The 230,686-nt window shown below is 37.0% G+C and carries 217 protein-coding genes, 1 tRNA gene and 1 riboswitch (1 of these 219 cut by a window edge); of the genes, 97 read left to right on the top strand and 121 right to left on the bottom strand.

Translation table 11 applies throughout. The features are described 5' to 3' along the window. Positions 1-347 precede the first annotated feature (347 nt). On the bottom strand, positions 348-941 hold the full coding sequence (locus ACMGDK_RS09485) for a Crp/Fnr family transcriptional regulator (RefSeq protein WP_436807720.1): 594 nt from the start codon (positions 939-941) through the stop codon (positions 348-350). A 698-nt stretch (positions 942-1,639) separates the two neighbouring features. Between ACMGDK_RS09485 and ACMGDK_RS09490 the strand changes: the two genes are divergently transcribed. The 3 genes from ACMGDK_RS09490 (at position 1,640) to ACMGDK_RS09500 (ending at position 5,005) form a co-directional block, all read left to right on the top strand. Continuing rightward, entirely contained in the window at positions 1,640-2,656 is a 1,017-nt protein-coding gene (locus ACMGDK_RS09490) for a terpene synthase family protein (RefSeq protein ID WP_436807721.1), read from the top strand. Between the two features lie 143 nt (positions 2,657-2,799). Beyond that, positions 2,800-3,822: a terpene synthase family protein gene (locus ACMGDK_RS09495; protein ID WP_436807722.1), complete on the top strand. Its 1,023-nt coding sequence runs from the start codon at positions 2,800-2,802 to the stop codon at positions 3,820-3,822. Positions 3,823-3,979: 157 nt separating this feature from the next. Then, positions 3,980-5,005 (top strand): terpene synthase family protein, encoded by a 1,026-nt coding sequence (locus tag ACMGDK_RS09500; protein ID WP_436807723.1) that lies wholly within the window; start codon positions 3,980-3,982, stop codon positions 5,003-5,005. A 565-nt stretch (positions 5,006-5,570) separates the two neighbouring features. On the opposite strand, the gene ACMGDK_RS09505 is transcribed toward ACMGDK_RS09500, so the two are convergent. From ACMGDK_RS09505 to ACMGDK_RS09545, 9 genes are all read right to left on the bottom strand, one after another. Then, positions 5,571-6,116, bottom strand: a complete 546-nt coding sequence (locus tag ACMGDK_RS09505) for a YciE/YciF ferroxidase family protein (protein WP_436807724.1) — start codon at positions 6,114-6,116, stop codon at positions 5,571-5,573. 382 nt (positions 6,117-6,498) lie between these two features. Beyond that, the gene (locus ACMGDK_RS09510; protein ID WP_436807725.1) at positions 6,499-6,759 is read right to left on the bottom strand and encodes a SemiSWEET family transporter; all 261 of its coding nucleotides are present in this window, start codon (positions 6,757-6,759) and stop codon (positions 6,499-6,501) included. Positions 6,760-7,141: 382 nt separating this feature from the next. Further along, on the bottom strand, positions 7,142-7,717 hold the full coding sequence (locus tag ACMGDK_RS09515; protein WP_436807726.1) for a hypothetical protein: 576 nt from the start codon (positions 7,715-7,717) through the stop codon (positions 7,142-7,144). 316 nt (positions 7,718-8,033) lie between these two features. Next, positions 8,034-8,705 carry a hypothetical protein gene (locus ACMGDK_RS09520; RefSeq protein ID WP_436807727.1) on the bottom strand — a complete coding sequence of 224 codons (672 nt, stop codon included), beginning with the start codon at positions 8,703-8,705 and terminating at the stop codon, positions 8,034-8,036. Between the two features lie 185 nt (positions 8,706-8,890). After that, positions 8,891-9,529, bottom strand: coding sequence for a hypothetical protein (locus ACMGDK_RS09525; protein WP_436807728.1), 639 nt, complete (start codon positions 9,527-9,529; stop codon positions 8,891-8,893). 216 nt (positions 9,530-9,745) lie between these two features. Next, the gene (locus ACMGDK_RS09530; RefSeq protein WP_436807729.1) at positions 9,746-10,321 is read right to left on the bottom strand and encodes a hypothetical protein; all 576 of its coding nucleotides are present in this window, start codon (positions 10,319-10,321) and stop codon (positions 9,746-9,748) included. 231 nt (positions 10,322-10,552) lie between these two features. Continuing rightward, positions 10,553-11,272 carry a hypothetical protein gene (locus tag ACMGDK_RS09535; protein WP_436807730.1) on the bottom strand — a complete coding sequence of 240 codons (720 nt, stop codon included), beginning with the start codon at positions 11,270-11,272 and terminating at the stop codon, positions 10,553-10,555. Positions 11,273-11,279: 7 nt separating this feature from the next. Next, positions 11,280-18,008 carry an RHS repeat-associated core domain-containing protein gene (locus tag ACMGDK_RS09540; protein ID WP_436807731.1) on the bottom strand — a complete coding sequence of 2,243 codons (6,729 nt, stop codon included), beginning with the start codon at positions 18,006-18,008 and terminating at the stop codon, positions 11,280-11,282. A gap of 5 nt (positions 18,009-18,013) precedes the next feature. After that, positions 18,014-18,484, bottom strand: coding sequence for a T9SS type A sorting domain-containing protein (locus ACMGDK_RS09545; protein ID WP_436807732.1), 471 nt, complete (start codon positions 18,482-18,484; stop codon positions 18,014-18,016). Between the two features lie 627 nt (positions 18,485-19,111). On the opposite strand from ACMGDK_RS09545, the gene ACMGDK_RS09550 reads away from it, so the two are divergent. The 3 genes from ACMGDK_RS09550 to ACMGDK_RS09560 all read left to right on the top strand — a co-directional run bounded on the left by ACMGDK_RS09550 (position 19,112) and on the right by ACMGDK_RS09560 (position 20,556). Continuing rightward, the gene (locus ACMGDK_RS09550; protein WP_436807733.1) at positions 19,112-19,354 is read left to right on the top strand and encodes a hypothetical protein; all 243 of its coding nucleotides are present in this window, start codon (positions 19,112-19,114) and stop codon (positions 19,352-19,354) included. Positions 19,355-19,430: 76 nt separating this feature from the next. Further along, positions 19,431-20,186, top strand: coding sequence for an SOS response-associated peptidase (locus ACMGDK_RS09555; RefSeq protein ID WP_436808259.1), 756 nt, complete (start codon positions 19,431-19,433; stop codon positions 20,184-20,186). A gap of 85 nt (positions 20,187-20,271) precedes the next feature. Continuing rightward, positions 20,272-20,556, top strand: coding sequence for a hypothetical protein (locus ACMGDK_RS09560; protein ID WP_436807734.1), 285 nt, complete (start codon positions 20,272-20,274; stop codon positions 20,554-20,556). Positions 20,557-20,624: 68 nt separating this feature from the next. Here the strand turns inward: ACMGDK_RS09560 and ligD are convergent, their stop codons facing one another. Beyond that, the gene (ligD, locus tag ACMGDK_RS09565) at positions 20,625-23,327 is read right to left on the bottom strand and encodes a DNA ligase D (protein WP_436807735.1); all 2,703 of its coding nucleotides are present in this window, start codon (positions 23,325-23,327) and stop codon (positions 20,625-20,627) included. An 89-nt stretch (positions 23,328-23,416) separates the two neighbouring features. Next, positions 23,417-23,605: a DUF3606 domain-containing protein gene (locus tag ACMGDK_RS09570; protein ID WP_436807736.1), complete on the bottom strand. Its 189-nt coding sequence runs from the start codon at positions 23,603-23,605 to the stop codon at positions 23,417-23,419. 562 nt (positions 23,606-24,167) lie between these two features. On the opposite strand from ACMGDK_RS09570, the gene ACMGDK_RS09575 reads away from it, so the two are divergent. From ACMGDK_RS09575 to ACMGDK_RS09655, 17 genes are all read left to right on the top strand, one after another. Then, positions 24,168-25,130: a hypothetical protein gene (locus ACMGDK_RS09575; RefSeq protein WP_436807737.1), complete on the top strand. Its 963-nt coding sequence runs from the start codon at positions 24,168-24,170 to the stop codon at positions 25,128-25,130. Between the two features lie 678 nt (positions 25,131-25,808). After that, a complete protein-coding gene (locus tag ACMGDK_RS09580) occupies positions 25,809-26,213 on the top strand; it encodes a single-stranded DNA-binding protein (RefSeq protein ID WP_436807738.1) in 405 nt (134 codons plus the stop codon). A gap of 24 nt (positions 26,214-26,237) precedes the next feature. Continuing rightward, positions 26,238-26,510 (top strand): hypothetical protein, encoded by a 273-nt coding sequence (locus ACMGDK_RS09585; protein ID WP_436807739.1) that lies wholly within the window; start codon positions 26,238-26,240, stop codon positions 26,508-26,510. Between the two features lie 26 nt (positions 26,511-26,536). Next, the gene (locus ACMGDK_RS09590) at positions 26,537-27,073 is read left to right on the top strand and encodes an antirestriction protein ArdA (protein WP_436807740.1); all 537 of its coding nucleotides are present in this window, start codon (positions 26,537-26,539) and stop codon (positions 27,071-27,073) included. Between the two features lie 49 nt (positions 27,074-27,122). After that, positions 27,123-27,296 (top strand): hypothetical protein, encoded by a 174-nt coding sequence (locus tag ACMGDK_RS09595; protein WP_436807741.1) that lies wholly within the window; start codon positions 27,123-27,125, stop codon positions 27,294-27,296. Positions 27,297-27,308: 12 nt separating this feature from the next. Next, positions 27,309-27,713 carry a hypothetical protein gene (locus ACMGDK_RS09600; protein WP_436807742.1) on the top strand — a complete coding sequence of 135 codons (405 nt, stop codon included), beginning with the start codon at positions 27,309-27,311 and terminating at the stop codon, positions 27,711-27,713. 27 nt (positions 27,714-27,740) lie between these two features. Further along, on the top strand, positions 27,741-28,160 hold the full coding sequence (locus tag ACMGDK_RS09605) for a hypothetical protein (protein ID WP_436807743.1): 420 nt from the start codon (positions 27,741-27,743) through the stop codon (positions 28,158-28,160). Between the two features lie 48 nt (positions 28,161-28,208). Beyond that, positions 28,209-28,457 (top strand): hypothetical protein, encoded by a 249-nt coding sequence (locus ACMGDK_RS09610; protein ID WP_436807744.1) that lies wholly within the window; start codon positions 28,209-28,211, stop codon positions 28,455-28,457. A 2-nt stretch (positions 28,458-28,459) separates the two neighbouring features. Next, the gene (locus ACMGDK_RS09615) at positions 28,460-28,828 is read left to right on the top strand and encodes a DUF1281 family ferredoxin-like fold protein (protein ID WP_436807745.1); all 369 of its coding nucleotides are present in this window, start codon (positions 28,460-28,462) and stop codon (positions 28,826-28,828) included. A 27-nt stretch (positions 28,829-28,855) separates the two neighbouring features. Continuing rightward, a complete protein-coding gene (locus ACMGDK_RS09620) occupies positions 28,856-29,056 on the top strand; it encodes a 3-isopropylmalate dehydratase (RefSeq protein ID WP_436807746.1) in 201 nt (66 codons plus the stop codon). Further along, positions 29,037-29,288 (top strand): hypothetical protein, encoded by a 252-nt coding sequence (locus tag ACMGDK_RS09625; protein ID WP_436807747.1) that lies wholly within the window; start codon positions 29,037-29,039, stop codon positions 29,286-29,288. The genes ACMGDK_RS09620 and ACMGDK_RS09625 overlap by 20 nt, the downstream gene beginning before the upstream one ends. A 32-nt stretch (positions 29,289-29,320) precedes the next feature. Beyond that, positions 29,321-29,683: a hypothetical protein gene (locus tag ACMGDK_RS09630; RefSeq protein WP_436807748.1), complete on the top strand. Its 363-nt coding sequence runs from the start codon at positions 29,321-29,323 to the stop codon at positions 29,681-29,683. Between the two features lie 25 nt (positions 29,684-29,708). After that, positions 29,709-30,275, top strand: a complete 567-nt coding sequence (locus ACMGDK_RS09635; protein WP_436807749.1) for a PRTRC system protein E — start codon at positions 29,709-29,711, stop codon at positions 30,273-30,275. Positions 30,276-30,287: 12 nt separating this feature from the next. Continuing rightward, a complete protein-coding gene (locus ACMGDK_RS09640) occupies positions 30,288-30,506 on the top strand; it encodes a PRTRC system protein C (RefSeq protein ID WP_436807750.1) in 219 nt (72 codons plus the stop codon). Between the two features lie 19 nt (positions 30,507-30,525). After that, a complete protein-coding gene (locus ACMGDK_RS09645; RefSeq protein WP_436807751.1) occupies positions 30,526-31,725 on the top strand; it encodes a hypothetical protein in 1,200 nt (399 codons plus the stop codon). After that, positions 31,706-32,437, top strand: coding sequence for a PRTRC system protein B (locus ACMGDK_RS09650; protein WP_436807752.1), 732 nt, complete (start codon positions 31,706-31,708; stop codon positions 32,435-32,437). Before ACMGDK_RS09645 ends, ACMGDK_RS09650 begins: the two co-directional genes overlap by 20 nt. Then, on the top strand, positions 32,434-33,243 hold the full coding sequence (locus ACMGDK_RS09655; RefSeq protein WP_436807753.1) for a PRTRC system ThiF family protein: 810 nt from the start codon (positions 32,434-32,436) through the stop codon (positions 33,241-33,243). The genes ACMGDK_RS09650 and ACMGDK_RS09655 overlap by 4 nt, the downstream gene beginning before the upstream one ends. Positions 33,244-33,557: 314 nt before the next feature. Here the strand turns inward: ACMGDK_RS09655 and ACMGDK_RS09660 are convergent, their stop codons facing one another. Both ACMGDK_RS09660 and ACMGDK_RS09665 read right to left on the bottom strand, forming a co-directional pair. After that, on the bottom strand, positions 33,558-34,253 hold the full coding sequence (locus ACMGDK_RS09660; protein WP_436807754.1) for a PoNe immunity protein domain-containing protein: 696 nt from the start codon (positions 34,251-34,253) through the stop codon (positions 33,558-33,560). 113 nt (positions 34,254-34,366) lie between these two features. After that, the gene (locus tag ACMGDK_RS09665; RefSeq protein ID WP_436807755.1) at positions 34,367-35,140 is read right to left on the bottom strand and encodes an XRE family transcriptional regulator; all 774 of its coding nucleotides are present in this window, start codon (positions 35,138-35,140) and stop codon (positions 34,367-34,369) included. Positions 35,141-35,219: 79 nt separating this feature from the next. On the opposite strand from ACMGDK_RS09665, the gene dinB reads away from it, so the two are divergent. Both dinB and ACMGDK_RS09675 read left to right on the top strand, forming a co-directional pair. Continuing rightward, positions 35,220-36,404, top strand: a complete 1,185-nt coding sequence (dinB, locus tag ACMGDK_RS09670) for a DNA polymerase IV (protein WP_436807756.1) — start codon at positions 35,220-35,222, stop codon at positions 36,402-36,404. After that, positions 36,385-39,321, top strand: a complete 2,937-nt coding sequence (locus ACMGDK_RS09675; RefSeq protein WP_436807757.1) for a DNA polymerase III subunit alpha — start codon at positions 36,385-36,387, stop codon at positions 39,319-39,321. Before dinB ends, ACMGDK_RS09675 begins: the two co-directional genes overlap by 20 nt. Positions 39,322-39,675: 354 nt before the next feature. Here ACMGDK_RS09675 and ACMGDK_RS09680 read toward each other — a convergent pair whose 3' ends face one another. The 24 genes from ACMGDK_RS09680 to ACMGDK_RS09795 form a co-directional block, all read right to left on the bottom strand. Continuing rightward, entirely contained in the window at positions 39,676-39,984 is a 309-nt protein-coding gene (locus tag ACMGDK_RS09680; RefSeq protein ID WP_436807758.1) for a hypothetical protein, read from the bottom strand. 81 nt (positions 39,985-40,065) lie between these two features. Next, on the bottom strand, positions 40,066-40,392 hold the full coding sequence (locus tag ACMGDK_RS09685; RefSeq protein WP_436807759.1) for a hypothetical protein: 327 nt from the start codon (positions 40,390-40,392) through the stop codon (positions 40,066-40,068). After that, the gene (locus ACMGDK_RS09690; RefSeq protein ID WP_436807760.1) at positions 40,389-41,078 is read right to left on the bottom strand and encodes a HEAT repeat domain-containing protein; all 690 of its coding nucleotides are present in this window, start codon (positions 41,076-41,078) and stop codon (positions 40,389-40,391) included. Before ACMGDK_RS09690 ends, ACMGDK_RS09685 begins: the two co-directional genes overlap by 4 nt. A gap of 17 nt (positions 41,079-41,095) precedes the next feature. Further along, positions 41,096-42,607: a hypothetical protein gene (locus ACMGDK_RS09695; RefSeq protein WP_436807761.1), complete on the bottom strand. Its 1,512-nt coding sequence runs from the start codon at positions 42,605-42,607 to the stop codon at positions 41,096-41,098. A 270-nt stretch (positions 42,608-42,877) separates the two neighbouring features. After that, positions 42,878-43,783, bottom strand: a complete 906-nt coding sequence (locus ACMGDK_RS09700; protein ID WP_436807762.1) for a hypothetical protein — start codon at positions 43,781-43,783, stop codon at positions 42,878-42,880. An 11-nt stretch (positions 43,784-43,794) separates the two neighbouring features. Then, the gene (locus tag ACMGDK_RS09705; RefSeq protein WP_436807763.1) at positions 43,795-45,873 is read right to left on the bottom strand and encodes a type VI secretion system Vgr family protein; all 2,079 of its coding nucleotides are present in this window, start codon (positions 45,871-45,873) and stop codon (positions 43,795-43,797) included. Between the two features lie 349 nt (positions 45,874-46,222). Then, positions 46,223-46,483, bottom strand: a complete 261-nt coding sequence (locus ACMGDK_RS09710) for a molybdenum ABC transporter permease (RefSeq protein ID WP_436807764.1) — start codon at positions 46,481-46,483, stop codon at positions 46,223-46,225. Positions 46,484-46,747: 264 nt separating this feature from the next. Next, positions 46,748-47,203, bottom strand: coding sequence for a TraQ conjugal transfer family protein (locus tag ACMGDK_RS09715; protein WP_436807765.1), 456 nt, complete (start codon positions 47,201-47,203; stop codon positions 46,748-46,750). Positions 47,204-47,214: 11 nt separating this feature from the next. Then, positions 47,215-47,775: a conjugal transfer protein TraO gene (locus tag ACMGDK_RS09720; protein ID WP_436807766.1), complete on the bottom strand. Its 561-nt coding sequence runs from the start codon at positions 47,773-47,775 to the stop codon at positions 47,215-47,217. A gap of 19 nt (positions 47,776-47,794) precedes the next feature. Continuing rightward, entirely contained in the window at positions 47,795-48,694 is a 900-nt protein-coding gene (gene traN / locus ACMGDK_RS09725) for a conjugative transposon protein TraN (protein ID WP_436807767.1), read from the bottom strand. Between the two features lie 24 nt (positions 48,695-48,718). Continuing rightward, the gene (traM, locus tag ACMGDK_RS09730; protein WP_436807768.1) at positions 48,719-50,047 is read right to left on the bottom strand and encodes a conjugative transposon protein TraM; all 1,329 of its coding nucleotides are present in this window, start codon (positions 50,045-50,047) and stop codon (positions 48,719-48,721) included. After that, complete coding sequence (locus tag ACMGDK_RS09735) at positions 50,037-50,318, bottom strand: nitrogen regulatory IIA protein (RefSeq protein ID WP_436807769.1); 282 nt, start codon at positions 50,316-50,318, stop codon at positions 50,037-50,039. The genes traM and ACMGDK_RS09735 overlap by 11 nt, the downstream gene beginning before the upstream one ends. 10 nt (positions 50,319-50,328) lie before the next feature. Beyond that, complete coding sequence (gene traK, locus ACMGDK_RS09740; protein WP_436807770.1) at positions 50,329-50,952, bottom strand: conjugative transposon protein TraK; 624 nt, start codon at positions 50,950-50,952, stop codon at positions 50,329-50,331. 20 nt (positions 50,953-50,972) lie between these two features. Beyond that, complete coding sequence (gene traJ, locus ACMGDK_RS09745) at positions 50,973-51,956, bottom strand: conjugative transposon protein TraJ (RefSeq protein ID WP_048506327.1); 984 nt, start codon at positions 51,954-51,956, stop codon at positions 50,973-50,975. A 4-nt stretch (positions 51,957-51,960) separates the two neighbouring features. After that, complete coding sequence (locus tag ACMGDK_RS09750) at positions 51,961-52,593, bottom strand: DUF4141 domain-containing protein (RefSeq protein WP_436807771.1); 633 nt, start codon at positions 52,591-52,593, stop codon at positions 51,961-51,963. Positions 52,594-52,614: 21 nt separating this feature from the next. Further along, positions 52,615-55,122: a TraG family conjugative transposon ATPase gene (locus ACMGDK_RS09755; protein ID WP_436807772.1), complete on the bottom strand. Its 2,508-nt coding sequence runs from the start codon at positions 55,120-55,122 to the stop codon at positions 52,615-52,617. Beyond that, positions 55,119-55,457, bottom strand: coding sequence for a DUF4133 domain-containing protein (locus ACMGDK_RS09760; RefSeq protein ID WP_436807773.1), 339 nt, complete (start codon positions 55,455-55,457; stop codon positions 55,119-55,121). Before ACMGDK_RS09760 ends, ACMGDK_RS09755 begins: the two co-directional genes overlap by 4 nt. A gap of 9 nt (positions 55,458-55,466) precedes the next feature. Further along, complete coding sequence (locus tag ACMGDK_RS09765; RefSeq protein WP_436807774.1) at positions 55,467-56,297, bottom strand: DNA adenine methylase; 831 nt, start codon at positions 56,295-56,297, stop codon at positions 55,467-55,469. A 30-nt stretch (positions 56,298-56,327) separates the two neighbouring features. Continuing rightward, a complete protein-coding gene (locus tag ACMGDK_RS09770) occupies positions 56,328-56,633 on the bottom strand; it encodes a DUF4134 domain-containing protein (protein ID WP_436807775.1) in 306 nt (101 codons plus the stop codon). A 213-nt stretch (positions 56,634-56,846) separates the two neighbouring features. After that, positions 56,847-58,388, bottom strand: coding sequence for a hypothetical protein (locus ACMGDK_RS09775; RefSeq protein WP_436807776.1), 1,542 nt, complete (start codon positions 58,386-58,388; stop codon positions 56,847-56,849). Between the two features lie 361 nt (positions 58,389-58,749). Further along, positions 58,750-59,367: a conjugal transfer protein TraD gene (locus tag ACMGDK_RS09780; RefSeq protein WP_436807777.1), complete on the bottom strand. Its 618-nt coding sequence runs from the start codon at positions 59,365-59,367 to the stop codon at positions 58,750-58,752. Further along, positions 59,364-59,636 carry a DUF3408 domain-containing protein gene (locus ACMGDK_RS09785; protein WP_436807778.1) on the bottom strand — a complete coding sequence of 91 codons (273 nt, stop codon included), beginning with the start codon at positions 59,634-59,636 and terminating at the stop codon, positions 59,364-59,366. The genes ACMGDK_RS09780 and ACMGDK_RS09785 overlap by 4 nt, the downstream gene beginning before the upstream one ends. Before the next feature lie 7 nt (positions 59,637-59,643). Continuing rightward, positions 59,644-60,042 carry a DUF3408 domain-containing protein gene (locus ACMGDK_RS09790; RefSeq protein ID WP_436807779.1) on the bottom strand — a complete coding sequence of 133 codons (399 nt, stop codon included), beginning with the start codon at positions 60,040-60,042 and terminating at the stop codon, positions 59,644-59,646. Then, entirely contained in the window at positions 60,035-60,814 is a 780-nt protein-coding gene (locus ACMGDK_RS09795; protein ID WP_436807780.1) for a ParA family protein, read from the bottom strand. The genes ACMGDK_RS09790 and ACMGDK_RS09795 overlap by 8 nt, the downstream gene beginning before the upstream one ends. A gap of 785 nt (positions 60,815-61,599) precedes the next feature. On the opposite strand from ACMGDK_RS09795, the gene mobA reads away from it, so the two are divergent. The 7 genes from mobA (at position 61,600) to ACMGDK_RS09830 (ending at position 72,817) form a co-directional block, all read left to right on the top strand. After that, positions 61,600-62,037: a conjugal transfer protein MobA gene (mobA, locus tag ACMGDK_RS09800; protein WP_436807781.1), complete on the top strand. Its 438-nt coding sequence runs from the start codon at positions 61,600-61,602 to the stop codon at positions 62,035-62,037. Then, positions 62,027-63,295, top strand: a complete 1,269-nt coding sequence (gene mobB / locus ACMGDK_RS09805) for a conjugal transfer protein MobB (protein ID WP_436807782.1) — start codon at positions 62,027-62,029, stop codon at positions 63,293-63,295. The genes mobA and mobB overlap by 11 nt, the downstream gene beginning before the upstream one ends. Before the next feature lie 980 nt (positions 63,296-64,275). Further along, a complete protein-coding gene (locus ACMGDK_RS09810; RefSeq protein ID WP_436807783.1) occupies positions 64,276-64,797 on the top strand; it encodes an RNA polymerase sigma factor in 522 nt (173 codons plus the stop codon). Positions 64,798-64,888: 91 nt separating this feature from the next. Next, positions 64,889-65,695, top strand: a complete 807-nt coding sequence (locus tag ACMGDK_RS09815) for a FecR family protein (RefSeq protein WP_436807784.1) — start codon at positions 64,889-64,891, stop codon at positions 65,693-65,695. Positions 65,696-65,851: 156 nt separating this feature from the next. Further along, entirely contained in the window at positions 65,852-68,935 is a 3,084-nt protein-coding gene (locus ACMGDK_RS09820) for a SusC/RagA family TonB-linked outer membrane protein (protein ID WP_436807785.1), read from the top strand. A 10-nt stretch (positions 68,936-68,945) separates the two neighbouring features. After that, a complete protein-coding gene (locus ACMGDK_RS09825; protein WP_436807786.1) occupies positions 68,946-70,307 on the top strand; it encodes a RagB/SusD family nutrient uptake outer membrane protein in 1,362 nt (453 codons plus the stop codon). Between the two features lie 161 nt (positions 70,308-70,468). Further along, positions 70,469-72,817, top strand: coding sequence for an alpha/beta hydrolase family protein (locus ACMGDK_RS09830; protein ID WP_436807787.1), 2,349 nt, complete (start codon positions 70,469-70,471; stop codon positions 72,815-72,817). Between the two features lie 13 nt (positions 72,818-72,830). Here the strand turns inward: ACMGDK_RS09830 and ACMGDK_RS09835 are convergent, their stop codons facing one another. From ACMGDK_RS09835 to ACMGDK_RS09865, 7 genes are all read right to left on the bottom strand, one after another. Beyond that, the gene (locus ACMGDK_RS09835; protein ID WP_436807788.1) at positions 72,831-73,088 is read right to left on the bottom strand and encodes a DUF6520 family protein; all 258 of its coding nucleotides are present in this window, start codon (positions 73,086-73,088) and stop codon (positions 72,831-72,833) included. 108 nt (positions 73,089-73,196) lie between these two features. Next, a complete protein-coding gene (locus ACMGDK_RS09840; RefSeq protein ID WP_436807789.1) occupies positions 73,197-74,687 on the bottom strand; it encodes a MauE/DoxX family redox-associated membrane protein in 1,491 nt (496 codons plus the stop codon). Between the two features lie 133 nt (positions 74,688-74,820). Continuing rightward, positions 74,821-75,612: a hypothetical protein gene (locus ACMGDK_RS09845; RefSeq protein WP_436807790.1), complete on the bottom strand. Its 792-nt coding sequence runs from the start codon at positions 75,610-75,612 to the stop codon at positions 74,821-74,823. A 190-nt stretch (positions 75,613-75,802) separates the two neighbouring features. After that, positions 75,803-77,803, bottom strand: a complete 2,001-nt coding sequence (gene mobC, locus ACMGDK_RS09850; protein ID WP_436807791.1) for a conjugal transfer protein MobC — start codon at positions 77,801-77,803, stop codon at positions 75,803-75,805. Positions 77,804-77,929: 126 nt separating this feature from the next. Beyond that, on the bottom strand, positions 77,930-78,220 hold the full coding sequence (locus ACMGDK_RS09855) for a hypothetical protein (RefSeq protein ID WP_436807792.1): 291 nt from the start codon (positions 78,218-78,220) through the stop codon (positions 77,930-77,932). A gap of 140 nt (positions 78,221-78,360) precedes the next feature. Continuing rightward, complete coding sequence (locus ACMGDK_RS09860; RefSeq protein WP_436808260.1) at positions 78,361-78,702, bottom strand: DUF1896 family protein; 342 nt, start codon at positions 78,700-78,702, stop codon at positions 78,361-78,363. A 314-nt stretch (positions 78,703-79,016) separates the two neighbouring features. Then, positions 79,017-79,268, bottom strand: coding sequence for a hypothetical protein (locus tag ACMGDK_RS09865; protein WP_436807793.1), 252 nt, complete (start codon positions 79,266-79,268; stop codon positions 79,017-79,019). A 252-nt stretch (positions 79,269-79,520) separates the two neighbouring features. On the opposite strand from ACMGDK_RS09865, the gene ACMGDK_RS09870 reads away from it, so the two are divergent. From ACMGDK_RS09870 to ACMGDK_RS09895, 6 genes are all read left to right on the top strand, one after another. Further along, positions 79,521-81,266, top strand: a complete 1,746-nt coding sequence (locus tag ACMGDK_RS09870; protein ID WP_436807794.1) for a helix-turn-helix domain-containing protein — start codon at positions 79,521-79,523, stop codon at positions 81,264-81,266. A 96-nt stretch (positions 81,267-81,362) separates the two neighbouring features. After that, positions 81,363-81,947 (top strand): RNA polymerase sigma factor, encoded by a 585-nt coding sequence (locus ACMGDK_RS09875; RefSeq protein ID WP_436807795.1) that lies wholly within the window; start codon positions 81,363-81,365, stop codon positions 81,945-81,947. 62 nt (positions 81,948-82,009) lie between these two features. Then, positions 82,010-83,155, top strand: coding sequence for a FecR family protein (locus ACMGDK_RS09880; protein ID WP_436807796.1), 1,146 nt, complete (start codon positions 82,010-82,012; stop codon positions 83,153-83,155). A gap of 121 nt (positions 83,156-83,276) precedes the next feature. Further along, entirely contained in the window at positions 83,277-86,876 is a 3,600-nt protein-coding gene (locus tag ACMGDK_RS09885) for a SusC/RagA family TonB-linked outer membrane protein (RefSeq protein ID WP_436807797.1), read from the top strand. 7 nt (positions 86,877-86,883) lie between these two features. After that, the gene (locus ACMGDK_RS09890; RefSeq protein ID WP_436807798.1) at positions 86,884-88,266 is read left to right on the top strand and encodes a RagB/SusD family nutrient uptake outer membrane protein; all 1,383 of its coding nucleotides are present in this window, start codon (positions 86,884-86,886) and stop codon (positions 88,264-88,266) included. Continuing rightward, positions 88,266-89,762 carry a TlpA family protein disulfide reductase gene (locus tag ACMGDK_RS09895; RefSeq protein ID WP_436807799.1) on the top strand — a complete coding sequence of 499 codons (1,497 nt, stop codon included), beginning with the start codon at positions 88,266-88,268 and terminating at the stop codon, positions 89,760-89,762. Before ACMGDK_RS09890 ends, ACMGDK_RS09895 begins: the two co-directional genes overlap by 1 nt. 89 nt (positions 89,763-89,851) lie before the next feature. Here ACMGDK_RS09895 and ACMGDK_RS09900 read toward each other — a convergent pair whose 3' ends face one another. From ACMGDK_RS09900 to ACMGDK_RS09970, 15 genes are all read right to left on the bottom strand, one after another. Continuing rightward, positions 89,852-90,109 (bottom strand): DUF6520 family protein, encoded by a 258-nt coding sequence (locus ACMGDK_RS09900; protein WP_436807800.1) that lies wholly within the window; start codon positions 90,107-90,109, stop codon positions 89,852-89,854. A 409-nt stretch (positions 90,110-90,518) separates the two neighbouring features. Next, a complete protein-coding gene (locus ACMGDK_RS09905; protein ID WP_436807801.1) occupies positions 90,519-90,788 on the bottom strand; it encodes a DUF6520 family protein in 270 nt (89 codons plus the stop codon). Positions 90,789-90,893: 105 nt separating this feature from the next. Beyond that, the gene (locus ACMGDK_RS09910) at positions 90,894-91,331 is read right to left on the bottom strand and encodes a MauE/DoxX family redox-associated membrane protein (RefSeq protein ID WP_436807802.1); all 438 of its coding nucleotides are present in this window, start codon (positions 91,329-91,331) and stop codon (positions 90,894-90,896) included. 255 nt (positions 91,332-91,586) lie between these two features. Beyond that, positions 91,587-93,674, bottom strand: a complete 2,088-nt coding sequence (locus tag ACMGDK_RS09915) for a type IA DNA topoisomerase (RefSeq protein WP_436807803.1) — start codon at positions 93,672-93,674, stop codon at positions 91,587-91,589. An 11-nt stretch (positions 93,675-93,685) separates the two neighbouring features. Next, complete coding sequence (locus tag ACMGDK_RS09920; RefSeq protein ID WP_436807804.1) at positions 93,686-95,158, bottom strand: DUF3945 domain-containing protein; 1,473 nt, start codon at positions 95,156-95,158, stop codon at positions 93,686-93,688. Between the two features lie 78 nt (positions 95,159-95,236). Then, the gene (locus ACMGDK_RS09925) at positions 95,237-95,551 is read right to left on the bottom strand and encodes a helix-turn-helix domain-containing protein (RefSeq protein WP_436807805.1); all 315 of its coding nucleotides are present in this window, start codon (positions 95,549-95,551) and stop codon (positions 95,237-95,239) included. A 392-nt stretch (positions 95,552-95,943) separates the two neighbouring features. Continuing rightward, a complete protein-coding gene (locus ACMGDK_RS09930) occupies positions 95,944-96,795 on the bottom strand; it encodes an RteC domain-containing protein (protein ID WP_436807806.1) in 852 nt (283 codons plus the stop codon). A gap of 395 nt (positions 96,796-97,190) precedes the next feature. Then, positions 97,191-97,547, bottom strand: coding sequence for a helix-turn-helix domain-containing protein (locus tag ACMGDK_RS09935; RefSeq protein ID WP_436807807.1), 357 nt, complete (start codon positions 97,545-97,547; stop codon positions 97,191-97,193). Between the two features lie 110 nt (positions 97,548-97,657). Then, entirely contained in the window at positions 97,658-98,821 is a 1,164-nt protein-coding gene (locus ACMGDK_RS09940) for a site-specific integrase (RefSeq protein ID WP_436807808.1), read from the bottom strand. A 109-nt stretch (positions 98,822-98,930) separates the two neighbouring features. After that, positions 98,931-99,548, bottom strand: coding sequence for a helix-turn-helix domain-containing protein (locus tag ACMGDK_RS09945; RefSeq protein WP_436807809.1), 618 nt, complete (start codon positions 99,546-99,548; stop codon positions 98,931-98,933). 261 nt (positions 99,549-99,809) lie between these two features. Beyond that, entirely contained in the window at positions 99,810-101,195 is a 1,386-nt protein-coding gene (mnmE, locus tag ACMGDK_RS09950) for a tRNA uridine-5-carboxymethylaminomethyl(34) synthesis GTPase MnmE (protein WP_436807810.1), read from the bottom strand. A gap of 168 nt (positions 101,196-101,363) precedes the next feature. Next, entirely contained in the window at positions 101,364-101,942 is a 579-nt protein-coding gene (locus tag ACMGDK_RS09955) for an NAD(P)H-dependent oxidoreductase (protein ID WP_436807811.1), read from the bottom strand. Continuing rightward, positions 101,939-102,961 carry a saccharopine dehydrogenase gene (locus ACMGDK_RS09960; protein ID WP_436807812.1) on the bottom strand — a complete coding sequence of 341 codons (1,023 nt, stop codon included), beginning with the start codon at positions 102,959-102,961 and terminating at the stop codon, positions 101,939-101,941. Before ACMGDK_RS09960 ends, ACMGDK_RS09955 begins: the two co-directional genes overlap by 4 nt. 61 nt (positions 102,962-103,022) lie before the next feature. Continuing rightward, positions 103,023-103,589, bottom strand: a complete 567-nt coding sequence (locus tag ACMGDK_RS09965; RefSeq protein ID WP_436807813.1) for a Crp/Fnr family transcriptional regulator — start codon at positions 103,587-103,589, stop codon at positions 103,023-103,025. Positions 103,590-104,050: 461 nt separating this feature from the next. Further along, positions 104,051-105,820, bottom strand: a complete 1,770-nt coding sequence (locus ACMGDK_RS09970) for an aminopeptidase P family protein (protein ID WP_436807814.1) — start codon at positions 105,818-105,820, stop codon at positions 104,051-104,053. Positions 105,821-106,024: 204 nt separating this feature from the next. Here ACMGDK_RS09970 and ACMGDK_RS09975 point away from each other — a divergent pair, with 204 nt between their 5' ends. The 6 genes from ACMGDK_RS09975 to ACMGDK_RS10000 all read left to right on the top strand — a co-directional run bounded on the left by ACMGDK_RS09975 (position 106,025) and on the right by ACMGDK_RS10000 (position 110,484). Continuing rightward, positions 106,025-106,462 (top strand): DUF6526 family protein, encoded by a 438-nt coding sequence (locus tag ACMGDK_RS09975; protein WP_436807815.1) that lies wholly within the window; start codon positions 106,025-106,027, stop codon positions 106,460-106,462. Between the two features lie 22 nt (positions 106,463-106,484). Beyond that, positions 106,485-106,652, top strand: a complete 168-nt coding sequence (locus ACMGDK_RS09980; RefSeq protein ID WP_436807816.1) for a phosphatidate cytidylyltransferase — start codon at positions 106,485-106,487, stop codon at positions 106,650-106,652. A 9-nt stretch (positions 106,653-106,661) separates the two neighbouring features. Continuing rightward, complete coding sequence (locus ACMGDK_RS09985; protein WP_436807817.1) at positions 106,662-107,768, top strand: DNA topoisomerase IB; 1,107 nt, start codon at positions 106,662-106,664, stop codon at positions 107,766-107,768. 196 nt (positions 107,769-107,964) lie between these two features. Beyond that, a complete protein-coding gene (pruA, locus tag ACMGDK_RS09990) occupies positions 107,965-109,590 on the top strand; it encodes an L-glutamate gamma-semialdehyde dehydrogenase (RefSeq protein WP_436807818.1) in 1,626 nt (541 codons plus the stop codon). 290 nt (positions 109,591-109,880) lie between these two features. Then, on the top strand, positions 109,881-110,102 hold the full coding sequence (locus ACMGDK_RS09995; protein ID WP_436807819.1) for a cytochrome C551: 222 nt from the start codon (positions 109,881-109,883) through the stop codon (positions 110,100-110,102). Positions 110,103-110,274: 172 nt separating this feature from the next. Further along, entirely contained in the window at positions 110,275-110,484 is a 210-nt protein-coding gene (locus tag ACMGDK_RS10000) for a hypothetical protein (RefSeq protein ID WP_436807820.1), read from the top strand. Between the two features lie 575 nt (positions 110,485-111,059). Here ACMGDK_RS10000 and ACMGDK_RS10005 read toward each other — a convergent pair. Then, positions 111,060-112,682 carry a helix-turn-helix domain-containing protein gene (locus ACMGDK_RS10005; RefSeq protein WP_436807821.1) on the bottom strand — a complete coding sequence of 541 codons (1,623 nt, stop codon included), beginning with the start codon at positions 112,680-112,682 and terminating at the stop codon, positions 111,060-111,062. A gap of 288 nt (positions 112,683-112,970) precedes the next feature. Here ACMGDK_RS10005 and ACMGDK_RS10010 point away from each other — a divergent pair, with 288 nt between their 5' ends. Continuing rightward, positions 112,971-114,131 carry a thioredoxin family protein gene (locus ACMGDK_RS10010; RefSeq protein WP_436807822.1) on the top strand — a complete coding sequence of 387 codons (1,161 nt, stop codon included), beginning with the start codon at positions 112,971-112,973 and terminating at the stop codon, positions 114,129-114,131. Between the two features lie 152 nt (positions 114,132-114,283). Here ACMGDK_RS10010 and ACMGDK_RS10015 read toward each other — a convergent pair whose 3' ends face one another. After that, positions 114,284-115,306, bottom strand: a complete 1,023-nt coding sequence (locus ACMGDK_RS10015; protein WP_436807823.1) for a 3-oxoacyl-ACP synthase III family protein — start codon at positions 115,304-115,306, stop codon at positions 114,284-114,286. Positions 115,307-115,379: 73 nt separating this feature from the next. Here ACMGDK_RS10015 and ACMGDK_RS10020 point away from each other — a divergent pair, with 73 nt between their 5' ends. The 3 genes from ACMGDK_RS10020 (at position 115,380) to ACMGDK_RS10030 (ending at position 118,214) form a co-directional block, all read left to right on the top strand. Then, positions 115,380-116,279: a magnesium transporter CorA family protein gene (locus ACMGDK_RS10020; RefSeq protein WP_436807824.1), complete on the top strand. Its 900-nt coding sequence runs from the start codon at positions 115,380-115,382 to the stop codon at positions 116,277-116,279. Positions 116,280-116,310: 31 nt separating this feature from the next. Continuing rightward, entirely contained in the window at positions 116,311-116,538 is a 228-nt protein-coding gene (locus ACMGDK_RS10025; RefSeq protein WP_436807825.1) for a hypothetical protein, read from the top strand. Between the two features lie 89 nt (positions 116,539-116,627). Then, on the top strand, positions 116,628-118,214 hold the full coding sequence (locus ACMGDK_RS10030; RefSeq protein WP_436807826.1) for a patatin-like phospholipase family protein: 1,587 nt from the start codon (positions 116,628-116,630) through the stop codon (positions 118,212-118,214). A 42-nt stretch (positions 118,215-118,256) separates the two neighbouring features. On the opposite strand, the gene ACMGDK_RS10035 is transcribed toward ACMGDK_RS10030, so the two are convergent. Next, entirely contained in the window at positions 118,257-118,787 is a 531-nt protein-coding gene (locus ACMGDK_RS10035; protein WP_436807827.1) for an NAD(P)H-dependent oxidoreductase, read from the bottom strand. A gap of 92 nt (positions 118,788-118,879) precedes the next feature. Here ACMGDK_RS10035 and ACMGDK_RS10040 point away from each other — a divergent pair, with 92 nt between their 5' ends. Next, on the top strand, positions 118,880-119,272 hold the full coding sequence (locus ACMGDK_RS10040) for a winged helix-turn-helix transcriptional regulator (protein WP_436807828.1): 393 nt from the start codon (positions 118,880-118,882) through the stop codon (positions 119,270-119,272). 54 nt (positions 119,273-119,326) lie between these two features. Here ACMGDK_RS10040 and ACMGDK_RS10045 read toward each other — a convergent pair whose 3' ends face one another. Beyond that, entirely contained in the window at positions 119,327-119,875 is a 549-nt protein-coding gene (locus ACMGDK_RS10045; protein WP_436807829.1) for a DNA-3-methyladenine glycosylase I, read from the bottom strand. Positions 119,876-120,164: 289 nt separating this feature from the next. On the opposite strand from ACMGDK_RS10045, the gene ACMGDK_RS10050 reads away from it, so the two are divergent. Both ACMGDK_RS10050 and ACMGDK_RS10055 read left to right on the top strand, forming a co-directional pair. Then, on the top strand, positions 120,165-120,524 hold the full coding sequence (locus ACMGDK_RS10050) for a hypothetical protein (RefSeq protein ID WP_436807830.1): 360 nt from the start codon (positions 120,165-120,167) through the stop codon (positions 120,522-120,524). Positions 120,525-120,575: 51 nt separating this feature from the next. After that, positions 120,576-121,604 carry a TQO small subunit DoxD gene (locus tag ACMGDK_RS10055; protein WP_436807831.1) on the top strand — a complete coding sequence of 343 codons (1,029 nt, stop codon included), beginning with the start codon at positions 120,576-120,578 and terminating at the stop codon, positions 121,602-121,604. 196 nt (positions 121,605-121,800) lie between these two features. Here ACMGDK_RS10055 and ACMGDK_RS10060 read toward each other — a convergent pair whose 3' ends face one another. The 5 genes from ACMGDK_RS10060 to ACMGDK_RS10080 all read right to left on the bottom strand — a co-directional run bounded on the left by ACMGDK_RS10060 (position 121,801) and on the right by ACMGDK_RS10080 (position 127,920). Then, a complete protein-coding gene (locus ACMGDK_RS10060) occupies positions 121,801-123,378 on the bottom strand; it encodes a DHA2 family efflux MFS transporter permease subunit (RefSeq protein WP_436807832.1) in 1,578 nt (525 codons plus the stop codon). Positions 123,379-123,511: 133 nt separating this feature from the next. Then, entirely contained in the window at positions 123,512-124,621 is a 1,110-nt protein-coding gene (locus ACMGDK_RS10065) for an HlyD family secretion protein (RefSeq protein WP_436807833.1), read from the bottom strand. A gap of 16 nt (positions 124,622-124,637) precedes the next feature. Continuing rightward, entirely contained in the window at positions 124,638-125,951 is a 1,314-nt protein-coding gene (locus ACMGDK_RS10070; protein ID WP_436807834.1) for a TolC family protein, read from the bottom strand. Further along, on the bottom strand, positions 125,935-126,561 hold the full coding sequence (locus ACMGDK_RS10075; protein ID WP_436807835.1) for a TetR/AcrR family transcriptional regulator: 627 nt from the start codon (positions 126,559-126,561) through the stop codon (positions 125,935-125,937). The genes ACMGDK_RS10070 and ACMGDK_RS10075 overlap by 17 nt, the downstream gene beginning before the upstream one ends. 240 nt (positions 126,562-126,801) lie before the next feature. Then, complete coding sequence (locus ACMGDK_RS10080) at positions 126,802-127,920, bottom strand: DNA polymerase III subunit (RefSeq protein WP_436807836.1); 1,119 nt, start codon at positions 127,918-127,920, stop codon at positions 126,802-126,804. 245 nt (positions 127,921-128,165) lie between these two features. On the opposite strand from ACMGDK_RS10080, the gene bamG reads away from it, so the two are divergent. The 3 genes from bamG to ACMGDK_RS10095 are packed head-to-tail and all read left to right on the top strand — an operon-like array spanning position 128,166 to position 131,134. Further along, positions 128,166-129,491, top strand: a complete 1,326-nt coding sequence (gene bamG, locus ACMGDK_RS10085; protein WP_436807837.1) for a BamG family beta-barrel-assembly machinery protein — start codon at positions 128,166-128,168, stop codon at positions 129,489-129,491. Between the two features lies 1 nt (position 129,492). Then, on the top strand, positions 129,493-130,089 hold the full coding sequence (lptC, locus tag ACMGDK_RS10090; RefSeq protein WP_436807838.1) for an LPS export ABC transporter periplasmic protein LptC: 597 nt from the start codon (positions 129,493-129,495) through the stop codon (positions 130,087-130,089). A gap of 1 nt (position 130,090) precedes the next feature. Next, positions 130,091-131,134 carry an anhydro-N-acetylmuramic acid kinase gene (locus ACMGDK_RS10095; RefSeq protein ID WP_436807839.1) on the top strand — a complete coding sequence of 348 codons (1,044 nt, stop codon included), beginning with the start codon at positions 130,091-130,093 and terminating at the stop codon, positions 131,132-131,134. Between the two features lie 30 nt (positions 131,135-131,164). On the opposite strand, the gene ACMGDK_RS10100 is transcribed toward ACMGDK_RS10095, so the two are convergent. Beyond that, entirely contained in the window at positions 131,165-131,554 is a 390-nt protein-coding gene (locus tag ACMGDK_RS10100; protein WP_436807840.1) for an SRPBCC family protein, read from the bottom strand. A gap of 40 nt (positions 131,555-131,594) precedes the next feature. On the opposite strand from ACMGDK_RS10100, the gene ACMGDK_RS10105 reads away from it, so the two are divergent. Further along, positions 131,595-132,206, top strand: a complete 612-nt coding sequence (locus tag ACMGDK_RS10105) for an NUDIX hydrolase (RefSeq protein WP_436807841.1) — start codon at positions 131,595-131,597, stop codon at positions 132,204-132,206. Here the strand turns inward: ACMGDK_RS10105 and ACMGDK_RS10110 are convergent. Together ACMGDK_RS10110 and gldJ are read right to left on the bottom strand one after the other, a co-directional pair. Further along, entirely contained in the window at positions 132,199-133,470 is a 1,272-nt protein-coding gene (locus ACMGDK_RS10110) for a UDP-N-acetylmuramoyl-tripeptide--D-alanyl-D-alanine ligase (protein ID WP_436807842.1), read from the bottom strand. The two genes, ACMGDK_RS10105 and ACMGDK_RS10110, sit on opposite strands and share 8 nt — an antisense overlap. 65 nt (positions 133,471-133,535) lie before the next feature. Continuing rightward, positions 133,536-135,137 (bottom strand): gliding motility lipoprotein GldJ, encoded by a 1,602-nt coding sequence (gldJ, locus tag ACMGDK_RS10115; protein ID WP_436807843.1) that lies wholly within the window; start codon positions 135,135-135,137, stop codon positions 133,536-133,538. Positions 135,138-135,301: 164 nt separating this feature from the next. On the opposite strand from gldJ, the gene porU reads away from it, so the two are divergent. The 3 genes from porU to ACMGDK_RS10130 all read left to right on the top strand — a co-directional run bounded on the left by porU (position 135,302) and on the right by ACMGDK_RS10130 (position 143,006). Continuing rightward, positions 135,302-139,201 carry a type IX secretion system sortase PorU gene (porU, locus tag ACMGDK_RS10120; RefSeq protein WP_436807844.1) on the top strand — a complete coding sequence of 1,300 codons (3,900 nt, stop codon included), beginning with the start codon at positions 135,302-135,304 and terminating at the stop codon, positions 139,199-139,201. Between the two features lie 60 nt (positions 139,202-139,261). Then, complete coding sequence (porV, locus tag ACMGDK_RS10125; RefSeq protein WP_436807845.1) at positions 139,262-140,425, top strand: type IX secretion system outer membrane channel protein PorV; 1,164 nt, start codon at positions 139,262-139,264, stop codon at positions 140,423-140,425. A 316-nt stretch (positions 140,426-140,741) separates the two neighbouring features. Further along, entirely contained in the window at positions 140,742-143,006 is a 2,265-nt protein-coding gene (locus tag ACMGDK_RS10130; RefSeq protein WP_436807846.1) for an FUSC family protein, read from the top strand. On the opposite strand, the gene ACMGDK_RS10135 is transcribed toward ACMGDK_RS10130, so the two are convergent. Further along, a complete protein-coding gene (locus ACMGDK_RS10135) occupies positions 142,987-143,601 on the bottom strand; it encodes a 4'-phosphopantetheinyl transferase superfamily protein (RefSeq protein WP_436807847.1) in 615 nt (204 codons plus the stop codon). The genes ACMGDK_RS10130 and ACMGDK_RS10135 overlap by 20 nt on opposite strands. A 149-nt stretch (positions 143,602-143,750) precedes the next feature. After that, a complete protein-coding gene (locus tag ACMGDK_RS10140; protein ID WP_436807848.1) occupies positions 143,751-144,281 on the bottom strand; it encodes a HugZ family pyridoxamine 5'-phosphate oxidase in 531 nt (176 codons plus the stop codon). Between the two features lie 166 nt (positions 144,282-144,447). On the opposite strand from ACMGDK_RS10140, the gene ahcY reads away from it, so the two are divergent. After that, a complete protein-coding gene (ahcY, locus tag ACMGDK_RS10145; protein ID WP_116013564.1) occupies positions 144,448-145,764 on the top strand; it encodes an adenosylhomocysteinase in 1,317 nt (438 codons plus the stop codon). Between the two features lie 168 nt (positions 145,765-145,932). Then, positions 145,933-146,325 carry an inner membrane protein YiaA gene (yiaA, locus tag ACMGDK_RS10150; RefSeq protein ID WP_034728978.1) on the top strand — a complete coding sequence of 131 codons (393 nt, stop codon included), beginning with the start codon at positions 145,933-145,935 and terminating at the stop codon, positions 146,323-146,325. A 143-nt stretch (positions 146,326-146,468) separates the two neighbouring features. Here the strand turns inward: yiaA and purE are convergent, their stop codons facing one another. Beyond that, positions 146,469-146,972 carry a 5-(carboxyamino)imidazole ribonucleotide mutase gene (gene purE, locus ACMGDK_RS10155; RefSeq protein WP_436807849.1) on the bottom strand — a complete coding sequence of 168 codons (504 nt, stop codon included), beginning with the start codon at positions 146,970-146,972 and terminating at the stop codon, positions 146,469-146,471. 199 nt (positions 146,973-147,171) lie between these two features. Between purE and ACMGDK_RS10160 the strand changes: the two genes are divergently transcribed. From ACMGDK_RS10160 to ACMGDK_RS10175, 4 genes are all read left to right on the top strand, one after another. Next, positions 147,172-147,312 (top strand): bacteriocin-like protein, encoded by a 141-nt coding sequence (locus ACMGDK_RS10160; protein ID WP_157963416.1) that lies wholly within the window; start codon positions 147,172-147,174, stop codon positions 147,310-147,312. A gap of 145 nt (positions 147,313-147,457) precedes the next feature. Next, a complete protein-coding gene (locus ACMGDK_RS10165; RefSeq protein ID WP_436807850.1) occupies positions 147,458-148,363 on the top strand; it encodes a DMT family transporter in 906 nt (301 codons plus the stop codon). Between the two features lie 242 nt (positions 148,364-148,605). Beyond that, positions 148,606-149,172, top strand: coding sequence for a hypothetical protein (locus tag ACMGDK_RS10170; RefSeq protein ID WP_436807851.1), 567 nt, complete (start codon positions 148,606-148,608; stop codon positions 149,170-149,172). A gap of 9 nt (positions 149,173-149,181) precedes the next feature. Beyond that, positions 149,182-151,305 carry a cation:proton antiporter gene (locus ACMGDK_RS10175; protein ID WP_436807852.1) on the top strand — a complete coding sequence of 708 codons (2,124 nt, stop codon included), beginning with the start codon at positions 149,182-149,184 and terminating at the stop codon, positions 151,303-151,305. Positions 151,306-151,371: 66 nt separating this feature from the next. Here ACMGDK_RS10175 and ACMGDK_RS10180 read toward each other — a convergent pair whose 3' ends face one another. The 3 genes from ACMGDK_RS10180 to ACMGDK_RS10190 form a co-directional block, all read right to left on the bottom strand. After that, complete coding sequence (locus ACMGDK_RS10180) at positions 151,372-151,566, bottom strand: bacteriocin-like protein (protein ID WP_436807853.1); 195 nt, start codon at positions 151,564-151,566, stop codon at positions 151,372-151,374. A 411-nt stretch (positions 151,567-151,977) separates the two neighbouring features. Then, positions 151,978-153,090 carry a 5-(carboxyamino)imidazole ribonucleotide synthase gene (locus tag ACMGDK_RS10185; protein ID WP_436807854.1) on the bottom strand — a complete coding sequence of 371 codons (1,113 nt, stop codon included), beginning with the start codon at positions 153,088-153,090 and terminating at the stop codon, positions 151,978-151,980. Positions 153,091-153,130: 40 nt separating this feature from the next. Beyond that, positions 153,131-153,682, bottom strand: a complete 552-nt coding sequence (locus ACMGDK_RS10190) for a DUF1543 domain-containing protein (protein WP_436807855.1) — start codon at positions 153,680-153,682, stop codon at positions 153,131-153,133. Between the two features lie 86 nt (positions 153,683-153,768). On the opposite strand from ACMGDK_RS10190, the gene ACMGDK_RS10195 reads away from it, so the two are divergent. Both ACMGDK_RS10195 and ACMGDK_RS10200 read left to right on the top strand, forming a co-directional pair. Further along, the gene (locus ACMGDK_RS10195; protein WP_111960971.1) at positions 153,769-154,599 is read left to right on the top strand and encodes a sulfite exporter TauE/SafE family protein; all 831 of its coding nucleotides are present in this window, start codon (positions 153,769-153,771) and stop codon (positions 154,597-154,599) included. Then, a complete protein-coding gene (locus ACMGDK_RS10200; RefSeq protein WP_436807856.1) occupies positions 154,599-154,982 on the top strand; it encodes a DUF1634 domain-containing protein in 384 nt (127 codons plus the stop codon). The genes ACMGDK_RS10195 and ACMGDK_RS10200 overlap by 1 nt, the downstream gene beginning before the upstream one ends. A 2-nt stretch (positions 154,983-154,984) precedes the next feature. Here ACMGDK_RS10200 and gloA2 read toward each other — a convergent pair whose 3' ends face one another. Beyond that, positions 154,985-155,362 carry an SMU1112c/YaeR family gloxylase I-like metalloprotein gene (gloA2, locus tag ACMGDK_RS10205; protein ID WP_436807857.1) on the bottom strand — a complete coding sequence of 126 codons (378 nt, stop codon included), beginning with the start codon at positions 155,360-155,362 and terminating at the stop codon, positions 154,985-154,987. A 71-nt stretch (positions 155,363-155,433) separates the two neighbouring features. Beyond that, positions 155,434-155,874 (bottom strand): nuclear transport factor 2 family protein, encoded by a 441-nt coding sequence (locus ACMGDK_RS10210; protein WP_436807858.1) that lies wholly within the window; start codon positions 155,872-155,874, stop codon positions 155,434-155,436. Positions 155,875-156,005: 131 nt separating this feature from the next. On the opposite strand from ACMGDK_RS10210, the gene ACMGDK_RS10215 reads away from it, so the two are divergent. Next, complete coding sequence (locus ACMGDK_RS10215; RefSeq protein WP_436807859.1) at positions 156,006-157,088, top strand: endonuclease/exonuclease/phosphatase family protein; 1,083 nt, start codon at positions 156,006-156,008, stop codon at positions 157,086-157,088. A 98-nt stretch (positions 157,089-157,186) separates the two neighbouring features. Here ACMGDK_RS10215 and ACMGDK_RS10220 read toward each other — a convergent pair whose 3' ends face one another. Next, the gene (locus ACMGDK_RS10220; RefSeq protein ID WP_436807860.1) at positions 157,187-158,473 is read right to left on the bottom strand and encodes an adenylosuccinate synthase; all 1,287 of its coding nucleotides are present in this window, start codon (positions 158,471-158,473) and stop codon (positions 157,187-157,189) included. 215 nt (positions 158,474-158,688) lie between these two features. On the opposite strand from ACMGDK_RS10220, the gene ACMGDK_RS10225 reads away from it, so the two are divergent. After that, a complete protein-coding gene (locus tag ACMGDK_RS10225) occupies positions 158,689-159,621 on the top strand; it encodes an alpha/beta fold hydrolase (RefSeq protein WP_436807861.1) in 933 nt (310 codons plus the stop codon). Between the two features lie 220 nt (positions 159,622-159,841). Here the strand turns inward: ACMGDK_RS10225 and ACMGDK_RS10230 are convergent, their stop codons facing one another. Continuing rightward, the gene (locus tag ACMGDK_RS10230; RefSeq protein WP_436807862.1) at positions 159,842-161,431 is read right to left on the bottom strand and encodes an ABC-F family ATP-binding cassette domain-containing protein; all 1,590 of its coding nucleotides are present in this window, start codon (positions 161,429-161,431) and stop codon (positions 159,842-159,844) included. A 416-nt stretch (positions 161,432-161,847) separates the two neighbouring features. Here ACMGDK_RS10230 and ACMGDK_RS10235 point away from each other — a divergent pair, with 416 nt between their 5' ends. The 6 genes from ACMGDK_RS10235 to ACMGDK_RS10260 all read left to right on the top strand — a co-directional run bounded on the left by ACMGDK_RS10235 (position 161,848) and on the right by ACMGDK_RS10260 (position 166,888). Beyond that, complete coding sequence (locus ACMGDK_RS10235; protein ID WP_223558909.1) at positions 161,848-162,402, top strand: phosphoribosyltransferase; 555 nt, start codon at positions 161,848-161,850, stop codon at positions 162,400-162,402. Positions 162,403-162,528: 126 nt separating this feature from the next. Then, the gene (locus tag ACMGDK_RS10240; protein ID WP_436807863.1) at positions 162,529-163,107 is read left to right on the top strand and encodes an adenylate kinase; all 579 of its coding nucleotides are present in this window, start codon (positions 162,529-162,531) and stop codon (positions 163,105-163,107) included. Between the two features lie 67 nt (positions 163,108-163,174). Continuing rightward, positions 163,175-164,158, top strand: coding sequence for a GTPase ObgE (gene obgE / locus ACMGDK_RS10245; protein WP_436807864.1), 984 nt, complete (start codon positions 163,175-163,177; stop codon positions 164,156-164,158). A 3-nt stretch (positions 164,159-164,161) separates the two neighbouring features. Then, entirely contained in the window at positions 164,162-164,953 is a 792-nt protein-coding gene (locus tag ACMGDK_RS10250; RefSeq protein WP_436807865.1) for a hypothetical protein, read from the top strand. A gap of 63 nt (positions 164,954-165,016) precedes the next feature. Continuing rightward, positions 165,017-165,505: a DUF6438 domain-containing protein gene (locus ACMGDK_RS10255; RefSeq protein ID WP_436807866.1), complete on the top strand. Its 489-nt coding sequence runs from the start codon at positions 165,017-165,019 to the stop codon at positions 165,503-165,505. Positions 165,506-165,592: 87 nt separating this feature from the next. Then, complete coding sequence (locus ACMGDK_RS10260) at positions 165,593-166,888, top strand: DEAD/DEAH box helicase (protein WP_436807867.1); 1,296 nt, start codon at positions 165,593-165,595, stop codon at positions 166,886-166,888. A 71-nt stretch (positions 166,889-166,959) separates the two neighbouring features. On the opposite strand, the gene ACMGDK_RS10265 is transcribed toward ACMGDK_RS10260, so the two are convergent. The 7 genes from ACMGDK_RS10265 to ACMGDK_RS10295 all read right to left on the bottom strand — a co-directional run bounded on the left by ACMGDK_RS10265 (position 166,960) and on the right by ACMGDK_RS10295 (position 174,025). Then, entirely contained in the window at positions 166,960-167,736 is a 777-nt protein-coding gene (locus ACMGDK_RS10265) for a TatD family hydrolase (protein ID WP_436807868.1), read from the bottom strand. 4 nt (positions 167,737-167,740) lie between these two features. Next, entirely contained in the window at positions 167,741-168,268 is a 528-nt protein-coding gene (locus ACMGDK_RS10270) for a DUF4269 domain-containing protein (protein ID WP_436807869.1), read from the bottom strand. After that, positions 168,261-169,220, bottom strand: coding sequence for a GSCFA domain-containing protein (locus ACMGDK_RS10275; RefSeq protein ID WP_436807870.1), 960 nt, complete (start codon positions 169,218-169,220; stop codon positions 168,261-168,263). The genes ACMGDK_RS10270 and ACMGDK_RS10275 overlap by 8 nt, the downstream gene beginning before the upstream one ends. Positions 169,221-169,300: 80 nt before the next feature. After that, the gene (locus ACMGDK_RS10280) at positions 169,301-170,272 is read right to left on the bottom strand and encodes a polyprenyl synthetase family protein (RefSeq protein ID WP_436808261.1); all 972 of its coding nucleotides are present in this window, start codon (positions 170,270-170,272) and stop codon (positions 169,301-169,303) included. Positions 170,273-170,374: 102 nt separating this feature from the next. After that, on the bottom strand, positions 170,375-171,517 hold the full coding sequence (locus ACMGDK_RS10285) for an inorganic phosphate transporter (RefSeq protein ID WP_436807871.1): 1,143 nt from the start codon (positions 171,515-171,517) through the stop codon (positions 170,375-170,377). A 19-nt stretch (positions 171,518-171,536) separates the two neighbouring features. Further along, on the bottom strand, positions 171,537-172,175 hold the full coding sequence (locus ACMGDK_RS10290) for a DUF47 domain-containing protein (protein ID WP_116013646.1): 639 nt from the start codon (positions 172,173-172,175) through the stop codon (positions 171,537-171,539). A gap of 149 nt (positions 172,176-172,324) precedes the next feature. After that, the gene (locus tag ACMGDK_RS10295; RefSeq protein WP_436807872.1) at positions 172,325-174,025 is read right to left on the bottom strand and encodes a DEAD/DEAH box helicase; all 1,701 of its coding nucleotides are present in this window, start codon (positions 174,023-174,025) and stop codon (positions 172,325-172,327) included. A gap of 496 nt (positions 174,026-174,521) precedes the next feature. Between ACMGDK_RS10295 and ACMGDK_RS10300 the strand changes: the two genes are divergently transcribed. Continuing rightward, on the top strand, positions 174,522-175,184 hold the full coding sequence (locus ACMGDK_RS10300) for a DUF2461 domain-containing protein (RefSeq protein ID WP_436807873.1): 663 nt from the start codon (positions 174,522-174,524) through the stop codon (positions 175,182-175,184). A 111-nt stretch (positions 175,185-175,295) separates the two neighbouring features. Here the strand turns inward: ACMGDK_RS10300 and ACMGDK_RS10305 are convergent, their stop codons facing one another. From ACMGDK_RS10305 to ACMGDK_RS10350, 10 genes are all read right to left on the bottom strand, one after another. After that, positions 175,296-176,354, bottom strand: a complete 1,059-nt coding sequence (locus tag ACMGDK_RS10305) for a diphosphomevalonate decarboxylase (RefSeq protein ID WP_436807874.1) — start codon at positions 176,352-176,354, stop codon at positions 175,296-175,298. A gap of 188 nt (positions 176,355-176,542) precedes the next feature. Further along, positions 176,543-178,312, bottom strand: a complete 1,770-nt coding sequence (locus ACMGDK_RS10310; protein ID WP_436807875.1) for an AMP-dependent synthetase/ligase — start codon at positions 178,310-178,312, stop codon at positions 176,543-176,545. After that, entirely contained in the window at positions 178,309-179,322 is a 1,014-nt protein-coding gene (locus ACMGDK_RS10315; protein WP_436807876.1) for an NAD-dependent epimerase/dehydratase family protein, read from the bottom strand. The genes ACMGDK_RS10310 and ACMGDK_RS10315 overlap by 4 nt, the downstream gene beginning before the upstream one ends. Before the next feature lie 268 nt (positions 179,323-179,590). After that, on the bottom strand, positions 179,591-180,595 hold the full coding sequence (locus tag ACMGDK_RS10320) for an MvdD family ATP-grasp ribosomal peptide maturase (protein ID WP_436807877.1): 1,005 nt from the start codon (positions 180,593-180,595) through the stop codon (positions 179,591-179,593). Beyond that, positions 180,588-181,544: an MvdC/MvdD family ATP grasp protein gene (locus ACMGDK_RS10325; protein WP_436807878.1), complete on the bottom strand. Its 957-nt coding sequence runs from the start codon at positions 181,542-181,544 to the stop codon at positions 180,588-180,590. Before ACMGDK_RS10325 ends, ACMGDK_RS10320 begins: the two co-directional genes overlap by 8 nt. Before the next feature lie 84 nt (positions 181,545-181,628). After that, on the bottom strand, positions 181,629-181,856 hold the full coding sequence (locus ACMGDK_RS10330; protein WP_436807879.1) for a microviridin/marinostatin family tricyclic proteinase inhibitor: 228 nt from the start codon (positions 181,854-181,856) through the stop codon (positions 181,629-181,631). 43 nt (positions 181,857-181,899) lie between these two features. Then, positions 181,900-182,145 carry a microviridin/marinostatin family tricyclic proteinase inhibitor gene (locus ACMGDK_RS10335; protein WP_436807880.1) on the bottom strand — a complete coding sequence of 82 codons (246 nt, stop codon included), beginning with the start codon at positions 182,143-182,145 and terminating at the stop codon, positions 181,900-181,902. 114 nt (positions 182,146-182,259) lie between these two features. Beyond that, positions 182,260-183,039 carry an alpha/beta fold hydrolase gene (locus ACMGDK_RS10340; RefSeq protein WP_436807881.1) on the bottom strand — a complete coding sequence of 260 codons (780 nt, stop codon included), beginning with the start codon at positions 183,037-183,039 and terminating at the stop codon, positions 182,260-182,262. Between the two features lie 104 nt (positions 183,040-183,143). Continuing rightward, positions 183,144-183,863, bottom strand: coding sequence for a pyridoxine 5'-phosphate synthase (locus ACMGDK_RS10345; protein ID WP_436807882.1), 720 nt, complete (start codon positions 183,861-183,863; stop codon positions 183,144-183,146). 143 nt (positions 183,864-184,006) lie between these two features. Beyond that, positions 184,007-185,275 (bottom strand): mechanosensitive ion channel family protein, encoded by a 1,269-nt coding sequence (locus ACMGDK_RS10350; RefSeq protein WP_436807883.1) that lies wholly within the window; start codon positions 185,273-185,275, stop codon positions 184,007-184,009. 121 nt (positions 185,276-185,396) lie between these two features. Here ACMGDK_RS10350 and ACMGDK_RS10355 point away from each other — a divergent pair, with 121 nt between their 5' ends. Then, positions 185,397-185,888: a DUF456 domain-containing protein gene (locus tag ACMGDK_RS10355; protein WP_436807884.1), complete on the top strand. Its 492-nt coding sequence runs from the start codon at positions 185,397-185,399 to the stop codon at positions 185,886-185,888. A gap of 11 nt (positions 185,889-185,899) precedes the next feature. Continuing rightward, entirely contained in the window at positions 185,900-186,409 is a 510-nt protein-coding gene (locus ACMGDK_RS10360) for a hypothetical protein (protein WP_436807885.1), read from the top strand. On the opposite strand, the gene ACMGDK_RS10365 is transcribed toward ACMGDK_RS10360, so the two are convergent. Together ACMGDK_RS10365 and ACMGDK_RS10370 are read right to left on the bottom strand one after the other, a co-directional pair. Further along, a complete protein-coding gene (locus ACMGDK_RS10365) occupies positions 186,396-187,037 on the bottom strand; it encodes a uracil-DNA glycosylase (protein ID WP_436807886.1) in 642 nt (213 codons plus the stop codon). The genes ACMGDK_RS10360 and ACMGDK_RS10365 overlap by 14 nt on opposite strands. A gap of 53 nt (positions 187,038-187,090) precedes the next feature. Next, entirely contained in the window at positions 187,091-187,600 is a 510-nt protein-coding gene (locus ACMGDK_RS10370; RefSeq protein WP_436807887.1) for a GNAT family N-acetyltransferase, read from the bottom strand. Positions 187,601-187,698: 98 nt separating this feature from the next. Between ACMGDK_RS10370 and ACMGDK_RS10375 the strand changes: the two genes are divergently transcribed. The 3 genes from ACMGDK_RS10375 (at position 187,699) to ACMGDK_RS10385 (ending at position 191,705) form a co-directional block, all read left to right on the top strand. After that, positions 187,699-189,846 carry an endonuclease MutS2 gene (locus tag ACMGDK_RS10375; protein WP_436807888.1) on the top strand — a complete coding sequence of 716 codons (2,148 nt, stop codon included), beginning with the start codon at positions 187,699-187,701 and terminating at the stop codon, positions 189,844-189,846. Between the two features lie 330 nt (positions 189,847-190,176). After that, a complete protein-coding gene (locus tag ACMGDK_RS10380) occupies positions 190,177-190,974 on the top strand; it encodes a hypothetical protein (protein ID WP_436807889.1) in 798 nt (265 codons plus the stop codon). Between the two features lie 52 nt (positions 190,975-191,026). Further along, a riboswitch (cobalamin riboswitch) is annotated at positions 191,027-191,205 on the top strand. Between the two features lie 116 nt (positions 191,206-191,321). Beyond that, positions 191,322-191,705, top strand: coding sequence for an acyl-CoA thioesterase (locus ACMGDK_RS10385; RefSeq protein WP_436807890.1), 384 nt, complete (start codon positions 191,322-191,324; stop codon positions 191,703-191,705). A gap of 147 nt (positions 191,706-191,852) precedes the next feature. Here the strand turns inward: ACMGDK_RS10385 and ACMGDK_RS10390 are convergent, their stop codons facing one another. Both ACMGDK_RS10390 and ACMGDK_RS10395 read right to left on the bottom strand, forming a co-directional pair. Next, positions 191,853-192,443 (bottom strand): HD domain-containing protein, encoded by a 591-nt coding sequence (locus ACMGDK_RS10390; RefSeq protein ID WP_436807891.1) that lies wholly within the window; start codon positions 192,441-192,443, stop codon positions 191,853-191,855. Between the two features lie 21 nt (positions 192,444-192,464). Then, on the bottom strand, positions 192,465-193,148 hold the full coding sequence (locus ACMGDK_RS10395) for an XAC2610-related protein (RefSeq protein ID WP_436807892.1): 684 nt from the start codon (positions 193,146-193,148) through the stop codon (positions 192,465-192,467). Between the two features lie 285 nt (positions 193,149-193,433). Here ACMGDK_RS10395 and ACMGDK_RS10400 point away from each other — a divergent pair, with 285 nt between their 5' ends. From ACMGDK_RS10400 to ACMGDK_RS10420, 5 genes are all read left to right on the top strand, one after another. Next, positions 193,434-193,763 (top strand): PadR family transcriptional regulator, encoded by a 330-nt coding sequence (locus ACMGDK_RS10400; protein WP_034728860.1) that lies wholly within the window; start codon positions 193,434-193,436, stop codon positions 193,761-193,763. Positions 193,764-193,774: 11 nt separating this feature from the next. Beyond that, the gene (locus ACMGDK_RS10405) at positions 193,775-195,490 is read left to right on the top strand and encodes a PspC domain-containing protein (protein WP_436807893.1); all 1,716 of its coding nucleotides are present in this window, start codon (positions 193,775-193,777) and stop codon (positions 195,488-195,490) included. 309 nt (positions 195,491-195,799) lie between these two features. After that, positions 195,800-196,402 carry a 1-acyl-sn-glycerol-3-phosphate acyltransferase gene (locus tag ACMGDK_RS10410; RefSeq protein ID WP_436807894.1) on the top strand — a complete coding sequence of 201 codons (603 nt, stop codon included), beginning with the start codon at positions 195,800-195,802 and terminating at the stop codon, positions 196,400-196,402. Between the two features lie 123 nt (positions 196,403-196,525). Next, positions 196,526-196,957 (top strand): PaaI family thioesterase, encoded by a 432-nt coding sequence (locus ACMGDK_RS10415; protein ID WP_436807895.1) that lies wholly within the window; start codon positions 196,526-196,528, stop codon positions 196,955-196,957. 190 nt (positions 196,958-197,147) lie between these two features. Further along, the gene (locus tag ACMGDK_RS10420) at positions 197,148-198,113 is read left to right on the top strand and encodes a chorismate-binding protein (RefSeq protein WP_436807896.1); all 966 of its coding nucleotides are present in this window, start codon (positions 197,148-197,150) and stop codon (positions 198,111-198,113) included. Positions 198,114-198,291: 178 nt separating this feature from the next. On the opposite strand, the gene ACMGDK_RS10425 is transcribed toward ACMGDK_RS10420, so the two are convergent. The 10 genes from ACMGDK_RS10425 to ACMGDK_RS10470 all read right to left on the bottom strand — a co-directional run bounded on the left by ACMGDK_RS10425 (position 198,292) and on the right by ACMGDK_RS10470 (position 207,046). Then, positions 198,292-198,486: a hypothetical protein gene (locus tag ACMGDK_RS10425; protein WP_034728849.1), complete on the bottom strand. Its 195-nt coding sequence runs from the start codon at positions 198,484-198,486 to the stop codon at positions 198,292-198,294. 5 nt (positions 198,487-198,491) lie between these two features. After that, positions 198,492-199,094 (bottom strand): MarC family protein, encoded by a 603-nt coding sequence (locus tag ACMGDK_RS10430; protein WP_111960736.1) that lies wholly within the window; start codon positions 199,092-199,094, stop codon positions 198,492-198,494. Positions 199,095-199,138: 44 nt separating this feature from the next. After that, positions 199,139-200,878 (bottom strand): BatD family protein, encoded by a 1,740-nt coding sequence (locus ACMGDK_RS10435; protein ID WP_436807897.1) that lies wholly within the window; start codon positions 200,876-200,878, stop codon positions 199,139-199,141. Next, complete coding sequence (locus tag ACMGDK_RS10440) at positions 200,878-201,627, bottom strand: tetratricopeptide repeat protein (RefSeq protein WP_436807898.1); 750 nt, start codon at positions 201,625-201,627, stop codon at positions 200,878-200,880. Before ACMGDK_RS10440 ends, ACMGDK_RS10435 begins: the two co-directional genes overlap by 1 nt. A 101-nt stretch (positions 201,628-201,728) precedes the next feature. After that, on the bottom strand, positions 201,729-202,736 hold the full coding sequence (locus ACMGDK_RS10445) for a vWA domain-containing protein (protein ID WP_436807899.1): 1,008 nt from the start codon (positions 202,734-202,736) through the stop codon (positions 201,729-201,731). After that, the gene (locus tag ACMGDK_RS10450) at positions 202,736-203,728 is read right to left on the bottom strand and encodes a VWA domain-containing protein (protein WP_436807900.1); all 993 of its coding nucleotides are present in this window, start codon (positions 203,726-203,728) and stop codon (positions 202,736-202,738) included. Before ACMGDK_RS10450 ends, ACMGDK_RS10445 begins: the two co-directional genes overlap by 1 nt. Next, positions 203,721-204,617: a BatD family protein gene (locus ACMGDK_RS10455; protein WP_436807901.1), complete on the bottom strand. Its 897-nt coding sequence runs from the start codon at positions 204,615-204,617 to the stop codon at positions 203,721-203,723. The genes ACMGDK_RS10450 and ACMGDK_RS10455 overlap by 8 nt, the downstream gene beginning before the upstream one ends. Positions 204,618-204,661: 44 nt before the next feature. After that, positions 204,662-205,525: a DUF58 domain-containing protein gene (locus ACMGDK_RS10460; protein ID WP_436807902.1), complete on the bottom strand. Its 864-nt coding sequence runs from the start codon at positions 205,523-205,525 to the stop codon at positions 204,662-204,664. Between the two features lie 58 nt (positions 205,526-205,583). Continuing rightward, positions 205,584-206,042 (bottom strand): GNAT family N-acetyltransferase, encoded by a 459-nt coding sequence (locus tag ACMGDK_RS10465; protein WP_436807903.1) that lies wholly within the window; start codon positions 206,040-206,042, stop codon positions 205,584-205,586. Continuing rightward, complete coding sequence (locus ACMGDK_RS10470; RefSeq protein ID WP_426047414.1) at positions 206,042-207,046, bottom strand: AAA family ATPase; 1,005 nt, start codon at positions 207,044-207,046, stop codon at positions 206,042-206,044. The genes ACMGDK_RS10465 and ACMGDK_RS10470 overlap by 1 nt, the downstream gene beginning before the upstream one ends. Before the next feature lie 505 nt (positions 207,047-207,551). Between ACMGDK_RS10470 and ACMGDK_RS10475 the strand changes: the two genes are divergently transcribed. The 6 genes from ACMGDK_RS10475 (at position 207,552) to ACMGDK_RS10500 (ending at position 214,316) form a co-directional block, all read left to right on the top strand. Beyond that, positions 207,552-208,025, top strand: coding sequence for a DinB family protein (locus ACMGDK_RS10475; RefSeq protein ID WP_426047417.1), 474 nt, complete (start codon positions 207,552-207,554; stop codon positions 208,023-208,025). Positions 208,026-208,141: 116 nt separating this feature from the next. Then, positions 208,142-208,891: a 23S rRNA (guanosine(2251)-2'-O)-methyltransferase RlmB gene (gene rlmB, locus ACMGDK_RS10480; RefSeq protein ID WP_436807904.1), complete on the top strand. Its 750-nt coding sequence runs from the start codon at positions 208,142-208,144 to the stop codon at positions 208,889-208,891. A 98-nt stretch (positions 208,892-208,989) separates the two neighbouring features. After that, positions 208,990-210,039: a DUF6263 family protein gene (locus ACMGDK_RS10485; RefSeq protein ID WP_436807905.1), complete on the top strand. Its 1,050-nt coding sequence runs from the start codon at positions 208,990-208,992 to the stop codon at positions 210,037-210,039. Between the two features lie 138 nt (positions 210,040-210,177). Continuing rightward, a complete protein-coding gene (locus ACMGDK_RS10490) occupies positions 210,178-210,405 on the top strand; it encodes a hypothetical protein (protein ID WP_426047420.1) in 228 nt (75 codons plus the stop codon). 33 nt (positions 210,406-210,438) lie between these two features. Then, positions 210,439-212,979 carry a YfhO family protein gene (locus tag ACMGDK_RS10495; protein ID WP_436807906.1) on the top strand — a complete coding sequence of 847 codons (2,541 nt, stop codon included), beginning with the start codon at positions 210,439-210,441 and terminating at the stop codon, positions 212,977-212,979. 26 nt (positions 212,980-213,005) lie between these two features. Then, positions 213,006-214,316 (top strand): glycosyltransferase family 4 protein, encoded by a 1,311-nt coding sequence (locus ACMGDK_RS10500; RefSeq protein WP_436807907.1) that lies wholly within the window; start codon positions 213,006-213,008, stop codon positions 214,314-214,316. Positions 214,317-214,532: 216 nt separating this feature from the next. On the opposite strand, the gene ACMGDK_RS10505 is transcribed toward ACMGDK_RS10500, so the two are convergent. Continuing rightward, a complete protein-coding gene (locus tag ACMGDK_RS10505) occupies positions 214,533-215,177 on the bottom strand; it encodes a hypothetical protein (RefSeq protein ID WP_436807908.1) in 645 nt (214 codons plus the stop codon). A 118-nt stretch (positions 215,178-215,295) separates the two neighbouring features. Here ACMGDK_RS10505 and ACMGDK_RS10510 point away from each other — a divergent pair, with 118 nt between their 5' ends. Further along, positions 215,296-216,261, top strand: coding sequence for a YpdA family putative bacillithiol disulfide reductase (locus ACMGDK_RS10510; RefSeq protein WP_436807909.1), 966 nt, complete (start codon positions 215,296-215,298; stop codon positions 216,259-216,261). Between the two features lie 56 nt (positions 216,262-216,317). Here the strand turns inward: ACMGDK_RS10510 and ACMGDK_RS10515 are convergent, their stop codons facing one another. The 3 genes from ACMGDK_RS10515 to ACMGDK_RS10525 form a co-directional block, all read right to left on the bottom strand. Next, the gene (locus tag ACMGDK_RS10515) at positions 216,318-218,348 is read right to left on the bottom strand and encodes a TonB-dependent receptor (protein ID WP_436807910.1); all 2,031 of its coding nucleotides are present in this window, start codon (positions 218,346-218,348) and stop codon (positions 216,318-216,320) included. Positions 218,349-218,410: 62 nt separating this feature from the next. Further along, positions 218,411-219,580: an MFS transporter gene (locus tag ACMGDK_RS10520; RefSeq protein ID WP_436808262.1), complete on the bottom strand. Its 1,170-nt coding sequence runs from the start codon at positions 219,578-219,580 to the stop codon at positions 218,411-218,413. Between the two features lie 276 nt (positions 219,581-219,856). Beyond that, positions 219,857-221,530, bottom strand: coding sequence for a glutamine--tRNA ligase/YqeY domain fusion protein (locus ACMGDK_RS10525; protein ID WP_436807911.1), 1,674 nt, complete (start codon positions 221,528-221,530; stop codon positions 219,857-219,859). Positions 221,531-221,685: 155 nt separating this feature from the next. Between ACMGDK_RS10525 and ACMGDK_RS10530 the strand changes: the two genes are divergently transcribed. Next, on the top strand, positions 221,686-222,813 hold the full coding sequence (locus ACMGDK_RS10530; RefSeq protein WP_436807912.1) for an alpha/beta hydrolase: 1,128 nt from the start codon (positions 221,686-221,688) through the stop codon (positions 222,811-222,813). 383 nt (positions 222,814-223,196) lie between these two features. Here the strand turns inward: ACMGDK_RS10530 and menC are convergent, their stop codons facing one another. Continuing rightward, positions 223,197-224,216 carry an o-succinylbenzoate synthase gene (menC, locus tag ACMGDK_RS10535; protein ID WP_436807913.1) on the bottom strand — a complete coding sequence of 340 codons (1,020 nt, stop codon included), beginning with the start codon at positions 224,214-224,216 and terminating at the stop codon, positions 223,197-223,199. After that, positions 224,216-225,232 (bottom strand): class 1 fructose-bisphosphatase, encoded by a 1,017-nt coding sequence (gene fbp / locus ACMGDK_RS10540; RefSeq protein ID WP_040998657.1) that lies wholly within the window; start codon positions 225,230-225,232, stop codon positions 224,216-224,218. Before fbp ends, menC begins: the two co-directional genes overlap by 1 nt. Positions 225,233-225,557: 325 nt before the next feature. On the opposite strand from fbp, the gene ACMGDK_RS10545 reads away from it, so the two are divergent. The 3 genes from ACMGDK_RS10545 to ACMGDK_RS10555 all read left to right on the top strand — a co-directional run bounded on the left by ACMGDK_RS10545 (position 225,558) and on the right by ACMGDK_RS10555 (position 228,840). Beyond that, the gene (locus ACMGDK_RS10545) at positions 225,558-226,796 is read left to right on the top strand and encodes an aspartate kinase (RefSeq protein ID WP_436807914.1); all 1,239 of its coding nucleotides are present in this window, start codon (positions 225,558-225,560) and stop codon (positions 226,794-226,796) included. Positions 226,797-226,818: 22 nt separating this feature from the next. After that, positions 226,819-228,660 carry a bifunctional lysophospholipid acyltransferase family protein/GNAT family N-acetyltransferase gene (locus ACMGDK_RS10550; RefSeq protein WP_436807915.1) on the top strand — a complete coding sequence of 614 codons (1,842 nt, stop codon included), beginning with the start codon at positions 226,819-226,821 and terminating at the stop codon, positions 228,658-228,660. A 107-nt stretch (positions 228,661-228,767) separates the two neighbouring features. Continuing rightward, positions 228,768-228,840: transfer RNA gene (locus tag ACMGDK_RS10555), tRNA-Phe, on the top strand. 97 nt (positions 228,841-228,937) lie between these two features. On the opposite strand, the gene ACMGDK_RS10560 is transcribed toward ACMGDK_RS10555, so the two are convergent. Next, positions 228,938-229,504, bottom strand: a complete 567-nt coding sequence (locus tag ACMGDK_RS10560) for a cysteine hydrolase family protein (protein WP_436808263.1) — start codon at positions 229,502-229,504, stop codon at positions 228,938-228,940. A gap of 18 nt (positions 229,505-229,522) precedes the next feature. After that, the gene (locus tag ACMGDK_RS10565) at positions 229,523-230,461 is read right to left on the bottom strand and encodes an alpha/beta hydrolase (protein ID WP_436807916.1); all 939 of its coding nucleotides are present in this window, start codon (positions 230,459-230,461) and stop codon (positions 229,523-229,525) included. A gap of 140 nt (positions 230,462-230,601) precedes the next feature. Here ACMGDK_RS10565 and ACMGDK_RS10570 point away from each other — a divergent pair, with 140 nt between their 5' ends. Next, a protein-coding gene (locus tag ACMGDK_RS10570; RefSeq protein ID WP_436807917.1) for a winged helix-turn-helix transcriptional regulator crosses the window boundary here: on the top strand, positions 230,602-230,686 show its beginning. 278 nt of this gene lie beyond the right edge of the window; only the first 85 of its 363 coding nucleotides appear in the window; it begins with the start codon at positions 230,602-230,604; its stop codon lies beyond the right edge, outside the window.

A 230,686-nucleotide genomic window follows, 5' to 3' on the forward strand; every position in this document is an offset into this window, starting at 1 on the left:
TTGGTATAATATTTCTTCGTTAATTAACATTCAAAAAGTGTTCATGAATAGAGAACTTTAGCAAGTTAGTTTATTTACATTAGAAAATGGCATTATAAGTCATTAATTATCAATATCTTTTGCAATTGAGCTTATTAATCTCGAGATATGTTTTATTTACATAAAAAAGTACACCTTTCAGTGTACTTTTAAATTTTATAACAAAACTGCCTTTACTGTTTAATAATTTCAAAGTTTACTTCGTATTAGAAATTACTTTTACTTACAGCAAAATTAGGCGTGTCAATTTCTTTATATCATATTTATCACCTCTTGAAACCTGGAAAACACAATGATGGAAAATAAATTTAATAAAGCAATTTTCCATTCATGATCTTTAATGTGCTTTCTTTTTCCATCAGTTTGATAGTTCTTACAACCGTTTCCACTCGCAGGCATGTCATAGATGCAATCTGCTGTCGGGTGTATGGAACTATAAAGGAGTATTCTTTATTGCCTTGCTGGCCTGCTTTAAGATCATTTATGATTGTTAAAATTCTACTTCTGGGATTAGAAAAGCAAATACTATGCAATAAACAAGCATAATGCAGTCGTCGGGCAGACTGCTTATACAATGCTATTAAGAGGTCAGGATATCGTTTTATTAATTCATGGAAAACTGATCTATCGAGCTGTAAAACAATGGAGTCTTCTAATGCAATTGCTCCCACTGAATAAGCCTCTGTACAAAACAAAAATGTTTCACCAACAGCGTCACCTTTTGATAAGACAGCATGAATTATTTCTTTACCATCCCTATAATTAATCACCTTCACAGATCCCCGGCAAATTTGGAAATACTTGCATACCGGCAAATTTTCACTGAACAGCGGTTCGTTTTTCTTATAATTAACGAATTCCGCACCAAATTTTATTAGTAAATCCTCAGTTATAGGCATCATCTTGACTATATTTTCATATTGATCTCATAGTTCCTATTACTCCCAAAATTAAGAATTACAATCATATTCTTTTATGATTCCCGTCATAATCAGCCCAGATATCATATGTGTTCACTTCATAACCAACATTTAATGTCAAAGTTGTACCCGCGATTTGAAGTCTATGCATCGATTAACCGAGCTACACCTGAAAAAACTTTATGATTACCTCCTTGATACGTGTATAATTATATCGGTATTTATATATTTTTGCGAATCATGAGATTGTCAACTTTGTCACTGAGCATTAGCAGTGAAATATAATATTTAAAACTTGCTATCAGGGAATTCAAACTTCTTTGCACTAAAGAAGACCATGCTACGACCACTGTTCTGGATTCCGTAATATTTCTAATGGGAAGAATAACTAGCCATATCCAGATGGTGTATCCCTCGATTTAATTCTTTTTTAAGGAAAAGGTAATCGGCCTTGAAAAATCACCTTTATAGTAAAAATGGATTTTCCCGGAGCGAAGGTCAGCAGTCATTGAGTAGTTGGTGATGATCTCACCAGGCTTTTTCTGTGCGGTTTTCCAACAGGAAAGTCACGTTCTTATAAGGATTATTACTGTTAAATTTCAATCTTTTGTGAAATAAAATGCAATTATAATACAATACGGTTGTAAATTAGCGTGAACCAAACCAATAATAATCACAATATGAACACTGAAAATTTTAGTACCCTTGAACTCCTTCGCAAGCAGTTCAGGTATCCGTTCCCTACATTAAAAAATCCCAATGCCGAACAATTACAGCAGATTACTGAAAATCAATGGATCGATGGAGAGTATCTATGGCTCTATAAGCAAAACCCTGATCTTCGGAAAAAGTACAAAAAGACCAAAACAGCCCATATTGCTGCCCAATGGTTTCCAACAGCATCACCCGAACGGTTTAAACCAATCTGCAGACTAATGCTATGGACCCTGTACAATGATGATCTGTATGAAGAAAGTGAACCTGAAGATATCGGATTTATACATGCTCAATCAATTGCAATACTGAGAGGAGAGGTAAATGCTGAGGATTCGGGAATACCCTTAGGCCCAATGATGGCTTCATTAAGAGTAGAACTGTTGCAATTTATTCCGCAGGAATCAGTAACCCGTTTCACCCAAATGATCAGCAGGTATTTTATTGGATTAGAAACTGAGTTAAGATACAAGAAAAATAAAGTTTATCCCAGTGTGAACGAATGTATTGCTTTGCGTGAAAATTCCATCTGCCTTTATCCTTTTCTACAGCTTACAGAATTGGAAACAGGAATCGTACTCCCACAAGAGATCCACGACCATCCAGTGATCATCCGTTTACAAACACTGGCATGCCGCCTGGTTACTTTTTTCAATGAAGTACAATCTGTATTGAAAGATGAAGCAACCGGTAGTATTTATTATAATATTGTAAAAGTGATTCAGCATGAACGGCAGATGTCCCTGAAGGAGGCCTGTCTTGAGGATTTGCGTCTTCACAATGAAAACTTGAAAGAATTTGTAGAATTACAGGCTTCTCTTCCTGATTTTGGAATATGGCAGGATGCAGTGGTCAACTGGGTTCATTATATGAGCATGGTACTTAGTGGATGGAAAAATGTATCTACAAAACTGGATCGCTACAATGCCATGGAATTTCCGGAAGCGAGCGAGCTAAAAGAGAAGTTGAACCAGATGCGATAGCGCTCTATTCCTGATCTTATAAAGTTGCACCGTTTACAGAATCATTGTATCAAGAACAGAACGATTGGATTGATAAAGACTAATTGTTTTATGTCCAAAACAACAAGAATTACACACAAAATTTAGACCCAAAAAACTTGATTATGAAAAACATCATTCACATTCCAAAACCTACTTATCCCTGGCCAACAGTTCAGAGCCCGATCAGTGAGACTTTTTATGAAGAAGAAAGCAGCTGGTATGATACTGATTATGATTTCATGAGCCCGGAATCTATAAAAAGATATAAAAAGCAAAGAATTGTTCAGGTAGGAGCTTTTATGTCCCCTACCACAACCGACCGGGATATTTTCCGCCCCATTGGCAGATTTGCAGTTTATGTCACTACTTTTGATGATTATGTTGAGCTCATGCCACTGGAAGAATTGAAAGTTTTCAGAGACCGGATTTTTGAAGTCATGACCGGGGAAGATCCTCGCCCAGAAGAAAAGGGTATACTGCGCCAGATGGCAGCAGCAAGAAAAGAATGGCTAGCCAACGGAATGCCTCAGTTCTGGATCGACCGGATTTCTACCAATTTTCACCGTTTCATTACGTATGGTATTATGGAGGAAACCCCTTTTAAGTTCAACAAAACTTATCCATCACTTGCCCGCTACCTTATGATCCGAGCCTATTCCATAGGTATGGTAACGTATGGCGACCTGATAGAACCGGCTACAGGTTTTGCATTACCAGTAGACATCTATAACCATCCTGTTATTCAGCGTCTGGTAATGCTCCTTTCCAATATTATTGCCATTCAGAATGATTATGCCTCAATAAGAAAGGAAATGACTATAGAATCAGAAAGATTCAATATCATATTTATCTTACAAAATGAGCATAACATATCATTTGAAGTAGCTTGTATAGAAGGGCTTAGAATACACGATGAATTTGTAAAGGAAATGGAGTCTTTATCTGTATGTCTACCCGATTTCTACCCTTATCAGAAAGAAGTAGAGAATTATGTCTATCATATGAAACTGATGGTAACTGGCTGCAATTCCTGGTACTATGAAGGCGGAACACAGAGATACAGTCCGAATGGTTTTGCAGTAACCCCTGACGGGCAAGACCCAATACCTTTGAATTTTGAGGTAAAACATATCTCCAGAGAATAGAAATGCTATTAAATTTCTTGGATCAAATAATTATAACAAACCATATACTATATCTAAATTACATGTGGAATTTCCAAATACAGCAGAATTAAAAGAAAAACTAAACCAAATATAATATCATTAATTAATTTTCAATACCAAATAAGAGATCAAATTTATGAAAGAAGAACTTAAAATCCCGATTCCTAAATATCCTTGGCCACATATTCCAAGTCCGCTGACGTTTACTTTTGATGAGATGGAAAAGCAATGGATACAAGAAGATTATGCCTATATGGGAGCTGAGAGCGTGAAAAGATATATCAATCAAAATATAATAAAGGTGGCACCTTATATGTCGGCCACAACTACCAATGCAGATCTTCTGATACCTATATGCCGGTTTCTGTTGTATGAAACTTACTTTGATGATTATGTGGAAATTATGCCGTTGGAAGAAGTTGCAGCTCTTAGAGACCGTGCTTTTGAGGTAATGACGGGTGATAGTGTCCGTCCGGACGAAATCGGGATGTTCAGGCAGATGGAACTTGCCAGAAAGGAATGGATCGCTAATGGTATGCCTCAATTCTGGATTGAAAGAATGGCAAAAGGTTTCTGGGAATTTGTTACTTATGGAATCATGGAAGAAACTCATTTTAAACTCACCCAAACCTATCCCACATTAGCCCGTTATCTGTTAATTAGGAGTCATTCCATAGGTCAGTTAGCTTATGGGAATATGATTGATCCGGCACTTGGATTCGCACTTCCGGAACATATTCACAAGCATCCGGCAATTCAAAGGGTATTGTTTCTCCACTCCATTATTATAGGGATACAAAATGATTTTGCCTCGATAAGAAAAGAAATGGCAACCGAAAATGAAAACTTTAACATTATACTTTTACTTCATCATACTCATCACCTTTCTCTTGAAGATGCACTTATAAAGGCAATGGCAATTCACGATGATTTTGTGGCTGAACTGGAAGATATTTCCCAATGCCTTCCCGACTTCGGTCCTTATCAAAAAGAAGCGGAGGATTATGTCTATCATGCAAAGCTGATGATTACCGGCCTCAACGAATGGTATTACAGCTCCGGAACAAAACGTTATGCACCTGAAGGTTTTGCGACTCCAAAATACGGCGTACAAGGTGAAAAACCATTGGATTTTGAGGTAAAGCACATTCGCCAGGATTAAATGTTTATTTGATTACAATTCACTATTCAAAATAACCAAAGACATAAATAATGCAAACTAAAAGATCGGATATTTCAGATTATGACATTCATTTTCTACGAAGACAGGATGAAAAGACCTTTCTTTTGTATTTGGGACTGAGGGAAGAATGCACTTAAGTGAAAATGATAAGATTGCCCAAAGAATGTTTTTTCTTAAAGAGGAGCAATGAGGCTCATACCAAATGTGCATTGATGAGTAATCTCATTTGAGCCCAGTTTAGCAATCTTATCGCCCAATATGAAATGTTGCATTTTTTCGTCAATATCTCTAAAATTTCTTAACCGTAATTCTTAACTACCTGTCCATTTTTTAGGAAATGAATTTGATCGCAGCAGTCATGAAGTGTTGCGAAAATATGAGAACTTATTAGTACATTTTTTCTTAAATCTTTGGGATGATGGAATTATGGAGGTCACAAGAATATGGCTCTGGAGATCGAGTCAATTAAAAATAAAGAAACACGGTATGTACCCAAAAAAAATGAGACCTCTTTGGTCTCATTTTTTTTCTATTTGGATTTCTATTATAAAGCTTTGCTGTTAAGATTGGTGTCTGCTACCTGAGTTAGTAGCTCATCACATTTCTTTTCCTCTTCAAGTGTGGCCAAGAGGTTCTTAAGGCACCCATCTTCTTTGAGAACCTTTGCGAAGGCAGCTAATGTTCCGTATGTTGCAATTTCATAATGTTCAACTTTTTGAGCTGCCGCAATTATACCTGCATCTCTTACAGTACCAGGCTCAGTTTCCTCCATGATACTTTTTCCTTCATCAAGTAGCCCTTGCATGGCATCACATTTTTTTGCTTGTGCTTTTTTTCCTAATGCTTCAAAGCAAGCTTCCAATCTCTGGACATGTACCTCGGTTTCTGCAATATGTTTTTCAATCGCCGATTTCAACTTTACATCCGTGGCATTTTTTTGCATTTTCGGAAGCTCTTTCACCAAGGCTTTCTCTGCCCAATAAATATCTTTAAGTGAGTCTTCAAATAAATCATTCAGATCTTTTGCTGCTCCTTTTTTAGCTGGAGTTTTCGGTTCAGTTTTTGCGTCTGCTGTTGTTTTGGTTGCCATAATATTAATATTTATGTTGGTTCTAATTCTTAAACTGCAATTATAAGACCATTCGATTTAGAAATTGTTTTAAATTTTACAATATATCTACCGATATTGTAAACTATCATAATAAAGTATCAATAATGATCAGTCAATTAATTTGCAGAAACTTATTGAACATGAAAAAGGAAAGTATGAACTTAAAATTCTTGAGATACTGAACATCATAAATTCTTGCTTAGCGAGACGAAAGTATACAACATAGCTAGTATGTCAATATCAAAACTTCAAGCACATCAGCAAAGTGTACTAACAAACTTGGATTCAGGCTTGAAATTAGTGAAGCTGACGCCTATTATAGAGGGGATTTACTTTTCTATTTCTATCCTAAACTCTAGAATTAAAGCGCTGTAAGAAATGCCGTAAACCCAAAGACAATCCCCGGAAAATTCGCAATTGCAACAGGCCAGTCACGTTTTGGTTTTCTAAGCAAGCCATACACCAGCCAGAATGTACAGTTAATGGATGCAACCAAAGGTTGTATCCAGTCACCTTTATCTCCTTTAAGGTTATTGCTGATCTGCGGAATATATGACACATACATAGCGATTGCTGTAATAGTGGCAATCCATCCTAAAACAGTATAAAATCGATTGTTCATAATGGCTAAATATTTAATACAATATACTAAAAATATAAACTCATTTTAATCGCTAAACACGCTGGATTATATTTAAGCAATTAGGTTTTCATCGAGCAAGCCGCGTTGCCACTTACGAAGACCTGTTTGGAAACAGTTAGTTTAGCCTCTGAAACGCATATTTTTAGACTTTATTAGTGAGAAAGGTGGAAGTTTTTTCAGAACATTCATCCTCAATATTGTCGACAGGTTGAAGGCATATTGCATTCCGCAAAGTTGATAGCAGACGCGTACAATATGCCCGACATGGAGGTTGAAAAAAATTTAAACAATTAATACGAATTCTCTGTTCCGAATTGGCGTAATGGATAAGTAAGTCTTATTTAAGGTATTACCAATTTTTTTAATCAATGTAGTATTTACTAGCAATAAAGTATAGTTCAAAAAGTATAAAATAGATAATAACAGAAGCATACAGTAATGATCTTTTACTTTTAGAAAATGCACTTACGCCGCACAGTGAAATATGACTTATCATCTTTACTCCGTATATCGGCATTAATTTTTCCAAATAATCCACTCCTTTAACGAGCGTATCAAGGATATCAATACAGAAAATAAAAATCAGTCCAAGGAATATCCACTTCTTTCTGGAAAAAAAGTACTCTTTGTAGCTGTCAGCATAGTCTTTTACATCAGTAGGATATAGCAGCTGACAGAGTGTAAAGTAGAGCAATATATAGGTTATTATTAAAGCATATTCCGTGAAGGTCCAAACAGTTACTTCCCGAAGATGATATTCCCACCACCAAAAATGAATCATCTGTAGAAATATATAAAATACACATAAAAGGTGCACCCAATAAGGTCTCGTTCTGCCTGGATGTTGAACAAACTTTACAGTTCCATTAAGGAGGCTACCAATTCCTAAGCCAAGAATGATACTGATTACTGTCTTGATATGATTGAAAAAATCCATTATAAGTTTAGCTATGTACAGAAATAATTAGATGATCTGCTACAATCCACAGCGCATAAATAAGCTATGCGAAATAAAAATCTTTTAAATATAGCTAAAAATTAATTTCGGTGCACATCAAGACGAAATGTGTATCAATCACCTTTCACATTTCCGAAATGCTACACGTACATTTTGCATGATATGATTCATTTTAGATAAGTCAATCCTGCTTTTCAGATTTAGGCGAAAGTACCGCCATCTTCAGGCCCTGAACCTCAATAGGAAGTAACCACTTTAATAACATAAGCAATAATCACCAGTATCAATACCGTTATCAATCACCTTTAACATTTCCAAAATCCCACCACAGTTCTTTCTCCTTCATAAACTTTTTTTCAATCTTCTGATAGATTTGCTTAAAGGATATCTTTTTTTTCATAATGAGTTTATCCTCCAGTAACAGGTTTAGATCATAAAATGAAAAATTACGTTTTTCATAATAAAGGCTTGCTTCAGCAAAGGGTTTAAAATAATAAATAGTATTAAATTGCCATTCTGCATTTGGACAAAGCTCACGTAAATCTTCACCAATAAAATAAAGTACCGGCCCAAAAAATTTCATTTTATCATCTTTAGAAAGCCCTGTAACAAACTGCTCTGCGTCATTATAAAAAGATCCTTTTTCATAATTGAAATTAAATTCTTGCAAAATTTTTATCATATTTTCTTTGGTGAACCCTTCCTTGTTCATAACATCCTTTAATCTATAGTAAGGCGTATCATTCTCCGGAAGTAAAGGGAAAATATTACGATCAAAATCGGAGGTTCTAAGTATCAGAGAATATTCCGCCGCCGGAACGTTGGGCTGGACAAGCAAATTATCAGCATCAATAAAATATGCAATGCTTTCATTATAGGGCGACATCTTATAAAATTTTAATGTATTAAAATCAAACTTAGCCTCCTCGTCTTTCGTTAAAAGCGTTACTTTATTTTGGCTCATCATTGTATTAAATTTTAAGATTAATATGATAAATAAAACATTTTTCATAATCTATATTATTTTAGAAAAGTTGTACTGGTTAGGCTGTTCATCCATCCCTGGACAAATCTCAACTGCATTTCTTCAGAAATCATTCTGTATTGACTTGTCATAAGCACTATACTTATTGCGCTTTTGTCACTAAATATCTAAACTCCTAAGTACATTTTTAAATCAAAATGCTTCCTTGACTTTGGCTCTAACAAACGGTAATAACTTTGAGCTTTACCATCCTTTCCAATATATTGTGGGATGGAAAAGGGATTAAATGTATTTATCACCTCAAATGTCCAGTTAGAATAGTTAAATTTCCTTTTAGTAACTTCCATCATATAAAAATTAAGCAGAAAACGATTTTCTTTGTCCCAGATTGTCTTTCTAACCCGTTCATTTATTACGGAAAAATCACTCTCCCCCGGATTATAATCCACCCTCAATTTAAATTTCATGATATAACGATTTAAAATTTCAGCAGATTTTGTGTCAATATTTTCAGGTGTTATTTTTTCTAATTCCTCCTGATAATCTGTTTCCAATAATCCATAGTCATTGGTTTCCGTAGAATTTAAGAATGCTAAAGCACGATCCTCTTTGTCAAAACTTAAAAAGAATTTCTTATTATCTCTGGCCATCACCCTAAATTCATTTTTCTCCTTATGCTTAGTACAGGTTTTATGTGTACTTAGATTTTGCCTAAAAAATTCAAAATTCTGTAGATCTTTTCTTATTGCTTCAAAATCATTAAGATTATAGTTTGTTTCAACGATTGTAAAATTCGGCTGTACCATATTACATTAAATTATAAAATTGCGAATAAAATAGTCTAGTGCACACTGCAAAAAGACTCTAATGCTAAGGTACCTATCTTCCTTTATATCATTTTTTCAATCTTACCTTAGCGAACAGGGCGATTATAGACACTATAACTCTACTGATTAATTCATATCAAATCAAAAAATAAAAAGTCCTTTGAAACAAATCTTAAGGGATTATCAATAGCAGAATTATTGAAATTTGGTATAAATGATTGCTAGGAAATATTCCTTTTCTCCCATTTCTTTTGGTGGTAAATGGTAAGCAATTGTCAATGTAACTTTTTCGGAATCCTTCTCCATAAAGATTTCGGTTATTTCATGTTTAATTTCAAAATTTTCATCCTCTACAATCTTGTTTTTTACTTTAGTTCCAAATTTTTCAAACAATGAACAGATTTTGCGATACTCCTGCATCAAATCCTCATAATTGTCAAACCAAAGTTGTTCATTAATTGAAAAAGTGCCAGACTTAACCTCATCAGCTTTTTGAATAATACTAATTTGTCCATCCTTTATATGGGACTCAATGAAAGGATTTTTAGCGACTTTAGTAATAAAATTAGTTGTATTACCTCCTGCATTTCCCCAATTTATTCCCTGTCTAACAATATGTTCAAATTTTAGAGATGATTTGCTAACCATAACCTGAGGATTTGAAGTTAAATCTAAATCTAAAAACAACTTCTTTAATTGTTCATCCATATCATTTTGTCCGTATAAAATTAAACTGAAAAACGTTAGGAATTTAGACAGTACTATTTTCATGGTATTACTTATTATAAATATTTTAGTTGATGTGATTTTTTATAAAATACATGGTTCATTCAATAAATTATGGATGGAAAATCCACTAAACGAAAGATTTTGATATGATCCGTCTGATACTTTCATGTTACACGTACACTTAGAATTCAAGTCAAACCAATTTTTTGACTGCAAAAAACAAAAGCAGGTTTTCCTGCTTTTGTCAATTTTAAGTGCCTGAATTTTTTAACGCTAATGGTTACTCCATTGCCACTTTTGTTTGGCATAGCCATCTTCGACTTTCTTATAGATATTTTTAAATGTTATTTTCTTATCTCCAAGAAGTTTTCTGTCCAGTAAGATGTTTAGATCAATAAAAGAAAAAGAGTGATCTTCATAATATAAAATCGGTTCATCAAATGGCTGAAAATAATATCTGGTTTCAAAAGACCATTTTGCATCTGGACAAAGTTTTCTTAGATCTTCCCCCATGATGTACAACATTGCAATTAAAAGCTTTTTTCTATCATCCTCGGATAAAGTCTTAGACAATTTCTCGGCGTCATTATAGAATGTATCAGCTTTATAAATTAAACCTATGTCAGCTAGTATATCATCAATATTTTTTCTATTGAATTCGTCCTTGTTCATCCAATTTTTAAATCTAAAATAAGCAGTATCATTTTCTGCTAATAAAGGAAACGAATTATTTGTAAACATCTTTTCGCCTTCAGCTTTTGATGTTATTAAACAACTCCCATCATGTAAATTAGGAACAAATAAAATTCTATTTTCGTCAATATAAAGAGCTGTACTAGCATTATACTGTGAGTACCCATACTCTTTCATATTTTGAACATCATATTTTAAAGATTCCTCAATTGAAATTATATCGTAGGGTATGTCTTTGCTCTTTTGTGTATACATAAGATTAAATTTAGTAATAATCAATAAAATTAATATTTTTTTCATAATCTTATTATCTCAATGTTGTGGAACTTGTACTTTGTCCGGAACCATAGTTAAACCTTACCTGCATTATTCCAGAAATTATTCGGTAATTTGCTGAATAATGAAGTATATTTATTCTAAATCCTCTAGCAAATTCAGATAACCCAACAGATAGCTTAGTGTCAGAAGTCGTTCCAATAATGAAATCTCCACCCGCTTTTCTGACACCAATATTACGAGCCATGTAGGACAACATAGCAGGAATCTGTCCGGAGTTGGAACTGCTATACACTGTGCCATCCATCGCTTTTACTTCTGCGAATAGGGCACCATAATACCTTTTAGTTTTCATTCCATCGGGGACAGGAACAGGTATCGTAAATGGACCTAATCCATATCTGTTTATTTTATATCCAATTTCAACATTTACTAAATCGAAAACACCGTCTGGTACTGTATTTCTCGGTCTTCCTTTATACATGCCTTGGAATTTATTCTTATTGCTAGTATAATTTAACATTGATAAGTCTACTCTCATTATTCGGTGAAACGCTTCTTCAAATTTAGTCCCCGCCATTTGCTGTAATTGACCGTAAGAGCAAGTTGTACAGAAATTCGTTTTGACAAAATTAAGCAATATATTCTTTGTCAAGTCTTCCCACCCTCCATTTGTAAATTCTTCAGCGGGAGAAACAATATACTTATAACCCGTGCTGACCCCATCAGTGGAAGTTATTGTATTATTAAATAAATTTGTAGAATATGATATTCCACTGGCAATACCACTTAAGAAATTAGAACCAGTAAAAGCAGAGTTTAAGCCTCCTGAAACAATTCCTGGCAAGACAGTTTTAATAGCTCCTGGGTTAAGTGCTATATTTCCGAATGCACCAGAAATTGCAGCTCCGCCAATAGCGCCCCCAACAACAGCGCCCCAGGTTCTCTGCCAGTCCCATTTTATTGGGTTCCAGTTACCATGGTTGGCCTGAACACCATTTAAATATCCTCCAATCAAAGCCCCGGCGAAGAAAAGCCAAAATTCGCCATTCGGATCTGTGTACATCATCGGGTTATTCATCACATACCCATATTTATTATAATTTTGGGTATTTGAAGGGTCTTGTATATTCTCGTCGGCATTTAAGAATCTTCGCAATAGTGGATCATATAATCTACCATTCATATGAATTATACCAACATCCATAAAATGTTCATGGCTGGTATAACCTCTATCAACCAATAGGGTGCTTTCCATTATGAGATTTTTATTGGTAATAACACCGCTATTTCCAATTTTTAGATGGGTAAAATTACCCCAAGCGTCATAATGTCTTTGTTCGAGCCTGGTTCCTGCTTCGTCGCTAATTGCAAGTACACTTCCCAAGTAATCTTTGTGAAGGAATTTATATGAACCATTTGCTTGCCCGAAGTCCTTTATATAAACAATGTTCGCTTCGTATGGGCTACCTTCGATATAAATGATATGCTTTTCCTGATCTGTTGTTTGATTTCTAATGACCTCAAAACTATTATCTTCATTATAAAATTTAGATAAAGTGCTTTGCCAAACAGGAGCTTCATAATCTGAAGTTTGCGCCGTGGCAGACTCGGTAATAGGAGGGTCACCTCCTCCATTTGGATTTTTTAGTTTCACAATATTTATACGTTGACGCATATTCCCCAAACCATACTCAAACTGTACCCGTGTTTTCTCCCCGCTAATTTGGACGGGATCGTTATTTTCATTATAAGAAATGGTTTGGATCAGATCACCATTGTAATTCTGTATCCCACTTGCATTTAAGGTCATTCCTGTTGGTTGGTAAATTTTTGTGGAATTTTCAAATTTTATTGCGCCAACCTGGTCATTTGTCGTTATTCTTCCTTTTGCGTCATAAATATTTCTATTTATCGGTGTGTTGCCAGTAACAGGGTCTGTCCAACTTGTTAATCGGTTATTGCTGTCATAACTAAAGTTTTCCAAAATAGAAAGATCTCCCAATGTATTTCGGCTCACCAATTCATTTTTAAGGGCATCGAAACTATATCTGATATTCAATAAATTTGGCTTGACCGCGGAACCATGAATGACCTCTTTTAAATAACCGTTATCATCATAATCATTAAAAATATCGACAGCCCCAAGCTTATCCTTTTTAACTTGACCTTTAGCATCAGTTTCCTTGAGTTCCCATAGTACTTTTCCGGAAATTTTATCTTTGATCTGATATAGTTCTCCATTCCATGGACTATACACATTTTCAATAGTAACCTTTGTAGTATTACCTGCCGACTGTAATTCTTTTTCATAAGAGGTAATTCTGCCTTTATCATTATAAACCAGTCCTTTTTGAGAGTAGATTTTTCCAAAGCTATTTTCTACAGTTGATAATAATCTTCCTTGCACGTCATAGGTTAAGCTGGTGCTAAAGGACTGGCCTTTAATAACTCCTGATTTTAATGAAAGTAAACCTTTGTTATCATAAGTAAAGGTAATTTCTTTGTTCGTTGTTTGTCCTGCATCTATTGTTGAATATTCCTTTTGAGTAACGATTTGACCGAAATTGTTATAAATATATTCTTTTTGTCCCTTTGGGCTGATAGATTTTTTGATTTTGCCAAAGCCATCATATTCATATTTATAGACACCATTTGAGGGATCATTAAATTCTACCTTTCTTCCCCACGAATCATATTTTGTAATAACAGCATTTTCAGCAAATTTGGCTTGTGTTTGCAATCCAGCAGCATTGTAGGAATATTGGATTGTACCTCCTGTATCGGTTGCTGAGATTAAGTTACCAAGCGCGTCGTTTGTCTTTGCCGTTGTTCTTCCGTTTCCGTTTAATTCTTTAACCGTTGTGGTTAAACCAGAGGTTGTCGTTGACAATTGCTTTCCGGTAAATGAAGTTGCTGTAAGTTTTGCCGGATATACTGTATCATCATACGCCAGGATATTCCACTTGCTAGCATTTTGCCCTTCAAAATAAGGTTCAGACTCTTTGATCTTCCTTCCTAAAACATCAAATTGAGTTTCTTGCGACACATACTGTCCCTGACCGAAAGCTTTGGTAGATATTTTATAAATCTGACCAAGCTTATTGGTAAATTTCTTCGAAACATCCCCATCTGGATCGTTTTGCGTTAGAATGACATTATCATTATCTCTCTCATATAGATAAGTGGTTGTGCCGCCCAAAGTTGTATTTGAAGTTTTGAGTTTCCCCCAATCATCATATGTATTGGTAAGAAGATTGTTAAAAGGATCTTTCGTTGTTAATATTTGTCCCCAATCATTGGATGTTGTAACCGTTTCCAAACCTAAATTATCAGTTTGTTTTACCAAAAACCTACCGGTTGTGTCATAGGCATAACTCGAAGTTACCGTTTGTGCGTCTATACTATTACTCGCTATTTTTTTTGTGATATTTCCAAAAACATCATAGGTGAAAGTATCTAACGTATAAGCAGTATTATCCCAATTCCATTTTTTGAACGTCTTCACACGATTATTTTCATAGGTATATTCTTCCTTACCAATTTTGGCATCTGAATAAGCTTGAACAGTTTCACTTTTTGACTTTAAGCGTCCGATATAGTATGCATTTCCACTTCCAGCAGGATTATGGTCATATGTATACTGTGTGGTTTTTATTGCATATGAAGAATTGATCTTAGAAACTGTATTAGCTGGAAGATAATAAGCTCCATAAGTGTTGGTATTTTCTGCTACAGTATTTGTAAGAAAATCTTTTGCCTTCGTCGTTTTTGGAAGAATTGCTGTAACAACCCTTGCCTTATCAGCATCTGTGACAATTGATATCACTTGCCCATTGAGAATTTTATCCGTTTGATATATAGTAGACTTAAAGCTTAGTAACTGACTATTATTTTCCGATATATCTGCTGGAAAAATATTAGATTCAGTATTGGTTCTGATTGACCACTCTTTTACAGGGACTCCGTCGTTTAAAGGATCTATTTCTAATCCTGACCAGATCTTTGTATTCTCTAAACCATCAGCATACCATGATGAACTTGCGGTCCTCCTGAAACCGATCATACCTCTGCCCAGGATATTGGAGGTTAATCCTCTATATCTAAAATCTTGTTTTAAAATTTTGTCTGTTGTCGTACTTTGCGTAAACTGGGATACAACATACATCCCTGTAGATTGATTGATACTCACGTATGGATAGCTTTCTGTTTGCACGCTATCATATAAACCTGGGTTCAATCCTTTATCTAACTGTTTATATATAACATTGGTCGTAATTCCTCCTTGGGAAATGGCTTTTATTCTACCAGCTCTTGCAATGTCATAATATGGATGAGAGACAAGTCGTTGCTGGTCTCCAATAGCACTTCCCGAAGCAGTTGCTGAAACCATTACCATTTTTCGTAACATAGCGCCGGCCCATTGATTTACAGGTAAACCTATCATGTCTCTCCAGTTTACTGCAAATTCAGCATCAATATTACCGCTGTTTAGGTATAGACTGTATGAATCAACCAAATATTCTTTAAAGTGTTCATAATACCCATCGGTAGTAAATTCACCTCCTGTTGGAGAGTAAAAAGTAGTTTTGATTTGTGTAGATGTATTATACTTAACATTTTGATTATTATCTTGAACAGCCGCAATATTATAGCCTCTTGTAGATTCTAGTGCCAAAACCTCAGTTTTTCCATCATTGTTGATATCATATGCGACAAAAGTTCTCGGATTCCTTATTTCGAAATTTTGACCATTATTCCAAAGATCCCGTCCTCTCGGTGCTAAGAATGTCACAACTTCTTTCACAAAACCTATTCCTTTTGATGTGTATTTGTTCCATTGATCTGAACTGCTTGTCTGAGGCAGCATAATGTCACTTAAACCATCTCCATTATAATCACCAATAGTACTGTAGTCCCAGGCACCATCAATAACTTCATTACTTGTAGGATTAAAAAGGGAAATAAGTGATTCATACTTACCTTGCAGATTTTTTTGGAAGGTAATTAGTAGTGGTTTCTTATTCTGATCCAATTTTAGGAAATCGAACAAGCCGTCGCCATTAAAATCACCTGACCGATAAGTTTTGAAAACATCTTCATTTGTACCTGGATATAAATCTATTGTGTAATGCCAATCTTCGTTTTGGATTGATTGATCTGGATCAATTAAAAGATATTTTTTATGGTTTACGCAGGTCGTGCCCGGCAAAATATTTTCCTGGTCAGGAAATGTGGGGTTAGGCTCGCCGGTTCCCTGAGTACAAAATCGATAATTCATTTGTAGGATAAGTTCATTTAGCCCATCTCCATTAAAGTCAAAACTGTCCAGTCCAAGAATTGTATGCGTTAAGGTACCAATCGGTTCAAGATCATCCGGATCATCACTGTACGTTTCAATATTTGGGATGGTCTTTGTAAAATCTAGCATTAATGTATTACTCGTCTCTGACAAACTATAAAATGAAAGCTGTAAGTCTTTTTTCGAAGTTGCTGCATTTGCAATTTTTTTAAAACCGATTATTCCTTGACGGTTATTAATAATATTTGCTTTTTTAAAATTTGATGGAATAAAATCTTTTAAGCTTTGCAAGGAGCTGTTTATAAATTGTGGACTCTCGGTTTCATAAGTTTTTGAATAAAAGTCTCTGAACAAATAAACGCCAGTTTGTGGTATTCTTCCATTGGTTACTGGAAAGTATCTTAACATATCAAGCTTACCATCGCCATCAAAATCGCCTACTACATCAGTATCTTTGTTAGGTCGCAAAGAGGAGGTTGTTGTCGCGTTTAGATTAAGGTAACTTTCATTAGCAGAATCGGGAGATGAGTCATACGTAAATATTACAGGATTCGCCTCTTCATCTTTACTATTTAATACCGTTATTTTGTTCAAGTACGAATAAGTTGAACCCTGAGCATCTTTTTTATAAGAAACATTATATTTCTTGTATTGCTGGTTATTTGTAGAGACAATAATCGACTGAAGCAGTTTTGTCTGCGTTAGGGCAACACCACGGATAAAAGCTGTTTCAGGTTTCGTCCTCGCTCCAAAAACAAAATCAATTTTGTTTTTAGGTTGTGTTGCTGCAGTTTCGTTACCTCCCCACGAAATGCTGCTAATAACAGAGACATTTCCTTCAAGCACATAATTATAATGTACCGTATTTCCATTCGTATCCTTGGATTTTACAATATTGTAATCAATTGGACTTCTTGCGGTACTGGTTCCTGATGCAATTGCACCATACCAGGCCTGTGTACCATCATCGAATGTGACTTCCCAATATTCAGGCCCTTGCCATGATACGCCTGTTATTGATCCAATAGACTTAATCTTTACATTGGAGTATTTTTCAGTTACGTATTCAGCTCCGTCTTTACCATACTCACCCGTTTTTAGGATAAGCCGCTGCCCATTAAGGCTGTAATAGTCCGAATAATCCAATTGAACTCCCTTGGTAATACCATCCTTTTCAAGATTTTTCCCTGTTCTTGAAATAGATGTCAGTCCTGAGATATTCCAGTTATAGCCCGCTAGTCCATTCTGCCCGCCGCTAGAATACACTAAGCTGATGTTAGGTGTGACATCTTTTATTCCAGGGGGCAGATCAATATTCAGCGTATATTGCAATTGCCCCGCCTTGTTTACTTCAATATTGCCTTTTGTATCATGAAATTTTGGCGGCGCTGTCTGTGCGACAACAATAGAAGAAATACCCACTAAAAAAATGGTAGAAAGTAGTTTTATTGTCTTCATATCCTTTACCTTTTAGTGATGTTTTTGCTGAGAATTCTTCCGTCTTTCAATACAAACCTGACAACGTATACACCCCAATCATAGCCAGTCATATTGATTTTAAGCTGCTTGTTTAGGCTGGGAATATTTTGTTGCTGAAACTTCCAGTGTACAGTACTATGCTGATAAAGCGAAACAGATTCAATTAACCCATCTACTTTGTCGGTCCAGTCAATCCTCAAATAATCATTTACTGGAACTGGATAGAAACGGATCTCTTTCCAAAATTCAAGGTTTGTCAATACTTTGCTCTGCCCCATAGATACCATCTTCTTATCCTGCTCTTGTGAGTTTTCAGGCGCTTGTTTTGCATTTATATCTGGTCCACGGTAGCGTTGGTTGCCAGCTTCATCATACTTAAAATAAATTTCGGATGTTTGAGAGAATCCGAAAAACCCTATCGATAGAGATAACAGGGATAAAACTTTTCTTTTCATAAGCTTTTAATTGTGATTAATAATATTGATCTATCTTATCTCTTATAAGATAATATTGGCGTGATTATCGGCAGATTTAGTTCCTAAGAAATTTTGAAAAATTACTTAATGTACTTTTCAAGATTTAGGAATTAAATCAGGATTGGCTCTTTGCTATTAAAGCTTGGAGGGTAAAGTTAATTAGCACTACAAAAATGCAGATTGAAGACGACAAAAGGCGTCGTATATAACTTTCAAATGGTTAAGTGTAAGTTGTTTAATTAATTTAGCGGTTTTCATTAGTTTTTGATTTCGGATTTAGGCGAAATCTGCATGCAAGCTATTAATTTTTACAATACCCACAAATGGGGTTTTCCCTGAAATTATATCCGTAAATACACGGACAAAAGTAATCGTAATATCTGCTAAATTGCTGGTCCCTTCTTTTTGAGCATAGTATTGATGCCTTTATAGAATTCCAGATAAAATAGGTTACGATATTATAGAAGGTGGAGATTTCAAAATAGACCTGAAATTCTCCTGATTTTATGTTGATGTGAATGTTTTTTGAAACCACCGAAAGGTGGTTTCTTTTTGCTTTCAAAAAATGATTAACTTTAATAGTGTAAATCATTGACAAATAACTGGATGGGCAATCTTTTTGAGAATAAAATAATCGAAATTATATCAGAAGGTGTAAAAATTGCTGCATCTGAACATACGGTAAATGATCAACAAATATATCGGCTGACCTTTTCCGATGATAGAATGCCTCTGGTAATTACGCGTATTTCCACTTTTTCCGGCAACATCTGGACAAGTGTTCCGCAGGGAAGACAAAAAGAGGCTGAATTGTTTGGTAATAAAATCGTAGAATATTTAAAAAAATAAAGATATGTGTTATTATAACGGACAAAGAGTATCAAGGGATGAATTTATCCGCCTGATGGCCCTGGAAAAAGCCGTAATGAATTACGATTTTTTAGACAGCGAGCTCCATCAAGGATTTAACTACGGTAAAATTGCTGTTTTAAAACCGACTGATGATCGGTGCAATTTTGATATTGTACAGATGGAATGGGGTTTTATTCCATCTTATGTTAAAAATCGAGAGGCTGTACAAAAAATGCGTTTTGGTTACAAGGACAATATGGGCAAATGGCATCAGCCATATACAACTTTGAATGCTAAAGGTGAGGAACTTTTATTGAAAGACGAAAGTACTGGTCGTGAAAAAATGTTCCGGAAAGCGGCGCTGGAAAGAAGATGCTTAATCCTATCAAGTGAATTTTACGAATGGAGGCATATCTACCGTCTAAACAAGAGAACCAATCAACCCGTCAAAACACCTGACACTTATCCTTACCATATCGGCCTTAAGGGAAAAGAATATTTTTTCATTGCAGCAATCTGGCAGAATTGGACTGACAAAGACACAGGAGAAACAGTAGATACCGTGGCATTGGTCACTACAGAGGCCAACTCTTTAATGCGACAAATACATAATAGCAAGAATCGCATGCCTACGATGTTGCCGGACGAGCTTGCATGGGAATGGATGATGGAAGATTTGACGGAGCAGCGGATCACAGAAATTGCAACTTATCAGATTAAAGCTGCCAATATGGATGCCTATACCGTTGAAAAGGAGTTCAGAACAACAGAAAATCCATCGAAGGCATTTGTGTATTCCGAAGTACCTGAATTAGTGTATGAGGTTTAAAAAGTAATTTCAATCCGAATTAAAATATGCTTTTTTTCAATGGTTGCTTTTCCATAATTTGTATTTTTATAAGCAAATCAGAATTATGGAAAGCACAGCACGAATTAAAGTTGATAAAGAAATTAAGCCTTTGAAAGATCTTAAATCTTGGAAGCCCTTTGAGTTTATTGTAAGGGAAAAATATTATGTTTCATTTCAAACAGGTTATGCTGTTCCTTGTATATTGCTCGAGGTTTATCAGGAGGGACACCGGACGAGGCTTTTGATCGACTGTAAAAACCCAAGCTATAATGGAACATATACTTTATTTCAGGAAGAGCTCGGACGTACTCCAGAGGAAGCAGCAATCAATAAATTTGGACTTTTTTAGTAAAGTCCAGATTTATTCAGCAATTTGCCTAATACCCTTCCTTGCACATCCTTGTAAACTGTTGATTTTTATTTCTCAGAATATTTCTCAATCGCTTTCTTCAAGTCAATGCCTTTTCCGAGAACTGGTTTAAAAATGTCGCCTTCACTGGCCAACCTTTCCAGTGCATTAAAGATGTGAAAATCACTCATTTTAAGCCCTTTCTTTACTTCGTCCCAATGCACTGGCATTGAAACGGTCGCTCCAGGTTTTGGACGGACAGAATACACAGATGCAATTGTCGCATGCGGTCTATTTTGTAAAAAATCCAGATACATTTTACCTTTGCGGTCTTTAATTGTGCGCTCCAAACTTGTATAATCCGGCAATTCTCGGTGCACCAGTGTGACGATTGCGCGGGCAAATTCCTTGGACTGCTCATAGGTATATTTATTGCCTAAAGGAATGTAAATATGAAGACCTGTTGAACCACTTGTTTTACAAAAAGATTCTATACCCATATCATCTAAAATCTGCTTGGTAACCTGCGCAGCTTCAATTACCTGGTCAAAAGAATTTTTATCGGGATCTAGGTCGATAATACAATATGTCGGATAGTCCGGTTTTTTGACTGTGCTGTTCCACGGATTCATTTCAATACAGCCTAGATTAGCCATATAAAGCAATGTAGCTTCATCCTTTCCAACAAGGTAATGTTTTTCTTCCTCGTTGTTTTCGCTTTTATAGAGGTAGGTTGCGGCCCAGTCTGGTGCTGTATCAGTAACATTCTTAAAATAGAATCCCTTTCCCTCGATACCATTTGGAAAACGGTTCATACTTTGGGGGCGATCTTTAAGATAAGGTAAAATAAATGGTGCTGCCTGATAATAGTAATTAATGAGGTCACGCTTTGTTATTTTATCTTTTGGCCAAAAAATTTTGTCTAAATTGGTGAACTTAAGCTCGTGACCATTTACTTTTTTCACCTGCGTTTTATCGAATGGATTCAGTAAGGTCTTTCGTTCAGCTTTTCCCCTTTTTGTCAGGATGGTAGGGCTTTCATCGTCTAAAATTTCCGATACTGGTTTTTCCATTTCGAGGACAACCTTTTTTGCGCTTTTATCCGTCCTCATCCCTTGAAATGAAGGATGACGCATTACGCCGTCACTCGTAAGTTCGGTGTAGGTGACCTCGCATAACAATTCGGGTTTAAGCCATGTGACAGAAGCATGTGGTGGATTAGGTCGGAATCTGGACGGTTTATTGACATCCGGTTCTTCTGCAAAAGGGACTTTCTTCGTGATAAGGGATTTGAAAAGTTCCATCATGTCCCTTTGATCCGAATCATTAAAGCCCGTGCCCACTTTTCCAGTATACACAAGCTCCTTACCTTCAAATACGCCAACAAGTAGGCTACTGAATAATTTACTTGAATCATCATTGAGTGTGAAGCCACCTATAACAACCTCCTGCCGTTTATTCGCTTTAATCTTCAACCAGTCTTTAGTACGAATTTTGGAATGGTAAAGACTATCTTTTCTTTTTGCCATAATCCCCTCCAGATCCATTTTTTTTGCAGCTTCTAAAAACTCAATGCCGGATGTATCAAAATCCTGACTTAACAAAATTGTTTGGCTAGTCGGTAGAATCTGTTCCAAAATCGCCTTACGCTGAACCAGAGGAAGGTCTTTTAGATCCTTTCCTTCATACCAAAGGACATCAAAAACATAATATACCAGGTCTCCATCTGACTCGCTTCTCCAATTTTGAAGCGCACCAAAGTTTGATTTTCCGCCTTCACCCACTACGACAACCTCTCCATCAAGCACCGCGTTGAATTTTAGTTTACTTAATGCCTCATGGATCGGATAAAATTTCTCATTGAAACTTTTATCGTTTCTTGACTTTATCTCCACCTCACCGTCATTTATAAAGGAAACAGCGCGATAGCCATCCCACTTTACTTCATATATCCACTCGTCACTGTCAAAAGGCTTGTCTACAAGGGTTGCCAGCATGGGCTCGATATGGGTATAAAATTTCTGATCCGGAGTCTCTTTAAGAAGCTTATTAAGCTCGGCCTTTGATTTCCGTTTGACTACAGGGATCTGCTCTACTTGATCTTCAATAATTTTTTCAGGCTCCTGGTCGTTTGTTATTTTGGACTTGGATTTAGGTGCAATCTTATCATCTTTTTTCCCATAGACTTTGTCCGGGGACTTTTCCATCTGTGCAATTGTCTTCTTGGAAATCACGGACTTGTCCTTTAGTGTGATATCGTCTTTAGTTGAATATTTATCTTCAAGTTTCATCAATAGCCAACTATTTTCCCCACGTCCATAAGCTTTTACCAGCGCAAATTCCCCTTTGAGTTTTTTTCCTTTGAGCGTAATTTTCAGCTTACCTTTATGCAACTGGTGCAAAAGGTTTTTCTCCTGCTGCTTGATATCACCTTCTACCGGTTCCGCGGGTTCGTAGGTTCCTTCATCCCAGACAATCACGGTACCACCGCCATACTGTCCCTTGGGGATGATTCCTTCAAAATCACGGTAATCGTACGGATGGTCCTCGACCATCATCGCAAGCCTTTTCACATCGGGATCGAGGGAAGGGCCTTTGGGAACAGCCCAGCTTTTGAGCACGCCGTCCATTTCCAGCCTGAAATCATAATGCAGGTGGGAAGCGTCATGTTTCTGAACGACAAATCTCAATTCTTTGCCAGAAGGTTTACCACCAAATGGTTCGGGTGTCTTTTCAGCTGATCGCTTTTCGCGGTACTTATCTAATGCCATAGCAAATCTTTTTTAATTACTTAATTTCAACGATATAGGGGTAGACCGCACTCAGAAAAGAACGGCAACAAACAGTTATGTAAGTTAGATTATATATTATGACGCTTTTTTAGATACGCCTCAAGTGTTTTTCTATCGTTGGAACCTGTCGATTTGATCGCACCGACTACGGCCTGAGAGCTGACGCCCAATTTGTCCTTGAAATACTGGATTTCATAATTTTCCGAACTGCTGACCTGATTCCGGTCTAGCTTTCCTTTTTTTGATTTGTTGTCCATGATTTGATGTTTAATGGGTTAATATATTTTGTCATTGGAAAAATTGCAAAAATTAAGCCGTTAGATATTGCTTAAATAACAACTGCAGAAGGAGAATAGATTACTAAAAATTTTCTTCGATGAGTATAAAACAGAAATTAAGCTGTTTTGACCAGAGAGGGTTTATATGTAAATTCCACCTGTCAAGGGGAAGTTTCACTTGTAGATGGCTTCGGAATTACACGATAGGTAATTTGAAAATTTCTAAAATATTATTAAATTAGAAGTAGTAATTATTTGCTCGTTCGAGCATACTTTTCATAAAAATAGGTTAATAATATGGCTAAACACCCGATGCTCCCCAAGCTTCGGGTGTTTTACTTAAAGAATGAACAAACCAGCGAGAGCTCTTTTGACTTCTTGACTTCCGAATTATAATATTATATTTTCAAGATTTACTTTAAAAAGTCAGCTCAATTTATGCTAAGGCTCTGGGCTCAATCATTCAACTTTGTGCATTGACAGGCAATAAATTACTGGTCTAAGCTGTTATCGATTTATATGAACAATAAAATTTTTAAGAATGGAAATAGATCTAATAGAAATGCTGTTAGAAGGAAAACACGGCATTGAATTTCAGGACTACTGTGAAAGATATTTTGATGCTATTCATGGGACAGACTTTCAGCGGGTAGCCCCATATGGAAGTAAAGGAGATGGGGGTAAAGACGGCTATATTCCAAATACCAAGGAGTATTTTGCTATTTCTTCCAGAAGCGATGTTAAAACGAAGCTCAGGCAGGACTTTATCAGCTGCGTGACTAAAAATTACAAGATTGACATTTTTAATTTTGTTACTAACCGGATTTCTTCTTCTGATGAATTGGATATGGTTGAGAGATTAAAATTGGATAACCCAGGCATTAAAATTAACATCATCACCCATAAACATATAGCTGCTAAAATAATGCAGATGCCACGCCAGCAAATTAGGACGATACTTTGTAGGTCTTTGGATTTTCAGGATGATAATTCAGTCTTTTTCGCTGCGGATGAAACCAAGATGGAATCATTTCCGTTCTGGCAGTCGGTCAAAGATTCCTATTTTTATTATCTAATGGTAGTGTCACTATTTGTCTTGGTGATAGGAATTGGAATGTATTACCTTATTACTTCAAATGAGCACGTCTGGAAAATTTCAATGATCAGTCTACTTTGTATACTTCCAGTATTCTTATATTTTTATAAAGATAGACTCCAAAAGACCAAATTCCCACATAAAATTTTATACTTGGTCTTGGGTGAAAAATTGCCTGTAGACAGAGAAGTTTTGTTTGATGAACAATCACATATTTCCATCCGTAGAAATGCGCCCTGGCATTTCACTTTTAACAAAAGATCTGCTGATTGTATCAAAAAGGGATGCTTTGGCAAGGTTTACTTATATAGGTCTGAGCGCTATAACCTCATTGGACGATGTGAAAATGATAAGATTAACCATGTTTATAAAGTTGACGGTAATTTTTATGGTGATCTGCTTTCTTAATAACTGATTAGTTAGGCCGGGTAGAAAAGTAAAATACATTTTTGAAGAACCCTGATAAACAGCATAATGGAAACGCTTAGATTTTTATCTGGGCGTTTTTTTTATGGGTAATGAGACTTAATTCCTTGGTTATTATGGCGTGCCTTATTTTAGACCGCGCTTTTCGTTGCAAGTCCTCGCAGGCTGTGGGCTTTACCCTGCAATCGCTCACGCATTTTTTCAATAATTCCCATGCACATGCCAAAGCACATTTACTTCTAACAGCGTCCATGCTGTAAAAGAGCTTTTGGCTTCCACTGTTTAGCAAATTGTAAATCAGTTCCCCCGCATGGTCCTTTCCAACTGACTTCCAATTCCCTAATGTCCGAATATAAGCTGTATTCGGAATTTATTTATATGAAGATATTCAATTAATATCATTTCCAAAGAAAAGGATAAAAAGGCAGCCAAGTTACATTAGACAGCCACCCCACTTCCCACCAATAGAAAAAATGAATGAACGGTTTCCCCCCAAAGGACCCCCCATTAAATCATTTTTTCTCTTGGTATGCGCAATTGTCCAATGTGTTTGTCTGCTTTCTTTTTTTCCTTTTTTTCTTTTGAAAATAATATCGGAGCCGAGCCTCGGAAGGACTGGAAGAACATAACAAGGAATGTAGAACAATAAAACAAAACGTTATGAACATCACAGCAAAAATCACAAGAAATGCGGTAGTTAGAACAACTAACAGCGGTAAAGAGGTCGTCAATTTCGGCGTAGCGATCAGACACACCTTCCGAAACAAGCAGGGCGAAAAAATCAGTCAGCCCACGTTTTTTGACTGCGCATATTGGAGAACCTCAAACGTTGCAACATACCTGACAAAAGGAACTGTTGTAGAACTTTCGGGAAGAATCAGCCCAAGTGCATGGATAGATAAACAGGGCAACCTGAAAGCAGGATTGAATTTTCATGTTTCAGAAATCATTTTTCACGGTGGAGACGCTAAAAAGGGAGGACAGACAGCGCAGGAAGAAACCGTAAAAACGGGTAACACTGCACCCGCATTTGCAGGCGACAGTGACGATGATCTTCCATTTTAACCACAATCCAAAATATTTAAACAAATGAAAAAGACAATTGAAAATACAGGGGTACAGATACCCGATAATATAGCACAGATTGCGCAAATGGTCACTAAAGACTGGAAAAACGTCTATTTCGGGGCAGTTCCTTATTTGAATGCCATGCGCTCACTGAATAGCGTAAACGACAGCTATTTTGAAGATTCGGCAGGCTCTATTATCAATTATTTTCTTGCCAATGCTACTACATGGCGGGGCGAGATAGCAAGGGCGGTAAAAGCAAAATTAAAACAGCTCGTAGCAAGCACAAATTAATCTTTAAACCTTCAATATTTAACATCATGGCAACAATTCAAATAGATATAACAAAAGCAAGCATTTACGTGGGAACATACGCCAAGTATAACGATGGGTCAATATTCGGAAAATGGCTAAAACTGTCCGACTATACGGATAGAAATGAATTTTACCAAGCATGCGCAGAATTGCACAGTGACGAGGAAGACCCCGAATATATGTTTCAGGATTATGAACATATCCCTAAAGGCTTAATAGGTGAATCATGGTTAAGTGAAAATACTTTTGAAGTACTGGAAGCACTCGGAAACTTAAACAATAATGATCAGGAAGCTTTTTTAATTTGGTGCGATAACGACCATAAAGATTTATCCGGCTGTGATATTGACGAGCTTATCAGTGACTTTCAAAATGACTATTTAGGTATTTACGACAGTGACGAGGATTTTGCACGGGAACTGGTAGATCAGCGGGAGGACTTGAATGATTTTGCCTTGCAATATTTCGACTATGAAGCCTACGCAACAGATCTTTTCTGTGGTAGCTACTGGAGCCAGGACGGACATGTATTTTATAACTAACACTAACCACAGGCGACTGTGCAAGCAGTCGCCTATAAAAAATAAAGCAATGATACTGGAAACCTTCAAGATCACCTTAAAACATGATTCGGGAAAATTTACCGTCACACTTACCTCAATGAGCGGTCAGCAGGGCGCGATTGCGCAGATATCAGCCTGTGAAGGCTGTGCCAATGGGGCAATAATCCACATCAAAAAAATCAGACAGGAAATTGTCAGTTAAAGGAATAATACCATGAATATAGGAGTAATCACATATAAACAGTACGACGAAAATGTGCTTCTGAATGCACATTTCAATCTTGATGAACTATTCAGGATCATCCTGCACGACAAAGAATTTATAAAGTTTGAAATCTTCGACAGGGAAAGGAAACTTTTGGCTTCCACCTATTATCCCGATGTTGAAAAGGGAAAAGGTTTCCACATACTTCTTTTCAAGGTGGAAAGGGAGGAAGAAATCAAATGGATTGATTATTATGCCTTCCGTACTCCCTCAACTATCCGACACACCACAGTCAGATGGAAAGTTCGGGGGGCTGATCTCGGAACCAAGAAGAAAGCAACCGAATTTGTCAATAGTTCAAATAATAGAGTGGCTGGTAAACTGGAGGAATTTATTGACCGCAATTCTTTTTAAAAATCTCACAACTTAAAATGTAAAATCATGAAAGCATTGCACGAAATGAACAAAATAGAAAGGGCGTATGTACTAGCCCGATTGTTTCCTGAAAATCTTAAAGACCTTACCGCCTTCACTCAAACAGAGATAACCCATTTTCGGGAAAAACAGGAGGATATTGCGAAGGCTTGGCCACCGCGGTCATTTATTACAGCGAATTATTGGTACAGCCTGATCGCAGAAATAGAAAGGATTTTGGAAAACCTCAATGTTCAGCTTCATAGAAGCCCAAAAATATTTTCTGAACATCTTTTTGGGGGACACAATGCCATTTTTATGACCCATTGCCTTATACGATTTGTCGAATGTGAAAATCCGCACCATAGTCTGAAACTGGCAATTGAACTATTGTTTGGAGAAAAAGAAGTAGTCTCCATTGAATTTACAGAAAACAAAAAAGATTAAAGTTTAACCGTTGGTGACTGTAAAAAGCCACCTTAATAAACGAGCAAAATGACACAGCAACAGTTAAAAGATAATTTCAGCACCCTAGTGGCTACCAATTCGCCACTAAAGGAAATCGAGGAACTTTTCCATAAAGCAATAGACAGTGGTGCTTTGAATTATGAGGACGAACAGCACGACAGTTATAGGACTGCGAAGATTATTTATCATGTTATCCTTTGTACGATGGCCTCACAATGGTTTCCCCTTGCAAAAGAAAATTGGGAGGAAGCCCAGAACCTTAAAAAATTTTTGTAATCATGGCAAATTGGTGTAACAATACGGTTGTCTTCACGGGAACTCCCGAAGCAATCGATCAGATAACCCTGCTATTTAAAACAATAGCAGAAATGGGACAGCAAATAGATTTTGACAAACTTCCCGCTTTTCTAACAGGTACAGAAGATTATTTCTTTTGCTATATCAGTTATAACGAGGGCGGTAAAATCGAATATGAAACTCGATGGACACCCAATATAGAAGCTGTATTGCAGATTGCACAGCATTATAAGGTAGATTTTGTACTTGACTATCAGGAAGTAGGCAATTGCTTATTCGGAAGGGCGACTTACGCTAAGAGTGTTTTTCATAACATCTATTTAGATCCACATGATTTTGGCAGGTTCTAATGGTGGTCAAACTATAAATTATTTAAAATGAAAATCACGGATTTAAACGGTTTAAAGATCACAGTGACCGATCTTGAAAAAGCAATTGAACAGGCGGAACTCTTTAAGGATATGCATCATGTTCCGCCAGTGCCTTCCGATCAGGATAAGCAAAAATATTGGACTGACGTTTACAACAAACTTTTGGAACTAAAATCAAAATTGGATCATGAGCAATCTATCGGATAAAACAGAATATCGGGCATTATCAATCATAGCCCGAATGGTTAAGGACTTTGAACGTTTGCACTGTCTTGACATGACAGCTTCGGACGATTGGGATGCCACAGGAGCAAGGAACCTTTTGGAAAGTATCATACAGAGTAACGGCTATAAAATTAATTATGAGAGGGGCAAGGGGGCAAAACCGATTATCAAAGAGAACAACAGCCCCAAAGCAGACCACAATTATACACGCTAATTTTTTACACTATGGAAAAGGATTACAGGTTTATGGACTATCTCTTCAATGAGTTTGTGGAAATAGAACGGCGTATTGGGAAAAGCCAATCTCATCGGTTTTTGTCCATTATCTCCAACTATATCGAATGGGGATTCAATTATGATAACCCCGAAAAAGCACAGCAATATGCTTGTATGACCTACTCTAGTATTTTACATGCCATTTATAACTGGAAAACACATTTACTTGATCTCAAAGAAGAACATGGACGCGATGCAAAAAAAAATGTGAAACAATATAAAAAGAGACTAAAATACCTGAAATATTCGGAGGATGAGATTGCAAATCTGCTCATAGAAAAGTATAAGCTCAATAACCCTTCTGAAATTATTTCGCCATACGATCAATTATAAATCGATAATCACAAATCAAAATATTATGGAAACCAATTTTTTCAAACAGATCCAAAAAATGGACATTGACAGCAAATTAACGCTAACAATAGCCAAAGCAACAGAAGATACAATAGTTGTTTCTATTTTGGTTCAGAACGACGGTTGTGGAGACAAAGCGAAAAACATTATACCGCCCCTGAACCTGAAAGGAACTGCGGAAGAACTCGATGCCGAATTTTTCGCACATATCAAGAAACCAATTGAATCCGCTTCGGGGCTTATGTCTAATATGGAAACCTTTATGAAGCAGGTCGAGGAAGCCAGATTGCAGTCCGCTATGGAGAAAGAAAAAACCGAGAAGGCGAAAAAAGAAAAAGAAGCCAAGAGCAAAAAATATAACGATGCAATATCGAAAGCCGAGGAACTGGAAAAAGAAGGAAAATTCAAGGAAGCATGGACTGCCTTACCAAAGGCGTCCGAATATCCTGAACATGCAGAAACAATCGGTCATAAACAGAATTTGTATCAGTCACATTTTGCGGGTGACCTTTTTGCAACACCGCAGAACGATATAGTCAAGCCATTGGAAGAAACGAAAGTAGAACAATAAAATAGAAAGATCATGTTATTAACACTTGAACTAACGAGAGTATTTGTACTCATGGACAAAGGACAAAAAATAATCCTTGACGACCCCGAACCACGTTGGAGCGTGGATGCAGTTCTAAATTTTTATGCGAATACCTATCCGATACTGACGACTTCAAAGGTTTCTGCACCAGTAATCAAGGATAATTCAGTGGTATATACTTTTGAAAACATAATGGGTACGAAAGGATAAAACCGAAAACATTAAAACAATGAACAATGCAAAAACAGACCATATCGGGAACAATAAAAGTTCCCGAAAAAGAAAGGGAAAGGAAACTGCACCGCAGGATTTCGGAATTCGCAAATTGGATGCAAAAGCCGAAAGATGCCCGCGAAATTGCGGAAGACAGAAGAAAGTCGGTTCCAATAGACATGTTGCCGATGGTCTACTAAAGTACAGGTTTCTGCCAAAGTTCAGGCAGACAGAAATGACCCAGCAAAATGAAATGTCTGCTAAACTTGAAAGTGACTTTTTCCAGTCACTTTCAGGACTGGCAGAACACTACAGGATCGAACCCTTTTTGCAGTCTGAGGAGTTTAAATTTCCATATAATATTAACCTTGCGCTTTCGGACATAAAGCAGAAATTAAAGGACAATGTTCGGAATTGGAACAGTATCAGTCTAAGAAAGAACAATGATAGCTTTTATCTGGTTACAGAGGAACGCTGTGACACAGGGGCGACCCTGTTCTACATTCCTGTCATCCCGCTTTTTAAAATGCTGAAGGACAAAAAACGCAGAAAGTCTGCATTATTGGTGTTATCTGTTTTTTCATACCTGTATCATATAGCCGATATTCCTTATTACCTGCAGGAAGGAAGCTACCTGTTTTATGAATATGAAATGCTAAAAGACTGGATTATGGAAGATTGTTATGGAGAGGATGAAGAGGACGAGGATCACCGCTTGAACGAAATAGATGTAGCGCAGTGGGTCGGTGAAAGAATAGAACAGAAAATATACAATAGGAGTAACCTGACCTTTTTTGCGGATAGAATTGCTCGGTTTGATCCAAAGGATCAGTTCGACCTCGATTGTTTGGCAATGGCAAGCAAAGCACTCGCAATTTATAAAGAATATCCCGATGCCAGTATTTTTCGCAATGCAAGTTCCATGCTCGATGATGAGGGTGAATATTTGGAAGACGAGATCATTGCGATGGAAAGATATATTTCTTTCTATGCCGACAATAAAGGCTGGCTTGCAGGAACCATATTTGAATCTGTCAATAATCAGTTTCAGGAATATAGCGAAACGCAGGAGCCTGTTATAATCAGGAACTTTGATGGAGGTGAAATGCCCACTAATGACCTTTCATTTGAGACGGAGATTTTTGAGCTGTTACACGACATTACCGATTTAATTTATGAATATAGAAAATTGAGCGATGGAAAAGATGAACATTGATATTACAGAGGATTTTGAGAAGCTCTATTATCCGAAATGCGCACTTGTAATCTATGAGACACAGGGACTTGACCCTGATGTATATGTAGAACATTTTGATATGGACGTTAATGGAAATCCCAAAAATGCCCATCCGCTTACAGTGAGGGAAGCGGATAATCTGGCTAAAGCCCTATTGGTCGAACAGGAAAAAGAAAGCGCATTTTTAAAACCTAAATCTGTCCTTCCAAGTAATGTGCTGAGCCTTGACCCTAGCACGGAAAAAGGCACAGTAATATGGCACACAAAGGCTATGCAGAAAGAACTGTTTTTTGTCGAAAGCCTGGGCATCCCAAACGGTAAAGCCTTTGTACCTGCCATGCTATGGAAAGCCAGTAAATCAAGTTTACAGGTGTTTGCCCTGAAAAGCAACCGGAGACCAACCCTAAAAACACCGCTCTACCACTGTCCATTTTTCAATATTTATGCTGACGGTAAGGTATGCTTGGGGACAATAAAGATTGACATTAAAAATTCTACTTCTGTGGAAGATTTTATAAAAGCATGGGAGCATTATTTTTTTCACAGCTATTTCAGCCACGCGCTTGTTACAGGAGGACAAAGCAAAGAAAATAATATTACGCTCTGGAAAAGGCTGATAGAACAGGAAACAGTTTTCCCTGCAGAAGTACTACTGCCCCATGCATTAACCCTTAAAAATATACTGTTATGAATACCGAAAAAACCAACATGCATTTTACCGACAATTATCTTTTAGCCCCAACAAATCCGATCACGGTTAATCTGGTAGGAGCAGGGGGAACAGGTTCAAAAGTGCTGACAGGCTTAATGGAAATCAATGAAAGTTTATTGGCATTGGGACATGCGGGATTGCAGGTCAGGCTGTGGGACGATGATGTGGTAACCTCTGCCAATCTGGGCAGACAGCGTTTTTTTGAATGTGAAGTCGGATTGCCCAAGTCAGTGGCACTCATTAACCGCATTAATCGTTGCACAGGTTCTAATTGGAGTGCGGAAACACTGAAATATGAGAAAGATAAACTGGGCAACATTCCTAAACATTCTAGTGCGACAATTACCATTACCTGTGTAGATACCGTTCAGGCAAGATTCGGAGTCGCTGAAATACTTATGGCAGTAAACGGACAGCGAAACCATTATCGGGATTCGCCCAAGTATTGGATGGATTTTGGTAACAGCAAACATACAGGACAAGTAATCCTTTCCACTGTAGGAAATATAAAACAGCCAAATTCGGAAAAATACAATGCCATAGCAAATCTGCCCTTTGTAACCGAAGAATATGGAGATCTTCTTTTGCAGTCCGAAAAAGATGATAATACCCCTAGCTGTTCACTTGCCGATGCACTCGAACAACAGGATCTTTTTATCAACGCTTCACTGGCTCAGATGGGCTGTAAATTACTGTGGAGTTTATTCAGGTTCGGAATGTCCAAGTACAGGGGATTATTCCATAATCTTGAAGATTTCAGAACTAGCCCGATATTGATCGACTGAAACTATATCGGGCAAAAAGACATTTCCTTATCTGGAAACGTCTTTTTGCGTAAAGCGATATGAACGCTTTAAAATATGCCCCCATATTAAGGCGGCATAACTTCTTTTCTTTTCGTATGTACGACCAAAGAAAAGAAGCAAAAGAACGTCGCTTGATTAAAAGATTCGTCCTACTTTTAATCCTACTATATTTTTATTTTTTTAAGAATAGTTGAGTGCTTCAGCTCTAAAATATTTCCATTTTAACCGCTTTGTTTACAGTTTCGTCTGAACCTTCAATTTTCTCCCCAGATCTATTAATATTCCTTTATCGATCAATGGACCAGATCGAAAGGGTAATATTGCTGTTCTTTTAAAGACGAATCAGCCAATCCTAAGATTTTCACAAAAGCTCCGCTTTCAAAACTCCAGTATCCAAAGAAAACATCGTTTTTGTTTTTATCATTATCGTACCAATAGGTAGATTTCATTTTTTTGTACCAGCTATTATTCAAATAATCTCTTAATGCGGCAATATTTTTTTCCTTATAAAGATCTTTTAAAAAGCCAAATATATCTGGATAATACATATTTGAATCTATATTTCTGTCGGCTATTTTGGACGAAATAATTATATCATAAATATAATCTTTGTGATTGCTATTATCCAGAACCGTTGTTATCTTTTTGTAATCATCTTCCGAAATGTCCAATAAAACACCTAACGAAAGCATCCAAAGCATTAATATATAATCGTCAAACAGAATAGTAGGAGTATTACTCTGCCACCCGGTTTTTAAATTTTCAATAACTTTCAAAAAGTCATTTTGCATTTCCTGAATAGGAGCTCCGGCAGAATATTTTGCAATGATGGTATGAATACTTGTTGTAAAAATCTGTCGTCTTACAGCGGGGATTCGATCCTCTTTAGTAGCTCCTGATTTTAATCCATCTTCATAAAATTCAATATCTTCAATATTTAATGTGATATAGTTTTCAAAATACTCAGGGTTCTTAAATCTAGTTCTCATACACATTTAGTTTTTAATGGTCATTTTCCTGCATTTCTTCTGATTATATTCATTTGCATTAACGCATTTATAACAATTTTCCAGTTTCTTTGGTATAAAGTTAGAGAATTGAATTACATTTTTAAATTGAGAATCTCGTTTTTTAAATCTGCAAACAGTCTCAGAATATTTTCCCTCTTGGATTCCGTATCGATTACATCAAATTCTTCTGTAGCAACGCTACATCTGTACTCCCATATTTCCAAAAGATTTTCTTTTGGAATTTCATATGAAGTATAGAATTTATTGTCAGCCGCAACTCTAACTTTAGTTTCAGACTGATCTTCCAGCCTTTTATAAGTTATTCCTTCGCGTGTTATAAAAATATATGTTTTCCCAATTTTTAGATCATTGAGAGCTTCAATATATCTGCCAATAATATAGCTTCCGTCTTTGTATGGCGGCATAGAATCCCCCTCAACAGGAAATGCCCTGTATTTTCCATTTTGGAGGAACGGCAGAGACATGGTTTTTAAGTTCTCAATATACTCCGGATCAGAATAGCCTGCGAGATAGCCCATTGAAGCTTTGTAGGGTATAATTTCAATTTGATTTTCGCCTCTGCTATCTGTTTTGATTGGTAACAGAATTCTATTATCAGATAGTTTTAGTAGTTCTTCCAATTTATATTTCCTGAGGTCAACCGTCAGGAGCAGATCTGTACTGACGTGATAAAATCTGGAAAGAGCCACCAGCACTTCCAGAGGAAGCGCAACTTTTCCGTTTTCATATTTTGAATAACGATCCCGTGTAATACCCACTGCATCAGCTATTTTTTCCTGTGATAGCCTTGTTTTTTGCATCCGCAAATACCTGATATTGTCAGCCAAAAAAGTTTGTAATGTCATTTTGGGAATATTTTTCCCAACAAATATAAAGCAACTTGGGAAATTTCTTCCCATTTTTGCTAAATAAATTAGCATTAAGATGGAAAGGACGATTGTACATTGCGATTTAGATACATTCTTTGTGTCAGTTGAAAGACTGATAAACAGAGACTTGATGGGTAAACCAGTCTTGATCGGCGGAAGCTCCGATCGCGGTGTTGTGGCTTCCTGTTCCTATGAGGCAAGGAAGTACGGCGTCCATAGTGCAATGCCGATGAAGCTGGCGCTCCGTATGTGTCCAGAGGCGGTAGTAGTTCGTGGAGATCATGATCTATATAGCAAGTACTCTAATACTGTGACGGAGCTTATTGAAGAATGTACGCCTATTGTTGAAAAGGCCAGTATCGATGAACATTATCTGGATATAACAGGTATGGATAAGTTCTTTGGTTGTTGGAAATGGACTCAGGAACTTCGCCAGCGTATTATTCATGAGACAGGACTGCCGATCAGTTTTGGACTTTCGGTTAATAAGACCGTATCCAAAATTGCTACTGGACAAGCTAAACCTTGTGGTGAAATTCAAGTGAGTTCAGGGACAGAAAAGCCTTTTCTTGCACCGCTATCCATTCGTAAAATTCCGATGGTTGGTGAAAAATCCTATACGCTACTGCGCAATATGGGCATATCCCGAATTATGACACTGCAGGAAATGGAGGTATTCACCATGCAAAAGGTATTGGGAGAAAATGGAGTGATGATCTGGAAAAAAGCCAATGGACTTGATGATAGTTTGGTTCTCCCATATCGTGAACAGAAATCAATGAGCAAGGAAACTACCTTTCAGCAGGATACTATTGACATGGAAATGTTGAAGAGAATTTTGACAGAAATGACCGACACCCTTGCTTTTGATCTTAGAAAGGATAAGAAATTAACAGGCTGTGTAACGGTGAAAATTCGGTATTCTAATTTTGATACCCATACCCAGCAGCTTAAAGTCGGGTATACAAACTCGGACAGAAAGTTACTGGAAACCGTATGGATGCTGTTCAAAAAATTATATAGCCGCAGAATGCTGATCAGACTGATCGGGATTAAGTTTTCTTCACTTGTATACGGAGAATACCAGACTGATCTATTTAATGACAGTGTGGAGGAGATCAATTTGATGCAGGCTATGGATAAGATCCGTATGCGTTTTGGGGCTGAATATGTAATGAAAGGATTATGCGCACCTGATATTGTGGGAAAAGGAGGGAAACATGTTATTAAATCTGCATAGTTATTATAGTCTTCGTTATGGAACGTTAAGTCTCGAAGATCTAATCGCTGGTATGTCCGCCGGAGGATATGATACTGCTGTGCTTACCGATATCAATAATAGTTCGGGATCGATTGATTTCATCAAGAAAGGAATCGAGGCCGGGTTGAATCTGCTTGCGGGAATGGAATTCCGTGAGGCTTCTTTGCTTCGGTTTATTACTATTGCAATAAATGAGCGCGGCTTTAAGGAAATCAATGATTTTCGGACTAAGCTGAATTTCGAAGGACGATCGGTTCCTGACCGTGCTCCTGAATTTAAAGAGGTGTTTGTAATCTATCCATTTTCCAGAATGAATGAATTTTCATTACGGGAACATGAATACATTGGAATAAAACCTGCTGAAAGAAACCGTGTTATGCTTTTGGATAGAAAATCTTTGGAACACTGCGTGATCCTTGCTCCGGTAAGCTTTAGAAAATCGGATTTTACACTTCATAAACAGCTCCGAGCTATTGACAATAATTTATTGTTCTCTCAGCTAGAGTCCCAGATGATCGCTGAGGAAAATGAGTTCTTTGTTTCAAAGGCTAAATTGATGCGCTTGTTCGCAGATATGCCACAGCTGCTCATGAATACCAATAAACTTCTGAGCCAATGCTCCTTTAATTTTGACTTCTCTTCGGTAAAAAATAAAGCTACTTTTACGGGAAACCGCTATAATGATAAGCAGCTTCTTCATAAATACACAATGGACGGTTTCGGTAGGCGTTATTCCAAAGGTGATCGTGTAGCGATTGAGCGTATAGAGCGGGAACTGGAAATTATAGAAAACTTACGATTTTCAAGTTATTTTCTGATAACAGATGACATTTGCCGTTATGCTCGTAACCGAGATTTTCATTACGTGGGCAGGGGATCTGGCGCTAATTCAGCAGTAGCTTATTGTTTGGGTATCACCGATGTTGATCCTATTTCATTGAATTTACCTTTTGAGCGGTTCTTAAATCCTAAACGAAAAAGTCCACCTGATTTTGATGTCGATTTTAGCTGGAATGAGCGCGACGAGATGTACGATTATATTTTTAATCGCTACCAAAGCGGTCATACTGCTTTGATGGGAGCAATGAGTACATTTCGTTCAAGAAGTATATTGCGCGAACTTGGCAAGGTTTATGGGCTGCCAAAGGCTGAAATAGATCGCTTGGTCCATGATCCCGAAAATATGCTCAATAAGAATGAAGTGACCAATACCATATTGAGTGTTTATAATAAAATGGCCGACTTTCCAAATCAACGGACGATACACTCCAGTGGAGTCCTTATTTCTGAACAGCCATTGACCTGCTATTCTGCATTAGATAATCCGCCCAAAGGATTACCGACAATGCAATTTGATATGTATGTCGCCGAAGATATCGGATTTGAAAAGTTCGATATTCTTTCACAACGTGGAATCGGACATATTAAAGACTGCCGGGAAATTGTCAGGGAAAATCTTGGCGAAGTGATCGACACTGGAAATCCAAAGCGATTTTTTAAGGATCAAAAGATTGCCGAACAATTGAAATCAGGTGATACAATTGGCTGTTTTTATATTGAAAGCCCCGCCATGCGTCAGCTCATCACAAAGCTTAAATGTGATGATTATCTCACTCTGGTGGCGGCTTCCTCTATTATTAGACCCGGTGTAGCTTCTTCAGGAATGATGGGAGAATATATAAAACGGCATCATGATCCCTCAACTGTCATCTACCCGCATCCCGTATTCAAAGAACAGCTTGAAGAAACTTACGGTGTCATGGTCTACCAGGAAGATGTCATGAAGATAGCCAATGCTTATGGTGGGCTGGATATGGCAGATGCCGATGTACTCAGAAGGATGATGTCAGGGAAATACAGAAGCAAGGATCATCTTATCGAAATCGAGGGTAAATATTTTTCAAATTGTAAAGCTAAGGGGTATGACGAAAAAATAAGCCGGGAGATATGGAGGCAGATGGAGAGCTTTGCAGGATATTCATTCAACAAAGCGCATTCAGCATCTTTTGCGGTAGAAAGTTATCAGAGTCTTTTCCTTAAGACCTATTATCCACTGGAATTTATGGTTGCGGTACTCAATAACTATGGGGGGTTTTATAACCGCAAGGTCTATGTTAATGAGGCCCGGACAGCAGGAGCAAATATTTGTCTGCCCTGTGTCAACAGGTCAAAATTCAATACAGCCATTTATGGCAAAGATATTTATCTTGGCTTTGATGCCCTGCTGAATTTGGAAGGAAAACTTGCCCAGCAGATCGTGTCTGAAAGGCTGACGAATGGGGAGTATAAAAGTCTTGAAAATTTTTCGATAAGGACAGGTGCAGGATTGGAACAGATTATTATCCTGATCAGGGCAGGTGCATTCAGGTTTTTAGGTTCCAGCAAAAAAGAACTTCTTTGGGAAGCGCATCTTATGTTAAATAATCAGAAAACTGATAAAATAGTCGGTTCCCTTTTTGAAGTGTGTTCCAAAAAACCAGTTCTACCCAAGCTGGACGAGAATGTTCTGGAAGATTACTATGATGAAATGGAACTGATCGGTTTCTGTGTGTCAGGTAAATTATTTGATCTCGCTAAAAGTTCTTATCTGGGCAATGTAAGTGCTGATTCATTAATAAAGAATGAGGGAAAAATAGTACAGATTGTAGGTGATTTTGTATGTGAGAAGTTCGTGAAAACCAAACGGGGTGACCTGATGAAGTTTGGGACGTTTTTGGATCGTGACGGGAGATTTTTTGATACTGTACACTTTCCGCAATCATTGGCTAAGTTCCCATTACGTGGGGCTGGTCTTTATCTGATTGAAGGCAAGGTCATCCTTGAATATGGTTGCCCGAGTATCGAAGTGATCCGTTGTGGTAAAATGCCGCTAAAACCAGATCCGCGAAGTGAATAGGGGCAATGTTTCCCTTAGTGATTATAATCGTAATGAATATCATACAAATCTCGAAATCTCTAATTAAAAGAATGATTTAAAAAAAAAGCCCGGATATTTCCAGAATATCCAGGCGATAGTTTTGATTTATCGGAATCTAGTTAAAAGATTCGCTAAGTAGATTGGAGGTTTCAAAGTCTTCCTCCTCGTCCTTGTATGGACCTTCAGCATAATTGAGCTCCCTGACTTCCAGAAATGCTTCATCTTTTGATAACCATTCAGCATTTATATTTGGTTATATAGCGATCTGATAAATATTATCAATGAGTTTTGATGTACCGCTAAAAAAATAATTGACTGCCGTTGATAGAAGCATTACCATGAATCAAAATTTTCAAGATCATTCAGTACCTCAACCTGTGGAAAATCTTTCTCTACATCACTAATATCTACTTTTTTAAACGAGATATTACTTTCAATTTTTTCAGCCAAATAAAGACCTTTTTCTGGATTAAAGAACAAACATGTTTCATTTTCATCTTCATCCTCTATAAAGCTTAAAAGAAACGTAGTCGTAGGTGAAAGATCATTCTGTTCAGCAACAGAACGAACATCATCCCATTGCGTTCTGAACAGTTCAGTCAGTTCTTTAACCTCTTGTTTATATAGCTCAATGGGTAGCATACTTTATCTTATTTAAGGGGGGAGCAATTTTATAATTCATATCAACCATAGGATTTAGATCAATTCAATTAGTAATGTCCACTACCAGCTTACAAAACCAAAGTCATCCGGGATCTGCCAATTCGGTTTTTCAATAGCAGATTTAATTATTTCAACACATTGTTCATAATCGCACTCTTTCTGAAAGGAACCCCGTCTCTGCGGATCAGGAATGTCCGCCATCCACAAATTATCATCGTTCCAGTCAAATTGAATTACTTTATCATCGGTTTTAAAGCCGATAAAACTTCCTTTTTCTTCCGATAGACTATAGAAAGTCTCCAATGCATTTTCTAAGGTCATTTCACGGGCTTCACTAGATTCAATTCCTTCATCTGAGGCCGAATCATAATAGAATGTCCTAATCATAATAAATTAAGTTTTTTAATAATTTTATCTTTCGAGCCAACTATGTTTCCTGAAATCTCTCCTGAGTTTGGATCTTCTTTTAAGCCATATTTTATCTTTGTCAGATCCTGAATCACAACAATGATTACAGCAGCCAGCTGTTCATTTGATTCTGACTTTAACTTTTCATAAAGGAAAGGTAATATCATGTCTTTTGCAGCCGGAATCCTAAAATATATCTGACGCATTGCTGTAATCAGGAAGCATCTCAGATCCAGTTCTTTTTCCTTCGAAAAATAACTTTGTAAAACTGCAATCATATCTGTATCTCCCAGCCATCCAATTGCGACAATAGCCTTATACCTCAGATCATAACTTTTACTATCCAGAAAGGGTGTTATATCACTGAGATATTTCTTTACGCCAGAAAGTCCCAGGAGATGAATTACATTTGATTTTTTTGTCGAATCGTTTTCATCTTTAAGTTTACCGCTTAAAAAGTTCAAACCCGATTCCCCTCTTTTCAAGAAACCTTTTCCTAAAATTCTTTTTAGATCTTTATTCGGGGTATCCTGGAACAGCTGATAATGCTTTTCCATACCTTCATTAGAGGTATCCAACAGGAGCTGGTTCAGAAAGTCGTTATGTACTTTGAAACTATCGGTTTCAACGGCTTTTTGATAGCTCAAATCTATATTATCATTCATTTTGTTAAATTACTAATTTATTTAAGAAACTTAGGCTTGTTGGCAGGTCCGAATTCGTGATATTGATCACCACAAATTTTATGCCTAGCCCTATGTGTATCTTTAGGCTGCGTTTTCATATTATCCGCCACATCTATTTCTGATTTACCTTCATTCGTACTCCTTGTATATAAGGGCTCTTCATGAGAAACTTCATAACCCTCAGGAACTTTATTTCCGTTATTATCCTTAATAAACTGACGGGCTTCAGGAGTTAGATCAGCATTTGGATCATCCGCATCCCTCAATAGCGTTTTCCTACGCTCAGACATGCTTCTATTGTACTCATCCCCTGTACGGGTTTTACCTCCAGTGGCATTCGGATCTTTAGCGTATGTTCCATCTGGATTTCTTAATTTTCCGTTACTATCTCTAAATGTGCCCGGCGGATCGGCTGTCGGGTTTGATTCAAATGCCTCCCCTTTAAGATTAGCCGAATTTTCGGTAGCGGTTTCGCTGCTGCCCACCGGACTTTCGGCTACCGGTTCCTGTTTATTTACCGTTCCTTCTTCCGTACCAGCTTTTGTAGTGGACGGATCGGTACTGGATTTACCTTGCGCAGCGGCTCTCGCTTCTGCAGCTGCAACTGAAGGGGCTGTTTTAATATTAATAAATGGGCCAATGAGATCTGAACCAAACAGAAGAACATCATTTAATGTGATAGATTGATATCCATTTTCCTGAATTCTCTTAATAGCTTCCTTTTCAGGTATCGCCATATCCCATTTCTGTTCTTCACCCAGACCCCATGCTTCACCTCTTTGGTATTGATTGTATCCAGATGTGCCTTTAACAGCACCCATAATACCTAGATTTATAGCGATACTTGACCAGGTGGGCCAAGTAAATGCGACAGACTGTGAAAGCGTTGCTACTCCGCTTACGCTTGTAAAGGCACTCGCACCAAGCCCCCCTAAAAGTCCAATCCCTGCACCACCTAAAGCGCATTCTAAAAAAGTTGTAAAATATGAGAGACCAGCTTGCATGTAAGCATCGTTCCAGGTCTTGATATTAGGCGCGTACTTTACAATTCCGCCAACATCACAGGTCATTACACAATCACTCGTAATTGCAGGGGTATTGGTTAGTAAAAGATCCCCTTTGCTGTCCGACCAATGTCTGACCTGAGCATTCTTTTGACCACACTTCATATTTCCTTCGACCATTCCTATTATCCCGCCAACAATCCCGCCTCCCGCGCCAATGGCAACCAATGCCAGAAGCCCAAGTCCTGCACCACCGGTTGCAACGATAAAGGCAGAAATAACAACTGCCGCAACCACTACTATAATGGCGGTCAGTATGGCGGTCATGAGCATGGATTTAGTGCATCCGAAATCTATGGTACTCAGGGTTGCCGTATCTGCTACTGTAATATAGGTCTCACCGCCGCCCTCTTTAGTATTACTTCTTCTTGTGCCCTGTAATGGTGCAGGCATTGCTCCGGAAGAACACATCCAAAAGTCTTTCTCAGTTATGATCTTTCCCATCCTCCTTTCTTAAAATGCGTTTTCTTTTATAATAAAGTAGTCTAACTCGGTTTCTAAACCTTCTAAGCTCAAACAGATAGGAGAATAAAGTAATAATTTCTCCATTCTGATGGGACAGCTCAATGGCAAACGTACTTCCCTTACATTTTTCCTCAACTTGCAATTTGGTATTAAAATTTAAGGACAGTTGGAATTTTCCAAAACTGAAAGTCTTCCAGATCTTTTTACCTTGGGGTTTTATTGCTAAAATGTCGGTCATAACGTGTTATTCTATAGCAGCTCAATCTGATGGGCGTCCAGTTCCTGTTCTTTCTGTAATTTGTCTTTCAAGATCTCCTCACACATGAGCGTATAAGTCAATTTCATATATAGATCCCCGTCAGCAATCTCATTTCTATATATCCTGGCCTGGATCAGTCGGCCCGTCTCTTCCTCTATTTCATACTTAGCAGACTCGTTAAGCTCAGTGGTCAGCTTTCCGATGTCTTTCATTTGACTAAACTGCAGATATGCCCGCTGATAAAATCCAGCTCCAAGAACTCCTGAAGGAAAACCCTTCACCTCTAAAATGATATTCTTATCTGAGTTACTATAGTCCCTAGTAATCTCATAAGTATATCTCCAGGTTACGTTTGCAGTCTTAAACCAGTTTGTTCCTGTCAGAACTTCAGCTTTCGGGAGGTTCTTATTGAAAAATTTATTGAAATAGATCATAAAGAATTCGCCATATTGAATTCCCTGGATCAGCCGTGATTCATCATTGAAAATACTATCATGTAGTTGAATCGCATTTTTAATATCTGGAGTTCGCTCTGCAATAGTCAGCATCTCTTTTTTTACATCCTTCCACTTATCACGGACAACATGAAGATTAAGTATCTTCCTGATTGTTCCACTCTGATCAATAATCAGGTGAAGTTCATTGTACATCCGCGAAAATACCTGCGTCATTGTTGCGGTCTCTTTTACAATCGGGTTATCGGTGTGCAGTAAAATATGGTCAAGCAAAAGCAGCTTTACTTCAATTTCTTCTCCGCTGATCGAGATTACGGTAAAATCCCAACGAAGTTTTGTCTTACTTTCCATTTTGACATTGACACCATAGAGGTCCGTATCAATATACATTGTGTATTGTTCTGAAAATGGACGACGGATCGTAAGTATTTTACTTTTCATTGCTAATAATTTTAATTAATGAAAGCGTCACCACCGTCTATTTTTGTTTGACCTCCTCCTATATGATTTGATGGAGAATTGAGATCAATCCCCTCTTTTGCCGCTATTCCAATTCCGTCAGCTCCAATTCCAATGATTTTACCACTTAAAATGATCTTACCATTTGCCATTAAAATCATAGAACTGGCACCTGTTTTTATAGTAATATTGGTATCACATTCTAATGTTATATTTCCTGCATTATCCATTTTCAACATAGAATTGGCCCCACCACCTTCCTTACCTCCAACATTGATAATGTTGGTACTTCCAGCATTTACTGTATGGTTGGTATTCGCATTAGTGGTAGCATTTCCTGCACCGTCAAAATTCAGATTGGCACCACCCTGATCTTTAAGATTGATAGAGCCAGCTCCATTATCATATTTCAGTTCAGCTCCACTACGTCCACTAAATGACATTACATTATTTCCTTCACCACCGCCAGCTCCAATTGCTCCGTGATACATTCCTCCCATAACAAATGGCCTGTCGGGATGTAGATGGACAAAATTGACAATCACCTGGTCTCCAACTTCTGGAATGGACATAAAACCTCTATTTTTACCCACTTTTTCGCTGCTTCCAGCGTCTGGTGACATTACTCGGATAAATTCTGTGGTATCGTTACCGTTCTGCCAATCAAGCTGAACTTGTACACGGCCTTGATTGTCAGGATCGGTATTGGATACTACTTTTCCAAACTGCGGCTCTGCAACTGGAACCGTAAATTCCGGTCTAGGAATATACCCGGTATCTGCTGCAATTGCCTGGAATGATCCATCATAATATCCCCGTGCATCAACTTCATGAGTAACTTCAATCAACATCAATTTGGTAAAATAAGATGTTTCATTACTATCAGCCTTTCGCATTTCAATATCTGCTATACAACCTGGATATAAGAATGGAACTGTCGTGTTACCAGATGTAACAAAGACCTCAGAAGCTTTGCTTCCTGCTGTTCCTTTCTGAGAAGCTTCAATGTCCATAAAAGATGAGGCTTTGATTGGAGCCACCCTTAAAGACGGTGTTTGAAAAGTCTTTTCGGAAATTTCATAAGCTCTTTTGGCAATGTCCGAGGTATGGTTAATTTTTGAGCTTGCTCCTTTAAATTTTTCGTTTTTACTACTGTTATATCCATAAAATGAAGGATTAACATGCTGTGCTTTCATGCTGATTTTGATGTTGGTCAGGTTGCTACCATAGGTAAGCTTTACAGGTTTCTCCTGAGGTGGAAGCTGCCCAAAATGAAGTATCTCACCATCAAAGAAGAACTGTTCACCATAAGCTTCGGCAATTCTTGCCAGATAATTATAATGGGTTTCTTCATACTGTGAACTATAAGAAACATTTCCATGACGAGCGTCTATCCTGAAATCGAATTTTCCTTGCCCGAGTCCCTCTGTTATCACGTGTTGAGCAATACTGTTTAAACTTATGGGTTGTGCACCACCGAAACTTTGGATATGGGGTGCCGCATCCAATAATATTGTTGGACTTGAACCAGACAGTACAAGGTTACCTAAACTTCCCTGATCTTGACTGAAGCCAACTTCTGTAATGACTCCGACAAAATTTCGTTCTGGCCCTTCTTCAACATCTTTATATTTGAAAACTACCGTAATCCTTTTGCCCAAAAGATTCTGAGCTTCCTCAAGGTTATGGTTTTCTGCACTTCCCAGCGTATCATGAGCAAGTATGAGCTCAAATTCATGATGTTTAGTGGCACTCTGAACTAATTTAAAATGTTTGAAATACTTAATCGGCTTTCCTTCAACGTGAATATCCAAACGAACCACACGGTTTATTCCAGCTATGGCATTTTCCAGAATTGCCTGAGAATTAAAAATCTTTGAAGTAGGTTGCTGTGCCCAAATTTTTTCCTGTACGATGGAAGGCTTATTGGGCAACAAAGGTTTATTAAAAAATTGATTCCCTTTAACGTTTTGAGCATCTGGAAAAGTAACCCTTCCTTGTAGTTTATTTACAAAATCTGATTTATTTGAATCTCTTCCTGGTGTGGGAAGATCGTTTTGTTCTTGAAACATAGCAATAATTTTTTCGGTTGTGTGTTTGATAAAAAATATAATCCTTTCGGTAGGATTTTTTTATAGAATACTATAATTGAACAGATGGGTTCTGAAACAATTACATTAAATATCAATAGTTCTATTTAAGAGAAAATAGTCTAAAATATATCAAAAATAGGTGATTAGAAATGAGGTTGTTTGATTTATCTGTGGCTTTATTTGGTTAATATTCATTGACTTAGTAAGCCAATATATAACTATAAAAATTCTTGACAAAATTTTCAAATGGTTTTTTGACAAATTGTAGTAATTCTACGACTGGGGAGATACAAGCAAATTTGTGCTTTTTTTAAACCTAAAATACTCCCTATTTGGTACGATTGCTTTCGATGGTTTTTTGACGACGATCCTGGTCTTTTTTATAGTTTTTGGCAGTCCACAGGAAGCCAATTCCCAAAATGATCAGCGCATAAGCGAACCATTTGCCCAATCTTTCGATGAACGTAGTAACCACTGATCGTTCATAACTCGAAAATCCTTCCGCTCCGGCAGGGCCCCGACGGTAAAATTTTCGTCTATTGATCCAATATCTTAATGCTAATCCAAGAATTAAGGCAGTAACGCCCATAACTATTAATGGTGTCATATTCAGTGATTTGGTTCTATAAAAATACAAAAAAAATTTTACCATGAATGGAAAGAAATGTGGGCTGTTCCATGAAACAGCCCATTATATACTTCTTTAACCGCATGATCTTACACGCCTGATATTTCCTAAAATCGGAGTCCTCCTTTTTCCGCTCCTGTTTCTGGATCTTTTTCTGATCTGGAATATCTTTGTCTTGTTCGGCTATAAAAGGGACAGCTTTAATAATAAAGCTGCCCCACTACCTTAATTATCAACACTGTTAAATTGAAAGCTTAATTGTCTTTCATTTCCAAAATTATCGAGAATCCAAATGTCAAATGATTGTTGGGCCTTGGATTGCGATGTGTAATAGAAGGTGATCTCCGAACTTTTGGCATCGGAAAGGAAGTATACCTTATTGGGTAAAAAAGCTTTTTTCCCTGTCTTAGCAATTTCATAGATCAGATTTCCATTTCCGTCGTATTGAAAATACCGAAAGAAATATTGAACGCCAGAATAACTTCCTGTATTTTTGATTTTCATAGAGATAGCCTCAGTATGACCTACTGCAATTGCCTTGTTAACAGGAAGCACGATGACCTCAAATGGGAAGTTTTGCTGAATATCAAGATCATCATTTTTGCAGGAAAATAATATGGAAATGCTCAAAAGTAAAATGAACCAGCTATACTGGAATTTGATTTTTAATAAAGTTTTCATACAGATAAATTTTAAAGGTTAAAACGAAGTCCAATACCAGCTGAAGGACGGAACTGATTAAAATTTGTTCCCCAGACGTATTTCGCCCTTGCCTGTAAGGATAGGATAATAAAATTGGTCAGATATGTCTCTATCGTCAGCCTGCCTCCAGCACCGTATACAAAACTGCTTTTATTGTTGATCTGGGAACCATCCAGTAACAATAATTTATTGTGATTAACCAGTTGATAACCTCCACTGGCTTCGATTCCTGAATTTAAACTCACAATTTTATTCGGTAAGCCAATAAGATGGAAACTATATCCGCCTGTTAATAAATAAGTTTCTATAGGAATGGAATTTTCAGAATAGACTGTTGTCCTACGTTGATACTCTGCAGAAAAGAAATGATAGTTTCCTTTTTTATGATTTCGTGTCAGCTCCAGATTCACAAAATAATTGTCTTTTGGCTGGTCATTGGAAAACATACCGGCACTGATCTGGAAACCTTTTTGATAAGGGAGTAATCGTTGGGCCATAAGAGACGTAAATGGTAATATAACCATTAAGAATATGCTTAATATCTTTTTCATATTGTTTTAAATAAGATTGTTATTTAATTTTCAGTGGAAGATCCTTTAATAGTATCGCGCGGATCAGATCCTCATTTTCAACTTCCAGTCTTTGATGCCTTCCACCATTCTTTTCAAAAAGTTCAATTACGAGTATCTTATCATGATCTAATGTGAACTGATCCAATAGATAAACTTCACGGCTCGTTTTATTGTCGGGCACTTCTGAAATATCACTGTACGTACGGATGACATTCAATGGCTTTTCCTGAAATACAGTACGTTTTGCGACTTTTTTATCGACGATCTTAAAATTTATAAAGTCTATCTGGAAGGAAACATTGGTTTTGTTCTGGATCTGTGTATTAAAGTAATATTTCCCCTGATGTATGTAAATCCCTTTTAGACTAAAAAGAATTCCGAAACTTCTGGAACCAATGTGCCTGATATTGTTCCGGTTTTTTTTATAGATAGCTTCCATGAGCTGATCGGGAACAGAAGGAGCAAAACCCAGATCTTCCAGATGTATATTGGCTCTGGAGTTTGATACAGATTTATCCGTTGGATCAAGATTATAGGTTAGAATCTCCGGATAAGAGCTATAAAAAACACTAAAGCTATAGAATTTTCCATCATCTGTAATCACCGAAAAATTAGATTCATCTTCAAAATCTTTTACTGAAGCTTTGATCCTTAAAACGTTCTCGGCATCGTCAGCTTTTCCCGCAGTAAGAAATTCACTACCCAGATCGACGTAACGGATCGCAGATGGGAAGATAAGGTGCGTCGTTTTATTAAAAGTTACTGTGATATGATAGGGCTCAATTTGGTCTGAATTGGGCTTGTGATTTAAAGAATCTGTAACTGCTTGGGCCTGTGAATTAATAAAACCAAGCATTGCACAAATCGTTATTAATATTTTTTTAATGATCGATTTCATTTCTTTTTGATTTAAGGATTAGTATTATTTTTTTGAAACTAAAAAGACCAGATGTCCTGCCTTTAACATTACTTTGGGTGTTCTTACCTTTTTTGAAAAATACCCCGAAACTCCCTGAACCAGTCCACGGGAGAGATCGCCCGCTATCTGCTGGCCTGCAGACCTGCTCATCATGATAGAAGTTCCGGAAGATTGGCTCATATTCGATGCTATTTCTGTCAGTGCATTCATTTCAGCGGAATATGGAACATTCAGCCCCAACTGACCGTCCAGATCATAAATGTTGATATCCATCGGGAAAATATTTCCGCTGGCTTCTATTGAAGAAACCTTTAGCATTAATCGTCCATTGTTGAATTTTGCTCCCGCAGTAACGATAGAACCGGAAGGAATTGTAAAATCAGGAGTTTTCGCAGATTCAAGCAATCGTAATTTCACAGTTCCATCAGTGGTGATGGTTGTGTTCTCATGAATACATGCCTTTATACTATTCTTAACTTTGGGAGCCTGTTCAGATACACCCACAGTGTAGAATCCACGGTTTCTTTCTCCGTTAATATTTTCCAAAAACTCCTTATCGGTGGGTTCACGATAAAGAGCAGAAACCACATTTGACCGCATAGGTGAAAAAGCAGTAAAAAATGCCTCTTTTACGGGGGTATTTTTAATGCCTGTACTATCAGCCGTTCTTTGCTCCCTACCATTATTTGGAAGATACTTGGACGCCATCTGATAGGATTTTTCCATGAGCTGCAGCTGGTCATTAATCGTCAAAGGAGCGGGGGTTGCATCCCGCTCGTCTAATTGCTTTTTTAGCCCTGCAATCTCTTTGCGAAGTTCATTCGATTCATAATTTTCATTACTGCTATAAAATGATCCCAAAGTTGCCTGAGCATTTCGGTAGGAATTTAAAGCAGGATTTTCAGCTTGATAGCTCTTTGCTGACGGAGTATTTGTTGGATCGCCATTTAATCCTGAATTCGGATCGGCGGCCTGCATCGTACTGTCACTATTCCAATAATCGGAAAGTGACGTGAGCACGTTCTTTTTCTGCTGATTTTTCTCGTCCATCATGGCCTGCTCATAGGCTTTTTGTTTATCGGACTGCATTCCTATTTCTGTTGCCTGCGGAACAGCACCATTGAGGCCCGAATCTTTATGCTCATCCTTGTCGGCCGATGGCTTAAAAATTAAAAAAAGACAGCCAAGGAAAACGATCCCCATTAAAATATAAATCAATGGTTTTTTTAACTTTTCCAAATTGGATTTCTCATTCCCACTAACTAAATCTTCAGATTTCTGGTCAGATTCTTCGACTAGAATACTTATTCTTTTATTCTCGTTATTTTCCATTATTCTCATTTTTAATATTAATTGAAACACTATCCTTGGTGATAAAACCGGACTTTTCTGTTTTTTCGACTGGATTCTCAATATGGCGGATCGCCACTTCCTGATCTACTTCTCCCGTTTCCAAACACACGTTCGCAACAACAATCAGCGTTAAAATGGTGTACAACAGAAAAAAGTATAAAGTATATTTTCGCTGCTTTTTAATAGGTAGTTCGCGCCAACGGTCATCCAGATCGTTAATTCGATTTTCGATTTTTGTTCTTAGATTCATGATGATAGTTTTAGCGTTCTACAACTTCCAAATCTCGGTTCTCCAAGACAGCGAATTTCTCGATGTTGAAGCCCTGTGGGTTATTATCTGACCGAACGGAGTTTAGCAGATTACACGAGGTGACCAGATTACGCTTGGTCACGTTGCTTGAACGGATAATAAACTGAGTGGCATAAGTCTTTACTGCATAGGGATAGGAATCAAAGTTGCAGACGACACTGTCAACTTCGACTCTTTGCTGTACATTTCCACTGATAATACGATTATAATAGCCCTTTTCCGCCAGGTCATTGTAATAGTCAAAGACGCTCTTATCGGCGAGGTTAAAGGCACGCTTCATATTGCTCTCTATCGCATTTTTGTCCGGGGCCAGGGTGAAAAACAGTTCGTGAAATCGTCTTACATGCTCTCTTGCCTCAACAGGGCGGTTGATACTGGCATCCTGAGATAGAGCCAGCATCAATGATTTTCCCTGATCTAGAACGTAGATTTTTTCACGTTGCCTTTCCGCGAAACTATACGACTTCCAGATGGAGTATCCCACTATACCTGTACATAATAAGGCAAAAATTATTGCATAAAGCCTGATCTGACGGAAGCTATTTTCGATATTCCGGAGTGTTTTAAATTCCATGTTTTAAATTTTTAGGTTTGTTATTTTTTAAGTAATCGTCCACCAATATTTCCAGCAACAGCCCCAGCACCACCACTTGCAACACTGGCCGCCTGCTGAATATTCCTAGTGAAATTTGTGGCGCCAGAGGCTTGAATGATCCAGCCAGTTACCGTAGGGACCGTAAAGTATCCTACTATTCCTATGATCATAAAAATGATGTATACGGTGTTGGTCGTATCCGGTATAAAGGAAGGATCGGATAAATTTTCGATATCCCGCTCTAAAATCAGAGACTGTATCCTAGCCAGGATGGAACTAAACAGGTCAGCAACAGGCAGCCATAAATACACACTGACATATCGGGTAAACCATTGGTTCAATGTAGACTGAAATCCATCCCAGACGCTTATGGCAAAGGCAATTGGACCAAGAATAGAAAGTACTATCAGAAAGAATGTTCTTATGGTATCAATCACCAATGCCGCTGCATTGAACAATATTTCCAAAAACTCTCTAAAAGAATCTTTTATACTCTGGCCAAATTGGAACATTCCCCGTTCAAAATACATAGCGCTCATCGTGGCAAGGTCCCCAGGTGACCAGCCAAGTTCTTCCAATTTTTTGTCAAATGCTTCGTCAGAAACTAAATATGCTTTTTCAGGATTTCTGATCATTGCCTCATATTCCAGTTTGTCTTTCTTTTCCTGTAATGCATTCAAATCAAGGACCTGATTTTCTAGCATGGCATGGGTTCCTTTGACTACAGGGCTTAAAACAGCATTGATAGATCCCAAAACAATTGTTGGAAAGAACATGATACAAATGCCCAATGCGAACGGTCTCAGTAATGGAAATACGTCGATAGGTTCCGCACGGCTTAATGCTTGCCATACTTTAATTGCTACATAGAAAAGTGCGCCTAAGCCAGCTACACCCTTAGCCACCCCCGCCATATCAGCCGAAAGTGGGATCATCTCGTCGTATAACGACCTTAAGATTTCATGTAAGTTCTCGTATTCCATGATTTTACCAATATTTTTGATCTGGATTTCCATAGAGTTCTAAAACCCTTTTGGTATTGTTCATCTTTTTAGCGCGGATAATACTTACCGAAATGTTCTTATTGGTGAAGTATTTAACAAGTGCATGGTATTCCTTGACTTCTTTATAAACTTTGTCAATAACTTCCATTCTTTCCTTGTCATTCAATGAAAGACCATTAGAAGTAATTATTTGCTTTAATTCCTTTAATAGCTCAGTGCTTTCATTCAATAGAGCCGAATAGCCGTTTGCAATGGCTGCCAATTCGTTTGGCTTAAAATTAGGATCGTTCATCATTTTACCAAAGTTGGTCACGTACATTTCAGAAACATCCCCGACCAAAAGGACAGTCTGTTGGACTTTACGCGCATCTTTAACAAGGTTGTTTACGGCCTTCAATTTGTCGTAATATTCCTTACCCTGTTCATACACCCGTTTTACTTCGTTGAAATTCTTGATTACGTTTGAAACAGTCGAGGATGTCTGTACGATCTCATTGGCACTGTTGACAATTCCGGAAGCAAGGTTGGTTGGATCGGTAACAACCCACTGGGCTTTCGCTTGTGGCGTGAAAGCAAATGATAATGCAATCACGACCATGTAAATGAATTTTTTCATTGTTCTAAAATTTTAAAAGGATTAATTATTATGTTGATTTTCAGTCTTTTTTAGGACTATGCGTTTTATCGATTGCTCGACGTTTCCACCAAGTTCCTCAGCCAGTTGCATGACCTCCAGTTTTTCGGTTTCTTCAGTTGTGTAGGCATAATATTCGGCCATTGAAACCTCAGTCGCATAGACCGCAGAATGCGTACCTCCAAGTCCGATCCAGACCTCCTTGTATTTACGTCTGGGATCGTTGTTCATATTGATCGAAAGAATCTGGGACTTTTCTTTTTCGGTTAGACCGAGCATGGCCTGGATATCATCAAACTTATTCATATACTTGCGCTGATCAAGCAGGATCTTACAGTCCGAATTATTGATGATAGTCTCTTTGACTACAGGTGAATGAATGATATCATCTACCTCCTGGGTTACAACGATTGCTTCTCCGAAGAACTTTCTGACCGTTTTAAAGAGATATTTTATGTATTCGGCAAAACCTTCTTTTGCTATCGCTTTCCATGCCTCTTCAATTAAAATTAACTTTCGGATACCTTTTAATCGCCGCATCTTATTGATGAAAGTTTCCATAATAATGATGGTCACGATTGGAAAAAGTATCTTGTGATCCTTGATTGCGTCGATTTCGAAAACAATAAACCGCTTATTCAGTAGATCTAGCTCCTTTTCGGAATTTAGTAAATAGTCATATTCTCCTCCTTTATAGTAAGGCTCTAGCACGTTCAGAAAATTGGCAAGGTCAAAGTCTTTTTCCCGTACTTCTTTTGCCTGGAGCACCTTCTTGTACTCGTTTTTCACATACTCGTAAAATCCGTTGAATGAAGGTTTGACCTCGCTGTTTTTTATGTAATCAATGTATCCGCTTACAGCATTGGAGAGGGCTACTTCTTCTGACCTTTTCGGAGGTTCATCATCTCTTTTCCATAAGGTCAGGATCAGGGTTTTAATGCTTTCTCGTTTTTCAATATCGAACACGTTATCGTCCGTATAAAATGGATTAAATGAAATCGGATTATCTTCTGTATAGGTGAAATAAACACCGTCATTTCCTTTGGTTTTACCCTTAATCATTTCACAAAGCCCCTGATAAGAATTTCCGGTATCAATGAGCAAAACATGCGAACCCTGCTCATAATACTGCCGTACCATATGATTTGTAAAAAAAGATTTCCCAGATCCGCTCGGTCCTAAAATGAATTTATTTCTATTTGTTATAATTCCTTTTTTCATTGGAAGATCTGAGATATCCAAATGAACAGGTTTACCGGTAAGGCGGTCAGCCATCTTGATCCCGAAATGGGAGGGGGAATCGTGGTAATTTGTTTCCTCCGTAAAAAAACAGAGCGCTGGTTCAATAAATGTGTAAAAACTTTCTTCACTTGGAAAATCACCAGCGTTGCCGGGCATTCCAGCCCAGAATAGCGTAGCGACATCAACAGTATTATGTCTTGGTTTGCATTCCATTAATGCCAATGCACTTCCCGTATCATTTTTTACCCGTTTCAGTTCTGAGGGATCATCTGACCAAGCTATCACATTGAAATGGGCCCTGATCGAAGAAAGTCCGAATGAATGAGCCTCGTTGAGATATTTTTCGATCCATTCCCGATTTATCTGATTGCTGCGGCTATACTTTGCCAGCGAATGCATGTTGCGGGCTGATTTCTCGAACTTTCGGAGATTATCATCCGAATTATCTAAAAAAATGTACTGGTTGTAGATATGGTTACAGTTAAGCAACAGACCTACTGGTGAAGCAAATGACAGTAAACAATCACTACGGTCTGTGGATAGCTTTTCGTAACGGGTGTCAATCGAAACCGTCCCCGGTAGATCATCGGTATCGGATAAAGTATGTAAACAAAGCCTTTTATTTCCGATACGCACTTCCTCATTTCCCAAAGAAATGTCCTGCAGGGGCTCATTTTTTTTTCTTGATAGAGAAAAATATTGATCCAACAATCCCTGAACATTTTCTGAACCGGTTATTTCCTCAGTGCTAAGCCTTTCAAGCCCTATAAAACCGCTGTCATTTAAAATCCGCTCAAATTGGGCTACCGCTTCCATAAAACGCTGGATATTCTCTTTGTCACGGATTTCTTTAGGGATAAGAACTCCTTTGCAGAGGGAAGAGAAATTGGATTGCATGCGCATTCTTTCCTTGCTGGTTTTCGTCAGAAACAGGTAGCAATAATGGTTAAGGAATGGACGTTCATTAAAATGCTGCTGATAGGACTTTCCCAAAAAGCTGATATCCTCCTGGGAAAGATCAGGTTCATAGTTTTCTTGAATGTACCAATCCTGTTTATGGATGACCGAATAGTCAGGAAGTGTTTTTATAGCCTTATGCCAAGCGGAATGAATGGCGTCATATTCTGCTGTCGATACCGTAAATACTTCGGGAAGCATTACCTTATAACAGATTGTGATGTCGGCTTCCTTTGAAATAATACAGTTTTCTTCAACTGCCAGCAGTGGAAACTTTGATTCCAAAGTCCTTGTTTTTGCCATGTTTCTCATGATGTTTTGGTTTTGGAGTTCAACCTGAATTTTAAAAACCGGTGCATGGGTCTGCGGCTCACAATAAACCGTGGATGCCTTTTTTTAGAGGCGACTTTCATTAGTCCATGTTCACCATATTTTCCATTGAGACTGAAGGTCTGCCAGATGAGAACCGATGATCCCGAAGCTCCAAGCGAAAGGCACAGGTAAGAATTTATTCCGATCATGTACATGATCATCACAAGGATGAGTAAACCCAATAGACCACCAGCAAATATGAATAGATACTGGGCCTTAAGACCTTTGAACTCTACCGAACGGCCCACTCCTTTATTGATATTGAATGTTTTCATCGGTATGATTTAAAAGTTAATAATTCCCTGAATTTTGTTCAGATCATAATTCGCCGTTAAGACTTCAATCTTCTTTTTATGTGGTTTCCCATGTGCGTTATCAACCATTACACTTGACTGCATCTGCAACGTGTACCAGCCCTGATTTTTGATGTATTGCTTTAATTCTGGACTTGGATAGCTGCTGAGTAAAAACTTTCCCTTGATAGTGGAAAGACATTGAAGGAGGGAGGCATAATCCTCTTTTGAATACCCATCATAATGGCCACAGTCAGAATTGTAATATGGAGGATCACAATAATGAAATGCAGAAATATGATCCCGCGAATTAATGATGCGAAGAGCATCGGTATTCTCGATCTGAACGTTCTGTAATCTGATCGCATATTCCTCAGAAAATGAATTGCGTTTATTGCTTATTTTTTTAGCAGTGGTAGAGCTGGATTTATCGTATCCCCAGCTGTCACCGATAATTGAACTAAAGGATTGGTTGCAGAGAACCCAAACTGCCCAGGCACGCTTCAGCCGATCAAATAAATGTGGGTTGCTGTAAATGACAAGTGCATCGTTATGTAATGATCTGCTGTGGAGGCTTATTCTGATCAACTTTTCTAATTCTACGAACTGGTTCTGCACCATTTCGTAGAAATTGATCAGTTCCCTATTGTAGTCGTTGATAACTTCAACTTCGGTAATTGGTTTTGACCAAAATTTTGCCCCGCCGCCAACAAAGGGTTCAACGTATGTTTTGTGTGGTGGAATCAGAGGGATAATTACCTTCGCAAGTTTTTGTTTTCCCCCATAGTATGTTAAAGGAGTAATTATTTTTTTTATCGACATATCTGTTGATTTGAAGGTTTGAAATGAAGACTACAGGAAGAATGATCGTAAGATCGTAGCCGCAACAATTAAGAATATACAGGCGCCAAACCAGCTGGCGGCAGTTTTGCTGGTATCTGGGTCGCCACTGCTAAACTTGTTGTACACTTTCACGCCCCCTATCAACCCAACGACCGCGCCGATCGCATACACGAGTTTAGTTGCAGGATCAAAGTAGCCTGTGATCATTTCGGTTGCTTCTTGAATTCCGCTCTGTCCATCTCCTTGCGCAAATGCGCCGACACTTGACAACATTAATACTGTCGCCGCTAAAATTCTTTTTCTTTGTTTTTCCATGATTTAAACGAATTATTTGTTATTCATTTCCTGCTTCTTGCAGGCTTTCATGGCAAATGTGAGGTGGAAAACAAAGCCCTCTTTTAAATTGGAAATCAGAGGTTTTATTTGGCGTTCAAAGGCATTAAAGGAAGCTTTAATGGCTTGAATAGAAAATAAAAAAGTGCTGGATCAAGAGATCAGCACTTTTATTTTCTGTTCATTTTTTTTAGGTTATATTTTTCTGCCCTTGTTTTGGTTTTTAGGCTTTTCCTTCTGTTGATTATCCTGTTTTCTCTGAAGTTCCTCTTTATTGTCCTTAATGATATCGACAATATAGGTTTGCTCCCAGGGAATTGTCTTTGCCTCAAAATGGTTTTTAACACCAAGCCATTTTAAGTCTTCTTTCAAATCCCATCCGCCAGCACGGTTCCAGCCGATTGGATCCAGTTTGGTTTGAAATGGAAATTCTACAGCAATTAGATCTTTTGGGATACTGAACAAACTCTCATAATCCAATTCCCGAAACTCCTTTTTTATGGGATCATATGGTATAATATAGGCGTCCTTTTCTTCTGAATAATAATGGTCAATTTCATCAAACCTTATACCCTTTGATACCAAATCAGTGGCTGAACGGAGCATGTTCATCCGCATGTCAACAGTAAAGGTATGACCTTCGATTTCTAACGTCGGTAATTGACCTTGCATCCTTATGTCAAAGGCTTTTTGATCCACCATAAAATAGAAATCGTCGTGCGTTTTAACCTCATCAATAGAAACATTATATTTCTTTGCCATGCCTTCTGGATCAAGTTCGACAAACTCAGGAAGCAGTATTTCTTTGTGCTTGTATATAACTGAGTAGCCGCCTTCTTCATTGTCCTGCATTTCTTTCAACTGGATTTTATTATCGGGATCGAACTTATCACGATATTCAAACGTATTAATATCAACAATGAATGCCGTTCCCTCGATCAATAATTCCATTTGTCCCTCTTCATTTCGGCTAATAGGTATAACCTGCTTAATTTCATCATGACTGAAAGCAAGATTATGTTCCAGTTGTAGGTCGTGGTACAATAGACCAAATTTAAGAGGCAATTTCTGAGCGTGATTTTTTCCTATCGGATCTAGCCTTCTTATGTGCGGAATCTCTACAAGCCTAACCATTTCCGAAGGATTGATACCGTCTTTTACAATATCAATAACCCGCCCGCTTATCGGTTCATAAAATACGTTAAATGCTTTATTTTCTTCACTGTAATAATTCTGCATCCCTCTAAGCTCTATATCTGGTTTTCCTTGAAGTGACCATAATATGTCATTGTCGGGATCAACGACATACTGATTACCACATATGTTGACTTTGACAGGATGACCATCAATTCTTTTATTGTAGATTTCCTGATTCACCATTAATTCAAAATCAGTTTTTTCGACCATATCTTTGGAAGTGCAATTGTACTTTTGACTGAATCCTAATGGATCGAGGTCGGTAATCCTAGGAATTTCAACATTAACGCTGGTCTCAAAAGAAGGATCAAGGATTATTTTTCCAGTGTCATCAAAACTGGGATCGATCACGATAAAATCGTGATTTTTAGACAATAGGCTATACTTAAAGGAATAGTGTGTTCCATGATCCTTCATAAAGGTAAAGATGATTGCATTGCCTGGATTATTTTTTTCAATGAGCGCCAACCTTTCTATGTCAAATTGAAAAATTGTTCCCTCAATCTCAATCTCCGGTAATTTTCTGTTTTCGTTATCCATAATTGTTTGATTTAAAAATTATATGGATAAAAATGACCTGAAATCTGGTTGCATTAAATAAAGATGAACTCTAAGGAATTATTTGGCTTTGAGGGGCGTTATGTTCGAAGAATGACATGAATAGAATTCAGTAATTCAATTAAATTGGAAGTGAAAAACCTGTATAACGGGGTACTTTATTCAGATATACTTTGATAATTTAAATTGAATGAGTTTACATCTTTGGGCCTTTACGCTTTTTATAATTATAATTTTGCCTTTTTTAGGTGAAGTTTTCATTTAAGTTTTCACATACTACGGTTAGTTTTCCTTCCTGATTGTCTGCAATCAAATGACCTTTTTTAAAATGACAAAGGGGAGCTTAAAGAAACTCCCCAATGTCAAAATCATCACTATTACAAGAGGCTTGCGGTTCCGCCTCGTCTGGCAAATTCTTATTCAAAAGATCTGCAATCTTCCGGGAGGAACCTTCCATAGCATTTTCCAATAAATAGAACAGATCGGTATTTTGTATCTTTCGAACTACAGCCACAGCCTTTTTAAATGAAGCAGGTTCCAGACTATCGTTCTGCAATACCTGCCCGGCATAGTTGAGCTCTTGAAAGGAAACCCCTCTGGCGTAACCTCTGCTCTGATTTGGAAAACCTCTATTTTTAAATTCCTGCTCTTCTTCCTCGAAGTCAATAGTCTCCTCAGAATTTTCAGCAGAATTTTTCTCTGGAACAGCATGTTCTGAACCCTTTCCATTGGCTTTCATTTCAAAATTATCCTCTTTATCAATTACATCATTTATTTGGCTGTCAGTGGGTTTAATTGGCGCTGAAAGGCGGCCGTCGTACTTCGATTTGCCCATAATTTCTTTCGGATCATTTTTTTTAATAATCACCGCCTTCTTGGTGATCCTGTTTATCACTACTTTATCTTTTAACAATAGAACAATAATTATTAAAAGGAATGTTAAAATCAGAACTTCCATCATAATATTGGTTTAAATCGCTCGTCGTGAAAATCTTTGATATCAAGTCCATATTCTTTGAAGTGGAGATCCAAAATATTGTCTAGATAGGAGTAGAGCGTACTTTTCTCCTGTCTGGCCAATTGGACAATTCTAAGCAGTCTTTCGTGAAATTCAGGCCGTATATAAACAACTTTCCCTTTTTGTCCAGCTGGAAACCTGTTGCTCAGGAACAAATATTTATAAAGTTCCCTACGGCTGATATTATATTGGTTGTGCGGTTTTTTTTTCATAGTAATACTAAAAAATGGGTTTGAATTTATCGTTAAAATTGTCAGTGATGGCCTTTTCAAAAAGTTCGAAATGATGTTCAAGAATATTATCCAGATAAGCATAAAGTGGGATCTTATCATCACCGATAACCTGAACAATCCTTGAAAGCCTTTCATGATATTCCTGCCGGATATAGATACTTTTCTCTCCTCTTCGGTTCATGGAATGGCTTTTTAGAAAACGTTCTCCGTAAGTAAGGTCAGCTAGTTTCTTTCCCCGGCCTTTATCCTTTATTATGGGCGCACTTTCCGGGGGCGTCACAATGTTAATTGGCTGATTTGGGTCCCTTGTTCCTTCGGCCATTACTTGCATCAAATACTCTTCGTCAACTTTGGGAGTATTATTTTTTTTATCATTTTTATCCATTGTCCTGCATTTTAATGGTTTTCAGAAATTCTTCAATGAACATATCCAGTTTACATGACTTTATAAGTCTCTTATCCGGCGGTAGCAGAGTTGACCGAAATACCGTCCTTGCCTCTGATTCGCCTTCTTTGCGAAAACGCTTGCTGTCCATGACCCTTGTTTCCATCAGAGTTAAACCCAGTTCATAAATAATTTTATCATAATGGTCATACAGGACCGATTTTTCTCGTCCGTCAACCTGATTCCAGAAGAGCCGGATAGTTTCAATAGCAGTATGACCATTTTTTATCAGGACATTGGTCATAACATCTGTGAAAGAAAGTGTACTTTCAAGCACAACACGATCTGCGGTTATCGGTGAAAAAATATGGTTCATTCCTGCCAGCGTACTTAAAAGTCCGGGTGTATTTACCGTTCCCGGAAGATCAAAAAATACAATATCAATCTGAATGGATGAAGATTGTAGAAATTGGCTGGCTTCCTTTAAGGCTATTTCAGGTTTACATTGAAAAATAGGATAAGCTTTTCTATTTAAAGTCTTAAACTGGTGATAAGCTAATTTTTTAAAGACCTCATTTTGCATAATTGCAACCTGGTCCCTTTGCCGCATCTGAGCCAGACTATACTGAGGATAATCGCAATCAAAAATAGCGACATTTAAACCTTGGGCATAATGTAGCGTACTGGCTAAAATTGCCGTAAAAGTACTTTTTCCAACGCCGCCTTTTTGACTCGAAAAGGCAACAAATAATGTTTTTTTCTTGTTTTCCATTTTTTATCATCTTTAAATTATTTATTTTCTCATGCATGCATTCCTGATAAATACCTGTCATGAGGGAGTAACTGATATTTTGACATATGGCCTTCCCAGCAGAAAGATACATTGCACACATGTCGGCTTTTTTTCCTGACTGTCCCCCGGTGATCTGCCGTTCAACCTTTCAGTCGTTCACGACTTCAACAGATCCTGATCTACCGACAGTTAGCAAAACGGCTTGCTATTAGTCATATCAGCAGGCATGGATTCATCCAGTCCAATCTTCCATCATGAAGACATGCTGATGATCAGGAAGATTAATCTTCTGGCTCCCTTGAGCCAGCGCTCACTTGATAACTTGCTAGACATATTGCTTGTCAGAAGTTTTGCGCCCTTGATACCGTGACCACTGCCAGTTTATCAAGCTTGATCGCCCACTTGATAGCTCAAAGGAAAAATAATTTTTAATCGGTTCTCAACGGCTGGAATTAATTGGCCAAACGTGGCACTTTTTGGCCGTGCTGGGTATGGTGTGCTAATGAAAAAGTAACCTTTACTTTGTAAAAACAATTTGAAGGAAAGGATAAAGAATGTTTTGTTCTGAACAGATCTATTATGGGATATCTCAGAACTTTTATTATTCAATCCGCCATAGATGGCGGAATCCTTTCATCGGAAAGGAGCAAGTTATCTTTTGAGCAGCTCGAAATAAATTCCGCTGCTCAAAACAACTTGCCCTATCGGGGATTTAAAAACACTCTCCGAAGTCGAGGTTTTCATCATTTAATAAAGTTTTGATAATGGATAATCAAAAGAAAGGTCAGAGCAGAAAGAGTGGACGTAAGCCAAAAAACGATCCGGCAAGACATCGGTATTCAATTAGCCTGAACGATAAAGAGAATGCACTTTTTTTATCGCTTTTTGAAAAGTCAGAAATGAAAGTAATGGCACATTTTATTACTGCTTGTATTTTTGAGAAGACGGTTAAAACGGTCAAGATTGACATGAATGCTGTGGAATATCATACCAGATTAACAAATTTGTACAGCCAGTTTAGGGCAATTGGTGTCAATTACAATCAAATCGTGAAAATTTTGTACCGTAATTTTTCGGAAAAAAAAGCCTCAGCTTACTTATTTAAACTAGAAAATCAGACCGCAGAACTTTCAGAACTGTGTCGAAAAATTTTAGCGTTAACACTTGAATTTGAGAAAAAACACCTGGAAAATGATCGCTAAAATTGGAAAAGGAGCAAATCTGTATGGAGTTATTACTTATAATTTTCAAAAAGTCGCAAGCGAAAATGGTCAGATTCTCGCACTTAATAATATACCTGAAAGTTTTAATGGTGTATATTCTGTCAGCTATTTCATGAAACATTTTGATCCTCATCTGGCTGCTAACAACAAAACTGAAAAACCTATCCGTCATATCTCTTTAAATCCAGATCCAAACGATAGACTTAATGATGAAGAATTAACAGCTATCGCAAAAGAATATATGAATAAAATGGGATATGAAAATCAACCTTTTATTGTGTTCAAACATACCGATATAGAAAGAACCCATATGCATGTTGTCACAACCTGTGTCAGATCAAATGGAAAGAAAATTTCGGATTATAAAGATCACGGGAAATCAATGGTCATCTGCAGGGAGCTTGAAAAAGATTACGGGTTGATGGCTGCAACTGAAAAAGTAGGTGGAGTTGACCTTAATTTCCGGGCTGTTGATTATAAAAAAGGAAATATCAAGAGTCAGATTTCAGCTGTAGTAAGATACCTTCCCCAATATTATCAATTTCAGACTTTAGGAGGATTTAATTCCTTACTGTCATTTTTCAACATCACAGCAGAAGAAGTGAAAGGGGAAATTAATGGTCAGTCAAAAAATGGTCTTGTTTATTTTGCCCTCGATGAAAAAGGAAATAAAGTTAGTAATCCATTTAAGGCTTCTTTATTTGGGAAAAAAGCTGGGTTGGAATTTTTAAACAGACATTATGAAAATAGCAAAATTGCAATGAAATCCAATCCTGTAAAATCTATTTTAAAAAATACTTGTGAATCTATTTTAGCAATCACAAACAGTGAATCGGAATTTAAAAAACAATTGGCAGAGCATGGAATAAACCTTGTTGTACGTAGAAATGACGAAGGACGTATTTACGGGGTTACTTTTATCGATCATGAAAGCCGTTCGGTCTGGAATGGCTCACAATTGGGCAAAGAACTTTCTGCAAATATCTTTAATGATTATTGGGAAGTAGGCTTAAAGGCAATTCCTAAAAATAATGACTATTCTACCAGCCATCAAAATGATCTATCAGTTCATCATTACTTTGATTTTATCGATTTAGGAATTTTATCCAATCTTACCGAAAATTTAATTGAAGGATTTGGATCAATGATCCCAGGATCACTGGGAGATGACTTTGAGGAAATGGCATTTGAAAATCGGATGAAGAAAAAGAAGAAACAAAGACGTAGAAAAATGTAATCCGATGTGTCTAATACTCAGGTTAAAATTAGATTGACCAAAATATTTTTATTAGGCAAATAACAGTTTATTCTTCGTAATTAGCTTCGATATCTCCTCATACTATTGGCCAAATTTAATCAATACAGGAGATAAAGGGATTTATAAGTACAGCAAAAAACGTCCGGTAACCTTATAAGCACAAAAGGTGAGAGAATTTTTCTTTAGTTCGAGGTTCAGAATTAGAAAGATTAATTAGTTAGGTGATCAATGATATCAATCACTAATATATCGTTTGTTTTTTTTTCATACTTTGAGAGGTAGAAACTGATTAAGGCAACTAGCTCTTCTATTGAACAAAGCCGTTCATAAATACTATCGTTTATTTTTACTAATCTTCGTTGGCCTGGTTTCAATTCTAAAAAGATATAATCTGTATCAGGTGAAATCGAATATTCTGCATATATTATAATTTTACTATTATCAAGCAATGCAAATTTCCCTTTTAACAATCTGTCTATATTGTTGTATCGGGTCTCTTTAATAATCATTTCTAGATTCATCGTAATTTCATATTAGTTTTTCAGCCTAAAAGATTTTTACCTCAATGACTTTGTAAAACAAGAAAGGCATGGTACTGAAGCCATTCGTCTAAAGAGGTACCGCTAAGAACCCAGATGCCGAAAAGACTTAGCCCATGCCCATAGTAGGCACAGGCGTAAGTCTATCGAATTGCATCTGTTTTTGAAAATTAGCGGTTTTCTTTAGATTAAATTTTCGATAGCTTACGCTCGTTTATATTGTAATATTCTATTAATATTCCGACTGCTAATATATTAAATTTTTAGAAATAAAAATTCTTCTTTGGTAATCGTGTTTTTTTAAGGAAAATATAATTATTAATAATACCCGAGTTGTGGTATAAAATCACTATTTAATCAAAAATTATCGCCTTAGATTTAATTATTTATTAAAATATTATTAATTTTGTTAACTAAACTATGTGGCTTACTAACCGACATACTAAAATTGAAGAACAAAATTATTATGTGCTTCTTCATCAATATAATCCATTAATATTTTCCCTTCTTTACAACAAGATCAAAAATAGGGACGATGTTTTGGATGTATTTCAGAATGTCATCATTCATATATGGGAGTACAGATCCAAGTTAAATTCCAGTAATATTGAAAGTGTAGTAAAAAAGACCTGTTTACAGGAGATCTCGCATTTCTACAAAAAAACGAATAGAGTTCTGTTTACCGATCTTCCTTTAGAGCAGTTTGATGCTGCTGTTGAAGACATTATCCTAGCAGAAGAAAAAGAACAATCCATTGCCAAAATAGAAAAAGCGATTGAAGAACTTTTTCCTCCAATTCGCAAAACAATTTTCAAGATGAACAAATTAGAAGGAATTACCCAAGAAAAAATAGCTTCTTATTTCAATATCTCAAAAAGAACTGTAGAAAAGCATATATCCCAATCCATGATTTACCTGAAAAATAAAATAAACAACTACTAAATAGGTTAAAGTATCATAAAATAAGTTAATTTTTCTTAAAAACCGTGTGGTTTTTTCTGATTTCGTCCTATATGTAATAAAGAAAAAGTTTATGGACGATAAATTTCCCTATCTCACCGAGGAAGAAGAAGATAAAGTATGGAAAAATGCATTTATCGTAATTCGTCGTAAAGAAAAGCAGAAGCGAAAACGCAGGATTATAACCTTTGGTGGCATGGCTGCCATCGTAATCTTTAGTAGTGGTTTACTAGGATATAATTTGCTGATAAAGCCGGATGTATATATTGCCAATTCAAGTAACCTAAAGATAGTACTGCCAGATAAATCGGAAGTCATTTTACAAAAAGGAGCTAAACTCACTGTTGAAAAGTCTTTTCCATCAGATACACGTGAAGTAAAACTCGATGGTGACGCTATTTTTACTGTTTCTAAATCAAAAGAACATCCGTTTGTAGTGCATGGAAAAAATTATGAAACAAAAGTTTTGGGAACCGTTTTTCGAATCTACCAAAGTAAAAACACATTCAGTGTAGACTTATATGAAGGAAAAGTGCTAGTCTATAGATCTGAAAAACCCAATGAATCATTTGAACTAATACCAAAACAATCATTCTCAAACCTGGGCAATCCCGAAGTTGCAAGAGTTATCCCGACAACAAAATTAAGAGGAAATAATACATTATCAAGTTTATCTTTTAATGATTGTTCACTTGCTAAAGTGGCACAAATAATAGAAAACACATATAATATAAAATTATTAATCCCCGATCAGGATAGAAATATAAAGATAACTATTTCATCTACAAACGCTACTGCAAAAACGTTTATTGAAACTCTAGCTTTCCAGTTAAACCTTAATCTTAACCAAATCAATGATAAAACATTTCAATTGGAGTAGAAAGCTGTGGGCAGTAATTGTCTCCGCTCTCGCTAATGATACATAAGGTAAGCAAGCATTATAAGTTGAGTAAAAAATAAACCGACGGATGGCCCCGCCGGTCCTGTATTCAACTAAAACCTCGAATAGATATTAATTTAAATACTTTACAAAAATATGAAAATTTTGTATAAAGCCGGCGTGTTCTTTCTGATCGGTTGGCAGGGCCTGAATGCCCAACAGAACCTCTTAAAAATGAGAGTCAATTATGATGCTGAACCACTTCCAGCTGGGGAGGCCATTGAACTCTTTTTTAAGCAAAATAAAATTCAACAATTTGCTTATTCAAAGGAATTATTAAAAAATTACAAAGTTCAGCGGGTTACATGTAAGAATGAACTTGTATTGGACTGCCTTGGTAAGCTATTCAAGGACCTTCCATTCGAAACATTTATTTACAATAATTCAGTTGTTATCCGTGAAAAAAAACAAAAAAACTTTAGCAAGATTGATACTAATGTAATGTCATTGAACGATACTATCACACCCATTGCAAGAAAGGAAACTAAAATTGAAGAAATCATCTTAAATGCAGGATACTATAAAGTAAAAGCTAAGGAACAGACCGGCAGCATTTCAAGTGTCACTGCAAAGAATATCGAAAATCAACCTATCACAAACGTGTTATCTGCAGCACAGGGCCGTATGGCAGGTGTTAACATTATACAAAATTCCGGAGCACCGGGTGGTGGTTTTGACATTCAGATCCGTGGGCAAAATAGCTTGCGAACAGGTAACTTTACAACTCCTAATGGTAATGTGCCTTTATATGTTGTTGATGGTGTCCCTCTTGGTGAGATTTCCAATTCCTATTCCCTAATTTCAAATACTGCAATTCCTAACGGCAGTATCAGTCCTTTAAATAGCATTAATCCCAATGATATTGAAAGCATTGAAGTACTTAAGGATGCAGACGCCACAGCTATCTATGGTTCAAGAGGTGCCAATGGTGTTATATTGATTACGACAAAAAAAGGAAAAACGGGAAAAGTACGTTTGAACCTTTCTACCAATTATGGTATTAGCGAAGCATTATCAAATCTCAAACTGCTAAGCAAGGACCAATACCTCAACATGCGACGTGCAGCTTATGCTAACGACGGCATTACAACGTATCCTACAGATGCTTATGATATCAATGGAACCTGGGATTTGAGTAACGAAACGGATTGGGTAAAAACCCTTCTTGGACAAAAAGCGACTTTAAGCCATACACAACTTCAAGCCAGCGGAGGGAGTGAAACCACTAACTTTATGCTGAGTTTAGGTCACAATGAACAAACGACCGTATTCGGGCAGGGTTTCAAATATAGCAGCAATACGTTCAATTCCAATATTTCACATCGCTCCAGTGACAATCGCCTCATCCTAAGTTTCTCTAATTTGTTCACCCAACAAAAGAACAACATGGTATTGACTGATATGACAAGGAATGCCTACACGTTGGCCCCTGTTTCGCCAAAGTTATACAATGAAGATGGAAGCCTAAACTGGGCCGGAAATACATTTACAAACCCCCTCGCTGCCTATAATGGAACTTATGGAAATGATACCAAATTATTCCAAAGCAATATTAATACAGAGTATCGGATCTTTCAAAATCTTAAAATTAAAATGAATGCGGGACTTAATTACTCAATTATTAACGAATTGGCATTAACTCCCAATACTACTTACAATCCCAATATAGGAGCCGGACTATCAAGTGCCAACTCTCAAGCCAGAAAAAAAGATCAGCAAATATTCTCTTTTATAGTAGAACCACAACTAAACTGGCAGAAAAGCTGGGGCAACCATCAACTGGATGCACTCATCGGAGGTAGCTTCCAAAGAAATTTAAGGAATACCGACGAAAAATTAGGATTTGGTTTTGAAAGCAACCAGTTCATCACGAATATGGGCGCTGCAAAAACCGTTCTTATCTTGGAAGATTCAGATATAGAATATCGTTATGCAGCATTCTTTGGCCGACTCAACTATCAATTCAAGGGCAGATATATTTTAAACCTTACAGGGCGGAGAGACGGCAGCAGCCGTTTCGGCCCGAATAAACGTTTTGCCAATTTTGGAGCCCTGGGAGCTGCGTGGCTTTTCTCAAAAGAAGACTTTCTGATAAATCAGAAATGGTTAACATCTGGGAAATTACGAGCTAGCTATGGATCAACCGGTAACGACAATATTGGTAACTTTCAATATCTCGATAATTATATCGTCTCTACGTCTATCTATAATAATATCACTGGCCTTACACCTTCCCGCCTTTATAATCCCGATTACAGCTGGGAGATTACGAAAAAGTTGGAAGTAGCGCTGGAACTTGGCTTATTCAAAAATAGATTGAACCTTACATCCGCATGGTACCGCAACCGCTCTTCCAGCCAATTGGTCGGGTATCAACTTTCAGCCGTAACAGGATTTACAAGTGTCATCGCAAACTTGGACGCTAAAATTGAAAATACAGGTTTGGAATTAGAATTGTCAGGAAGTCCTATTATTAGCGAAAATTTTAAATGGGAATCGAGTTTCAATATCAGCTTTCCACGAAATAAGCTTTTATCTTTTCCCGGACTTGCTGGCTCCTCCTATGCGAATCAATATGTGATCGGAAAATCAACGAACATTGTCAGGCTTTATCAATTGGAAGGTGTAAACCCAATAACGGGTCAATATCAATTTACTGATTTTAATGGCGATGGCAAGATTACAGCAGCCGAGGACAAGCAGATCATTGAAGATACCAGCTTTAAATTCTTTGGTGGATGGAATAACAGCATACGTTATAAAAACTGGGATTTGTCCCTGCTTTTCCAGTTCGTTAAACGACAAGGCCGTAATTATAACGGTATCTTAAATATGCCTGGTACGATGAGCAATCAGCCAATTGAAGTACTCAATGTCTGGTCTCCAGAAAACCCGACCGGTACTTATATGCCTTATAGCACCAAAAATACAAACAGCCATAATTTATTTCGGTCCAGTAATGCTGTCTATTCAGACGCCTCATTCATCCGGCTAAAAAATGTTCAGCTCGCGTACAGGCTTCCATTGGAGGACAGCATCATAAAGGATGTAAAAATATACTTTCAGGGACAAAACCTCTTTACCTGGACTAACTTTTTCGGGGTTGATCCCGAAGCTTTAACCCTAGGATTCCTACCGCCGTTGCGAACATATTCTTTCGGGGTTCAGTTTAACTTTTAAATTCCTAAAAATGAAAAATATAATATATATCATATTCGCCATTGCAATTTTATGTGTTGCATCATGTGAGAAATTAATAGAAGTTGACCTTCCAAATAACCAGATCGATAGAGAAACAGTATTTAAAGACGTACAGACAGCAAATGCAGCGCTGGCTGCACTTTATGCTGATGTCATGAAAAGCTCGCCAATTGCTGGCGGAGACCTTGAAGCCTATTTAAGTGCTTATACCGATGAGCTTGATGATTATACACCAATCGCTTCAGACAGTCGAGACATCTTTCAAAACCAACAGTCAGATGCGAACAGCATCGTCTATAATTTTTGGGCCGGAGCCTATAAACATATCTATACAGCCAATTCCATATTAGAAGGTGTAACTGCATCTACGGCAATTGGACCTTCCGATAAAAACCGTTTGAGAGGTGAAGCGCTGCTTTTGAGAAGTGTCATGTTCTTTTATCTAAACCAGCTGTACGGAGATATTCCCTATCCACAATCTACCGATTATATAACTAATAACAGTATACAAAAGACAGCTTCCGTCACTGTGCTATCAAATATCGAAGGCGACCTAATCGAAACGGCCTTTCTCCTTGAGGCTAACTATCGCGATGCTGAAAGAATCTATCCGAATAACATGGTAGCAAAGCTCCTCCTGGCCAAAATATACATGGCAAAACAGGAATGGAATAAAGCAGAAGTTACCTTGAAAGAAATCATACAGAGTCCACTATATCAAATTGAACCGGATGTAACCAAGGTTTTTCAAAAAACCGGAAAACATATATTATGGCAGCTAAAACCACACAATAATACGTCTCTGAGACAGGCAACTGCCTACTATTTTACAAATTCCGCTCCTAATATCTATGCCATGTCTGCTTCTTTGATAAATGTCTTCCAAGCTGGCGACCGCAGGTTGCAGAGCTGGACAGCTCCTGTCACATTTAATGGTAAAACATATGTTAGAATTGAGAAATATAAAAATAGAAACAACACCAACACTAATGAATATTCTATTGTTTTCAGGATCGAAGAAGTGTATCTCTTGCTTGCCGAAGTTCTCACGCAACAAAATAAAATTGCGGAGGCATTACCTTATGTAAACGCTACAAGACAACGAGCCCAACTTTCCCCCCTAACTCCTCCGATAGCTAAGGATATCCTATTAAATGAAATTCTTCTTGAAGGCCACCGTGAGTTCTTTACCGAAGGTGGACACCGTTTTCTGGATCTGAAAAGGACTGGAAAACTCAATAACCTTTCGATAACAAAACCAAACTGGAAAGAGTTTCACAGATTATTGCCTGTTCCTCAAAAGGAAATCCTGCTTAATGCAAATCTTAAACCTCAAAATACAGGCTATTAATGATGAGAAATACATGCAAATTAATATTGTTATTGACAGAGTTTCTTTTGGTATCCGCGCAACAACAGGTAGACACTGTAGATCATTGGAGGGCAAAATTTGCTCACCTGTCAGATTTTGTATATCGATCCAAGAATGCTAATTGGATTGGCATTAGAAAATTGAGCAAACAGCACGGCGACAGTGTTTATGTGATCAATACGAAAAGCCATACTCAAACTGTATACAGGATAGGAAATTCACAACTTACATTCTTAAATGAAGAAGGTGTATTGGGCAAGCAGGGACAAAAAGTAATATTTCTCAATCTCCTAACAGGAAAGACATCCAGCTTTGACAATGTAATCGACGTTTATACGCTGGAAGAGTACAGCAGATATGCATTGTTATTTAATGACCACCATCTCAGGATCTATGATACTTTTGGAAAGCAGCTTCTCGAAATAGCCAATGTTGGCAATCTAACTGCCACTGATTCTAAAAACACAATATATGCAAACAAACTATATGACGGCAAATCAGAAATCGTAGCAACCACTGGTTCCCAACAGAAGGTTCTCTACCAAACGATAAATAAGATCAGGAAAATATCGCTTTCGGATTCCGGAAAACAACTACTTATTATTGAGACAACTCAGGATAATGATCAGGATAGATTAGTAATTTTCCAAGTTGGGAATTCCCAGAAAAAAATATTGGAACTTAACATTCCAAAAAATGCTGTGGTCAATTTTTCCACAATAAACGATGGCACTTCATATCTTATCAGCGCACGTGTTGCTGTCGATACAAAGAAAGAACCCCTTGTCGATGTATGGTATGGAAATGACCCTTATGTAAACGAACATTTTAAGATGTCTTCTAAACGGAATTTTTGGATCTGGCACCCCAAAAGAAATGAACTGCAGAATATTCCGGTGCCAGAAAGCATTGAAGTTGGGTCGATCAACAATGATCGTTATTTCCTAACCTATTTTCCAAGGCGCGGCTACAACTTCCTTACAAGCGAACCTGAACTCAATGCTGCACAGATTTACGATCTGAAAATGAATTTATATACTGATATTGGAGATATTAAGCTCACCAAGCGCATAGGCAAAGAATGGCCACTACTGCTAAACCATTCCGTTTATACCTCATCTAATGGAAAATGGTTTTTAGCAAGTCACGACGGCATAAAATGGTCATTATATCGTTCCGATGGGCGCAAAGTGACGGTGATAGAGAAAACAGGATTGGAGCAACCCGTATTCTCAGCGAAGTCAGACCATATCTATTTTGAAAGCAGCAATGGTCTCTGGGATTTTAACATCAGACTAAAGAAATTGATACCTCTGGAAATAGGAGCAGGAAAAAGGACAAAGATCAAGAACTATACCCTTCAAATTGATGGTTATACAGCAATTTCTTTTTTACCTACGGAAAAACTTCTAGCTGAAATATATGGTAGGGATGAAAACGTTATTTCGTATCAGCTCTTTCAATACGGGAACAGGTACGAGATCATTCCGGCGACAAAAAATAGAATTGATAAGCTGATTTATGATCCTTCAATGACATCCTTTTATACAGTGGAAGAAAATTACGACCTTCCTCCTGCACTGTTTTCCTATGACAAACAAGCTAAAAAGACTTTACTTTTTGACGGCGATATCAAGGATAACAGAGCAAAAAAAATAAAACAGGAGATTTACAAGTATCATGCTGCAGGAAAGAACCTTAGCGGTATTCTGTTTTATCCGGCCAACTTTGATCCAAAGAAGAAATATCCTATGATAGTTCGCATTTATGACATGCAAAGGCACCTTTCAAATTCTTATCTTTCTCCCAATAAGATATTTCCAGAAGGTATGCAAATAAGGACCTTATTGGAACGGGGATATTTTGTTTTTCTTCCTGACACTACAGTGGGTGAGAAAGGTCCCGGACTTTCTGCATTAGAATGCGTGCACAATGCTCTGGACGCAGTGCGGAACAATCCTTCAATCGACCAAAAAAAAATCGGTCTCTGCGGGCAATCCTACGGCGGTTATAAAACCAATTTTATTGCCACCCATTCAGACCGTTTTGCTGCATACATATCCGGAGCAGGGATCAGTGATTTTATCAATCATTTTTACTCCTATAATATTAACTGGAATAAGCCGCTATATTTCGCATCTAATACGTTCTATCAAATGGGAACGAACCCTGCTACTGATGAGGAGAGATACCTGAAAAATAACCCCATCCTTAGTGTTGAAAAAGTAAACGCACCAATACTACTATGGGCAGGTAAGAAGGACGGGAATGTTCCTTATACGCAGACGATGGAATTTTATATAGGACTTAGACATTATAAAAAAGATGTAGTTGCCTTATTTTATCAGAATGGAGATCATTCATTTCCTGATGGTACTCCAGAACAAATTGATCTGAGTAAAAAAGTACTCGACTGGTTCGATTATTTCCTGCTGGGGAAAGATGATATCGCTTGGATAAATAAACAAATAGAAAAGGATGCCGAATAGGCATCCTTCTTGATTAATTAATGCTTCTTTGAAGAGCTTCCGAACAAGTAGTTTCATTCAGTTTAATCTTGTATAGCTGTCCACCTCCCGAACCATCGTACGTACAAAGTTCACCGGGCTGCTCATCACATTCCTGATTTACTTGAACACACTGGGTTCCTTCCATTCGGAAAGTTGGAACTGCTTTCGCTGATTTACTGACTAGATTACTTGCATAGGCTCCACCAAGTCCCAATGCTACAATAAGACCTGGTAATAGTAATTTTTTCATGTTATCATAATTTATTGGTTACTGCCTAATCTATTACAGGGTTTTCGGCAATCCCCTATATATCCCTATCCATCGGCAATCCCAGACCACCGATTTCTTTTTTTTACTCTATTTAAAAGCTCCCTGTCTTATCCTATACCGTTCCAATTTATGGCCAATAAGTCCATACAGGTACTGTCCATCAGTGATCATTGATGAAATTCCTTTACCATTCTTGTCCCGAATGTAGAAGCTGCCGATATAACGCTGCAAATCCGTCCTGTAAACGTCTATGATAGAAGAAGTCTTCCACGATTCCATTGGCTCATGTTTTCCTTTCAGATTCGAGCGGTTAAACAATAAATCCTCATAAAGAGCAAAACCTTTGTTTACGCTGAATGGAGGAGCATTCATTTTGACCTTTCCATCAGAAAGCTTTGTGATGGAGATTTTAGCAGTACGCGTAGTATCTATTGTGTTTAACCTATTGAGTACATTAAGTGCGCTGTCCAAAACTATATATTGGTTGCGATAAAAGTAGGTATATACAATCTTACCTTTTTTTGAATCTGAAGCCAAGAGACCATCTACATCAAAAACTCCATCTACCTGTTTTTCTAAAACATCCGGTTTTAGGGTTATCTTCGGTTCTTTATCCAGGTCAAGTAGCGCTAGCGTATATTGATTATCAGTCCTGCGTTGCGTCCTCAGAGCAAACTGCATTGAATCCAATACGGTTAGCTGGTTGAAAAACGCATCGCCATAACTAATTGTAGTCGCCAAGGAATCGCCAAGCTTCCCCCGGAAAATAACGGGAACACTTCCGTCATGAAGATAATAGTAAGGTGACTTCACTTGAAGTTGAACACTTCTGAACGGAAGATTCTTGTTATCAATATTTATCTTGGTCTGCGAGAGTTTTTGTAGGCCAGTATCAACCCTTGTGATTAGCAGTGGCGCTGTTAAATTTCCGAGGTAGATCACGCCATGTTCTATTCCAGCAAAATAATAGGAATTGACCCCTAAATCTATGCTTTTATCTTCCATGACCGGATGTTGCAGGAAGCGTCTTGTAAAATTGTTTTCTTGTTTAATGATATGTTCTGAACTTAAAAATAACCCAACGACTACTCCACAGCTGAAAATTATTGTGACGATCGATTTGGATAGGGGTGAGGTTAATTTTTGCAGTGGATTTGCTTTTCTTTCTCTGACTAAAATGGCCGTAAAAGCAAGGAGTACTACTACAATATTGAAAATAAGATGTTCCGTCCATCCTAGTTGTTCCAGAATACCACCACATGAACAAGGTACAAAGTCGCTGTAATTTAGGATAAGATAGATATATATTGTGAAAGCGGACATCAATCCTAATGATCCATATAACGCACCTATTTGAGTTTTAGGAAGGCAAAGCAATATTGCTAGAAGCAGTTCAACAATAATTACAGAAAATGAAATAAACCCTGCATAGGCACTTAACAACGGAGATTGTGCAAGTTGCACCTGAAAATTCTCAAAGTCTATAAGTTTGCTCATTGCAGCATATGCAAAAAGAATCGCTATGAAGTAGGCAACGGGATTTGTATATTCTTTTAAGAATCTTAAAAACTTTTTCATCACAATCGGTTCTATGATTATTCTATAATCAAAGTTCAACAACCTTTCGTGAAAAAAAATATCTAGAATGAGCTAATGTATTTCAAAAAAATGCTTTTTTATTATTAATAAATTCCCGATGATAGGAATATTATTATCGATAATATAATATTTGTTTAAATCTAGGTACTTCATCCAGAGATATTTTATAATGTTGATTAAATAATCTATATAGGTTTAGATAATCTCCGAATTGATTTCTATAGGCAACCTCCTTCATTGTCATATCTGAAAATAGAATATCCTGATTAGCCCCAATCATCTTCAACTTCATATAAAATTGATAAAACGTATCTTCAAGATAAACCTTGCAATCTTTTTGAAATTGTTTATAATTCCTATTAAATGACGTTACAAAGTCCTTTAAAGACTTATTTGCCTTTGTGTCGTATAATTCCAAGAACTTTTGAATATAGTCAAAATCTCCTGGAATAATATTAAGGAGTATTTTTGGTATTGCAAATTCATGTAGCATAAAAGTGATGTTTTCACCGTATGGATCAGTCGCAGCAATTCCCGTTAATAATGCGAAATTAGAGGTTTTTGAATATTGATGATGTATTGGAAATATCCGATTTTTTAAATTATTAGCAATTTCTTCCATTACAAAAGATAAACCCGATAAAATTTCATCGTCTTTTGGCTTCTTAAAATCTTTTATTCTCCGTACAATAACGCAAGATTTTTTTTGAGAATCCAGATCTTTCGGCAGAAATCCTGTTTTTTGAAAAAATTCAATATAGTAATCCATGAGTTTATTCAACTGAAGTTGAATCACATCTATTTGATTAGTGTGAAATCCAGGAGAGACCCAGGGTAGTTTTGCAAACTCTCCTATAGCGTCCTTGACAGTTCTCTCTACCTGTGATAATAAATACGTATTCATAATTATTGGCCAGTTAGTATAACAAATTTCTTATAGAAAAGAAAATCCAATATTTTACTAAGTAATGAAATAAATTTGATTTTCTATAAAAAAAATAAAATTATTCTAAGATTTAATATGATGTAGATGGATTAAGATTAAAAATGAAACATTTTAGTTACCAGAATATTCCCACTTTTTTTGACGAGTTTTATTCTTTTTTATGTAAATGACTTAAATTTGGGTCGTTATTGATGCGTTCTATCTCCATCTCTATAATTTCAGTAATATCAACTTTAATCTGCTTATAATTGTTGTTAATTATTTCTTGCATATTATTTAATCCATTTTCATCATTAAAGGTTAATATCTGTGGTATTTTTTTATAGGCTTTTACTTCAGTAGCAACTTTTTCATTATCCACAACAATTTCAGCATGAAATATCTTTTGTTCTATACGTTCATCAAAATTATCAGCGACAGCTCCGACAAACATACCCTGTGTAAGTGTAGAAATTTTCGACGCAGGTATCAAGCTGTCTAATTGAGTAGATATTGAAGTTGATTTATCGTTCCGGTTAATTGTCATACTCTGGCGTTTTTGGAGTACCTTGCCAAATCGTTCTGATAAGTTCTTGGCTGTTTCGCCCACAACCTGTCCACTAAATATATTTCCTACTGTATTTTGGATTACTTTAGCTTCTTTATCGCCATAATCTCTAATAAGTTGCGAATAATCCTGAAATCCAAGGCAAACCGAAACTTTATTACTTCTTGCTGTAGCAATCAGATTATCCAGTCCCCTAAAATAGATTGTAGGTAATTCATCAATGATAACAGAACTTTTAAGTTGCCCCTTTTTATTAATTAGTTTTACAATTCTTGAATTGTATAAGCCCAAGGCCGCAGAATATATGTTCTGACGATCCGGATTATTACCAACACATAAAATTTTTGGTTCTTTCGGATTGTTTATATCCAAAGTGAAATCATCTCCGGTCATAACCCAATATAATTGAGGACTTATCATACGAGATAACGGAATTTTTGCTGATGCAATTTGACCCTGTAGCTGATCTTGAGCACCACCTTCCCAAGCATCCATAAATGGTGACAAATAGTTTTCCAATTCAGGATATGATGTCAATATTGTAAAAACATCAGCGTATTTTTTATTTAAAAGCTCTATGGCGTGAGGAAAAGTGCAATATTTACCATTTTTGTATATTTTAAGATACCAAATTACAGCTGCCAAAAGGATAATTGGACTATCGACAAAAAAATCCCCTTGGCGCTGTATCCACGACCTGTTAAGGTTAAGCATGATAGTATATGCCGCCTCATAAGCATCGGATATATCAGTCATGAAGTCGGGATTAAGCGGGTTGCATCTGTGACTCCTACGTGGGTCGTCAAAGTTGATAACGTAAAACTTAGGCTTAACTTTATACTTATTCGCGTGCTTCAGTAAATGGTTATACGCAATGGTAGAAAGGTCGTCAAATTTAAAATCATAGATATACATGCTAAATCCTTTCTCTATTTGCTGCTTAATGTAATTGTTTACGATTGCATATGATTTTCCGCTGCCTGGAGTACCCAAAACAATCGACGCTCTAAAAGGGTTGACAACATTCACCCACCCATTATTCCATTTTCCTTTATAGTAGAACTTGGTTGGGAGATTGACTGAATATTCATTTTCCATCAATTTGGTTTCCTGCTGGAAACTTTCGTTTTCGTTATTAAACACGTCGTCCATCAAGTTATTCTTCAATAAACGACTTAACCAAATTCCTCCAACCATCAGTGATATGTATCCAATACTTGTAGTAAGAATATATAGAAAGAAACCTAATTCAGGAGTTAATAGTAACAAAGATGTATTAGCAAAATATAAAACGAATCCTATTATTAGAACAGCATTTATTTTTGGCCAGGTAATGTTTTCGTTTTTTACACCTTTGGTTCCGAGGCAACTTAAAGCCAAAAGTAGAAATGCAAATGCCTTTGAATAAATTGTATGTGAGAATAAACCTGCTGTTCGTTGAAAATTGCTTAAAATTCGATTGACAACTTCAATTGTCCAGCCTTTATCATCAAAAGCACTGTAACAAAACCAGTAGAAATGCATAAGCAGCAGAATGATACTTACTGCTCGCATAAACCCTATAATCTTAGCCAGACCTCTTAAATCATCGTCTCCTTGCATATCAATATAATTATTGTTGCAAGCGAAAATAATGGTGGTAAGAATCCGATTTTTATGGTGACATTAAAAGGCATTTAAAGGTCCTATTTGACTATATAGAACAGACAAAATATAGAATTTTTGACGTTATTCTTTTCCGAAAACATTTTGAACTTCATCAACTAGAAATGAAAGCTCTTCTGAAATATATGTTCCCTTATAAAGCTTATTTTGTAAAATTTCGATACACCAATAACCTAGCTTATCATCCCACCATACTAAACCATGAAAATTATAAGCTATGAATTCAGCAATAAGAGGTTTATTCCATATTTCATCTGCAACTTCCAAATTCAATTCGTTATCGAAATTGGAATACAATGGTCCGTTGTTAGAATATAGCTTGAAGGTTTCCGGTATTCTGATGTCGACTTTCATACATAAAGGTACTAAGAAAAGTAAAGTTTTTATTAATTAATCTTGGACAAAAAGAGAACTGCTATTAATTTTAAAATTAATAGCAGTTCTCTTTTTTTTGTTTCTCGGTAGTTGTAAGGTCTTTTTTTCGGCATAAGGGATTACAAATTATCGTTTTTTTTAATCCATTCCAAAATATACGCTTTTAGTTCTCGATAAAGATCATCATATGACGTACTATATGCGAAATCATCGGTTAGATCATATTTTTTGAAAACATATCCACAGTCATTCAGCATTCTTAAAGCAAATGGCCTAAGCTCTCCATCCATGAAATAGGTGTCAAACTCGTATGTGACGACTTCTAAAATCGTATTGAATTTGGAAAAATAAAGATCTTCGAAAAGGATTGAATTAGCAATTTTTTCAGCTTCTTCTTCACTGTTGTTCCCTTGTAGAGCTCTTTCATAGGCTTTGAGTGCCCAATTTGACCGCTTAGAAATAAAATTTTAGTTATAAGCTTTTTCAGGAAAGTTTCTATCCAGCAATTCTTGAAGACTTGATCGAAAATAAGACAGGTTTTTAACTAAAATATCCATACATATTAAATTTTTAATTTTATGATGGATAAACTTAATAAAGGAAACTATAGTCTTTTTAATCTTGGCATTTATTGGCTTTTAAAGGACAAACTTGACATTAAATCATCTTAAATATTACTCTTTAAATTTTAGAGTTAGTACGTTTTATATTCGGACTTGTTGAAACGTGTTCGTTTATATATGCATTGCGCACTGCATATATACGAACCAATGGATTATTTTTTAATCATCCACTGACCACCATTTTTGGGTGGCGGATCTTTGTAGCCATTATCATCAAATTCTCCATAATTTGATGCCTGCTGTAATGTGTCAGCATTTTTGTTACTTAATTTACTTATTGATTCTTGAACCCGAAGGTTCTGATCAAAAGCCTGGTCATCGCCCTGCTGTCTGCAAGAGTGCATAATAACAATTCCCGCTAAAATTGTGATTATTGTTGTAATAGTTGAGATAATCTTTTTCATGTCAAAATTTTTAGAAGATTTATCCCCGGGGTTTAATAGAATTCTGAACCCGAAATTATTGGACTTTTACCGCATTGGAAACCGTTGTATGATACGCTTCTAAAAGAATTATGTCCTTTTTCTAGAAAATGAACAACCGTAATTATTTAGGTTTCTGTACGTTGACATGAATTAATGTTCTTTTTAATGTTTCTTCAATAGGAGGCCATATATGGGTGTTTTTGTTTAATTTTATATGAAAGACATCCTACCATGAAAGCCTTCTTTAAACTATATCTGCTATGTTTTTCGATTTTTTTTGTTTTGCCGCTAAATGGACAAGCTCACGGAGAGTATAGTGAGTACTATATTCTGCGAAAGAATTATGAAGGTCTTTCCGAAAATGATCCACATGCTCTTCAGTTTATAAGGCAATATATTACCAAAGCTAAAAAGGAAAAAGACTACCAACATTTGGTGCAGGGATATTTAGATGGAATTTTATATTCACCATCTCCATATCAGAAACTAAAATTTGCAGATAGTACCATCTATGCCTCAAAATTGACAGGAGACAATGAAAAAATTAGTGCTGCGTATCTCGAAAAGGGAGTTGTATACTATTTCCAATTTAAAAAATATAATCTCGCATTGGATGAATATCTGAAAGCCTATAAGTTTTCTAAAGACATCAAGGATGATTTTTATAAAAACAGGTTGATTTACCTAATGGGCGTAGTTAATAGTTACACCGGTAATTATGTAGAAGCACTAGAACAATTTAAAGTCACAAGTGGATTTTTCAAAAAGGAAACTAAAAAGCCACTTCATCCCAACATTTTATATAACAATTTTAGGGGGTATTTCAATTCTATCCATCAGATGGCAGTTTGTTATCGAAATCTTGGCCAATTTAAAAAAGCAGATTCCATCGTTGCCGAAGGACTTTATCAAAGCGCCTCCAGTAAAGAATATATGCAGGAATATGGATATTTTTTAAAAGAAAAAGGAATTCAACAGTTCAGAAACAAACAATATGATGAAGCCATCTCGTCTATAAATTCATCCATAAAATCCATTTCAGCTGTCAATGATTTCGCATGGGTAACAGTTTGTTATGCATATATAGGGAAATCATATCTTGCACAAGGGAAAGATGATTTTGCCATCACATATTTTAAATTGGTTGATTCCGTATTTCAGAAACATCATTTTGTATTGCCAGAAGTGAGAAATAATTATGAATCATTAATAGACTACTATAAAAGTGAAAATAATCTTCAAAAGCAATATTTCTACACAACGCAATTAATAAAAGCAGACAGCGTGTTAAATAAGGATTTTAGATATTTAACCTCTAAGATCCACAAAGAATATGATACTCCGATGCTATTGGAAACAAAGCTCTATTTAGAAAAGAAGATTTCCCAAGGAAAGAAGTACACTCTATTAATTATTGCCTTTTGCATTTTTATATTATTGTTTATAATTATTCGGTATAAAAAGAAGCAAGATCTTTTAATAAAAAATTACAATGCCCTAGAACAAAAAATTTTGAATAAAGATGTAGAAACTTCAAAAGATGATCTTCCAAAGGTTAATAAGTCTACTAATCCATATATTCCACCACATACTATTGATGATATCTTAAAAAAATTGGAAAAGTTTGAACAAAATAATGGTTTTGTTGTAAAGGGCTTGACATCTGGAATACTTGCAAAACAATTTGAGACAAACTCAAAGTATCTTACAGTTGTTATTAAACAATATAAAGGTATGAACTTTCCTGATTACCTAACCAGATTAAGAATAACTAACATTACGGAGAAACTTTATAATGATAAAAAGTACTTATCGTATACGCTGGAAACTTTAGCAGAGGAATGCGGAATAGTTTCACGAGACAATTTTAACAAGAAATTTGCAAAAATTAATAAATTAAAACCTGCCGATTTTATTAAACAGAGACGCAAAGCTTTAAAATTAGATGATGATCCAGTTATGGAAATAACTGTATGATTAAAATATTTATAAATCTATGAATACTTATAATCTATTATAATTTTTAAATAATCGAAATAATATCTAAATTTATATATTATAGCCACCTAGAAGATGAAGAATGATGAAAATACGATCAATGAACTACTCTTGCAAGGGTTGCGAAATGGAGATCATTATGCATTTCATCAAATCTTCCAAAAGTTCCACAAAGCAATAGTATACTTCGCTAATAAGCTTTTATTTCCTGATACATATTCTGAAGCTGAGGAAATTGTACAGGATATATTTGTTAAGCTCTATGAAAAGAGATCTTCCTTTGAATCCTTTGAAAATATTAAGGCATTCCTTTATATCTCTACAAAAAATGCCTGTTTAGATAAAATAGCCAAAGAGAAAGTCAGATCAAATCGCTTTGAGAAATATATTCAGAACTTTAATGAATCGGAAGAAACCATCCTTCAACATATTATCGATGCAGAACTTATCAGCCAACTAGGAGCAGAAATAGACGCATTGCCTGAAAAATGTCGGATCATTATGAAGCAGTTTTTAGATGATGACAAAAACGCGAAAGAAATTGCTGATGATCTGGGAATAAGCATTAGTACTGTGAATAACCAAAAAGCAAGAGCAATATCTATCATAAAAAAACGCCTTGGCAGTGCGGGAATCGCCCTTTTACTATTTTATTTATAATTTTTTAAAATTTCTTTAGAGAAACCTATATCATTTTCCGTTTCTATTTAAAAAGCGGAATAATGGAGAGGAAAGATGTCTACATCAGTTTTGAAATTGGACGGATATTAAAAAAGATCGTTCAGGAACAACCATTAACTTTTAATGAGCACTCCCTATTGGATTCATGGATAAAAAAGGATGAAAGGAACAAAAGGTATTTGGAAGACCTAAAAAATGAAAACAATATCACTTTTTCAATTAAACAATTATTTACTACGAATTCAAATCTCCAATTCGAAATCATAGAGCAAAAGCTCCGAAAGAACAAAAGAATTAAACTCTTCCGGAAATTAAGCATAGCAGCGGGAATTATTTTATTTTTAAGTGCTGGACTATGGTTTGTTAATGACGATGAATACCTCAACAATACACAAGATAATGTTAGTATTGGCCATGAAATCCCGCCAGGTTCCAATAAAGCGACAATAATATTTTCAAATGGTAAAGAAATTGACCTGAAGGATCTTAACGGAATTAAAGTGTCTGAAAATGGCATAACTTATACAGATGGTAAATTAGTTAGTGCCATGCAAGATATTAGTGCAGCGGTGCTTAAAACACCCCGTGGCGGACAATACCATATCACCCTATCTGACGGAACTAAAGTTTGGTTAAACTCTGGTTCTTCACTGGAATACCCAATGGAATTCACTGGTAATAGAGAGGTGCGATTAAGTGGGGAAGCTTACTTTGAAGTCCACCATGATCCAAAACATCCTTTTCTTGTAAAGACAGATGTTCAACAGATAAAAGTTCTCGGAACTACATTTAATATTCGTGCCTATGATGACAAACAATACACAACTCTTGTACAAGGAAGTGTAGAGGTTAAAGCGAATGGCTCTACATCTACAATGAAAATGAAGCCAAATGAACAGGCTATAATAAATAATTATAGCCTTTCTATTCAAAAAGTTGATGCTTTGGATTTTGTCGCATGGAAACAAGGTTTAATAACATCTGGCAGTATTTCACTTTTTGACCTATCTAAGGAGATCGAGCGTTGGTGGGACATTGATTTTAAATTCTCACCAAATTTTAAAAATACTGAAAAAGCTTATTTAACGATCAGCAAAAAGGAGAACTTGTCTTCTGTTTTGAAGGTAATCGAAAAAACTTATGGTGTTACAGCCCAAATTCACGGAAAGGAGGTCGACATCAGATAAGAACGTTTCATATGTGTTTATGCCCGTAGTTCTTTAGAATATACCGTCCCGAGGTCCAGTCGGGACGGCTACGGGTTTTTAAAAATTAATAAAGCAATTTACTAACCCTAACTCAAATGTAATGAATAATACCATTATCGACAATGGTAATATGGTTTCTATTCCCCAATGGAAACACAAATACCTTGTCAAACCACCCAAACACAAACAAGCCATGAAAAACCTGATATTTTTTATATTAATTATTTTTCTGGCCTCCACAAAATTGACTGCACAGCGCATAACTGTTATCGAGAAGGATGTACCCTTTAAAACGGTTATAAGGCAAATTAACCAACAGTCCGGATATTCTTTCTCCATCAATGAAAGGCACATGAAAATCGCGAAGGATGTCACTATTTCCGCCAAAGACAAGGAATTAAAAACTGTATTGGATGAAATCTTTAGCGGACAACCCTTTGGCTATAGTATCGAAGGAAAAATAATAGTTTCTATAGATAGGGGAAAAGAAATTCAGTCAAAACAACCCGTTAAAAAAGAGGATAACCCAATCAGAGGGAAAGTAATGAACGAGAAAGGTGAACCTTTAGCCGGGGCTTCTCTTCGGATCAAAGGAACAAATATTGATTTTTCAACTGATGGAAACGGTATAGTGTTAATACCCGAAAAATTTGGAGAAGATATTCTACAAGTATCTTTTGTGGGCTATTCATCAATAGAAATTCCTGTTAGAAATGTAAACAATATCTTTTTGCACCTAAATGATAATACGATCGATATTGTTGATGTTGTTTCTACCGGATATCAGAATATTCCAAAAGAAAGAGCAACTGGTTCATTTGTTCAAATTGATAACCAATTATTAAACAGACGCGTAAGCCCAAATATTTTAGACCGTTTAGATGGTGTCACAAGTGGATTAATTTTTAATAAAATATCTGGCCCCATAGGCTTGAATCCACCGAATGAAAAGTTAGGAATAAGTATTAGAGGAAGGGTAACTATTGATGATAAGGTAAGTGCTGATCCGCTTGTAGTACTTGATAATTTTCCGTACGAAGGAGATATAAATAATATAAATCCAAATGACATTGAAAGCATCACAGTACTTAAAGATGCTGCTGCAGCTTCGATCTGGGGTTCGAGATCTGGAAATGGTGTCATTGTAATCACTACCAAAAAGGGAAAATTCAATCAACCTTTAAAGATTGATTTTAATTCAAATTTAACGGTAGGGGCAAAGCCGGATTTAAAATATTCAAGAAATTTCCTTAAATCCTCTGAATTTATTGATGTTGAAACGTTTCTTTTTAATAAGGGGTATTATGATCCCAATATAAACGACAACAATTACTACCCTGTAATATCACCAGTAGTTGAGCTTTTATCGAAGCAAAAAAACGATCCTTCAAATAAGAATATTACTGATCAAATAAATAGATTGAGAAATGTGGATGTTCGCGACCAAACAACCGAATATTTTTATCGTCCCAGCCTAAATCAACAATATTCATTGGGTTTTAGAGGAGGTTCGGAAAAAGCTATTTACTCACTTTCGATAGGATATGACAAAAACCGAAATACATTGTTTGGTTCCGGAAACAATAGGTTTACTATTAATTCGACAAATACATATCATCCAATTAAGAATTTGGAAATTACAGGTTCTGTATTATATACAAAGAGTGAGAATAAATTTGGATATCAATACACTTCGCCTTATCCATATATAAGATTTGTTGATGATGATAAAAATCCGTTAGCAGTACCATATGGCAAAAGAGACAGTTATCTTGAAGATACCCAAAATTTAGGCTTTTTGGATTGGAAATATAGGCCCATTCAAGAAAGAGACCTTTATGATACCAGAACTAAAACTGATAACATCCTTATAAGAGGCATTATGCGGTATAATTTCACTGATTTCTTCAATGCTGAAATTCAATATCAGCATGAAAATGAATTTGGAAATAATCGCGGTTATCGAAGTCCTGAAAGTTATGAAGCAAGAAATTTCGTTAATATGTACAGCCAACGTTCAACTGAAGGTTCATTTACATACCCTTTTCCAAAAGGAGGAATTCTCTACTTAACAGACAGAAAATTGTATTCTAATAACTTCAGAACACAGCTGAATTTTAATAAAGAATTTGGACAAAAGCACTTATTATCAGCAATTGCGGGAGCTGAGATAAGAGAAATAGTAAGTGAGAGTACTGATAAAGCTTTGTATGGCTACAATCATGAGTTTGGAACTTCTGTAACCAATTTAAATTATAATATTCCTTATCCAATCAACCCTTCGGCACTTGGATCAGCGGTTCTTCCGTCTCCTCTTGGGAAAATAATTGGTAATACAAATAGATATATATCATATTATGCTAACGGCGCTTACACGTATTTAGGTAAATATACTTTTTCGCTGAGTGGAAGAAAAGATGGGGCAAACATCTTTGGTGTGAAAACAAATGATAAAATGACACCACTTTGGTCAACAGGTGTTGCTTATGATATCAGCAAAGAATCGTTCTATAAATTTCCTTTAATACCTTATTTAAAACTAAGGGCATCATTTGGATATAATGGAAATGTATATAATGCCTCATCCTATTTGACGGCAACTTATGATGTGAGTCCAATCACTGGACTACCAATTGCCTACATCACGAGTGCTCCAAACGCAGAATTAAGATGGGAGAAAATTAGAAACAAAAATCTAGCTTTAGATTTTTCATCTAAAGGTAATCGCTTGAATGGTTCATTTGAAATTTATGATAAGTTGGGGACTGATCTTATCGAAGATGCCCTCTTAGCACATTCAACAGGGTTTTCTTCCTACAAAGGAAATGCAGCAACTGTTAAAACAAAGGGTTTCGATATTAATTTAAATTCAGTAAATCTTAATGGTAATTTTAAATGGAATACGACCTTTTTATTCAGCTACAATAAAGATAAAATAATATCTTATGACACAAAATATACTTCACAATATCTAACAAGTACAGGGTTTAATATTGATGGTCCTGCAAGATATGGATTATATATCCTTGAAGGAAATAGTCTTTTCGGAGTATATAGTTTTAAAACAGCGGGTCTTGATCCAACAAATGGAGACCCTCAAGGATATCTACATGGTGAAATAAGTAAAGACTACCTCAATATAATAACAAGTTCGAATACTGAAGATATTATATATCATGGTTCATCAAGACCAAGAAATTTTGGAGCATTACGTAACACTTTCTCTTTTAAAGGAATCTCTTTTTCAGCTAACTTTACGTATAAATTTGGATATTATTTTCGCCGAAGATCGACCCCATTAAACCTGTCAGACGTTGTAAGTAGCGGATATGCCAATCAAGAATTTATAGATAGATGGCAAGCACCAGGTGACGAAACCCACACGACAGTTCCCTCAGTGTTATATGAATTCAATTATAATCGCAATAATTTTTATCAAAGCTCCGAATCTCTTGTTGAGAAAGGAGATCATATAAGATTACAGGATATTAGCTTAAGTTATGATTTTAATAAAGAATTACTTAGAAATCTTCCGCTCTCCTCATTACAAATTTATAGTTATATAAATAACATTGGTATTGTATGGCGAGCAAATAAGAAAGGAATTGATCCGGATCTTAGTGAATATAACCTTTTCGGTTATAATTCCTGCCCAAATCCGACAACAGTTTCATTTGGAATTAGGACAACATTAAAATAGTGCAGTTATGAAAAATATTATAATTTATGCAATATGTACATTTATCCTTATCGGTTGTAAAAAGCAGGATGAATGGTTAGAGAAAAAATCAAATAAATCAGATATTATCCCATCTACCATTGAAGATTTTCAGGCTTTACTAGATAATACAGATGTGATGAGTACCAAATATCCAGCGATTGGATTAATTGGTGCGGACAATTCATATGTCTTAGATCAAACGGCAATTACATCAGGAACTTTGCAAGAGAGAAATGCTTACAAGTGGGCGAAAGATATTTACGAAGGAGAATTATTTGCGCCAGATTGGACTTATCCATATCAGGTCATTGAGTATTCAAATGTTGTATTGGAAGGTTTAGAAAAAATTAAGGATAAAAACAATAAAAGGATATCTGAAATTCGAGGTGCTGCACTATTTTTTAGGGCATTCGCTTATTATCAATTAGCACAATTATACTCAAAACAATATAACATAAATACAGCTAATACAGATTTAGGGCTTCCCCTTAAACTTAATTCGGATGTAAATGATTTACCAAATCGTTCAACATTACAGGAAACTTATGATAGAATTATTAATGATCTTTTAGAAGCTGAATCTTTACTTCCTTTGCAGGTTAATTTCAAAACTCGGCCTACAAAATTAGCAGCTGAAGGCATGCTTTCAAAAGTATATTTTAATATGCAAAATTATACTAAGGCTAAAGAATTCGCAGATATTGTCCTTTCTAAAAATTCAGAACTTATTGATTTCAACACCTTAAGTACAACTATGAATTTTCCTTTTCCTACAGTTCGAGACGTTAATCCGGAAATAATTTTTTATGCCGGAACGATAAATTACTCATTAAATAGCAGGCAGAATATGGCAGTATCTAAAGATTTAATCGAAAGTTATGAGCATAATGATCTACGTAAACAAGTATTTTACAAGTCTAATTCTAATGGTACAATAAATTTTGGCGGTCGTTATACAGGAGCTGGTGCACTTTTCAGCGGAATTGCTACAAATGAGATATTATTGATTAGATCAGAGTCATTAGCTAGATCAGGAAATTTAGGAGAAGCGATGAAAGATCTAAACAAACTACTTAAAGAAAGATGGAAAAAAGAAAATGGACTTACAACGTATACAAACAAAACCGTTTCTAACGCTATAGAAGCTCTAGCACTAATAATTTTAGAGCGTAGAAAGGAATTACCTTTTACTGGTAATATACGCTGGGAAGATCTCCGAAGATTAAATCTTGATGGCAATTACGCAAAAACCGTAACACGAAATGTAGGAGGACAGAATTATAGCTTGGAACCAAATAGTTCGAAATATGTCTTCCCTATACCTCCTGTTGAAATAAACCTTAATCCATTAACTCAAAATATTAGATAATGAAAATATTATTTACTTTAATATCTTTTTTTGCCGTTTTTAATATTGTCCACTCGCAATCAAATAAAAAGCTCAATAACGATCTACACTCATATTTTAAAGTTGTTTTAAATGAGGACAAAGTTGATGATAGTGTATTTTTAATATACCAAGACAACCAATGGGGAGATGTTAATGGTATTCCTAAAAGTGTGGTGAAGAATAAAATAGGGGAAAATCTAATAATCACTTTCAAAAATGATGACCCATTTATTTATGGCAATCTCACAATTGGAGAAGGGAATAATATTTTTAGCAGAAATATAATTGAACCTGGAGATAGTATAATTTTTACAGTAGAAAAAGGCAAAATAAGAATTGATGGGATCGGAAAAGAAAAATATCAGTTTGCATTAGAAGTAAAATGCCAATTTGAGACTCTTGATCAAAAATGGGCAGATTCTTTATCCAAAGTATTTGCGGGCTCAAATGATTTTACTGAATTTAATGTAAATATCATGAAGAGGGGATTAATAGAAAAAAGGCAAATTAACGAAGAAAAAAAGCAACTTATATTACATTTATTAGAAAAATACAAACCGCATTTATCTTCCAAAATTTATGATCTTCTAAAATTAGATTACCTTATTCAACTTGATGTTGAATACCTACAATTATTTAATGCAGATATAGGTTATGTTGTTTTTAAAAGGCAGGAAAACGTAGATTCAAGCTATATGATTCTTGATAGAATTTACAATGACTATTATAAAGATCAAAATATAAATACTAATGAAAATATTGCACGGTCCAGAAGTGTTGCGGAATTTCACTTAGAAAAACTACGAAATCATAAATTTCAGAATAAAGTATCTTTTAATTCTTTAAATGTTGTAAAGTATATTATTAATAATTACTCAGGTATTTTGAGAGATCGACTTCTTACTATTTATTTAATTAGAAAAAAGATCAATTCAAATAATGATTATTTAGCTGTTACAGATGCTCTTAAACAAATTAAAACTCCATACTGTAGAACAGTAGTTGAAAATTTGAAAGGTAATTCTGCACCTGGAAGTAAAGCATTTGAATTTTCATTAGTTGATTCTTTAGGACAAACAGTTAAACAAAGCGATTTTAAAGGAAAAGTAGTTTTATTGGATTTTTTCTTTACAGGTTGTGGAGGATGTAAGATTTTAAATAATCAGATGACAGATATTGTAAAGTATTATAATAACAATAGTAACATACAATTCATTAGTGTAAATGTGGATAAAGATAAGGAAAAATGGAAAAATTCACTTCGAACCTTAGAATATACACATAAAGGTAGTGTTGATCTATTTACGAATGGATTAGGTTCAAATGCAGAAATAATACGCCATTATAATATTGTTGGGTATCCCACATTAATTCTAATCGATAAGGAAGGAAAAATAATTAGTACTAAACCTCCTAGGCCATATGATGAAAAGCATAAATCTGAACTTATTCAATTGATTAATAGTGTTTTGTAAATCTTAAAATAAGAAATACAGCACCTATTAATTATGATTTTTTTTTAGAATAGAATTTAACGGGGGCAATTACCCCCGTTAACTTTAGCTTACTCCGAGATCCAAGAGGCATTTCTTTGATTTGGAGTGAAATTTGCGGGATCTGTATTGTTACCAGAAGGGTTGGTTTTTGTGTAGTCACAAATATTTTGTGATTGTTCACAATGTCCCGGGGGTAAAGTTGATTTCAGTACATAGGTTGAACCTTGTAAGACATATTCTCCTGCAACAGCTTTATTACTTGCTGTAAAAGCACTTCCAACGGCAAATATTACTGCCGCTCCTAATAATAATTTAAAATTTTTCATAATAAAAAGTTTTGTTTGTTGCTTACTCTGGTTTGAAGGTTTTCAGCATCCCCTCATTTGGATCTAATAATTTTAATTCACTTTTACTGATCTAAATTATTGTAAATGGGTACAAAAATTAGCTTTGATGAAAAAAGCATGAATGGTTACAGCCCGTTAGAAGTTTAAAATATTCTCATAAAGGGAGTTTAAATCTATATACTAATGGATATGGGCGAGAAGATGAGCTGATAATGCATTATAATGTTAAGGGATATCCAACAGTCTTGATTATAGATAAATTTGGAAAGCTCGCAAGTGTGAATCCTCCTAAGCCCTCTAATGAAAAAAATAAGATTGCATTAATTTAGTTAATAAACTCACTATTATAAATTTAAGGTGCTATTTATGATAGCACCTTAAATATGTTTTATTCTTCACCTTCAACCCATTGGGCATTTCTCGTATGAGGAGTGAAGTTATTTGGGTCCGTATTACTGCCAGATGGATTAATTTTTGTATAATCACAAGTTTGACTTGGCATTTCTCGGCATTCTCCGGCAGGTCGATTTGTTTTAAGCTCATAAGTGTTTGGAGCGATTAAAACATATTCTCCTGCATAAGCTTTGTTGCTTGCAGTAAAAGCACTTCCAACGGCAAATACTACTGCCGCACCTAATAATAATTTGAAATTTTTCATAATAAAAAAGTTTTGTTTTTTTGCTTACTCTAAATAGGTTTTCAGCTTCCCCTTAGTTTGGACCCAATAATTTTAATTCACTTATACTGATCTAAATTATTGTAGTTAGTTATATTGTAATTGCTCTATAGCGTTTTTCCTGTTTGCTCTGATGGCCAGAAAGGAAATTATAACAAAGAATAGATTAAAGAATAAATGTTGTGGCCAGGTTAGATTTTTTATGACCCCTCCACAGGAGCATGGAACGTAGTCGAATACTTTAAATAAAACTAATGCGGTGTAAACCGTAAATAACCCCATTAAAATACAAGAAGCGTACAATCCTATAAGTCTTGTCCTTTCAAATAAAAGCGTTAGCACAATTGATATTTCTGTTATCGGAATTAGCCACCTTAAAATAGGGGTTAAGTCGTTCGGAAATGGCTGATTATTCAGATCATATGTAAAACCTTTAAAATCTACAAACTTACTTACTGCAGTGTAAAGGAATAATATGACTAAAAGTACTACTACAACTTCCGTTAAAATTCTTTTCTTTTGCATGACAATGGTTTTTAGCTTTTATTTTCTCATTGCCGAAATCCTTAAGCCACCGTCATAATTTCAATATTAAATTTCAACCTGCTGTGAGAAATAATTCAAACAAATGTAGATGGGAAAAATCATACGATACAATATTTGAATGTCCAAATTCTAGAATAGATACATAAGAAAGCTTTATTTAAAGCAATTGTTTTCAATGTCACAATTCTAGAAAGCATAAAAAAAGACGGTAATTAATACCGCCATTATGTAATCTCACTTGCTTTTTTTCTTGCTTTTTTCAAATTCAAAAGAAGTTTTGCCAGTTTCATCCATTAAAATGAAGGCATTGAACTTATTTCCATTCCGACTTTTCATCCCTTTGATCAGCGATGTCTTTTTCTTTGTGATCAAATTCTCTATCTCCTTATCACTAAGTAATATTTCACAAACTGTTTTAAATTGAATCCATCCACAATTTTGATCAGGACATTTTACAACATAATCATTGAAAATTAAGTTATGGCTTTTGCATTTAGGACAATTTAAGGAAGGTGTATTGGAAACTATAGTGGTAGATAATAATTCCGAAGTAATAATTTTGGCATAGCCTTCCATGTCCTTCTGAAATAACTGAGGGTCAAGCTGGTTGTTTTCTATCTTTTGGAGCGCTAATTCCCATTCAGCTGTCATTGATACATCGGCTATTTTCTTTTCTTTAACCAAATCATAAACTTGAATTCCCTTTTGGGTAGGAATCAGGTTTTTTTTCTCCCGAACAATATAGTTCCGATCAAATAAAACTTCAATTATTGCTGCTCGTGTCGCAGGAGTACCAATACCGATGTTGTCAAGTGATTTGCGCGCTTCTTCGTCGTCAATCTGCTTACCGGCATTTTCCATTGCAGATAAAAGACCTGCTTCGGTGTAAAGGGAAGGGGGACGAGTTTTCTTTTCTAAAACACTGGATTTTTTAATATTTAATAAATCCGCTTCCTTTAATGTTGGGATATCCATTGAAACTTCTTCATCCTTATCATCATCATGAAAATGATTTTGTATTGCCCTCCAGCCTGGGTCAATTACCCTTGAACCCTTCAAATTAAACTCGTAATGGAGAGATTCAAGTTTAATATCTGTCACTTCTTTGGTGCATTGATACGATATAGCTTCAAGAAGCCGAACTGCTATCATATCATATATCGCATTTTCCTTTACTGAAAGAGCGGAGGGAATCTTATCGGTTATTAACAGAGCATGGTGATCCGTTACTTTAAGATCATTGACAATTCTCTTATTAAAACGTCCCCATTTGACATTGTTAATCTTTTCCTTAAAACCCTCTTTTTTTTCTAAAGCTCGAACTAAGTTCGGAATCTCTGGCCAGATATCGTTGGAGATATACTTACTTCCGGTTCTTGGATAAGTTATGAATTTCTTCTCATATAAACTCTGCGCAATAGATAGAGTTTCCTCCGCCGTAAGGTCAAGTTTCTTATTTCCTTCCTTTTGAAGTGAAGTAAGGTCAAATAGTAAAGGAGGTTGCTCATTTGAGTTTCTGGAAGTAACGGAAATTACCGTTGAAGTTCCTTGGCGTTCAATAGACTTTAATACGTCGGTTGCTTTTTCCTTAACCTTCCATTTTTCTTTAGATAATGCATGGAAATTGATGCCGTCTTTTATATAGTTAAGCTCGATTTGCCAATAAGTTTCAACCTTGAAATTTTTATTTTCATTATATCTTTTACATATTAAACTTAGAGTCGGAGTTTGAACCCTACCCAATGAATAAACTCCGTTTCCTGCCTGCAAAGAAAGAGCTTGTGTTGAATTAATACCCACTAACCAATCTGCTCGGCTTCTAGCTTGGGCGGCAAAGTACAATCCATCAAAATCGTGCCCTGGTTTTAAAGAGGAAAAACCTTGCTGGATCGCTTTTTCTGTTAGTGAACTTATCCAAAGGCGCTGGAAAGGCTTTTTACAATTTAAATAACTATATATTAACCTAAAAATAAGTTCACCTTCTCTTCCAGCATCAGTTGCGACGATTATGCTATCACTTTTGCTAAAGATGTCTTCAATAATTTTTAATTGCTTACACGCTCCCGGATCGTCCAGATAACCTTTATCTTTCTTAACTTTTCTTATTGTCAATATGAATGGATTTGGTAATATCGGAAGATTATCTCTCTTGAATCCAATAATTCCATAATCTATGGGCATGGCCAATGAAATTAAATGTCCAATTGCCCAGGTAATATAATATCCATTACCTTTTAGATAACCATCATGTTTTTCAGTTGCTCCTAAAATAGCTGCTATTTCACGAGCAACACTTGGTTTTTCTGCTATAACTGCTTTCATATTTTTGGATTTTACGATACTTTTCTACCTCTCTTTTTAGGTGGATTAGAGATTGTATTTTGTTTATCCTGCTCTTTTTTATTGCGAGGTACATTTTGACCCGATTCTAACGGCTTTTTAATATTTTTTGTCGCCTCATTGGTTTTACCGTCATTGTTTACGGCTGTTTGGGTTTTATGAGTCTCAGCCGGAGTAGCTTTGTTCTTCAGTCTATTTGGATTTTTAAAATCAAAATCGAGTTTCCCAGTTTCTTTGTTAAGCCAAACATATCCAGGATATTCTTTTCCTAATCCATCTTTAAAATCAGGGATATAAACTATTTCGCCTTTTGAAATCTTATTGTATTGATCAACAGTAAATTCTTTTCTTCTGAATTTTGTTGGCAGTTCATCCGTTTGACTTTGGGTTTGTTCTTGATTTTGAGTTTTTGAATTTTCTTTAGGAAATTTAAACTCAATATGTCCTTTAAACGCATTAAATTGAATTTCTCCTTTAAACAATGTATTGCGCTTCGAAAGCATTCCTTCAAGATGTATTGACTTGCCTTCCTGTAGGTCATTTTTTTGTTCTGGTGAAAGAGTTACTCCTTTGATCACATCATCAATTTGTATGTTTGCCGTTGAATAGGCAACTATTTGGTTTGTATGATGGTCAAGGCTTATTAAATGAGGTAAATGAGTTTTACCGTCTTCCGTCAGATTAACAACTCGGCCCATATTGCCTTTTTCTAACAGGTTAGCCTTGTCTTCCTCGGTAAACTGGTGACCAAAAAATGGTTTATCCAATTCAACTTCGTTTTTCTTTGGAATCATGTTAAAAACGGCTTTACCATTTTTACCCATTTCAAGCCAGAGTTTACCCTCTGTATCAAGATTTTGATTTCCTACCTTTACAGATATTGGAAGCATCTCAGCAGTTTTAAATCCTTTTAAAAGCGAATCAAGCAGGTTAAGTTTTTCAAAATCTTCACGTTTCCACCCAAAATTTTGAAGACTCTTCCAATCAATTTTGTCTACCGAATAGCGATTGCTATTTTCAGTTTTGTTTTGTTCTTGTGCCATAGTAATGTTATTATTATTTGTATTTAATATATCTTTAAGACCTTTCAGTAGATCTTTACCTTCAAGTTTTGCAGAATCAATAAACTGTTGCATTTTTTTAGCGATTGCAACTGCAGCCTGTATGGGAACTTTAAAAAAGTTGAACCGAGTAGGATTGCCTATTTGACTAAAAAAGTTCCTCAAAAAGTTAGAGAGCATGTCCTCATTTTTATTGAGTTTTAAAAATGAATTTTCTTTTCTCTTTGAAGGCTTAGTAGTTTCAAGTTCATCCTTTTCATCTGTTTTTTTTCCAGGTTTTTTCTTGCTACCTTTTACTGCTAAGATCTTGTTCGTTTCAGTATTATGTACTAAAAGAGTATCCATCAAATCAGTTGATGATTTTTCTTGATCGGATTTTTGCTTTTGGAATTGATTATCGCTCATAACATTAAATATTTCTTAAATCTTAGATCAAGGTATTTTATATATTAATAGAAGTTTAAAAGTTGGAATTTGTAGGACCTATTTGTCTTTCATTTTCTTTATGCGTTTAGTAGGTGTATTAAAACTATCACGAATAAACTGATGTACATCTGACAATTTATAATAGAGCTTTCCACTTATAGTATAATAGAGTAATTTTCCTTCTGACCTGTACCTTTGTAATGAACGATTACTAATTTTCAGCATTTGGAGAAGATCTTGGTTGTCCAGTAATTCCTCACCGTCTATGGCATTTCTATTTTTTTTAATTTCTCTAACACTTTCTGAAATTAAATCGAACCGGTCCATGATTCGTTCCATCCACGCTATAAATTCTAATTTGTCTATATTCATAACATTGCGTTTTAATTATTTTCTGTTATTGAAGGTATTTAGCCTAAGCCATAGTAATTTTAAACTTGTACCTGCATACCTATTAATTCCTTCAGTTTCATTATGAGCACAGCGAAGCAATGCTTTGCAAAAGTTTTATCCTTATCAGCAAAACAAAATTGGAAAGTTTGGGTGGAACGCTTTTCCGATAGGTGTCTATCAAAAAGGCATATTTTTATTTTTTTAAAAAAAAATGTTAAGTTGCTGATATTATGGCGTTTGATATAGAATTATATTTATTCCGATCTTTTTCTTATTAGATTTACCCATATACACATATAGGCTAAAGTGAAAAAAAAAACAGCACCCGAGGCGCTGTCATATTGGTAATGTATATTTTGTTATTAGAATTGCTAAAATGAATCTTCTTTATCCATATATTCTTCTAAACTATATTTTAGCTGATCAATGAATAGTGTTCTAGATCCTGATCGGGTTTTCATTCGGTGAAAACTATTATGTAAATCATTAAGAGAAATATGGAATATGATTTGAAATACACCGCTAATTTTACGGATACCTAGCTTTCCATGAGAAATAGCATCCACTGCATGAAGGGCATATATTAATTCGATCAGTGCATTTTTTGTTTGCGTCCAAAGAATATCTTTTGTTTCAGCAAGCTGCAATAGAACATCATTGTTATCTTCTGGATTAAGTCTCTGTTGTATATAGCTATATAACAGATCATCAGCTTGGATATGAGCTACCTTATAGTCGTAATAAGTAGAAAAATGTTGGTCAATCTCAAAAACATAACTATTTAAACCCTCCATAATATCAATTTGACCTAGTCTAAAGTACTTTTCATCTAGGTCAGTACGCCCAGATTTGACGTATCGATAGAAATCCGAATCAATAAAAAATTCCTTAAATTCTTTGTTCAACTTTTCTTGTTCCTCCTGAAAGTATCTGGTATAAATTTCTCCTCCTTTAGCAGGACAGGAGGTTTCAATTCTGTAAACTTTATTGTAATAGATTAGCTTTCCAAGAATTTGCGGTTTTATATTCTTAAAAAAATTGATTTCTTCTTCTTTGTTCAAAAATCCCTTTTCAGAAACAATATCTTTTGCTTCATTCAGAAGCCCACTTAAAATATTCGTCATTTGATACGCTTCCTCTATTACTTTTTCTTTGTTTAGCGTAATATTTTGCTCTTGAATTTCAATACGTTTTACTATAGTGTCATAAATTGATTGTATCATGGTAAAAATATATTAGAAAGGTTCTCATTATCAGGTCCAGTGATATCAGCAGTCTTAAAAATATAATATTTTTTCCCTTTTCAGCGATTTATCTTATTAACCTACTAATTATTCATTATATAATTATATTATTATTAAACTCCTACTAATGTCTCAGTTTTATTAGTAATTTTTTAAATGTTTATAATTTGATTGTAAAGCAATTTAAATTAATGTATGGTATAATTAGTTGCTGTTTAATATTTGGACGAGATCAATCAATTTTCGTATGCGATGGTCAATATTTTTGATTTCATTTACCGTTGAATTGAATATTGCCAATAGGGAAAATTCAATATTTGTATTCAAAATAAATAATCCTTCCAATTTTATGGAAGGATTACTGCTCGCTAACACTAATACCATTTTTTCTTTTCCATATTCTTTATATAATCATTGCCCTTTTCGTTTATGTCAGCCAGAGAACTTTTTTTCCCTTCCTGAATCCATTCTAAAAGTTCGGCTTTTAAAAAATGAAGTCTATTTCCTTTTTTGTAAAATGGAACCTCACGGAGACTGACTTTTGAGTAAAGAGTAGGGAGTGAAATTTTTAGAATTTTGCATGCTTCCATTGCTCCTATAAATTCAATGTCGGTAAGTTCGTTTTGTATTCGATCCAACAAAATTTCTTCAATTTTATCTAGTCTATCTTCAATTCTTTTAAGGATGTTTGGAATCTGATCAAAAGTGTATTTCATATCTTTTTTTTCCAATTTTATGAAGGTTTTATCTTGTATTTTTTATTTGGCATTTGCTGTCTCAATTTGTCTTCAAATGACATAATAAAAGTATTTTGGGTATTAGACCTCTATAAAGGAATCTATTACGATGGTTTAAGGGTATTAGCAATATGGATATCTGAAATATTTTTACTGATGTCATAAATGTTAATTTTAATCTTCTCAGAAGCTTCCTTCTTCAAGCTATCAACTATTTTCGCATATATTTGTGTTGTTTTTATATCCTTATGTCCTAGTAATTTTGAAACTGTGTAGATATCAGTTCCAGAAGCAATTTGAAGTGTTGCAAACGTATGTCGAAAGCCATGAAAAGTAAAATGTTTTTCTATTCCAGCATTTATAAGCCATTTCTTTAATGAAGTCACAGTTTGATCGTATTTTAACCCTGCAAAGACTTTAGAATCGGGATCTCCTCTCTCTCCCAAAAATTTAATCGTTTGATCCGATACCGGATAATATTCGGCACTGTCGGTTTTTTCTTGGTTATATAGGATATAATAATTCCCTTCTGACCCGTGAATTTCCTTCCATAATAATGTTTCAACATCTGAATAACGAAAGCCCGTCATAGCAGAAAATAATCCGGCTTTTTTAACAATTTGATTTGGGCAGAATGCATTTGCCATTCTATCCAGTTCATCCATAAATAAGAAGGGCCTATGAGTTTCCTGTGGGCTTATACTTTCAATAATTGAGGCTAAATCCGTAGGTAGGAATCGCTTTTTGAAAGCTTCTTCTAAAGTAAGTTTGAATCTTCCAAAATATGCAACTGCTGTATTCTTTTTAATACTTATTTTTGATCTTCCTAAAGCTGGACCGGATAATAAATAATCGGCGTATTCCTCACATAAAGTTTCATTTAGAGCTGTAAAAGGAACTTTTGAACCGGCAAAATCTTTAAAGTACCGAACGGACATTGACCAATTATAGCAGTTCTTTCTCTTAGCAGCTTGTTCCTCAAAGAAATCAAGAAAGTTTGATTTCATTTTGGTATCTGATATAAAATCAAATCTTCGACTTTGTAAATCAATTTGACGTTGTGCCCTAATATATTCTCCTAAAGCAAGAGTTTCTTTATTCAATTCTTTTTCGATCTCATTTTTTGGACGCTTATATATATAAAGTTTTAAGTACTGTTTGCGCTGCATTATTCCAGTATCAGGATTATAAATAGGGGGATAAATCTCTAGATACAAGGATTGCCTACCTTGGGATATAGGCTTTTTTCTTAATGTAACCTTTGACATAATATTTAATTTTATGGGTAATATTAATTAATGATATTGTTCCATCGAATACTGGTCGTACTGACAGGTATTATTTGGCGTAGAGATGCCAATTACATAGATGTTTTATCTATCCGAAATATTCGTTTAGGAGTATTTTATTTAATATCGGTTCTATTAATTTTTTAGGGACATAGACGAATTTACCCTTTTGAAATTTTGGGATTTTATGTCTTTTGATAAGGCTACGGAGCGACGTCTCAGAAAGGTTATATTCTTTGAGAACTTGCCCAATAGTAAAGCAGTCTTTCAATGGAGTCGATTCTAAATCTTTATCTGACATACTATTGCCTTGAATACTCTCTATTTGTATTACAAATAGCGCGTCGATATCTTTTTTTAATATCCGTATTCTCCTTATAGAAAGATTTCCGGCAGGTAACCTCCCAGATTTGATTAATCTATAGACGGTCCTACGGTCACATTTTAATAAAACAGCAGCTTCTCGAACTGTTAGATAATCCAGTGTTTTGATATCAAAATAGTTGTCTGGATTTTGTTTAGGTTTGGATTGTTTTACTTCGATCTTAGGATCGGTTTTGCTTAGTTGCAAACGAAGTTCCCGAACATTAGCTTTGTAAGCTTTTTGGTTGCAACGGTGACAACAGTATTTTGTCGTCGTAGTTCTTGCGATAAATTCTGCACCACAATGTTCGCAGAGTTTTTTGATTTTGATGTTTGAACTCATAATATTTTATTTGTGAGAGGTCAAACATCACTTTAGGTACAATAAGGTACGTTAAGATACAATAAGGTGCAATAAAGTACCTTAAGTGACATAATCTCTCCCGGATTAAAAAAAATAAAATATTAATCGTTGGAAGGGCAAATAGGGGGCAAATTGTGGCAAACCAAACCATATTTATAAAATTTCAAACAAAATTGATTATTTTGTAAGTCACTAATAAATAGAGGATTAGTATGTTTTAGTTTGTTCTATTTTACCTATTTACTTCCCGATGCAAAACTTAGAAAAAATATTCCCAAGCACCTCATCATTCGTCACTTCACCGGAAATTTCCCCGAGATGTTCTAAAGCATTTCTCAGTTCATAGGCCAGCAGTTCTGTGGAGATCTGGAAAGAAATGGCTTCTTTTACTTTATGGGTAGCCTCCAAAGATTTCCGAAGGGCTTCAAAGTGTCTTTGGTTGGTAATAACGACATTATTTTCCTGAGATTGTAACTGTTCAACGTAGGAAGACAGTTCATTTTTAAGGTCCTGGATATTTTGGTTTTCTACCGCTGATATTCTGATAAAATCAAAATCCTGGACAATTTCATTTCTGAAAATATCTTCTACAGCTTCATATTTCGGAGGCAGTACTTCATCAATTTTTGTGGCACAGATAATCAGTTTGAGATCGTCTCTCTGCAGAGATTTTATCATTTCGATATCTTCGGAATAATCTTCTGTAGCGGCATCTGCAAGGTATACGAGAATATTGGCATTTTCTACTTTTTCTTTGGCCTTCTTTACCCCGATAGCTTCGATCTCATCAACAGTTTCACGAAGTCCGGCCGTATCGATCAAACGAAATGCGTGACCTTTGATATGCAACACTTCTTCAATGGTATCTCTTGTGGTTCCGGCAATATTACTGACGATTGCTCTTTCTTCTTTCAGTAAAGCATTTAACAGAGTAGATTTTCCGGCGTTCGGCTTTCCGATGATGGCAACTGCTGTTCCGTTTTTGATGGCATTTCCATATTGGAAACTTTCAATCAGAGAGTCTAATTTTAATTCGATCTTATCTAAAAGACCATTAAGGGCTGATCTGTCCGCAAATTCTACATCCTCTTCAGCAAAATCCAGTTCGAGCTCAATCAAGGAAACAAAATTCAGAAGATCTGTTCTCAAGATCGATATTTCATTGGTAATTCCTCCTTTCAGCTGGTTGATGGCTACTTTTCGGGAAGCTTCATTTTCAGATGCAATTACATCTGCAATGGCTTCCGCCTGTGAAAGGTCTATCCTTCCGTTAATAAAGGCGCGAAGGGTAAACTCTCCCGCTTTCGCCATTCTCGCCCCATTTTTAGTGAGAGTTTCCAAAATACGTTTCCCGATATGCGGTGAGCCGTGAAAAGCTATTTCCACAGAATTTTCTGTAGTAAAACTTTTCGGAGCCAGAAAAATAGAAAGCATCACTTCATCAATAGCTTCTTCACCATCCATAAAATACCCGTAATGGATGGTATGGGACTTTTGCTTTTCCAGTTTTTTACCCGGAAAACTCCTCTGGACAACCCGTAAAGCATCGTTCCCTGAAACTCTGATGATCCCTAAAGCTCCTACTCCATTGGCTGTAGCCAGTGCGCAAATCGTATCGTTATTCATGGTGCAAATTTACGATTTTTCATGCTAATTTCTGTGGAGGTATTTTATACAGATTGTCTATGGCTTTTATTGGAGATTTTGAAATTTAAAGCATTGCGGGGAACGAAGTGACGAAGCAAATAATCACTAATGAGATTGCTTTGTCACTTCGTTCCCCGCAATGACGGTTTACTTCTGCTGTTTTCCTAATTCTTTTACTTTCTGGAGCCACCCGGCACGCTGTATCTCGGTAGAATTTCGTATGATACCTATATAATTGACCTTCACCGGTTTTACACCGCAGAATTCCAGCGTTGATTTTTTCAGCTGATTAATACTTGGCCTTCCATAAAAAAGCCGATAATACCATCCCGGCTGATCCAGTGTTGTAATGATATGGGCAGTTTTTCCTTTCAGCAGCTTATCCCACCAAACTGAATTTTCTCTGTAGCGGTAGGCAAATCCCGGAAGAAAAAGCCTGTCAATAAACCCCTTCATCAGAGCAGGCAAACCGCCCCACCAAACCGGATGTATCCAGACCAGATGATCCGCCCACTGGATAATTTCCCAGGCCTTCAGCAGATCGGGCTCCAGTTCCATTCTTTTCTGGTATCCAAAGTGAAGAACAGGGTCGAATTCCAATTCGGATATTACAATTTCTCTGACTTCAGCTCCTGACTGCTCGGCTCCTTTTCTGTAAGCTTCAGCCATTCCAAAATTGAAGGAATTCTTATTGGGATGCCCGTTAATAATGGCTATTTTTTTCATCTTGATGTTTTTATATTTATGGATTCATAAGCTTTAAGCCTTTCCAGAAGCAAGGATGGCTGATGCAGCTGATGACTGAAATACGTATTATTTTCATGGAAATTCTTCAACAGCTCTTCCGTGTGAAGCACCGCAGAAAGTGCCGTTAATTCAGCCTGTCCTTTTGTGCTTTGCAGGCTTAATTTTTCATTCCCGGATTTAGTTTTTATAATAATCTCAAATACACTCTGATCGCCGTTTCCACTTGATCCGAAAATCATTTTCCGTTCTTTAAGTGATAAAATATTAAAAATTCTCACCTTTTGAAATGCGCCTAAAAGCCATGTGATAAACTTCGAATTGTAAGTCATTTTCACACTGACATTAGGTATTTTTTCTATCTGATTGAGAATATATAAATCCGGTACATCAAAGTTATAGGCTTCTCTTTTCCCTATTCCAAACGAAAAATCAAAATCTTCGGAATCTAAAAAATGTTTTATGGGAACCTGTCGGTTATTTTCATACCTGATAAATGGCTTAGCTACATTTTCAGCCATAAAGTGGGCTGAGCTTTCACCCGCAAGGTCTTTCACGGAGTAATACACAAAAAGCTTCACTTCCTGAATGTTGTTTGTATTATCTGAAAGTGTTTTTACCAATCCGTTGACAATTCCTCCCATCCATCCGGAGCTGAAAACAATCCTGCTCTGTACATCTCTGTTTTTAGCAATTGCATACGCCTTGACAAGATCAGGAGTCGGTTTAGTGATATCCAGATAATCTATTTTATTTTCGATGGCAAAACGGAGAATATTATCCTCTTTATCATTCACAGAAAGAATGATCATATCTATTTTATTTTTCAGAATCAGCTGAAAAGTTCTGGCATCCGTAACATCAATTTTCAGATGATTGCCTGTTCCTCCTTTTCTTCCACCAATGAAAATATTGACCTGGGGATTTCTTGATTTTAAAATTCGGATAATTGTTTTACCTACAAGGCCGTTTCCTCCAACGACCAGAATATTGTGCTCCATAATATTTTTTTTACAAAATTATAGAGCCGTAATGCCGTGGCGTAGGACAAATGTCTAAAAATTATATGACCGTTTCTTTTCTGATCCTGCTGAGATGTCTTTGTGTAATTCCTAAATAAGAAGCCAGATACTGCAGAGGAATTTTTTGAACATAATCGGGCTGATTGCCAAGCAGCGTTTCATACCGCTGTGCTGCACTGTCTCTTTGGAGCTGAAAAAATCTTTTCTCGAGCTCAAGATATTCCTGTTCAGCTATCATCTTTAAAAATTTTGTCCAGTTGAGATCATCTTTTATCAGATCATCTATCGCCTCTTTTTTTAAAACCAGTAAATCGGCATCGGTAATAGCCTGCATATTTTCCCTACTGGGACAATCTGAAATAAATGAGGAATAACTGGCCATAAGCTGATTCGGAAACCTGAAACAGTAGGTCATATCTTTTCCGTTATCTGAAATATAATAGGAACGGAAAATTCCTGATATAATAAATGCTATTTCCCTACATTTATCGTCTTCCTGTATAAAAAAATCATTTTTATACACTTTTCTGGTTTCAAAAAGCTGCAAGAAATCTTTGATCTCGCTGTCCGAGAATATATTAAAGCTGCGGAAATAGTTTTCTATCATATTTTCAAATTGCACTTAGAAACTGGAGGTTTTCTTTTAGTAGTTTTTAGCGAAATTAAACAAATACAAAGGTGATTGCAAGTCTTTGGAATTTTCTTTAATATTTTATTTAAACTTTCAATAATGAATGAACTCTTAATTTATAACGAATTCAATTATATGACTGATTATAAAAAATAAAACCATTTCAGAACGAAATGGTTTTACCTGCTTTGAATTTAATAAATATATGAAGATATGAAATGATGCATTTTTATTGACACAAAGATAGATGGTCCCGTAAGATGTTCTGTCAGGGGAATCCCTAAAATTATATCCGTGAAAATACGGTTGTAGATATAAAAAAGCCCTGCGGATTTCTCAACAGGGCTTCAGAATTTATCTAACAATTATTAATGTTCAAAGTATGAAATTCAATGTTTAAAATCTAAAATTGACCATTGACTATTCATATTTACCTATTAAAGCGGGCTCACCAGCTCAAGGAACCATGTTTTAATGTCTCCCTCAAGGTAAGGCCCAATTTTTTCTTCACATGTTCTGTGATAGTCATTCAGCCATTTAATTTCTTCTTCTGAAAGAATTTCTTTCACAATAGTATCCTTAAAGAACGGGCAGAACGTAAGGGTTTCAAATTCATAGAACGTTCCGTGTATTGTTTTTTCTGCTTCTTTTACAGCGATCAGGTTTTCGTGTCGGATTCCGTATTTTCCTTCAAGATAATATCCTGGCTCATTGGAACATACCATTCCCGGAAGAAGATCCTGCGGGTTCATATCTTTTCTGATGCTCTGCGGACCTTCATGAACGTTCATGAAGCTTCCCACTCCATGACCAGTTCCATGATTGAAGTCCTTTCCTTCCATCCAAAGCGGAAGCCTTGCAATGGCATCAAGGTGAACACCTTTTGTCCCTTTCGGAAATTTCACCATCGATAACCGGATCATCCCCTGAAGCACTAAGGTAGAATTTCTTTTAAACTCATCGGAAACAGCTCCTAAAGCCAGGGTTCTTGTAATATCGGTCGTGCCTTCCAGGTACTGACCTCCTGAATCTACCAGGATACTTGCGTCGTTGGTAACCTCTTTACTTCCTTCACTTTTTGCAGAATAGTGCATGATAGCCCCGTTATCTTTATATCCTACAATGCTGCCAAAACTTTCTCCAACGAAGTTTTCTCCTTCCGCACGGAAGCCTCTCAGTTTTTCACCGATAGAATATTCGTTCATATTTTCTTTTCCGGCATTATGGGTCAGCCAATAAAGGAATTTCACCATGGCAACACCGTCTCTTACCATTACTTTTCTGAATCCTTCCAGCTCGGTTTCGTTTTTCTGAGCTTTCATCAGGTTGCCGGGAACCGGAGCTTTTATAAACTGGTTATTTTCTTTTAAAGTTTCAATGATCATCTGGTTGCTGTTTGGAGAAACCAGAATTTTTTCATTTTTGAAGGCTTTCAGATAATTGTAAAACTCTTCATAAGGCATCATTTTTACAAACGAGTCATCCATTTGTTTTCTTGCCTCCACTTCCAGCTTTTCAAGATCTGTGAACAGCACCGCATCATTTTTGGTAATGACAACATATCCTAAAAATACAGGATTGCTTTGTACATCGCTTCCTCTTAAATTCAGTGTCCACGCTACATCATCAAGACTGGAAATAATATGAACGGTAGCTTCCTGGTCTTCCATTTTCTGACGGATTGCTCCCAGTTTATCAGTAACAGATTGTCCGGCTCTTTCTACAGGATGTACGAAAATAGGATTTTTTGAGGGTGTACCTCTGTCTTTCCAGATCTCCTTTAATAATGGAAGATCCGTTAAGGTAATATTTTTTGACTGCAATTTTTGTGAAATCAGCTCCCAATTGGCATTTGAAGTGGCAACAGCATTAACGGCTACTTTTCCTCCGGCAGGAATTTGGGAAATAATCCAGTCTATATAATTAGGAGTTCCTTCCATTCCGTCTTTGAAAAGATCGATTCCTGAACCTTCCAACTCAATGGCAGCCTGGGTAAAGTATCTTCCGTCTGTCCAAAGCCCTGCTTTGTCCTTTGTAATTACCACAAAACCTGCAGAACCTAAAAATCCTGACAGCCAAGCTCTTTCCTGCCATTCTTCAGGTAAATATTCGCTCATATGCGGATCTGCAGAATATACTATAAATGCATCAACATTATTCTTTTGCATTTCTTCACGAAGTGCAGCCACTTTTTCCTTTGAAGTCATTCTTTTCTTTTTTAAACACCGAAAGTTACAAAAAAATTGAGGTTCAGAAGTGTATTCCATCCTGTATTTTCGTTAATAATCTGTTATTTTTTCTTTCATATGCATTAATCCTTAAAGGCAACACTATTTATAATTACATACCACAAAAACAACATTATTACTAAACATATAAACTTTTGGAGAGATTATTGTTATTATTATGGCATGAGAGAGCAGAATTATAAAAATCACAGGAAATTTTATCCTCCCCATCATTTTATTTATCTTCCGCTACTGATCGTACTGGAAGTTATTGGAATTTATAAAATCTGGGATGATCCTGAAAATAAACTGACATGGATATTATTTTCAATCATGATATTTCTGCTTTTCTATCTGGCTTTTATGACAAGACAGCATTATGCGCTCGGGCTTCAGAACCGTATGGTAATGCTTGAATTTAAACAGCGGTATTTTGAAATTTTCGGACAGAGGTCTGATGAAACGGCTGATAAGCTTAGATTTGACCAAATTGCAGCGTTAAGATTCGCCTATGATGATGAATTCAGGGAGCTTCTTTACCGGGCACTTCACGAAAATATATCAGGCGATGAGATCAAGCGTTCTATCAAAAGCTGGAGAGCCGACCGCCAGAGAATCTGACTTAACACCAAAATATTATATCATGAGAAAGTTAACTTTATACAGTATGATCGTATTCACATTGCTAACGTTAACAAGCTGTGAAGCAATTGAAACTATTTTTAAGGCTGGAATGTGGTGGGGAATTATCCTGGTCGTTGGAGTAGTAGTAATCCTTTTTCTGATCTTTTCGAGGGGTAAGAACTCTTAACCATTTTTTATGGAGAAGAATACGGATCTGGAAATTATTTCCCACTTAAAGCCTTCAAAAATTATCAAGATCATGAAGGATCCCGAAGCCTCCGCAAAGGCGGTACATCTTGTATATACCACCGATGCGGAAACTGCTGGGATTACCCGGAAAAAAACCGGAAAAAAATATTCTTATTACAAAAACGGAGAAAAGCTTAAAGATAAGGATGAGATCGCCAGGATCAACAAGCTGGTGATTCCTCCTGCCTGGGAAAATGTATGGATCTGTGCATTGGACAATGGCCATCTTCAGGCTACAGGTTTTGATGTAAAAAAGAGAAAGCAATACCGCTATCATCCCTTGTGGAGTGCTTTAAGGAATCATACGAAATTTTACAGAATGCTTCAGTTCGGGTATGCATTGCCCAATATCCGGCTTCATGTGGAACAGGATCTCGCTTTAAGAAATTTTGAGAAGAGAAAAATCCTGGCATTAATTGTAAGTTTAATGCAGCATACGAACATCCGTATCGGTAATAACGCCTATGAAAAGCTATATGGCTCTTTTGGTTTAACGACTCTGAAAGGCAAACATGTGAAAATTAACGGTCAGAAGATTTCCTTTTCGTTTAAAGGAAAGAAAGGAATTATGCATAATATTGATCTCAAAAGCCGAAGACTTTCAAGACTTGTTCAAAAATGTAAGGATATTCCAGGAAAAGAACTTTTCCAGTATTTTGATAATGAAGGGAACCGCCATTCGATAGATTCGGGGATGGTAAATGAGTATATTAAGGAGATCAGCGGGGAAGATTTTACAGCCAAAGATTTCAGAACATGGTCGGGAACAGTCAGTGCTTTAATTGCTTTTAAAGAAATAGGCTACGCCGAAAATAACAGTCAATATAAAAAGAAAGTAAAGGAAGCCTTGGATATCGTTGCAGAACACCTGGGAAACACCAGTACGGTTTGCAGAAAATACTATGTACATCCGCTGGTGATCAATCTTTATGAGAATAATACGATCAAAAAATACCTTGACGAACTGGAAAAGATCGAAGAAAATGATGGAAAAGCAGGCCTCACCCAGGAAGAAAAGCTAGTCCTGAAAATTCTGGAAAATGAAAAGATGTAAGTTGTCGATAAGAATTTAAAGATCAACAAGAAAACACCAGATTTACTTATTTTGAATCATCAAAAAATGATATTTTTTAAATTTAAAACAGTGTTAAATTTCATTTTATAAAGATGAGCTGCTTTTTTTCTTTGCGTTAATTATTGTAAATTTGTATACCAACATATTTATCAATTTTAAAATAATATAACATAATATGTCAAAAGCAATTTCGCAAGTACCATTTGCAGTAAACGAGCCGGTAAATTCTTATGTGCCGGGATCTCCAGAAGTTAAAAGCCTTATCGCCACTTATAAAAAGATGTGGGCTGAGAAGACAGAAATTCCAATGATTATCAATGGGAAAGAAGTAAAGTCTGATGAGAAAGTTCAGCTTCAGTCTCCTCAGGATCATGCTCACGATTTCGGATTTTACTATAAAGGTACGATGCAGCATGTAGATGACGCTATCAACGCGGCTCTGGCAGCTAAAAAAGAATGGAACGAACTGGGCTGGGAACAGCGTGCAGCTATTTTCCTGAAGGCAGCTGACCTTTTGGCTGGACCTTACAGAGATGTGATCAACGCAGCAACTATGATCGGGCAGTCTAAAAACGTACACCAGGCTGAAATAGATTCTGCTTGTGAATTCATTGATTTCTTAAGATTCAATGTAGAATTCATGACTGAAATGTATGCTGAGCAGCCGGTTTCCGACAGTGGAATCTGGAACCGTGTAGAATACAGACCATTGGAAGGGTTCTGTTTTGCAGTAACTCCGTTCAACTTTACGGCAATTTCCGGAAACTTACCTACATGTATGGCAATGCTTGGAAATGTTGTTGTTTGGAAGCCTTCTGACAAGCAGGTTTATTCTGCCAAAGTAATCATGGATGTATTAATTGAAGCAGGTCTTCCTGCAGGAGTTATCAACATGGTTTTTACGGACGGAAAAGAAACTGCTGAGAAAGTATTGGCACATCCTGATTTTGCAGGTCTTCATTTCACAGGTTCTACGAAAGTATTCCAGGGAATGTGGAAAATGATCGGCGATAATATCCATAATTACAGAACATATCCAAGAATCGTTGGGGAAACCGGCGGAAAAGATTTTGTGATCGCTCACCCTTCTTCTAATGTTGAAGCTGTAGCTACTGCTTTGGTAAGAGGTTCTTTTGAATATCAGGGACAGAAATGTTCTGCGGCTTCAAGAGCTTATGTACCTAAATCTCTTTGGGCTGATGTGAAAAAAGTAATGGAAACTCAAATCAATTCAATTAAAGTGGGTTCTCCTGAGGATCCGTCCAACTTTGTTAACGCAGTAATCGACAAGAACTCTTTCGAGAAGTGTAAAGGATATATTGACAGAGCGAATGCTTCCGGTGAGGCTGAAATAGCAATCGGTGGAAAAGTTGATGATTCTAAAGGATGGTTTGTACACCCTACCGTAATTGAAACTACAAATCCTCATTACGAAAGTATGGTAGAAGAGATCTTCGGACCTATCCTATCTGTTTATGTATATGAAGATCAGGACTGGAAAGAGACATTGAAACTGGTGGACTCTACCTCTCCTTATTCTCTGACAGGCTCTGTATTTGCACAAGACCGTTACGCAATCAACGAAGCTTTCAAAGCTTTAGAAAACGCTTCAGGAAACTTCTATATCAATGATAAGCCAACTGGTGCAGTTGTAGGACAGCAGCCTTTCGGTGGCGGCAGAGCTTCAGGAACCAACGATAAAGCAGGTTCTAAAATGAACTTACTGAGATGGACCTCTGTAAGAAGTATCAAAGAAACTTTCGTTTCTCCAAAAGATTATAAATACCCATATCTGGGATAAAAATTATAATTGTGAGTTACAGATGATAATAAGCAGTAATGATCAATAAATAATACTAGAAGCCTCGAAATTATATTTTCGGGGCTTTTTTATGAATGAGCGAGTTAGTCATTATTTATGTGTTAAATGTTAGAATTATAATCCATAACTTTCTTTTAATCATCTATAATCTTTTACTATTGCTTTTTCTATAACATCTTTTAACAAAGTTTATCTATGTTTTAATAGTTTAGTGTGTTGGTTAGGAATAATTATTGAACTTTAAATAACAACACCAAAATAAAATATTTATGAAAAAGTTTTTGTTAGCAGCCATAGGTTCAGGAATACTAGTTGTGAGTTGCGGAACCAAGGAATCTTCTATGTCATCAAGTAATACTGATTCAACGGCAGTAGATACTACCAGAACAGTAACACCCCGTATAACGGATACAACAGCCACAAAAACGGTTGTTCCGGATACGGTAAAGATGAAAGTAGACTCTATGGCCACCACACCTCCCGCTAAATAGATAAAAACAAGTTTAATCTAAAATGGAAAATCCGCAGATGAAAGCTCTGCGGATTTTTTAATGTTTCTATTAAAGGTAACAATAATTATTTTCTTAGAATCTATGGCCGACTCTCAGAAAACTCTTAATATTTTTTTATATTTGATCATATTAAATATCAAAATCAACTATTATGAAAAAATTATGGATAGGAGCTATTTTAGGGGTTTTATTCCTAGGAAGCTGCGCCCAGAACAAGGAGAAAAGAGAAGAGTTCAAAGATGAGCACAATAAGGATTCACTGAGAAATAATATGGGGGATTCAGCAGTGGCAAACTCTGAGCCGGCTCCAGTTGTTCAGGATACCGCCAAAGTAAAAGCCGACAGTCTGAAAACAAAATAAAAAAACAAATCCGCAGCATGCTGCGGATTTGTACTTAAAAAAACTTGACTGAAAAAAACCGGGCAATCAACCCCGATTGTATTATAATAAAATTTTACCGCGTCAGGCCAGGTTACTTTACCTGATCAATAAAATATTAATTATTTGCTAACCGAATAACTTCCAAAAAAGCTTGGAATAACTTCCTTCACTTGGGTCCATAGCTGTTCATGACGCTATTCAGGCCGCAACCAGTACAGCTGTACTGGACTATTTCTATCTTTTCAAAAGCTCAATAGAAAATGCATATGTCAATACAGCTGTTGAAGTTGCCATCCGTTTAATTTACTAGCTTAAAGTTTTCATGGTTAGCATAAAATGATCAGAGATATTTTACACATCTAATAATTTTAGTGTTTGAATTTGAGCGCTGTGCTGCTTTACCGGAATGAAGATTAAAATATGAGTGACAAACAGCAGTATGCCTGTTCCTATAAAGCTGGCGCAAAGATATAGATGTGAAGGTCTTACGTAAAACAATAGGTTAGCTGTTTTCATGAAAATGAAAAGACAGAATACTTAAAAACCTCTGCTTTTTAATTGTTTTCAGGAAAATGGGTATTTTTATCTGATTGATTTTCATCCAGATATTTAATATAAGCCGAGGGCGAAAAATCAGTCACCGCCTTAAATACTGAAGCGAATTTACTGTGTGAGGAAAAACCGCATTCCTCAGCAAGGATACTTATTTTATATTGTCTGTATTTGTCATCATTGATGAGCTTATCTACAATATAATTAATCCTTAAACGGTTAACGTATGTTTTGACATCCGCGCACTTATGACGGTTAATTACATATGACAGGTATTTTGTATTGGTATTCAGTTCTGCAGCCAAAAATGATAAAGACATATTTTTGTTGTTGTACAGCTCTCCTTTTTCAAATTCCTCCAGAAGCTCCAGAAGCTTTGATTCTGTCTCGGAAGTCATCAGGGATTCGCTTCTTTTTTTGCTATCTTCTGCTACCCTGTCATCTACTTCTTCTACAGAAATATTTGAAAAATCAGAATTTTCTCTTTTTAAAGGTAAAGGCTCGCTGCGTGAGCTGATCATCTGCAGCTGGGTCCTTATAATATTCCTGAATTTGGCATGCTGCTTTTTCTGTTTGGTTCTGAAGAAAACAACAAGGGCAATCAGAGCGGAAAGCAGGACAATAATTGCTGTATTTTTAACAATACTGATCCGGGCACTTTTTTTATTAGGCTTAACTAAGATTTCGGGACTTTTAAGTGTAAATTCACGGTTTCTTGCAATAAGGCTGTCATAAGCTCTTACATATTTTACTGCATAAAGGGAAGCTTTGACGCTATCGCCTGTTCCTTCATAATAATCATTAATATTGGAGTATACGGTTTTCTTAAGCTTGAGGCTACGTGAACTGTCCGCTATATTTTCTGCTTTTTTCAGGTAAATTTCAGCGTCTTTCCAGTTTTTCTGTTTTAGACGTATGCCACCCAGTCCATTATATACCAAACCCAGAATGCAACATTTATCTTTAAGCAACGATTCTGCTTTCCTGTAATTGTTTTCAGCAGTCACGTAATCTTTAAGTTTAAAATATACATCACCAAGAAGCTGGTAAGAAGCTGCTACAGCCCGTTCATTATCCTGAATATTATCTTCTCCAAAAGAGTGTAATGATTTTTGAATATACTTTACAGCATCCGGATAGCTTCCCTGTTCGATTTCATAATAGGCCATTTCCTGGTTCAGCAGCCCCAGCACTTCTCCTCTTTTTTGGATATTAGTGATGCTTTTTGCTCCTTCAATGCCTTCCAGCGTATATTTTTTTGATCTTTCAAAGAGCCCAACCAACCGATACTCTTTTGCCAAAAATTCATTGACACGGCAAAGCCATTCTGCATCATCAATCTGCCGAAGCAGGGAATGGGCATTTTCACCATAACATATGGACTTTTTGAATTCACCAGCCGAGTGGTACAGTTCGGCAGAAAGTAAAAGACTTTTTACTTTATCCAAAGGTTTCTGCGCCTTCATGTATAATGAATCTGCTGTTTTTAAAGCTTCGGGAATATTCTTTTGCGCCACCTGAACAGATGTTCTTTCACAGATCTGGTCAAAATTGTATTTTTTCTGTGCCCAGATGGGGACAGCAGTAATGAACAAAAACAAAAGTTTCAGCAGACCTCTAGACATAAAAAAATAAATTATTATTTTGATTTTATAATAATTCATCATTCTCATGGGGTGTCTTTTTGTTTTTACAAAGCTACTAATATTTTATATTTTATTAAAATATTCTTCTATTATTTAATTTTTTTAACTAAAAATCTTAATAACATTTATTTTAATAACATTTTATCAATAATACTCACCTTAAATAGATTTATTATATATTAAAATAAAATATCCGTAACTATTTTCTCTCTGCGCCGACTTATTTGTTGACATAATTATTACATTTGTAATCAATAAAAAGTTTTTATGAAAAAAATAGCATTATTTTCTTCTTTATTTATAGGAGTTCTCGCATTGGCGCAGGGAATTAAATTTGAAGACAGCAATTTCTCTGCTATCCTTGCAAAAGCAAAAAAAGAGAATAAACTTGTATTTGTAGATGCTTATGCATCATGGTGTGGCCCTTGTAAACTGATGGTGAAAAATATTTTTCCTCTTCAGACCGTTGGAGATTTTTACAATTCCCATTTCGTAAATGCAAAAATAGATATGGAGAAAGGAGAAGGAATAGGTCTGGCCAAGAAATACAATGTAAAAGCATTTCCCACTTATCTTTTCATTAACGGTGATGGAGAGGAAGTACACAGAACATTAGGCTATGTGGAAGAAAAAGATTTCATCCAGTTTGCCAAAGATGCCGAAGATCCTAATAAAAGACTTACCGCATTAAAGCAAAAGTTTGAAAATGGAGAAAAAGATCCTGAGTTTTTAAAAAATCTTGCAGGATTGACGATCTATAATGATTCAGAATTTGCAGGAAAGGTACTTGACCGTTATTTTCAGCAGAAAACAACACTTGACCAGGAAGATGTACAAATGCTTATTTCAGGAACACAAAGCACAGAAAGCCCTCTATATAAAACATTCCAGGCAAAAAAATCTGAAATTATCAAGATCTTCCCAGAAGAAAAGTATGCAAAATTCGACAAAAACATTAAGCTTAATACGGTTCTTAAAAAGTCTTACAATGCAGATACAAAATCCTGGAATGACAATTATTTTCTAGCTGAATCGCAAAAGTTTATGACAAAAGACGAGGCTGAAAAAATATTAAAAAGAGCAAAAGCAAGCAGAGCTTTAAAGAATAAAGATATCCAAACTTATGAGAAATTAATGCTGGAACTGTACAAAGATCCTTCTACAGCAAGTTCTGAGGAACTAAATTCTTTAGCGTGGAATTTTTTCGAAAACGTAAGCAACAAATCTTCTCTGGAAAAAGCAGTAAGCTGGGCCCAGGAATCTGTAAAAAAAGATGAAAACTATGCGAATACAGATACACTGGCTAATCTTTACAACAAAATAGGAGATAAAAAGAATGCTAAGATCTGGGCTGAAAAGTCTGTTCAGCTGGCTAAAAGTACAGGACAGGATTCAACGGATACTGAAAAGCTACTAAAGAGTCTTTAATTCAATAATTATTATAAAAAGAATCCGCCGAGCTTTGCTCGGCGGATTCTTTTTATTTAGACCACCCGTAAGATCTTCGATCTACCCTGGCAAAGGGAATTATCGGTTGGAGGTTGGTTATTTACCTTTACTATTTGTCTATTGGCCAACGATTAATATTCAAACAATACACTTCCCCACGTAAACCCACTTCCGAAAGCTGAAAGAAGGACAAGATCTCCTCTTTTGATTTTCCCTTCTTCAATTGCTTCACTTAATGCAATAGGAATAGAAGCTGCCGTTGTATTTCCGTATTTCTGAATATTATTATGAATTTTCTCATCCGGAAGTCCGAATTTCTGCTGTACAAACTGTGCAATTCTAAGATTCGCCTGATGAGGAATGAACATATCAAGATCTTCAATGGTTTTACCTGCTTTATCCAGAGCTTCCTGCATTGTTTCAGGGAATCTTGTTACCGCATGCTTGAATACAAAATTACCGTTCATGATAGGATAAACTTCCTTATTGGTCACATTTTCCGGTTCTTTTCTCATTCTGTCGCTCCACCCGAATTTGGAACCCGGGAACTGTGTACACAGTTCATCGGCATATTTCCCTTCAGAATGCATATTCACTGCTAAAATATCGCCTGCATTTTCATCTTCCGTTGCTGAAAGTATGATGGCTCCTGCCCCATCTCCAAAGATCACAGAAACACCTCTTCCCTCATCAGAAAAATCAAGTCCGAAGGAATGAATCTCCGCACCTACTACAAGTATATTTTTATAGGTTCCTGATTTGATAAAAGCATTGGCAACACTTACTGCATACACAAATCCGGAACATTGGTTTCTTACGTCCAAAGCACCTATGGTGTCACAGCCCAGCATATCCTGAAGCAAAACACCACAACCCGGGAAATAATAGTCCGGAGAAAGCGTTGCAAAAACAATATAATCTATATCCTGAGCAGTAAGGCTTGCTTTTTCAAGGGCTTTTTGAGAAGCTTTGAAAGCTAAATAAGCAGTGGTTTCCTGAGAATCATTTCTATTTTGTCTGTGTCTTCTTTCTTTAATACCCGTTCTTTCTGTAATCCATTCATCATTGGTGGTCATCAGTTTTGCTAAATCATCATTCGTAACAACATTATCTGGAACATAAAATCCAATTCCTTTTATTGTACTTTTAATCATATAGTTTTTTTAATTTTGGCAAAGATAAAATTATTTAACACATAGTTTTTCAAAATATTAGTATTTTTATTGTATGCCAATCGACACGATATACAGAGACTCCCAATGTGAATGGGTAGATGTAGAGGCTCCCACTGCGGAAGACCTGAAATTTCTTCACGAAAGATATGAAATCAACAATCTTCTCCTGGAAGATACGATGGATCCTAACCACCTTCCGAAATATGAAGAGGATGGTAATATAAGATTCTTTCTTCTCCGCGAAAGCACGGAACTGGAACGTAAAAATCTGAATACCATAAGTGATATCAGCACAAAAATCGGGATTTTCTTGCTGGAAAATACCATTATTACCATCCACAGGATGAAGACCAAAAGTATCTCGGAGACGAAGAAACAGCTTACCAGTATGCAGACAGAAGTTCCACCGTCAAAAATAGCTTTAATGATCGCGATTCTGATCATGAAAAGTTTCGATGATGAATCGGTAAGCCTTCTGGAAACCATGGATAATATCGAAAACGAAATTTTCCTTAAAAACACGAACCATACCAACCAGATCCGAAGACTGTATAAGCTGAAAAGGAAATCAGGACTGAATTCCAGGGTACTGGTTATTTCCACAGACGCTGTAGATAAGTTTAAATTATTAAACCTTCAGGATTCCGAAATCGTAGATTTAAAAGATAAGCACAAAGATGTAGTGGCAGACTTTGACCATCTGAATATTCAGATTACCAACCTTATTTCGATGTTCCTTGCATTGTCGGATCAGAAGGCCAACCAGGTCATGAAAGTCTTGGCTATTTATTCAGTGTATTTTTTGCCGATCACTTTTATTGCCGGACTTTACGGAATGAATTTCGACAATATGCCTGAGCTGCACCATAAATATGGATATTTTATAACTGTAGGCGCTATGGCACTAGTCGTAATCTGTACATTTATTTATGCGAGGAGAAAACAATGGTAATGGAATTAAAGAGAATCAAATAAATAAAAAAATGAAAGATTGGACGGATATTGACATTGCAATGCATGAGATTGCATTGAAATTAGAACTAATACCTGAAGACAATTTTCCCAAGTTTAAGTCATATTATTGGTCAGGAACAGAAAAAAGTAAAGCTTTAAAAAATATATTAAATGAATTAACAAATATTGGATTTCTGGACTTTAATGCAGATGAAAATACCTTCAAAGTAAATCAAGAGTTTTGTTTTGAAAAATAGTTGATAAGCTTATCAAGAAATGTTTTTTCGTTGTATAGAAGAAACTTTTTCATGATTGACTGTTCAGTCACAATAAACACCAAACCACCATGAAAACCGAAATTCTAAATAAAATCCTCGAGGAAAATGTGCTTTCCAGGGAATCTAAAGAAAAACTCTCTGCCCTGCATGAGAATATTTCTTCCCGGGAATTTTCTGACCTGCTGGATGCTCAGGGAAACCAATATGTAGAGTTTGTTCAGGAAGGAGGTGGTGTCTGGGGAAGTGCACTGGTTGGCTACCTTTATGGCCTGGAAATTTTCGGGGTACGTTTTCTGAAAGTAGCAGGAACCAGTGCCGGTGCAATCAATACTATGCTTATTGCCGCCTGTAAAACGAAAGAGGAGGCAAAAAGTGAAGTGATTAAGGATATTCTCTTCAGCTGGAATTTTGCAGATTTCATGGACGGAAAAACCTATGTTAAAACCACCATCCATGCGATCCTGAACAATAAGGATTTCCTTAAGATCAATGCCATTATTGCAGCGGTTATTATGATCATCCTTGTAATTATCCCTTTTGTTGCTCAGCCTGAAACTACGCTTAATGCAAAACTTCTTTTCCTGATTCCGTTGATTCCGGTAATTATTGCTTTTTTCTGCATTAAAAAGTTCTATAATGATTTCCGGAAGCAAAACAGCGGATTCAATCCTGGAAATACGTTTTTAAATACGATGCAAAATGTCTTGGATGACTTCGGAATCAAAACAGTGGCTCATCTTAATGAGAAATTTATCCGGAAAGAACAGGACCTCAACCTTAATTACCGTTATGGAAATGGCCAGGAATATTATACGATGGCTCTGAAAAGTATAGAAGCAATCAAGGAAAAAAATCTTGAACATATTGACCAAACAAGTTACAGGATATTCTATGAAAGTGCCCTCAACAATGATTATTATAAGAACAATCCCTTCTACCAGCTTCGCTCGGAATATGTTGTAATTACGACTGATATTAATGCCAAAATAAAAGTAGAGCTTCCCACAATGGCCAATTTATACTGGTCGGAAGAAGAGTTGAAGCATATAAGTCCAGCTGAGTTTGTACGGGCTTCCATGTCTGTCCCTTTCTTTTTTGAACCCTTTCAGAAAAGAATCAATAAGGATGATGATTCTGTGAAATATGCCTGGAAATTCTGGATGAGTACGAAGCCGGAAAACATCTACCCTGTCGGAATATTTATTGATGGGGGAAGCATTTCCAATTTTCCCATTGACATTTTCCACGCCAGCGATGTATTTTATCCGAGAATGCCGCTTTTCGGGGTACAGCTTACGAGTGATTCCGATATCCTTTCGGAGAAAGGAAAAACCAGTGAGGAAATCCTCAAAACCCCTTTTTCTTACGCGGGAAACATTATCAGCACATTAAAAGGGTTTAACGACAAATCATTTTTAACCAAGCACAGTTTTTACCGTCTTTACAGCATTCAATCCGTTAATTGCGGTACAAGCAGTTGGCTGAATTTCTTCATGAAAAGAGAGGAAAAAGAGGATCTTTTCAACAGAGGCTTCCAGGCTGCCCTCGACTTTCTCAATCAGTTTGACTGGGAGAAATATAAGTATGAAAGGATGATGCTTTCGATGAAGGAGAAAAAGATTTTGAAGGAAGAGGATACGCCGACGGTGGGGTAAGGATTTGTTAATATTTTCAAGATCACGATTACAAAACTTTAATCACAAATCATCCAAAAACTCCAGATACATCGGTACACTCCTTTCAACCCATTCCTCCGAAGGATCGTTTTCTATTCCGTAATAAACAAATGGTTCTTTATACTCAGCTTTGATGTAGTCAAAAGTCAGTTCATACGGACGGAAAAGCTCGTTCATGGTATATTTATATTTCCCGGAGGCGCTATAACCTTCTTCATCAATTCCTGCTGTAACAGCCAATGTCATTTTCTTCCCGCCAAGTTTATAACCACTTTTGCTCCCGTATGCCCAGCCATAAAGAAGAACCTCATCAAACCATTTTTTTAAAAGCGGCGGACTGCTGAACCAGTAAAACGGAAACTGAAAAACAATCCTGTCATAAGACTCCATGAGTTGCTGCTCTTTCGCGGTATCGATCTTTTCATCCGGATAGGCTTCATACAATGAATGAACAGTATATTTTTCAGGATATTTCTGCAATTCTTTAATCCATCTTTTATTGATTACTGATTTTTCTATATCCGGGTGAATAACTATGATTAATGTTTTCATTTCTTGTTAAATTTCTTCAGCAAAAATAATATACGTAACTTACATTTTAAATAGTAGTGCCCAATTGTATGGTACTATAAAAAATGTAAGTAATGACCAAAATAAAGGAAACATCCACCAATTTTGCCAATAAGAAAGCCCTTTCTGATGAATGTCCCGAGATCTATGCGTCCAATACTATCGGCGGACAATGGGCGCTTGCCATCTGCTGCTACCTCATCAATGGTAAGCTGAGATTCGGAGAGCTCAGAAAAAAGCTGAACAATATCACAGAACGTATGCTCACGCTACAACTCCGCAGGCTGGAAGAAGATAAAATCATCACCAGAACTGTTTATGCTGAAGTTCCGCCACGTGTGGAATATGAGCTTACCGAGATCGGTTATAAACTAAAGCCTATTATCCTGGAATTCGAAAAATGGGGCAAGGAGCATAAGGAAATCATGAAAAATATAGATTCTGCTTCAGAATCACAAAAATTATAAATACTAAATTTAGATTTTAACTAAAGTCCGTTTCTACAATCAGAATTCATTACTCTAGTCCATCCAAAGCGGTTTCTGTTTCAGCACGTGATGATAAACAGGGCAGCTCTCGGCATGAGCACCTTTCAGATATCCTGTACTCATCAAAAATTCATTCACAATTTCTCCACCCGTAAACTTGAATGTTTTTTTGAACAGCTTCATCCATTCCTGAAGGGTTTTCGGATGATGATGTTCCAGCCATTTTTCAAATGATCCGAATTCTTTCTGTAATTCTATAACGGTCTTAGCATTTTCAATGGCAGCATTTATTTTAAGCCGGTTTCTTATGATTCCGGCATCATTCATAAGCCTTTCGCGATCGTCTTCCGTATAGGCAGCGATAGCCTGAATATCAAAATTGTTGTAGGCCTTCCTAAAGCTCTCTTCTTTCTTTAAAACGGTCTCCCAGCTCAGTCCTGCCTGATTAATTTCCAGAATAAGCCTTCCGAAAAGTTCATTGTCATTATGAATTGGGAATCCGTAATAATTGTCGTGGTAATTTTTATGCAGCTCTTTTCTGCTTTCAGGCTGCATTCCTTCTATGGCTAAACAATAACTCATTAAAATCAATTTTCTGTTTTGGTTATGAACAATTCAGACGATAAAGATAAGACAGGTTTGTGACAACTGTTAGTCAGCAGCATTGTAAATTTTAAATAATATCATATTTATTTTCCAGGACTGAAAAGAAACTCTGAGATGAAAATGATTGCCGGAAAAATCATTTCAAGGTCATTGACAATTGTTTACTCTACTTAATTGTGGACTGGCAGCATGAATTCCTGCAATTCATAAGCTTACATCTAAAATAAAGTGTAGTTTTGTAAAAATGCCAATATCAGGAAACCATATGAAAAATCACAAAGCATTCATCATGATGCTTATACTGGCATTTTCATTATCCCCGTGTTCTGTAAAAAGAGATGTCCTCGGTATTTTTGATATCCAGCATATCAGCGGTTTAAATAAAATAAAAACAACAACCGGTTCAGTATCTGCATGTGACCTCTCCGCTGATACTTCATCTGCCCGAACCATCCTTTCAAAGGCTAATATTAAGCTTAAAAGCAAAGGTTCTCTTTTCAATTCAAATACAGTTTTCAGTTTTGGAGAGAAAAAAATTACTTTAAACGAATATTCCGGACATTCTACCGGAAACAGTCCGCCAAAATATATTCTATTTAAAAGACTGAAATTAGATCTGATTTAGATTTTAACCGGATCAATTTTAATAAACAGTTTTTTAATACAATAAATTTCAATGAAACATACTTCAGACAGCCAGTCTTATGACCTGGCCGGACTCTACACATTATCACTCCGTCTCGTGATCGGATGGACCTACTTTTCAGCTTTCTGGCGGAGACTCGTTCTCGAAAACAAGCTTATTCCGGATGAAGCCGGATATATCGGGGAAAAATTCAATCATTTTCTGCCCAATGCCTTAGGAATAAAACCTTTTATAAAATATCTGGTCACCCATCCGGATGTTTTACATACTTCCATGGTTACGTTTACCATTGTTGAAGCTGTTGTAGGACTCTTTATTATTCTGGGATTATTTACCAGATTAATGAGCATCGGTATTTTCGGTCTTGCGATGGGAATCCTGTTGGGTTCCGGCTGGATCGGAACCACCTGTCTTGATGAATGGCAGATCGGAGTTTTGGGAATTGCAGGAGGATTTGTTTTATTCCTTACCGGGAGCGGCCCTTTTTCTCTTGATCACCACTTTATCAAGAGCAGTAAGAACTTTACCCATAAAAAATGGTTTCTCTGGCTGGGATCTGGTGTTCTTCCTTTGTCAAAACCGAAAACCCTTGTACTTGCAGGCTCGTTATTCATTTTTGGACTTACGCTGTATACCAACCAGTACTTTCATGGCGGAGTCTGGGGAACCCTACACAATAAATCTGTAAAACCGAAGATTGAGATTTCAAATATTTCTTTAGTCAATACAGATCTAACCTTTGAAATTTACCGAACGGAAGGTGTAGATGTCTATGGTTCTTTTCTGATTGGTATTCATATTCTGGATAAAAACGGAAAGATTATAAAAGCCTTAAATCATACAGAGCTTTCAAAATTTCCAAAAGAAAACATCAGGAATTATTATGTAGCTAAAGTAAAGCCGGGAAAGCACAGCCTGGTTATTCCTCTTGGCTCAAAGGCGGATCTTACATTGAATCTCAAGGATATTTTAGTGGAAAAAGAAATGATTCACGCTATAAAACTGATTGACATTAGTGGTATTGAATGGACGGCGAGGATTATAACTTTTAACCATTAAGGGTTTTTAAGTTTTTAAGAATAATAAGTGAGATGCTTCGGCTCCGCTCAGCATGACATTTCAAATATGAACTTTTTTTAACAATCTTCTTTTAACATTGCCATGCTGAGCGGAGTCGAAGCATCTTTAGTAAGAACATTCGTATCATTTACATAAAAAAACCTCCGGAAATTCGGAGGTTTTGTATTGAATCGATTTAGTGCATGGCTTCACTTAAATCTATTTTTTCTTTGCTTTTCCTTTCTTTAATAAAAAGGATAAACGGTATACATACGAGGAATATAACTCCTAAATAGAGGAAGACATCCATATACGAAAGCACTGTAGCCTGTTTTGTGACTGATAAATCCAGCATTTTATAGGCTGCATTCATCGCTGCGTCGGGAGTCATTCCTTTTGCAACAAAGCTGGCTTTTAATGCGTTCAGGCGTTGCTGTACATCAAAACTGTTTTCATCCAGATGGGAGATCAGGTTGAGCCTGTACTTCTGTCCTGCATTGGCAATAAACGTAGTGATCGCCGCAATCCCAAATGAACCTCCTAGCTGTCGCATCATCCCTGTAAATGCTGCGCCCTGACCAATTTCCTGCCCTTTCAGTGTACTCAATGACAGTGAAGTGATCGGGATAAACAGAAGTCCCAAGCCGGCTCCCCTTACAATCAGCATCCAGAAAAAAGCATCTTTACTGGTATCTGGTGTCAGGATTTTATACCCCCAGAAGCTATAGACAAAGAAGATGAAGAGCCCTAAAGATACCAGGATCTGCTGTTTTGCCCCTTTTGAAAGAAGCCTTCCGATAATTGGCATCATAAAGGCTGTTGTCAGTGCTGCGGGAATCATCAAGGCTCCCGACTGCAAGGCCGTCCATCCTAAAATACTCTGCGTATACAGTGGTACAATGAATGTGGAACCATACAATCCGAATCCTAAAACGAATGACATCACCGTTCCGATCCTTAAGTTCCCGTTTTTCAATACCCTTAGCTCCACAATGGGATATTTAAATGTAAGTTCCCGCCATAGGAAAAGGATGAACCCTAAGATGGCCGATATGGTAAATGTTACGATCATTCCGCTTTCAAACCAGTCTTCTTCATGGCCTCTTTCCAGAATAAACTGTAAAGATCCCACGGTAACTGCCAGTAAGGCAATTCCGATCCAGTCTACATCTGAAGCCTTTCGTTTTTCAGCATATTTCGGACTTTTTACAAACTGTAAAGTCATCAGCGTTGCTGCAATCCCAATCGGAATATTGATATAGAAAATATACGGCCAGCTGAAATTATCTACAATATATCCTCCCAATGGCGGACCTAAGGTTGGACCAATAATTACTCCCAAACCATAAATGGCCTGTGCCATACTTCTTTTCTCAATAGGATACGATTCTGTAATGATCGTCTGTGACGTCACCAGGAGTGCTCCTCCGCCAATTCCCTGCATCAGCCTGAAAAATACGAGTTCCCAGATATTGGTGGCATTTCCGCATAAAAACGAAAATATGGTGAATATAATGATGGAAGCTGCAAAGTAATTTCTACGTCCGAACTGCTGTGACAGCCAGCTCGTCATCGGCACCACAATTACGTTACCGATTGCATAAGCTGTAATCACCCAGCCTACTTCAGAAAGTGTGGCTCCAAGATTCCCCTTCATCTCATTCAAGGCAACATTCACAATCGTGGAGTCCACAATTTCAAGCAGAGCACAAAGGATTGCTGTGATCGTGATGATCACCCTCCGGGCTCCATATTCTACTAATGATTCTTGCATAGTTTTTTACGATGTAAAAAGGTGAATTGCCAATGGTTAATCAACTTCGTTGTCAATTTTCAGCTTCATATTATCCTCATTCATTGACTTGCATCAGCAAAATTGACAATTCACTTATTTCACAGTTTTAATATTATTTAAGCGACACTTCTGCTTTTACGTTCATTCCTGTTCTCAGCCTCTTTGCAATATTCTTATCAAGATTTACAAAATCGATTTTTACAGGAAGTCTCTGAACCACTTTTACGAAGTTACCGCTGGCGTTATCCGGAGGCAGGATTGAAAAAGTAGCTCCTGTTGCCGGAGAGAATGAGCTTACAACTCCATCAAATTCCTGGTCAGGGAAGGCATCAATCTCAATTTTCACTTTTTGTCCTTCTACCATTTTATCTACCTGCGTTTCTTTAAAGTTGGCCACAACCCATTTCTGGTCGTTTTTAACCAAAGCAAAAAGTTGTGATCCGGCTTGCAGATACTGGCCTGCCTGAGTAGAAACTTTTCCAACATACCCGTCTTCCGGAGCAAGGATCACCGTGTATGATAAGTTTAATTTAGCATTTTCCACATCTACTTCTCTTTGTTTTGCTACTGATCCTGCAACACTGATCTGCTGAGAGCTTGCTGCAGTCTGAGAAGATGCAATGGTAGTTTGCTGTGCAATCTGGTTTCTCTGATCCACTAAAACCTGAAGCTGCCTGTCCGCAGACTGTTTGGCCGCTAAAGCCTGCTCATATTGCTGTTCTGTAATAGAATGATCCTTTACAAGGTTGGCATATCTTTTCAAATCCTGTGATGTTTTCCAAACGTTTACTTTTGCTGCTTCTATCTGTGCATTGGCCGTTGTTACTGCTGCCTGGGAAGAGCTTATATTTTTTGATGTAGCCGTAGTCGTAGCTTCTGCATTTGAAATATTACTTCTGGCTGTTGACAAAGCAGCCTGAGCCTGCTCAAGAGCCATTTTCTGATCTCTGTTATCAAGAATAACCAAAGTATCCCCTTTTTTTACGAACTGATTGTCTTTTACTTTTACTTCTGCTACATAACCGGAAATTTTAGAAATTACCGGCGCCATATTGGATGTGATCTGTGCATCGTCAGTTTCTTCGTGATACTGCCCGTAAGTAAAGGCTCTGTACCCATAGATCCCTCCACCGATTACTACAGCGGCTAAGATGATAGGAAAAACGAAACTTTTTTTCTTTTTAGGTTCAAGTTCAACGGTTGGTTTATTATTATTTTCCATTTTGGTTTCAGTCTGATTATTTAATTGTTAAAGTTCCTGTTGTCTGTAATAGTTTTCTGTATGCTAAAGCGGCATCTGCCTTGGCATTGATCACGCCTACATTAGCTGAAATCTGGGCAGCGTCTGCATCCAGAAGCTCTGTCATGGTTGCAAGGCCGTTGTCGTATTTATTTTTGGTAATCCTGTAGTTTTCATTAGCCTGCTCAGCAGCTTTCTCATAAACGGAGATTCTCTTTTTAGAGTAATCCGTATTCTGATATTCTCTATTGACATCAAGTTTAATGTTATCATTCAGCAATTCATCATTGGCTGCCAGCTGCTTTTCTCTTGCCTGAGATTGTCTTAATGAAGAATTTTCTTTCCAGATATTGGATAAATTGTAAGAAATTCCAACTCCAACATTCACGGCATTGTATATGGTCAGGAATTTTGGAATGTCTGCCGCTACATACCCTCCGGTAAATGCTATGGAAGGAAGGTTTTCAGCTTTTGCCGATTTTGTACCCCGTTCCGCAGCTTTTCTTTGCTGAGCCAAAGCCTGTAAGTCTTTACGGTTTTCTCTGGCTTCATTTACGTAATAATCAACTGTTTTTACTTCTGAACCTTCATCGATATAATTCGGGTCAACTTCAATTTCTGTAGTTTCCGGGATTCCTAGAAGCAGGTCCATATTGATGTTGGCAATATTGTAGTTGTTTTTAGCTTCCAATAGCTGCAGCTCGATATTTGAAGTCTGCAGGTTTGCTTTTAAACGGTCATTTCTTGCAATAACCCCATTGTTTTCAAGCTTAAGAAAGGTTTCGTCTCTTTTTTGAGAAGCCGTAAGGTTTTCTTCTAAAACTTTGATGGATTGATTCGCTTTAAATAAATTATTATAAGCCTGGGCAACATTATAAGCAATCGCTATTTTATCATTTTCTGTACTTAGCTTTGATGCTTCCACCAAATATTTGGCAGATTGGATACCATATTTGATTCTTCCGCCACTATAAACCGGGACACTTAGGTTAACCGATCCATAAGCAACCTGATGTACTTCCGGACCTCCCGCTCCCGAAACACCGGAAAGCTTTAGATCAATAGTGGGCTTAGTGGGAAGATACATATAGCTGCCTGAAACTTTCAACTCTGGAAGCTGTCTGTTTTTGGCCTCCAAAAGATCTGCCGTAGCTTCTTCGATCTTGGTGGCATCAATCTTAAGATTTTTACTGTTCTGGATTCCCAGCTGCACGGCTTCATCGAGAGTGAGCTGTTTTTTCTCCTGGGCATTTATGGCTGTAACTCCCATAAAAAGGGATAATGCCAACACCGAGTTATTTATTCTCTTCATAACCTAAAAGGTCTTTTAGTAAATATTTTATATGTTTATTAAGTTCTGTGTAGTACTTTTCGTCAAAAATCTCATCGTCTTCCGTATCATTCAGGAATTCTTTGTACATCTCTTTGGCATTGGATGCATAAAACAAGGTTCCGCTTACTGTGGCATGAAGTAGATAGATAGGAGGATTTTTAGTGAAAATTCCTTTTTTCAGTCCGCTTTCAAGGACCTGCGAATACATGGAGATAAAGCCCATCTTAGTCTGCTTCAGAAATTCCACGATCTGCGGGTTTTCCGTGTGAAGCTGCTCACGCTGCATAATTCTGTAAAAACATTTGTGATGTCTTACTCTTCCGGAAAACTGGTCTACAATCTTTTCTATTTTCTGCCATTCATTGATATCTGTTCTTTCGAGGATATCTTTAGCGAAGAACTGTCCTTCGTTCATTCTGTATTCCACTAATTTCTCGTACAGTTTTTCCTTGGACCCGAAATAGTAAGAAATCATAGAGATATTTACATTCGCCGCCTTAGAAATCTCCCTGGTGGAAGTCCCTTCGAAGCCTTTTTCAGCAAAAAGCTTCTCTGCAGCAAATAATATATTTTCTTCTTTTGAAACCATAGTAATTCTATTTTTCAGGGCGCAAATTTACATAAGTTTTCAAACAAATCAAACGATTGATTGATTTTTTAATTTATATTTAATATTTGCCAATGTAAAGAGCTGAAAACTAATTGTATTAAAAAGAAGAAAATTTTAAATAAAAGTTAAGAACCCCAGAATTCCACACAATATGAAAAGTCCGGAACTGATCCGGACTTTAATATCATTAAAAATTTTCAGCTGTATATTTTGACTGAACTATGAGTTTTTGTGAATATAACGTGATAGTTTAATCCCAAGGTCTGTCCAGACAATTTTAGGATTTCCGTTTCGGGTTAAATGGAGATCTGCAGTGCTGATTTCTTCCAGAATACTTTCAATATTGGCGCCGCTGATGAATTTTGAAAAGCCGTCCCAGTTGAAGCCGTCTGCATCAATCTTTTTGTATACCAAATTTTCAGACTGGTAATTTTGAAGCAGGGCAAGCCTGAAGATCTCAGAACAGTAGTTCAGGAAATTTTTCTGTTTTTCCCTATTCCAGCTAGCAATTTCTCTGGCCCAAAGGATAATGCTTTTAAGGAACTGAGGCTTCTTTTTTACCATGAAAGCATCCCTTACCCACTGTATAAATAGCTTTTCAAATTCGTCGCTTTTATGTCCCGAATTTAAAATTTTCAAGGCTTCATTGAGATCTCCCTGTGCTTCGTGGACAATCTCCCTAACCTTTTCCTCTGAAATCTGAAAATTCTTTTTAAGATGGCTTTCCAGATCTTCATCACTGATTCTCGGAATTTCTACAATCTGTGTTCTTGAAAGAATTGTCGGAAGAATATCATTGGCCGTTTCAGCAGTAAGAAGAATGAGCGTTTTTGCGGGTGGTTCTTCCAAAAATTTCAGAAATTTATTCGCAGCAGCAATATTCATTTTATCAGCTCTCCAGACAATCAGAATTTTAGTTCCGCCTTCAAAACTCTTTAATGCAAACTTCTGGTTCTGATCATCAATTTCGTCTGCAGAAATAAAAAGCTGTTTATTTTCAGATTCGAGGAAGGCTGTCCAGTCGTCATAGCTTGCATAGGGAGAAGCCATGATCATTTCCCTGAAATCCTCAAATTTATTTTTACTTAGAGAATTTTTGTTATCTGTAAAAACAGGGAAACTAAAATGCAGATCCAAATGGTTTAAATGTTCCACTTTCGAAGCAGCATGCTCATTTTCCTGGCTAAAGATCTCTTTGGCATAAGCCAAAACCATAGGAAATGTACCATATCCCTCTTTTCCTAAAAAAAGCTGGGCGTGGCTTACCCTGTTTTCAGCAATGCTTTCACGAAGAAGTTTTTTCAGATTTTCCTGTCCGGCGATGTTCTCCCAATTCATGTTCCAAAGATAAAGAATTTTTAGAACGGATGATTTCTGAGATGTGAATTTTGCTTCGCAAATAAATGGTAAATTTTAATAATACAATTTATAAATAAGGTATAAAAATAACGGGCAAAGCGTATTCATAATTGATAATTCAGCATAATTATGGCTATTCATACCCCTTAACAAACTTTAACCACATATAATTTTTACAATTCATTAATATTTAAGATATTTGCGCATTGTTTTAAAAATAAAGAATGAAAAAAATCTTTGCCGTATCATTCATATCAGTTGGATACTTCCTAAATGCACAGAGTATAAGTAACTCTCCGTATGCAACTTATGGAATTGGAGATGTAAAATATGATAATACGATTGAAACTGCCTCTATGGGTGGTATATCTACTGCTTATATCAGTGATTTCACGAGCAGCTTCAATTTCGCAAACCCTGCGAATAACTCTAATTTCGAGCTTACAAGCATCAGGCTGGAAGCTACCAACGAAAACAATTACTTCAAAACAAATTATAACGATACGAAGTCTACCAAACATTCTACGTATCTTTCTAATATTGCATTGGCATTTCCATTGTCTCCAAAAGTAAAGATGGGACTATCTTACCAGCCTTACAGTTCTAAGAGCTATGAGATTGTAAATACTACTAAAACCTACGAAACTGTAGATGGTGCTCAGGTATTAAACGGATATTACACCAATCGTTTTAAAGGAAGTGGAACCCTGAACACGGCCCAGGCAGCTGTTTCTTATAAAATAGACCAAAATTTTGCAGTAGGTTTGAGAGCCAATCTATATTTTGGAAATCTTTATGATCTGAATGAGCTTAGGTCTTATGATAAAGATGGAGTTTCCAACGCTGAATTCATCAATGGCTATGAAACCAAAAACAGGATCAAAAACTTCAACTTCACTCTTGGTGGTAGCTACCAAAGCGTGAATACGCGTACAGATAAAAAGTTAACCATCGGGGCTACAGCTACATTTGGCAATACCAGCAATATGACTACTGAGTATATCAACAGTACTTATAGATATTCTGATGTAGCACAAACTGTTAAAGCTTTAGAAACCATTGTAGATCAGAAAAGCACAAGTTCTAAAAACCTTCTTCCATTGCAGGCATCTTTAGGGGTTGGGTATGGAAGTGAGAATCATTGGTTCTTTTCAGGACAGCTTGATTATAAAAAAGGGGAAGATATTTCTTATTTCGGAAAAACTTTTGACTTCCAGGACAGTTACAGAATTTCTGCCGGAGGATGGTATCTGCCGAATTATAACAACTTCAGAAACTATTTCTCAAGAGTAACCTACAGATATGGAGCTTTCTATGAGAGAGGAAATCTTAAGATAAATGGCACCAGCATCAATAAGTTTGGAATCTCTGCCGGAGTATTGCTTCCATTCAAAACAAGCAGCATTACAAGAATGAGCGGTCTTGAACTGGGTGTGGAACTAGGAAAAAGAGGAACTCTTGATAACAACCTGATCAACCAGAATTTCATCAACTTAAAAGTCGGCTTCAACTTTGCTGACAGATGGTTCAGAAAGACTCTGTACAACTAAAATGAATTTTTCAATAAAAATATCATATAAAAATATAGCATGCCTTTTTAGTTGTGCTATATTTTTTATATTGACATCCTGTGAGGAAGATCTTACCAAAGCTAATGGAAACAAAAGCAAGAACTTTCCGTCAGAGATCATTAATAATGCCAATATCATACAACGGGATTCGGGCTTCATATCTTTAAAAGCCAAGGCACCCATTATTGAAAAGTATCAATTAATTGACAGTCCTTATATTGTGGCTAAAAGAGGTATCAACATTGAATTTTTCGATAAGAAAAAACCTAAAGTTCCCGGTAAGATTACCGCTAAATATGCCCGCATTTTTGAGTATAAAAGATTTTACGAAGCCAAAGGCGATGTAAGGATTACCACCAATGAAGGACAGCGGTTCGCGATGCAGAGTATTTATTGGGATCAGAAAAAGAAAAGGATTTACACCAAAGATACCGTATATGTCACCATGGAAGACGGCTCTACCCTAGTTGGTGCCAATGGTATGACAGCCAAGGATGATTTTTCCGAATATACTTTCTTCAATAATTCGGGGGATTTCAGTACCAAAAGACTCGAAGAAAAAAAAACACCGCAGTAATATGAAAATTCAGGCTATTGGGCTTATGTCCGGAACCAGTCTGGATGGTCTGGATATCTGTTTCGCCGCTTTTGAAAAAAAGAAGGACTGGAATTTTCAGATCTTAAAGGCTGAAACCCTTCCCTATTCTCAAAACTGGGAGGAAAAACTCAGAAACTCAATTCATTTATCTTCAGAAGAATTACTGGAACTTCATTCGGAATATGGTTTTTATCTCGGCCATCAGGTTAGAGAATTTATAGACCGTAATTATCTTGAAAATATTGATCTGATCGCCTCTCATGGCCATACGGTTTTTCACCAGCCTAAAAAAAAGTTTACCCTTCAGATCGGAGACGGAAGAGCCATCAAAATAGAAACAGGGCTTCCGGTTATTTACGACTTCAGAAGCCAGGATGTATTGATGGGAGGAAACGGTGCTCCTTTAGTCCCTATCGGTGACGAACTGCTTTTTTCTGATTATGATGCATGCCTGAACCTGGGAGGGTTTTCCAATATCTCTCTAAAGCAGGATGGTAAAAGAATAGCTTTTGATATTGCTCCTGTCAATATTGTCCTGAACAGGCTTGCGAATAAATTCAATAAAAACTTTGATGAAAACGGAGATTTAGCCAGAAAAGGCAGTGTCGACCAGGATCTTCTGGGTAAGCTTAATTCCCTGGATTTTTATAATCAGGCACATCCTAAATCTTTAGGAATTGAATGGTGCAACGAAGCTATTTTCCCACTCCTTAAAAATTCTGATGTAACGAATGCTATGGCTACCTTTATCGAGCATGTGGCTCAGCAGATCTCAAATGTCATTAATGTAAACCGTTTAGAGAATGTTCTATGCACTGGCGGGGGCAGCTATAATACATGTCTTATCGAAAAGATCAGAGAAAAAACAGAATTTACCGTCATCATTCCGGAAAGGCAGATTATTGACCATAAAGAAGCGCTTATTTTTGCTTTTATGGGAGTTTTAAGGATGAAGAACGAGATCAATGTCCTTTCTTCTGCAACAGGCAGTACCGCAGATCATAGCTCAGGCGTATTGGCATAAAAAAACCTCCATTGCTGAAGGTTTTTCTTATTATTTGTAAGCTTCGATCTTATCTGTCAGTGTATTGATAAAATTCTGAAGTGGTTTTTCAACCATCATTTTGATGAAAGGATTGAATTTCCCCTCAAAAAGCATCTGAACTTCAGTTTGATCATCGTTGATAGGATTTAAAGCCGCTGTTAAAGTAAAATCCAAACTTGAGCTTGCAGATTTCAAAACTGCTTTCTGCTCATTCACTTCATCTATTTTCAGAGCAATTTCAGGCATACCCTGAAGACCGAATTTGAACCCGTTGTCTTTGGTTTCAAATTTCTGAAGACCATCCGGCATAAAATCTTTATAGTTTTCAGGCGATTTCAATATTTCAGACAATTCTTTAGATGATTTATTGACAATAATCTTTCGTCCTTCTAAATTCATTTTTTATTTTTGTATTTAAATTCTTAATTCTTACAAATATATGTATAAAGTTTTTGTGAACGAAAAAAAATTATTAGTGTCTAAGCATCCCGAGCCTCTTGAAAAAGAACTTAGGTACGAAAGTTTCACAACTTTAGAGATTGCATTGGATCTTTTGGAAAACACTTCGGTGAAAGAACTTAATGTTTTCGGTGAGAATATTGAAGAAATCTGGAGCGAATTCCAGAAGCTTTTCAGAATCATAGAAGCTGCGGGAGGCCTTGTCAATAATCCCGATGGAAAGTTGCTTTTTATTAAAAGGTTAGGTAAATGGGATCTTCCCAAGGGTAAAATGGAAAAAGGTGAATCCCGCGAAGAATCGGCTGTGAGAGAAATTGAAGAGGAGACAGGGCTGAAAAATGTGGAACTGGTAAAATTCATCAATACTACCTACCATATCTACATCGAAAGAAACGGTGAAAAAATCCTTAAATGCACGCATTGGTTTGAAATGAACTTCAATGGTGAAGATACTTCAAAACCGCAGATAGAAGAAGGAATTACAGAAGTAGCCTGGAAAAACACCACTCAGATCGAAGATGAAGTTTTCCCAAGCACTTTCCAAAATATCAAGCTGATTGTAAAAGAATTCTGGAATTCAAAGCTTAAATAAATTCGATAGACTTTTCAAGTGCAATTCCTCTTGAACCTTTTAACAGGATATTTTCTGCATGGATTTTATTCTGCTTGAGGTATTCTATTAATTCTGCAGTATTTTCAAAAGACAGTGACGAAGAATTGACATCTTTAAAATACTTTCCTACCGTAATGATTTGGTCAAAAGCTAATTCGTGGGCAAGCTTTAAGATATTTTTGTGTTCTTTTACACTCTCTTCTCCCAATTCAAGCATATCACCAATAATAATGGTTTTACTGCCTTCAAAAGTTACAAAATTATGCAGTGAGGCAGTCATAGAGCTTGGATTGGCATTGTAGGTATCCAGGACTAATGTTGTCTTTTCTTTTTTTACAACCTGGGAACGCATATTAGTCGGAGTATAGTTTTCAACAGCATGCTTTATTTTTTCAAAGCTGATCCCAAAATGAAGACCAAGACTGGCTGCTGCACATAAATTGGTAAAGTTATATTCTCCCGTAAGTTTAGAAACAGCTTTTATACCTTGGTAGTCTAATCCTACAAAATGTTCTTCGGAAAACAACCCGAACTGGTAATCGGAAGTGTCTTTTCCAAAGGTAATTTTTGGTGTATAATTTTCCGTTTTTTCTGACTGTATGGGATCATTTTCATTAACAACAATAATCTGGTTATGATTTTTCAAATAATCATACAGCTCAGATTTTCCTTTGATCACGCCTTCAAATCCGCCGAAGCCTTCCAGGTGGGCTTTCCCAAAGTTGGTAATATATCCAAAATCCGGTTGTGAAATGGTGCATAAAAGCTCAATTTCCTTCTGGTGATTGGCTCCCATTTCTACCACTGCTATTTCATGTTCAGGTTTAATGGAGAGAATGGTTAGCGGAACTCCAATATGGTTATTTAAATTTCCGGAAGTATATTGTACATTAAATTTCTCAGAAAGAACTGCATGGATAATTTCTTTGGTCGTTGTCTTCCCATTGCTTCCTGTAAGTCCGATAACAGGGATTTTAAGCTGATTTCTGTGGTGAACAGCAAGCTGCTGAAGAAATTCCAGTGTAGAAGGAACATAGAAGATATTTTTATCCTTATTTTCAAATTCCTGTTTCTCCACAATTACCGCCAAAGCTCCGTCATCAGCAGCTTTTTCTGCCAGGGTTGCAGCATTGAAATTTTCACCGGAAAAGGCAAAGAAAATATCATTCCTGCCTACTTTTCTGCTGTCGATCGTCACTTTATCTGATTGTAAAAATAAAGGATAAAACTGTTCTATATTCATACTTCAAAAATAAAAAAACCTTCCGGAAATCCGGAAGGTTTTTTATAAGTATTTTTTGATAAATATTATCTTCTAGTTCTGCCTTTATCACTAGCTCTGGCATCTTGTGCAACACGGAAGCCAATCCATCCGTAAGCTTTGCCTTCGTTTTTGTATCTTCTTTGTCCCGGATCCAACCAATAGGCTGTATCCTGCCAAGAACCACCTTTTACAACTCTTACATCATTAGATACTGCAGATGTTCTGTCTCTGGTATCTTTCTGAAGTTTTACTCTTCCACCTGCATCTACAACAAATCTTCTCTGAGGAGCATTGTACATATCAAATGAAGAAGCTGAATCTGAAGCTCTGTAATATTCTAAAGAAGACTGTCTGTCACCATCTCTGTAGTTTCTGTGATCAGCAATGGTTTCTCTTTCAAACTGTCCCGGAAGACCTCTGTATACTAATCTGCCATCTGCTAAGGTATCATACTTGATAGTACCTTCGTCGATCATTTTGTAAGTTCCGTCACCGTTTCTTACAATAGCCTGAGGCATGTTTCCTCTATAGTAGTTGAAATCGTTGAAATCTTCATCAATGATTGGTCTGTATACGTCAGCCGTCCATTCAGAAACGTTTCCGTACATACCGTAAATTCCAAGATCGTTAGAAGGATATTGTCTCACGTCTGCTGTTTGTGCAGCTCCGTCATTTTTCCATCCTGCAATACCTGAATAGTCACCTCTTCCCATTTTGAAGTTTTCAAGGAACATTCCTTTATCTCTTCCTTTGGTACCTCTTAATCTTTCGATTTCAGGTTTTTTACCTAAGTATTGGTTGTATTCTCTGTTTTTAGCCATGCCAAGAGCAGCATATTCCCATTCAACTTCGGTAGGAAGTCTGAACTTCTGAACCATTGAAGCATTTGGGGCTCTGTTTGCAGAAAGAAGTCTCTGGTTGGTTGTTTTCATACCAGATTTCTGCTGCATTCTTTTCTCGTTGATGTATCCCTGCATTTCAGGATCATTCGCTTTGAATTTATCCATATTGAATGCAGTTCCACCCTGGTTATTGGATTCGTTGATATACAAATCTTTAGCAATAACTCCGGCCTGCATTAAAGCTTTTTCATTCGCTCTGTCTGTAAGCCATTCACAGTATCTGTTCGCCTGAGTCCAGGAAACTCCTACTACCGGGTAGTAATCGAATTCCGGGGAACGAAGATACGTTTCATTATAATCGTTTCTAGCTAGTTTGTTGTCCCATAAAAGAGTATCCGGTAAAGCGCCGTTATAGATCTCCTTGAAGCTAGGGTCACTTGGTGGAAATACATACTTCAACCATGTAAGGTATTCGCGGTATTCGTAGTTAGTAATTTCTGTTTCTCCGATGAAGAATGAACTTACCTGCATTCTGCGCGGTGTGTTATTCCAATCATGCATAACATCATCTTTCACTAATCCCATTGTAAAAGTTCCACCTTCTACATATACCATTCCTGGCCACCCCTTCTGTTTTTGTTGCTTTCCTGCAAAAAACCAACCTTGTTTTTCGTTTGGTTTCCAACCCGTCTTGCTGACAAATTTTTTAGTACCGCCTCCTTTGCTGGTCCCGGATCCGCCACAGCTGGTTAATGCAAGTGTAGAACTTAATGCTATTAATGAAAACAACTTTAGTTTTTTCATAGTCGATATAAATATTTTCAAAGTACAAAGAAAAAATAAATTATTCAATAAATCAAGTAAACATTTGATTTTTTTGAAAAACGTTAACAAATTAATTTTATTGTATCACAATTTAATTCTAAAATTTTCATTTTATTTGTAATTCAGAAATTTCAATAATAAACATGAAACAAAAAATCACCTTTTTATTACTATTCTCTTTTGTATCAACACTTTGGGCCCAGAGAAAAGCCATAGAATGGGAAGGCTCTAAAATCCAAGATTTTGGTGACACAAAATTAAATCTTCCAAATTTCAAAAATGAAGGTTTTTCGTTCAGCCAAAATAATGTTTTTATCATAACCAAACAAAAAATAGGAGAAAAGCAGCTGAAAGTTTCAGACCTGGCCTGGGAAAACGTTTCCAGTAAAGATTTATATGATCTTGATAAGGGCAGACTGCCGGATTACGAAATTGCAGATGTCAGCTATTATACTTTAGAAGGAGAAAGATATGCAAGCATCAGCGTATCTTTATTTAAGAATATAAAGGGGCGTATCCAGAGGCTTTCTTCATTTAATATTTCTGAAACAGCTGCTCCCAACAATTTCAGATCCGGAAATGCAAGCAAAGTGGGAAGTACAGCAAACCCTCTTTCAAGTGGCGGCTTTTATAAGATTAAAGTAGACAGGTCCGGGATATTTAAAATTACAACACAATTTTTAAAAGATAACGGCATTAATCCTGCTTCTGTAAATCCGAAAAATTTCAGAATTTATGGAAACGGCGGTGTGCTGCTTCCCGAATACAACATGGACACAAAATACAGCGCACTTCAGGAAAATGCTATTCAGGTAGTGGGTGAAGATGACGGTGTATGGAATGACGGGGATTATGCTTTATTCTATGCTCAGGGACCAAACGGATACAATCTTTATGATACATCCAACGGAAATGGTTTCAAGAGAGTGGATACAAGGGCGGACAGAAGCAATAATGTAAAAAATATATATGAAGATTTTTCTTACTACTTTATTAATTTTGACAAAGGTGCAGGCAAAAGAGTACAACCGGTTGACGTCAATCTCCCGGCCGGTAATTTAATAACAAGGTATGATAATTACCAAGTAATCAACAATGATCAGGAGAACCTCTTAAAAGTAGGACGCATCTGGGTAGAAGATGCACCGTTTACAACAGACAAAGCGGTTACCTTCACTACCAATTCACCAATACAGGCTGGTGATGTCATCAGATACAGAACACAGGTGGTAGGTTATAGATCCCAGCAGAATACTGTTGAAATTAAAATCAATAACCAAAACCCAATTGTTCAGGCGGTTCCGGCTAATACCAATAATTATGTATTCGATTTTTACCAGTTAAGATATGATGGAACCATATCCAACCTGAATGGAAACCAGATTACCTTTAATTATGCTCCAAATATTTCTGTAAATCCTAATGGGGTTTTCCATTTTGACTATGCAGAAGTACAGTATAAAGAAAATCTTACTTTCAACGGATCTCAGATGAACTTCAGGGATTTCTCTCTTACCAGCGGAAGCAATACCAATTACGGCTTCGGGATTTCCAATGCTACAAACCTTGAGCAGGTATGGGATGTAACTGATATTACGAATGCCAACAGAAGAGTAAATAAGGCGGGTGCGGGCAGTTTTAACTTCGGTTATTTTACTTCAGATCCTAATTTCAATAATGAATTTGTGGCTTTCCGTGCCGATGCCGCTTATAATCCTCAGTTTGTAGAAAGAGTTGCCAACCAGAATCTTTCGGGACTGCAGAATGTGGATTATCTGATTATCACGGTTCCTGAAATGATGGGGCAGGCACAGAGACTGGCCAGCTACCACCAGACTAAAAATAATTATACGGTAGAAATTGTGGATGCTGCTAAGATTTATAATGAGTTCGGAAGCGGAAGCAGGGATCTTACGGCAATAAGAGATTTTGTAACAAAGCTTAATAACAGCGGAAGACTTAAGTATGTATTCATTTTAGGAGACACTTCATATGATTACAAAAACAGGATCTCCGGCAATTCCAATATCGTTTCCGCTTATCATGGCGAAAACTCAGCAGACTTTGTCGGTTCTTTTGTAACAGATGACTATATTGTAATGACACAGCCACAGACTGCATCTTCCATTGAAAATAACCTGCCTGATATTCCTGTAGGCAGAATTCCTGCAGCCAATGTAACTGAAGCCGGAAATATGGTTAGTAAAACCCTTGCCTATTACAATGCTCTTCCAGGACAGTCTTCTCCTTTCGGGGAATGGCGTATGAAGCTTGATTTTGTAGTAGATGACGATAAAGACGGCGGAAGTCCATTCCATGAAGTAATGAATAATACGTTGTCCAGCATTTTTGAAATTCCTGGCCAGCAGGATCTGAAAGAGTATAACGTAAGAAAATTATATCTGGATGCTTTCCCGGCCCAAAGTACTGCGGCCGGACAAAGATTTCCTCAGGTGACTCAGGCCATTTCAAATGATATTGGCAACAGTCTTTATCTGTTCTATTTCGGGCACGGAGGTATCAACGGATGGGCACAGGAAAGAGTACTTACGAGTACGGAAATTCAAAATTCCAATAACTTTTCCAATGTTTACAGCAGATTCCCGTTTGTATCTACCATTACCTGTGAATTTACATTATGGGATGAACCGGCTACTTCTTCTGCAGGGGAGCAGTTCATTAAGCTTAAGCAGGGAGGCGCAGCTGCCATGATCACATCAAGCCGTGCCATTGGGGTAGATTACGGACGTAACTTTACGGATCTTTATACTAAGAATATTTTCAAGCTAATTAATGATGATTTTGAAACCTTAGGATATGCTCATTTAAATGCTAAAAAACAAAAAGGAGCTAATATTGACCACCTGAAAGTAAATTTACTTGGAGATCCCGCAATGAAACTGAGCAGACCTCAAAGGCAGCTTATTATAGACAATATAGAATCTCCGGTTCCGGGACTGATCAGAGGTCTGGATTTCATTAAAGTGAAAGGACATATCAATAACCCTAACGGAACGGTTAACACAACTTTCAATGGAAGGGTTTCTATCAATATTTTTGATAAAAGGCTGAACAAAAAAACCTTGAATAATGACGGAGTATTATCGCCTGTCATGGATTACACAGAAGAAGGAAGCGCTATTGTTAAAGCTTCAGGAACCGCAGTAAACGGGGTATTCACTGTAGAATTCTACGTTCCGAAGGATATCAACTACGCCGTGGGACAGGGAAGAATACTGGGCTATGCGGACAATAAAGCAATGGATGTATTCAATAACCAGGCAGTGCAGGTGGGAGATATCAACCCGAATGGAATCAATGATAACGAACCTCCAAAAGTAAAACTGTATATGAATAATACAAATTTTGCAGACGGAGGAATCACGAATCAAAACCCTATGCTTTTGGCTTGTGTTACGGATGACACGGGGATCAACTCCACCGGATCCGGTGTAGGTCACGATATTACCGTTTATCTTGACGGGCAGATCATCAATACGGTTGTTCTGAATGATTTCTTTGCTTCAGGCGAAGGAAACGGATGCCTTAGCCCAAGTCTTGCCGACTATCAGAAAGGAAATGTAACCTACCCTTTCAGAAACCTTGCGGTAGGACAGCATCAATTAACATTTAAAGTTTGGGATATAAACAATAATTCGACAACGTCTACGTTAAACTTTGAAGTTAAGGATGAAACCGACCAGCATCTGATCATTAACAGACCGCTGAACTGGCCGAATCCGTTTACCAATAAAACATACATCCAGTTTGAACATAACTGCGATGATATTTTAGATGTAAATGTTCAGATCTATACGATAACAGGAAAATTAGTGAGAACATTATCTCAGCCGGTAGTTGCAGAACCGTTCCTACAGGGCTTTAGAACGCCTCGTCAGGCAATAGAATGGGACGGAAGAGACGATTTTGGGTCAACTGTTGCAAAAGGTACGTATATTTTTAAGATATTTGCAAAAAGTCAAAATCAAGAAAAATGCAAAGGAAGTGCTACAGCTGTAGAAAAAATGGTACTTTTGAAATAAATTAAATAATACATAGATAATAATATTTATAAAAAACTGATAATATATAAAAGACAACATATGAATTTAACTACTAAACTGCTTTTGGGATTTGGTTTAAGTGCTGGTTTTTTAGGCTATTCGCAAGATTTAAGTAAAATAAATCCAGTATTGACCGGAGCTCCTTTTCTGAGAATTGCACCAGATGCAAGAGCTGGAGGTATGGGAGACCAAGGGGTGGTAACTTCACCGGATGCATTTTCACAATTCTGGAATGCGGCAAAATATCCTTTTAGCAGAACAAGTTCTTCCATAGGTCTTAACTATACGCCTTATATGGGAAAACTTACCAATGATGTATTTTTACTATATGGTGCATTCCATAAATTTTTAGGCCAGGAAGAAAGATCCACTATTTCTGCAAGTATCTATTATTTCAACATGGGTGAAGTAGACCTTACCCAGCTGGTAGGTTCAGAAGTAACTTCTATGGGTACGTCAAAACCTAATGAGTTTTCCATTGACGTTGCTTATGGTCTGAAACTTTCTGATTCTTACTCAATGGCTGTTACCGGTAGATTCATCCGTTCAGATTTAGCCGGAGGTTTCAACACAGATACTACCCTTAAAGCTGCCAACTCTTTTGCAGTTGACGTTTCAGGATACTATACTTCTCCAAGATTTTCAAGTTTCGGGGGATACGACGGTAAAGTGAATGCAGGTTTTGCTGTTCAGAACTTAGGTCCGAAATTAGACTATACAGGAAATGAAGAATCCAGATCTTACCTGCCCACTATGGCAAGATTGGGACTTGGATATGATATGTATTTAGATGATATGAACAAAATCGGCATTAGTGTAGAAGGTTCAAAAATTTTGGTTCCGGGATCAGAATATGTAGGAATAGATCCTAACACAAGACAGCCAAGATATGAAGTTCCTAACGTAGGCGTAATGGCAGGAATCGGAAAATCTTTTAAAAATAAAAACTCTATCATGATGAGTGGTGCTTTAGAGTATTCCTATGACAATGCATTTGCAGTAAGAACAGGTTACTTCCACGAAAGTGAGGAGCAGGGAGCAAGACAGTTCGCTACAGCAGGTATCGGATTGAAATACCGTTCTTTCGGACTTGATATTTCTTACCTGATCAATATGTCAAAAATCAATACTGCTTTAGATAATACCCTTCGTTTCGGTCTTACCTGGAACATCGGTGATGAAACATCTAATGTAGATTATTAAGATATTTAATACCCAAATACAAAAAGCCTCATTTTTATGGGGCTTTTTCTATGCATCGAATCGACGAACCGGTCAATGGTGAATTTTGCTTCGCAAGTGAATAGTGAATTGAGGGATAAAGAAAATTCACTGCAAAGCGCAGCTTATTTATCGTTCACACTTCTGTGGCAAATAGTATAATCCGCCATACCCAATCGTCATAATCACAACGATCCAAATTGCCAATTGACAAATTATTAAAGAAATATAATATATAAGTTTGCAAAAGTCTCATTTTTATAAGGTATTTCTTGTTTTCAATAATTAATTTTGTAGTATGAACTATTCAGCAGAACTCAAAAAATTCGTTACCAGCCAATATGTATATTCTGCGATCAGAATTACGCTGGCAACCGTTCTGCCTTGTTTAGTCCTCGCCCACTTCGGAATCCTGAAAGAATACTTTCTATTTCCCCTCGGAACCAGCTTTGTAGCACTTTGTGATCAGCCGGGACCTTTTATCAGAAGGAGAAATGCGCTGACGTTTGCTATTTTCTGCTTCGTTTTTGTAGCGCTTATCGCCAGCCTGGTGATGAATTTTAAAGTTCTGGTCATCCTGGAAATCATTGTATTCGGAATGTTTTTTTCCCTTATCGGAGTTTACGGACAAAGGCTGGCCGCTGTAGGTTCTTTATCTCTTGTTGTACTCGCGATCTTTATTGACGGACATCTTACAGGAGGTAATATTTTTAAAAGCCTGCTGATCTTTGCATCCGGCTGTATCTGGTTTTTGCTGATCTTCCTTGTAGTTACAACCATCCAGCCTTATAAACTGGCAGGACAGATGATCGGGGAAAATTATCTGCAGCTCGCAGAATTCTTAAAGATCAAAGCCAATTATTACCAGAAAAATCCTGATTTTGATAAACTGACCACTCAGGTCATTGCCAAGCAGGTCGGGATCAAAAACCTTCAGGAAGAAACCAGGGAAACCGTTTTCAAAACGAGAACCATCGTTAATGAATCAACAACAACCAGCCGTCTGCTGATGCTGATGTTTTTGAATTCCATGGATCTTCATGAAAAATTGATGACCTCTGAAAGCGATTATCAGAAACTGCAGCAGAGCTTTGAAGACAGCATGATCCTGGTCAATATCCACGATTACCTCAACCTGCTCGCCGAAGAAATTACCAATATCGGAATCTCTCTTCAGATCGGGACGAGGGCAAAATCCATATTCGATCTGGAACATGAACTGAAAAGCCTTAACGTTCTTTATTTTGAGTTACGTAATAAGCAGCTGACGCCTGATAATCTGGAAAATTTCATGATCCTCCGGCAGATTCTGATGCGCATCAACGAGATTACAAAAGAGATCAATGAGATCTATAAAGTATTTTCCCAGGATGTAAAACTGGCCAAAAGTCTTTCTACAGGGTTAGATTTAAAAAAATTCATGCCTAATGAAGAGAAACTTAACTTCAAAGTTTTAAGGAACAATATTTCGCTTTCGTCCTCCCATTTCAGACATGCGATAAGAATTACCACTGCCCTGCTTGTAGGCTATCTCTTTTCTATGTTCGATTTTCTGGGTCTGGGTCATACCTACTGGATCCTGATTACGATTACAGCGATATTGAAACCTGCCTACTCCATTACGAAAAAAAGGAACCTTCTGCGTTTATACGGAACCATTGCAGGAGCAGTTATTGCCTATACGATTCTGCATTTTGTACATTTCAATGGTCTTTTATTTACCATTCTTCTTTTGAGCATGATCATGTGTTTCAGCTTTCTGAAAGGCCGGTATTTTTGGGCCGTCCTGTTTATGACGATCTATGTATTTCTGACCTTTAACTTTTTAAATCCGGGAAATGTAAACGTGATTTTTAAAGACAGAATCCTGGATACCATTATTGCCGGAGTCATTGCTTTTGCCGTATCTTATATTGTTCTTCCTGTATGGGAGCATACTCAAAACCTTGATCTGATGAAAAAATCTGCTGCAGATAATCTGATCTATTTTGAAAGTGTCATTTCCAAATTCTTACAGGGAAATTTTGATATTGAAGATTATAAAGTAAAGCGGAAAAATGCCATTATTTCGCTGGCCAACCTTTCCGATAACTTCCAGAGAATGATCTCTGAACCGAAGAACCAACAGAAAAAACTGGAAGTGGTACACCAGTTTGTAGCAACATCACATTTGATCACAGCCTATACCGCTTCCCTTTCCCAATACTCTAAAAACAATGAAAAATATCCTGAAATAGATGCCGAAAGCTGGAGCAGAAAAATTGAAGCCGAGATGCAGCAGACCTCCGTTTTATTACATGGAAACGAGATCAATGAAGCTTTAAAAATGGAAAGCCGCCTGGAGCCGGAAGATTCTTCCATTGAGGACATGCTAGTGAAAAGAAAAACAGAAATTGAGGAAAATGACTTGGTTGACAGAAGGGATCCTGATAAAATTTCACATTTAACGGAGCTTAAGAACATCCACGATATCCTGGAATTGATCTACGATGTAGCCAAAGAACAGAGAAAAGTGATTGAAAAATACAGAAGCGAAGCAGATTCTACTCCTCCACAATCGTAAAGCAGTAGTCATCAAAAAATTCCACTCTCGCCTTGAACTCATCTGAAAACTGTTCGTCATAAACCCTGCAGCTTATTTTATAAAGATGCTTAAGCTCAAACGGCTTTACTTCGTAATTCTTCTTCAAGGACCAGTATTTGGAATGATGGATTTTGTACATGCTTTCCTTTACACTCCATATAATAGTATAGAAAGCAGGAGCATTATCTTCAGGAATAAATCCTCTTTCATCCTCGTAGGTAAATTTATCAATAACTCTTAAAATCTTTGGATTGAATTTTTCAATATCAATACCTATTTTGTTCTTAGAAACCGCTATGGCAGCGAAAGGAAAAGAATGGGTAATGGAAATTTCCGCATCTTTAGGCGACAGGAAAGGCTCCCTTTCTTTATATAATATTTTGGAGTGAGGTTTTAAACCTTTCAGAAGCTTACGGATCATGAGTACCTCCAGGAGTTTTTTCGGATGGTAGTCTTTTACTTTTTCAGCATTTTCCGGTTCCAGAAGCTCGTTGATATCAAGTTCTTCGCTTTCATCATATTTCCATACAAGAATCGTGGCATTGTCATCTGAAAAATCTCGGTAAAGGGGCATCGTTTTTTTATTCGATAAAAGTAGTGAAAAGATGTGGAAGTTGAAAGAGGATGGATGATGGGAGATGGAAGTTAATGTTCATTTATACCATAGCTTTTAAAGTTACTTAACCTCTAAAGCTTCCATCTTCCATCTCCATTCTTATATTTTTATTTCGACTGATGGTTCACATCATTTCTATGTTCAAGAATTTCAAGATTCTCATCAACAAAGTAAGCACTTCCAAATCCGTTCACATAAGATCCTTTTACAGGCTGTAGGGCAATAAGAATAAAATCTCCCATCTCAGAAATAACATCAACCACTTTTCCGTGAGTTTCTTTAAGCTTAGTAACAACAGTGTTCCAGGTTTCAGAATCTCTTTCTATCTGGGAAGTCGATGCTTCTATTGTGAGCCGTTCACGGGCATAGATCTGTTTGGTTGCAGATTCGTCTTCAATGAACATCACGGAGGTTTTTCTGCCATCCGCAAGATTTTTGGTATGTTTTGCCATAAAAGAGACCAGAATATATAACGTATTGCCTACCTGTACAAAGGGTGCATAGCTGGAATTAGGAGTTCCTTCCGCATCTACCGTAGCTAAAATCACACTTTTGGTACGTTCTATCAGTTCCCTTACTTTTGGTGCAACCGGCTTGGCCTTCCTGTTGGCCTCTTCCTTGGAATTTGTATGATTCATAACATAAAATTTATCTGAACAAAAGTAGTTATTTATATTAAGACTAAATAATATTAAACCATGTATAATCTCATAAAGCCTAACACGGTGTGCCGTTTTTATATCTTAATTATTAATTGTAATTTTGCATTTCGTTATCAACTGAATTTAAACTTATTCATTACATATGAGTACTACAACACAATACGTTCCTTACAAAGTGAAGGACATATCCCTAGCAGAATGGGGAAGAAAAGAAATTACCCTTGCCGAAGCAGAAATGCCAGGTTTGATGTCTATCCGTGAAGAATACGGACCATCTCAACCTTTAAAAGGTGCAAGAATTGCCGGATGTCTTCACATGACGATCCAAACAGCCGTGCTTATCGAGACATTGGTGGCTTTAGGAGCTGAAGTTACCTGGTCTTCTTGTAATATTTTCTCTACACAGGATCACGCTGCTGCTGCTATTGCTGCTGCAGGAATTCCCGTTTATGCATGGAAAGGTCTGAACGAAGAGGAATTTGACTGGTGTATTGAGCAGACTTTATTCTTCGGTGAAGACAGAAAACCATTGAACATGATTTTGGATGATGGTGGAGATTTAACGAATATGGTTTTCGATAAATACCCTGAATTCACAAAAGATATCAAAGGGCTTTCTGAAGAAACCACTACAGGTGTACACAGACTTTATGAAAGAATGAAGAACGGAACTTTAGTAATGCCTGCTATCAACGTAAACGATTCGGTAACTAAATCTAAGTTCGACAACAAATACGGATGTAAAGAATCCGCAGTAGATGCTGTAAGAAGAGCTACAGATGTTATGCTTGCTGGAAAAAGAGTGGTAGTTTGCGGATACGGAGACGTAGGTAAAGGTACTGCTGCCTCTTTCAGAGGAGCTGGTTCTATCGTTACCGTTACTGAGATCGATCCAATTTGTGCTTTACAAGCCGCCATGGACGGTTATGAAGTAAAAAGACTGGATACAGTTGTAGACAATGCAGATATCATCATCACTACTACAGGTAACTTTAACATTGTAAGAGGAGAACATTTCCTTAAAATGAAAGATAAAGCGATCGTTTGTAACATCGGTCACTTCGACAATGAAATCGATATGGCCTGGTTAAACAAAAACTACGGTCAGACAAAATCTGAAGTTAAACCTCAGGTGGATATCTACACATTAGAAGGCGGTAAGGAAGTTATCATCCTTGCTGAAGGTAGATTAGTAAACCTTGGCTGTGCAACAGGACACCCGAGTTTCGTAATGTCTAACTCTTTCTCTAACCAGACTTTGGCTCAGATCGAACTGTGGAACAATTCTGCTGCTTACAAAAATGAAGTATATATGCTTCCAAAGCACTTAGATGAAAAAGTAGCTGCTTTACACCTTAAAAAGTTAAGCGTTGAGCTGGAAACTCTTTCTCCGGAACAAGCTGAATATATCGGTGTAGATGTAAAAGGCCCATTCAAGCCTGAGTATTACAGATATTAATATTTTCAATCTTATAATAAAAGACTTTTCAGATTCCTGGGAAGTCTTTTTTTATTGGTTTAGTCTTGTGACATCTGTCTCCGTATTTTACCCATATTTTTTTAGCATTGCCACTAAGATTAGAAAAAATGGAATATATTTAACCTCTTAAACAAAAACATTTAATCAATGAAAAAACAAAGAGTATCAAATGCGTTCGTAGCCGCATCTTGGGTAGCATTGGGAGCAGGGATGATAGGCTTCATCGTAGGTCTTGCCAGAGCAGAAATGCTGCTCAATGAAAAAGGATATTACTTTACTATCCTTCTTTATGGCCTGTTTGCCGTAGTTTCTCTGCAGAAAGCCGTCCGTGACAGATTGGAAAACATCCCGGTAACGGATATCTATTATGGAATCTGCTGGTTTGCAACGCTTTCTTCCATTGTCTTATTGGCCATAGGGCTTTGGAATGCCACTATACTTCCGAGTGAAAAAGGATTTTATGCATTTGCGTTTCTCCTCGCCCTTTTTGGCGCTATTTCCGTTCAGAAAAATACAAGGGATAATATGGCCCAGGAATAAATAAAAAAACGCTCCGGTATTCGGAGCGTTTTTGTTTTATAAAATCTTTAGTTTATGAAAAAGAAGTCATTCACTTTGCTTTCATTATAAGAAAGACAGCAAATCTAAGATTCACAATTCACAATTGACTATTCACAATTATACTACCTATCATATTGATTCGGGTGCTGAGCTTTAATATCATCAACTGTTCCCAATACCTTATCTTTCAAAGAATCCTGATATTTCTGAAGATTTCCAGCGATTGCTTCATCTGCACTTCCCAGGATCTTGACAGCCAGAATTCCTGCATTCAAAGCCCCGTTTAAAGCAACTGTTGCCACCGGAATACCGCCCGGCATCTGAAGGATAGACAATACAGAATCCCAACCGTCAATAGAATTGCTGGATAAGATAGGAACCCCGATCACAGGTAATGTGGTACAGCTGGCTACCATTCCCGGAAGGTGTGCCGCCCCTCCTGCTCCTGCAATGATCACTTTAAGGCCTCGTTCCTTAGCTGTTTTCGCATAGTCGAACATTCTTTCTGGGGTTCTGTGCGCCGAAACTACCGTCAGTTCGTATGGAATATCGAGGCTTTTCAAAAAATCTGCAGCCTGTTCCATGATCGGCAGATCGCTCTGGCTGCCCATTATAATTCCTACCATCTCAATTTTTATTAGATCGTCAAAGATAAAAAAATATAATCTTTTTTGAAGTATACATTTCTTCCTGCCTTTTCAGTCTAAAAAAGATAAAAATATTTCGTTTTATAAAATCAAAAAAAGTTAAACTGTGTTAATCTTGATTCAGTGTTATCATTTTTTTACAATATTTGTTTACTAACCAACATAAAAATTTATTCAAATGAAAAATTTAAAAAAGCTTAAAAAAGAAGAACTAAAAAAAGTTTTAGGAGGTATGGAGGCCTGCTCATTCCAACTTTGTTTTAGAAACGGCAAATGGCAGTGTGTTCCTTTTGACACATGCGGAGGATTCCAACCTTAAAAGCCAAAAGAGTACATTAAAAAGTGTACTCTTTTTATTGTTACATATTTTACCTGTTCTTCTGGGCCTTCAAAAAACACAGCAACTGTACCCATCTGCTTAATTTCATAACCTGTATATTTGCTTGGCATATTTAATTTCTATATTGAAAGACTATAAACTTACTTTTGCAGTACTGACCGTTGCCATTGTATGGGGAACTACCTTTTTGTCGATCAGGGTGGCAGTGGAGACCATTCCCGCATGGTTTGTCGCCGGAATACGTCAGTTTCTGGCCGCCATTATGATGTTTCTGATTCTTCTGTACAGGAAAGAATTTAAATGGATTGGCTGGAAAAACCTGAAGTACCAGCTTATTTTTTCGTCATTAATGCTCATTATTGCGAACGGAATGACAACGGTAGCCGAAGAAGAAGTTACCAGCAGCCTGACATCCCTGATCAGTGCCTGCTCACCTATTCTCGTTTTTTTGGGAAGCCTGGCGTTAGGACTTCAGAAGTTCCATGCAAGAGCCTTTATCGGTGTCATCATGTGTTTCAGTGGGATTGTTTTCATATTTTGGGATGGCATTCATGATCTTAAAAACCCGGATTATGCCTTAGGCATTCTGTTCCTGTTTATTGCCATTGCAGGGTGGGCCTCAGGAACAATCTTTACAAAAAAAATGAATATCCAGAGTGGTAATATCTTTCTGAATCTGTTTTACCAGTTTCTGTTTGCCGGAATTGTACAGCTTATCTTTGCATTTTTGTTTTCAGAAAATTATAATTTTGAAAACTGGAGTGCAAAAAGTATAGCTGCAATGCTTTATCTGGCTGTTTTTGGCTCTGTAGCAGCATTTTTTGCTTTTCATTATGCTTTAACCAAAGTGTCGCCGGTGCAGATATCGATCCTTGCCTATATCAATACCCTCATCTCCATATTTTTAAGCTGGCTGATTCTTAATGAGGAGATCAGCGCTAAATTTATTATTGCTGCCGTACTGATTATCGTGGGTGTATTTATCATTAATTATAATCCGCAAATGTTCAAAAAAAAGAAAATAGAATAATATGAAACTGTCCGCATGCGGATACTCCAATTCATTGAAATCAAAACTTCAGCATTATTGGCAATAAGAGCCAGATCCATTAATCCTTAAAAAATCACCTGCGTGAACTTCTTATACAGGTTCTAATTTTTCAGGATTTCTGCTTCAACAGTGTCATTTTCCCTTCATTTAAGCTTATTTGAACAGGGAAATTTTATATTTTGCTTATTTTTTCCTATATTGTTTACCCCAACACTGACAATATGCTTAAAAACACATTTTTTCTCCTCCTTACCGGCTCATTTTTCCTGATTAGCTGTGATTATAAGGAAAAAGAAAAAAACCTGACTGAAAGAGAAAAACAACTGCTCGAAAAAGAAAAAATATTTGCTAAAAAAGAATCTGAATATCAGTCTCTGTTAAAGATGAGGGACAGTATTTTTGCAAAAAAAGATTCCGTGAAGATCGTTTTATGGCCAGAAGAAATTTCGGGGCCCTGGACAGGAAAAGTTATTTGTACAGAATCTAACTGCAGTGATTATGTAGTGGGTGATCAGCGTACGGATACTTGGGAATTCGACAGCGATTCTATTCATCTGTCGGCAAAAATCATTAATAACAATAACCTGGTAAGGGTTTATTCAGGTAAATTTGAAAATAATGAGATTAAACTCAATTTCAGAACAGATTCCACTTCTCAAAAGAAAGTAGAGATGAATGTCCTCCTTAATGATATTTCCGATACCAAGCTTAAAGGAACAAGAACTATTACTGCCGACAACGGCTGTACAGCCAAATTTTCCGTCGAATTAGTACGTTCCACAAAATAAAAAACATCTATGATTTTACTGAGTATACACAATCTGAGTTTTCCTATAGAAGATCCGGTACTAAAATTCCTGTTGGTACTGGTCATCATTCTTGCCGCTCCCTTACTTCTGAATAAAATTAAAGTTCCGCATCTCCTGGGGCTTATCATTGCAGGAGCTGTAATAGGACCAAACGGCTTTAATGTGCTGGCAAGGGACAGCAGTATTGTTGTAACAGGGACTACTGGTCTTCTTTATATCATGTTTCTTGCAGGATTAGAGATCGACATGGGCGATTTTAAAAAGAATAAGTGGAAAAGCCTTACGTTTGGGCTCTACACATTTATTGTTCCTTTCGTTCTGGGTTATCTGGGCGGCTATTATCTGCTGCATTTTTCTATATTGACCTCGATCCTATTTGCCAGTCTTTTTTCTTCACACACGCTGATTGCCTATCCGTTAGTCAGCAAACTGGGAATTGCCAAAAATAAAGCAGTGAACATTACTGTCGGAGGAACGATGATTACCGATATTCTGGCCCTTTTGGTGCTTGCCGTAATTGTAGGAATGTCACAAGGTGATGTGGGTACGGAATTTTGGCTTAAACTCTCCGTTTCCTTTATTGTTTTTGCCCTGATTGTCCTGATTGTATTTCCGATCATAGGACGTTGGTTCTTCAAAAAGGTAGATGACAAGATTTCACAGTATATTTTTGTACTCGTAATGATTTATCTGGCAGCGATGCTTGCTGAGCTTGCCGGAGTAGAAGCCATTATCGGGGCGTTCTTTGCCGGACTTGTTTTAAACAGGCTCATTCCGCATACCTCATCTTTAATGAACAGAGTTGAATTTGTAGGAAATGCTATCTTCATTCCGTTCTTCCTGATTAGTGTAGGAATGCTGATCGATTTTAAAGTTTTCTTTAAAAGCTGGGAAACACTGGAAGTAGCAGGAATCATGCTTGTTGCATCCATTGGAGGGAAATATATTTCAGCCGTAATGACCCAAAAGACATTCAGGCTGTCCAAGGAGGAAGGAAAGCTTATTTTCGGCCTAAGTTCTGCTTCTGCAGCGGCAACATTAGCCTCTGTAATGGTGGGATATAATATTATTCTTTCCGAAACGGAAACCGGCGAACCGGTAAGATTGCTGAATGAGCATGTACTGAACGGAAGTATTCTTCTGATCCTTATTTCCTGTACAATCTCTTCATTTATTTCAATGGCCAGTGCCCAAAAAATTGCAGAAAGTGACAATGAAGATACAGTTTCCGGCAACAGCCATGAAGAGGAAAACATCCTTCTGGCTATTAACCATGAGGAAACTGTGGAAAGGATGGTGAATCTAGGTATTTTGATCAAAGCCCACTCTAATACAGAAAACCTGTTTGCTCTAAACGTCATTAATGAAGATAAAAATGAATCTTCTGTAAAAAATGCTGAAAAGCTCCTCCACCAGGCCGCAGATGCAGCTGCTGCAGCTGACGTTAAAATGCAGACTCTTAAAAGATATGACAATGATGTGATCAATGGGGTTAAAAATGTCATTAAAGAACAGAATATTACAGACCTTATCATCGGGCTGGAGGATGAGAAAGGCTTCTCCCCTTCTTTTGTCTACAACCTTTACAGTGGATATCTTCAGAATGATGACGTGAATGTACTGGTATATCATGCAGCACAGCCACTCTCCACAATAAAAAAATATGCCGTGATGATTCCGGAAAATGCCCATAAGGAAGCAGGATTCTTCCATGCGATTCTGAGGGTATGGAATATTGCAAGAAATTCCGGTGCCAGCGTAGTTTTTTATGCTCCGGAAAACATTCTGGATATCCTTCAGAAGATCGTTAAGAAAGCCAATATAGAGGCTGAATTTATCATTATGAGTACGTGGCAGGACGGTGAAAAAACAGCTGCAAAGCTAAAAGAAGATGAAGCACTGATTGTCCTGATGGCTAAACGCGGGATGAAGTCCTATATTCCACGAATGAGGCTTATACCGGAATTGCTGAACAGATACTTAAGTGATAATAATTATCTGCTCATCTTCCCATTCTCAGAATTTGACGAAAACAGCCCGGAAATACGTTCGGTGGGGAACCATGGAGATTTTGTAGAGATCGGAAATGTGATCCAGAAGATTTTTAAATAACAGAATTGAAATAAAAAAAGCCGGAAGATTTTTCTTCCGGCTATAGCTATCAAAGAGATACTCTTATTACATTACATACCAACGTCCACAAGCATTATGACATCCAAAATTATTCTCCGGGTCAAAGCCTGGAGATTGAAGGCATGCTGCCTGACTTGTATAATATGGCTGTCCTGAGCCCCACCATTGTGCACATTCCGGAGTAATTCCTCCTTTTACAGATTTTAAAGATTCTCTTGAGATTTTTTTTAAGTTTTTCATAGTAGTAATATTTGATGTTTCTCCGAATTTTTCATATTTCCGGATTTTCATTATGAAAATACATGTTTTATTTTAATTTCAATATATTTTTTTCATTAAATCACATAAAAAAGTAAAACAAACTTTATAAAGAGACACAATTCACAATCTAATGTAATATCCTGGAGATATGACAAAGTATTTCTTTATGAAATATTTTCATAATAGTTTGGAATAAAAATGAGAAGGTCTTATTAAAAATCCGTCACTCAATTTTCAAAATATTTTTCACGCAAAGTTTTTTATATCATTCTGAATTGGGATAAAGCAAAGGCAGAATCAACAAGTTTATTCGACGAAGCGCACGGCTTAATCGCACATAAAAAAAGAGCTGTAATGATCTTCCAGCTCTTTATCTTTTATCTTAAGTTTTTATTCAGCAATAACCCTCACCATACTTTTCACCGTCACCAGCTTCTCCATCAGTTCTTCCCTGGAATCAGCCAGTACATTGATATGTCCCATTTTTCTTCCGGGTTTGGTTTCGGTTTTTCCGTAGAGATGAATGTAGGTTTTCGGTAATTTAAGAACATCATCCATTCCTTCGTAGATCACTTTTCCGGCGTGTCCTTCTGCTCCAACAAGGTTCAGCATTCCGCTGTAGGTGAAAGCATCTGTGTCTGCCAATGGCAGGTTTTTGACAACGCGATACATCTGCTCAAACTGGGAATTGGCATTTCCTTCCTGGCTTTGGTGGCCTGAATTATGCAATCTTGGAGCAGTTTCATTCACCCATATTTTTCCTTTTTTATCAAGGAACAGTTCGATGGCAAAAAGGCCGGGCGAGTTTACAGCAGCAAGAAATTTCTCAGTAATGGAATCAATCTGCTTCTGAATATCATCGTTTAAAAATACAGGACAGATATTGAAATCTAACAGGTTCAACTTTGGATCAGCTACCATTTCCGTTACAGGAAAAGTTTTGGTTTCTCCGTTTTCGTTTCTGGCAACAATTACGGAAAGTTCCTTGTCAATATCTACCAGACTTTCGATCACGGAAGCTTCTTTCCATAAATGCTGATAATCATCTTCTGTTTTAATCACCTGAACGCCTTTTCCGTCATAACCTCCGGTGTTCATTTTCTGCACAAACGGCAACGGCATCATGATCTTTTCTTCACTGTTCCAAACAACCTGAAATTCAGGACTTGGAATATCGTATGTTTTGTAGAATTCTTTCTGGAGGATCTTTTGCTGGATGGTTTTAATAATAGCAGCATTAGGGACTATTTTTACACCCTGCTTTTCAAGCTCTGCCAAAGCATCGGCATTAACGTGTTCTATTTCGATGGTGATTACGTCTTTATCTTTCCCGAAATTCAGTACCGTATCATAATCGTTGAAATTTCCCTGCGTAAAATGGGAGATGCTGCTGCATGGTGCATCGGAAGCAGGATCCAGTGTATAAAATTGGTCATCGTATTTCAGTGCGCTTTGTATCAGCATTCTTCCAAGCTGTCCGCCTCCTAAAATTCCTATTTTCATTCTTACTTTTATTTTTTCTATTAGATTTTAATGGAAAGTTTTATTGAATTTTATCAATCTTCAAATATCCAAGTCCTATTGGGTTTTCCTGATTCTCTGCCTCAGATTTTGTCAGGATAATGGAATACTTTTCTTTCATTTTTTGTGGCAGAATGTCATTAACATTGAAGATATCATCAATATCAACACCGTGTTTATCATCAATATGGCTTACGGCTCCTTCAAAGCCCATCGTTGCATAAAATTCTGTTGCCTTGGCCCTTTTAATAATTTCACCCATTGATTTTCCTACCATCAGGTGCTGTTCGTGAAATTCTTCAAAAAAACCTTTTTTGTATCCTCCTAAATTAAGGAAATACAGCTGGTCTTCAGACGGCTGATCTGTTTTTTCAATGATCTTCACCCCATATCCGTCTGCAAATCTCACCTCCTGATAACAGTCTAGATGAATCTTTCCGTCCGCTTCTTTCCAGAAATCTTTCATATCGGGAACGAGATCTTTAAGATTTTCTGCGATCCCGAAAAAAACGTCATGCTGCTCGATATTCCTCCCTTTGGGTGTTGCACCGAGAATGATATAAAATAATTTCATTTCACTTTTCATATCTGCAAAAATACGTCAAATTTATCTTTTTTAAACGTTTGGCAGAGTACCGCAATAGTTTTATATTTGTAATTATGTCAGAAATCATTATTCTGTTCCTCGGCGCGGTTTCAGCCGGTCTTTTGGGTTCACTTACAGGTTTGGGAGGAGGAGTCATCATTATTCCTTTATTGACGCTGGGTTTCGGCGTTCCGATGCATTATGCCATTGGTGCTTCTTTAATTTCTGTGATCGGTACTTCTTCGGGTGCTGCCGTAGCTTTTGTGAAGGAAGGGTTTACGAATATGCGGATAGGCATGTTCCTGGAAATTGGTACAACTGCCGGAGCTATTATCGGAGCATTGGTTTCCGGAATGCTTAATCCCAATACAATCGGAATTATCTTTGCGAGCATCCTTTTATTAACAGTTATTATCAATCTTAAGGGAAAACCTGATCACCAGGAACCTTTGATAAAAGGAAGCCTTGAAGAAAAACTGAAACTGTACGGAACTTTTCCTGATAAAGGGGTTTTAAAAAGCTATTCTGCAAGAAATACGGTTTCGGGATTTCTGATGATGCTGTTCGCCGGCGCGATGTCCGGGCTTTTAGGGATCGGCTCCGGTGCTTTAAAGGTTCTCGCAATGGACAATATGATGAAGCTGCCATTTAAGGTTTCTACGACTACGAGTAACTTTATGATCGGTGTCACAGCTGTAGCCAGTGCCCTGATCTACTTCCAGAGAGGTGAGATTATTCCTGTAATTGTAGCACCGGTACTTATTGGTGTCGTAGTAGGAAGTTTCATTGGTTCAAAAACCCTGATGGTATCCAAGACGAAGAAATTAAAAGTATTCTTTGCGATTGTGATCACCATCTTATCAATATATATGATGTATAACGGTATCAATAAAAGTTTCAGATAATGAGAAAGAATTTTACAGATGTGGATCTGAACCGTTCGGTAGGAAATCTTCTGAGACTGGGCGTTATTTTGTCAGTGGCAACATCATTGATCGGCTTTATCAAACTTTTCATGGAAGGCTTTAAAATGCCTAAAAAATACACTTCTCTGGACATGGGTTCCTCTTCTGAAAAGGTATGGGGAATGTTTTGGAGTTCTTTATGCAAAGGAGAAGGTATGGCTATTATTCAGCTTGGAATACTGCTGCTGATCTTTACACCTCTGGTTAGGATTATTTTTGCACTGGTAGGGTATTTAAAAGAAAAAGACTACGTGTATGTAGTCATTTCCTCAATTGTTCTGGCCATTATGGCTGTTAGCTTCTTTGCAGGTTACGCTCACTAATTTTACATTTCATAAAACTCCAGCGGAAGCCGGTCCGGATCCTGGGTAAAGAAGAATTCTTTTCCCGTGTATTCATCTATGCGGATATCTTCACAGATGAGACCTTTTTCTATAAGCTCTTTTCTTTTGCTTTCTACATTCTCTACCGAAAAGGCCAGATGCCTTAAACCGCATGATTCAGGGCGGGAAGGTCTTGGCGGAGGCTCAGGAAACGAGAACAGTTCAATAACGTAATGGTCCCCGATAGCAAGGTCAAGCTTATATGACTGTCTTTCTTCACGGTAAACTTCGCGGATAATACTAAGGCCTAAAACTTCAGTATAAAATTTTTTTGAAACTTTATAATCTGAGCATATAATGGCAATGTGATGGATCTTCATTTTACATATTTTACTTTTTCCTTCAGCTTTCCATAGATTGGAAGTGAATAACAGATTGATTCTATCCTTTATTATTTTAATTCTCTGCAGTTTTCTTTTCTTCTGGTATCGATGATGTACTGAATTTTCCAGTCATTCTGCTGCTTGACCAATTGAAAGCTGTTCGCCCCGCAATGTGAAAATTTACCTTTAAAGAAGAAAGAATAAGGCGTAAAAACACTGGCAAGTCCGCCATCTGTATGTACAGCATCAATGACAATTCTTTCATCAAGATCATCCTTTGAAAATTTGGAAACGGAAGCAATAAATTCCTGTACGTTTTCATTTTTTACTGTTCCGTCTTTTGTAATACTCTGAAGAATAGCTCCTTCTGCAAAAGCAGATTTCATCAGTTCAGGATCTGCATTTTTCATTCCTAAAAACAGATTACGGATCGGTTTTTCTATTTCCTGGTTCTGCTGTCCGAAACAGAAACTACCGAAGAGCAGAGCAGCTGCAATAAGTTTATTCATATGGATTTTAATTAATCTGACAGAATAAAAATAGGAAAAATATGGTAAACTATTAAATCAACAAAGCTTAAAAAACGAATTGATTTGAATTGTATAAAAAATAAACTATTTTTATCCGTTGATTAAATTTTATGTGGAGTATTTATTTGTCGTTAATCGGATTGCTGGTGCTTTTGACACTGTTGCCTAAAATTCAGAATTCCCATTGGATATTCAGGGTTCCGGAATTTGGTAAGATTCAGATTACGTATGCTGTTTTGATTACTTTTATTGTAGGACTTCTGATTGATCATCCTCAGCATTTCTGGTATGGGCAGGGTCTTCTACTCTTACTGTTTGTTCATCATGGGGTCACGCTAGTAAAGTATACTCCGCTTTATCCGGTCAAAAAGCATAAGCAACAGCATCAATCTTCTCAAAAACTGCATTTCATTTCTGCCAATGTTTATCAGTTTAATAAGGAATATGACAGATTTATTCAACTTATTAAAAAATACAGACCTGAAGTCTTTATGACTATGGAAAGCAACGGAGAATGGGAACAGGCTATGAAAGTTCTTGAAAAAGATTATCCGTTCCAGCATAAAGTAACTCTTGAAAACACCTACGGAATGCACTTCTACTCTAAAATTGAGATTAAGAGTGCACAGACGCATTATTTCGTGGCTGATGATATTCCGAGCATTGAAGTACATCTAAAGACTGAAGATGGCTTTTCGTTTGTATTTTTCGGGGTACATCCGCCTCCGCCAAGTCCTACTGAAGAGGAAACATCAAAAGAGAGAGACGGTGATCTTTTAAGTGCAGCAAAACGGGTAAAAGAGATCCACGAACCGGTTATTGTTGTGGGAGATTTTAATAATGTGGCATGGTCGAAATCATCCATACTATTCAGGAAAACGAGTCATTTGATTGATCCCAGGATCGGGCGTTCTTTTGTCTCTACCTTTCACGCCAGATACCGTCTGTTGAGATTCCCTATCGATCTGATGTTCCACAGTGAGGATATTTTTATCAATGAGCTTAAAACCCTGGAAAATTTTGGGTCAGACCATCTTCCGGTATATTGTGAGTTTTTCATAGACCATCACAATGATGAACAGGAAGAACGGGTTCAGGAAGCCACTCAGGAAGAGAAAGCGGAAGCAGAAGAAATGATTCAGGAAGGAAAGGAAGAAGACGGCAACCGTGATGAAATAGTGACTGAAGGCTAAAATACCCTCTCACACGAGTCGTTTTTTAATTTACCCCATAAAAAAAGAGACTATCATATGATGACAGTCTCTTTCTTATTTTTATTGTATTCTGAATTTTAGAATAACTCTTTTCTGATAATATTCTGGCTTCTTTCAGGACCTACAGAAACCAAATATACGTTGATTCCCAAGTACTCCTCAATGAATTCGATGTACTTCTGAGCGCTATCCGGAAGTTCGTCATAGCTTCTTACTTTTGTAAGATCTTCGTTCCATCCCGGTAAATCGTGATAGATTGGCTCGTAGTTGTATAACTTCTCAGTTGAAGAAGTGAAATAATCGATGATTTTTCCGTCCTCAGTTTTATAATGGGTTACAATCTTTAAGTTTTCGATTCCTGTAAGAACGTCTAACTTTGTAATAACCAGGTTATTGATTCCGTTGATCATACAAGCGTGCTTTAAAGAAACAAGGTCTAGCCAGCCTGTTCTTCTTGGTCTGCCGGTTGTAGCTCCAAATTCACCACCGATCTGTCTGATTTTTTCTCCTAATTCGTTATCCAGCTCGGAAGGGAAAGGCCCGTTTCCTACTCTTGTACAATAGGCTTTGGCAACACCGATAAGGTTTTGAAGTGAAGTCGGCGGTACACCGGCTCCTGTACAAACACCTCCTGTAGAAGGTGAAGAAGAAGTTACGTACGGATATGTCCCGAAGTCGATATCCAGCATCAATGCCTGAGCTCCTTCGAATAAAACATTTTTACCGTCTCTGATAGCCTCATTCAATTCAACTTCTGTATCTACGATTCTGTCCTGAAGCTGTTTTCCGATGGCTAAAAATTCATTATAAATTTCCTCTACATCCAGTGTTGGCTTTCCGTAGTATTTTTCAAAAAGAGAATTTTTAACTTTTAAGTTTTTCTCAATTTTGTCTCTTAAGATTTCAGGGTTTAAAAGGTCTACCATTCTAATCCCGATTCTTGCGATCTTATCTTCATAACATGGCCCGATTCCTTTCTTAGTAGTCCCGATCTGAGTTCCTCCGTGTTCTTCTTCACGGTACGTATCCAAAAGAATGTGGTAAGGCATGATCACATGCGCTCTTCTGCTGATAAAAATGTGGTCAGTTCTCAAGCCTTTGCTTTCAATCTGGCCAACCTCTTTAATGAAAGATTTTGGGTTTACCACTACTCCATTAGCAATGATACACTTCCCTTTGCACTGCAGTACACCAGAAGGAAGAAGGTGAAGTACAAATTTTTCTTCGCCTACATAAACCGTGTGACCAGCGTTGTCTCCACCTTGGAAACGAACAACATAATCCGATTTAGCCGATAAAACATCCGTGATTTTTCCTTTACCTTCATCTCCATACTGAAGACCTACAACTACGTAAGTTGACATATTTTACTTTTATTTTAGATTCATGCAAAATTACTTTTTAAAAATAGGGTGGGCAAATTATGAGAGAAATTTATTTTTTTGTAGAGTGAAAATCATGTGCTTATTATATAAAAATTTCTTTATCATGATAGACGGTCCAAAATATTTCATGTAAAAAAGGAAATTATTAATTCAGTATCTTTGATTGTCATCTGAAACAACAAAGACAACCCAATATGGCATCACAAAAATCATCCTTTCTCTCCCCATCTTCCTCAAGCGAAGTAAAGCTCTTCCACACTCTATTCACTCCCGATGCAGTTCCTGTAAAAGCTACTATGCTCATCATTCACGGTATGCAGGAACACAGCGGAAGATATGCTGAAATTGCCAGTTATTTTGCCGACCGGGGTTTGGCTGTAATCACCTATGATCATCTGGGACATGGAAAATCTGTGAAAGACAAAAAAGACATCGGGTTTTTCCAGCTGGACCAACCTGATGAAAAACTTATTTCAGATGCTGAAGCAGTGAGTAAATATCTTCACCAACAATATCCGGATGTTCCCCACTTCGTTCTTGGACATTCTATGGGATCATTTGTTACACGTTGTCTTCTTCAGAAAATCGGCAGCCAATTTACCGGAGCTGTTATTACAGGAACAGGAGGCCCCCTGACCGGCATCAGTCTGATAAAAGGTTATCTTTCATTAGCGAACAAAATAGCACCGCATTATCCGACTTATCTCAATACTCTTTTCAATATTGTCAATAACAAGCATTTTAAAAAAGATCCGGATTTCAGTGATACAAGCTGGCTCAGCCTGAACCCGGCCAACAGAAAAGCTTTTTCTGAAGACGGGCTTTGCGGACTTCCTTTTACCAATAACGCGTTTTATGCGCTGTTCAGTATTTACAAAAAGGCTACAGCAAGAAGCTGGGCAAACACTATTTCAAAGTCTTTTCCTTTTCTGTTTATCAGCGGACAGAATGATCCGATAGGTGATTTCAGCAAAGGCGTGTTACAGACCGTCAATCATTTGAAGCAGGATGGATTTAAAGATGTAAATACGAAAATCTATCCCGAAATGCGACATGAAATATTAAATGAGGAAATCCGGGAAGATGTCTTCAATGATATATACCAGTGGATTTTAAAGCATTTATAACATTATCGTGTCATCAGTGAATCTGTGGGAATTTTTCAACCAATGCAATCTCTATTGTCATTGCGAACCGCAGGTGAAGCAATCTAATTCTATTCCATGTCAACATTAGAAGAGATTGCTTCGTCGCTACGCTCCTCGCAATGACAAAAATACCACGTAGGCATCTGCCCAATCTGCAAAATCCGCGAGAGCATAAAACACCAGGATATAATGCTTCTATTTAATCTAAAACAATCTCCCTTTCCACCCCGATTTCCTCAAGAAATATCTCATCATGCGAAATCACCAACAGTGTTCCTTTATAATCTTTAATAGATGCGGTTAAAATTTCCACGTTCTGCAGATCCAAATTATTCGTCGGCTCATCCAGGATCATAACATCAGGCGCTGTACTGCTTATAGAAAGTCCGCAGAGAAGCAGTCTCAAACGTTCTCCTCCGCTCAGCACTCCACATTTCTTATCCCAGGCTTCTTTTCCAAACAGAAATCTGGACAACAGAGTTTTCACTTCAGATTCCTGCATTGCACCATTATTAAATTGCTGTACAAAATCATAGACACTAACTTCCTGTCCAATCAAGAAATATTCCTGATCAACGTAAATCGTATTAAATTCTGATCTCGAAATATCTCCAACAGTTGGTTGCAAACCTCCCAACAACAGTTTTATCAAAGTTGTTTTCCCCGATCCGTTTGAGCCCTTGATAGAAATTCTGTTACCACTCCTGATCTCAAGACTTATGTTATTTTTCCAGAGGTTTTCATGTCCGTATTTGAAATTAATATCTTCCGCACTGATCAGAATTTTTCCGGAATGCAGATTGGAATCATTGAAATTCACTTTCATCTGATCGGAATTTTTCAGTGAAGAACGCAGATCGCGAAGATCACCGGAAATACCGCTGATTTTTTCAGCATGAACACCTTTTAATCTGGAAGTGTTTTTTTCAGCATTATTCCGGAGAGTATTCATCATAATTCTCGCTACGCCGGATTTTTCCTGCTTCTGTTTTCCTCTTGCATCCAGTTTCTGTTTGCGTTCTATCGTTTCCCGCTCCTTTTCTTTTGCCTTTTTCAGGGCCCTTTCCTTAGCATGAATATCGTTCTGGAGGGCTTCCTGCTCTATTTCTTTCTGTTCAGCATAAAAGTCATAATTTCCACCATAGGTAGAAATTCCCTGATTGCTTAATTCAAAAATAGCATCGACCAAATTCAGCAAAGTACGGTCATGACTCACAATCACAACAGTCGAATTTGTTTTTTCAATAAAATTATATAACAGATTTCGTCCTTCCAGATCGAGGTGATTCGTAGGCTCATCCAGAATAATAATGTCCGGCTGACTGATCTGAATACCAGCCAGAAAAACCTTTGTTTTCTGTCCTCCGCTTAAGCTTTCCAGTTTTTGACTTAATTCCAGGTCTTCAAGCTTCCAGTAATTTAATGCATTCTGGCAGCGTTCCTCAATGTCCCAGTCGTCATTTAAAATTTCAAAATAGGCTTCATCCACTTCGCCACTTGCGATCTTTTGAAGAGCATTCAGCTTTTTATCAATTTTAAGACATTCAGCAACAGTCAGATGATCAAAATTTCCAAACATCTGCGGAACATTGTATACATCACCCTTAACAGTTACATTTCCTTCCAAAGGTTGAATCTCCTGACCCATAATCTTCAGGAGTGTAGATTTCCCAATACCGTTGCTTCCTGCTAATGCCGATACGGTGTGAGGTTGTATGGTTAAATTAATTGAATTAAAAAGGAGATCCCCTCCCGGAAACCCGTAAGTTATATTTTGAAGTAAAATCATTATTTCTTTCTTAGTAATAGTTAAACATCAGCAGCGCTTTGGCCACTGTTTGATAAAATCGGAAAGAAATTGAATCCTACATGTCGTATAATTAGGTTTTAGAAATGCAAAGATATAAAATTATTAATTATTCATTTTTTTCATATAAAAAACATTAAATCTTCATATAAAAAACTAATGTAAATAACTCAAAAGCCTAATATTTTTACAATGAGATAAATTATGGGATCAGAATTCCATTTATGTAAAGGACCTGTAAACTGAAGATTTTCCTGGATGTTTTACGTTAATTAAAGTTTTTAAAGATGAATTATCTCAAGATAATCTTTTTAAATGATATGTTTATTAAATCCGGAATAAAAGTACAAAAGATTTTAATCAAAAATCCGTAACTTTGCCGACTACTAAAATTTTTTATGGAAAGCATTAAAGTTCACGACAAAACTTTCGTTCCTTATCTGAAGGACGCCGAAATTCAGGAAATTGTAAAAGAAACAGCGTTAAGGATTTATGAAGATTACAAAGACGAGGTTCCTGTTTTCATCGGGGTTCTGAACGGGGTGATCATGTTCTTCTCAGATCTTTTAAAATACTATCCGGGCGAATGCGAAATTGCTTTCATCCAAATGAGTTCGTATGCAGGAACAGAGTCTACAGGGATTGTTTACCAGAAAATGGAGCTGACTAAAGACGTAAAAGACCGTCACATTATTCTTGTAGAAGATATTGTGGATACAGGAAATACGGTTGAGAGTCTGTTCAAATATTTCACGGAAACACAGCGTCCGAAATCTGTAAAGCTGGCTTCATTCTTACTGAAGCCTGATGTTTACAAAAAAGATTTCAAGCTGGATTATATCGGAAAAGAGATTCCAAATAAATTTGTTCTTGGTTATGGTCTTGATTATGATGAATTAGGGAGAAACCTTTCAAATCTGTATCAGCTGGAAGAGGGACAGATCAACCATTAATTACTGCTACTAGCTTTTGGCTATTAGCCATTAGCTTTAAATATTAAAATCGAAATAAAGTAAATATTAACTAAAAAAGCTAAAGGCTGAAAGCTTAGTGCCGGAAGCTGCAAGCGAATCAACATTATGATAAACATTGTTCTGTTCGGCCCTCCAGGAAGTGGAAAAGGAACGCAAGCTCAAAACCTGATCGAAAAATTCAATTTAAAACAGATTTCAACAGGCGACCTTTTCAGATACAACATGAAAAATGATACCGAGCTTGGAAAACTGGCTAAGTCTTACATCGATAAGGGAGAACTGGTTCCGGATCAGGTAACAACGGATATGCTGATCGATGAGCTCAGAAAACCTACCGATACCAACGGATTTATCTTTGATGGCTATCCAAGAACTACTGCCCAGACGGAAGCTTTGGAAAAAATTGTGGCAGAAGAGCTGAACGACAAGATTGATATCTGTCTTTCATTGGTGGTAGAGGACAAAACTTTAGTGGAAAGACTTCTGAAAAGAGGGGAAACCAGCGGAAGATCTGACGACAGCAATGTAGAAATCATTGAAAACAGAATTAAAGAATATTACACTAAAACAGCAGAAGTTGCCGAACTTTACAAGCAGCAGGGAAAATATGTTGAAGTAAACGGCGTAGGAGAAATTGACGAAATTTCCCAAAAGCTTTTCGCTGAAGTCGAAAAAATTAAATAATCGGGATAGGGTGTACGGGATTGGAAAAATTCGAATCCCATAAGCCGCAACCCGCAACACAAACTATATGTCTAACTTTGTAGATTACGTAAAGATCCATTGTAAAAGCGGACACGGAGGTGCTGGTTCTGCCCACCTCCGCCGTGAAAAATATATTCCTAAAGGTGGTCCGGATGGAGGTGACGGAGGCCGTGGCGGACACGTCATTATGAGAGGAAATGCTCAGGAATGGACTTTACTTCCACTTCGATACACCCGTCACATAAAAGCTGACCGTGGTGAAAACGGAGCGAAAAACCAGCTGACCGGTGCTGACGGTGATGATATTTATATCGATGTTCCGATTGGAACTATCGCGAAAAATGAAGATGGAGAAATTATCGGCGAAATCCTTGAAGACAAGCAGGAAATTATCTTGATGCAGGGAGGAAAAGGAGGAAAAGGAAACGAGCATTTCAAATCTTCTACCAACCAGACTCCAAGATACGCGCAACCGGGAATGGATGGCGAGGAAGGCTTTGTTGTTTTCGAGCTTAAAATTTTAGCCGATGTAGGGTTAGTCGGTTTTCCAAATGCCGGAAAATCTACCCTTCTTGCGTCCGTATCTGCTGCAAAACCTAAGATCGCGAATTATGCATTTACAACTCTGACCCCCAATCTTGGTATCGTGGACTACAGAAATTACAAATCATTTGTAATGGCTGATATTCCGGGAATCATTGAAGGCGCTGCTGAAGGAAAAGGTTTGGGACACAGGTTTTTAAGACATATTGAAAGAAATTCCATCTTATTATTCTTAATTCCGGCTGATTCTGAAAGTCATTTCCAGGAGTTTAAAATTCTGGAAAATGAATTAACGGAATACAATCCTGAACTTTTGGATAAAGATTTCATCATTTCTATTTCAAAATCCGATCTTCTGGATGATGAGCTGAAAAAAGAAATTTCTGCTGAATTCCCTGAAAACAGAAAGCCGTTATTTTTCTCCGGCGTTACGGGAGAAGGCCTTGTAGAACTGAAAGACGCAATCTGGAAAAAACTTCACGGCTAAAAGATGATACACTCATTAAAAAAAATAACAGCACCTGCTGTTATTTTTGTTTCATTTCTCCTGCCTGCCCTGACTTATGCTCAGGACAGCTTTTCATTCATGGAAACATCCAAACAGGATGAGGCGGCTCCTTTAAACCATAAGGCATTCTTTAAGTATGAGTTCAACAAGAGGTTGAAATATAAACTTACTTACAAGAAGGCCGAGGGTCATGGTACGGATAATGAGGTGAGCGATATTATAGAATATTACACAAATGAAACGGATCTCTCTGTTCTGTATTTTAACAACAGTAGAAATGGGATTATTTATAATTTAAACAAAAAAACCAATCCTGTACTTCCTGTTTCCATCAAGGATGAAAGTAAAGAGATCAAACCCGGAAATTTTGATTATTTCACCGGTGACATTCCTTTGGAGTCGGAAATAGCTGAAATCAGGAAAAGGAAAAAGGTAAAAACCGATCAGATATTAGAACTGGTTGAAAAGAAAGCTGAAAATAACCTAACTCATTATAAGTACAATCTTATCCGCAATAATAAAACAAAAACGAATCTGGGAATCATTGAACTGGATGTGACCAACAGCGATGAGGATTTCAACAACAATATCCTTTATGACATGGAACCTTTGTTCTTCAAAAATAAAATCATGTTTGACAAAGGCGAAATAAAAAACTATTCCCATTACAGCTCTTCAAAAAAGAGAACAAAGCATTATGAATCAATCGATAACGATTCTGTACTGCTAAGATTATCATTCACCAAAGGCTGTTGTGTTTCATCTCTGGAATAGCTTCTACTGAGACTGTTCTGCATTTGGAATAATTATTGAAAGAAACCAGAGAAAGCATCCGCTATGAAATATATACTAAGTCTTTGTGCATTTATATTCTTATTTTCCTGCACAACCCAGAAAACCGATTCAAAATATGCTAAAATTGAATATGAAGCAGGAGCATGTTTCGGATCCTGCCCTATTTTCACGATGACCATCAATCCGGACAGAACAGCCATACTGGAAGCGGAACATTTTAATTTCTCAAAAGATTTTTCAAAAGGTGAATTTTCAAAACCGCGTGAAGGAACTTTTAAAGGGGTGATCAAGGAAGCAGATTATAACAAATTGGTTTCTCTACTGAATGGTCTTGACGTGAAAAATCTAAAAGACAAATACGGAACAAGAAATATTACGGATCTGTCGACATCATATCTGAGAATTAATTTTACTGACGGAACTTCCAAAAACGTAGAAGACTACGGCAAAAGAGGAACTGAAAAACTGAGAGAAGTGTATATGTTCATTGAAGAACTGAGACACAATCAACAGTGGACAAAAGTAAAATAATCCGTTTAAAAATATTTAGACTACCTTTGCATCGTATAATTCCTTCACATTGAGGGAATTTTATTTTAAATTAAAAAAACAGTTCATTTGAATTTTACAGACCTAAACTTAATAGAACCTATTGCAAAAGCAATTGAAGAACAGGGATATACTAATCCCACGCCCATTCAGGAGAGATCTATCCCTGAAATCTTAAAAGGCAGCGACTTTTTAGGATGTGCACAGACAGGAACAGGAAAGACAGCGGCGTTTGCTATTCCTATTCTTCAGAATTTATCAAAAAACAAGACCAAAAATAATCATATAAAAGCCCTGATCTTAACGCCGACAAGAGAACTTGCCATACAGATCGAGGAAAATATTAATGCATACGGGAAATACCTGCCGCTAAAACAGCTCGTTATTTTCGGAGGTGTAAAACAGGGAAATCAGGAGGCTGCCTTAAGAAAAGGCATCGATATTCTGGTAGCAACCCCCGGCAGACTTCTGGATTTTATCGCTCAGGGTATCATCAGCTTAAAGAATATTGAAATCTTTGTTCTAGATGAGGCAGACAGAATGCTTGATATGGGCTTTGTACATGATGTAAAAAGAGTCATCAAACTTCTTCCGCAGAGAAGACAGACTTTATTCTTTTCAGCGACAATGCCTTCTGAAATCCAGAAACTGGCAGACTCTATCCTGAATAATCCTGTAAAAGTAGAAGTAACTCCGGTTTCTTCCACTGCAGAAACGATCAAGCAATCGGTTTATTTTGTTGAAAAAGACAATAAGCTGAACCTTCTTTCCCATATTTTAGAGAACGATATTGCAGATTCTGTACTGGTATTTTCGAGAACGAAACACGGTGCTGACAAAATTGCAAGAAAACTGCAGAAGGATAATATCTCAGCAGAGGCTATTCATGGGAATAAATCTCAAAATGCAAGGCAGAATGCCCTAAATAATTTTAAATCCGGAAAAACAAGGATTCTGGTCGCTACAGACATCGCTGCAAGAGGTATTGATATCGATGAACTTAAATATGTGATCAATTTCGAACTTTCTGATGTTTCTGAAACGTATGTTCATAGAATCGGAAGAACGGGAAGAGCGGGAGCTGAAGGATCTTCAATTTCTTTCGTAGACAATCTTGACCTTTTAAATTTAAGAAATACGGAGAAACTGATCGGGAAGAAAATTCCCGTAGTAAAAGATCATCCTTTCCATACTGATAACCTGGTAGCACAGAAAAGGGATTCTAATAATAAACCTATGGCAGCCGGTGGCGACAGGAGACCTCCAAGATCTCCAAAACCACAGAATAATAACAATAAGCCTGCAGGCAGCACTCCAACGAGTTTCAAGAAGCCTAAGAATAAAAATTTCACCAGAAAAAAATAATACGAAAGCCCTTTCCAACGAAAGGGCTTTTTATGTTTACAAGCTAATTGATAGAATGGTTTTCATTACCATCAATTCTCTTCTTTTACACCAAATAATTGATGGGCATTTTCAGTAGTTATCGCATCAATTTCAGAAAAATCCTTTCCATAGATATTCACCAGTTTTCCGGCTACGAGGTCCAGGTAAGAGCTTTCATTTCTTTTTCCTCTGTGCGGAACCGGGGCCAGATAAGGTGAATCTGTTTCCAGGACGATCTTATCTAGAGGAATTTCGTTCAGAAACTGATCTATTTTCCCGTTTTTGAATGTAACCACTCCGCCTATTCCCAATATAAAATTAAGGTCTATGGCACGTTTTGCCTGTTCCAGATCTCCTGAAAAGCAGTGGAAAATCCCACGAAGCTTCGGGTGTTTTTTTCTTTCAAGGACCTCGAATGTTTCATCGAAGCTTTCTCTTGTATGGATCACGATAGGAAGATCCTTTTCTATGGCCCAGTCGATTTGCTGTTCAAAAGCCTTAATCTGGATATCCAGCGTTGTTTTATCCCAATAAAGGTCGATCCCAATCTCTCCTATCGCCGGAAAATCCTTTTCTTCCAGGTAATTTTTAACAATATCAAGCTCTTTTTGCCAGGATTCAGGTTTTACATAGCATGGATGAAGTCCCATCATGGAAATGATCTGTCCTGGGTATTCAGATTCCAGCTGCAGCATCTTTTCATGGGATTCCGAATCAATGGCAGGAAGATAAAATTTTGTGATTCCTTTATCTATAGCTCTTTGAATAGCTTCTTTTCTGTCATCATCAAACTCTTCAGCGTATAAATGGGTATGTGTATCAATCATTGTCTTAAAATTTTAACAGATCTTCATACGGGTTTTTCAAATCCATCAGTAAACCGAAAGCCGGTTCAGTCTTAATTCCCTGTTTCTTAAGTTCTATTATTTTATGTTTAAAATCTGTTCCTTTTTGTTTTAATATTCTATATTCAGCCAGCATATGACGGTAAGCATTCTGTTCAAGTGAGGGTTTGTTCTGTCCGAAAATCTCTATTGGAAATTCTTCCAGCATAAAGTTCAGAATAATGCTTTTTTCTCCGTTAACAATGATATTCTCAATTTTCACTTCAATATCTGCAGAAATTAATCGGTTAGACATGATGTCATTTAGAAAATCTTCTTCAAATTCAAGATCAACTTCACAAATGATATCCAGATCACTGTTTTCAATATCAATTTCAATCGGAATTGTTCCGGCAAGAATTGGAGAATAGGGCTTTAATTTCTCAAAGACCTGATATTTTTCAAGAACTTCATAAGCTCTTTTCTGTTTTTCGTTTCCTGATTTCAAATAACTGAGGTTCGTGAAATCAATCATTTATAAAAATTTTATGCCTTACTTTTTCCCTCTGGGACTCAATTCTACGGTCTAATTTCTCTCTAAACTCGATATACTTTGGATCCTTATCATCATCAGTTCTATGTTCCAGTGCTTTATTAATCTTAAAATTTTCTTTGATAAAACTTTTTGTTTCATCAGAAAAATAGGCTTCCCCGAATTTATCAAAGATGTAATTGACCGCCTGCGATGTCGGATGGATCATATCTTCCTTATAAAAACGGTAATCACGAAGATCATCCATCATTATTTCATAAACAGGCAGATAATGGCAGTTTTCCAGCTGCAAAAGCGCTTCATGCACAGCAGTGATCAGTTTGGATTTGCTGAGTTGATTCTCACTCATTCCATCCTTAGTATGACGTACGGGTGACACGGTAAACAGGATCTGTACATCATCCCTGCAGATATCTTTCAGGTTTAAAACCGTATTGTAGATGGAATCTGTAAGTTCCTGATGGGAAAGCAACCGTTTTTCAAAAAACTTCTGTGGGATTTTGTGACAGTTGGCAGCTAGTTTTTTCTTTGGGATAAATTCATAAATAAATGAAGTTCCGTACGTGATAATCACCCAACCTGCATCCTGCAGAAACCTGTTTCCCACTTCTATTCCCGCATTGATTCTTTCCAGAGTTTGATGGACGTATCTTCTGTCGAAGCTGCTGTGGTGGTCCAGGGAGATAAATTCGTCATTAAAAGTGATCAGCTCATCTTCTGTATAAAACTCTGAATCATGAAGCCTTTTAACGGCATTACTGATCGAAAACGGATTAAAAATAGTTCCGAACGGATTATTGACCGTCTGAAGCTGTCCCTGACCCAGCAAATCTGTCATTTCTGAAGCAAAACAGGATCCTATTGAAAATATTTTATCTTCAACATCAATCTTTTTTTCTGACTCGGGAATGTCAACTTCAGTTCTGAATTTCATTAATATGGGATTAGGGCTTAGAAATCAAGGCTCAGGAAACTGCTATCAACAACCCTAGACCTAATTCCTACTACCTTTCTTTAGCTTTCTCTTCTCAACAGATAATTAGCCAGCTCTATAAAAGGCTTCTTTTTTTCTTCAGGAATATTGATCTTCTCCAGGTAGCTTTGTCCTATTTCGTTATGCTTTTCGATCAGGCGCAATGCTTTTTCATCCACTTTGGCTCTTCTGAAGATCTTTTCTACTCCATATACTTTATCAATATTATCGGTTTTCTTGCCGTACCAATGGTCTAGTTCCCTTCTTTCTTCCTCTGTGGCATGTTCTCTGGCTAAAAGATAGAGCACCGTTTTTTTATTTTCATAAATATCCCCGGCATGCTTCTTTCCAAACTGAGCCTGGTCTCCAAATACATCAAGATAATCATCCATGATCTGGAAAGCAATACCGATATGTTTTCCAAAATTGAATATAGCTTTGGCATCTTTAAAATTAGCTTTTGCAATAAGTGCTCCTATTTCAAAGGAAGATGCGCTCAGAACTCCTGTTTTATAAGTAATCATTCTGATGTAGTCATCATACGTTACATTCTCCTGAGTTTCAAAATTGATATCGTACTGCTGTCCCTCACAAAGAAGAAGTCCTGTATGGGTAAAAATCCTGATACATGCCTTGAAAATTTCAGGCTCAAGATCTTCAAAAAACTTATAAGCTTTCAGCATCAGTCCGTCACCGGAAAGAATCCCCACATTGATGCCATGAAGGGTATGGATAGTAGGTTTATTCCTTCTTAAAGGAGCCTCATCCATAATATCGTCATGGATAAGAGTGAAGTTATGGAAAAATTCAATGGCCAGTGCAGGTTTTATTGCCTGTTTAAGATCTCCTCCGAACAGATCGCAGGCCATCAGTACCATAATAGGACGAAGACGCTTTCCGCCATGGGAAATGATGTAGTTCATCGGATCATAGAGTTCTGCGGGCTTGTCTTTGAAAGTATACTTAGTAATGGCTTCAGCAACAATCTGCTGGTATCTGTCTAAAAATTCCATAAAATCTAATAGTTTGAACAAAAATACAATTTTTCGAGGCTTTATAAAACAAAAAACTTCGTCCCGAAGGACAAAGTTTATATTATTTGTTGAACTTTTAAATTAAGTCAGAAATGTTACTATAAGGTAAGTAATTCCTGCAACAATTGCTGAAATTGGGATTGTAAGTACCCAAGCCCAAAGAAGGCTTACTGTGATTCCCCATCTTACAGCAGAAACCCTTTTCGTTAATCCAACACCGATGATAGAACCTGTAATCGTATGCGTGGTAGATACAGGAATACCAAAGTGATCCGTGATGAATAATGTGATTGCTCCCGCAGTTTCAGCACTTACTCCTTCAAGAGAAGTTACTTTTGTAATTTTAGTTCCCATCGTTTTGATGATCTTCCATCCTCCGCTCATAGTTCCTAAACCAATTGCAAGGAAAGAAACTAAAGGAACCCAAAGGTAATGTTCCGCAAAGTAATCAAACCTTCCTGCTGAAGGAATGTTCAGGTATACGGGATCCTGCAGCATCTCAACATGATAGTAGATCAGGGCCGCCCCGATGATTCCCATTACTTTCTGGGCATCATTCAGTCCGTGTCCTAAGCTGAATAAAGCTGAAGAAGCCAGCTGTAATCTTTTGAAAGACTGATCTGCCTTATGCGGATTTGACTTTTTGTATAAGTGAACAATGATTAACGTAATAATGATTGAAATAATCATCCCTATTACCGGTGCCATAAAAATGAACAGGAAAATAGGAATTACTTTGTCAAATTTTACAACACTCTGTGTCGTTACCTGATGAAGAGCATGCTTGCATGTCTCAAAGAAGCCTAAATTGGGTTGTGCTGCTACCACATCATGATAGTCCAGCATGAAAGCATTCATCAGTGCTGCTCCCAAAAATCCACCAATTAAGGTATGTGACGATGAGGAAGGGATTCCAAACCACCACGTTAAAAGGTTCCATGCAATAGCTGCGATAAGACCTGAAAATATAACTTCAAGGTTGATAAAATTCTCATTAACGGTTTTGGCAATGGTATTACCAATTTTAAATTCGCCAATAATATAGGCTGCAATAAAAAATGCTGCGAAGTTCCAGAGTGCTGCCCAAAGTACAGCCTGAAAAGGAGTTAAAACCTTTGTAGAAACAATAGTTGCAATTGAATTGGCTGCATCATGAAAACCATTAATATAATCGAAAATTAAAGCCAAAGCAATAATAACCGTAAGTAAAATCGGAAATTCCATTTCTGTGAGTTATAATTGTTTAAGCGTATTTAATCATGATGTTCTCAATTGTATTGGCAACATCTTCTGCCTTGTCAGTTACTATTTCAAGATAATTAAGTACAGATGAAACTTTGATAATGTTAATGGCATCATTAGTTTCAAAAAGATCTACCATTGAGTTGGAAAGCAGATCATCTGCAATGTTTTCAATAGAGTTTACTTTGATGCACGCTTCTTTTACCTGGTCCATATTCTTAAAGCCTTTAAGGTTTTTCATAGCATTCTGGATCTCAAGACAAGCTTTGTGGATCAATAATGAAAAATCTGAATAAGCCTTCATTTCAGGCGATTTGTATAGGAAGATGTATTTTGTGGAAGCGTAGATGTAATCAGCGATATCATCAAGGCCGGTTGCCAGGGTGTGAATATCTTCACGGTCGAACGGCGTAATGAAGTTTTTTCCTAATTCAACAAAGATCTCATGGGTAAGTTCGTCGTTTTTATGCTCGTAGTCACTCATTCTTTTTAACATTGTATCATCGTTAAGATCGAAATCTTTGATACCGTGATTAAAGTCTTCAGACATTGCCACTAGGTTCTCCGTTACTTTTTCAAAAAGCACAAAGAAGATTTTATCTTTTGGTTGAAAAGCGTGGAAAATATTACCAATTCCCATTTTTATGTATTTATAATTTGAGTGCAAATTTCCTAAAAAAGGATTTGCCCTGAAACAATATAACATTAAGTTTTGTTAACATTAGGTTAACACCTGATTATCAAATAAAAAAACCGGCCAAAAGCCGGTTTAATATATCTTGAGGCGCCTTAGTTTGCTACTTCAGCTCTCATTTCTTTTCCTTTAAATTTCATTGAAGGAATATTACTCATTACATTTTCCTGGAATGATTTTTCCACTTCAAAGAAAGAGAATTTCTCTAGAATTTCAATATCACCGATTTCCGCTCTTTTCTTGCTTTTTCCGGCTGTTGCTTTATTAATGATATCTAATACATCAAGCTTTTTCAACTGGTCTTTTTTCCCAAGATTGAAAAAGAATCTTACCATATTCTCGTCCTTTCTTCTAGGTTTTCCACCACGCTCTCTGCTTCCTCTGCTGTCTCGTTCGCCACGGTCTCTTCCTCTATCTCTGTCTCTGTCGCGTCCTCTGTCTCTTCTTGAATAATCATCATCCCTGCTGCTGAACTTCTGCTCAACAAGGTCATGCTTATCTTTGTAGTACATTGCAAGATCTTTCAACTGGAACTGTAACAACTTATGAACCAATTCTTCTTTAGTGAAAGCGCTTAGATCCGGAATTAAACTGTCGTTAAATTCAAAGATATCAGCTTCATGCTCTGTAAATAGCTTTTCAAAAACACCTCCAACCTGAGCTTTGATAATATCATCACCTGTCGGAATAAATTTTTCTACAATATCGATCTTTGTTGCAGATTTGATCTGCTTCAGCTTTCTGCTTTCTTCCGGCTTGATTAAAGCCATTGAAATACCGTCTTTTCCAGCTCTACCGGTTCTTCCGCTTCTGTGAACGAATACTTCCGGATCATCAGGTAAGGAATAATGGATAACGTGCGTTAAAGAGTTTACATCCAATCCTCTTGCGGCAACGTCGGTTGCTACCAGGATATCAATGTTTTTCAGTCTGAATTTCTTCATTACCGTATCTCTCTGCGCCTGGGAAAGATCTCCGTGAAGAGCATCCGCTGCATAACCATTCTGCATTAGGAAATCTGCAACTTCCTGAGTTTCCATTCTTGTTCTGCAGAAAAGAATAGAATACTGGTTAGGGTTTGCGTCAATTAATCTCTTAAGAGCTTCTTTTTTCTGACGGTAACCTACCACATAATATTCATGCTTAATGTTCTTTTTAACCTCGTTAATAGAACCTACAGAAATACGGTGCGGGCTGGTAAGATAATTTTTAGAAATTCTCTCCACTTCTTTGTTCATCGTTGCCGAGAATAAGAAAGTCTGCTTCGTGTCTGGTGTTTCACTTAAAATTGTTTCCAACTCATCTTTGAAACCCATTGAAAGCATTTCATCAGCTTCGTCTAAAACTAACCAATGAATAGCAGAAAAATCAAGTGCTTTTCTGTTGATAAGGTCGATTACTCTTCCTGGAGTACCTACAATAATTTGTGGTTTGTCCTTTAAAGAGCGAATCTGATCCATAATACTGCTTCCACCGTAAACCGCTGTGGTTTTGATGTCTTTCATGTACTTGGAATAATTTTTTATGTCTTTAGAAATCTGAAGACATAATTCCCGTGTCGGACAAAGGACCAAAAATTGGATTTTGCGACTCGTTTCGTCAATCATATCCAAAATCGGAAGCGAAAACGCTGCTGTTTTGCCTGTCCCTGTCTGCGCAAGTGCGATCAAATCGCGAATATCTGAAAGAATGAAAGGGATAGTCTGTTTTTGGATTTCTGTCGGGCTTTCGTAACCCAGTTCGCCAACTGCCTTAAGGATATCAGGACTTAAATTGGACTCCGTAAATAAATTCATTAAATATTTTAAAATTTTTGCAAAGATACAACAAATATTTGATTTGTTTTTGAATAAAGTTTTAAATATGTAAACTTTAATTCAGAATCCTTTAATATTTTCTTAATTTTTAAAAAATTAAATCCAAAAAAACACGGCCTGCGTTAAAAACATGTTAAACATTATTTTTTTTTATTAAATTGGATTGATTTTTTCGGTATTATTTATGAATTTTCAAAAATAATACTATTCATGGTAAATTTTTCTTTAAAAAACATTTTTCTACTTAATCCAGATTTTTTCCCTTAAGCACACTGTTTTAGGTATTTATTTAATCCATAATTAAGCATAGTCTACTTTTACATTTAGGCTATTTTAAGTTACGATTATTTTTTTAACTGCAGAAATATTTTCCTTTTTGTTTAAAGAATTGGCCAGCCAATAATTTTGGTCAGCATAAGTTTATTTTTTAACTTGGTTTAATAATTCAACAACTATCATATTAAACATTAAAAACATGAATATTATAAAGCCGGAAACCCTGACCTTTCTAAAAAATCTCACTATTAATAATAACCGTGAATGGTTTAATGAAAATAAAGCCATTTACACGGAAGCACAGGAAAATGTTATAGCCTTCCTTGACGGATTGATCAAAGAAATGTCTGGTTTTGATGAAGAATTGGGAAAAATTGACGGCAAAAAATCACTATTCAGAATTTACAGAGACACCCGATTTTCAAAAGACAAATCGCCTTACAAAACCAATTTCGGAGCATCTCTCGGTATGGGTAAGGGCAGCCAGAAAGGAGGTTATTATCTTCATATGGAACCGGGAAAATCTTTTCTGGCAGGCGGCATTTATATGCCCGAATCTTCTGTCCTGAAGGAAGTAAGGAAAGAAATTTCGCTGTATGGAGATGATTTTATTAAAATAATTAATCAAAAAGAATTCAAAAAGCATTTTCCGGAACTGGATCAGGATGATAAGCTGAAAAAAGTTCCCCAGGGATTTGAAAAAGAAGATCCAATGGGTGAATATTTGAAATTAAAGAATTTTATTGTGGTTTATGATCTGAAAGATGAGGAAATTCTGGATAAAAATGCCATAAAAAACATGACTAAGATTTTTAAGCTTATGAAACCTTTCAATGATTTCCTGAATGCACCTTTTCAATAATTTTGATCAAACTTTCCTTGTCTTAAAAGAATCTGCTTGATCTGCTAAATCTGCGAGTGTAAAAGTCTCTCGCAGATTTAGCAAATCAAGCAGATATTCATTCTTTATTTTTTAAAATTTCATTATGTCCTTTACTACTCCATTTTTCTGGGTATGCTGCAGTAATTCTGTTTCGATAAATGCTTTAATTGTATCTTCAGATCCGTTGTTCGGGAATAGAAGATGAACATTGGCTCCTGCATCCAGTGTAAAGAATAATGGAAGAGCTGTTTCTCTTCTAAAATCCCAGACCTTATTGATCACTTCCATGGTTCCGGTTTTCATCAGAATGAAGGCAGGATCACTCATCATCATCATGGCATGCAGTGTAAGCGCTTCATGTTCTACCAATTTGATAAAACGTTCCATATCACCACTCTTTAAAATCTCTTTCATAGGAACAAAATTCTCTCTTGCTTCCTGGAATCTTCTTTCAGCATAAGGATTGGTGTTCATCAGGCCGTGTCCTACTGTTGAAGAGACACTTTTCTGCCCTTCATGGATCAGCAAGACCCAATCATTGAAGTTTTTAAATATATCATGAATTTCTGTATCAGGATATTTTACCGCAAACAGGTCTGAACTTTCTTCTACCTCATCGGATGTTCCCCAGACTACCAAACCGTTGTATAGGCTTCTGCATGCACTTCCGCTTCCCAATCTGGCCAGGAATGAAGCTTTTCTTAATGACTCTTCTTCAGATTGATCTTCTGAAAATTCTGCATCCAGCCTCATCAGGCATTTGGCAATGGCTCCGAACCCAGAAGCAGAACTCGCAATCCCGGAACTGTGGGGAAAGGTATTTTCTGTTCTGATGATGTATTTTCCTTTTAGGATCCAGGGAAGATACTGTTCGATATTTTTGAAATATTTTTCTATCTTTTCAGCAAATTTCACTTCTTCATTTCCTGATAGGAAAGTTTGTACAGAGAAAGGCTCACCTGCCAGAAATTCTATAGAAGTATTGGTTTTACAATGATTCAGGGTATAACTGATGCTTGGGTTGGCAGGAATCTGATTATCATATTTACCCCAGTATTTGATCAGGGCAATGTTGGACGGGCAGCTTTCTGAAACTGTCTGAGTATGGATGGTGAAATTTTGTTTTCCTAGAAATTCTTGTGTTGTCATAGTTTGATTCAAATAATAAAACTCTTTTAATTAACCACAAAAGGCACAAAAGAATATTAACATTTAGTTATTTAGATTTAAAATAAAACTGCCTATTGAAGACCACTTAAGTTTCTGAAAAATTTTTGATTTTAATCTTAAACCTTTATTAAAAGCTTTTGCTTTTTTGTGGTCGATCAAGCTTTATTTTAATACATTTTCTCTATAATATCTGCATATTTTTTAAGAACTACATTTCTTTTGACCTTCAATGTAGGCGTGATTTCTCCGGTATTGATATCAAATTCAGCAGGCATCAATGTAAATTTTTTCACTTTTTCATAGTCCGCCAGGTGAATCTGCAGCTCTTTAATTTTGTCTTTGTACAAAGCAATGATCTTCTCGTTCTTTACTGCTTCTTCCCAATTGGTAAAAGGAATGCTATTTTTCTTCATAAAATCCTGCAGAAACTCAAAATTAGGAACAATAAGGGCTGAAACAAACTGTCTTCCTTCCGCTACAAGCATGATCTGCTGAATAAAATTATTATTGGTAAGAAGGTTTTCGATCTGCTGCGGGGCCACGTATTTTCCGTTGGACGTTTTCATCAGGTCTTTGATTCTGTCTGTGATGATCAGGTTTCCTTTATCATCAAATTTTCCGGCATCTCCGGTTTTGAACCATCCGTCTTCCGTAAAAACTTTCTGTGTTTCTTCGGGCTTATTGTAATAGCCTTTCATAATACCGTTTCCTTTGGCCTGGATCTCATCATTTTCTCCAATACGGATTTCTACGCCGGGTAAAGGTTTTCCGCTGGTTCCATGCTCAAAATGGGTTAACGGGAAAAGTGTAAGTGTCGCCGTTGTCTCAGTCAGTCCATACCCTACTGTTACGTGAATTCCCACCGAGTCGAAGAATTTTGTAACTTCCGGTGAAAGAGAGGCTCCTCCACACGGTAAGAACCATAGCCTTCCACCCATTTTTTCTTTAATTTTGCTGAAAACAAGCATATCTGCCACGGATTCTTTTAATTTTAATCCAAAAGGAATCTGTTTTTCGTTTCTTCTCAGTTCTGCAGTCTGCCATCCTGTTGCCAATGCCCAGTCGAAGATTTTTTTCTTCAATGATGAGCCTTCTTCTGCTTTTTCCAGAACTCCGGCATATACTTTCTGGAAAAACCTCGGCACAGCACACATCATCGTAGGCTTCACTTCCTCCAGAGTTTTGGCAATATTTTTTGGATCTTCCAGGAAATACACTCGCGCACCGCCGTATAGACACAGCAGACTCCAGCTCCTTTCGAAAACATGACTCAATGGAAGAAACGCCAATGACAGCTCTTCTTCAAAATTTTTAAATTTAAAAAACTCAAAATGGGAGTCAAAAGCTTTGATAAAATTTCCATGGGTAAGCATCACACCTTTGGGCGTTCCTGTAGTTCCGGAAGTATAGATCAGCGTGGCTGTATCGTCATATTCTTTTTTGCAGATCTCCAGTTTAGGAGAGGATTTTGCAATGAAATCTTCGAGATAAAAGCTATTGAATTCTTTCTTGATCCAAACAGATTTTTTGGAAACAATGATAGTTTCCAATTGATTATCTTCTTTCTGCAACAACTCCAGGCATGCATCGTACTGCTCCTGGCTGCCAACAAGCACAGCCTTTGCAGAGGAATCATTAAGGATATATTCTGCCTGTTCTGCATTATTGGTAGAGTAAACAGGTACGGTAACAGCACCAATGGCCATTGAAGCCAGATCAAAGATCATCCATTCAGAGGAATTGTCTGAATAAATGGCTACTTTATCATTTTCCTGAATTCCTGCATTTTTTAGTGCATTAGCTGTTTTAAAAACAATCTCACCGAACTTTTTCCAGCTCAGCTCTTTCCAGGCTTCGTCTTTCTTTTTAAAGCCTATCGCTGATTTTACCGGATGTTTTTCTACATTTTTAAGGATAATTGCCGCTGCAAGGTTCATGAATTCAGCTTTTTGTCGTTAATATAATTTTTAAGATGAAAATCTATACTTTCCTTCACAGGAATAAACTGATAATCAATCTTTTGTTTAATTTTCTGATTGGTAATGGTATTGAGTGATGAGATGGATTCAATATTGGATTTTGTAATGATTCTCAGTTTTGGAATCAGCCAACCGAAAAGTATATTGGCGAATCTCCCCAGATTCAGCTGGGATTTCGTGAGGATTTTCGCCTCTTTCAGACCAAGCTGTGATCTGATCTGCTTTCCAAGCTCTGCATATCTTTTATTTTCAGAAATGAGAATAAAACGTTCTCCGAAAGCATTCTTTTCCATGAGCTCAATAGAAATCTGAGCTGCATCTCTTACGTCTATATAACTTGTTCCACCGGAAAATGTAAAGCCATTTTTTTCAAAAGTAGGGAATATATCTCCACTGCTCTGTCCCCAGTTTCCACTTCCGATGATCATTCCCGGATTTATGATTATGGTGTTCAGCCCTTCAGCAGAAGCTCTCCAAACTTCCATTTCAGCAAGATGTTTAGAAACGGCATAAGCAGAATGTTCTTCCTTGGGATTAAATTCTGAAGTTTCGTCTAATTCTCCCTTTTCATTAAAAATATCCAAAACAGCAATCGTGCTTACGTGCAGAAATTTTTTCACCTCTGAACCCTCGCATGCAAACAGCAGGTTTTCCGTACCTTTTACATTGGTATGGTACATTTCTTTTGCATCATTAGGATGGAAGCTTACTTTTGCGGCACAGTGATAGACTTCGTCTACCCCTTTTAATGCATTCTGAAGAGAATCAAGATCATCAAAATCTACATCTACCCAATCGATCTTATTAAAAAAATCATTGGGATTCTCTGTATAGAAGCTAAAAGAATGCCTTACATCGTTTAAATTGCTGCCCGGTCTTTTGGAAGCACGCACGTTTCTTCCTTTTTTCAGAAGTTCCAAAACGATCACCCTTCCCAGGATTCCGGTTGCACCCGTTACAAAAATCATTAATTATTTTACTTGATTGCTGACTAAAATATGACAATATTTCCTATCCGGCAATTCTTCCTGTTCCTGTAGAGATTTTACGAAAAACTGCTTATGCAAATTTGCGATTTTTAAAGCAGAATTCCACTTAATTTAACCAATATTATCATTATGAAGGTCTTTATCACTGCGTGGTTCCATATAACAAACCTAATTTTTCACTTTAGTAATCAAAAAAGTCCTTCAGATTCACAAAAGGACTTTTTTAGTTTAAATAGTTACTCCGTTTTTAAGCCATAACCATATTGTTCCGTCTTGGAGCCTTGTCACAGAGAACATCTGCAATACTTTTCGAGATCAGGTTTTCTTCTGTTAAATTATCTAACCAGAAAAATTCACCTGCGGCATTGATCTCGATGAAATAGTATTCGTCTTCGGGAGAAACAATAATGTCTATAGCACCATAATCTACATTGTAAACATCTAAAAGCTCCAGAAGTTTTGCTTCAATATCTGAAGGAAGTTCTGTTCTCACCCATTTAGTAAGCAGGTTCACACCGTCTTTTCTCCAGTCAACCTTTGCATTTTCAGACTGCTGGGAATCTATTTCAAAAGCATACACGTCCTGCCCTACAATGGTAATCCGTAATTCTTTTTTCTTTTCTATTTTTTTCTGGAACTGCATCGGGCAATACACCAATGAATCCAGCTCTTCAAGTTTATCCTCGTTAACCACATTGGTAAAAACCACACTTTCTACCCCGTCTTCATAGATGGCAAAACCGGTCTGCATTTTAGCCACTACATTCTGATGTTTAAGGATGAATTGTCTGGCTTCTTCAGGATTATTTGTAAGACAGGTTTCAGGAATCTTAAGGCCCAGCTTAACGGCAATTTTCAACTGTTCTTCTTTACTATCCAGCCTTCTGTAAACTCCCGGTTTTCCCAATGCATAAGCATCTACAGATTCTATAAATCCAAAAAGCGTGTTGCGGATTTCACCCATTGCGGCGCCGTAGAACTTTTTATCCATTTCTTCTTTTACCCCATTTCCGATGTTGTAAGCTCTCCGGTACCAAACTGCAGTAATATCATCAAGACGGTATTTTGCTTCTTTAGTTTCTAGGACAGTCATCCACTCACCATCTTGGAATACAGTAGATAGTTTATTTTGTATAGGATACAGGTCTACATCGAAGCGAATAACCTCGCAGCCGTTTTTTTCTATGTATTCTGTTACTTTTTCGATTGAAAAATTATCTTGAGTATGCGTAATAATTAGTATTTTATTCATGGATATTGATTCTTTTTATAAGGTTATCAGCAATTCTTTCTGCGATGGGAAATCCAAGTTCTTTCTGGAGCATTCCCCATTCTCCCTGAGGATTTACTTCAAGGAAATAATATTCTCCGTCCTTTCCTTTGATCATATCTATGGCACCGATATAAAGTCCCATTTCCTCCATCATAGAAGCAAGACCGGCCCTGACATTTTGCGGCAACTCATAGGCAGACCATGCATAATTTCCGTGGGCTACTCTCCAGTCTGCATTTTCACTATTGTTGATTTTTCCGGTAAAAAATTCTCCGGCTATGTAAACGATTCTTAATTCGTATTCTTTATCAATATAGGGCTGGAAGATCATCGGACAGTAAGCAATATCTGCCATATGCTCCAGAGTATCTCCTTCAATGATCATGGTTGAGATCAGATTCTCTCCATTCATGGTTTTAGCGGTCAGGCTATGAAGTTTTGCGACTGCTTTACCATTGCAGAATTCATGAAAAAAAGCAGTGATCTTTTGTTCGTCGTTGGAAAAAATGGTTTTAGGAATGGTCAAATTATTTTCTTCTGCTATTTTCAGCTGCAGCATTTTGCTTCCATCGATTCTTCTTTCATTTTCAAAGGGATTGATCCATGGAATATCTTCCAAAACAGTGATCAGGTTATAGCGGAGATTTCCGTACCCATTCAGAAATATTTTTTTGTAGTCTTCGTCCAGTTCTTCAGGAATAGCTATTCCCCAGGCCTTCCTGTGCCACACTGCTTTGATATCTTTGGAATGAACAGTGTTTCCAGACTCATCAGTCAGTTCAAATGAATTTTCAGTCACGCTGATCTTCTGGAGATGATTCATACGGTCAGAATTCAGTCTGAAATAAGGAATATCCTTGGAAGCAAGATATTCAAAAAAGATATCGATATTGTAAAAATCCTTCGAGTGAGTGATGCAGAGAATCATTTGCCGGTTTTTATTAAAAAAGGAAACTTAGTGGTAAGTTTCCTTTGAGACGATTGTATTAATACTATTATTTTTTTTAAAGTATTAGTCTAATGGTACTGTTGGAGAATCATCATCTCCGTCAGAAGGATATTTCATGGTAACCTGAAGATCATCTGCAGGAGAAGTTACTGTGTCAATTGATGGTTTTGTGATAACATCTCTTTCGGGAATTGTAATATCACCACCTCCTTTCACTGTTTCAGGATCTTTAAGCTGCTTTTCTAAAAACGACGCAAAAAATGGTTTCTTTTGTGAATTTTTGTCTTTCATAATAATTTAGTTTTTGGTTAAAAATATTTCTTAGCAATACTGATTACAAAACATCTAACTCTCCTGACTCATCGCTGTCGGAAGGATATTTCATTGTCACCGCCTGATCTTTTAACTGCGTTGTTGCATTATCAAGAAACGGTGAAGTTGTGATAGTATCTCTCGTTGGCACAGTAAGTACATCAGTAGTAGGTGTCGTAATTCCACCTCCGTGAACTTTTTCAGGATCATTGATTTGTTTCTCTAAAAACGAAGCAAAGAATGGTTTTTTTGAGTTTTTCTTTTCCATAAGTTATTATATTTAGTTTTATGCAAACTAAAGTACAAAAAATTTCAATACACGGGGATATATTGTTTCGTTTTAAGAAAATTTTAACTAAATTAGAAAAAAGAAAGAATTAAATCAACCTAAGTTCAAAAACTCTTTAACAACTTTCGCGAAATCAACCGGATTTTCAGCCTGAACCCAATGTCCTGCATTTTTTACTGTAACAATTTTCGCTTTTGGAAACTGCTGCTTGATTCCGTATTCATCCTGAGGAAGGATGTAATTTGATTTTTCGCCTGCAATAAATAAAGAGTCACCTTCGAAAACACCAAATTTCACCGCATTAGAAACAAATTCGTTATATTTTTCAGATAAAGTTTTAAGATTGAATCTCCAGTTTAGCTTTTTATTGTCGTCCCAGTATAGATTTTTTGCTAAAAACTGGATTGTAGATTTTTCTGGAATGTATTGGCTTAATACTGTTTCCACATCACCTCGTGAGCCTGCCGTATTGAAATCTACGGTTTCAAGCGCTTTAATGATTCCCTGATGATGAGGAGGGTAAGCTTTTGGTGAAATATCTACTACAATTAGCTTTTCTACTCTTTCAGGGTATTTTAAAGCAAACTGCATCACTGCTTTTCCGCCTAAGGAATGTCCCAAAACATGGGCTTTCTGAATACCGTAATGATCCATATAACGGGCAATATCATCTGCCAGATCATCATGCGACATGCTTTCGGAATGAAAACTTCTCCCATGATTTCTAAGGTCAATCAGATGTACGGGAAGATATTCACCTAAGTCTTTTCCAAAACTTCCCCAGTTGTCAAGCATTCCAAACAGTCCGTGAAATACAAGAAGTGGCGTAACCGTAAGATTTTCGCCGAATATTTTTGAATTAAGGATTTCCATTTTCTAGATGTTAAGATGTTAGATGTTAGAAACTAGAAATTAGAGGTTGGGGAATATTTAAAGGGTTTCTTTAACACTAACTTCTCTAATTTCTAGCCTCTTCTTTACCATTTTGCCAGTCTCTTCAAATAAGCCTGAACAGTATTTTCAAGTCCCATATAAAGAGCTTCTGAAACCAATGCATGCCCGATGGAAACTTCAAGAAGATTGGGAATATGGTCAGCGAAATATTTTAAATTTTCCAGGCTCAGATCATGTCCTGCATTGATTCCCAAACCGAATTCTGTAGCAGCAACTGCTGTATCATAATAAGGTTTTATAGCCTGTTCTTTATTAGTAAGATAATTTTTCGCGTAGCCTTCGGTATACAGCTCAATTCTGTCGGCTCCCGTTTTTGCAGCATATTCTACCAGCTCCGGCAAGGGATCAAGAAAAACAGAGGTCCGGATTCCTGCATTTTTAAACTCTGCAATAATCTCGGTCAGGAAGTCTAAATGCTTTTTAGTGTCCCAACCGGCGTTGGATGTAATGGCATCATCTGCATCAGGAACTAATGTTACCTGCTCAGGTTTTACTTCCAGAACCATATCAATAAAAGAGCGGTGCGGATTTCCTTCAATATTGAATTCTGTCGTAACCAGCGGCTTCAGATCATAAACATCCTTTCTTGTGATGTGCCTTTCATCAGGTCTTGGATGGATAGTAATTCCCTGTCCTCCAAATTCCTGGATTTTTACGGCTGCTTCTGTTACGCTTGGTGTTTCACCTCCTCTTGCATTTCTTAATGTCGCAATTTTATTAATGTTTACGCTTAGTTTTATCATTTCTTTATTTAGATGTTATTTTTAAGAAATTAGATATTAAAGTAGAAATTAGCTTTTGGAGTCACTTCTCTATCTTTAAAGCCAGATAAAAGTAAAAGGTCAAATCCCACTAACTTATGATCTTTAGCTTCTAACTTCTCTATTTATACCTTTACACTGATCTGCATCACCTGTAGGTCAAATTCTTTAGAAGCCACCAGGAGATGATCAAAAATATCAGCCTGGATCTGCTCAAAATGTTCCCACTTGGAATCATTTGCAAAACAATACACTTCAAGGGGAAGTCCCTGTGGTGTAATATCGAGCTGGCGGACCATTTTAGCTCCTTTTTGATCTATATCCGGATCATTCTCTATGTATTTTTGGGCATAATACCTGAAAACCCCGATATTGGTAAGCTGCCTTCCGTTGATAGTCTTATCATTATGCTTGAGGTCCTGTTTCTCTTTTTCTATTTCCAGTGTTTTTTCTTTAAGGTAATCCGAAATCAGGTTGATTTCTTTTAAACGTTCAATATCTTCTTCATTCAAAAATTTAAAAGAATTGATGTTAAAATAAATAGATTTTTTAATCCTCCTTGTATTGGATTCGGACATGACCTGAAGGTTTCTGATCTCTGTAGTCAAAAGATCATAGGTAGGAATTGTAGAAACGGTTTTATCAAAATTCATGATTTTTGTGGTCAGAAGACTGATATCTATAATATTTCCTTCCATGCTGTATTTCGGAATGCTTACCCAGTCTCCTACCTTAAGGTTTTTGGAAGTGGCAACGTGTATCCCGGTTACAAAACCTAAAATCGTATCTCTGAAAACCAATACCAGCACAGCTGTAATAGCTCCTAAGCTCCCGACAATAGTAGTCCCTTTAATCCCAAATATGACGCATATTCCCAATACGGAAAATATAAAGATCCCTAAGATCTTTACGGTTTCTGAAATAGCATTCAGTGCCATGATCTTATAAAAATCCTGCTTTATGGTGAAATAATTTCTGAAACCCGTTAATGACCTGTAAAGCATTCCGGCAAGAATAAGCACAAGCCCCAAATTGATAGATCTGTTGATAAAAATATTTGTTTTAGGAAGTGCCGTTGCCGGAAATATAGAAGGATGTATTCCCGCGACCACCAAAAGCGCAGCAAAATGAGCCACAGAATTGGAGATCTTAGATTGATAAATTGACCGGATAATCGGATACTTTTCATCATTCCGGAAAAATCTGAAAATAAAGTTGATAGCAAATTTAAAAACAAAATCTACCACTAAAAACACGGCACACAAAAGTGCCAGCTTGATAACAATATGAACAATCCAATCCATTCCGCCAGGCGTTACCTGACTGATATAGATGTAAAGCTGATCACTAATTTCCTGCAAAAAATTCTTAGTGTCTTGTATTTCGTCTTTCATTACAGCAAATTTATAAATTAAGAATGATGATCTTACTATTGACAATCAATTTTCATCCCAAATATTAAAAAGGCTCCTGCAAATTTTCTTTTTTCCTATCTTGCATTGATAATTTAAAAGAATGGATACAACCTTAATTAATATTCTCTGTCTTATTTTATTGGTTCTCGGGATGCTGGGAACTTTCCTTCCCGTACTTCCGGGGCTTGTGCTAAGCATCTGTGGACTTTTAATTTATAAATTCGGGACAGATACCGATCTGCCAATGATCTACATCTGGGCATTTGGGATCCTCACAGCAATTTCTGTAGTTTTAAGCTACGTAATCCCAGCAAAAACCAACAGGAAATATGGTGGAACGCGTTGGGGAAGTATCGGATCAATCATCGGAACGATCGTAGGAATTTTCATTCCTATTCCTTTAGGATTCCTGATAGGAATGTTTGCCGGGGTATTTATCGGGGAGCTTCTTCACGACAGTAAAGATATGAATAAGGCCTTACGGTCTACTAAAGGCGCATTTATCGGCTTCATTTACGGAACAGGTTTTAGTCTTGTGGTAGGTGTGGCAATGTTTTTGGTAGTAGTTTTAGATATGCTTGATATTATTTAAAAAAAGAAAATATGTTCCATAAAGCCATTATATTCAGTCTGGGAATGCTCACTTTAGCAGGATGCAATGCCCAAAAGAAAACAAAAACTCCGGAATCAACTGCCGGAACTGCCTCCAATTCCTCAGGAACCAAAGCTGAAGTACAGAAAGAAGGTATCATTTATTTTAATCAGGGGGAAAATAAATTCCTTAAAGAGTATGAAATGAATGTAACCTTCAAAGGAATTTCTGAAGACAGCCGCTGTCCTGAAGGAGTAGCATGTATTTGGGCAGGAGTTGCGGTAGCGCAAGTAGAAGTAATGGGAACCTACACCCGGCCTGTCGTCTTAAGTCTTGCTACTTCTGACCATACAGGACGAAATTACCACAAGTCTGCAGAGTTCAACGGATATACCATTTCACTGGAAGAAGTAACCCCTTCCCGGAAATCTGAACCCGGAGGAAAAGATCTGGATGGACAGTACAGAATCGGAATCAAAATCACAAAAGCTGGCGGAGCATCAAGCTCTACCACGAAATAGGCTTCTTCCCTTTTGAGACCAGATATTCATTGATCTTTGAGAAGGGTTTGCTTCCATAAAATCCTCTATGTACAGAAAACGGTGACGGATGCGCCGATTTTAAAATAAAATGCTTAGCCGGATCAATGAGTTCGGCTTTTTTCTGTGCAAAAGCTCCCCAAAGTACAAATACTACATTTTCTTTTTTATCTGAAATTTCCTTGATGATAAAGTCTGTAAATTTTTCCCAGCCTAAGTCTTTATGGGAGTTTGGTGAATGTGCGCGAACGGTTAAAGTGGCATTCAGTAGTAAAACGCCTTGTTTTCCCCAGTCATCCAGCTCTTTTGAAGTTCTTATGATTCCTAGGTCATCCTTTAATTCCGTGAAAATATTTTTAAGGGATGGCGGTGCCGCTACCTGTTCCGAAACGGAAAAGCACAAACCATTAGCCTGATAATCATTATGATAAGGATCCTGCCCGATGATCACTACCTTTACCTCTTCAAAAGGTGTGATTTCCAGTGCTCTGAATATTTGGTTTTTAGGTGGAAATACTTGGATTGCTGCATATTCCTGCTTTACTTTTTCCCAAAGGTTGGTAAAGTATTCTGTGTTTTTTATTGGGGTTAAAACTTCTGTCCAGGTCATGGGGTTTGAATTAATAATTTGAAAATGAGTTAAATTGATAATTAAATTTATAGCTAAATATTCTTTTTTAAACTAAAGACAATATTGTCAGGAAAACCATCATCGGTTCTTTCCTCTTCCAAAACAAAATTATGCTTTAAAAGAAGACCTTTTGAATTTTCATTGAGCTTATGGGTAAAAGCTAAAATTTCCTGTAAATGTAATTCATTAAATCCATAATCTAAAACAGTTTCCAATGCCTCGGACATGATTCCTTTTCTGTGATAGCCGGGCAAAAGCTCATAACCTACTTCAGCAGTTTTCCTGTCTTCAGAAAAATTCCAAAGGCAGATTGTCCCGATAAGGTTCGGTTGGTTTTTACAGGTAATTCCCAGATAAACAGTCTGATTATTTTGGGTTTTTTCTTTAATTATTAAAATAAATTGCAGGGCATCATAATTCGTTTTCGGAGAATTTCTTTTTACGAATTGATTAATCACTTCATTACTCCGAATTTTCAAAATATCTTCTACGTGACTTTCATTAATTTCTTTTAGCAGTAATCTTTCCGTTTCCAGTTTCATCCTTCAAATTTAATAAAAACCTCATGATTCAGTATTTTCAAATGCTCAAATTGTCTCATTTTCAAATAACATTCACATTTTCTCACTAAATTTGCAGTGTGTATATAAATAAAGAAGATTTAAACGAATTAGAGTTTCCGCAATTGCTCGCGGAAATCTCTCCATTTGCGTATTCTCCGAAAACGAGAGAAAAAATTCTTCAACTTCGTCCCATGGAAATTGACGAGGCGGAACTTTCACTGAAAAAAACGTCGGAGTACCTGTCGAGTTTTGAAAGTTCAAATGCAATTCCATTCGATGAATATGAAGATATCGAAAGTGAGCTGAAATTAATGCTGATCGAGAATTACCGCCTGGAAAACAGTGCTTTCATTAAAATAAAAACCTTAACTGAACAGATAGGAAAACTTCAGAAGTTTTTCCCGACCATGCCCGACACGTTCCCTACTTTGATAGGTGATGTTTCCGTGCTGGAATTCAAAAAAGAAATCATTGATAAGATCGATAAGGTCTTTAACCGTTTTGGGGAAGTAAAAAGTGACGCCTCTCCTATTTTAAAGGAGCTCAGAGCTGAAATTCAACATGCTAAAAAGGCAATCCAGGAGAATTTCAACCGTGCGCTGTTCAATTACGGACAGAGTGACTTTCTGGATGATATCCGGGAAACTATTCTTGAAGATCAAAGGGTTTTAGCTGTAAAATCCGGGTTCAAGAAAAGGGTGGCAGGAAGAGTTTTAGGAATTTCAAAAACAGGTTCTATCACGTATATCCAGCCGGACAGTGTAGTAAAGCACTACTTCAAGCTGCGTGAAAGTGAAGAGGAAGAGAAGAAAGAGATAGATAAGATCCTCAGAAAACTGACTGCGGAACTGGCAGAATTCCAGCCTCAGCTGTGGAGATACCAGATCTATATTTTTGACCTTGACCTTACAAGAGCGAAAGCTAAATTTGCTGATCTTGTCAACGGAATCCTTCCGAAGATCAACCGTCACAGGACGCTAAAGCTTAAAGATGCGTACCATCCGCTGTTATGGCTCAGAAATAAAGCTGAAAACAAAACGATTCACTCTCAGAGCCTGTCATTGACGGATCACAACAGAATTATCTGTATCTCCGGACCGAATGCAGGAGGAAAATCCATCACACTGAAAACCGTTGGTTTGCTTCAGCTGATGATCCAGAGCGGAATTCTGGTTCCGGTACATCCGAGATCCGAAATGTTCTTCTTCGAAAAGATCATGACCGATATTGGTGATAACCAGTCGATAGAAAATCACTTGTCCACCTATTCGTCAAGGCTTAAAAAAATGTCCGGGATCATCCGCGAAGCTGATGCCAATACACTTTTGCTTATTGATGAATTTGGAACAGGATCAGATCCTGAACTTGGTGGTGCCCTTGCGGAAAGTTTCATGGAATATTTCTATGATAAAAAGAGTTTTGCCATCATTACCACGCACTATACGAACATCAAACTGGTGATAGAACAGCTCCCGAATGCTGAAAATGCAGCTATGCTTTTTGATGAGGAAACCCTGGAACCGATGTATAAACTGGAAGTGGGACAGGCAGGAAGCTCCTTTACCTTTGAAGTAGCAGAGAAAAACAGAATTCCAAGATTTATCATTCATGCGGCAAAAAAGAAAGTAGAGCACGATATTGTCAATTTAGATAAAACGATTGTAAAACTTCAGCAGGAAAAATTTGAGGTTGAAAAACTGAAAACCGATTTGGCTGAAAGAAAGGAATCTGTGGAAGACAAACGTGATAACCTTCAGAAGCTGAATGAGCAGCTGCAGCAAAAGCTTTTCAACTTCCAAAAACTATATGAAGAGGAACACCGAAAGCTTCAGTTTGGAAATAAAATTGAAACATTTATCGACAGCTACGTGAAGGGCAAATCGAGAAAAGATGTTGTAAAGGATTTTGTGAAACTGCTTGAACAGGAAAAATTCAGAAAAATAGGTGCTGATAAAGATGAATCAAAACGTCTTCAGGTGGTTAAAAGAAAGATCACGCAACAGCTTAAGAAAGAAGATGTAATCGAAAAGATTGCTGAAACCAATGAAAAACTGGAAGAAAAACGCAAAACCGACCGTGCTGTCTGGATGAAAGAAGGCCAGCGTGTCCGTATTCCGGGAAGTACCAGCGTAGGAACGATTGAGAAAATCTCCAAGAATAAAGTAATCGTGAACTACGGAACTTTTAAAACAACGATTAATGCGGATGAACTTGAGAGAATTTAATGATTTATAACTTTAACCTTATAAAAATAGCGTTGAATGTTCAGCGCTATTTTATTTTTAGGGGTATCAAATCTTTTTTTACTTTTGAATCATTGATAAAAATTTGACAGCCCTTGGATCTTTGATAGAAAACTGATCATTCCTGCTGTTCTATTTTCTTTTTTGCTATCTTTTTTAACTCAGTTTAAATAATAAGATCAGATTCCAGATAAAGAATAATTTTATAATCTTCTCAAAATAATATTGATAAATTTAATCAAATACCGTTATATTTTACAGAACAAAAAAACATTTAATTTATATATTTGAAGGATCAAAAAATTTCATAAAATGATTTCCATAAACAAAGTATTGTATCTCTCCGCTTTCAGCCTTTTTTCTCTAGCATTTGTCAAGGGTCAGAATAAAGTTCCTTTTGGCGTTGTAAAAGCTGAAGAAGGCTATGCCAATGTGCGTGTCCACAAGGATGACTACAGGAAAATTGTAGACAAGATCCGTATGCGTAAGGGTGATGTATTTGTTTATGTAAAGCCTGCTCCGGGAGAAACGGAATGGGTATGGATCAAATATCCTGAAAAGCAGGATGAGGAAAAACCTTTTGTGAGATACGAGAACCTTGAGAAGGAAGGAATGGTCAACAAGGAACGTATTGCATTTATAGATCAGCTTCCTCAGTTTACTCCTTCTAAATCCAAGAACGGAAAATCACTTATCTTCACAGATAACAGCAATCCGAAAATACCGGCCTCACAGAGAACCAAGGTTGTTATTGATATTTATCCGTCCAATGCCGGTTATAGAAAGCAGGAAAAAGATGCGGATGGAAAGATCCTTACTATAGATAAAATAAAACCATGGGGCATCAAAGACGGACTTCCTGAAGGGATGACAGAGATTAAATCTATCAGAGTTCAGCAACCGGGAAGAGGTTCTGTTTTTGTAAGGGAAGCCATTAAAAATATGTTCCAGCCTACTATGGATTTCAATAATGTCGGAGTAACGGCTCTTGACAAAGATCATATCTATCTTTATATGATCAACGGCTCGGGTGAGAACAGATATGTCACACTTTGGACCATCAAGGAAGGAAGGGTGATGAGCCAGATTATTTACAATAGTCCGGAATAATTGCCTTTTTTCACTTTAATATTCTTATTTTTGCCCTGAAAAAGCTTAACGCTAATTCATCACAGAAACTGGTTCTGCTTAACGCAGATTAAAAGGGAACCGTGTGAAAATCACGGACTGTCGCGCAACTGTAAGTAACTGAAGTCTTTATCAAGAATCCACTGTGCAGGGCACGGGAAGGAGATAAAAGATGTTACAAGTCAGGAGACCTGCCTATTTCTTTAAACAAGAAACTTTCGCGATTTGAAGTTTATTGATCTGATGGACTGCCTCAGGAATTCCTATGATTCCTGTCACTGTTCTGTTATTTTGATAATATTTCATTTCGTATTAATTAATAATGAAATATGACTACAGAAGAAAGAATTGCAGCATCCGAAACCAGAATTTTCAAAGCGGTTTTCCCCAACACAACCAATCATTATGATACTCTTTTCGGAGGTACGGCTATGCAGCTGATGGATGAAGTAGCTTTTATCACAGCAACCCGTTTTGCAAGAAAAAGAGTGGTAACCGTAAGCAGCGATAAGATCGATTTTAAAAGACCTATTCCCGCAGGAACTATTGTAGAGCTGATCGGAAAGGTATCTTATGTCGGAAAAACAAGTATGAAGGTGAATGTAGAAATCTACACAGAGCAGATGTACTCCTATGAAAGAGAAAGAGCTATTGTAGGTGATTTTACTTTTGTGGCAATTGATGAGTTTAAAAAACCAATCAGAATAATGTAAAGAATAAGTTTCGGGCGGCCTTTGGCCGCCCGAAACTCTTTATAGTAAATAATGTATTTATGAAAATATATTTACTCCAATAAGTGAATGCCCTTGTTTATCTAAAAAAATAGCAATTTAAAATCTTAATCTCTCTTTGCGATAAATCTACCGAACCACCTTGTCAGTATCCAAGCTTCTGATCAGTAATGTCTCAAAAGCCTCTCCCATCTCATCCGATGCCCGTCTAATAGCATTTTCCAGCATATTTCTGATCTGCTTTTCAGTCACACCGGCTTCCGTCCAGCTTTTTCCTGAAGTGTGAGAATTTAAGATAAACGGCATGATACGGTCAATGGAGCAGGCAAAAATAGCATCCGGTGTTTTTTCTTCCTCAAATTCAAGCCATAGTTCAAAAAACTCTGTACGTAAAGGTTCATCCAGGATTCCAAAGATTTTCTGTGCTGAAATTTTTTCTCTTTCAAATTTTCCCACCATTGCTATTTCATCAAAAAGGAAAGTATCTCCTGCCTCTATTTCCACTAGATCATGAATGGAAAGCATTCTTATTACTCGTAAAAGATCAATATCCGCACGGTTTTTAGCATATGGATAAAGGATCTGCGCCAGAATAATAATCTGCCATGAGTGTTCGGCTGTATTTTCCCTTCTGGAATCATCGGCATTGTAGTTTCTTCTCTGTACGTTTTTCAGGGCATCAACTGCCAGGATAAAATCAATCTCCTTCTGTATCTTCATTTCTATTTTTTATTTAAACTATTAATATTCGGTTGACTTTTTAACTACCCACTTGTTATTAATCTTTTCTCTTATGGTTACTTTTGGAGGTTCCTCACTTAAATCTCCGATTTTTTCGTAAACCAGATCTAATCCTTTATTGGGAATCACCTGATATTCGTAGGTGTAATGTAAAGAAGCCCCGGATCTGGCGTAAGTGGTTAGTCGTTTTCGCTTTGGATCTACATCAAACATTCCCTGGTAGGAACTGGCAATTTCAGTAAGTTCTTTACTCATGACAAATTGTTTCTTTGTGGAATTAAAAACATACACGTCAAAAGAAGCGCTGCCATAGTTTCCGCCACTGCCGTTTCTTATGGCTACATCTTCGGTACCGTCAAAATTAAAATCACCAAAAATCACAGGTTCATCATGAACCATCCCATGAGTTAGTGTTGTTACACTGGTATTTGACAGTTTCATTTCTTTTTCAAAATACATCACAAAATCTTCAGAAGCAAGAGTCTGTAGCTTCTCTCCGCTTTTACTGAACAGTATAATAATAGCTTTATTCCTACAGGCACCAGTCTGACATTCTTCAACTGTAATCTCTGCATTATATTTTTTGGATGCATCTTCAACAGCAAAGCGGTATTGCCCGAAGCACACAGGCCCCAGCAGGAGCAATGCATATAAAGACCGGTAAAATAGAAACGTATTTGTCATTTGGAGTAACATTAGTTTTAAAACTCAGAACAAAAATACGAATCACCAGCCACAATTTGTCATTTTTTAAGTTGATTTTAAATTGATTTTCATTTATTCAGATTTTAAATTGAAATTTATTAAATTGAAAATCAGCAAATTAAATTATTTCTTTTAAAAATTTCACTACTTTGTATTGCATATTACCATTTTAATTACATATCTTTGTAATGTAAAATCGGAATAGGTTCATCTAGCTAGGAACATTATTCTGAAACTATAACTAATTAACAAAACTTATTAAAGATGAATACTGAAAATACCAAAGCGCAAATGCGCAAAGGAATTCTGGAATTCTGTATTTTAAGTCTCATCAACCATCGTGAAATGTATGTTTCCGACCTTATCGATGAACTTAAAAAAGGAAAACTGGATGTAGTGGAAGGAACCCTCTATCCTCTCCTTACAAGACTGAAAAATGGCGAGTTCCTTTCCTACAGATGGGAAGAATCTACAGGAGGACCACCAAGAAAATACTACCAGATTACAGAAAAAGGAAAGCTTTTCTTGGACGAACTTCAAAATACCTGGGCAGAACTGACAGCGTCAGTAAACCAAATTACTCAAAAAATTTAAAAAACAAAGCTATGAACAAGACACTCTCAATAGGACTCGCAGGTTTTTCTTTCACTATAGAAGAACACGCATATATAAAGCTCAGCGATTACCTGAATGCACTGAGAAGCTCATTGGATGCTTCAGAGGAGGAGGAGGTAATGCATGATATAGAAATAAGAATGGTAGAAATCTTCAGAGATTCTTTAGGAAAACGTGAAGTAGTAAATGATTCTGATGTAGAAAGAGTAATTGCTCAGATCGGTACTCCTGAAAAGATCGAAGAGCAGGAAGAAGCTTATTTTTCTGAGAAAAACACTAAAAAAACCCATACTTCAGGTACTGAATATACAAATAAAAAGCAATTATTCCGTGATCCTGAAAGACAAAAGATCGCTGGGGTATGTGCCGGACTTGCTCATTATGTAGGAATGGACATTACAGCAATGAGAGCCATCTGGCTTGGAATCTTTGTATTGGGTATTTTCACGGCAGCTATCTCTTCTTCACTGATTGGTCTTCTTTATGTAATTCTCTGGATCGTACTTCCTAAGGCAGAAACAGCGGCAGATTTCCTGAAAATGAAGGGAAAGCCTATGAACTTCGACAATCTTAAGAATGAGTCTAATAAATTGGTTCAGTTTGCCAATGAATCTACTCAGAGAGTCGGGGAAATTTACATCGAAAACAAACCTTATATCAACAATGCAGGAAGCGGAATCTGGAATGTAATAAGATATATCTTAGGAGGAATCTTCGCATTAATGGCATTCGGGAGCTTATTAGGTGCATTTGTAGCATTCGGATTTATGGGAAATAACGATTTTCCTCCTATAAATCATATGAATTATCTGTTTGATGACGGGAACATGAAATACGTACTGATGGCAATGATCATTATTGGAAGTTTAATTCCTGCAATGATATTCGCACTGTTAAGTATTAAACTTATTTCACCAAAAACTAAATTAAGAAATACAGGATGGGTTTTAGGAGCATTATTCCTTACATTAATTGCAATTTCTACTTATTTCGGAATTAGCATGGCGAAAAAAGAAATGTTCCTGAAAGGACATAAGGAAGATACAGAAGAGATCTCTATTAATACAACTTCTGATAGCTTATATGTAGATATGAAGCAGATATCTATCCCACAGAACTTTACAGGATACGATGATGATCTTTACTCTGATAAAGTCTCTGTATTTGAAAAAGACTGGGTACATGTAGAAGTTACAAGAAAAGCGGATATTAAAACACCTTACCTGATTATTAAGAAAGAAGCTAAAGGATATAACCTTCCTCTTAATGTAAATGTTCCGGTAGAAATTGTTAACAACAAAGTTATTCTTCCAAATTATATTAAGTATCCTTATGAGCACAGATTCAGAGATTATAATATTGATTACGAACTGGTAGTTCCTCAAAATGTGATTGTCCTTCCAGTGAAAAAAGACGGAATCAATTTTGACGGAGATCTGAACGGGGACGGAATCAATGACAGTGATCAGGAAAAAGATGAAGACGGAAAAATCAGAATTGAAAAGAACAAAATTTCTGTAAATGGTTCTACCATAGAATATAATTCCGATGACAAAGACAGCATCATCATCAATGGGAAAAAAGTTCCGAATTCCCAGGCTGATCAGGTAATTGATTCTATGAAGTCTACACTGAAAAAAGCGAACAAAAATGTAGACATCAAAATTAAAGACGGAAAAGACGAAATTTCCATACAAACTAAATAATTAACTTCAGAGAGTGCAGAAGGTGTGAATGGAAGGCAACCGTTTGAAATTCACACTCTTCTTCTCTCAGAAATCAGAAAAAAATTATTATTTAGTTCGCTATGTTAAAAAAATGTTATACATTCGTGTAGTTAAAAAATAATTAACCAAATCATTTAAAACACCTTAACCATGGTACAAGTTGCATTAGAAATTGTAATGAAAATCGTAGATTTAATCAGCGGTTTGTTTTAAGAGCGATAATATTTCAATATATTTGTAAAGTATAACCTGTTTGGTTATACTTTTTTGTTTTTAATTTAAAGATATATGAAAAAGCTGATAGGTAAATTAATGTTAAAGATGCTGGGCTGGAAAGTTGTCCTGCAGGGCGACGCGAAAAGTCTGAACAGATGCATCCTTGTCGTTGCACCCCACACGCACAACATGGAATACCTGTTAGGAAATCTTGCCTATTGGTCTTTGGAAAAACCTTTGAAAATCATCATCAAAGATGCTCATACAAAAGCATGGTACGGAAGTGTTGTAAAAGGGCTTGGCGGTATTGGTATCGACAGAAGCCAGAAAAATGACCTGGTGAATTTCGTGGCCAGACAGTTCGAAAAAGAAGATTTCAGCCTTGTAATCACACCTGAAGGCACCAGAAGCTGGGTACCGAAGTGGAGAAAAGGGTTTTATCATATGGCATTGGCTGCAAAAGTTCCCATTGTTCTTGCTGCAGGTGATTTCAAAAGAAATATTGTTTATTTAGGATATACTATACCTTATGAAAGAATTGCTTCAGTTCCTTTCTCCGAGATTATGGAGGAAATTCAGGATTATTACGTAAAAAATGATATTGTTCCTAAAATTCCCTCAAACTGGAACCCGAATATTATGGGAACGGGTAACGAAGATGAAGTTAGAAGTTAGAAGTTAGAAGTTAGAAGTTAGAAGTTAGAAGTTAGAAGTTAGAAGTTAGAAGTTAGAAGTTAGAACAAAATTACTTTTACTCATTAGATAATCATTTATCATTCATTATTTATCACTTATAAAATGAAAGGTCAGACTAAAGAAGAGCTCCTTACGTTCTTAAACAACTGGGGCGACAATATAACATTAGCAAAAACGCTTGAAATACAGTTCATTGATATTGACGTTGAAAATGAAACTTTAACTGCTACAATGCCGGTACAGCCAAAGGTACACCAGCCTTTCGGGATCCTGCACGGAGGAGCAAGCTGTGTGCTCGCTGAAACTTTGGGCTCAAGCCTGTCCAATATGTTTATAGACGGCAGCAAATATTACGGGGTGGGAACCAATATCAATTCCAATCACCTGAAAAGTAAAAAAGACGGGATCGTAACAGCTACAGCACGTTTCATCAGGAAAGGAAAGACCATGCATGTTTCTGAAATTGAGATCAGAGATGAAAAAGGAGTACTGATCAACCATACTACGATGACAAATAATATTCTCCTGAGATAATCGGGAATATCAATAAAAAAAGGCTCAAAGAATTGGGTCTTTTTTTATGCACTTATCCGAATATTTTGTTAAAAACAGCTCTTTTAATTTTGACAGTTTTAAGACTAGTAATACCTTTGCTGAAAGGAAAATCAATTTGGGAATTTCCTAATGTATTCCTGTGGTGATTTTCAAAACCTATCCTCAGCTCATGATTTATTTCAAACTTCCTTTCGACGAAACACTATATTCAACTGATCCGAAAACAAACGAGGAATCCGTCAGCTTTCATTCTTTTGACCTGTTGAGACAGATTAGTTTCAAAGGCAATATCATCAATGCTTCCGAGCAGTTTAAGCAAGCTGGCATTACCAATGAAAATTTATCGAAAGATGAAAGTTTTTTCAGTGCAGAAACAAAAGAAGAATATATCAATAGTCTTCACCAGGTCATTAACGTTATTAAAGACCATCAGCTTCCAAAACTGGTATATTCCAGAAGGAAGATCTTCAAAAATTTTAACCGCATAGATTTTAAAGAAAGTTTCAACAAGCTATGTGCCTCTTATCCTAACGCGTTCAGATATATTTTCAATGACGGACACAATGCCTGGATGGGAGCTTTTTCAGAGACTCTGGGGAAATTTAATAAAACAACCCATGAGTTTGAAACCATGAGCCTGGCAGGAACCCTTCCTGTATCCGAAGAATGGACAGAAAAAGAAATTGAAGAGCAGAAACCTGTCACCTCCTATATTCAGGATACTCTTAAGAACTATTCCGAAAACATAGAAATATCAGATACCTACGACCATATTTCAGGAAACATCAAGCATCTCCGGACAGATTTTAAAGCCCACATTAAGCCTGAAGATCTGGACAGTCTTATCAATGACCTTCATCCTACTCCGGCAGTCTGCGGTATTCCAAAGGATTTCTGCAAAAAAAGTATTCAGGAACTTGAAAAATTTCCCCGTGAACTGTATTCTGGCTTCATTAAAGTGGAAACAGATGAGAATGTCATGTATTTCGTCAACCTGAGATGTGCAAGGCTCTACAAAGATTCTGTACACGTATTTGTAGGTGGTGGCATTACTGCCCAGAGCAGTCCGGAAAAAGAATGGCGGGAAACGGAACTGAAGTCAGAAGCAATTTTAAAGAATCTTGTGGTTTCTTAAAATACAGGCAATGGTGACTTTGAGAATCTCAGTAACAGATCCAAATTTTATTATAATGGATTTAAAATAAAGAAGAGTATTGTAGGTGGCTGAGGATCTCGAAGCCACCTCTCTCAAAACCAAAAAACCTCTTTCCAGCGAAAGAGGTTTTATTATATTAAATAATGTAATTTTTAAATTATTTCTTCACTCCAATCCTGCTCCACGTATCCAGTACAAAAAGCAAAATCAGACCAAGAACTGCTGAAGCGATTGAAAATACAAACTTCAGGTTATCTTCTGACAAAAGATCCGTCTGCCAGTCCAATGCATAAAGATTGATGGCAATAAAAACGATAAACACAACTAGAAATACTTTATAAAACTTCTGCATGATTCTTAAAAATTAATATAGTTCAGCACCAATTGGGCAAAGTTTGCGGTAAATAATTTTATTGAAATAGCTAAAAGGATGATCCCGAAAACCTTTTGAAGAATAGACAGGGTAGCCTCCCCCATTTTGTTTTCCAGCCATTTTGCTGATTTCAGCACCAAATATACGAAAATTGTATTGAGAATAATCCCCAAAATAATATTAATATCATGAAATTCAGCTCTGAGAGATAAGGTTGTTGTAAGTGTTCCGGCTCCTGCAACCAGTGGAAACGCAATAGGAACAATGGATGCAGCCTTTGCCTCTGTAGTTTTGTTGATCTCAATACCTAAGATCATTTCAAGGGCTATGATAAAAATCACAAAAGCCCCTGCAATAGCAAAGGAATTTACATCTACTCCGATCAGCTTAAGAATTTTATTTCCTACGAAAAGAAAAACGATCATAATGGCACCGGCAGTAATGGACGCTTTTCCAGCCTCTATCTGCCCAAACTTCTGCTGAAGGCTTACCACAATAGGAACAGAGCCAATAATATCGATTACGGCAAAAAGAACCATAAAGCAGGTAACGATCTCTTTAATAGAGAAATCATTAAATATTTCCATCTCTTTGTAATTAATAATTTCGCAAAAATATGAAAAAAAAGTGACTATTTGCTAATTCGTGAATACAAATCAACAACTGCTTTTAAAAGTTCCTCCATTCCTTCTGCTGATTTCAGAGGCGAGTATTTTTCCATTTGAATCCTCTGAAGCAAATTTCTATATTCTTCCGCAACAGAAAGTCCTTTATAACTTTCCAGGAATATTCTGAAATCCTGTGAAGAGCTTTGGAAATACTGTTTTCTGACATCCATATCCATTTCTTCCAGAGTATCAAAGAACTTTTGATAATCTCCGTTATCTTTAAGATTCTCAAGATAGCTGAAATAATCGTTAATATCCGTTCTCAGCGTTTCTCTTATCTGCTTTTCTGTTTCAGCTACAGAACCAAGCGATTTCGGGGATGCTGTTTCTTTAACTAACGTTCGTTTTTTTTGCCATGTCTTAAATAACAGATACATAATAAATAACCCGATAAGAATGGAAATATTGGTTAAAAGAATGTTCCAGTGGAATTTACTCTTTTCCTTTACTTTAAATGTCGTCGTCTTCAGAACGGGAGTATTTACCGTTTCCAGAAGCGTGTTGGTATATTCGTTTACCTTCTCAACTGTGGTACGTGATTCCAGGATCTGATCATGGGAAAATGCATTCAGGGTAAGGGTTTTATTTCCAAGGTCAACATATTCGCGGCTGGCCGGATCAAAAAATGCGAACTGCTCGGTCTGGATCGAAATAGCACCCGCTTTTTTAGGAATGATAACATAGTTAGCCAGGATTTCTCCTTTCATTCCTGTAGTTCCGGGAGCCACTTTGGATGTAATTTTAGGGGTAAAAACTTCATAATCCGGAGATGAGGTAATCTTAGGAAGATGCATATCCGGAAGATTTCCTTCTCCTGAAACTTTAACAACAACGTTGATCGGCTTGTTAACTTCTATTTTATCTTTTGATGCATTATATACATTCACCTTGAAGTTACCTACTGCATTTTTAAAGTATTCAGGTGATCCCTCAGGAAGTTTTTTAACATTAAGCTTTACTCTATTGGAAACAATTTTATTTTTATTCGAATAAGAGCTTACCGATGCAGATACTGATGGAACATCTACATACCCTGATTCATTGGGAAATACCATAAATACTGCTACTACCTGAGAAGCCATATTTCCCGCACCGGAAGGATCTATCTCCGATTTGTTTAAATTTATAGGGTGTACATTCAGATTATCCTGACGCGGAAGGTGAATATCTTTCACCTTTCTGAAATTGTCCATGTTTTTGGAATATACCCTCAACACAGCTACTGTAGCCTGATCCTGATAAACTTCGCGGTCTTCTATCTCCATATTGAGATAGATTTCAGTGGCAAGATTGCTGGCAAGAGATCTTCTTTCAATGATCTCTTTTATATTAATATCAAAAGGTTCTGTTTTATAGATCTTATTATTGACTGTTACCAGTACGGAACCGATCTTGATTTTACCCTTCTTTTTAGGTTCAAGAGCAATTCTGGATATTTTCTGAGTAATAAGTGTATTGGTAGCCGGGTCAATTAATGTATTCGTCATTGATCCGCTTCCTATAATATTGAATTTCGAGAGGTCGGGAAGCTGAAAACGGGTTTGTGGCTCAAGGTCTATACCATTAAGCTCCAAAACAATTGTAAGGTTTACAATATCCTTTCCGTTATATTCGGACTTATCAGGCTCCATAAACAGATTTACCTGTCCGTAAGAAATTACGGATGCGAAAAGGAATAATATGTAAATCAGTTTATGCTGCATCACCAATCTTTTTCGTTGCTTTGAGGCATCGAATAAGAATTCTTATTTAAGATTTTTCTGGCGGTTTCTTTTTCTTTTTCGTTGACTTTATCTAATATAGCATTTTCAAGGTTCTTAGGCATTTTTCCTTCATTATTCTGGTTCTGCTTAGGAGTATTTCCCTGCTCGCTTTCCCCTTCATTTTGCTGGCCATTGCCCTGATCCTGCTTTTGATCTTTCTGGTCACCTTTCTGATCATCATTTTTATTCTGATCATTTCCTCCTCCGCCTTTTCCTGAATTGTTCTGTTCGTTTTTCTGCTGTTGCTGCTTTTCTTTTTCTTTCAGCTTGGCAATTTCATAATTCTTTCTGGTCGCTTCATTATAAGGATTCTGCTTCAGAGCCTGCTTATAATAGTCGGCCGCCTTTTCCGGCTGGTTCATCTGCATGTAGGTATTGCCCAAATTATGAAGAGCGGCCGTTTTATCCGGCAGCGTCTGTGAAAGCTTCTGTGCTTTGTCAAATTCTGCTTTAGCCTCTTCATACTTTTTGCTTTTATACAATGCATTTCCCAGATTATAATGAGCTGTAAAATCTTTTTCATTTTCTTTTACAGCTTCCATATACTTGGAAGAAGCTCCGTCATAGTCTTTACCGTTAAATTTCTGATTACCCTCATAAACTAAAGTTCTATAGTTTTCCTGCCCAAACAGTACGTTTGAGAATAAGAAAGCAATAAGAAACGATAAAAAAATGATTTTAGTATTCATTACCTGCAAAATTATTCCTTTATATGTTAATAAACAGACTTCTATTTGTTAAAGTTCGGTTAAAGTACTTATTTAAAATCTTGATAAACAAAGTATAAAAACTAAATATTGAAATCTTTTTTCGGGTTCAAGATATAAATTAAAAAGAAAAAGAAAATGGAAACTATTAAAAAATACTGATAATAGTGATTGGCATTCTGGGACTTTACCAAAGTCTGTGCAGATGAAGTTTTTTTATTAACTGCACCAATAATTTTATCGGGAGCTTCATTGATATTATTGCCGTCTATGTAATCTCCTCCTGTGGATTCTGCCATCTTTTTCAGGGCTTCCGTCTGTCTCTTAGAGATCACCGTTCTGCCATCCATATCGGTCTTATAGCCCATCAGCTGTCCGAAAACATATTCCGGAACCGGCGCCCCTTCATCTGTCCCTATTCCTACCGATGTTATGGAAATTCCTTCTTTATTAGCCAATCTTATGGCAGCATTATCATTTCCTTCATTATCTTCGCCGTCGCTCAGAAGAATGACCTTTCTTGAGCCCTTGCTTACGTTTTTAAACTTTTCTGCTGTCGCCTGCATACCTTTCAGGAAATCTGTCCCCTGGATTTTCATAGAACCTGTCTCTACTGCACTTATGTAGGTTTCAGCAGTTCCGTAATCTGTGGTAAGCGGCATAATAGAAACTGCTTCACCGGCAAAGATCACGATACCGATCTTATCATTCTTCATCTTCTGCATGGTGCCCAGCATTAGGTTTTTCGCCTCTGCAAGGCGGCTGGGATCAATATCTTCTGCATTCATAGAATTGGAGACATCCAGCATAAAGATCACATTATTAAGCCGTTGATTGGTTTTCACCTCCTCAGAACCATTCAGTAAATCTATAATCGAAAATATCAGAAAAAGCGTTCCCAAAAGGTATAAAGCCGGAAAGAATTTTGTAAACCCGGATCTTTTTTCAAATAAGCTGTCATGAAACCTGCTGTCTGCAAAAATCTCTCTTTTTTTCTTTTTCCACCTCAAAAAACGGATCAGAAAGAAAGACAGCAGCGGCAGCAGCAACAGCAAAAATAAATACCAGTAATTTCCTAAAGACCAATTCATCAGCTTAAAAATTTATATAAAACCCATCGCAGCAATGCATCAAAAAACAGCATTCCCAATGCGATCCATAGGAAGATTTTAAAATATTCGTCATAATTGTACAGCTTGGCAACCTTAATATCGGTTTTCTCCAATTGATTGATCTCGTCATACACTTCCTCAAGACTGCTGTTGGAAGTCGCCCTGAAATATCGACCGCCAGTTGTCTGTGCAACTTCTCTCAGTGTATTTTCATCAATCGTAACCTCTGTTTCCGTAAAGATAAGATCTCCGAAAATATCCTGAGAGGTGGGCATCAGGGCAAAACCGTTGGTTCCTATCCCAATGGAATATACTTTTATATTATTATTCTTGGCTAGTTCTGCAGCAAGTTGTGGAGGAATTGCATTCTGGATGTTGCTTACTCCGTCTGTCATGAGGATCACCACCTTACTTTTAGCTTTGCTTTTGATAAGATGGTTCACCGCTACAGAAAGTCCTTCTCCAATAGCTGTTCCCGGCTCAAGACCTGCAGAATTAAGATTTTTAATTTCATCTATAACCACCTGATGATCAGAAGTCACCGGCACCTTGGTAAATGCTTCTGCGGCATAAGCCACCACTCCTATCCTGTCATTCGGACGTTTCTGTACAAATTTTACAGCAATATCTTTTAATGCAGTAATACGGTCCGGACTAAGGTCTTTGGCAAGCATACTCAGGGATACGTCTATGGAAAGCATAATATCTACACCTTTGGTATCGTCCCTGTCCTGAGAGACTGTAAAAGTTCTCGGCCTGGCCATCGCAATAATCAGTGCGGAAAGAATAATATATTTCGAAAACTTAAGCAGGCCAAGCACAGCACGGATTCCCGCGCTGCCTTCCATATTCTGGACAGTAGGAACTTTGATGCCTTTCCTCCGCTTTCCACCCGCATCTTTAATAAAAAGGGGAATAAACAGCAGAAAAAGCAACAGGAACCATGGGCTGTAAAATTCAAAATCAGGCATCCTTTCTTAAGTTTTCAAATTCTAAATCTTTCGAGGATCTCTTCACAAAATTGCGGATATCTGCAAAATCTTTTTCCATGGTAGTCTGGTCAGGGAAAGTCTTGGCAAATTTCACCAGATCTCCTCTTAAAAATACATCTTCCACTATTTTTTCATTTTCCTGAGAAATGGTATTGTTCTTTTTCATGACATCAATAAGATCATCGGTAAGAAGAACATCTGCCGGCAGATGATATTGTTTCGCAATAAATTTTCTGGATATGTCTATCAGTTCAACATAGAACGAACGGAAATCGCCTCCTTCAATGTACTTTTTCTTTTTCAGGGAATCCAGCTCCTTTAAAGTCTGGTTGGTAGCAACAGCAGGTGAACTTTTAGATTTCCTGCCCCATTTGATAAACATAATGACAGCAATGATAAGAGCAATAACGGCTAAAGCAGCGAGAATATAAAATTTATAAAGCTCCCAGTAATCTTTAGCTTCAAGCTTTACTTCCTTATTATTCATGATATCATTGATCTGGTCTGCCTTTTGGGCGGTATTCACCACATCTATTTCATAAGGAATGGTTTTTAAAATCTTACCTCCTACATTAAATTCCAGCTCGGGAATGGTAAACTTCCCTTCTTCATACACTGAAAATTCAATTTTTCTTTCATAAGAATTCTGGTTTTGCCCGATGCTGTCTTTAATTTCTTCAAAATGAAAAGGCAGCAGTTCGTTTTTAGGAGCGGAAATTACCTGCAGCTCATGAACATTGTCTATTTTAATGACCAAATTATTGACTTCACCTAAGGCCAGGGTTTTCTTTTCCAGATTGGAAGACAATATCTGCGAAAAAGCATTTCCACAGATTAGAAAAGAAAGTATGAATAATATTTTTTTCAATTTAAAATAATAATAGTTGAGATCGGAGCCTTTGTTATTGATATTTACTTCTTCTGGAAATAATTATACAGCATTTTAGAATAATCGCTACCGGTGCTCATATTCATAAAGCTGGCCGAGCTGGAGGCAAAATCTTCTTCCAGAACCCGGACTTTCTGTTTCTGGGCTTCAGCAAAAGTATACCTCCATCTTGCACTGGAAGTATTGGCCCAGACTTCTTTTCCTGTTTCGGCATCATACAGAAGAGCATAGCCTACATCAGGAATTTCATTATCTTTTTCGTCATAAATCCTCATCCCAAGCAGTTGATGCTTTTTTGAAGCCACTCTAAGCATTTTGGAATCATAAGGGTCTTCGAAATCTGAGAAGAGAAAAACGAGTGACTTTCTTTTGAAAATTCCCATCATATATTCCATGGCCTTATCAATCTTTGATACAGCCGGGACATAATCTGCCGTCAGAATATTGCTGATAATAGAAAGAATATGTTTCCTGCCTTTTTGAGGCGGAATTACTTTATATACTTTATCTGCAAACAGGATCAGTCCTACTTTATCATTATTTCCTGCTGCTGAAAACCCAAGGCTGGCGGCAATTTCTGCTACATATTCCCTTTTAAGCTGGTTTTTGGTTCCGTAATCCATAGAGGCGGAAATATCTACCAGGATCATCATGGTCAGCTCTCTTTCTTCTTCCATTACTTTGACGAACGGCTCACGAAAACGGGCTGTTTTGTTCCAGTCGATCCTTCTGATCTCGTCTCCGAACTGGTATGGGCGGACTTCGGAGAAAGTCATTCCCTGTCCTTTAAAAGCACTGTGATACTGTCCCATAAGTGAAGCTTCCGTCTTCTTTCTGGTACGGATTTCTATCTGCTTTACTTTTTTTACAATATCTTTTATTTCCATAAATGCGTTGCGGGTTTCGAGTTGCGGGGTTTGTGTACGCGCTACTAACTTCCCTCTTCTAATCTTTCAATTCAATCGAAACATTCAGCCACTCACTGTCAAATTTCGGGCTGTATTTCTTATAAAAATTAATGGCAGGTTCATTCCAGTTCAACACCTGAAAAACCATTCCGCTGTACTGGTTAGATTTTCCATATTCCAAAGTGGCATCAAACAGAAGTTTTCCAATCTGTTTTCCTCTCATTTTTTCAGTTACTACCAGATCTTCAAGATACAGCCTTCTTCCTTTCCAGGTTGAAAACCGGTCATAATATAGGGAAATTCCTACAATTTCATTGTTCAGTTCAGCAACGAAAGCTCCCCAAACCGGAGATTTTCCGAAACCATCTTCTATAAATTCATCCAAACTTATAGTCACTTCATGAAGTGCCTTTTCATATTCCGCAAGTTCACGGATGAGCTCCAGCATCGGAGCACAATCTTCCCGGACAGCTTTCCTGATAACCACTTCACTCATTATGGTGCCTGAATTTTAGCTAAAATCCTGTTGATAATCTCTTCTGATGAAATTTCTTCTGCTTCCGCTTCAAAGGTAAGACCAATTCTATGTCTTAATACATCCTGAGCCAATGCTTTTACATCTTCAGGAATCACAAAAGCTCTTCCTTTCAGGAATGCATAAGTTCTGGATGCAATGGCAAGATTGATGGATGCTCTGGGAGAAGCTCCGAATCCGATATAATTTTTAAGTTCAGAGAGTCCGTAATTTTCCGGATAACGGGTTGCAAAAACCATATCCAGAATATATTTTTCGATCTTTTCATCCAGATAAATCTGGTTAATCAGTTCTTTGGCGTCTACAATATCCTGCAGTGATATCACCGGTTTTACAACAGGTTGATGAGAAGTGGAAACCATTCTCATGACCGTTCTTTCGTCTTCAAAATTAGGGTAATCGATCTTACATTTCAGCATAAAACGATCGCTCTGTGCTTCAGGTAACAGATAAGTTCCTTCCTGATCGATCGGGTTCTGAGTTGCCAATACCAAAAACGGCTTCGGAAGTTTCATGGTTTCATCTCCAATTGTTACCTGCTTCTCCTGCATCACTTCCAGCAAAGCTGACTGTACTTTTGCAGGTGCACGGTTAATCTCATCCGCCAATACAAAATTGGCAAAAACGGGACCTTTTTTTATCGAAAAATCGTTGTCTTTGATATTGAAGATCATGGTTCCTACCACATCTGCCGGAAGCAGATCAGGAGTAAACTGTATTCTGGAAAATTCGCCATGAACAGCTTCTGCCAGGGTTTTGATCGCTAAAGTTTTTGCCAGTCCCGGAACTCCTTCCAAAAGGACGTGCCCGTTTCCTAAAAGACCTACCAGAAGGCGGTCTATCATATATTCCTGGCCAATAATCACTTTATTGATTTCCTGTCTCAGAAGGGAAAATAAGTAATTCTTTTCTTTTACTTTTTCCGTCAACTGGCGGATATCTTCAGCTTGATATGTATCTGACATAGCTTTAATTAAAAATAGGTGGTAAATTTCTGATAAATACTGGCATTAATCAACATAATGAATGCCATTTTAAAGTTAAAGTTTGTTAAATATTCCTTTATTTATAATGGATCCAGGTAGTGGCTTCAAAAAAAATTCAGGCAAAATCACTTAAAATGGCTTAAAAACCATGATAATAGTTCTTTAAAAAAGCTTCTTCACTCGGCTGTTATTTTTAACAAAAATGTATTGATTCCAATGGCAACTCGTGCTTATTATCTAATGCAGAATATTTTACTAAAGTTTAGTACCGGTCAATCACTATCTTGAAATTCATGGAGCTTTATACTCAGTAATATATCTTATCGCACCGCCAATACTTTTCGGAGTTTTTATGATCGATAAAAAGAACATAACAATTAACATCCTTTTTCAGGATTTAAGAACATTTAATTCAATCCCTTATCCAAAAAATTGTCACTTCCAGTTTATTAAACTATTTTTGGTGATTAAAATTTTTTGCAAAATGAATTATCATTTTCAAGCACACAGACAAGTGAGAAAGAACCTTTTAAGTATTCTGCAGAACACTTCCCACGAAGATCTTCTGTTGATTCCTGACGGTTTTAATAACAATATGTACTGGAATATTGCCCATACGGTTGCCACACAGCAGCTCCTGCATTATTATCTGAGCGGAAATCCCTTCAGAATAGATAAATATTGGATCGAAACCTACAAAAAAGGAACTCTTCCTAACCTGAATGTACAAAAATCTGAAGTGGAAGACCTTGAGTTTTTACTCACTGAAACTTCAAAGATTTTAATGAAAGATTATGACAGCGACTTCTTTTCAGATTACACGCCATACACGACCAGTTTCGGAATGGACCTGAAAAGCATCCAGGATGCCATCATCTTCAATAATATGCATGAAAGCCTGCATTACGGTTATATCATGGCACAGAAAAGAGCAATACTTGGAGAGAACGGAAGGTAAGTGAATTTTTGCTACGCAAGTCAATGGTCAGATGTGAATTGTACGGCTTTCAAATTTTGACTTATGAAGTAAAATTCACTATTAACCATTCACCATATAATTTATAATAAATTTCAATGAAAGACGATTTTATTTTCGGGCTACGTCCCGTAATTGAAGCTATTGAAGCGGGAAAAACGATTGACAAGATCTTTGTGCAGAATGCACTTCAAGGTCCTATTTATGCTGAGCTGAAAACAATTTTAGCCAAAAATAAAATTCGTCCCAACTATGTTCCAATTGACAAGCTGAACCGTTTTACAAGAAAAAACCACCAGGGAGTGGTTGCTTTTATTTCAGATGTTCCGTTTCACAGAGTGGAAGATATTGTTCCGCAACTGTTCGAAGAAGGAAAAACACCTTTCCTTTTAATCCTTGACAGACTTACAGATGTGAGAAACTTTGGGGCGATTTGCAGAACAGCAGAATGTGTAGGGATAGATGCCATTATTATTCCTGAAAAAGGAGGAGCGCCTATCAATTCAGATGCTATTAAAACGTCTGCGGGAGCGCTTTATAATATCAAGATCTGTAAGGAACCGAATCTTGCGCATGCAGTAGATTTCCTTCAGCAAAGTGGTATTTCTGTATTTGCAGCTACCGAGAAAGCTCAGAAACTGATTTATGATGTAAATTTCACAGAACCTTGCGCTATTGTAATGGGAAATGAGGAAACCGGAATTTCTAAAGAGGTCATGCATCATTCAGACGAAAAAATAAAGCTTCCTATTGAAGGCAAAACACAGTCGTTAAACGTTTCTGTAGCATGCGGAGCCATTTTGTATGAAGCAGTAAGACAGAAAATCGTAGCAGCTCCAATTCTTTAATCAGTCAGGAATAAGTATTTTATCGTGATGCTTTGTGGTATCGTTATTGATGCACAGAACGGACATATCAGTAAAATTTAAACTTTAAAAAAAATCAAATGAAAAATATAGCAGCATTAATGCTTATCTCATCTATAGCTCTTGTATCTTGTAAAAAAGAAACAGCAACCATCACTAAAGTAGATCCTAAAACAGGAAAAACAGTTACGGTAGAAGTTCCTGCCGATTCTGTAGCTAAAGTGGCGGCAAACCCTGCCATTAAAGATTCTGCGGGAGTTTTCACTCAGACATTTAAACTGGAAAAAGGAAAAACCTATCCTCTTACTACGTACCAGAGAGATGTGAAAACAATGGAGGATCCTCAGGGAAAAACGATCACAGCAACCAGTGAATCTACGGATGAAATGAGCTTCACCGTCAATGATATCAAAGGGAATGTGTATGATATGACCCTTAATCTTGTAGCTAAAAGAAATTCGCAGAGTGCACAGGGTAAAACAGTGATCGTAGATACCAAACTGGCTATTCCGAAAGAAGATGACCTGAAAATGATCTGGAATATCAACAAAGCTTTGACCGGAAACAAGCTTAACATGAAGATGGATACTAAAGGAAATGTAGTTTCTATCACAGGATTTGATGCTGTTTACACCAAAGTTACTGCTGCTGTAGGCACTCTGATCAAAGATGCCAACCAGAAAGCAAGCGTTGTAGCCAGCCTTAAGGAAACTTTCAATGAAAAGGTATTAAAAGATCAGCTGAATAAAAATTTAACGATCATTCCTAAAAAAGGAGTGAAAATCGGTGAAAAATGGACCACTTCTGAAAATGCTGATCCAAGCGGAAGTGTTAAAGTAACTTCAAACTATGTGTTGAAAAGCGTAGGAAACGGAACTGCAGAAATCTCAGTAACAGGAGGAATTCCTAAAAAGACGGAAAAGAAAACACAGGGGCCTATCACACACAGCCTTAGCAGTGAGCTTGATCAGAACGGAACCATTAAGTTTGACCAAAGTACAGGATGGATCACCAATCAGAATATCGATGTAAAAACAACACAGGTTGAAACTATTTCAGACGGAAAACAGTCACAGTCTATGAAAAGCACGTCCAAATCTTCTGTAATGGTAAATCCTTCTGCAAAATAATTAAAATTAAAGACGTTTTAGAGTCAGAGTGTTAAGCAGGTTTTTATTGTTGATAATAACTTTCAGAATAATTTTTTATAAACCTTGAACAGCAGCTTTGAACTTTAAATCATAAACTTTGAATTTAAATTAGAAATTATGAAGTACATTCTTGAGTTAGTTCTCTCTGCCATCATTATTTTCTTTGTCTGGAATATCCTGAAACGGGTATTCTTCAAGACCTTTTACAGTTACAGATTTGATAATAATAAAAATAATAACAGACAGCAGGATCTAAACAGCTCGAATAAGAATAAACAGAACCTCAACTGGGATGCAGAAACAGTTGACTATGAAGAGGTAAAAGAAACCAAAGACAAAAGGTAAAAATTCCAAAGAAAATAAAAGATAATAACCCGTATGGCTAAAAATAAAAACTTAATTTATATTGCAATTTCATTAGTTGTATTTATAGTTTTAGCATTTTTATACTCCACTCCTGTTTTTTCCGGAAAACAGCTTTTTCAGCATGATATCGTACAGTACAGAGGAGGAGCAAAAGAACTTCTGGACTACAGAGCCGATACCGGAAACGAAACCTACTGGAGTGACTCCATGTTTGGCGGGATGCCCACCTATCAGATGGGAAGCCAGTTCAAAGGCGACATCATCAAAAAAATCGACAGCAAGCTGAACTTCCTGCCAAGACCGGTTAATTATCTATTCCTCCTTTTTGCAGGATTTTTCTTCCTTGGAATGGTAGCCGTCAGAAACTGGAAGTATGCTTTACTGGGTGCCACTTTCTTCGGATTATCTACTTATTTTTACATTATCATAGCGGCAGGACACAACGGTAAAGTAAATACCATCGAGTATTTTGCACCGCTCCTTGCCGGAATTATATTAGTCTATATAAGGAAACAGTATATCTGGGGATTCATTGCAACGACCCTTTTTATGGGACTTCAGATTGCAGCTAACCACCCACAGATGACGTATTATTTGTTTCTGGCGTTAGGATTTTTATTCCTGTCCGAACTGGTAAGAATGATCCAAAAAAAGACGCAGCTGAAGCATTTCCTTATTTCATCAGGGATTATTGCTGCTTCATGTCTTATCGGTGTCGGGATGAACTCCCAAAGGATCATGGCTAATTCCGAGTACATCAAAGAAACTGTACGTGGAAAACAAATCTTGACTAATGACAGCCATACCTCTGGCGAATCAGGGCTGGATAAAACCAGTATTCTGATGTGGAGCTACGGAAAGCTGGAAACGCTGAATCTTTTCATTCCAAGGCTAATGGGTGGCGGAAGTCAGGAACCGGAAGCTAAGGAAATGATGAACAGGGTTCAGGAGTTAATCCAGGAAAATGTAGGCTCACAGGCTGAAATGGACAGAATTTCCAAAGGTTTCAACGGGGTTACCTACTGGGGCGATCAACCGGGAACTTCAGGCCCTGCTTACCAGGGCGCTGTCGTATGTTTCCTTGCTTTATTAGGATTCTTTTTTGCATGGAAAAAATACCGTTACTGGATCCTTGGAGCATCCATTCTGACCGTTTTGCTGGCCTGGGGAAGCAACTTTATGCCGTTGTCTGACTTCTTTATCGACTATGTTCCTTTCTACAGCAAATTCAGAGCACCATCTTCCATATTGGTGGTGGTGGAATTATTATTCCCATTAATTGCTGTTATTGGAATATACAGGTTTTTTACAGACGAAAAACTGACTGAAGAATACAAAAAGAAAATTCTTATGTATGTAAGCGGCGGAACGTTGGGACTGTTATTGATCCTTCTTCTTTTCGGAAAATCTCTGCTTGGTTTTTACACCGATGGCGAAAAAACATATTTCCCGCCTTTCCTGTTGGATTATCTTGCTGATGAGAGATTTAAACTGTTCAGAATTGATGCCATCAAAGCATTAATCTATGTCGCTATAACGGCTGCTGTTCTTTTCTTAACCATGAAGAAGAAGCTAAGCCAGAATATCGCTTTGATCATTATTGGCGCAGTGAGTTTATTTGATCTTTGGACGGTAAACAAACGCTATCTGAATGATGAGAATTATGTAGACAAGGTTTTTGCTGAAAATCCATTCCAGACAGAAGGTTCAGACCTGCTTGCAGAAAAAGTTCAGGGAAATCCGAACCTAGAGTCCATTTTAGCCAATGTCAACGTTAATAAAACGCTTGAAACCATTGCTGAAAAAGACAAAACACATTACAGGATTTTCAATAATATTTTAGGCACATTCAGTGAGACCAATACCTCTTATTTCAAATCTTCAATCGGTGGCTACCATGCTGTAAAGCTGAGAAGATATGATGACGTGATCAATGAATACTTCCAGGTCATGGACTCTGTGAAAGTACCGAATATTCTTAACCTTCTTAATGCCAAATACTGGGTAATGGGAGGACCGGAGCAGCCTCAGGCAATGCCGAATCCTAAAGCCAACGGAAATGCCTGGTTTGTAAGCGATCTGAAATTCGTGAATACACCAGACGAAGAAATCAAATCTATTGGGGTAATCGACAGTAAGAAAACGGCTGTCATTGCATCATCAGACAAATCTTATTTCAGCAATAAACCTGTTCAGGCAGATTCTGCGGCATTTATCAATCTAACGAAATATCAGCCGAATGAACTGGAATTTAAATCTCAGTCAAAAACACCTCAGCTGGCTGTCTTTTCTGAGATCTACTATCCTCACGGATGGAAAATGTTTGTTGACGAAAAGGAGGTTCCTTACATCAAGGCAGATTATCTTCTGCGTGCTGTACATGTTCCTGCCGGAAACCACAACATCAGAATGGTCTTTGAGCCTGAAGTGATACAAAAAGGTAAATGGCTGTCGCTTTTATGCTTCGGATTATTTATTGCACTGAGTGCATTCGGGATCTTCTGGATGAATAAAAATAAGAAAAAGGAACAGCTTGTTGAAAAAACTGTTTAAAGTTTAAAATTTATTGTTCAAGGTTAATGGAACAAAAAAAAATACTGATCATCACCTATTACTGGCCTCCTGCGGGAGGTCCTGGTGTTCAAAGGTGGCTGAAGTTTGCAAAATATCTGCCTGAATTCGGCTGGAATCCCGTAATCTTTACTCCGGAAAATCCAAGCTATCCCCTACTCGATGAAAGTCTTTTAAAAGACGTTCCGCAAAATATAGAGATTGTAAAAACCAAAATATGGGAACCTTATCAGCTGGCTGAAAAGCTGAATAAAAGCAATAAAAAATTCAAAGCCGGACAGTTTGACGTCGGTAAAAACCAAAGCTGGAAATCCAGGCTTTCGATCTGGGTAAGAGGAAACTTCTTCATTCCGGATGCAAGGGTATTTTGGGTAAAGCCTTCCGTCAAATTTTTAGAGCACTATTTAAAAGAAAATAAAATAGAGGTGGTAGTTACTTCCGGACCACCCCACTCTCTTCACATGATCGGCCTGGGACTGAAAAAGAAGCTTCCTAATCTGAAATGGATCGCTGATTTCCGTGATCCCTGGACAGAAATTTCTTATTACAAACATTTAAAGCTCACCAAAAGCTCCGACAGGAAACACAGACTGCTTGAAAGCGCTGTTTTTAAAACTGCGGATATAACATTGGCAACAAGCTATACGGATGCTGAAAATTTCAGAAAAGCAGGAGCAAATGCTGTTTGCATTACAAATGGGTTTGATGAAAGTGACGCTTCACCTTCACACAGCCTGAAAGGAGAAAAGGCAAAAGGGCAAAATAACGAATCATTTACCCTAAGTTATATTGGCGTTCTTGAGCAGCTAAGAAACCCTAAAAATCTCTGGAAAGTTCTTGATGAATTAGTGAAGGAAAATAAAGATTTTGCAGATCATTTTATATTGAAATTTGCGGGACGAGTTGACGATAAAATCTTTCAATCTATAGAAAATTCAAACCTTAAAAATCATATCCTTAACCTAGGCTATATTTCCCATGACAAGGCTGTTGAAGAGATGAAAAATTCAAACCTTTTACTGATCACTAATTTCCCGAACGAGTCTTCTAAAGGAATTATTCCAGGAAAAATATTTGAATACCTGGCAACCGGAAAGCAGATTATTTCTTTCGGTCCGGATGAAGCGGATGTTTCGAGAATACTTGCGGAAACAGATGCAGGAAAACATTTCGGTTATGAGGATTCTAAAGCAGTCAAAGATTTTATCCTGGAGAAATATGAGCTCTGGAAAAAAGGGAGCCTCCTTGAAAATACTCAGAATATTGAACAATTTTCTAGGAGAAATCTCACTAAAAAACTGGCTGAAATTTTACCTTAAATTTGGAAATTTTCTGATAGGAAAGAAACCTGTTAATTCTCAGGATCATTATACAATGCCATAAATGCTTCGACTCCGCTCAGCATGACATCTCTAATAAATAACTATAAGTTTAGAAAGTGTCATGCTGAGCGGAGTCGAAGCATCATTCATTTACAAAGATTAGTAACTTCCGGCTTCTCTCTTCCAGTTTCAAGCCTTTAAGCACAGGTTAGATTAAATCGTCCATTGGTCATTGACAACGGCTATCAGATATTGTTTTCCCTGGAATTCCTCAAAGACAAAACGGATAGTCTTCCAATCCATTTCGCCATTCTTTTCGGTACCTTTTATATAGTTTTCGGTAAAATCTTTACCGGGATATATTTCCTTTAAATTATTCAGTGAATTCCCGCCAGCCTGGAATTTATTCAATGAATACTGTGCAGTGGTAAAATCTTTAGAGAAGACCCATTTTGCAAAATAATCATTGATCGTTGCTTTGTATGGATCTCCTGAACCATCCTGAGCGCCCCAGGTAAATACCGTCTTTGTCGGCTGAAATTTCACAAACTCCTCTTTGGAAAAATGCTTGTCTTCTTTTGGATTAACAAATCCATACATTGAGAAGCTGATTCCTTTTTCCGGATGAATAAATGAAGCAAAAGTTTTATAATCTTTACTTTTCAAAGCCTGCAAAATCCCATCGTTAGCTGTCTTTACAGCTACTTCATCTGTTTTTTTCTTCTGTGCTGCCGTCTCAATATTCTTTTCTTTGGCCTGGGCCATAGAATCTATCACATTCGGAACAGGTTTTTCCGGATTTTTCTTACAAGCGGCTAACAAGGTTAATGACAATACCGGAATAATGAAGTTTTTCATCTTTTCAATTTTTTAATTCATAAAAAACACCAAAACTGATGCCAATACAATACCTATGATAGATAAGTTCTGTTGTCAATTTTCCGTTTAATAAAGTGCTTTTGAGTAAATTTGTTCTATGGAAATTTTAGACATCCTTATTATCGGAGGCGGGCCTATAGGTCTCAACTGTGCCCTTGAAGCCCAGAAAAACAATCTGACTTACCTGATCATAGAAAAAGGAACTATCGTCAATTCCTTATATCATTATCCTTTATATATGCGTTTCTTCTCCACGGCGGAAAAACTGGAGATAGATGGTATTCCGTTTATTTCTACTGCTCCCAAGCCGGGGAGACAGGAAGCTCTGGAGTATTATCAGGGAATCGCCAGACAGAGGAACATCAATATCAATCTCTATGAAAAAGTCCTGAGGGTTTCCAAAACCGGAGATGTCTTTGATATTGAAACTTCCAAATCAGTTTATAGAGCCAAAAATGTTGTTATTTCCACAGGATTCTACGACATCCCGAATCTGATGAATATTCCGGGAGAAAATCTTCCTAAAGTGAAGCATTATTATACGGAGCCTTATCCATATGCAAAGCAAAAAGTGGCTGTAGTAGGATCAAGTAATTCTGCGGTGGATGCAGCTCTGGAAACCTATCGGAAAGGAGCCGATGTAACCATGATCATCCGTCATTCCGAAATTTCCAAAAGTGTAAAATATTGGGTAAAACCAGACATTGAAAACAGAATTGCAGAAGGAAGCATCAAAGCTCATTTTAACTCAGAAATAATAGAAATTACCGAAAATTCCGTCATTTTTAAAGATGAAAACGGGCAGGTTAACGAAATTGAAAATGATTTTGTTCTTGCCATGACAGGTTATCTTCCCGATTTCGAGTTCTTAAGAAATTCCGGGCTGGAACTGCAAGGCGACTGCCTGAATCCGCTATACGATCCGGAAACCATGGAAACCAATGTTCCGAATCTGTATCTGGCCGGTGTTGTCTGCGGAGGAAAGGATACGCATCTTTGGTTTATTGAGAACTCACGCGTTCATGCGCAGATGATTATTGGAAATATACTTTCTAAGAAGTAATTATCACTTGGTAGATTTTAATCCAATTTTGCGAATTATGCTGTAATTACAGTTTGCTAAAATTCAGCATTGGCTCCGAAGATAAAGTTTCTTTTTGCAGCAGGATTATAGAAACGGCTTCCAAAAGCATTGATATCAAAACCGGCAACGTAATCCGTATTGTAAAGGTTCTGAATCTGTAGATATAGATTCAGTTTTGCCCTATCAATCTGTATTGGAAATCCTAACCTGATATTGCTTACCAGGCTTGGTTTTGACCAGACAGAATTGGCATCGTTCAAAAGTATTTTTGAGATATAGTAATGAGAATAGTCTACAGTAAGATTTTTAAAAAAAACAAAACTGAATAAGCTGTTTACCGTTGTGTCCGGTACTCCTGTAACCTCATTTCCTGAAAAATCTTTCTCCAGCTGTTTATAATTTCTGAATTTAAAATCATAAAAACTTCCGGAAAACCGAAACTTAAAGCTGCTTAATATTTCATTCTTAAGATTAAAATTTTTAGACTCTAAAAGAATTTCTACCCCTTTCTGGGCGATATTTCCCTGATTGGCAAAATATTCCTGTCCGCTTTCATTTTGTCTTCGTACAATGGCATCTTTCATCCTGAAATCAAAATAACTTCCTTCAATAAAAATAATATTTCCAAACTGTTTTCTGAAACCAATCTCTTTATTCCACCCATATTCAGGAACAAGATTAACATTAAACTCCTGATTGGAAGACCTGATCTCTTCACTTGTAGGAGCTGAATTTCCTTTTCCTATTTTTCCTCTTATTGAAAAACCTTTTCCCAGCAGATAAGTAATTCCCAAGTTCGGAAGCCACTGCTCCTTAAATTTCACACGACCCACATTTGAAACCGGATACATCCTCTCCCATTCGTAGGAATTTGAATTTAAGCTTATTGAAATATCGGTAAAAAGCTTTTCATTAAAATTCAGTTTTTGTGACAGAAAATAAAAGCCAGAATTATTTTTCAACTGATCAAAATTCTGAGGGCTGCCCGGCATTCCTTTATTGTTGTTATAATTCTTAACCAGAATATTTTGATTTCCACCCTCAAATCCTAACCTCAACGCCAAGGATATGTTGTTCCAGTTTTTTTCATAATTAAAATGGGTCCTCAAGGCAAAATTCCTTTCAAATCTGGTCTCAAAATTCGTGATGAAAGGGTTTTTAAAATCCACATAAGAACCCTGTACTAAAATAAAGTGTGAAAAATTTGGGTTAATGGCAGTCTCATGTGAAATTCCTGCTAGAACCATCTTATTACGGATTCCTGCATTCTGTTCTTTTGCGCCCAGAAGCTCGCCAGCAGATGGCCTTGCCTGTTTCCTGTCAGATTCCGTCTGTTGCAGGGTGAGTCCGCCCGGGGTTTCATAATCCAGATCAGAAACCAATAGTACAGCATTCAGTGAAGCTCCGGAAGCATATTTAAAATGATCTTTAAGATAGATCTGCTGTCTCTTTACGGCTGATTGCTCACGGTAAGAGTCTGTCTGGTAATAATTCTGAAAAATTTCAAAGAAATGTTTTCCTTTCTCGCTGGCAATATCAAAATTCTGTTCGAAAGTGCCGTAACTTCCTATAGAAATTCCGGCAGATAAATGATCTGATTTCCTGGTTTGCAAAAGCACCGTTCCACCGGTCACAGCTCCGTAATCTCCACTTTCCGGGCCTTTATAGATCTCCATCCTGTCGATAAGTTTCGGGGATATGATATTAAAATAAGTATTCCCGGAAGCATCAGATAAAATGAAATCATCCAGATAGACTTTGATATTCCGTACGCCAAAAGGAGATCTCAGGGTGCTTCCACGGATTGATATCCTGTAGCTGGCCGGTGAACGCTCTTCCATTCTGGCTCCCGCAATTTGATTGACAGCTTCCAGAAGTCTTTCCGGAGGATTCTGCCCCAGAAGATTTTCAGAAACAACAGAAACGGATTTCGTAGAGGCCATAAAAAGAACCGGCTTCTTATAAGCATCAATTTTCACCTCAGATATCAGAACAGCAGTATCCTTTTTCTGCGAAAAGAAAAACGACACGGTGAGAATAAAAAAGAATGCTAATAATCTCGTCATCAGCACAAAGCTAGCAAAGTTTTTATTGTAATTTTATGCGTATTGTAAAAACATGCAATATTTTAGCTTTTAATCTCCCTTTTCTTAAGCATCCAGGGAATCACAAAATAAAACCCGGCAGCAATGCCCACAGCCAATACTCCGGTTCCTATCCACAGGGTATTGAAGCCTAGTTTATCTGCGGTCATGGTCCCGACATATGGTGTAATAATAAAAGCTAAAGCAACAGATATTCCGTTCATTCCCATATAAGCTCCTTTATTGTTTTCACCAGAACGCAGGGCTGTTATTGTAGAGATAAACGGAAGCGTCCAAATCTCGCCAATACACAGCAATGTCATGGAAACAACAAGTGTAAAAATGGAATGATCAAAGACCAGCATTGCATAAGAAACTCCACATAATACAGTTCCTATGAACAAAGTAAAGGCAAGGTTGAAATATTTTTCTGCAATCTGTACAAAGCCCATCTCCAGGAGTACAATAAGAAAGCCGCTATAGCCCAGAATATATCCGATACTTTGTTGGCTTAGATGTGCGGTATCCTTATAAAAAATAGTCAGTGTGCTGAATAACTGGAAAAAACAGATGGCGAACAACATACAGAAGAAACAGTAAAGCAGGAATTTCCCATCGCGGTATGGAGAATTTTCTTTTCTAACAGCAATGGCTTCTTTTACTTTTTTCGGTTTCAATGAGGCCAGCTTATTACGTTTTCCAAAGAACCGGATATACATCAAACCGGCCAGCAGTGCGGCCAGGGCATTACTGAAAAATAAAAATTCATAAGAAATAGCGGATAGTATACCTCCCAATGCAGGGCCGATGGAAAACCCAAGGTTTACAGCCATCCGGTTGAGTGAAAAAGCCCTGGTAATATTTTCAGGTTTCGCATATTTCGTAATCGCTACTGAGTTGGCAGGACGGAAAGTCTCGCTCACAATACTTTGGATCAGAATAATCGCGGCCAGCCCCACTTCTGTCTTAAAAAGTGGAATAAGGCAAAATAAAGGCACACTCAGAAGCAAACTCAGACTCTGGACACGGTATTCTCCGATTTTATCGGTAATTAATCCTCCCAACCATGATCCCAGTACGGAACCTATTCCAAAAAAGCTCAGAATAATTCCTGAATTTTCAATACTGAAATGAAGATGCCCTGTCATATACACTCCCAAAAACGGAAGTACCATAGAACCTGCACGATTGATGAGCATGACCAGCGCCAGCATCCAGCTTTCTTCTGAGAGTCCTTTGAAAGAACCCGTATATACGCTAATTAATTTCACAATATATTATTTTTTTGGGGGAGAAATTCGAGTGAGGTGCAAAAATAAGCAAATTGGCCAAGAATGCCTTTTAAAAGGCACTTTTTTTATCAATCATATTGATAGAGACAAGGATATAACACATGAAAGAGAATTAATATAAAATGATCTTTAAAGTAATACTTAAACAAAAAAGCAGGACTTTCAATAAGTCCTGCTTTTATATTAATCATTGTAAGATTACTCCGGTTTAAAAGAATCTTTCAATGTTACTGTACGGTTAAATACCAAATTAGAATCTGTAGAATCCTGGTCTTTTGTAAAGTATCCGATTCTTTGGAACTGAAGTGGCTCTCCTACAGCAACATCTTTTAAGCTCGGTTCAGCAAATCCTTTAATAGTTGTTACCGATTCAGGATTGATGAAATTCAGGAAGTCTACATCCTTTTCTGCATCAGGCTGTTCTACAGTAAAGAGTTTGTCATAAATTCTTACATCTACCGGAATAGCATGCTTTGCAGATACCCAATGAAGTGTACCTTTTACTTTTCTCAGGCTTTCTTCGGTTCCGCTTCCGGATTTGCTCTTTTCATCATAGGTTGCATAGATCGTAGTGATCTCACCGTTTTCATCCTTTTCTACCCTTTCTGCTTTGATGATGTAAGCTGATTTCAGACGAACTTCCCCTCCTAATTTCAGTCTGAAGAACTTATTATTAGCCTCTTCCTTAAAGTCTTCTCTTTCGATATATAATTCTCTGGAGAAAGGAACTTCTCTTGTCCCTGCATTTTCCTGTTCAGGATTATTTTCAGTTTCAAGCCATTCTTCTTTACCTTCAGGATAATTTTCAATAACCAGTTTTACCGGATCTACGACTGCCATCACACGCTTTGCCACCTTGTTCAGGTCTTCACGCACACAGAAATCAAGCAGCTGGATCTCTATCAGGTTTTCTCTTTTGGCCACCCCTACTTTTTCAATGAAATTTTTGATTGATGCCGGCGTGAAACCTTTTCTTCTCATTCCGGAAATGGTAGGCATTCTAGGATCATCCCATCCTGTTACTACTTTTTCAGCAACCAGCCTTTGAAGCTTTCTTTTGGAGGTGATCATATAAGAGACGTTCATTCTGGCGAATTCTCTCTGCTTAGGAGCTATTTTAGATTCGTCGTATACCTGCTCAAGGTACCAGTTATATAGCGGTCTGTGATTTTCAAACTCTAATGAGCACAATGAATGCGACACCTGCTCCAGATAATCTGATTCACCGTGTGCCCAATCGTACATCGGATAGATCTTCCATGCCGTTCCTGTTCTGTGGTGAGGCCTTTTCAGGATTCTATACATCACAGGATCACGTAAATTCATGTTCGGGGACACCATATCGATCTGCGCACGAAGAGACATTGAACCTTCTTCAAATTCTCCGTTCTTCATTCTTTCGAACAGGTCAAGAGATTCTTCTACCGGACGATTCCTGTACGGCGACTCTATTCCCGGCTCCGCAGGATTCTTTCTCTGCTCCGTGATCACTTCAGATGGCTGCTCATCTACGTAAGCTTTCCCGTCTTTAATCATCTGTACGGCCCATTCATAAAGCTGCTGGAAGTAATCGGATGCATACAGCTCTTTATCCCATTTGAAACCTAACCATTCAACATCTTTTTTAATAGAATCCACAAATTCCTGCTCTTCTTTCTCAGGATTCGTATCGTCAAAACGAAGGTTCACGGGAGCGTTGTATTTTTCGCCCAGCCCAAAGTTGATGCAGATAGCTTTAGTATGGCCAATATGCAGGTAACCATTCGGCTCAGGGGGAAAACGGAAACGGATCTGTTCTTTTTTCAGACCGTTTGCCATATCATCTTCAATAATTTGCTCAATAAAATTGAGTGATTTTTTTTCTTCTTCCATTTAAATTAGCTTTTATTGTATGCAAAAAAAGTTTGACAAAGTTACGGAAAATTTAGGGCTTACGGAAATGATAATCTAAATGCTGAAAGACTAATAAATTCATTATTTATAGCTAACTTAGATAGAACTAAGACCAATCACAAAATTTATTCACTATGGCTGTTTATATCCTAAGCAATCGTAAGATCGTCCGTCACAAAGGCGAAAAAACAGATTCATTTTCCAATGATGAATACTCTATTCCCAATTTCAGGATCGCAAAATGTGATTTTGACACCTACAAAGAGCCTACTGCAGCCAAAAAGAAGAAAGGTTATACCAACCGAGGTATTTTAAATTACAAATTATTTTCTGAGCCGGAAAAGCCGGGCTATGAAGATGTCCTAGAAGTTTTACGGAATGAAAAAGGCATAAAAACCTCATCACTGACAGCCGATAATCTCGGAGGAACCCAAAGAATGTTCTATGAATTGTATAAGAATATGTCTTCCACGAAGGAAAGAAGTGATGTTCTGATTTTCATTCATGGTTATGCGTATGATTTTGATGACGAATTAAGAGCGATTATTGATCTTAAAAAACTGTTTATTGATAATCCGGCATCACCTGTGGAACATATTCTTTTTGTGAGCTGGCCTGCTTCAAGCAGTATTGTTCCCCTCACCTATTTTGATGATAAGGCATCAAGTATTAATTCGGGATCATCGCTGATGCGGCTGTTTTATTTTTACACCCAGTTTTTAAAAGATATTTTTTCAACCCGCGACCTTGCTCCGTGCAATCAAAGGGTACACCTGATGGCTCATTCTCTTGGAAACAGGGTGCTTCAAAGTATGCTGTACAGCCTTAAAAAAGAAAATATCCTCCGCGTTATCGATCAGGTCCTGCTTTTAAATGCTGATGTAACGTATAAGGTCTTTGAAAATTCTGAGGATTCATTTAATAAGCTCCCGCTTCTGGCCAACCGTATTTCGATTTATCTGAACAGAAAAGATACTGTGTTGGGAATTTCACAATTCACTAAAAACATCATGACTCCCAGATTAGGCAAAAACGGCCCCAGCGATATTGAGAAACTGAAGGATATTGTTTCTATTATCGACTGTACTTTTGTAGAGGACGATATCCTGAACAGCCTCAAATATGAGATCGGAAATCATTGGAGATATCTTTCCAGCTCAATGGTTCAAAATGATATTTTTCAGAATTTATATGGGATTGATAGAAATTTAATCATAGGTAGACTAAAAAATAACGAAAATATTTTCACAATTATTTCTTAACAATTAATTAAAAAATTCCTATAAAATTAACTATATGTTAAAGTTTTTTTCTATCACTTCAAATGGCATGAAGATTGTAAATCATTTTAAAGAGAAATAAAATATTTTATCATGAAAAGAATTAAAAACAAGTTTTCTTACATAGTGAGATATATTAAGAAAGCAATTTTTGTAAAAGACGTGATTTAATAAATGAATAGCAACCCATAAAATAAAATTATCCGACCCTAACACTACTTTGCTCCTATTTCTAGATCTTACATCTTCTTTATTAGTTTAAAGAAGCTATTTGTAATATCCGTAATTTGGATGTAAAAGAAAGTTTATCTCAAATGAAGATAGACAATCTCTGAGCATATGAACAACCTTGTTTGCCCAGAGATTTAATTCTTTTCTTTGTATATTTTAAAACGGAGCAGCTCGTTATTCAGTTCTAAACTAGATTCAAAATTATTTACAAATAGAGATCCGGTTCCCAAACCTTGAGGCATCTGATTTTTTTTTGTAAATGTATACTGTGCGATAGCATTAAGCCCTATATTACTTTCGAGTGCGGAGGTGATCCACCAGCCAATATTCTGCTCTTCTGCAAGTGAGATCCACTCATCTGAGCCGGCAAACCCACCAATCAATGCAGGTTTAAGAATAATATACTGCGGTTTAATTGTTTCTAAAAGTTTTCTCTTTTCAACAGGATCTGTAATACCTATCAGCTCTTCATCCAAAGCAATGGGAGTTGGAGTTTCGGCACATAAAAATGCCATATCATTCCAGCTTCCAGCTCTGATAGGCTGCTCAATAGAATGAATATGAAGATCTGCAAGTTGCTGCAAAACAGTTTGTGCTTCTTCCTTATTAAATCCGCCATTCGCATCTACACGAAGCTCCAACATTTCTTTTGAGAATTTTTCTCTTAATTTTTGAAGAATTTTGTGTTCAGATTCCCAGTCAACGCCAATCTTCAATTTGATACAATGGAATCCTTTTTCAAGCTTTTCCCGGATCTGCTCCTCCATATACTGAATATCTCCCATCCAGATGAGCCCATTAATCATGATAGCAGATTTTCCTTCGGTAAATTCACTTGGAAAATACAGATGGCCTCCGTATTTCAGATTCAGAACTGCCTGCTCATACCCGAACCATATAGACGGAAATTCTTTCAGTTCTTCTTTTAAATACAGATAATCCCGGTTAATATTTTCACAAAGCCATTGTAGCTTTTCTTCATAATCCGGCCTGTCATCGAAACTCAGTCCCCTGAATACTGCACACTCCCCTGTTCCTGCTCTCCCGTTTTCTTGGATTTCGAGAATAAAGGTTTCTTTTTCATGCAAAACGCCGCGAGACGTTCCGCTCGGGCGTTTAAATTCTAATAAATATCTGAAATATTTTGCTTTCATTATTTTACACTGTCAATCCGCATGAATTCCTCTGCTTTTTCCACCATCTGAATACTTCCGCAGAAAAAAGGAATTCTCTGATGCAGCTCTGTAGGCTCTACTTCAAGAATTCTTCTGAATCCGTCTGTAGCTTTTCCTCCAGCCTGTTCAGCAAGGAATGCCATAGGATTGCATTCGTACAGCAATCTTAGTTTTCCGTTTGGAGCCTGTGAATACGAAGGATAAATATAAATTCCTCCTTTCAGCATATTTCTGTGGAAATCTGCTACTAAAGAGCCGATATATCTTGAAGTGTAAGGACGGTCTCCTTCTTCCATCTGGCAGTATTTAAGATAGTTTTTCACACCCTGAGGGAATTTGATATAATTTCCTTCGTTGATGGAATAAATCTTCCCATTGGTAGGAAATGTCATATTAGGATGAGAAAGATAATAGGTTCCCAATGAAGGATCCAGAGTAAATCCGTTCACTCCGTTTCCGGTAGTATAAACGATCATGGTAGAAGAGCCGTAGATCACATATCCTGCTGCAATCTGGTTGATCCCTTTTTGAAGAAAATCTTCCAGCTGAACCGGAGTTCCGGGTTCTGTTACCCTTCTGTAAATAGAGAAAATAGTTCCAACGGAAACATTCACATCAATATTGGAAGATCCGTCCAAAGGATCAATCAGAACAACATATTTACTTAAATGACCGTTTTCACCACACTTAATGTCAATAAAATCATCATTTTCCTCTGAAGCAATACCACAAACAACCTCTCTCTGAGACAAAGCCGTAATAAAAATTTCATTGGCAATTACATCAAGTTTCTGCTGTTCCTCACCCTGAATATTCTGATTTCCGGCTGCTCCTGTTATATCTACAATTCCGGCTTTATTTACTTCTCTGTTTACCACTTTTGAAGCCAATCTTATGGCGCTCAGAAGACGGGAAAATTCACCTGTAGAATACTGAAAATCGTCCTGTTTATCTATAAGAAATTCTCCTAAAGTCTGTAATGGTTGATTTGACATATTTTTCTTTTTACGTTTTCCCCAAATTTCGGAAAATTTATCGGAGAAAGAAAGCTTTTATTAGAAAAGACCTTAACGATTGTTTTTCAACACAATACAAAGCCAACAATGATGTAGACTTAAAATCAGCACTGCATAATTAATCCCCATTTGATGACAATAAATCAAGGATATTCTGATAATATTCATCATGTATCAATTTTAATTAAATCTTAATCCTATCCAACCGCCAGAAACTTTCATATCTCGTTGTAAATTTATAATTTTGACGTCCGTAAAAAACTCATGTAATTTTTAATCTAACAATTTTATTTTTAACAAATTAATGAAAATTTTCAAGTTTGGTGGAGCATCTGTAAAAGATGCCGAGAGTGTAAAAAATGTGTCCATGGTTTTACAAAGCCAGGGATTTGCCAAGTGTCTGCTGGTTATTTCAGCAATGGGCAAAACGACAAATGAATTGGAAAAGGTTGTAGAACTTTATTTCAAGAAGGATAACTATCAAACTGAGATTGAAAAGATAAAACGAAAACACATCGAGATTGCGGAAGGTCTGTTTCCTGAAAATCATGCAGTTTTTGCTGAGATCAATATATTTTTTGATGACATCGATTCTTTCTTAAGAAGAAATAAATCTCCTAATTACAGCTTCGTCTATGACCAGGTCGTAAGCTGTGGGGAAATGATCTCTACAAAAATCCTGAGTGAATACCTGAACGAAATTCAGTTTACCAATCAATGGCTGGATGCCAGAGATTATATCAAAACCGACAGTTCTTACAGGGAAGGTATGGTAGACTGGGCAAAAACAGAGGAATTTATTTCAACTTTAAATACGGATATCTGTTATGTAACGCAGGGATTCATCGGTTCTGACGACAATAATTTTACAGTAACTTTAGGAAGAGAAGGCTCTGACTACTCTGCCGCTATTTTTGCGTATTGCCTGAATGCTGATGCCATGACGATCTGGAAAGATGTTCCGGGAGTGATGACAGGGGATCCAAGAAAATTCAGTGATGTTTCTCTTCTTTCCAATATTTCTTATGAAGAGGCCATTGAGATGGCTTATTACGGGGCAAGTGTCATTCACCCGAAAACGTTGCAGCCTCTGCAGCAAAAAAATATTCCTTTTTATGTAAAATCTTTTGTAGATCCTACCAAAGGAGGAACTAAGGTTGGAGCTTCAGATAAGAACCAACATGAGGAATCTTATATCTTAAAAGAAAACCAGGTTCTTTTAAAGATCTCAACAAGAGATTTTTCATTTATTGCAGAAGACCATATGAGTCTTATTTTCGGATATCTTTCCAAATATAAGATCAAGGTATCTCTGATGCAGAACTCTGCTATTTCACTGGCTTTATGCCTGGAAGATAAGTTCAACCAGGTGGATGAGCTTAATGATGAACTTCAAAAAATATTTAAAACCAAAGCGGTTAAAAATGTATCTTTATTCACAGTAAGAAATGCGAAGATGGATCATATTGACAAATTTTACCAGGAAAAAAATGTATTATTGGAACAGATTTCCAAAAATACGGTTCAAATGGTAACACAATAATTTTAACTGCGACTAAACACATATGAGTTTAATTTCGAAAAACGATCTTATCACTGCTTCCGGCTTAAGCAAAATTGGGTTCCTTAAAAACCCGGTCGCATCGGCCGTGATGAGTATTGCCAAAATAAATGAAGTTAATAGATTATACGACAAATTAAAAGATAAGGTAGGCAAGGATTTTTTCGACTCATTTGTAAGAGAAAGGAACTTAAGCTATGTTGCTTTTGAAGAAGATCTGGCAAAAGTTCCGAAAACCGGACCGTTTATTCTGGTTTCGAACCATCCTCTGGGTGCTATTGACGGGATTTTAATGTGTAAGATTCTTTCTGAAGTACGCCCGGATTTTAAAGTAATGGGGAATTTCCTTCTGGAAAAGATTAAACCTATGGAACCGTACGTAATTTCTGTAAATCCTTTCGAAAACAGAAAGGAAGCTTACAGCAGCACTTCGGGAATGCGTGAAACTCTGAAACATCTTCAGAACGGAGGCTGCGTAGGTATCTTCCCGGCAGGAGAAGTATCCAATAAGAATAATCCTTACGGAGAAATTCTTGACCGAGACTGGGAGAAACCCGCTCTTAAGCTGATCAGAATGGCTAAAGTACCGGTAGTTCCTCTGTATTTTCATGCTAAAAACAGCAGGCTGTTTTATCAGGTTGCAAAACTTCATCCAAGTTTACAGACGCTGATGCTTCCTGCGGAAATGATGAATGACAGGGAAAAACCAATCAGGATCAGAATAGGAAAGCCCATTACCGTAAAGGCAATGGATGAAATGGAAACCATTGAAGAGCTAGGAGAATTTCTGAAGCGTAAGGTTTATATGATGAAATCTTACTACGAAAAGAGAAAATCATTGGCCCAAAGCATCAACCTTAAAAATTTAACGTTAAAATTCCCACTCTTAAGAGAAGAAAATATCGTCCAGAATATCATTGATGAAACTCCCACGGAAGACATCCTAAAAGACATCAACCGCTTGAAAGGGACAGAAAAAATGCTATTCAGTAACGGAAATTACGAAATCTATTTCACGACTTACGAGGAAATTCCTTCTGTGATGAGAGAGATCGGCCGTCAGAGAGAACTTACTTTCCGTGCTGTGGGTGAAGGGAGTAATCTTCCGTTTGACCTTGATGAATATGATAAGCATTATCATCATCTTTTCCTTTGGGACAGCAGTGCGGAGAAGCTTGCCGGAGCCTACAGAATGGCTTTGGGGAAGGAAGTTATGAAGAAATACGGCATCAAAGGATTCTATACAAGCTCTTTATTTGAGTTTGAGCAGGATATCCATCCATTCTTCAAAAAAGTGATCGAAATGGGCCGCGCTTACATTTGTGAGGAGTACCAGCAGAAGCCACTTCCTCTTTTTCTTTTATGGAGGGGAATTGTTCATGTATGCTTAAGGAACTCCGACCATAAGTTTTTGATGGGCGGCGTAAGTATTTCCAATAAATTCTCTGAGTTTTCAAAATCTCTGATGATTGAGTTCATGCGCTCGAACTACTTTGATTCAGCAGTTGCACAATATATCACGCCGAGAAATGAGTACAAAGTAAAGCTTCGCGACCGGGATAAAAATATTTTCTTTGAGGAAATGGAATCTGATCTGAATAAGCTTGACAAGATTATTGATGACCTTGAACCTGAGCTAAGGTTACCCGTTCTGATCAAAAAATACATTAAGCAGAATGCGAAAGTGATTGCTTTTAATGTAGATCCGAACTTTAATGATGCTATCGACGGATTGATGTACATCCGAATCAGTGATCTTCCGGAAAGTACGATAAAGCCTGTATTGGAGGAGATGAGCGACCATATCAGAAAAGAGCAGGAAAATAATTCAGCTGAAAATCAGTAGGTTTTATTTTTATTTTAAAAAAGTACGGTTAATACTTGCTTCATATAGGAAAACTTACTACTTTTGCATCACTTTAAAACAACGAAGTAAGTCAACAAAAATATAATGGTTTCTTAGCTCAGTTGGTAGAGCAATGGATTGAAAATCCATGTGTCCCTGGTTCGATTCCTGGAGAAACCACTTGAAAACCTCTAATTTATTTAGAGGTTTTTTTGTTTTTATGGGTAGGTTTCAAAAATATTTAAACACAAATTAGCACTAATATTTTGAACTAATTCTACAATTCTTTTAATAATTTTTCTGATTCCCAAACAGAAGCAAATTCATCATTTAAATTGGCAAGTGCCGTCATATGAATCAGTTCAGCATTATATTTCTCGCCATTTATCCCTATCCTATCGAATGCTGCTGTTGCATCTGAAATTACATATGTTTCATACCCAAAGTTTCCAGCCATCCTTGTCGTCGTTGAAACACAATGATTGGTGGTTATTCCTACGATCACCAAGCTATTAATATCCTGTTCGTCCAGTCTTCCTTTTAAATCCGTTCCGATGAAGGCACTGTTTACATTTTTTGTAATGACAGGTTCATCATTCTGAGGCAGAACAAGATCATTAAACTGAAAACCTGGGTTCGATTCATGCAATTTAGACTTCGGATTCACAGAGCTGTGCCTGATATGGAAAACAGGAAGCCTTAACTCTCTCCACTTTTCCAGCAATATTCCACTGATCTTTTCTGCATCTTTATTATTTCTATTGCCACCCCAATACTCTTCATCCAAAAATCCTTTTTGAATATCAATCAGCATCAGAGCTGGTCTCTTATCTCGTAATTTTATCATTTATATATTATTTGGTTAAAACATACGGCTGTAAAGAAATTCCTTATATCTGTCATTTAAAGGAGAATCAAACAGATCAAATACATGCAGTGCTCCCGGTATTACCCACAGCTCGGTTTTAACTCCCGCCCGGTATAAAAGCTGGGAAAACTCAATATTCTCATCCCTTAAAGGATCCAGTTCACAGGCTACTATAGTTGTTCTTGGAAGATCACGAAAGACATTGTAGTTCGTAAGATCTGCATACTTTATACTTTTATCCTTATCACTTCCCAAAAAATGAAGCCAGGCAGTTTCTGCATATTTTTTATTCCATAAAGGTGTATCTGTAAATTCATTCATGGAAAAGGTATTAAGCTTATTATGAATCACCGGATATAGTAAAAACTGGTGGTTTATATTTCTTATTCCCTTATCATTAGCCATTTGGGTAACAGCCGCAGCCAGATGTCCGCCGGCACTTGCCCCGAAAACAACAACATGATCCGGATCAATTCCCAGCTGTTCCGCACCATGCTCAATGGTCCACTCCAGCGAGTCAAATCCGTCCAATACCGGAATGGGAAATCTATATTGCGGAGACAGCCTATAATCAACCGAAATTATTGTAGCATTAAGATGCTCTGCTAATTCAAACATCTGGCTATCTACCTGTTCCGGGAGGCCAAAGACATATCCTCCTCCGTGAAAATAAATGGTGGTTCTGTTTTTATCAAATTCTTCAGACTGGTAAATATGAAGTCTTATTGAATGGTCATCCAAGGAGCTTTTTATGAAAGCATCCTTAACATTGATTTTATCCGGTCTATTAAGCGGATTATTCCTTGCAAATGCTTCTTTTTCTTTCTGAATAATTTCCGGATTATTAAGAAATTCAGCTTTATTGATTTCCAATGAAAACGGAAAACTATCTATACTTTTCTTCAAGTCTTTATCAATTCTATTGAAATCCATTGTATTATGTAATGTGTTTTGGATGAACGAATTTTAAGTTTTGGCTCAACTGTCAATCTTTTTATTTTTGTAAATTTATATGATGAATATCGGGTCTCCAAACACTCAATGAATTGTGCGGAACGAACAAAAAAGTAAGTATGAGCATTAAAGAATCATCAACCAATCATGAAAATAAAAAAGGTCTGGAACTTAGCTGTTCTGAAATATATGCCGTAAACCTGA

The organism is Chryseobacterium hilariae, from assembly GCF_051400735.1.
Classification (GTDB): domain Bacteria; phylum Bacteroidota; class Bacteroidia; order Flavobacteriales; family Weeksellaceae; genus Chryseobacterium.

What these genes read in the sequence shown, in the direction of transcription:
- ACMGDK_RS09660 (WP_436807754.1), bottom strand. Translation starts at nt 34,253, where the DNA reads ATGAGAACTAGATTTAAGAACCCTGAGTATTTTGAAAACTATATCACA.
- ACMGDK_RS09545 (WP_436807732.1), bottom strand. Translation starts at nt 18,484, where the DNA reads ATGAAAAGAAAAGTTTTATCCCTGTTATCTCTATCGATAGGGTTTTTC.
- ACMGDK_RS09595 (WP_436807741.1), top strand. Translation starts at nt 27,123, where the DNA reads ATGATACTGGAAACCTTCAAGATCACCTTAAAACATGATTCGGGAAAA.
- gldJ (WP_436807843.1), bottom strand. Translation starts at nt 135,137, where the DNA reads ATGAAAAAACTAAAGTTGTTTTCATTAATAGCATTAAGTTCTACACTT.
- ACMGDK_RS09995 (WP_436807819.1), top strand. Translation starts at nt 109,881, where the DNA reads ATGAAAAAGTTTTTGTTAGCAGCCATAGGTTCAGGAATACTAGTTGTG.
- ACMGDK_RS09555 (WP_436808259.1), top strand. Translation starts at nt 19,431, where the DNA reads ATGAATTACGATTTTTTAGACAGCGAGCTCCATCAAGGATTTAACTAC.
- ACMGDK_RS09550 (WP_436807733.1), top strand. Translation starts at nt 19,112, where the DNA reads ATGGGCAATCTTTTTGAGAATAAAATAATCGAAATTATATCAGAAGGT.
- mobA (WP_436807781.1), top strand. Translation starts at nt 61,600, where the DNA reads ATGGATAATCAAAAGAAAGGTCAGAGCAGAAAGAGTGGACGTAAGCCA.
- ACMGDK_RS10340 (WP_436807881.1), bottom strand. Translation starts at nt 183,039, where the DNA reads ATGGAAATCCTTAATTCAAAAATATTCGGCGAAAATCTTACGGTTACG.
- ACMGDK_RS10100 (WP_436807840.1), bottom strand. Translation starts at nt 131,554, where the DNA reads ATGAATTTAGAAGGACGAAAGATTATTGTCAATAAATCATCTAAAGAA.
- ACMGDK_RS10305 (WP_436807874.1), bottom strand. Translation starts at nt 176,354, where the DNA reads ATGACAACACAAGAATTTCTAGGAAAACAAAATTTCACCATCCATACT.
- ACMGDK_RS10435 (WP_436807897.1), bottom strand. Translation starts at nt 200,878, where the DNA reads ATGCAGCATAAACTGATTTACATATTATTCCTTTTCGCATCCGTAATT.
- ACMGDK_RS09795 (WP_436807780.1), bottom strand. Translation starts at nt 60,814, where the DNA reads ATGGAAAACAAGAAAAAAACATTATTTGTTGCCTTTTCGAGTCAAAAA.
- ACMGDK_RS09855 (WP_436807792.1), bottom strand. Translation starts at nt 78,220, where the DNA reads ATGAAAGTCGACATCAGAATACCGGAAACCTTCAAGCTATATTCTAAC.
- ACMGDK_RS10015 (WP_436807823.1), bottom strand. Translation starts at nt 115,306, where the DNA reads ATGATTAAAAGTACAATAAAAGGAATTGGATTTTATGTTCCAGATAAT.
- dinB (WP_436807756.1), top strand. Translation starts at nt 35,220, where the DNA reads ATGGAAAGGACGATTGTACATTGCGATTTAGATACATTCTTTGTGTCA.
- ACMGDK_RS10485 (WP_436807905.1), top strand. Translation starts at nt 208,990, where the DNA reads ATGAAAAATATAGCAGCATTAATGCTTATCTCATCTATAGCTCTTGTA.
- ACMGDK_RS09955 (WP_436807811.1), bottom strand. Translation starts at nt 101,942, where the DNA reads ATGAAAAAAATAGCCATTATTAACGGGCATCCCAATAAGAATTCCTTC.
- ACMGDK_RS10270 (WP_436807869.1), bottom strand. Translation starts at nt 168,268, where the DNA reads ATGATTGATTTCACGAACCTCAGTTATTTGAAATCAGGAAACGAAAAA.
- ACMGDK_RS10500 (WP_436807907.1), top strand. Translation starts at nt 213,006, where the DNA reads ATGGAACAAAAAAAAATACTGATCATCACCTATTACTGGCCTCCTGCG.
- traM (WP_436807768.1), bottom strand. Translation starts at nt 50,047, where the DNA reads ATGGAAAATAACGAGAATAAAAGAATAAGTATTCTAGTCGAAGAATCT.
- ACMGDK_RS09530 (WP_436807729.1), bottom strand. Translation starts at nt 10,321, where the DNA reads ATGAAAATAGTACTGTCTAAATTCCTAACGTTTTTCAGTTTAATTTTA.
- ACMGDK_RS10000 (WP_436807820.1), top strand. Translation starts at nt 110,275, where the DNA reads ATGAAAAAATTATGGATAGGAGCTATTTTAGGGGTTTTATTCCTAGGA.
- ACMGDK_RS09485 (WP_436807720.1), bottom strand. Translation starts at nt 941, where the DNA reads ATGATGCCTATAACTGAGGATTTACTAATAAAATTTGGTGCGGAATTC.
- ACMGDK_RS10345 (WP_436807882.1), bottom strand. Translation starts at nt 183,863, where the DNA reads ATGATAAAACTAAGCGTAAACATTAATAAAATTGCGACATTAAGAAAT.
- ACMGDK_RS10385 (WP_436807890.1), top strand. Translation starts at nt 191,322, where the DNA reads ATGACTACAGAAGAAAGAATTGCAGCATCCGAAACCAGAATTTTCAAA.
- ACMGDK_RS10215 (WP_436807859.1), top strand. Translation starts at nt 156,006, where the DNA reads ATGTGGAGTATTTATTTGTCGTTAATCGGATTGCTGGTGCTTTTGACA.
- ACMGDK_RS10010 (WP_436807822.1), top strand. Translation starts at nt 112,971, where the DNA reads ATGAAAAAAATAGCATTATTTTCTTCTTTATTTATAGGAGTTCTCGCA.
- ACMGDK_RS09525 (WP_436807728.1), bottom strand. Translation starts at nt 9,529, where the DNA reads ATGGTACAGCCGAATTTTACAATCGTTGAAACAAACTATAATCTTAAT.
- ACMGDK_RS09755 (WP_436807772.1), bottom strand. Translation starts at nt 55,122, where the DNA reads ATGAGAAACATGGCAAAAACAAGGACTTTGGAATCAAAGTTTCCACTG.
- ACMGDK_RS10235 (WP_223558909.1), top strand. Translation starts at nt 161,848, where the DNA reads ATGGAAAGCATTAAAGTTCACGACAAAACTTTCGTTCCTTATCTGAAG.
- gloA2 (WP_436807857.1), bottom strand. Translation starts at nt 155,362, where the DNA reads ATGAAGATCCATCACATTGCCATTATATGCTCAGATTATAAAGTTTCA.
- ACMGDK_RS10505 (WP_436807908.1), bottom strand. Translation starts at nt 215,177, where the DNA reads ATGAAAAACTTCATTATTCCGGTATTGTCATTAACCTTGTTAGCCGCT.
- ACMGDK_RS09965 (WP_436807813.1), bottom strand. Translation starts at nt 103,589, where the DNA reads ATGATAGAAAACTATTTCCGCAGCTTTAATATATTCTCGGACAGCGAG.
- ACMGDK_RS09835 (WP_436807788.1), bottom strand. Translation starts at nt 73,088, where the DNA reads ATGAAAAAATTACTATTACCAGGTCTTATTGTAGCATTGGGACTTGGT.
- ACMGDK_RS10095 (WP_436807839.1), top strand. Translation starts at nt 130,091, where the DNA reads ATGAAAATTCAGGCTATTGGGCTTATGTCCGGAACCAGTCTGGATGGT.
- ACMGDK_RS10230 (WP_436807862.1), bottom strand. Translation starts at nt 161,431, where the DNA reads ATGATTTTACTTCAAAATATAACTTACGGGTTTCCGGGAGGGGATCTC.
- ACMGDK_RS10425 (WP_034728849.1), bottom strand. Translation starts at nt 198,486, where the DNA reads ATGCAGAAGTTTTATAAAGTATTTCTAGTTGTGTTTATCGTTTTTATT.
- ACMGDK_RS09975 (WP_436807815.1), top strand. Translation starts at nt 106,025, where the DNA reads ATGAGAGAGCAGAATTATAAAAATCACAGGAAATTTTATCCTCCCCAT.
- ACMGDK_RS09720 (WP_436807766.1), bottom strand. Translation starts at nt 47,775, where the DNA reads ATGAAAAAGATATTAAGCATATTCTTAATGGTTATATTACCATTTACG.
- ACMGDK_RS10110 (WP_436807842.1), bottom strand. Translation starts at nt 133,470, where the DNA reads ATGAATATAGAACAGTTTTATCCTTTATTTTTACAATCAGATAAAGTG.
- ACMGDK_RS09620 (WP_436807746.1), top strand. Translation starts at nt 28,856, where the DNA reads ATGAAAATCACGGATTTAAACGGTTTAAAGATCACAGTGACCGATCTT.
- ACMGDK_RS10495 (WP_436807906.1), top strand. Translation starts at nt 210,439, where the DNA reads ATGGCTAAAAATAAAAACTTAATTTATATTGCAATTTCATTAGTTGTA.
- ACMGDK_RS09675 (WP_436807757.1), top strand. Translation starts at nt 36,385, where the DNA reads ATGTTATTAAATCTGCATAGTTATTATAGTCTTCGTTATGGAACGTTA.
- ACMGDK_RS10105 (WP_436807841.1), top strand. Translation starts at nt 131,595, where the DNA reads ATGTATAAAGTTTTTGTGAACGAAAAAAAATTATTAGTGTCTAAGCAT.
- ACMGDK_RS09580 (WP_436807738.1), top strand. Translation starts at nt 25,809, where the DNA reads ATGAACATCACAGCAAAAATCACAAGAAATGCGGTAGTTAGAACAACT.
- traJ (WP_048506327.1), bottom strand. Translation starts at nt 51,956, where the DNA reads ATGGAATACGAGAACTTACATGAAATCTTAAGGTCGTTATACGACGAG.
- ACMGDK_RS09915 (WP_436807803.1), bottom strand. Translation starts at nt 93,674, where the DNA reads ATGAAAGCAGTTATAGCAGAAAAACCAAGTGTTGCTCGTGAAATAGCA.
- ACMGDK_RS09650 (WP_436807752.1), top strand. Translation starts at nt 31,706, where the DNA reads ATGGAAAAGATGAACATTGATATTACAGAGGATTTTGAGAAGCTCTAT.
- bamG (WP_436807837.1), top strand. Translation starts at nt 128,166, where the DNA reads ATGAAAAAAATCTTTGCCGTATCATTCATATCAGTTGGATACTTCCTA.
- ACMGDK_RS09695 (WP_436807761.1), bottom strand. Translation starts at nt 42,607, where the DNA reads ATGGGAAAGATCATAACTGAGAAAGACTTTTGGATGTGTTCTTCCGGA.
- ACMGDK_RS10490 (WP_426047420.1), top strand. Translation starts at nt 210,178, where the DNA reads ATGAAGTACATTCTTGAGTTAGTTCTCTCTGCCATCATTATTTTCTTT.
- ACMGDK_RS10020 (WP_436807824.1), top strand. Translation starts at nt 115,380, where the DNA reads ATGCCAATCGACACGATATACAGAGACTCCCAATGTGAATGGGTAGAT.
- ACMGDK_RS10470 (WP_426047414.1), bottom strand. Translation starts at nt 207,046, where the DNA reads ATGTCAGATACATATCAAGCTGAAGATATCCGCCAGTTGACGGAAAAA.
- ACMGDK_RS10265 (WP_436807868.1), bottom strand. Translation starts at nt 167,736, where the DNA reads ATGATTGATACACATACCCATTTATACGCTGAAGAGTTTGATGATGAC.
- ACMGDK_RS09875 (WP_436807795.1), top strand. Translation starts at nt 81,363, where the DNA reads ATGAAGAATGATGAAAATACGATCAATGAACTACTCTTGCAAGGGTTG.
- ACMGDK_RS10350 (WP_436807883.1), bottom strand. Translation starts at nt 185,275, where the DNA reads ATGAAAGACGAAATACAAGACACTAAGAATTTTTTGCAGGAAATTAGT.
- ACMGDK_RS10240 (WP_436807863.1), top strand. Translation starts at nt 162,529, where the DNA reads ATGATAAACATTGTTCTGTTCGGCCCTCCAGGAAGTGGAAAAGGAACG.
- ACMGDK_RS09625 (WP_436807747.1), top strand. Translation starts at nt 29,037, where the DNA reads ATGAGCAATCTATCGGATAAAACAGAATATCGGGCATTATCAATCATA.
- ACMGDK_RS10310 (WP_436807875.1), bottom strand. Translation starts at nt 178,312, where the DNA reads ATGAACCTTGCAGCGGCAATTATCCTTAAAAATGTAGAAAAACATCCG.
- ACMGDK_RS10565 (WP_436807916.1), bottom strand. Translation starts at nt 230,461, where the DNA reads ATGGATTTCAATAGAATTGATAAAGACTTGAAGAAAAGTATAGATAGT.
- ACMGDK_RS09840 (WP_436807789.1), bottom strand. Translation starts at nt 74,687, where the DNA reads ATGAAAAAGTTTTTAAGATTCTTAAAAGAATATACAAATCCCGTTGCC.
- ACMGDK_RS09515 (WP_436807726.1), bottom strand. Translation starts at nt 7,717, where the DNA reads ATGGATTTTTTCAATCATATCAAGACAGTAATCAGTATCATTCTTGGC.
- ACMGDK_RS09635 (WP_436807749.1), top strand. Translation starts at nt 29,709, where the DNA reads ATGGAAACCAATTTTTTCAAACAGATCCAAAAAATGGACATTGACAGC.
- ACMGDK_RS09770 (WP_436807775.1), bottom strand. Translation starts at nt 56,633, where the DNA reads ATGGAAAAACAAAGAAAAAGAATTTTAGCGGCGACAGTATTAATGTTG.
- ACMGDK_RS10515 (WP_436807910.1), bottom strand. Translation starts at nt 218,348, where the DNA reads ATGACGAGATTATTAGCATTCTTTTTTATTCTCACCGTGTCGTTTTTC.
- ACMGDK_RS09610 (WP_436807744.1), top strand. Translation starts at nt 28,209, where the DNA reads ATGACACAGCAACAGTTAAAAGATAATTTCAGCACCCTAGTGGCTACC.
- ACMGDK_RS09590 (WP_436807740.1), top strand. Translation starts at nt 26,537, where the DNA reads ATGGCAACAATTCAAATAGATATAACAAAAGCAAGCATTTACGTGGGA.
- ACMGDK_RS09535 (WP_436807730.1), bottom strand. Translation starts at nt 11,272, where the DNA reads ATGAAAAAAATATTAATTTTATTGATTATTACTAAATTTAATCTTATG.
- ACMGDK_RS10060 (WP_436807832.1), bottom strand. Translation starts at nt 123,378, where the DNA reads ATGCAAGAATCATTAGTAGAATATGGAGCCCGGAGGGTGATCATCACG.
- ACMGDK_RS09750 (WP_436807771.1), bottom strand. Translation starts at nt 52,593, where the DNA reads ATGAAAAAATTCATTTACATGGTCGTGATTGCATTATCATTTGCTTTC.
- ACMGDK_RS10520 (WP_436808262.1), bottom strand. Translation starts at nt 219,580, where the DNA reads ATGCTGGCGCTGGTCATGCTCATCAATCGTGCAGGTTCTATGGTACTT.
- ACMGDK_RS10030 (WP_436807826.1), top strand. Translation starts at nt 116,628, where the DNA reads ATGAAAACCGAAATTCTAAATAAAATCCTCGAGGAAAATGTGCTTTCC.
- ACMGDK_RS09785 (WP_436807778.1), bottom strand. Translation starts at nt 59,636, where the DNA reads ATGAAAAAAAAACCGCACAACCAATATAATATCAGCCGTAGGGAACTT.
- ACMGDK_RS09870 (WP_436807794.1), top strand. Translation starts at nt 79,521, where the DNA reads ATGAAAGCCTTCTTTAAACTATATCTGCTATGTTTTTCGATTTTTTTT.
- ACMGDK_RS09510 (WP_436807725.1), bottom strand. Translation starts at nt 6,759, where the DNA reads ATGAACAATCGATTTTATACTGTTTTAGGATGGATTGCCACTATTACA.
- ACMGDK_RS09710 (WP_436807764.1), bottom strand. Translation starts at nt 46,483, where the DNA reads ATGGGCGTTACTGCCTTAATTCTTGGATTAGCATTAAGATATTGGATC.
- ACMGDK_RS09735 (WP_436807769.1), bottom strand. Translation starts at nt 50,318, where the DNA reads ATGAATCTAAGAACAAAAATCGAAAATCGAATTAACGATCTGGATGAC.
- ACMGDK_RS10040 (WP_436807828.1), top strand. Translation starts at nt 118,880, where the DNA reads ATGACCAAAATAAAGGAAACATCCACCAATTTTGCCAATAAGAAAGCC.
- lptC (WP_436807838.1), top strand. Translation starts at nt 129,493, where the DNA reads ATGAATTTTTCAATAAAAATATCATATAAAAATATAGCATGCCTTTTT.
- ACMGDK_RS09615 (WP_436807745.1), top strand. Translation starts at nt 28,460, where the DNA reads ATGGCAAATTGGTGTAACAATACGGTTGTCTTCACGGGAACTCCCGAA.
- porV (WP_436807845.1), top strand. Translation starts at nt 139,262, where the DNA reads ATGAATTTAACTACTAAACTGCTTTTGGGATTTGGTTTAAGTGCTGGT.
- ACMGDK_RS10315 (WP_436807876.1), bottom strand. Translation starts at nt 179,322, where the DNA reads ATGATTTTTGTAACGGGTGCAACCGGAATCCTGGGAAGGGTGATCGTT.
- ACMGDK_RS10545 (WP_436807914.1), top strand. Translation starts at nt 225,558, where the DNA reads ATGAAAATTTTCAAGTTTGGTGGAGCATCTGTAAAAGATGCCGAGAGT.
- ACMGDK_RS09685 (WP_436807759.1), bottom strand. Translation starts at nt 40,392, where the DNA reads ATGATTAGGACATTCTATTATGATTCGGCCTCAGATGAAGGAATTGAA.
- ACMGDK_RS09820 (WP_436807785.1), top strand. Translation starts at nt 65,852, where the DNA reads ATGAAAATTTTGTATAAAGCCGGCGTGTTCTTTCTGATCGGTTGGCAG.
- menC (WP_436807913.1), bottom strand. Translation starts at nt 224,216, where the DNA reads ATGAAAGCAAAATATTTCAGATATTTATTAGAATTTAAACGCCCGAGC.
- ACMGDK_RS10180 (WP_436807853.1), bottom strand. Translation starts at nt 151,566, where the DNA reads ATGAAAAACTTAAAAAAAATCTCAAGAGAATCTTTAAAATCTGTAAAA.
- ACMGDK_RS09605 (WP_436807743.1), top strand. Translation starts at nt 27,741, where the DNA reads ATGAAAGCATTGCACGAAATGAACAAAATAGAAAGGGCGTATGTACTA.
- ACMGDK_RS09520 (WP_436807727.1), bottom strand. Translation starts at nt 8,705, where the DNA reads ATGATGAGCCAAAATAAAGTAACGCTTTTAACGAAAGACGAGGAGGCT.
- purE (WP_436807849.1), bottom strand. Translation starts at nt 146,972, where the DNA reads ATGGTAGGAATTATAATGGGCAGCCAGAGCGATCTGCCGATCATGGAA.
- ACMGDK_RS10390 (WP_436807891.1), bottom strand. Translation starts at nt 192,443, where the DNA reads ATGAAGATACAGAAGGAGATTGATTTTATCCTGGCAGTTGATGCCCTG.
- ACMGDK_RS10035 (WP_436807827.1), bottom strand. Translation starts at nt 118,787, where the DNA reads ATGAAAACATTAATCATAGTTATTCACCCGGATATAGAAAAATCAGTA.
- ACMGDK_RS09825 (WP_436807786.1), top strand. Translation starts at nt 68,946, where the DNA reads ATGAAAAATATAATATATATCATATTCGCCATTGCAATTTTATGTGTT.
- ACMGDK_RS09925 (WP_436807805.1), bottom strand. Translation starts at nt 95,551, where the DNA reads ATGAATATAGACAAATTAGAATTTATAGCGTGGATGGAACGAATCATG.
- ACMGDK_RS10055 (WP_436807831.1), top strand. Translation starts at nt 120,576, where the DNA reads ATGAAACATACTTCAGACAGCCAGTCTTATGACCTGGCCGGACTCTAC.
- ACMGDK_RS10275 (WP_436807870.1), bottom strand. Translation starts at nt 169,220, where the DNA reads ATGAAATTCAGAACTGAAGTTGACATTCCCGAGTCAGAAAAAAAGATT.
- rlmB (WP_436807904.1), top strand. Translation starts at nt 208,142, where the DNA reads ATGAAAGACGATTTTATTTTCGGGCTACGTCCCGTAATTGAAGCTATT.
- ACMGDK_RS10325 (WP_436807878.1), bottom strand. Translation starts at nt 181,544, where the DNA reads ATGATTCTCTGCATCACTCACTCGAAGGATTTTTACAATATCGATATC.
- ACMGDK_RS09895 (WP_436807799.1), top strand. Translation starts at nt 88,266, where the DNA reads ATGAAAATATTATTTACTTTAATATCTTTTTTTGCCGTTTTTAATATT.
- ACMGDK_RS09900 (WP_436807800.1), bottom strand. Translation starts at nt 90,109, where the DNA reads ATGAAAAATTTTAAATTATTATTAGGAGCGGCAGTAATATTTGCCGTT.
- ACMGDK_RS09905 (WP_436807801.1), bottom strand. Translation starts at nt 90,788, where the DNA reads ATGAAAAATTTCAAATTATTATTAGGTGCGGCAGTAGTATTTGCCGTT.
- ACMGDK_RS10295 (WP_436807872.1), bottom strand. Translation starts at nt 174,025, where the DNA reads ATGAATTTATTTACGGAGTCCAATTTAAGTCCTGATATCCTTAAGGCA.
- ACMGDK_RS10300 (WP_436807873.1), top strand. Translation starts at nt 174,522, where the DNA reads ATGAATATTATAAAGCCGGAAACCCTGACCTTTCTAAAAAATCTCACT.
- ACMGDK_RS09945 (WP_436807809.1), bottom strand. Translation starts at nt 99,548, where the DNA reads ATGAGTTCAAACATCAAAATCAAAAAACTCTGCGAACATTGTGGTGCA.
- ACMGDK_RS10290 (WP_116013646.1), bottom strand. Translation starts at nt 172,175, where the DNA reads ATGGGAATTGGTAATATTTTCCACGCTTTTCAACCAAAAGATAAAATC.
- ACMGDK_RS10430 (WP_111960736.1), bottom strand. Translation starts at nt 199,094, where the DNA reads ATGGAAATATTTAATGATTTCTCTATTAAAGAGATCGTTACCTGCTTT.
- ACMGDK_RS10365 (WP_436807886.1), bottom strand. Translation starts at nt 187,037, where the DNA reads ATGACCTGGACAGAAGTTTTAACCCCAATAAAAAACACAGAATACTTT.
- ACMGDK_RS09715 (WP_436807765.1), bottom strand. Translation starts at nt 47,203, where the DNA reads ATGAAAACTTTATTAAAAATCAAATTCCAGTATAGCTGGTTCATTTTA.
- ACMGDK_RS10370 (WP_436807887.1), bottom strand. Translation starts at nt 187,600, where the DNA reads ATGAAACTGGAAACGGAAAGATTACTGCTAAAAGAAATTAATGAAAGT.
- ACMGDK_RS09930 (WP_436807806.1), bottom strand. Translation starts at nt 96,795, where the DNA reads ATGATACAATCAATTTATGACACTATAGTAAAACGTATTGAAATTCAA.
- ACMGDK_RS09760 (WP_436807773.1), bottom strand. Translation starts at nt 55,457, where the DNA reads ATGAAAACATTCAATATCAATAAAGGAGTGGGCCGTTCGGTAGAGTTC.
- fbp (WP_040998657.1), bottom strand. Translation starts at nt 225,232, where the DNA reads ATGTCAAATCAACCATTACAGACTTTAGGAGAATTTCTTATAGATAAA.
- ACMGDK_RS09960 (WP_436807812.1), bottom strand. Translation starts at nt 102,961, where the DNA reads ATGGAGCACAATATTCTGGTCGTTGGAGGAAACGGCCTTGTAGGTAAA.
- ACMGDK_RS09495 (WP_436807722.1), top strand. Translation starts at nt 2,800, where the DNA reads ATGAAAAACATCATTCACATTCCAAAACCTACTTATCCCTGGCCAACA.
- traK (WP_436807770.1), bottom strand. Translation starts at nt 50,952, where the DNA reads ATGGAATTTAAAACACTCCGGAATATCGAAAATAGCTTCCGTCAGATC.
- ACMGDK_RS10475 (WP_426047417.1), top strand. Translation starts at nt 207,552, where the DNA reads ATGAATTATCATTTTCAAGCACACAGACAAGTGAGAAAGAACCTTTTA.
- ACMGDK_RS09780 (WP_436807777.1), bottom strand. Translation starts at nt 59,367, where the DNA reads ATGATGGAAGTTCTGATTTTAACATTCCTTTTAATAATTATTGTTCTA.
- ACMGDK_RS10225 (WP_436807861.1), top strand. Translation starts at nt 158,689, where the DNA reads ATGGCATCACAAAAATCATCCTTTCTCTCCCCATCTTCCTCAAGCGAA.
- ACMGDK_RS09815 (WP_436807784.1), top strand. Translation starts at nt 64,889, where the DNA reads ATGGACGATAAATTTCCCTATCTCACCGAGGAAGAAGAAGATAAAGTA.
- ACMGDK_RS09560 (WP_436807734.1), top strand. Translation starts at nt 20,272, where the DNA reads ATGGAAAGCACAGCACGAATTAAAGTTGATAAAGAAATTAAGCCTTTG.
- ACMGDK_RS10255 (WP_436807866.1), top strand. Translation starts at nt 165,017, where the DNA reads ATGAAATATATACTAAGTCTTTGTGCATTTATATTCTTATTTTCCTGC.
- ACMGDK_RS09575 (WP_436807737.1), top strand. Translation starts at nt 24,168, where the DNA reads ATGGAAATAGATCTAATAGAAATGCTGTTAGAAGGAAAACACGGCATT.
- ACMGDK_RS09570 (WP_436807736.1), bottom strand. Translation starts at nt 23,605, where the DNA reads ATGGACAACAAATCAAAAAAAGGAAAGCTAGACCGGAATCAGGTCAGC.
- porU (WP_436807844.1), top strand. Translation starts at nt 135,302, where the DNA reads ATGAAACAAAAAATCACCTTTTTATTACTATTCTCTTTTGTATCAACA.
- ACMGDK_RS10510 (WP_436807909.1), top strand. Translation starts at nt 215,296, where the DNA reads ATGGAAATTTTAGACATCCTTATTATCGGAGGCGGGCCTATAGGTCTC.
- ACMGDK_RS10530 (WP_436807912.1), top strand. Translation starts at nt 221,686, where the DNA reads ATGGCTGTTTATATCCTAAGCAATCGTAAGATCGTCCGTCACAAAGGC.
- mobB (WP_436807782.1), top strand. Translation starts at nt 62,027, where the DNA reads ATGATCGCTAAAATTGGAAAAGGAGCAAATCTGTATGGAGTTATTACT.
- ACMGDK_RS09645 (WP_436807751.1), top strand. Translation starts at nt 30,526, where the DNA reads ATGAACAATGCAAAAACAGACCATATCGGGAACAATAAAAGTTCCCGA.
- ACMGDK_RS09500 (WP_436807723.1), top strand. Translation starts at nt 3,980, where the DNA reads ATGAAAGAAGAACTTAAAATCCCGATTCCTAAATATCCTTGGCCACAT.
- ACMGDK_RS10280 (WP_436808261.1), bottom strand. Translation starts at nt 170,272, where the DNA reads ATGGAATTTTTAGACAGATACCAGCAGATTGTTGCTGAAGCCATTACT.
- ACMGDK_RS09920 (WP_436807804.1), bottom strand. Translation starts at nt 95,158, where the DNA reads ATGAGCGATAATCAATTCCAAAAGCAAAAATCCGATCAAGAAAAATCA.
- ACMGDK_RS10130 (WP_436807846.1), top strand. Translation starts at nt 140,742, where the DNA reads ATGAACTATTCAGCAGAACTCAAAAAATTCGTTACCAGCCAATATGTA.
- ACMGDK_RS10075 (WP_436807835.1), bottom strand. Translation starts at nt 126,561, where the DNA reads ATGGTTTCAAAAGAAGAAAATATATTATTTGCTGCAGAGAAGCTTTTT.
- ACMGDK_RS10065 (WP_436807833.1), bottom strand. Translation starts at nt 124,621, where the DNA reads ATGGAAAATAATAATAAACCAACCGTTGAACTTGAACCTAAAAAGAAA.
- mobC (WP_436807791.1), bottom strand. Translation starts at nt 77,803, where the DNA reads ATGCAAGGAGACGATGATTTAAGAGGTCTGGCTAAGATTATAGGGTTT.
- obgE (WP_436807864.1), top strand. Translation starts at nt 163,175, where the DNA reads ATGTCTAACTTTGTAGATTACGTAAAGATCCATTGTAAAAGCGGACAC.
- ACMGDK_RS10450 (WP_436807900.1), bottom strand. Translation starts at nt 203,728, where the DNA reads ATGCCTGATTTTGAATTTTACAGCCCATGGTTCCTGTTGCTTTTTCTG.
- ACMGDK_RS09630 (WP_436807748.1), top strand. Translation starts at nt 29,321, where the DNA reads ATGGACTATCTCTTCAATGAGTTTGTGGAAATAGAACGGCGTATTGGG.
- ACMGDK_RS09585 (WP_436807739.1), top strand. Translation starts at nt 26,238, where the DNA reads ATGAAAAAGACAATTGAAAATACAGGGGTACAGATACCCGATAATATA.
- ACMGDK_RS09865 (WP_436807793.1), bottom strand. Translation starts at nt 79,268, where the DNA reads ATGAAAAAGATTATCTCAACTATTACAACAATAATCACAATTTTAGCG.
- ACMGDK_RS10175 (WP_436807852.1), top strand. Translation starts at nt 149,182, where the DNA reads ATGATTTTACTGAGTATACACAATCTGAGTTTTCCTATAGAAGATCCG.
- ACMGDK_RS09765 (WP_436807774.1), bottom strand. Translation starts at nt 56,297, where the DNA reads ATGTCGATAAAAAAAATAATTACTCCTTTAACATACTATGGGGGAAAA.
- ACMGDK_RS10005 (WP_436807821.1), bottom strand. Translation starts at nt 112,682, where the DNA reads ATGTCTAGAGGTCTGCTGAAACTTTTGTTTTTGTTCATTACTGCTGTC.
- ACMGDK_RS10400 (WP_034728860.1), top strand. Translation starts at nt 193,434, where the DNA reads ATGAATACTGAAAATACCAAAGCGCAAATGCGCAAAGGAATTCTGGAA.
- ACMGDK_RS10160 (WP_157963416.1), top strand. Translation starts at nt 147,172, where the DNA reads ATGAAAAATTTAAAAAAGCTTAAAAAAGAAGAACTAAAAAAAGTTTTA.
- ACMGDK_RS10045 (WP_436807829.1), bottom strand. Translation starts at nt 119,875, where the DNA reads ATGAGTTATTGTTTAGCCATAGAAGGAATGCAGCCTGAAAGCAGAAAA.
- ACMGDK_RS10250 (WP_436807865.1), top strand. Translation starts at nt 164,162, where the DNA reads ATGATACACTCATTAAAAAAAATAACAGCACCTGCTGTTATTTTTGTT.
- ACMGDK_RS10200 (WP_436807856.1), top strand. Translation starts at nt 154,599, where the DNA reads ATGAGAAAGAATTTTACAGATGTGGATCTGAACCGTTCGGTAGGAAAT.
- ACMGDK_RS09985 (WP_436807817.1), top strand. Translation starts at nt 106,662, where the DNA reads ATGGAGAAGAATACGGATCTGGAAATTATTTCCCACTTAAAGCCTTCA.
- ACMGDK_RS10360 (WP_436807885.1), top strand. Translation starts at nt 185,900, where the DNA reads ATGTTCCATAAAGCCATTATATTCAGTCTGGGAATGCTCACTTTAGCA.
- ACMGDK_RS10135 (WP_436807847.1), bottom strand. Translation starts at nt 143,601, where the DNA reads ATGCCCCTTTACCGAGATTTTTCAGATGACAATGCCACGATTCTTGTA.
- ACMGDK_RS10285 (WP_436807871.1), bottom strand. Translation starts at nt 171,517, where the DNA reads ATGGAATTTCCGATTTTACTTACGGTTATTATTGCTTTGGCTTTAATT.
- ACMGDK_RS10445 (WP_436807899.1), bottom strand. Translation starts at nt 202,736, where the DNA reads ATGAATTGGTCTTTAGGAAATTACTGGTATTTATTTTTGCTGTTGCTG.
- ACMGDK_RS09880 (WP_436807796.1), top strand. Translation starts at nt 82,010, where the DNA reads ATGGAGAGGAAAGATGTCTACATCAGTTTTGAAATTGGACGGATATTA.
- ACMGDK_RS09540 (WP_436807731.1), bottom strand. Translation starts at nt 18,008, where the DNA reads ATGAAGACAATAAAACTACTTTCTACCATTTTTTTAGTGGGTATTTCT.
- ACMGDK_RS10050 (WP_436807830.1), top strand. Translation starts at nt 120,165, where the DNA reads ATGAAAAATCACAAAGCATTCATCATGATGCTTATACTGGCATTTTCA.
- ACMGDK_RS09910 (WP_436807802.1), bottom strand. Translation starts at nt 91,331, where the DNA reads ATGCAAAAGAAAAGAATTTTAACGGAAGTTGTAGTAGTACTTTTAGTC.
- ACMGDK_RS10190 (WP_436807855.1), bottom strand. Translation starts at nt 153,682, where the DNA reads ATGAAATTATTTTATATCATTCTCGGTGCAACACCCAAAGGGAGGAAT.
- ACMGDK_RS09700 (WP_436807762.1), bottom strand. Translation starts at nt 43,783, where the DNA reads ATGAAAAGTAAAATACTTACGATCCGTCGTCCATTTTCAGAACAATAC.
- ACMGDK_RS09890 (WP_436807798.1), top strand. Translation starts at nt 86,884, where the DNA reads ATGAAAAATATTATAATTTATGCAATATGTACATTTATCCTTATCGGT.
- ACMGDK_RS10220 (WP_436807860.1), bottom strand. Translation starts at nt 158,473, where the DNA reads ATGTCAACTTACGTAGTTGTAGGTCTTCAGTATGGAGATGAAGGTAAA.
- ACMGDK_RS10140 (WP_436807848.1), bottom strand. Translation starts at nt 144,281, where the DNA reads ATGAATCATACAAATTCCAAGGAAGAGGCCAACAGGAAGGCCAAGCCG.
- ACMGDK_RS09490 (WP_436807721.1), top strand. Translation starts at nt 1,640, where the DNA reads ATGAACACTGAAAATTTTAGTACCCTTGAACTCCTTCGCAAGCAGTTC.
- ACMGDK_RS10410 (WP_436807894.1), top strand. Translation starts at nt 195,800, where the DNA reads ATGAAAAAGCTGATAGGTAAATTAATGTTAAAGATGCTGGGCTGGAAA.
- ACMGDK_RS09705 (WP_436807763.1), bottom strand. Translation starts at nt 45,873, where the DNA reads ATGTTTCAAGAACAAAACGATCTTCCCACACCAGGAAGAGATTCAAAT.
- pruA (WP_436807818.1), top strand. Translation starts at nt 107,965, where the DNA reads ATGTCAAAAGCAATTTCGCAAGTACCATTTGCAGTAAACGAGCCGGTA.
- ACMGDK_RS10185 (WP_436807854.1), bottom strand. Translation starts at nt 153,090, where the DNA reads ATGAAAATAGGAATTTTAGGAGGCGGACAGCTTGGAAGAATGCTGATA.
- ACMGDK_RS10550 (WP_436807915.1), top strand. Translation starts at nt 226,819, where the DNA reads ATGAGTTTAATTTCGAAAAACGATCTTATCACTGCTTCCGGCTTAAGC.
- ACMGDK_RS10080 (WP_436807836.1), bottom strand. Translation starts at nt 127,920, where the DNA reads ATGAATTGGGAGAACATCGCCGGACAGGAAAATCTGAAAAAACTTCTT.
- ACMGDK_RS09665 (WP_436807755.1), bottom strand. Translation starts at nt 35,140, where the DNA reads ATGACATTACAAACTTTTTTGGCTGACAATATCAGGTATTTGCGGATG.
- ACMGDK_RS09885 (WP_436807797.1), top strand. Translation starts at nt 83,277, where the DNA reads ATGAATAATACCATTATCGACAATGGTAATATGGTTTCTATTCCCCAA.
- ACMGDK_RS09640 (WP_436807750.1), top strand. Translation starts at nt 30,288, where the DNA reads ATGTTATTAACACTTGAACTAACGAGAGTATTTGTACTCATGGACAAA.
- mnmE (WP_436807810.1), bottom strand. Translation starts at nt 101,195, where the DNA reads ATGAATAACGATACGATTTGCGCACTGGCTACAGCCAATGGAGTAGGA.
- ACMGDK_RS10070 (WP_436807834.1), bottom strand. Translation starts at nt 125,951, where the DNA reads ATGAAGAGAATAAATAACTCGGTGTTGGCATTATCCCTTTTTATGGGA.
- yiaA (WP_034728978.1), top strand. Translation starts at nt 145,933, where the DNA reads ATGAAAAAACAAAGAGTATCAAATGCGTTCGTAGCCGCATCTTGGGTA.
- ACMGDK_RS09690 (WP_436807760.1), bottom strand. Translation starts at nt 41,078, where the DNA reads ATGAATGATAATATAGATTTGAGCTATCAAAAAGCCGTTGAAACCGAT.
- ACMGDK_RS10025 (WP_436807825.1), top strand. Translation starts at nt 116,311, where the DNA reads ATGAAAGATTGGACGGATATTGACATTGCAATGCATGAGATTGCATTG.
- ACMGDK_RS09970 (WP_436807814.1), bottom strand. Translation starts at nt 105,820, where the DNA reads ATGACTTCAAAGGAAAAAGTGGCTGCACTTCGTGAAGAAATGCAAAAG.
- ACMGDK_RS09980 (WP_436807816.1), top strand. Translation starts at nt 106,485, where the DNA reads ATGAGAAAGTTAACTTTATACAGTATGATCGTATTCACATTGCTAACG.
- ACMGDK_RS09600 (WP_436807742.1), top strand. Translation starts at nt 27,309, where the DNA reads ATGAATATAGGAGTAATCACATATAAACAGTACGACGAAAATGTGCTT.
- ACMGDK_RS09790 (WP_436807779.1), bottom strand. Translation starts at nt 60,042, where the DNA reads ATGGATAAAAATGATAAAAAAAATAATACTCCCAAAGTTGACGAAGAG.
- ACMGDK_RS10335 (WP_436807880.1), bottom strand. Translation starts at nt 182,145, where the DNA reads ATGGAAAAGAAAAACTCAAAAAAACCATTCTTTGCTTCGTTTTTAGAG.
- ACMGDK_RS10195 (WP_111960971.1), top strand. Translation starts at nt 153,769, where the DNA reads ATGTCAGAAATCATTATTCTGTTCCTCGGCGCGGTTTCAGCCGGTCTT.
- ACMGDK_RS09680 (WP_436807758.1), bottom strand. Translation starts at nt 39,984, where the DNA reads ATGCTACCCATTGAGCTATATAAACAAGAGGTTAAAGAACTGACTGAA.
- ACMGDK_RS10170 (WP_436807851.1), top strand. Translation starts at nt 148,606, where the DNA reads ATGCTTAAAAACACATTTTTTCTCCTCCTTACCGGCTCATTTTTCCTG.
- ACMGDK_RS10395 (WP_436807892.1), bottom strand. Translation starts at nt 193,148, where the DNA reads ATGACAAATACGTTTCTATTTTACCGGTCTTTATATGCATTGCTCCTG.
- ACMGDK_RS10525 (WP_436807911.1), bottom strand. Translation starts at nt 221,530, where the DNA reads ATGGAAGAAGAAAAAAAATCACTCAATTTTATTGAGCAAATTATTGAA.
- traN (WP_436807767.1), bottom strand. Translation starts at nt 48,694, where the DNA reads ATGAAATCGATCATTAAAAAAATATTAATAACGATTTGTGCAATGCTT.
- ACMGDK_RS10405 (WP_436807893.1), top strand. Translation starts at nt 193,775, where the DNA reads ATGAACAAGACACTCTCAATAGGACTCGCAGGTTTTTCTTTCACTATA.
- ACMGDK_RS10460 (WP_436807902.1), bottom strand. Translation starts at nt 205,525, where the DNA reads ATGGAAATAAAAGATATTGTAAAAAAAGTAAAGCAGATAGAAATCCGT.
- ACMGDK_RS10210 (WP_436807858.1), bottom strand. Translation starts at nt 155,874, where the DNA reads ATGAATAAACTTATTGCAGCTGCTCTGCTCTTCGGTAGTTTCTGTTTC.
- ACMGDK_RS09655 (WP_436807753.1), top strand. Translation starts at nt 32,434, where the DNA reads ATGAATACCGAAAAAACCAACATGCATTTTACCGACAATTATCTTTTA.
- ACMGDK_RS10320 (WP_436807877.1), bottom strand. Translation starts at nt 180,595, where the DNA reads ATGAATAAAATACTAATTATTACGCATACTCAAGATAATTTTTCAATC.
- ACMGDK_RS10330 (WP_436807879.1), bottom strand. Translation starts at nt 181,856, where the DNA reads ATGAAAGACAAAAATTCACAAAAGAAACCATTTTTTGCGTCGTTTTTA.
- ACMGDK_RS10355 (WP_436807884.1), top strand. Translation starts at nt 185,397, where the DNA reads ATGGATACAACCTTAATTAATATTCTCTGTCTTATTTTATTGGTTCTC.
- ACMGDK_RS10440 (WP_436807898.1), bottom strand. Translation starts at nt 201,627, where the DNA reads ATGAATACTAAAATCATTTTTTTATCGTTTCTTATTGCTTTCTTATTC.
- ACMGDK_RS09845 (WP_436807790.1), bottom strand. Translation starts at nt 75,612, where the DNA reads ATGAATACGTATTTATTATCACAGGTAGAGAGAACTGTCAAGGACGCT.
- ACMGDK_RS09940 (WP_436807808.1), bottom strand. Translation starts at nt 98,821, where the DNA reads ATGTCAAAGGTTACATTAAGAAAAAAGCCTATATCCCAAGGTAGGCAA.
- ACMGDK_RS10415 (WP_436807895.1), top strand. Translation starts at nt 196,526, where the DNA reads ATGAAAGGTCAGACTAAAGAAGAGCTCCTTACGTTCTTAAACAACTGG.
- ACMGDK_RS09505 (WP_436807724.1), bottom strand. Translation starts at nt 6,116, where the DNA reads ATGGCAACCAAAACAACAGCAGACGCAAAAACTGAACCGAAAACTCCA.
- ACMGDK_RS09810 (WP_436807783.1), top strand. Translation starts at nt 64,276, where the DNA reads ATGTGGCTTACTAACCGACATACTAAAATTGAAGAACAAAATTATTAT.
- ACMGDK_RS09775 (WP_436807776.1), bottom strand. Translation starts at nt 58,388, where the DNA reads ATGGATAACGAAAACAGAAAATTACCGGAGATTGAGATTGAGGGAACA.
- ACMGDK_RS10420 (WP_436807896.1), top strand. Translation starts at nt 197,148, where the DNA reads ATGATTTATTTCAAACTTCCTTTCGACGAAACACTATATTCAACTGAT.
- ACMGDK_RS10465 (WP_436807903.1), bottom strand. Translation starts at nt 206,042, where the DNA reads ATGAGTGAAGTGGTTATCAGGAAAGCTGTCCGGGAAGATTGTGCTCCG.
- ligD (WP_436807735.1), bottom strand. Translation starts at nt 23,327, where the DNA reads ATGGCATTAGATAAGTACCGCGAAAAGCGATCAGCTGAAAAGACACCC.
- ACMGDK_RS10380 (WP_436807889.1), top strand. Translation starts at nt 190,177, where the DNA reads ATGATTTCCATAAACAAAGTATTGTATCTCTCCGCTTTCAGCCTTTTT.
- ahcY (WP_116013564.1), top strand. Translation starts at nt 144,448, where the DNA reads ATGAGTACTACAACACAATACGTTCCTTACAAAGTGAAGGACATATCC.